Annotated in this window: 204 protein-coding genes and 3 tRNA genes (2 of these 207 only partly in view); 100 read left to right on the top strand and 107 right to left on the bottom strand. The window is 68.0% G+C overall.

Features of this window, described 5'->3' with window-relative positions; translation table 11 throughout:
* Positions 1-2,422, top strand: the 3' portion of a protein-coding gene (locus ACZ6SF_RS09810; protein ID WP_466061650.1) for a transglycosylase domain-containing protein. Its footprint begins 206 nt before the window's first position; the window shows 2,422 of its 2,628 coding nt (coding positions 207-2,628); its start codon lies off the left edge, out of view; the stop codon is at positions 2,420-2,422.
* 188 nt (positions 2,423-2,610) lie between these two features.
* Positions 2,611-4,392, top strand: coding sequence for a glycosyltransferase family 87 protein (locus ACZ6SF_RS09805; RefSeq protein ID WP_466062238.1), 1,782 nt, complete (start codon positions 2,611-2,613; stop codon positions 4,390-4,392).
* Here the strand turns inward: ACZ6SF_RS09805 and ACZ6SF_RS09800 are convergent.
* Both ACZ6SF_RS09800 and ACZ6SF_RS09795 read right to left on the bottom strand, forming a co-directional pair.
* Positions 4,283-5,857 (bottom strand): TerD family protein, encoded by a 1,575-nt coding sequence (locus tag ACZ6SF_RS09800; RefSeq protein WP_466061648.1) that lies wholly within the window; start codon positions 5,855-5,857, stop codon positions 4,283-4,285. The two genes, ACZ6SF_RS09805 and ACZ6SF_RS09800, sit on opposite strands and share 110 nt — an antisense overlap.
* Before the next feature lie 20 nt (positions 5,858-5,877).
* Positions 5,878-7,212 carry a TerD family protein gene (locus ACZ6SF_RS09795; RefSeq protein WP_466061647.1) on the bottom strand — a complete coding sequence of 445 codons (1,335 nt, stop codon included), beginning with the start codon at positions 7,210-7,212 and terminating at the stop codon, positions 5,878-5,880.
* 247 nt (positions 7,213-7,459) lie between these two features.
* Here ACZ6SF_RS09795 and ACZ6SF_RS09790 point away from each other — a divergent pair, with 247 nt between their 5' ends.
* The 4 genes from ACZ6SF_RS09790 to ACZ6SF_RS09775 all read left to right on the top strand — a co-directional run bounded on the left by ACZ6SF_RS09790 (position 7,460) and on the right by ACZ6SF_RS09775 (position 10,577).
* A complete protein-coding gene (locus ACZ6SF_RS09790) occupies positions 7,460-8,083 on the top strand; it encodes an AIM24 family protein (RefSeq protein WP_466061646.1) in 624 nt (207 codons plus the stop codon).
* A gap of 4 nt (positions 8,084-8,087) precedes the next feature.
* Positions 8,088-8,783, top strand: coding sequence for an AIM24 family protein (locus ACZ6SF_RS09785; RefSeq protein WP_466061645.1), 696 nt, complete (start codon positions 8,088-8,090; stop codon positions 8,781-8,783).
* A 17-nt stretch (positions 8,784-8,800) separates the two neighbouring features.
* Positions 8,801-9,541: an AIM24 family protein gene (locus ACZ6SF_RS09780; protein ID WP_466062237.1), complete on the top strand. Its 741-nt coding sequence runs from the start codon at positions 8,801-8,803 to the stop codon at positions 9,539-9,541.
* A gap of 70 nt (positions 9,542-9,611) precedes the next feature.
* Positions 9,612-10,577, top strand: coding sequence for a DUF389 domain-containing protein (locus ACZ6SF_RS09775; protein WP_466061644.1), 966 nt, complete (start codon positions 9,612-9,614; stop codon positions 10,575-10,577).
* Between the two features lie 14 nt (positions 10,578-10,591).
* Here ACZ6SF_RS09775 and ACZ6SF_RS09770 read toward each other — a convergent pair whose 3' ends face one another.
* Genes ACZ6SF_RS09770 through ACZ6SF_RS09755 form a run of 4 tightly spaced genes read right to left on the bottom strand, consistent with a single transcriptional unit; the run spans position 10,592 to position 16,313 of the window.
* Entirely contained in the window at positions 10,592-11,395 is an 804-nt protein-coding gene (locus ACZ6SF_RS09770) for an HAD family hydrolase (protein WP_466062236.1), read from the bottom strand.
* A gap of 44 nt (positions 11,396-11,439) precedes the next feature.
* Entirely contained in the window at positions 11,440-13,878 is a 2,439-nt protein-coding gene (locus ACZ6SF_RS09765; protein WP_466061643.1) for a phosphoribosyltransferase, read from the bottom strand.
* A complete protein-coding gene (locus ACZ6SF_RS09760) occupies positions 13,875-15,086 on the bottom strand; it encodes an HpcH/HpaI aldolase/citrate lyase family protein (RefSeq protein ID WP_466061642.1) in 1,212 nt (403 codons plus the stop codon). The genes ACZ6SF_RS09765 and ACZ6SF_RS09760 overlap by 4 nt, the downstream gene beginning before the upstream one ends.
* Before the next feature lie 12 nt (positions 15,087-15,098).
* The gene (locus ACZ6SF_RS09755; RefSeq protein ID WP_466061641.1) at positions 15,099-16,313 is read right to left on the bottom strand and encodes a hypothetical protein; all 1,215 of its coding nucleotides are present in this window, start codon (positions 16,311-16,313) and stop codon (positions 15,099-15,101) included.
* Positions 16,314-16,520: 207 nt separating this feature from the next.
* On the opposite strand from ACZ6SF_RS09755, the gene ACZ6SF_RS09750 reads away from it, so the two are divergent.
* The 3 genes from ACZ6SF_RS09750 to ACZ6SF_RS09740 all read left to right on the top strand — a co-directional run bounded on the left by ACZ6SF_RS09750 (position 16,521) and on the right by ACZ6SF_RS09740 (position 19,975).
* Complete coding sequence (locus ACZ6SF_RS09750) at positions 16,521-17,096, top strand: TerD family protein (RefSeq protein WP_466061640.1); 576 nt, start codon at positions 16,521-16,523, stop codon at positions 17,094-17,096.
* Positions 17,097-17,301: 205 nt separating this feature from the next.
* Positions 17,302-18,411, top strand: coding sequence for a DUF475 domain-containing protein (locus tag ACZ6SF_RS09745; protein ID WP_466061639.1), 1,110 nt, complete (start codon positions 17,302-17,304; stop codon positions 18,409-18,411).
* A 73-nt stretch (positions 18,412-18,484) separates the two neighbouring features.
* Positions 18,485-19,975 carry a sulfatase-like hydrolase/transferase gene (locus ACZ6SF_RS09740; protein ID WP_466061638.1) on the top strand — a complete coding sequence of 497 codons (1,491 nt, stop codon included), beginning with the start codon at positions 18,485-18,487 and terminating at the stop codon, positions 19,973-19,975.
* Here ACZ6SF_RS09740 and ACZ6SF_RS09735 read toward each other — a convergent pair.
* On the bottom strand, positions 19,965-20,660 hold the full coding sequence (locus ACZ6SF_RS09735) for a hypothetical protein (RefSeq protein WP_466061637.1): 696 nt from the start codon (positions 20,658-20,660) through the stop codon (positions 19,965-19,967). The two genes, ACZ6SF_RS09740 and ACZ6SF_RS09735, sit on opposite strands and share 11 nt — an antisense overlap.
* 218 nt (positions 20,661-20,878) lie before the next feature.
* Here ACZ6SF_RS09735 and ACZ6SF_RS09730 point away from each other — a divergent pair, with 218 nt between their 5' ends.
* From ACZ6SF_RS09730 to ACZ6SF_RS09690, 9 genes are read left to right on the top strand one after another with little or no spacing between them, the layout of a single operon-like run.
* On the top strand, positions 20,879-21,865 hold the full coding sequence (locus ACZ6SF_RS09730; RefSeq protein ID WP_466061636.1) for an MlaE family ABC transporter permease: 987 nt from the start codon (positions 20,879-20,881) through the stop codon (positions 21,863-21,865).
* Positions 21,865-22,728 carry an ABC transporter permease gene (locus ACZ6SF_RS09725; RefSeq protein WP_466061635.1) on the top strand — a complete coding sequence of 288 codons (864 nt, stop codon included), beginning with the start codon at positions 21,865-21,867 and terminating at the stop codon, positions 22,726-22,728. Before ACZ6SF_RS09730 ends, ACZ6SF_RS09725 begins: the two co-directional genes overlap by 1 nt.
* Before the next feature lie 4 nt (positions 22,729-22,732).
* Positions 22,733-23,785 carry an MlaD family protein gene (locus tag ACZ6SF_RS09720; protein WP_466061634.1) on the top strand — a complete coding sequence of 351 codons (1,053 nt, stop codon included), beginning with the start codon at positions 22,733-22,735 and terminating at the stop codon, positions 23,783-23,785.
* Positions 23,785-24,780 carry an MlaD family protein gene (locus ACZ6SF_RS09715; protein WP_466061633.1) on the top strand — a complete coding sequence of 332 codons (996 nt, stop codon included), beginning with the start codon at positions 23,785-23,787 and terminating at the stop codon, positions 24,778-24,780. The genes ACZ6SF_RS09720 and ACZ6SF_RS09715 overlap by 1 nt, the downstream gene beginning before the upstream one ends.
* A complete protein-coding gene (locus ACZ6SF_RS09710) occupies positions 24,768-25,772 on the top strand; it encodes an MlaD family protein (protein ID WP_466061632.1) in 1,005 nt (334 codons plus the stop codon). Before ACZ6SF_RS09715 ends, ACZ6SF_RS09710 begins: the two co-directional genes overlap by 13 nt.
* Entirely contained in the window at positions 25,766-26,875 is a 1,110-nt protein-coding gene (locus ACZ6SF_RS09705; RefSeq protein WP_466061631.1) for an MlaD family protein, read from the top strand. The genes ACZ6SF_RS09710 and ACZ6SF_RS09705 overlap by 7 nt, the downstream gene beginning before the upstream one ends.
* The gene (locus ACZ6SF_RS09700) at positions 26,872-27,927 is read left to right on the top strand and encodes an MlaD family protein (protein ID WP_466061630.1); all 1,056 of its coding nucleotides are present in this window, start codon (positions 26,872-26,874) and stop codon (positions 27,925-27,927) included. Before ACZ6SF_RS09705 ends, ACZ6SF_RS09700 begins: the two co-directional genes overlap by 4 nt.
* Positions 27,924-28,880: an MlaD family protein gene (locus ACZ6SF_RS09695; protein WP_466061629.1), complete on the top strand. Its 957-nt coding sequence runs from the start codon at positions 27,924-27,926 to the stop codon at positions 28,878-28,880. Before ACZ6SF_RS09700 ends, ACZ6SF_RS09695 begins: the two co-directional genes overlap by 4 nt.
* Before the next feature lie 33 nt (positions 28,881-28,913).
* A complete protein-coding gene (locus ACZ6SF_RS09690) occupies positions 28,914-29,507 on the top strand; it encodes a hypothetical protein (protein ID WP_466061628.1) in 594 nt (197 codons plus the stop codon).
* Positions 29,508-29,526: 19 nt separating this feature from the next.
* Here ACZ6SF_RS09690 and ACZ6SF_RS09685 read toward each other — a convergent pair whose 3' ends face one another.
* The 3 genes from ACZ6SF_RS09685 to ACZ6SF_RS09675 are packed head-to-tail and all read right to left on the bottom strand — an operon-like array spanning position 29,527 to position 30,691.
* The gene (locus ACZ6SF_RS09685; protein WP_466061627.1) at positions 29,527-29,877 is read right to left on the bottom strand and encodes a VOC family protein; all 351 of its coding nucleotides are present in this window, start codon (positions 29,875-29,877) and stop codon (positions 29,527-29,529) included.
* 48 nt (positions 29,878-29,925) lie between these two features.
* The gene (locus ACZ6SF_RS09680; RefSeq protein WP_466061626.1) at positions 29,926-30,270 is read right to left on the bottom strand and encodes an ArsR/SmtB family transcription factor; all 345 of its coding nucleotides are present in this window, start codon (positions 30,268-30,270) and stop codon (positions 29,926-29,928) included.
* Positions 30,257-30,691: an SRPBCC domain-containing protein gene (locus ACZ6SF_RS09675; RefSeq protein WP_466061625.1), complete on the bottom strand. Its 435-nt coding sequence runs from the start codon at positions 30,689-30,691 to the stop codon at positions 30,257-30,259. The genes ACZ6SF_RS09680 and ACZ6SF_RS09675 overlap by 14 nt, the downstream gene beginning before the upstream one ends.
* Positions 30,692-31,137: 446 nt before the next feature.
* Between ACZ6SF_RS09675 and ACZ6SF_RS09670 the strand changes: the two genes are divergently transcribed.
* Complete coding sequence (locus ACZ6SF_RS09670) at positions 31,138-31,782, top strand: class I SAM-dependent DNA methyltransferase (RefSeq protein WP_466061624.1); 645 nt, start codon at positions 31,138-31,140, stop codon at positions 31,780-31,782.
* Between the two features lie 209 nt (positions 31,783-31,991).
* Here ACZ6SF_RS09670 and ACZ6SF_RS09665 read toward each other — a convergent pair whose 3' ends face one another.
* The 5 genes from ACZ6SF_RS09665 to rpsF form a co-directional block, all read right to left on the bottom strand.
* Entirely contained in the window at positions 31,992-35,081 is a 3,090-nt protein-coding gene (locus ACZ6SF_RS09665) for a replicative DNA helicase (RefSeq protein ID WP_466061623.1), read from the bottom strand.
* 652 nt (positions 35,082-35,733) lie between these two features.
* Positions 35,734-36,189: a 50S ribosomal protein L9 gene (rplI, locus tag ACZ6SF_RS09660; RefSeq protein ID WP_450003124.1), complete on the bottom strand. Its 456-nt coding sequence runs from the start codon at positions 36,187-36,189 to the stop codon at positions 35,734-35,736.
* 19 nt (positions 36,190-36,208) lie between these two features.
* Entirely contained in the window at positions 36,209-36,460 is a 252-nt protein-coding gene (rpsR, locus tag ACZ6SF_RS09655; protein ID WP_039827427.1) for a 30S ribosomal protein S18, read from the bottom strand.
* A gap of 55 nt (positions 36,461-36,515) precedes the next feature.
* Positions 36,516-37,055 (bottom strand): single-stranded DNA-binding protein, encoded by a 540-nt coding sequence (locus ACZ6SF_RS09650; protein WP_450003121.1) that lies wholly within the window; start codon positions 37,053-37,055, stop codon positions 36,516-36,518.
* Between the two features lie 95 nt (positions 37,056-37,150).
* A complete protein-coding gene (gene rpsF / locus ACZ6SF_RS09645; protein WP_450003120.1) occupies positions 37,151-37,438 on the bottom strand; it encodes a 30S ribosomal protein S6 in 288 nt (95 codons plus the stop codon).
* Positions 37,439-37,602: 164 nt separating this feature from the next.
* On the opposite strand from rpsF, the gene ACZ6SF_RS09640 reads away from it, so the two are divergent.
* The gene (locus ACZ6SF_RS09640; protein ID WP_466061622.1) at positions 37,603-39,009 is read left to right on the top strand and encodes a hypothetical protein; all 1,407 of its coding nucleotides are present in this window, start codon (positions 37,603-37,605) and stop codon (positions 39,007-39,009) included.
* Between the two features lie 168 nt (positions 39,010-39,177).
* A complete protein-coding gene (locus tag ACZ6SF_RS09635; protein WP_466061621.1) occupies positions 39,178-40,302 on the top strand; it encodes an NAD(P)H-dependent flavin oxidoreductase in 1,125 nt (374 codons plus the stop codon).
* 204 nt (positions 40,303-40,506) lie between these two features.
* Here the strand turns inward: ACZ6SF_RS09635 and ACZ6SF_RS09630 are convergent, their stop codons facing one another.
* Positions 40,507-42,051 (bottom strand): MFS transporter, encoded by a 1,545-nt coding sequence (locus tag ACZ6SF_RS09630; protein WP_466061620.1) that lies wholly within the window; start codon positions 42,049-42,051, stop codon positions 40,507-40,509.
* Between the two features lie 125 nt (positions 42,052-42,176).
* Here ACZ6SF_RS09630 and ACZ6SF_RS09625 point away from each other — a divergent pair, with 125 nt between their 5' ends.
* Positions 42,177-43,238, top strand: a complete 1,062-nt coding sequence (locus ACZ6SF_RS09625; protein WP_466061619.1) for an AsnC family transcriptional regulator — start codon at positions 42,177-42,179, stop codon at positions 43,236-43,238.
* Positions 43,239-43,248: 10 nt separating this feature from the next.
* Here the strand turns inward: ACZ6SF_RS09625 and ACZ6SF_RS09620 are convergent, their stop codons facing one another.
* Positions 43,249-44,034: a GntR family transcriptional regulator gene (locus ACZ6SF_RS09620; protein WP_466061618.1), complete on the bottom strand. Its 786-nt coding sequence runs from the start codon at positions 44,032-44,034 to the stop codon at positions 43,249-43,251.
* Positions 44,035-44,134: 100 nt separating this feature from the next.
* Between ACZ6SF_RS09620 and ACZ6SF_RS09615 the strand changes: the two genes are divergently transcribed.
* The gene (locus tag ACZ6SF_RS09615) at positions 44,135-45,496 is read left to right on the top strand and encodes an ABC1 kinase family protein (RefSeq protein ID WP_466061617.1); all 1,362 of its coding nucleotides are present in this window, start codon (positions 44,135-44,137) and stop codon (positions 45,494-45,496) included.
* Positions 45,497-45,595: 99 nt separating this feature from the next.
* Here ACZ6SF_RS09615 and ACZ6SF_RS09610 read toward each other — a convergent pair whose 3' ends face one another.
* Positions 45,596-46,195, bottom strand: a complete 600-nt coding sequence (locus ACZ6SF_RS09610; RefSeq protein WP_466061616.1) for a DUF459 domain-containing protein — start codon at positions 46,193-46,195, stop codon at positions 45,596-45,598.
* Between the two features lie 118 nt (positions 46,196-46,313).
* Here ACZ6SF_RS09610 and ACZ6SF_RS09605 point away from each other — a divergent pair, with 118 nt between their 5' ends.
* Positions 46,314-48,701, top strand: a complete 2,388-nt coding sequence (locus ACZ6SF_RS09605) for a lysylphosphatidylglycerol synthase transmembrane domain-containing protein (RefSeq protein WP_466061615.1) — start codon at positions 46,314-46,316, stop codon at positions 48,699-48,701.
* 36 nt (positions 48,702-48,737) lie between these two features.
* Here ACZ6SF_RS09605 and ACZ6SF_RS09600 read toward each other — a convergent pair whose 3' ends face one another.
* Positions 48,738-49,331 carry a cysteine hydrolase family protein gene (locus ACZ6SF_RS09600; RefSeq protein WP_466061614.1) on the bottom strand — a complete coding sequence of 198 codons (594 nt, stop codon included), beginning with the start codon at positions 49,329-49,331 and terminating at the stop codon, positions 48,738-48,740.
* Between the two features lie 144 nt (positions 49,332-49,475).
* Positions 49,476-51,044 carry a fatty-acid--CoA ligase FadD5 gene (gene fadD5, locus ACZ6SF_RS09595; protein ID WP_466061613.1) on the bottom strand — a complete coding sequence of 523 codons (1,569 nt, stop codon included), beginning with the start codon at positions 51,042-51,044 and terminating at the stop codon, positions 49,476-49,478.
* A 332-nt stretch (positions 51,045-51,376) separates the two neighbouring features.
* Between fadD5 and ACZ6SF_RS09590 the strand changes: the two genes are divergently transcribed.
* Positions 51,377-52,351 carry an NAD(P)H-dependent flavin oxidoreductase gene (locus ACZ6SF_RS09590; protein WP_466061611.1) on the top strand — a complete coding sequence of 325 codons (975 nt, stop codon included), beginning with the start codon at positions 51,377-51,379 and terminating at the stop codon, positions 52,349-52,351.
* Positions 52,352-52,489: 138 nt separating this feature from the next.
* Here the strand turns inward: ACZ6SF_RS09590 and ACZ6SF_RS09585 are convergent, their stop codons facing one another.
* The gene (locus ACZ6SF_RS09585; protein ID WP_466061610.1) at positions 52,490-53,446 is read right to left on the bottom strand and encodes an MBL fold metallo-hydrolase; all 957 of its coding nucleotides are present in this window, start codon (positions 53,444-53,446) and stop codon (positions 52,490-52,492) included.
* 354 nt (positions 53,447-53,800) lie between these two features.
* On the opposite strand from ACZ6SF_RS09585, the gene ACZ6SF_RS09580 reads away from it, so the two are divergent.
* Positions 53,801-55,600 (top strand): acyltransferase domain-containing protein, encoded by a 1,800-nt coding sequence (locus ACZ6SF_RS09580; protein WP_466061609.1) that lies wholly within the window; start codon positions 53,801-53,803, stop codon positions 55,598-55,600.
* 122 nt (positions 55,601-55,722) lie between these two features.
* Here the strand turns inward: ACZ6SF_RS09580 and ACZ6SF_RS09575 are convergent, their stop codons facing one another.
* Positions 55,723-56,127: an RNA-binding S4 domain-containing protein gene (locus ACZ6SF_RS09575; RefSeq protein ID WP_466061608.1), complete on the bottom strand. Its 405-nt coding sequence runs from the start codon at positions 56,125-56,127 to the stop codon at positions 55,723-55,725.
* A gap of 3 nt (positions 56,128-56,130) precedes the next feature.
* Positions 56,131-56,724, bottom strand: a complete 594-nt coding sequence (locus ACZ6SF_RS09570) for a C40 family peptidase (RefSeq protein WP_466062235.1) — start codon at positions 56,722-56,724, stop codon at positions 56,131-56,133.
* A gap of 460 nt (positions 56,725-57,184) precedes the next feature.
* Here ACZ6SF_RS09570 and ACZ6SF_RS09565 point away from each other — a divergent pair, with 460 nt between their 5' ends.
* The 5 genes from ACZ6SF_RS09565 to ACZ6SF_RS09545 all read left to right on the top strand — a co-directional run bounded on the left by ACZ6SF_RS09565 (position 57,185) and on the right by ACZ6SF_RS09545 (position 62,947).
* Complete coding sequence (locus ACZ6SF_RS09565; RefSeq protein WP_466061607.1) at positions 57,185-58,372, top strand: AAA family ATPase; 1,188 nt, start codon at positions 57,185-57,187, stop codon at positions 58,370-58,372.
* 431 nt (positions 58,373-58,803) lie between these two features.
* Positions 58,804-59,091 (top strand): hypothetical protein, encoded by a 288-nt coding sequence (locus ACZ6SF_RS09560; RefSeq protein WP_449997803.1) that lies wholly within the window; start codon positions 58,804-58,806, stop codon positions 59,089-59,091.
* Between the two features lie 285 nt (positions 59,092-59,376).
* Positions 59,377-60,210 carry a hypothetical protein gene (locus ACZ6SF_RS09555; RefSeq protein ID WP_466061606.1) on the top strand — a complete coding sequence of 278 codons (834 nt, stop codon included), beginning with the start codon at positions 59,377-59,379 and terminating at the stop codon, positions 60,208-60,210.
* Between the two features lie 15 nt (positions 60,211-60,225).
* Positions 60,226-62,196 (top strand): fumarate reductase/succinate dehydrogenase flavoprotein subunit, encoded by a 1,971-nt coding sequence (locus ACZ6SF_RS09550; protein ID WP_466061605.1) that lies wholly within the window; start codon positions 60,226-60,228, stop codon positions 62,194-62,196.
* Between the two features lie 4 nt (positions 62,197-62,200).
* The gene (locus tag ACZ6SF_RS09545) at positions 62,201-62,947 is read left to right on the top strand and encodes a succinate dehydrogenase/fumarate reductase iron-sulfur subunit (protein WP_466061604.1); all 747 of its coding nucleotides are present in this window, start codon (positions 62,201-62,203) and stop codon (positions 62,945-62,947) included.
* An 84-nt stretch (positions 62,948-63,031) separates the two neighbouring features.
* Here the strand turns inward: ACZ6SF_RS09545 and ACZ6SF_RS09540 are convergent, their stop codons facing one another.
* Positions 63,032-63,229, bottom strand: a complete 198-nt coding sequence (locus tag ACZ6SF_RS09540) for a hypothetical protein (RefSeq protein ID WP_466061603.1) — start codon at positions 63,227-63,229, stop codon at positions 63,032-63,034.
* Positions 63,230-63,309: 80 nt separating this feature from the next.
* Positions 63,310-63,534, bottom strand: coding sequence for a DUF397 domain-containing protein (locus tag ACZ6SF_RS09535; protein WP_466061602.1), 225 nt, complete (start codon positions 63,532-63,534; stop codon positions 63,310-63,312).
* A 307-nt stretch (positions 63,535-63,841) separates the two neighbouring features.
* On the opposite strand from ACZ6SF_RS09535, the gene ACZ6SF_RS09530 reads away from it, so the two are divergent.
* The gene (locus ACZ6SF_RS09530; RefSeq protein WP_466061601.1) at positions 63,842-64,042 is read left to right on the top strand and encodes a hypothetical protein; all 201 of its coding nucleotides are present in this window, start codon (positions 63,842-63,844) and stop codon (positions 64,040-64,042) included.
* A 100-nt stretch (positions 64,043-64,142) separates the two neighbouring features.
* Here the strand turns inward: ACZ6SF_RS09530 and ACZ6SF_RS09525 are convergent, their stop codons facing one another.
* Complete coding sequence (locus ACZ6SF_RS09525) at positions 64,143-65,090, bottom strand: DNA-3-methyladenine glycosylase family protein (protein WP_466061600.1); 948 nt, start codon at positions 65,088-65,090, stop codon at positions 64,143-64,145.
* A gap of 58 nt (positions 65,091-65,148) precedes the next feature.
* Here ACZ6SF_RS09525 and ACZ6SF_RS09520 point away from each other — a divergent pair, with 58 nt between their 5' ends.
* Positions 65,149-65,322 (top strand): hypothetical protein, encoded by a 174-nt coding sequence (locus ACZ6SF_RS09520; RefSeq protein ID WP_466061599.1) that lies wholly within the window; start codon positions 65,149-65,151, stop codon positions 65,320-65,322.
* 56 nt (positions 65,323-65,378) lie between these two features.
* On the opposite strand, the gene ACZ6SF_RS09515 is transcribed toward ACZ6SF_RS09520, so the two are convergent.
* The gene (locus ACZ6SF_RS09515; protein WP_466061598.1) at positions 65,379-68,186 is read right to left on the bottom strand and encodes an FAD-binding and (Fe-S)-binding domain-containing protein; all 2,808 of its coding nucleotides are present in this window, start codon (positions 68,184-68,186) and stop codon (positions 65,379-65,381) included.
* A gap of 196 nt (positions 68,187-68,382) precedes the next feature.
* On the opposite strand from ACZ6SF_RS09515, the gene ACZ6SF_RS09510 reads away from it, so the two are divergent.
* Positions 68,383-69,492: a DNA polymerase IV gene (locus ACZ6SF_RS09510; RefSeq protein ID WP_466061597.1), complete on the top strand. Its 1,110-nt coding sequence runs from the start codon at positions 68,383-68,385 to the stop codon at positions 69,490-69,492.
* Positions 69,493-69,564: 72 nt separating this feature from the next.
* Complete coding sequence (locus tag ACZ6SF_RS09505) at positions 69,565-71,445, top strand: ABC transporter ATP-binding protein (RefSeq protein ID WP_466061596.1); 1,881 nt, start codon at positions 69,565-69,567, stop codon at positions 71,443-71,445.
* Positions 71,446-71,458: 13 nt separating this feature from the next.
* Here the strand turns inward: ACZ6SF_RS09505 and ACZ6SF_RS09500 are convergent, their stop codons facing one another.
* The 5 genes from ACZ6SF_RS09500 to lon form a co-directional block, all read right to left on the bottom strand.
* Entirely contained in the window at positions 71,459-73,045 is a 1,587-nt protein-coding gene (locus ACZ6SF_RS09500) for a molybdopterin-dependent oxidoreductase (protein ID WP_466061595.1), read from the bottom strand.
* A 199-nt stretch (positions 73,046-73,244) separates the two neighbouring features.
* Positions 73,245-74,057 (bottom strand): anti-sigma factor, encoded by an 813-nt coding sequence (locus tag ACZ6SF_RS09495; RefSeq protein WP_466061594.1) that lies wholly within the window; start codon positions 74,055-74,057, stop codon positions 73,245-73,247.
* Positions 74,050-74,730, bottom strand: a complete 681-nt coding sequence (gene sigK / locus ACZ6SF_RS09490; RefSeq protein ID WP_466061593.1) for an ECF RNA polymerase sigma factor SigK — start codon at positions 74,728-74,730, stop codon at positions 74,050-74,052. The genes ACZ6SF_RS09495 and sigK overlap by 8 nt, the downstream gene beginning before the upstream one ends.
* A 151-nt stretch (positions 74,731-74,881) precedes the next feature.
* The gene (locus ACZ6SF_RS09485; protein WP_466061592.1) at positions 74,882-75,532 is read right to left on the bottom strand and encodes a fasciclin domain-containing protein; all 651 of its coding nucleotides are present in this window, start codon (positions 75,530-75,532) and stop codon (positions 74,882-74,884) included.
* 182 nt (positions 75,533-75,714) lie between these two features.
* Positions 75,715-78,063: an endopeptidase La gene (gene lon / locus ACZ6SF_RS09480; protein WP_466061591.1), complete on the bottom strand. Its 2,349-nt coding sequence runs from the start codon at positions 78,061-78,063 to the stop codon at positions 75,715-75,717.
* Between the two features lie 209 nt (positions 78,064-78,272).
* Between lon and ACZ6SF_RS09475 the strand changes: the two genes are divergently transcribed.
* Positions 78,273-78,866 carry a TetR/AcrR family transcriptional regulator gene (locus tag ACZ6SF_RS09475; RefSeq protein WP_466061590.1) on the top strand — a complete coding sequence of 198 codons (594 nt, stop codon included), beginning with the start codon at positions 78,273-78,275 and terminating at the stop codon, positions 78,864-78,866.
* On the top strand, positions 78,863-80,134 hold the full coding sequence (locus ACZ6SF_RS09470; protein ID WP_466061589.1) for a cytochrome P450: 1,272 nt from the start codon (positions 78,863-78,865) through the stop codon (positions 80,132-80,134). Before ACZ6SF_RS09475 ends, ACZ6SF_RS09470 begins: the two co-directional genes overlap by 4 nt.
* Here the strand turns inward: ACZ6SF_RS09470 and ACZ6SF_RS09465 are convergent.
* On the bottom strand, positions 80,082-81,788 hold the full coding sequence (locus tag ACZ6SF_RS09465; RefSeq protein WP_466061588.1) for a thiamine pyrophosphate-binding protein: 1,707 nt from the start codon (positions 81,786-81,788) through the stop codon (positions 80,082-80,084). The two genes, ACZ6SF_RS09470 and ACZ6SF_RS09465, sit on opposite strands and share 53 nt — an antisense overlap.
* Positions 81,785-82,582, bottom strand: coding sequence for a cyclase family protein (locus ACZ6SF_RS09460; RefSeq protein ID WP_466061587.1), 798 nt, complete (start codon positions 82,580-82,582; stop codon positions 81,785-81,787). The genes ACZ6SF_RS09465 and ACZ6SF_RS09460 overlap by 4 nt, the downstream gene beginning before the upstream one ends.
* Positions 82,583-82,701: 119 nt before the next feature.
* Here ACZ6SF_RS09460 and ACZ6SF_RS09455 point away from each other — a divergent pair, with 119 nt between their 5' ends.
* From ACZ6SF_RS09455 to ACZ6SF_RS09435, 5 genes are all read left to right on the top strand, one after another.
* Positions 82,702-84,057, top strand: a complete 1,356-nt coding sequence (locus tag ACZ6SF_RS09455) for a hypothetical protein (RefSeq protein WP_466061586.1) — start codon at positions 82,702-82,704, stop codon at positions 84,055-84,057.
* Positions 84,058-84,182: 125 nt separating this feature from the next.
* The gene (locus tag ACZ6SF_RS09450) at positions 84,183-84,986 is read left to right on the top strand and encodes a TIGR03084 family metal-binding protein (protein WP_466061585.1); all 804 of its coding nucleotides are present in this window, start codon (positions 84,183-84,185) and stop codon (positions 84,984-84,986) included.
* Between the two features lie 393 nt (positions 84,987-85,379).
* Complete coding sequence (locus tag ACZ6SF_RS09445; RefSeq protein WP_466061584.1) at positions 85,380-85,850, top strand: SRPBCC family protein; 471 nt, start codon at positions 85,380-85,382, stop codon at positions 85,848-85,850.
* A 9-nt stretch (positions 85,851-85,859) separates the two neighbouring features.
* Positions 85,860-86,417, top strand: a complete 558-nt coding sequence (locus tag ACZ6SF_RS09440) for a ribonuclease H family protein (protein WP_466061583.1) — start codon at positions 85,860-85,862, stop codon at positions 86,415-86,417.
* A gap of 435 nt (positions 86,418-86,852) precedes the next feature.
* Positions 86,853-87,464, top strand: coding sequence for a DUF4352 domain-containing protein (locus ACZ6SF_RS09435; RefSeq protein ID WP_466061582.1), 612 nt, complete (start codon positions 86,853-86,855; stop codon positions 87,462-87,464).
* 136 nt (positions 87,465-87,600) lie between these two features.
* On the opposite strand, the gene ACZ6SF_RS09430 is transcribed toward ACZ6SF_RS09435, so the two are convergent.
* On the bottom strand, positions 87,601-87,879 hold the full coding sequence (locus ACZ6SF_RS09430) for a hypothetical protein (protein WP_466061581.1): 279 nt from the start codon (positions 87,877-87,879) through the stop codon (positions 87,601-87,603).
* Positions 87,880-88,089: 210 nt separating this feature from the next.
* Between ACZ6SF_RS09430 and ACZ6SF_RS09425 the strand changes: the two genes are divergently transcribed.
* A complete protein-coding gene (locus ACZ6SF_RS09425) occupies positions 88,090-88,848 on the top strand; it encodes a helix-turn-helix domain-containing protein (protein WP_466061580.1) in 759 nt (252 codons plus the stop codon).
* A 319-nt stretch (positions 88,849-89,167) separates the two neighbouring features.
* Complete coding sequence (locus tag ACZ6SF_RS09420) at positions 89,168-90,595, top strand: ATP-binding protein (RefSeq protein ID WP_466061579.1); 1,428 nt, start codon at positions 89,168-89,170, stop codon at positions 90,593-90,595.
* Positions 90,596-90,662: 67 nt separating this feature from the next.
* Here ACZ6SF_RS09420 and ACZ6SF_RS09415 read toward each other — a convergent pair whose 3' ends face one another.
* From ACZ6SF_RS09415 to ACZ6SF_RS09370, 10 genes are all read right to left on the bottom strand, one after another.
* A complete protein-coding gene (locus ACZ6SF_RS09415; RefSeq protein ID WP_466061578.1) occupies positions 90,663-91,292 on the bottom strand; it encodes a hypothetical protein in 630 nt (209 codons plus the stop codon).
* A 39-nt stretch (positions 91,293-91,331) separates the two neighbouring features.
* Entirely contained in the window at positions 91,332-92,300 is a 969-nt protein-coding gene (locus ACZ6SF_RS09410) for a bacteriophage T4 gp5 trimerisation domain-containing protein (protein WP_466061577.1), read from the bottom strand.
* A 185-nt stretch (positions 92,301-92,485) separates the two neighbouring features.
* Positions 92,486-93,646 (bottom strand): MlaD family protein, encoded by a 1,161-nt coding sequence (locus ACZ6SF_RS09405; RefSeq protein ID WP_466061576.1) that lies wholly within the window; start codon positions 93,644-93,646, stop codon positions 92,486-92,488.
* Positions 93,646-94,740, bottom strand: coding sequence for an MCE family protein (locus tag ACZ6SF_RS09400; protein WP_466061575.1), 1,095 nt, complete (start codon positions 94,738-94,740; stop codon positions 93,646-93,648). Before ACZ6SF_RS09400 ends, ACZ6SF_RS09405 begins: the two co-directional genes overlap by 1 nt.
* Positions 94,737-95,837, bottom strand: a complete 1,101-nt coding sequence (locus ACZ6SF_RS09395; RefSeq protein ID WP_466061574.1) for an MCE family protein — start codon at positions 95,835-95,837, stop codon at positions 94,737-94,739. Before ACZ6SF_RS09395 ends, ACZ6SF_RS09400 begins: the two co-directional genes overlap by 4 nt.
* Positions 95,834-96,832 (bottom strand): MCE family protein, encoded by a 999-nt coding sequence (locus ACZ6SF_RS09390; RefSeq protein WP_466061573.1) that lies wholly within the window; start codon positions 96,830-96,832, stop codon positions 95,834-95,836. The genes ACZ6SF_RS09395 and ACZ6SF_RS09390 overlap by 4 nt, the downstream gene beginning before the upstream one ends.
* Positions 96,829-97,860, bottom strand: coding sequence for an MCE family protein (locus tag ACZ6SF_RS09385; protein WP_466061572.1), 1,032 nt, complete (start codon positions 97,858-97,860; stop codon positions 96,829-96,831). The genes ACZ6SF_RS09390 and ACZ6SF_RS09385 overlap by 4 nt, the downstream gene beginning before the upstream one ends.
* Complete coding sequence (locus tag ACZ6SF_RS09380) at positions 97,857-99,401, bottom strand: MlaD family protein (RefSeq protein ID WP_466061571.1); 1,545 nt, start codon at positions 99,399-99,401, stop codon at positions 97,857-97,859. Before ACZ6SF_RS09380 ends, ACZ6SF_RS09385 begins: the two co-directional genes overlap by 4 nt.
* Positions 99,402-99,404: 3 nt before the next feature.
* Positions 99,405-100,268 (bottom strand): MlaE family ABC transporter permease, encoded by an 864-nt coding sequence (locus ACZ6SF_RS09375; protein WP_466061570.1) that lies wholly within the window; start codon positions 100,266-100,268, stop codon positions 99,405-99,407.
* Positions 100,269-100,272: 4 nt separating this feature from the next.
* Positions 100,273-101,091 (bottom strand): MlaE family ABC transporter permease, encoded by an 819-nt coding sequence (locus ACZ6SF_RS09370; RefSeq protein ID WP_466061569.1) that lies wholly within the window; start codon positions 101,089-101,091, stop codon positions 100,273-100,275.
* A 610-nt stretch (positions 101,092-101,701) separates the two neighbouring features.
* Between ACZ6SF_RS09370 and ACZ6SF_RS09365 the strand changes: the two genes are divergently transcribed.
* Positions 101,702-102,394 carry a chymotrypsin family serine protease gene (locus ACZ6SF_RS09365; protein ID WP_466061568.1) on the top strand — a complete coding sequence of 231 codons (693 nt, stop codon included), beginning with the start codon at positions 101,702-101,704 and terminating at the stop codon, positions 102,392-102,394.
* 87 nt (positions 102,395-102,481) lie between these two features.
* On the opposite strand, the gene lppU is transcribed toward ACZ6SF_RS09365, so the two are convergent.
* Positions 102,482-103,099: an LppU family putative lipoprotein gene (gene lppU / locus ACZ6SF_RS09360; protein WP_466061567.1), complete on the bottom strand. Its 618-nt coding sequence runs from the start codon at positions 103,097-103,099 to the stop codon at positions 102,482-102,484.
* Positions 103,100-103,763: 664 nt separating this feature from the next.
* Here lppU and ACZ6SF_RS09355 point away from each other — a divergent pair.
* The gene (locus tag ACZ6SF_RS09355) at positions 103,764-104,654 is read left to right on the top strand and encodes a L,D-transpeptidase (RefSeq protein WP_466061566.1); all 891 of its coding nucleotides are present in this window, start codon (positions 103,764-103,766) and stop codon (positions 104,652-104,654) included.
* A gap of 231 nt (positions 104,655-104,885) precedes the next feature.
* Here the strand turns inward: ACZ6SF_RS09355 and ACZ6SF_RS09350 are convergent, their stop codons facing one another.
* The 3 genes from ACZ6SF_RS09350 to ACZ6SF_RS09340 form a co-directional block, all read right to left on the bottom strand.
* Positions 104,886-106,907: a M13 family metallopeptidase gene (locus tag ACZ6SF_RS09350; protein WP_466061565.1), complete on the bottom strand. Its 2,022-nt coding sequence runs from the start codon at positions 106,905-106,907 to the stop codon at positions 104,886-104,888.
* Between the two features lie 59 nt (positions 106,908-106,966).
* On the bottom strand, positions 106,967-107,452 hold the full coding sequence (locus tag ACZ6SF_RS09345; RefSeq protein ID WP_466061564.1) for a DUF4190 domain-containing protein: 486 nt from the start codon (positions 107,450-107,452) through the stop codon (positions 106,967-106,969).
* Positions 107,453-107,548: 96 nt separating this feature from the next.
* A complete protein-coding gene (locus ACZ6SF_RS09340; RefSeq protein WP_466061563.1) occupies positions 107,549-108,328 on the bottom strand; it encodes a pirin family protein in 780 nt (259 codons plus the stop codon).
* Between the two features lie 199 nt (positions 108,329-108,527).
* Here ACZ6SF_RS09340 and ACZ6SF_RS09335 point away from each other — a divergent pair, with 199 nt between their 5' ends.
* The 5 genes from ACZ6SF_RS09335 to ACZ6SF_RS09315 all read left to right on the top strand — a co-directional run bounded on the left by ACZ6SF_RS09335 (position 108,528) and on the right by ACZ6SF_RS09315 (position 112,912).
* On the top strand, positions 108,528-109,031 hold the full coding sequence (locus ACZ6SF_RS09335) for an NUDIX hydrolase (protein ID WP_466061562.1): 504 nt from the start codon (positions 108,528-108,530) through the stop codon (positions 109,029-109,031).
* Positions 109,032-109,086: 55 nt separating this feature from the next.
* Positions 109,087-110,427 (top strand): MFS transporter, encoded by a 1,341-nt coding sequence (locus tag ACZ6SF_RS09330; RefSeq protein ID WP_466062234.1) that lies wholly within the window; start codon positions 109,087-109,089, stop codon positions 110,425-110,427.
* A 163-nt stretch (positions 110,428-110,590) separates the two neighbouring features.
* Positions 110,591-111,346, top strand: coding sequence for a LamB/YcsF family protein (locus ACZ6SF_RS09325; protein ID WP_466061561.1), 756 nt, complete (start codon positions 110,591-110,593; stop codon positions 111,344-111,346).
* A 43-nt stretch (positions 111,347-111,389) separates the two neighbouring features.
* On the top strand, positions 111,390-112,052 hold the full coding sequence (locus ACZ6SF_RS09320; protein ID WP_466061560.1) for a 5-oxoprolinase subunit B family protein: 663 nt from the start codon (positions 111,390-111,392) through the stop codon (positions 112,050-112,052).
* A complete protein-coding gene (locus tag ACZ6SF_RS09315) occupies positions 112,049-112,912 on the top strand; it encodes a 5-oxoprolinase subunit C family protein (RefSeq protein ID WP_466061559.1) in 864 nt (287 codons plus the stop codon). The genes ACZ6SF_RS09320 and ACZ6SF_RS09315 overlap by 4 nt, the downstream gene beginning before the upstream one ends.
* Positions 112,913-112,932: 20 nt before the next feature.
* On the opposite strand, the gene ACZ6SF_RS09310 is transcribed toward ACZ6SF_RS09315, so the two are convergent.
* Positions 112,933-114,552, bottom strand: a complete 1,620-nt coding sequence (locus ACZ6SF_RS09310) for a DUF4185 domain-containing protein (RefSeq protein WP_466062233.1) — start codon at positions 114,550-114,552, stop codon at positions 112,933-112,935.
* A gap of 180 nt (positions 114,553-114,732) precedes the next feature.
* Here ACZ6SF_RS09310 and ACZ6SF_RS09305 point away from each other — a divergent pair, with 180 nt between their 5' ends.
* The gene (locus tag ACZ6SF_RS09305) at positions 114,733-115,524 is read left to right on the top strand and encodes a hypothetical protein (protein WP_466061558.1); all 792 of its coding nucleotides are present in this window, start codon (positions 114,733-114,735) and stop codon (positions 115,522-115,524) included.
* A gap of 15 nt (positions 115,525-115,539) precedes the next feature.
* Here ACZ6SF_RS09305 and ACZ6SF_RS09300 read toward each other — a convergent pair whose 3' ends face one another.
* Positions 115,540-117,000: a CCA tRNA nucleotidyltransferase gene (locus ACZ6SF_RS09300; RefSeq protein WP_466061557.1), complete on the bottom strand. Its 1,461-nt coding sequence runs from the start codon at positions 116,998-117,000 to the stop codon at positions 115,540-115,542.
* Here ACZ6SF_RS09300 and ACZ6SF_RS09295 point away from each other — a divergent pair.
* The 8 genes from ACZ6SF_RS09295 (at position 116,931) to ACZ6SF_RS09260 (ending at position 130,084) form a co-directional block, all read left to right on the top strand.
* Complete coding sequence (locus ACZ6SF_RS09295; protein WP_466062232.1) at positions 116,931-117,629, top strand: NUDIX hydrolase; 699 nt, start codon at positions 116,931-116,933, stop codon at positions 117,627-117,629. The genes ACZ6SF_RS09300 and ACZ6SF_RS09295 overlap by 70 nt on opposite strands.
* A 20-nt stretch (positions 117,630-117,649) precedes the next feature.
* Entirely contained in the window at positions 117,650-120,229 is a 2,580-nt protein-coding gene (locus ACZ6SF_RS09290; RefSeq protein WP_466061556.1) for a DUF6049 family protein, read from the top strand.
* A 1,376-nt stretch (positions 120,230-121,605) separates the two neighbouring features.
* Entirely contained in the window at positions 121,606-125,412 is a 3,807-nt protein-coding gene (locus ACZ6SF_RS09285) for a lipid II flippase MurJ (RefSeq protein ID WP_466062231.1), read from the top strand.
* Between the two features lie 301 nt (positions 125,413-125,713).
* Complete coding sequence (sigM, locus tag ACZ6SF_RS09280) at positions 125,714-126,244, top strand: RNA polymerase sigma factor SigM (RefSeq protein ID WP_466062230.1); 531 nt, start codon at positions 125,714-125,716, stop codon at positions 126,242-126,244.
* 130 nt (positions 126,245-126,374) lie between these two features.
* Positions 126,375-127,235 (top strand): hypothetical protein, encoded by an 861-nt coding sequence (locus tag ACZ6SF_RS09275; RefSeq protein ID WP_466061555.1) that lies wholly within the window; start codon positions 126,375-126,377, stop codon positions 127,233-127,235.
* Positions 127,236-127,323: 88 nt separating this feature from the next.
* Positions 127,324-128,313: a thioredoxin-disulfide reductase gene (gene trxB / locus ACZ6SF_RS09270; RefSeq protein WP_466061554.1), complete on the top strand. Its 990-nt coding sequence runs from the start codon at positions 127,324-127,326 to the stop codon at positions 128,311-128,313.
* A gap of 69 nt (positions 128,314-128,382) precedes the next feature.
* Positions 128,383-128,715, top strand: a complete 333-nt coding sequence (gene trxA, locus ACZ6SF_RS09265; protein WP_466061553.1) for a thioredoxin — start codon at positions 128,383-128,385, stop codon at positions 128,713-128,715.
* 175 nt (positions 128,716-128,890) lie between these two features.
* Positions 128,891-130,084: an N-acetylmuramoyl-L-alanine amidase gene (locus ACZ6SF_RS09260; RefSeq protein WP_466061552.1), complete on the top strand. Its 1,194-nt coding sequence runs from the start codon at positions 128,891-128,893 to the stop codon at positions 130,082-130,084.
* Between the two features lie 29 nt (positions 130,085-130,113).
* Here the strand turns inward: ACZ6SF_RS09260 and ACZ6SF_RS09255 are convergent, their stop codons facing one another.
* The 9 genes from ACZ6SF_RS09255 to rpmH form a co-directional block, all read right to left on the bottom strand.
* On the bottom strand, positions 130,114-130,839 hold the full coding sequence (locus tag ACZ6SF_RS09255) for a GNAT family N-acetyltransferase (protein WP_466062229.1): 726 nt from the start codon (positions 130,837-130,839) through the stop codon (positions 130,114-130,116).
* A gap of 215 nt (positions 130,840-131,054) precedes the next feature.
* A complete protein-coding gene (locus tag ACZ6SF_RS09250) occupies positions 131,055-132,071 on the bottom strand; it encodes a ParB/RepB/Spo0J family partition protein (protein ID WP_466061551.1) in 1,017 nt (338 codons plus the stop codon).
* 61 nt (positions 132,072-132,132) lie between these two features.
* Positions 132,133-133,089 (bottom strand): ParA family protein, encoded by a 957-nt coding sequence (locus tag ACZ6SF_RS09245; protein WP_466062228.1) that lies wholly within the window; start codon positions 133,087-133,089, stop codon positions 132,133-132,135.
* A gap of 888 nt (positions 133,090-133,977) precedes the next feature.
* A complete protein-coding gene (gene rsmG / locus ACZ6SF_RS09240) occupies positions 133,978-134,709 on the bottom strand; it encodes a 16S rRNA (guanine(527)-N(7))-methyltransferase RsmG (protein WP_466061550.1) in 732 nt (243 codons plus the stop codon).
* Positions 134,710-134,887: 178 nt separating this feature from the next.
* A complete protein-coding gene (locus ACZ6SF_RS09235; RefSeq protein ID WP_466061549.1) occupies positions 134,888-135,433 on the bottom strand; it encodes a Jag family protein in 546 nt (181 codons plus the stop codon).
* Positions 135,434-135,515: 82 nt separating this feature from the next.
* The gene (gene yidC / locus ACZ6SF_RS09230) at positions 135,516-136,607 is read right to left on the bottom strand and encodes a membrane protein insertase YidC (protein ID WP_466061548.1); all 1,092 of its coding nucleotides are present in this window, start codon (positions 136,605-136,607) and stop codon (positions 135,516-135,518) included.
* 4 nt (positions 136,608-136,611) lie between these two features.
* Positions 136,612-136,956 carry a membrane protein insertion efficiency factor YidD gene (gene yidD / locus ACZ6SF_RS09225; RefSeq protein ID WP_466061547.1) on the bottom strand — a complete coding sequence of 115 codons (345 nt, stop codon included), beginning with the start codon at positions 136,954-136,956 and terminating at the stop codon, positions 136,612-136,614.
* Positions 136,953-137,357, bottom strand: a complete 405-nt coding sequence (gene rnpA, locus ACZ6SF_RS09220; RefSeq protein WP_466061546.1) for a ribonuclease P protein component — start codon at positions 137,355-137,357, stop codon at positions 136,953-136,955. Before rnpA ends, yidD begins: the two co-directional genes overlap by 4 nt.
* 105 nt (positions 137,358-137,462) lie before the next feature.
* Entirely contained in the window at positions 137,463-137,606 is a 144-nt protein-coding gene (rpmH, locus tag ACZ6SF_RS09215) for a 50S ribosomal protein L34 (protein WP_163822445.1), read from the bottom strand.
* A gap of 606 nt (positions 137,607-138,212) precedes the next feature.
* On the opposite strand from rpmH, the gene dnaA reads away from it, so the two are divergent.
* The 8 genes from dnaA to ACZ6SF_RS09175 all read left to right on the top strand — a co-directional run bounded on the left by dnaA (position 138,213) and on the right by ACZ6SF_RS09175 (position 151,486).
* Entirely contained in the window at positions 138,213-140,417 is a 2,205-nt protein-coding gene (dnaA, locus tag ACZ6SF_RS09210; protein ID WP_466061545.1) for a chromosomal replication initiator protein DnaA, read from the top strand.
* Between the two features lie 1,246 nt (positions 140,418-141,663).
* Positions 141,664-142,839 (top strand): DNA polymerase III subunit beta, encoded by a 1,176-nt coding sequence (gene dnaN / locus ACZ6SF_RS09205; protein ID WP_466061544.1) that lies wholly within the window; start codon positions 141,664-141,666, stop codon positions 142,837-142,839.
* A gap of 185 nt (positions 142,840-143,024) precedes the next feature.
* Positions 143,025-144,242, top strand: a complete 1,218-nt coding sequence (recF, locus tag ACZ6SF_RS09200) for a DNA replication/repair protein RecF (protein ID WP_466061543.1) — start codon at positions 143,025-143,027, stop codon at positions 144,240-144,242.
* A 355-nt stretch (positions 144,243-144,597) separates the two neighbouring features.
* Positions 144,598-145,170 carry a DUF721 family protein gene (locus tag ACZ6SF_RS09195; protein WP_466061542.1) on the top strand — a complete coding sequence of 191 codons (573 nt, stop codon included), beginning with the start codon at positions 144,598-144,600 and terminating at the stop codon, positions 145,168-145,170.
* Between the two features lie 305 nt (positions 145,171-145,475).
* Positions 145,476-147,521, top strand: coding sequence for a DNA topoisomerase (ATP-hydrolyzing) subunit B (gene gyrB, locus ACZ6SF_RS09190; RefSeq protein WP_466061541.1), 2,046 nt, complete (start codon positions 145,476-145,478; stop codon positions 147,519-147,521).
* Between the two features lie 93 nt (positions 147,522-147,614).
* The gene (gene gyrA, locus ACZ6SF_RS09185) at positions 147,615-150,116 is read left to right on the top strand and encodes a DNA gyrase subunit A (RefSeq protein ID WP_449997838.1); all 2,502 of its coding nucleotides are present in this window, start codon (positions 147,615-147,617) and stop codon (positions 150,114-150,116) included.
* 39 nt (positions 150,117-150,155) lie between these two features.
* Positions 150,156-151,244 (top strand): DUF3566 domain-containing protein, encoded by a 1,089-nt coding sequence (locus ACZ6SF_RS09180; protein WP_466061540.1) that lies wholly within the window; start codon positions 150,156-150,158, stop codon positions 151,242-151,244.
* 168 nt (positions 151,245-151,412) lie between these two features.
* Positions 151,413-151,486, top strand: a tRNA-Ile gene (locus ACZ6SF_RS09175).
* Between the two features lie 70 nt (positions 151,487-151,556).
* Here the strand turns inward: ACZ6SF_RS09175 and ACZ6SF_RS09170 are convergent.
* Positions 151,557-152,093 (bottom strand): DUF1772 domain-containing protein, encoded by a 537-nt coding sequence (locus ACZ6SF_RS09170; RefSeq protein ID WP_466061539.1) that lies wholly within the window; start codon positions 152,091-152,093, stop codon positions 151,557-151,559.
* A 78-nt stretch (positions 152,094-152,171) separates the two neighbouring features.
* Between ACZ6SF_RS09170 and ACZ6SF_RS09165 the strand changes: the two genes are divergently transcribed.
* Both ACZ6SF_RS09165 and ACZ6SF_RS09160 read left to right on the top strand, forming a co-directional pair.
* Positions 152,172-152,693, top strand: coding sequence for a MarR family winged helix-turn-helix transcriptional regulator (locus tag ACZ6SF_RS09165; RefSeq protein WP_466061538.1), 522 nt, complete (start codon positions 152,172-152,174; stop codon positions 152,691-152,693).
* Positions 152,694-152,697: 4 nt separating this feature from the next.
* Complete coding sequence (locus tag ACZ6SF_RS09160) at positions 152,698-152,805, top strand: DLW-39 family protein (protein WP_327148968.1); 108 nt, start codon at positions 152,698-152,700, stop codon at positions 152,803-152,805.
* Positions 152,806-152,859: 54 nt separating this feature from the next.
* Here ACZ6SF_RS09160 and ACZ6SF_RS09155 read toward each other — a convergent pair whose 3' ends face one another.
* Positions 152,860-153,510 carry a TetR/AcrR family transcriptional regulator gene (locus ACZ6SF_RS09155; RefSeq protein WP_466061537.1) on the bottom strand — a complete coding sequence of 217 codons (651 nt, stop codon included), beginning with the start codon at positions 153,508-153,510 and terminating at the stop codon, positions 152,860-152,862.
* Positions 153,511-153,754: 244 nt separating this feature from the next.
* Here ACZ6SF_RS09155 and ACZ6SF_RS09150 point away from each other — a divergent pair, with 244 nt between their 5' ends.
* Both ACZ6SF_RS09150 and ACZ6SF_RS09145 read left to right on the top strand, forming a co-directional pair.
* On the top strand, positions 153,755-155,035 hold the full coding sequence (locus ACZ6SF_RS09150) for an oxygenase MpaB family protein (protein WP_466061536.1): 1,281 nt from the start codon (positions 153,755-153,757) through the stop codon (positions 155,033-155,035).
* A 136-nt stretch (positions 155,036-155,171) separates the two neighbouring features.
* Positions 155,172-155,244, top strand: a tRNA-Ala gene (locus ACZ6SF_RS09145).
* A 37-nt stretch (positions 155,245-155,281) separates the two neighbouring features.
* Here the strand turns inward: ACZ6SF_RS09145 and ACZ6SF_RS09140 are convergent.
* Entirely contained in the window at positions 155,282-156,463 is a 1,182-nt protein-coding gene (locus ACZ6SF_RS09140) for a tyrosine-type recombinase/integrase (protein ID WP_466061535.1), read from the bottom strand.
* Positions 156,464-156,467: 4 nt separating this feature from the next.
* Positions 156,468-157,262, bottom strand: a complete 795-nt coding sequence (locus ACZ6SF_RS09135) for a helix-turn-helix domain-containing protein (RefSeq protein ID WP_466061534.1) — start codon at positions 157,260-157,262, stop codon at positions 156,468-156,470.
* Positions 157,263-157,358: 96 nt separating this feature from the next.
* Here ACZ6SF_RS09135 and ACZ6SF_RS09130 point away from each other — a divergent pair, with 96 nt between their 5' ends.
* From ACZ6SF_RS09130 to ACZ6SF_RS09110, 5 genes are all read left to right on the top strand, one after another.
* Positions 157,359-157,571 (top strand): DNA-binding protein, encoded by a 213-nt coding sequence (locus ACZ6SF_RS09130; protein WP_466061533.1) that lies wholly within the window; start codon positions 157,359-157,361, stop codon positions 157,569-157,571.
* A gap of 32 nt (positions 157,572-157,603) precedes the next feature.
* A complete protein-coding gene (locus ACZ6SF_RS09125) occupies positions 157,604-158,335 on the top strand; it encodes a bifunctional DNA primase/polymerase (protein WP_466061532.1) in 732 nt (243 codons plus the stop codon).
* Between the two features lie 494 nt (positions 158,336-158,829).
* Positions 158,830-160,014, top strand: a complete 1,185-nt coding sequence (locus tag ACZ6SF_RS09120) for a hypothetical protein (RefSeq protein WP_466061531.1) — start codon at positions 158,830-158,832, stop codon at positions 160,012-160,014.
* A 288-nt stretch (positions 160,015-160,302) separates the two neighbouring features.
* Positions 160,303-160,665, top strand: a complete 363-nt coding sequence (locus ACZ6SF_RS09115; protein WP_466061530.1) for a PDDEXK family nuclease — start codon at positions 160,303-160,305, stop codon at positions 160,663-160,665.
* A 6-nt stretch (positions 160,666-160,671) separates the two neighbouring features.
* Positions 160,672-161,076 (top strand): hypothetical protein, encoded by a 405-nt coding sequence (locus ACZ6SF_RS09110; protein WP_466061529.1) that lies wholly within the window; start codon positions 160,672-160,674, stop codon positions 161,074-161,076.
* 95 nt (positions 161,077-161,171) lie between these two features.
* Here the strand turns inward: ACZ6SF_RS09110 and ACZ6SF_RS09105 are convergent, their stop codons facing one another.
* Positions 161,172-161,501 (bottom strand): hypothetical protein, encoded by a 330-nt coding sequence (locus ACZ6SF_RS09105; RefSeq protein WP_466061528.1) that lies wholly within the window; start codon positions 161,499-161,501, stop codon positions 161,172-161,174.
* Positions 161,502-161,676: 175 nt separating this feature from the next.
* Between ACZ6SF_RS09105 and ACZ6SF_RS09100 the strand changes: the two genes are divergently transcribed.
* Complete coding sequence (locus ACZ6SF_RS09100) at positions 161,677-162,888, top strand: helix-turn-helix domain-containing protein (RefSeq protein WP_466061527.1); 1,212 nt, start codon at positions 161,677-161,679, stop codon at positions 162,886-162,888.
* 352 nt (positions 162,889-163,240) lie between these two features.
* On the opposite strand, the gene ACZ6SF_RS09095 is transcribed toward ACZ6SF_RS09100, so the two are convergent.
* On the bottom strand, positions 163,241-163,588 hold the full coding sequence (locus tag ACZ6SF_RS09095) for a winged helix-turn-helix transcriptional regulator (protein WP_466061526.1): 348 nt from the start codon (positions 163,586-163,588) through the stop codon (positions 163,241-163,243).
* Positions 163,589-163,724: 136 nt separating this feature from the next.
* Between ACZ6SF_RS09095 and ACZ6SF_RS09090 the strand changes: the two genes are divergently transcribed.
* Positions 163,725-164,603 (top strand): NAD(P)-dependent oxidoreductase, encoded by an 879-nt coding sequence (locus ACZ6SF_RS09090; protein ID WP_466062227.1) that lies wholly within the window; start codon positions 163,725-163,727, stop codon positions 164,601-164,603.
* A gap of 47 nt (positions 164,604-164,650) precedes the next feature.
* On the opposite strand, the gene ACZ6SF_RS09085 is transcribed toward ACZ6SF_RS09090, so the two are convergent.
* Together ACZ6SF_RS09085 and ACZ6SF_RS09080 are read right to left on the bottom strand one after the other, a co-directional pair.
* Entirely contained in the window at positions 164,651-165,166 is a 516-nt protein-coding gene (locus tag ACZ6SF_RS09085) for a helix-turn-helix domain-containing protein (protein ID WP_466061525.1), read from the bottom strand.
* Between the two features lie 155 nt (positions 165,167-165,321).
* Positions 165,322-165,966, bottom strand: a complete 645-nt coding sequence (locus ACZ6SF_RS09080; protein WP_466061524.1) for a class I SAM-dependent methyltransferase — start codon at positions 165,964-165,966, stop codon at positions 165,322-165,324.
* Positions 165,967-166,076: 110 nt separating this feature from the next.
* On the opposite strand from ACZ6SF_RS09080, the gene ACZ6SF_RS09075 reads away from it, so the two are divergent.
* Complete coding sequence (locus tag ACZ6SF_RS09075) at positions 166,077-166,346, top strand: cold-shock protein (protein ID WP_466061523.1); 270 nt, start codon at positions 166,077-166,079, stop codon at positions 166,344-166,346.
* Positions 166,347-166,374: 28 nt separating this feature from the next.
* Here ACZ6SF_RS09075 and ACZ6SF_RS09070 read toward each other — a convergent pair whose 3' ends face one another.
* Together ACZ6SF_RS09070 and ACZ6SF_RS09065 are read right to left on the bottom strand one after the other, a co-directional pair.
* Positions 166,375-166,884 carry a thioesterase family protein gene (locus ACZ6SF_RS09070; RefSeq protein WP_466061522.1) on the bottom strand — a complete coding sequence of 170 codons (510 nt, stop codon included), beginning with the start codon at positions 166,882-166,884 and terminating at the stop codon, positions 166,375-166,377.
* A gap of 105 nt (positions 166,885-166,989) precedes the next feature.
* Positions 166,990-167,901: an oxygenase MpaB family protein gene (locus ACZ6SF_RS09065; RefSeq protein ID WP_466061521.1), complete on the bottom strand. Its 912-nt coding sequence runs from the start codon at positions 167,899-167,901 to the stop codon at positions 166,990-166,992.
* A gap of 608 nt (positions 167,902-168,509) precedes the next feature.
* Between ACZ6SF_RS09065 and ACZ6SF_RS09060 the strand changes: the two genes are divergently transcribed.
* Positions 168,510-169,553: an ATP-binding cassette domain-containing protein gene (locus ACZ6SF_RS09060; RefSeq protein ID WP_466061520.1), complete on the top strand. Its 1,044-nt coding sequence runs from the start codon at positions 168,510-168,512 to the stop codon at positions 169,551-169,553.
* Positions 169,554-169,606: 53 nt separating this feature from the next.
* Positions 169,607-170,407 carry an ABC transporter permease gene (locus ACZ6SF_RS09055; RefSeq protein ID WP_466062226.1) on the top strand — a complete coding sequence of 267 codons (801 nt, stop codon included), beginning with the start codon at positions 169,607-169,609 and terminating at the stop codon, positions 170,405-170,407.
* Between the two features lie 8 nt (positions 170,408-170,415).
* Here the strand turns inward: ACZ6SF_RS09055 and ACZ6SF_RS09050 are convergent, their stop codons facing one another.
* Complete coding sequence (locus tag ACZ6SF_RS09050; protein ID WP_466061519.1) at positions 170,416-170,628, bottom strand: hypothetical protein; 213 nt, start codon at positions 170,626-170,628, stop codon at positions 170,416-170,418.
* Positions 170,629-170,821: 193 nt separating this feature from the next.
* Here ACZ6SF_RS09050 and ACZ6SF_RS09045 point away from each other — a divergent pair, with 193 nt between their 5' ends.
* The gene (locus ACZ6SF_RS09045) at positions 170,822-171,700 is read left to right on the top strand and encodes a rhomboid family intramembrane serine protease (RefSeq protein ID WP_466061518.1); all 879 of its coding nucleotides are present in this window, start codon (positions 170,822-170,824) and stop codon (positions 171,698-171,700) included.
* A gap of 46 nt (positions 171,701-171,746) precedes the next feature.
* On the opposite strand, the gene ACZ6SF_RS09040 is transcribed toward ACZ6SF_RS09045, so the two are convergent.
* Positions 171,747-172,208, bottom strand: coding sequence for a PH domain-containing protein (locus ACZ6SF_RS09040; protein WP_466061517.1), 462 nt, complete (start codon positions 172,206-172,208; stop codon positions 171,747-171,749).
* Positions 172,209-172,302: 94 nt separating this feature from the next.
* Positions 172,303-172,569, bottom strand: a complete 267-nt coding sequence (gene crgA / locus ACZ6SF_RS09035) for a cell division protein CrgA (RefSeq protein WP_466061516.1) — start codon at positions 172,567-172,569, stop codon at positions 172,303-172,305.
* A 200-nt stretch (positions 172,570-172,769) separates the two neighbouring features.
* Here crgA and ACZ6SF_RS09030 point away from each other — a divergent pair, with 200 nt between their 5' ends.
* Positions 172,770-173,414 (top strand): aminodeoxychorismate/anthranilate synthase component II, encoded by a 645-nt coding sequence (locus ACZ6SF_RS09030; RefSeq protein WP_466061515.1) that lies wholly within the window; start codon positions 172,770-172,772, stop codon positions 173,412-173,414.
* A gap of 52 nt (positions 173,415-173,466) precedes the next feature.
* On the opposite strand, the gene pknB is transcribed toward ACZ6SF_RS09030, so the two are convergent.
* The 7 genes from pknB to ACZ6SF_RS08995 all read right to left on the bottom strand — a co-directional run bounded on the left by pknB (position 173,467) and on the right by ACZ6SF_RS08995 (position 183,370).
* A complete protein-coding gene (pknB, locus tag ACZ6SF_RS09025) occupies positions 173,467-175,371 on the bottom strand; it encodes a Stk1 family PASTA domain-containing Ser/Thr kinase (protein WP_466061514.1) in 1,905 nt (634 codons plus the stop codon).
* Entirely contained in the window at positions 175,368-176,870 is a 1,503-nt protein-coding gene (locus ACZ6SF_RS09020; RefSeq protein WP_466061513.1) for a serine/threonine-protein kinase, read from the bottom strand. Before ACZ6SF_RS09020 ends, pknB begins: the two co-directional genes overlap by 4 nt.
* Before the next feature lie 37 nt (positions 176,871-176,907).
* Positions 176,908-178,374 carry a peptidoglycan D,D-transpeptidase FtsI family protein gene (locus tag ACZ6SF_RS09015; RefSeq protein WP_466061512.1) on the bottom strand — a complete coding sequence of 489 codons (1,467 nt, stop codon included), beginning with the start codon at positions 178,372-178,374 and terminating at the stop codon, positions 176,908-176,910.
* Positions 178,371-179,846 (bottom strand): FtsW/RodA/SpoVE family cell cycle protein, encoded by a 1,476-nt coding sequence (locus ACZ6SF_RS09010; protein ID WP_466061511.1) that lies wholly within the window; start codon positions 179,844-179,846, stop codon positions 178,371-178,373. The genes ACZ6SF_RS09015 and ACZ6SF_RS09010 overlap by 4 nt, the downstream gene beginning before the upstream one ends.
* Positions 179,846-181,327 carry a PP2C family protein-serine/threonine phosphatase gene (locus ACZ6SF_RS09005; protein ID WP_466061510.1) on the bottom strand — a complete coding sequence of 494 codons (1,482 nt, stop codon included), beginning with the start codon at positions 181,325-181,327 and terminating at the stop codon, positions 179,846-179,848. Before ACZ6SF_RS09005 ends, ACZ6SF_RS09010 begins: the two co-directional genes overlap by 1 nt.
* Positions 181,324-181,791: an FHA domain-containing protein FhaB/FipA gene (locus ACZ6SF_RS09000; RefSeq protein WP_466061509.1), complete on the bottom strand. Its 468-nt coding sequence runs from the start codon at positions 181,789-181,791 to the stop codon at positions 181,324-181,326. The genes ACZ6SF_RS09005 and ACZ6SF_RS09000 overlap by 4 nt, the downstream gene beginning before the upstream one ends.
* Before the next feature lie 202 nt (positions 181,792-181,993).
* Positions 181,994-183,370 (bottom strand): DUF3662 and FHA domain-containing protein, encoded by a 1,377-nt coding sequence (locus ACZ6SF_RS08995; RefSeq protein WP_466061508.1) that lies wholly within the window; start codon positions 183,368-183,370, stop codon positions 181,994-181,996.
* 248 nt (positions 183,371-183,618) lie between these two features.
* Here ACZ6SF_RS08995 and ACZ6SF_RS08990 point away from each other — a divergent pair.
* Positions 183,619-183,701: transfer RNA gene (locus ACZ6SF_RS08990), tRNA-Leu, on the top strand.
* An 846-nt stretch (positions 183,702-184,547) separates the two neighbouring features.
* Here the strand turns inward: ACZ6SF_RS08990 and ACZ6SF_RS08985 are convergent.
* Positions 184,548-185,543 (bottom strand): stage II sporulation protein M, encoded by a 996-nt coding sequence (locus ACZ6SF_RS08985; protein WP_466061507.1) that lies wholly within the window; start codon positions 185,541-185,543, stop codon positions 184,548-184,550.
* Positions 185,544-185,685: 142 nt separating this feature from the next.
* Between ACZ6SF_RS08985 and ACZ6SF_RS08980 the strand changes: the two genes are divergently transcribed.
* Positions 185,686-186,495 (top strand): RDD family protein, encoded by an 810-nt coding sequence (locus ACZ6SF_RS08980; RefSeq protein WP_466061506.1) that lies wholly within the window; start codon positions 185,686-185,688, stop codon positions 186,493-186,495.
* Positions 186,496-186,497: 2 nt separating this feature from the next.
* On the opposite strand, the gene ACZ6SF_RS08975 is transcribed toward ACZ6SF_RS08980, so the two are convergent.
* The 5 genes from ACZ6SF_RS08975 to ACZ6SF_RS08955 form a co-directional block, all read right to left on the bottom strand.
* Positions 186,498-187,793 carry a DUF58 domain-containing protein gene (locus ACZ6SF_RS08975; protein ID WP_466061505.1) on the bottom strand — a complete coding sequence of 432 codons (1,296 nt, stop codon included), beginning with the start codon at positions 187,791-187,793 and terminating at the stop codon, positions 186,498-186,500.
* Between the two features lie 3 nt (positions 187,794-187,796).
* Positions 187,797-188,801 (bottom strand): AAA family ATPase, encoded by a 1,005-nt coding sequence (locus tag ACZ6SF_RS08970; protein WP_466061504.1) that lies wholly within the window; start codon positions 188,799-188,801, stop codon positions 187,797-187,799.
* Positions 188,798-189,838, bottom strand: a complete 1,041-nt coding sequence (locus ACZ6SF_RS08965; RefSeq protein ID WP_466061503.1) for a DUF4129 domain-containing protein — start codon at positions 189,836-189,838, stop codon at positions 188,798-188,800. Before ACZ6SF_RS08965 ends, ACZ6SF_RS08970 begins: the two co-directional genes overlap by 4 nt.
* A complete protein-coding gene (locus ACZ6SF_RS08960; protein WP_466061502.1) occupies positions 189,835-190,746 on the bottom strand; it encodes a hypothetical protein in 912 nt (303 codons plus the stop codon). Before ACZ6SF_RS08960 ends, ACZ6SF_RS08965 begins: the two co-directional genes overlap by 4 nt.
* Positions 190,747-190,811: 65 nt before the next feature.
* On the bottom strand, positions 190,812-192,455 hold the full coding sequence (locus ACZ6SF_RS08955; RefSeq protein ID WP_466061501.1) for a DUF4407 domain-containing protein: 1,644 nt from the start codon (positions 192,453-192,455) through the stop codon (positions 190,812-190,814).
* Positions 192,456-193,462: 1,007 nt separating this feature from the next.
* Here ACZ6SF_RS08955 and gltB point away from each other — a divergent pair.
* The 3 genes from gltB (at position 193,463) to ACZ6SF_RS08940 (ending at position 200,904) form a co-directional block, all read left to right on the top strand.
* Positions 193,463-198,115 (top strand): glutamate synthase large subunit, encoded by a 4,653-nt coding sequence (gene gltB, locus ACZ6SF_RS08950; RefSeq protein ID WP_466061499.1) that lies wholly within the window; start codon positions 193,463-193,465, stop codon positions 198,113-198,115.
* Positions 198,108-199,577 (top strand): glutamate synthase subunit beta, encoded by a 1,470-nt coding sequence (locus tag ACZ6SF_RS08945; RefSeq protein ID WP_466061498.1) that lies wholly within the window; start codon positions 198,108-198,110, stop codon positions 199,575-199,577. The genes gltB and ACZ6SF_RS08945 overlap by 8 nt, the downstream gene beginning before the upstream one ends.
* Before the next feature lie 427 nt (positions 199,578-200,004).
* Positions 200,005-200,904 carry a cutinase family protein gene (locus ACZ6SF_RS08940; RefSeq protein ID WP_466061496.1) on the top strand — a complete coding sequence of 300 codons (900 nt, stop codon included), beginning with the start codon at positions 200,005-200,007 and terminating at the stop codon, positions 200,902-200,904.
* Here the strand turns inward: ACZ6SF_RS08940 and ACZ6SF_RS08935 are convergent, their stop codons facing one another.
* The 3 genes from ACZ6SF_RS08935 to lysX all read right to left on the bottom strand — a co-directional run bounded on the left by ACZ6SF_RS08935 (position 200,905) and on the right by lysX (position 205,537).
* Positions 200,905-201,516 carry a histidine phosphatase family protein gene (locus ACZ6SF_RS08935; RefSeq protein ID WP_466061495.1) on the bottom strand — a complete coding sequence of 204 codons (612 nt, stop codon included), beginning with the start codon at positions 201,514-201,516 and terminating at the stop codon, positions 200,905-200,907.
* A gap of 130 nt (positions 201,517-201,646) precedes the next feature.
* Positions 201,647-202,087: a hypothetical protein gene (locus ACZ6SF_RS08930; RefSeq protein WP_466061494.1), complete on the bottom strand. Its 441-nt coding sequence runs from the start codon at positions 202,085-202,087 to the stop codon at positions 201,647-201,649.
* 120 nt (positions 202,088-202,207) lie between these two features.
* On the bottom strand, positions 202,208-205,537 hold the full coding sequence (gene lysX, locus ACZ6SF_RS08925; RefSeq protein WP_466061493.1) for a bifunctional lysylphosphatidylglycerol synthetase/lysine--tRNA ligase LysX: 3,330 nt from the start codon (positions 205,535-205,537) through the stop codon (positions 202,208-202,210).
* Between the two features lie 248 nt (positions 205,538-205,785).
* Here lysX and ACZ6SF_RS08920 point away from each other — a divergent pair, with 248 nt between their 5' ends.
* A complete protein-coding gene (locus tag ACZ6SF_RS08920) occupies positions 205,786-206,007 on the top strand; it encodes an RNA-binding S4 domain-containing protein (RefSeq protein WP_466061492.1) in 222 nt (73 codons plus the stop codon).
* Positions 206,008-206,020: 13 nt separating this feature from the next.
* Here the strand turns inward: ACZ6SF_RS08920 and rraA are convergent, their stop codons facing one another.
* The 8 genes from rraA to ACZ6SF_RS08880 all read right to left on the bottom strand — a co-directional run bounded on the left by rraA (position 206,021) and on the right by ACZ6SF_RS08880 (position 210,875).
* Entirely contained in the window at positions 206,021-206,524 is a 504-nt protein-coding gene (gene rraA, locus ACZ6SF_RS08915) for a ribonuclease E activity regulator RraA (protein WP_466061491.1), read from the bottom strand.
* A gap of 68 nt (positions 206,525-206,592) precedes the next feature.
* On the bottom strand, positions 206,593-206,955 hold the full coding sequence (locus ACZ6SF_RS08910; protein WP_466061490.1) for a DUF5313 family protein: 363 nt from the start codon (positions 206,953-206,955) through the stop codon (positions 206,593-206,595).
* 63 nt (positions 206,956-207,018) lie between these two features.
* Positions 207,019-207,402, bottom strand: a complete 384-nt coding sequence (locus ACZ6SF_RS08905; RefSeq protein WP_466061489.1) for a DUF5313 family protein — start codon at positions 207,400-207,402, stop codon at positions 207,019-207,021.
* A gap of 9 nt (positions 207,403-207,411) precedes the next feature.
* Entirely contained in the window at positions 207,412-208,338 is a 927-nt protein-coding gene (locus ACZ6SF_RS08900; RefSeq protein ID WP_466061488.1) for a CopD family protein, read from the bottom strand.
* Positions 208,335-208,874, bottom strand: a complete 540-nt coding sequence (locus ACZ6SF_RS08895; RefSeq protein ID WP_466061487.1) for a copper resistance CopC family protein — start codon at positions 208,872-208,874, stop codon at positions 208,335-208,337. The genes ACZ6SF_RS08900 and ACZ6SF_RS08895 overlap by 4 nt, the downstream gene beginning before the upstream one ends.
* On the bottom strand, positions 208,871-209,530 hold the full coding sequence (locus ACZ6SF_RS08890; protein WP_466061486.1) for a YcnI family copper-binding membrane protein: 660 nt from the start codon (positions 209,528-209,530) through the stop codon (positions 208,871-208,873). The genes ACZ6SF_RS08895 and ACZ6SF_RS08890 overlap by 4 nt, the downstream gene beginning before the upstream one ends.
* Positions 209,491-210,108: a hypothetical protein gene (locus ACZ6SF_RS08885; RefSeq protein WP_466061485.1), complete on the bottom strand. Its 618-nt coding sequence runs from the start codon at positions 210,106-210,108 to the stop codon at positions 209,491-209,493. The genes ACZ6SF_RS08890 and ACZ6SF_RS08885 overlap by 40 nt, the downstream gene beginning before the upstream one ends.
* Positions 210,109-210,230: 122 nt before the next feature.
* A complete protein-coding gene (locus ACZ6SF_RS08880; RefSeq protein ID WP_466061484.1) occupies positions 210,231-210,875 on the bottom strand; it encodes a DUF6474 family protein in 645 nt (214 codons plus the stop codon).
* Positions 210,876-211,128: 253 nt separating this feature from the next.
* Between ACZ6SF_RS08880 and ACZ6SF_RS08875 the strand changes: the two genes are divergently transcribed.
* The 3 genes from ACZ6SF_RS08875 (at position 211,129) to ACZ6SF_RS08865 (ending at position 215,506) form a co-directional block, all read left to right on the top strand.
* Positions 211,129-212,814, top strand: a complete 1,686-nt coding sequence (locus ACZ6SF_RS08875) for a TM0106 family RecB-like putative nuclease (protein WP_466062225.1) — start codon at positions 211,129-211,131, stop codon at positions 212,812-212,814.
* A 15-nt stretch (positions 212,815-212,829) separates the two neighbouring features.
* Positions 212,830-214,788 (top strand): molecular chaperone HtpG, encoded by a 1,959-nt coding sequence (gene htpG, locus ACZ6SF_RS08870; protein WP_466061483.1) that lies wholly within the window; start codon positions 212,830-212,832, stop codon positions 214,786-214,788.
* Positions 214,789-214,996: 208 nt separating this feature from the next.
* Positions 214,997-215,506: a hypothetical protein gene (locus tag ACZ6SF_RS08865; protein ID WP_466061482.1), complete on the top strand. Its 510-nt coding sequence runs from the start codon at positions 214,997-214,999 to the stop codon at positions 215,504-215,506.
* Positions 215,507-215,590: 84 nt separating this feature from the next.
* Here the strand turns inward: ACZ6SF_RS08865 and ACZ6SF_RS08860 are convergent, their stop codons facing one another.
* The 5 genes from ACZ6SF_RS08860 to ACZ6SF_RS08840 form a co-directional block, all read right to left on the bottom strand.
* Entirely contained in the window at positions 215,591-216,358 is a 768-nt protein-coding gene (locus ACZ6SF_RS08860) for an SDR family NAD(P)-dependent oxidoreductase (RefSeq protein WP_466061481.1), read from the bottom strand.
* A 110-nt stretch (positions 216,359-216,468) separates the two neighbouring features.
* A complete protein-coding gene (locus ACZ6SF_RS08855) occupies positions 216,469-217,206 on the bottom strand; it encodes a TMEM165/GDT1 family protein (RefSeq protein ID WP_466061480.1) in 738 nt (245 codons plus the stop codon).
* 393 nt (positions 217,207-217,599) lie between these two features.
* Entirely contained in the window at positions 217,600-218,130 is a 531-nt protein-coding gene (locus ACZ6SF_RS08850) for a peptidase (RefSeq protein WP_466061479.1), read from the bottom strand.
* A gap of 182 nt (positions 218,131-218,312) precedes the next feature.
* Positions 218,313-218,936, bottom strand: coding sequence for a superoxide dismutase (locus tag ACZ6SF_RS08845; protein ID WP_357425666.1), 624 nt, complete (start codon positions 218,934-218,936; stop codon positions 218,313-218,315).
* A 317-nt stretch (positions 218,937-219,253) separates the two neighbouring features.
* A complete protein-coding gene (locus ACZ6SF_RS08840; protein WP_466061478.1) occupies positions 219,254-219,892 on the bottom strand; it encodes a hypothetical protein in 639 nt (212 codons plus the stop codon).
* Positions 219,893-220,373: 481 nt separating this feature from the next.
* Here ACZ6SF_RS08840 and ACZ6SF_RS08835 point away from each other — a divergent pair, with 481 nt between their 5' ends.
* From ACZ6SF_RS08835 to ACZ6SF_RS08820, 4 genes are all read left to right on the top strand, one after another.
* Positions 220,374-220,733 (top strand): rhodanese-like domain-containing protein, encoded by a 360-nt coding sequence (locus ACZ6SF_RS08835; RefSeq protein ID WP_466061476.1) that lies wholly within the window; start codon positions 220,374-220,376, stop codon positions 220,731-220,733.
* A gap of 66 nt (positions 220,734-220,799) precedes the next feature.
* Entirely contained in the window at positions 220,800-221,798 is a 999-nt protein-coding gene (locus ACZ6SF_RS08830; protein WP_466061475.1) for a DUF4328 domain-containing protein, read from the top strand.
* Positions 221,795-222,580 carry a glycerophosphodiester phosphodiesterase gene (locus ACZ6SF_RS08825; protein ID WP_466061474.1) on the top strand — a complete coding sequence of 262 codons (786 nt, stop codon included), beginning with the start codon at positions 221,795-221,797 and terminating at the stop codon, positions 222,578-222,580. The genes ACZ6SF_RS08830 and ACZ6SF_RS08825 overlap by 4 nt, the downstream gene beginning before the upstream one ends.
* Positions 222,581-222,652: 72 nt before the next feature.
* A complete protein-coding gene (locus ACZ6SF_RS08820; protein ID WP_466061473.1) occupies positions 222,653-223,573 on the top strand; it encodes a DUF5926 family protein in 921 nt (306 codons plus the stop codon).
* Between the two features lie 286 nt (positions 223,574-223,859).
* Here the strand turns inward: ACZ6SF_RS08820 and ACZ6SF_RS08815 are convergent, their stop codons facing one another.
* The 5 genes from ACZ6SF_RS08815 to ACZ6SF_RS08795 all read right to left on the bottom strand — a co-directional run bounded on the left by ACZ6SF_RS08815 (position 223,860) and on the right by ACZ6SF_RS08795 (position 228,406).
* A complete protein-coding gene (locus ACZ6SF_RS08815; RefSeq protein ID WP_466061472.1) occupies positions 223,860-224,411 on the bottom strand; it encodes a ferritin in 552 nt (183 codons plus the stop codon).
* A gap of 92 nt (positions 224,412-224,503) precedes the next feature.
* The gene (locus ACZ6SF_RS08810; protein ID WP_466061471.1) at positions 224,504-225,058 is read right to left on the bottom strand and encodes a ferritin; all 555 of its coding nucleotides are present in this window, start codon (positions 225,056-225,058) and stop codon (positions 224,504-224,506) included.
* Between the two features lie 243 nt (positions 225,059-225,301).
* Positions 225,302-226,546, bottom strand: coding sequence for an LCP family protein (locus ACZ6SF_RS08805; RefSeq protein WP_466061470.1), 1,245 nt, complete (start codon positions 226,544-226,546; stop codon positions 225,302-225,304).
* A gap of 254 nt (positions 226,547-226,800) precedes the next feature.
* Entirely contained in the window at positions 226,801-227,577 is a 777-nt protein-coding gene (locus tag ACZ6SF_RS08800; protein WP_466061469.1) for a CPBP family intramembrane glutamic endopeptidase, read from the bottom strand.
* A gap of 70 nt (positions 227,578-227,647) precedes the next feature.
* Positions 227,648-228,406, bottom strand: a complete 759-nt coding sequence (locus ACZ6SF_RS08795) for a DUF2470 domain-containing protein (protein ID WP_466061467.1) — start codon at positions 228,404-228,406, stop codon at positions 227,648-227,650.
* Positions 228,407-228,599: 193 nt separating this feature from the next.
* Here ACZ6SF_RS08795 and ACZ6SF_RS08790 point away from each other — a divergent pair, with 193 nt between their 5' ends.
* From ACZ6SF_RS08790 to ACZ6SF_RS08780, 3 genes are all read left to right on the top strand, one after another.
* On the top strand, positions 228,600-229,031 hold the full coding sequence (locus ACZ6SF_RS08790) for a hypothetical protein (RefSeq protein WP_466061466.1): 432 nt from the start codon (positions 228,600-228,602) through the stop codon (positions 229,029-229,031).
* Between the two features lie 100 nt (positions 229,032-229,131).
* A complete protein-coding gene (gene pheA / locus ACZ6SF_RS08785) occupies positions 229,132-230,049 on the top strand; it encodes a prephenate dehydratase (protein WP_466061465.1) in 918 nt (305 codons plus the stop codon).
* Positions 230,046-230,686: the 5' portion of a histidine phosphatase family protein gene (locus ACZ6SF_RS08780; protein ID WP_466061464.1), read on the top strand. 22 nt of this gene lie beyond the right edge of the window; 641 of the gene's 663 nt are visible here — the first part of the coding sequence; its start codon is at positions 230,046-230,048; its stop codon lies off the right edge, out of view. The genes pheA and ACZ6SF_RS08780 overlap by 4 nt, the downstream gene beginning before the upstream one ends.

Here is a 230,686-nt window from a genome sequence, read left to right as displayed (position 1 = left end):
GACGCGGCGTGAGCGCACCGCGCCGCCCGGGCAGCGGCCCGGGCCGAACACCGGCGAACGCCGGGCCGCGACCGGCCCCGACGGTCGGCCGGCCAGGTCGGGAGCGGGCAGCGGCCCGCCTCCGCGACGGCCGGGCGGCGGCCGGCCGGGTGGACCGGGCGGCCCCGAGGGCCGGGGTCCGGCGGCGAAACGCAAGAACCGGTGGAAGATCGCGCGACGGATCGCCTATGTGCTGATCGCGCTGGCGATCGTCGTACCCAGCACGGTGTTCCTGGTCGCGTACTCCACCGTGTCGGTACCCGAGCCCGGTGATCTCAAAACCAACCAGGTCGCAACGATTCTCGCGGCCGACGGGGAAACCGAGATCACCCGCGTCGTACCGCCGCAGGGCAACCGCACCGATGTGACGATCGATCAGATCCCGCCGCATGTGCGCAATGCCGTGATCGCCGCGGAGGACCGTGACTTCTACAGCAATCCGGGCTTCTCGGTCTCCGGTTTCGCCCGCGCCGCGCGCGACAATGTGCTCGGCCGCGAAAGCGCCGGCGGTGGTTCGACGATCACCCAGCAGTACGTGAAGAACGCGCTGGTCGGTGACGAACGCAGTCTCACCCGTAAGCTGCACGAGCTGGTCATCTCGGCGAAGATGGCCCGCCAGTGGAGCAAGGACGAAATCCTCACCGCCTACCTGAACACCATCTACTTCGGCCGCGGCGCCTACGGTATCGACGCCGCCGCCAAGGCCTACTTCGGTAAGCCGGTGCAGGAGTTGAGCCCCGAGGAGGGCGCGGTGCTGGCCGCGACCATCCAGCTGCCGTCGCTGCTGGATCCGGAGTCCAACCCCGAAGGCGCGCAGTCGCGCTGGAACTACGTGCTCGACGGTATGGTCGCCGGCGGCAATCTCGACCGCGCCCAGCGTGCGGGGATGACCTATCCCCAGGTGCAGCCGTCCAGCGCGGCCGGGCAGAAGACCGATTCCGCGGGCCCCGAGGGTCATATCAAGGCCCAGGTGCTGCGCGAACTCGGCGAAGCCGGTATCAGCGAACAGCAGATGAACACCGCCGGCCTGCAGATCACCACCACGATCGACGCCCAGGCGCAGAAGTCCGCGCTCGACTCCGTCCACACCAATATGGAAGGCGAACCGGACAAACTGCGCACCGCGGTCGTCTCCATCGACCCGAAATCGGGTGCGGTCCGGGCCTATTACGGCGGTGAGGACGGCTACGGCTACGACTTCGCCAATGCCGCGCTGCAGACCGGCTCCTCGTTCAAGGTGATCGGCCTCGCGCAGAACCTGGAGAACGGCGTCCCGCTCTCGCAGATGTACGACAGCTCGCCGATCACGGTGAACGGGATCGAGATCACCAACGTGGAAGGCGAGCAGTGCGGTGTCTGCACCATCGCCGAGGCCTTGAAGCGGTCGTTGAACACCAGCTTCTACCGGATGCAGATCGATATGCCGAACGGCCCGCAGAAGATCGCCGATATGGGCCACAAGCTGGGCATCCCGGAAGAACTCCCGGGCCTCGGCGCCACGCTGACCGAACCGGGCGGCGCGGGTCCGAACAACGGTATCGTCCTGGGCCAGTACCAGGCCCGGCCGCTGGATATGGCGTCGGCCTACGCGACGCTCGCCGCCTCCGGCACCTACTACAAACCGCATTTCGTGACCAAGGTCGTCACCGCCGACGGTCAGGTGCTGCTGGATCGCGGCGACCCGGCCGGTGAGCGCCGCGTCTCCGAGGCCGTCGCCGACAACGTGACCGCCGCCATGGAGCCGATCGCGGGCTACTCGCGTAACCACGGGCTGGCCGGCGGCCGGGCCTCGGCCGCGAAGACCGGCACCGCCCAGCTCGGCGATACCGGCGAGAACAAGGACGCGTGGATGGTCGGGTACACCCCGTCGCTGGCCACCGCGGTCTGGGTCGGCAGTACCGACAACTCGCCGCTGCGCAACTTCGGTGGGGCGATGATCTACGGTTCCAGCCTGCCGTCGGATATCTGGAAGGGAACGATGGACGGCGCGCTCGAGGGCACGCCGAACGAGAAGTTCCCCAAACCGGCTCCGATCAAGGGGCAGGCGGGCGTGCCCAAGTGGACCGCGCCCTATACCGCGCCCTCGACGACGATGCCGACGTTCGAGCCGCCCGTGGTGATCCAGCCCAGCCAGGTCGAGATCCTGCCCGGTATCACCATCCCGGTGCCCGGGGTGCAGCCCAATCCGCGGAGCCAGACGCAACCGCAGGGCGGACAGCCCCAGGGCAGCCAGCCGCAGGGCAACGGCGCGGGTCCGCTACCGGGGCAGCCCACCGCGGGCGCCCAGCCGACGATCACTCAGGCGCCGAGCGCCGGGACCGAAGAGGGTACGAGCGGCGGCGGCACCGATTCCGGGGACGGCGGCGGGCCGGACGGCGGCTAGACCCCGCCGCCGGGCCGCGCCGCCCTGAGCGGCGCAATCCGGCGCCCTCCGAACCCGGACCCCGGTAACAGGTAACCTCGGGTGCCGTGAGCGAGCAGCGACCGGCGGGTGGGCCGGACGAGGGGGTCCGAAACGTCCGAACCGGCCGGGCCGCCACCACCGGATACGATTCGCCCGCGCCGCTCGCCCTGGACCTGCGTTCGGCCGACGCCCGGGACAAGCCCAGCCGCAACGATTCGATGACCGCGCAGCTGTGCACGGTTGTCGGCGGCCCGGTCGGCGATCACGCACTGATCGGGCGGGCCCGCTTCTGGACCCCCATGCGGGTACTGCTGGCGTTCACGGTGGTCTTCCTGGCCCTGGGCTGGTTCGCCAAGGCCGGCTGTATCCAGCAGACCGAGGTCGCCGGCGGCGGGCTCACTCTCGACTGGAACGACGGCCGCCAATACACCGCCATGTGCTATTCGGACACCGTCCCGCTCTACGGCGCCGAACGGCTCAACGAGGGCGCCTTCCCGTACAAGAAGTACTGGGTGGAGGAGACGCCGGGCGGCGATACCGAGATCCGGCATATGGAATACCCGGTGCTGTCCGGGCTGTATCAGTACGTCTCCATGCTGGTGGCCAAGAGCTGGGATGCGAGCCCGCTGCCGGGGGCGCTGCAGGTGGTCCTGTACTTCAATGTGGTGGCGCTGGGCCTGTCGGTCGCCTGGCTGGTGACCATCTGGGCGACCGCGCTGCTGTCCGGACGGCGGGTGTGGGATGCGGCCCTGGTGGCCTGCTCACCCCTGGTGATCGTGCACGCGTTCACCAATTTCGACTTCCTGGCCACCGCGTTCGCCGCGCTCGGGCTGCTCGCCTGGGCCCGCCGCAGACCGCTGCTGGCCGGAGTGCTGCTGGGGCTGGGCGGTGCGGCGAAACTGTATCCGCTGCTGCTGCTCGGGCCGATTCTGGTGCTGTGCCTGCGCGCCGACCCGATGCAGCGCACGCCCCGGGCGCAGCTGTCGGTGCGGCTGCGCGATATCGACAGCGTCGACGCGCTGACGACCTGGCTCGGCGAGATCCCCGTGCGCATCCGGTTGCTCGCCACCCGCCCGCTCGGCGCGGCCGGGCTCACCGCCGCGGGCGCGCTCGGCACCTGGGGTCTGGTGAACCTGCCGATCGCCGCGCTCTATCCGGAGGGCTGGCGGGAATTCTTCCGGCTCAACACCACGCGCCATGCCGATCCGGATTCGCTGTACAACGTGGTGATGTCGTTCACCGACTGGACCGGGTTCGACGGACCGCTGCGGCACGGTGAGGCGCCCACCGTACTCAACCTGGTTTCGCTGCTGCTGTTCGCGGCGGCCTGCCTGGGTATCGCCTATATCGGGCTCACCGCGCCACGCCGGCCACGGCTGGCTCAGCTGTGTTTCCTGGTGATCGCGGCGTTCCTGCTGACGAACAAGGTGTGGAGCCCGCAGTATTCGCTGTGGCTGGTACCGATCGCGGTGCTGGCCCTGCCGCATCGGCGGGTGCTGCTGGCCTGGATGACGATCGACGCGCTGGTCTGGGTGCCGCGGATGTTCTACTACCTCGGCATCGACCGCAAAGGCCTGCCGGAGCAGTGGTTCACCGGGACCGTGCTGCTACGCGACCTGGCCGTAGTCGCGCTGTGCGGTCTGATCATCCGGCAGATCTACCGGCCCGACGAAGATCTGGTGCGCCGCGACTACCTCGACGATCCGGTCGGCGGGGTGGTGGACCGCGCCCCGGATCCGCTGCTGCCGTGGCTTCCGGAAATCCTGCGGCCCCGGATATCCCTGGACACGCACTGGACCCGCGCCACCGCGACCGCGCGGGCCGGTCGCGGCGGCGCCGCTATACCGATCGAAGAATCCGGGCCTGCTGTTCCGGTTCCTGCGGGAGCAGATCCAGATCCAGCTGCCACGCGTTTCCGGTCCACGGATCGAACAGCGGAGTTCCGCTGACGGTGGGCAGATGCCGGCACGACCGCGACAGCGCCGCGACCGCCCCGTCACTGGATTCGGACTCGTTGGCGCCGACGATCACCGTGGACAACCCGATCAGGTCGCCGCGGGCCAGCAATGCCACCAGCCGCTGCGCGTCCGCGGCCTGATAGCCGTGTGGGAAATCCGCGGCCACCAGGATCCGGTGCTCGGCGGGCGGGACGCCCTGCCCGGAGTTGTAGGCCATTTCGGCGAGTTCGGCCGCGTCCACGAGTTTCTGCAGTCGCGGCGAGATATCGGAATGATCGGTGATCGGCGGTTCGGTCAGTACCGGCGCCAGCCGGCCGATCAGGCCCGCGAAAGCACCCGTGAGGTCGACGATATCGACGACCGCGCGCCGGCCCGGGGCCGCGCGCAGCAGCCGGGCCAGCAGGGCCCCGATCACCGGCGCCACCGCCGCCGACGATTCGGTATCGACCCACAGCGGCCGGTTCAGCGGGACCGGTACGCAGTACGGCACCCGCAATCCGCCGCGGTCGAGCGCGTACAGCTCGCCGAGCCGGATCCCGTCCGACGGCGTGGCGGGCCGGTCCCACGCCGGTGAGCGCCAAGACGCCAGCGAGGCGGGCAGTACCGATTCCGCCTCGGCGAGTTCCCGCTGCAACTGCAGGCTGTCACGGTGATGACCGGCCTCGGCGGTGGCCGTGAGCTCGTCGTGGCGGCGCTGGGCAGCGGCCCGGGCCGCATCGGCGGCCGGGGTGTTGCGGGTGGCCGGATCCGATACCGCCGCCGAGAGTTCCTGGTCGAGACGTTCGGTCGCGTAACCGCGCGCCGATTCCAGCGCGGCCGCCGAACGCGCGGCGTCCTCGAAGATCATCCACAGCCGTTCGAGCCCGTGCCCCACCTCGATCGGCGGCAGTTCGGCGGCCGGCGGCGGGGCCGAGGGACCCGGCGCCGCGGCGACGGTCGCATCCACGACGGTGGTCGCCCCGGCCGCCACCGGCGCTCCCGCCGGACTCTGCGCATAGGCCTCGGCACCGTGCACCCGCAACAGTTCGGCGAGTCCACCGGCGTAGCCCTGGCCCACCGCGCGCACTTTCCAGCCGCCACCGCGCCGGTACAGTTCGAGACAGATCAGCGCCGATTCCCCGGCCTGCGGCGCGATCACGAACTGCGCCGCCGGGATATCGTTCTCCGACAGGTTCGCGGTGAGCACACCCGTCCCACCGGGCGCCGACGCCACCAGCAGCACGGCCTGCGCGTCCGCGCGGACCTCCGCGAGCGTGACGACCGCGGCGGCCGCCGATTCGATCCGGACACCCGGACCCTCCGGCCGTTCGGCCAGCAGGACATCGGTTTCCGACTCCACCCGCAGGTCCGCGGCCACGACCAGCGCCGAAACACCCAGCGGCACGGCCGCGGCCACCTCGAACCGGACCACCCCTCCCGCGAGAGGGATGTTCTGCCCGGACTGCAGCTGTTTCATATTCCCGCCCCCGATACCGTTCATTCCGCCAGGAACCGGCCCAGCTGCGGAATCGCCTCGCCCGGATGTTTGGCATTGAAGCCCTCACCGATGGCCTGCATCTTCCAATCCGGGCCCGCCCGGAAGAGTTTCGCCATCGCCATCGCGGTGGTCGGGGTGCCGCCGGTGAGTGAATAACGCGCCATCTCGCCGTTGGTCGCACCGTCGATCAACCGGCAGAACGCGTTCTGCACCTGGCCGAACGTATGCCCCTTGTACGAGGTCACGATGAAGACCAGGTTGTTGACGTGGGCCGGAATCCGGGTGAGGTCCACCAGGATCACCTCGTCGTCACCGGCGCCCTCACCGGTGAGGTTGTCGCCCTGATGGCGGATCGAACCGTCCTTCGAGGTCAGCTGTCCGTAGTAGGCGACATCGATGGGGTTCATATCGGCGAACATCACGACCGAGGCATCCAGGTCGATATCGACGGTACGGCTGCCGAACATGCCGCGCTGCTGCACCGGATCCCAGCCCAGCCCCATTTTCACGAAGGTCAGCGCGGCGCCGTCCTCCTTGCGGAGACTGACCCGCTGTCCCTTCTGCAGGCTCACCGGACCGGTCTTGCTCAGGCTGATCTCGTTCGGCGGCTGCTGCGGCGGCGGAGGCGGCTGCTGCCCCGGCTGCTGATATCCCGGACCCGGCGGCGGCGCGTATCCCCCGCCCTGCGGCGGATACGGCGCGGTCGGCTGCTGTTGCGGCGGTGGCTGCTGCGGGTAGGACGGCGGCGGAGGCGGCGGCACCGGAGCGGTCTGCTGCACCGGCGGAGGCGGCGGCGGGGCGGCGGCAGCCGTCTGCGCCTCCGCGGGAGAATCGTCGACGGTCACACCGTGATCGGTGACCAGCGCCGCGAACCCGCCCGCGTATCCCTGCCCGACCGCACGCACCTTCCAGGCGCCCTGCCGACGGTAGAGCTCGAGCGCGATCACGATCGACTCGGACGCGAGCCCTTCGATCCGGTACTCGTACAGCGCCGCCCCCGACTGATCCGACACCTGCGCCACCGGCGGGGTCGACTGCCCGAAGTTCGTATCGGGGTTGTCGAGCGTGATCACCGCGCGCACCTGGGCGATATCGGCGGGCACCGCTCCCAGATCGACGGCCAGCGACGCCGGCTGCCCCGCGGGCCCCGGCCGCAGGTTCACACCCGGACCGGTCGGCTGGTTGTAGAACACGAAATCGGCGTCGGACCGGACTTTGCCCTGCTCGGTCACCAATAGTGCGGACAGATCGGCCGGAGCGGCCAATTGAATCGAAATCACCACATCGTTGGTGGCCAGTGGACCGTTCTGTCCCTTGGCGAGTGTTGCGGACAAGTCAGACCCTTCGCTTGTCGGTGCGTATGAATGCCACTCTACGGCGTGCCGTTGCCTCGTCACGGGCTGTGACCGTTGAGCCCTTACATGATCACGGAACCTACCCAGGTTGTGCCCACTTCCACGCAAGTGCCCGATCCGGGGCCGCACGGCGACCATTCGATAGACTCCGCCTACCTGCGCCGTTAAGGTATTGCCCAAGGATGGGCGCTAGGAGCCCAGGGCGGCGAGGACAGGCGAATTCCCTATGGCACAACTCTTCGAAAAGTCGAAGAAGGTAGTCGAGGTTCATCTCGCGAACACCAGTATCCGGGCCATCTCCGGTTCCATGGTTGCCTACGAGGGCGCCGTGCAGTTCAAGTCCGCGGGGTTCGGTGGCGGCGAGGGCGTGCTCGCCGGGATGAAACGCCGGGCCACCGGCGAGAAGCTGTCGCTGATGGAGTGCGGCGGCAACGGCCGGGTCTTCCTGGCCGTCAACGGCCAGTACGTCTCCGTGGTGAACCTGAACAACGAGACCTTGCAGGTGGAGTCGCAACAGTTGCTGGCGTTCGCCGGCAATCTGCGGACCGATGTGCGGTTCGCCGGGGTGCGCGGCGCGTCCAGCGGTCAGGGCCTGTTCACCACCACGGTCAGCGGTCAGGGCCAGGTCGCGCTGCTGTCGGCGGGTGGTCCGCTGATCCATCTGGAGGTGACACCACAGTTCCCGCTGGTGGTGGATCCCGATGCGTTCGTCGCCGCGCGCGGCAACCTCAATCAGTCGTTCGTCACCGATGTCTCCTGGCGGTCGGTGATGGGTCAGGACGGCGGTGAGGCGTTCTCCTTGCGCTGGGACGGGCAGGGCGTGGTCTCGATCCAACCGGCGGAACGGTAGGAACATGTTCGAGAAAGTCAATTCCAAGGTCGTCAAGGTCGATATCGGCGCGGCCGGCGGTGTGGTCGCCCGGACCGGGGCCATGCTGTTCTATACCGGCGATGTGTCGTTCGCGCCGCACGAGATTCCCGGCGGCGCCGGGATGGGCGGGGGCGGCGGTCTGGTGCGGATGGCCGGGCGCATGATGGCCGGCGAACATCAGCGCACCATGCTCGCGCAGGGTCCGGGGGTGGTGCACTACGGATTCGCGGGCCTGGAAGTTCATGTGGTGCAGGTGCAACCGGGCGCGGTGATGCAGGTGGAGGCTTCGCGGCTGCTGGCCTATACGGCCGGCCTGCAGACCTCGGTGGTCTCGGTGATGAGTTCCGGAGGCGGCGGGGGCGGCGGTCTGATGGGTGCGCTGCGCGGCGCGGCCTCGGGCGCCCTCACCGGGCAGGGCATGTTCACCACCCAGCTCTCCGGCCACGGCAGCGCGGTGGTGCTGGCCCACGGCGGCTTCCTGGAGTTGCAGGTGGGCGGGCAGTATCCGGTGGTCGTGGATCCGCAGGCGTTCATCGGCTCCTACGGAAACGTGCAGACAGAGTTGAAGACCGCGGTGAGCTGGCGGGACGCGGTGGGCCGCGGCGCCGGTGAAGCCATGCAGCTGCAGTGCGCCGGACAGGGTCTGGTGTATGTGCAGGCGTCGGAGGAGAAACTGTGAGCGAGATCCTCGGCCCGATGACCCTCGGGGAAAGCGATAACGTCCCCGGCAACAGCTACGCGTTCTGCATCGACCTCACCAAACCGTGGTTCATGCGCAAGGGCGCGATGATCGCCTACTACGGCCAGATGCGTTTCCAGGCGCTGACCCACGGATTGCAGGGCCAGCTGCTGCATATGGTGGCGCAGCAGTTCTCGGCGCCGCTGTTCACCGGCGACTACGTGGTGGCCGAGGGACAGGGCAAACTGCTCATCGGCGACCGCGGCTACGACATCAATTCCTATGATCTCGACGACGGCAATCTGACCATCCGCGCGGCGAATCTGCTCGCGTTCGAGCCGGGGCTGTCGCTGAACCAGTCGATCGTGCCGGGTTTCCTCACGCTGATCGGTACCGGGAAATTCCTGGCCTCCTCGAACGGTCCGGTGATCTTCGCCGAACCGCCGCTGCGGGTGGATCCGGAATCCCTGGTGGGGTGGGCCGACTGTCCTTCGCCGAGCCATCACTACGACCAGCGCTGGGTATCGAATTTCCTGGCGGCGGGCGCGGCGGCGTTCGGGGTGAATTCCGGTGAGGAGCGCCAGTTCGATTTCACCGGGGCCGGCACCGTGCTGATCCAGTCGAGTGAGAAGGTGCTCAGCGACCACGCCCTGATCCGGACCATCGAGGGCCAGTTGCAGACCGGGATCACGGTGCCCGGACTGCAACGGCTGCAGGGGGTTATCGCCCAGCAGTTGACAGGTCAGCAGGGGTACTGAGGGTTCCGCCGCCCCATATGACCGATTGGTCCGGCTGTCCTGCGGGCGGTGTCCGGGGCAGACTTGGCCCATGCTGCATCTGCGCGTGCTCGCGCCGGCCGAACTGACCGACGACGTGGTGGCGATTCTGGAATCCGACGACGCCGTCAGCGGTTTGGCCGTGGTGCGCGACAGCGCCCTGCGGCCGAAGGGCGATCTGATCCTGGCCGACCTGGCGCGCGAGGCCGCCAACGATATCGTGGACCGCCTGCGGGAAACCGGTCTGCATCGCCGCGGCATCATCGAACTGGAACCGGTGGAGACCTGGATCTCGCTGTCCGGTCTGCGCGCCGAGGTCCGCACCCCGGGCTACAGCGCCGATTCGGTGGTGTGGGCGGATGTGACCCAGCGCTCGTACGAGGAGACCGAACTCAACTGGGTCTACCTGAGTTTCATGACCCTCGCGACGATGCTGGCCGCGATCGCGATCATCGTCGACTCGCAGATCCTGGTGATCGGCGCCATGGTGCTGGGCCCGGAGTTCGGTGCGATCGCCGCCCTCGGTGTCGCGCTGGTGCGGCGGCGGTATTCGCTGCTCGGGCGGGCGGCCGCCACCCTGGGCCTGGGCTTCACCGCCGCCATCGTCACCACGTTCCTGCTGGTACTCGTGGGCCGGATGCTGGGCTGGGTCACGAGTGAGGCGGTGGAGGGCGTCCATCCCGAAACGGCCTTCATCTACACCCCGGACAGATGGTCGTTCATCGTCGCGCTGATCGCGGCCGCGGCCGGGGTGCTCTCCCTGACCTCCGCGAAATCGGGGGCGCTGGTGGGGGTGTTCATCTCGGTTACCACGGTGCCCGCGGCCGGCAATATCGCGGTGGGTCTGGCGTTCGGGGCGGGATCGGTGATCTGGGGCAGCGTTCTGCAGCTGGTGGTGAATCTCGCCGGGATGGCCGTGGCCGGATGGGCGACACTGGCGCTGCAGAAGGCGGTGTGGTCGCGGGTCTCGCTGCGGCGCGCCAAAACCGCGGCCCGGGCGCCGCGGCGGCTGATCTGACCGGCGACGTTCGCTCAGCCGGCGGGCTCGGCGACACTGCCACGCACGCCGAGCGCGGCGGCGAACCAGTCCAGGATCTGCGCACCCGCCTCGATTCCGGCACGCTCGGTGACCGTCAGCCCCGGATGATCCCAGCCGAGTTCTTCGAGTTCCCCGTGCCGGGGCCGGATGGCACGATCGGCCGCGACCAGCATTTCCGCGTCCAGCGCACCGTCACCGGCCGCCAGCGTGAGGGCGCCGGGTTCCAGCTCGCCGGCGGCGAGGAGGCGGGCGCGCACCTCGGCGACCGCCCGGCTCTTACAGACCGCCAGCGGCATGGTGTAGATCTTGCGACCCTGCCGCGACGCCGACCAGCCGCGTGCACGGCACCACAGATCCCATTCGGCGAGGAAATCACCGGGCACCCCGGCCGGTTCCACCACCAGATAGCAGAAGAGCCCGTCGGCCTCCCGGTATTTGAGCACCCACGAATCGTCGACCCGGGACCGCAGCGCCGCACCGATCTCCGTCAGGCTCGCCCCGCCGGCCCGGACCGCGGCGTCGATCGCCGACCGCCAGTCCGGATCCGGCGTGCCGTCCACCAGGATATTGCCGCCGTTGCTGGTCACCGCGTACGGCCAGGGCGCGCCGGGCAGCCGGATCCGGCCGAACTGTTCGATGGTGCGGGTGGTGGTGGGCAGCACCGCGGCCACGGCCGCCAGCTCGCCCAGCCGGGCCGCGGCCGCCGTGGTCATATACGACAGCGGGGCGCCGTCGAAATGTTCCACACACACCGTTTCCGGATCGCCGGGCCCGATGGCGTTGCGCGAATAGATCATGGTGCGATCGAGGTCGGTGGCCACCAGCGCCGGTTTGGGGAAACTCACTGCCGCACATCCTTGATCAGGCCCATACACGAATAGGCGAGGTCTCCGACGACCTCCACCGGCACCCCGCGCGCCTGCGCCAGCAACCGGATATGCGCGTGTTCACCGGCGTCGGCGTCGCGGACCAGGACCCGCCACGGCACCCGCCGCAGCAGTACGCGGGTCGTCTCCCCGACCCCCGGTTTCACGAAATTCACGCTCCCGATGCCGTACTCCGCCCGGACCCGCTCCACCGAGGCCCAACCCGCCCAGGTGGGTTCGCGGTCCCCCGCGCGCAGCGCCGCGACCCGGCCGGATACCTCCGGCCGGACGCTGTCGAAGGCCGCGGTCACCGTATCGATCAACCGTCCGGACACATCCGCGCCGGCCAGTTCGGCATAGAACTTCGCACCGTGGAACTCCCCCGGGCCGATCAGATCCCGGTTGAGCACCGTGCGCGAAACCAGGCCGGAAACCGTGGAATTGAGGCAGGCCGAGGCGATCAGGAAATCGTCGCGGGTGCCGTAGGTGCGCACGCACCGGCCGGGGTCGGCCAGAACGGCGAGATCGTCGTCGAAGCGAGCGCCGCCGGCGGCGTGATAGGCGTCCAGCGCGGCGGTGAGTTCCCGGGCGATCGCGCCTTTTCCGGTCCAGCCGTCCACGAAGACCACCGAGGCGGGGTCGTGGTGGCGGGCCAGGTAGTCCAGGGCCACCGCGTCGATTCCGCGATCCCGCACGATCGACACCGCGTAGTGCGGGAGGTCCAGGGCGGGGCGGTCGCCGTGGCCGGCGGCGAGCCAGCGGCGGATGAGCACCCCGATCGGGGTGCCCGCCCGGGCCAGCGAGGCCAGCGCGATCTCGGTACCGCGTTCGGCCACCACGAGTTCGGCGACCGTGCCCACCGCGAGCGCCAGGCGCCGCGCACTCTCGTCCAGCACCCGGTCGAACAGTTCGCGGTAGGCGGCGTCGGGCTGATATTCGATGGGCAGCGACTCCGCGTAGTGGGCGGCCCCGGCCTGGATCCGCCGCTCCCGCTCGGTGATATCGGCTTCCAGGTCCAGCTCGGAGAGATCCTTCAGCAACCACGCGACGTCCTCGCGCGCGTAGGAACCGAATTCGGGGCCGTAGAGCGGTTCGGCACCGGAAACCGTGGTGCGCGCTGCGGCCAGCCGCCGCGGATCGGCCCCGGGCAGGACCGCCACCAGCACATCCGACCCGGCGGCGGTGAGTACGTCCAGTAGTCCGCCGGGAGCGCCGAGTTCCCCGGAATCCCCCGGTTCGTCGACCACGAAGACCAGCACCGGGTCCGGCGCGGGTTCGGGCCACCGGGCGTTGTAGAGGTAGCGCGGCTGCTCCTGGCCCGATTCGGGCGCCCGGAAGCGGAACCCGCGGCGCAGCGGGTAGCCCGGTTCGTCCAGCACATACGCCGGTGACCGCGTGGTGGTCTGGTACCGCACCGGCAGCCCGGCCTCGGCCAGCCCGACCGCCAGGCGCAGCGGCAGGTACATCAGCTCCTCGTGCCCGAGCACGATCACCGGACGACCGCCGTACTCGGTGGCCAGCCGGTCGCGCAGCAGTTTCCCGGCCGCGGCGGCGGCCTGCTCGAATGCCGCGTTGTCGGTACGCAGGAACCCGTGCCGGCCGCCGTCGGGTACGTCGCGCGGCCACGGCAGTTCCAGCCGCGCCACCGCGCCGCGCGCGTCCGCGGCCGGGTTGAGTTCGCATTCGGGGAGTTCGGCCACGGTGGCGGCCAGGCCGTCGGGCAGTACCGCGCTGCCCGACGCCAGACATACCGTGTCGATGCGCGCGCCGAGTCCGGCGGCCACGGCGGCGAACCGGTCGCGATCGGCGTCGGTGCGCATATCCACCAGCGTGGCCAGCACATAGTGGGTGCGCGGCGCGAATTCGTGCAGGGCGGTGATCGCGTCCAGCGCGGTATTGCCCGTGGAGATCTCGTCGTCCACCAGCACCAGCGGCAGTCCGGCCGTGAACACATCGGCGGGCACCGGCTGCAGCAGATGGGAGGTGGCATGCGAATGCCCCTCCTCGAAACCGGTCAGCGTGCGCGCACCCGGCACCACGCGGCGGGTGGAGTGCAGATAGCAGGACGCTTCGATCCGGGCGGCCACACAGTGCCCGAGACCGGTGGCCGTTTCGGCGAACCCGAGCACCACCGCGTTCTGTTCGCCGAGCACCACGCGGACCAGATCGCCCAGCCGGTGGCCCGAATCGCGGACCACCAGGGGATCTGTCGGCAGATGTTTGCCCAGCACCGTGGACACCAGCAGATGTGCCCGCCGCGGATTCTTACGCAGCCCGGGCCGCAGGAGTCCGGCGATATCGGGGCGGTGCGGCAGGGCGTCGGCGGACTCGCCGTGGCGATACGACCGCCCGTGCCGTAACTCGATACCGAGAACGCCGGTGGCCCGGCCGGTCTCGTCCACCGGTGCGCTCATCCCGTCACCAGTGCCGATAGCAGATCCACGAAGGACACTCCTTTCTTCGCCACCCCGAAGACCCGCGCCCGGGCCAGGGTGTGGCGGGCCCAGCTGCGATGCGGCCGCATTTCGTTCATCTTGTTCCGGTAGCCGGACGCGGCCACACCACCGACCTCGACCTGCAGAATGTCGAGGGCGTCGCAGTATTCCTCGTGCGTCACCACCGACAGCGCGTGCACCGCCGCCACATGCGAGGGGTGGATCACGGTCTTGCCCTGGATACCGTTGGCCCGGTCCAGCGTGATCTCCCGCAGCAGGCCGTCGAGATCCCGGCTCACCAGATAGCTGCGGAACGGTACCGCGTCGGATTCCTCGAACGGCGCGGTCCGCAGCAGCGGCCGGAACAGGCGTTCGTGATCGGCGAAGTACTCCCAGACCGGCCCCGTGATCACGAATCCGGTGCCGTCGGCGCGGCCCAGATAGTTGACGATATCGGCGATCACATCGGCCACGACCCGCACGTCGTAGATGGTGAGATCGCGATCCCGGCGGATACCGAAGGTGGCGCACATATCGGTGGCGCCCACGCGGACCGCCAGGATCCGTTCCCGGTGCTCGGCCAGCAGCGTGGCGATCTGGGTCAGTTCGGTATCGCGGGTCTGGCGGTGTACCAGCGCCGCCGATTCCAGTACCGGCATTCCGTAGAGCGGGCGTTCGGTCCGGGCGGCCGCCGCGGTGAGCGCGGACAGGTACTTGGGCGCCGAGGTGCTGTCGAATTTGGGAAAGACGAATCCGGTGAGCACCTCGGCGCCCGCACCCAGCTGATCGAGCAGTTCGGGCACGGTGTCGGCGTCGCGGACCCGGACGAACAGCAGCGGACTCGGATCCCGCCGGGCCGCCAGCTCGTTCAGTGTGCGCACCGTCTGCTGTTTGGCCGACTCCACCTCGTGGTCGGCGACGGCGTCCTCGAGGTCGATGACCATCGAGCACACCCCCCGATCGGCGCGGCGCACGATCGTGGCCGTCAGATCGGTTCTGGTCGCCGGTACATAGAGGGTGGCGCCCAGCGCCACGGCCAGCGTGTCACGGTCGGTGTCCTGATCGAACGGCTCTGGCTGCCGGTGGAACAATGCTCTGGCATCCGGCCCCTGCAACTGCCGGAAATGCCGGCGCGGTATCGCCTTGTACAGGGAGATCTCCTGCCGGACGGCCATGCCTGCTGTCATCGAGCCCCCGTCTCATCCTCGTCGTTGTCCCGGTTGTTGTTTCCGCATTCGCTCCACCACACCCGCAATGAATTCGGTGATGGTGTCCAGCTCGTTTACATACGCCCGATAATCGGGATGGCGCCCGGTGAGGGATCCGGTGACCCTGTCGAGGCGCTCCACCTGAGCGTCCAGTACCGAGCCCCATTCGGAGACCAGTCCCCGCGAGACGGCCAGCATCTGCGCGTCCCGGAGACGGAATCGTACGGCCTCGGCTCGTTCACGCGGATTGTCGCGGACCGCTCGCAACTCGGACAGCCGTTTCGTGACGGCGTCGACGAGTCGCTCGGCGTCGGCGAGATGGCCGCGCGCAGTCGTGGTCAGGTCAAGGGCCGACTCCGGGTTGTGCTCGGCCGCGGCGGCCGACGCCTCGGCGAGGGCGGCGTCCGCGGCGGCGATATGACGCTCACTGGTGCGCTCATTGTCGGCCAGATCCGCCGAACTCGCAGCATTGAACTCACGTAACAGGGCTGAATGCGCGGGCCCGATCCCCTGGGCGCGGGTACGCACCGCGGCGATCCGGGTGGTGACCGACGCGACGGCGTTGCGCGCCGCCCCTTCCCGAGATGGGGCCTGGGCCAACGCTTCCGACAGCAGGGTGGCCGCCGCGTCCAGCTGGTTGGCCGCCGCCCGGACCCGCCCCCGCTCGGCCGCGGGCACGGCCTCCAGTGTGACGAGCGCCTCATCCACCGCGGTCGCGGCCGAGCGCACCGACGGGTACCCGGCGTATTCCGATTCGGCCGCCAGCCCGCGCACCCACGCGGCCGCCGCGGTGACCCGCGCCACGAGTTCGGGGACCGCGCGGCGCAGCCCGGCCGCCTCCTCGAGCTGCCGCTCGGCGCCGTGATAGAACCGGTCCACCGCACGCGCGGCCGTACCGAGCTGCCGGACCACCGCGTCCGCCCGCTGCTCCCGGCCCGGCGCACGGGTACCGGCCTGCTCGTCCCGGTCCATATCGGCCGTGAGCGTGAGGTACGCCTCGCCGGCGGTGTAACAGGTGTCGCGCACCGGCGCCCACCGCCGGCCCAGTTCCCGCTCCGGGAAGATCTCCTCCGACGCCACGACCGCCGTATCGGCGGCCGACTGCCGCCGGTCCATATCCAGGAACGCCGCGGTCAGCGCCGACCGCGCCTGTTCGAACCACGGATCTTCGCCCGACCGGAACCATCCTCGCCTGCGGCCTGCCACAGACCCGATGGTATGAGATCGCGTCCCGGCCGCGCCCGTCACGGCGGCGAACTCGTATCGCACGCGCAGACATAGCGATCGCGCGCGCAAACTTAGAGGTTGATCGACTTTCTGCGCAAGTTCGCCGAAAACCACTACTGTCGTATTCCGTACCCGGCGATTTCGGACATGCTGGGAATCGCAGACAACTACGAAAGGGAATCCCGCATGGGTGTCAGTTTGTCCAAGGGCGGCAACGTCTCGCTGAGCAAAGCGGCTCCGGGGCTCACCTCGGTCGCCGTCGGTCTCGGCTGGGATGTGCGCACCACCACGGGCACCGACTTCGACCTGGACGCCAGCGCGATCGCCACCGGAGCCGATAAGAAAGTCGTCTCCGACCAGCACTTCGTGTTCTTCAACAACCTGAAGTCCCCCGAGGGCTCGATCGAGCACGTCGGCGACAACACCACCGGTGAGGGCGAGGGCGACGACGAGGTCATCAACGTCGACCTGGCCAACACCCCGCCGACCATCGAGAGCGTCTTCTTCCCGGTGTCGATCTACGAGGCCGAGAGCCGTTCGCAGTCGTTCGGGCAGGTTCGCAACGCGTACATCCGCGTGGTGAACCGGGCCAACGGCGAGGAGCTGGCCCGCTACGACCTGTCCGAGGACGCCTCCACCGAAACCGCCATGGTGTTCGGCGAGCTGTACCGCAACGGCGCGGAGTGGAAATTCCGCGCTATCGGCCAGGGGTACGCCTCCGGTCTGGCCGGTATCGCCCGTGACTACGGAGTCAACGTCTGACGATCCGCACCTCCGGGTAGCGTGAGGGGGTCCGGTATAGGGCCCCCTCACTTCACGACTCCCCAGCGGGCGCGAGGGGACAAATTGGACAAATGGGCGGTAGACGGTAACGCTGGTGACCGGTCGCCGATACCGCCGACCAGGTTTCTCGTTCGAGGCCGGGATACCGACCGCAGTCCGGCCACCGCTCACGAAAGGTCCCAGCGTGGTCCTGCGCATATTCGGTTTATCTCTGGTCGTGACAGTGCTGTCGCTGGTGGTCGCGTTCCTCTACGGCGGCCCGACAGCCCTCGCGCTGTGCGTCATCCTCGGCATCCTCGAGGTCTCGCTCTCGTTCGACAACGCTGTCATCAACGCCACCATCTTGGAGAAGATGAGTGAGTTCTGGCAGAAGATCTTCCTCACCATCGGCATCCTGATCGCCGTTTTCGGCATGCGGCTGGTGTTCCCGCTGGCCATCGTGTGGATCACCGCGGGACTGAACCCGGTGGAGGCATTCGATCTGGCGCTGAACCCACCCGCCAACGATGCCGCGACCTTCCCCGACGGCAGCCCCAGCTACGAGACGCTGCTCACCGACGCGCATCCGCAGATCGCGGCGTTCGGCGGCATGTTCCTGGCGATGCTGTTCCTCAACTTCATCCTGTCCGATCGCGAACTGACCTGGCTGGGCTGGATCGAACGCCCGCTCGCCAAGGCCGGCAAGCTGGATATGGCCTCCGTCGTCATCGCGGGTCTCGGCCTGATCCTGGCCGCCGAGTTCCTCGCCCACGAGGAGGACCGCTCGACGGTGCTGCTGGCGGGCCTGCTCGGCATGGTCATCTACATCGCGGTGGACGGACTCGGTTCGATGTTCCACGCCGAGGAGCACGCCGAGGCGGCCACCGGTCCGTCGGGGCTGGCGAAGGCCACCGGTAAGGCCGGGTTCTTCCTGTTCCTCTACCTGGAGGTCCTGGACGCCTCGTTCTCCTTCGACGGTGTGATCGGCGCGTTCGCCATCACCGCCGACCCGATCATCATCGCGCTGGGCCTGGGCCTGATCGGCGCCATGTTCGTCCGGTCGATCACCGTCTACCTGGTGCGCAAGGGCACGCTGAACGAATACGTGTACCTCGAGCACGGCGCCCACTGGGCGATCGGCGCACTGGCCTTCATCCTGCTGATCACGGTCGGCGATATCCACGTCCACGAGCTCATCACCGGTCTCATCGGTATCGCGTTCATCGGCGCCGCGGTCATCTCCAGCGTCCGCCGCAACCGCAAGGAAGGCGATCCGAAACCCACCGCGACCTCCGAACCGACGCCGGTAGGCTGATCGCACCTGTGCACAACCGCGGGAGCGGACCCCTCGGGGTCCGCTCCCGCCGCGTTTCCGGAGGTTCTGACCTATGCCGAATACGCCGGTCCGCCCGGTTTTCAACAGGCGCACGGCCCTCGGCATGCTGGCCGCCGTCCCCGCGGCGGTATCGGTCGCGCCCGCCGTGGCCGTCCCGGGCCGGCGCCCGAACATCCTGGTGATCATGACCGACCAGGAACGCGCCGATATCGCACTGCCGGAAGGTTTCCGGCTACCTGCCCGCGACCGGCTCGCCGCCTCCGGGGTCCGCTTCGCGATGCACCACACCCCGACCGCGCCCTGTTCACCGGCGCGGTCGGCGTTCTTCACCGGCTCGCACGCCCCGGTATCCGGTATCACCGACAACGTCCGCGGCAGCGGTGAACTTCTCGACACCGTTGTCGGCGCGACCGCGTCGCCCGATCTGTCCACAACCATCCCCACCCTCGGCAGCGTGGTCCGCGCCGCCGGATATCGCACCGCCTATATCGGCAAATGGCATCTCTCGGATACCGCCGGGTCCGACCCGGCCGCTCTCACCGCCTACGGATTCGACGAATCCCGCGATGTACTCACCGGCGGCGGGCCCGACGAGGGATTGCGCGAGGATCCCGGTGTCGTCGAACAGGCGGGCGACTGGCTACGGCGGCACGGCGCCGATGCCGATCCGTGGCTGTGCGTGGTCAGCATGATCAACCCGCACGACATGATGTTCTGCCCGCGCTTCTACCGGCTCGAGGACGTCCCCGATCACGGCGCCGCCGTCCCGCGTAATTTCCAGTCCGACCTCTCCACCAAACCCGGTGTGCAAACCGCCTGGCGCGCGCTCAACCAGGTCGTCGGCGGGGTGATGCCCAACGAGGTCGAGTCACCGGAGGGCGAGCGGCAGTGGCGCCGGTGGGGCAACTGGTATCTGGAGCTCATGCGCAGCACCGATATCCATATCGGCCGGGTGCTCGATGCCCTGGCGGGAAGCGGCGGCGCCGGTAACACCGTGGTGGTGCAGGTCGCCGACCACGGCGAACTCGGCGGCGCCCACGGACTGCGCCAGAAGGGGGCGATGATCTACCGGGAGAACCTGCGGGTCCCGCTGGTGATCTCCGACCCCCGTGCCACCGCGGCCCACGGCAGCGTCACCGAAGCGCTGACCTCCCATATCGATCTGGTCCCCACCGTCGCCGCCCTGACCGGCGCCGCCGCGCCCGCCCTCCCCGGCCACGATCTGAGCCCACTGCTGGCCGACCCGTCCTCCGGTACCCGCGAATCCCTGCTCGTCACCTCGGATGCGCGAACCAGCGGCGGTATGGTCCCGGGCGTCAACTACTGCCTGCGTGGTGCGATCACGCCGCGGTACAGCTTCGCCCGCTACTCCACCCCGGAAAGGCTCGACGGGCCGCGAACGGATTTCGAATACGAGCTGTATGACCGGCACGAGGATCCCTGGGAGATGCGCAATCTCGCCCACGACCCCGCCGCCGCGGCGACCGTCGGCGAACTGAACGATGTGGTCGATTCGCTGATCCGCGCCGAACTCACCGGCTGACCCCCGGCCCGAAATACGCCTGCCCCACCGCGAACATCCCCCGCTGCGGCAGCCAGAACTCGCCCATGCTCGCCTGCTCGGCCAACGGCCCGGGTGGACCGATATCTGTCCCGTCCCACCGCGCCACACTGTTGTCGACCGTCCACAGCATCTTCGGGTTGAGGAGGAACCGCTGCCCGTTCGGCGCCGCACCGCTCAGCCGCACCCGCCCGACACCCAGTCCCGGTCCCGCGACCCGCGACATCACCGACAGCACCGCCGGGCTGCGCCAGAGCGCCGCGGGCAGTACGCCGCCGAGCCCCGTCATGGCCGCTGTCGCCGCCGACCGTCCGAGTTCGATACTCCAGTCGAGAACGTCCGGTATCCCGACCGTCAGTGAATACGGGCCGCGCCAGGTCACCGCGATATCCGCGGACCGCGCGTCCGTCAGCGCCGACCCGTAGTACCGGGCGCAGCTCAGTTCCGGGGAAACACTGCTGTAGATCACCCACTCCCGGGCCGGGTTCCGGTGCCAGACCGACTCGTACCCCGGCCCCACCGAACTGGCGGCGAAATGCCGGAACGCCAGGTAGTGGCCGCTGGCGAACGGCAGCCCCATGACCCCGTACCCGGCGAACCGGTCCTGATCCGATCCGGCGGGCAGCGCGGGATCGTGTTCGGCGATCGATCGTGGACTCTCGGGCATGGCCGACCCTCCTCGACGAGCGAACCCCCGCTCTTCCACCCTACGTCCGCGTTACCGGCCGGCATCGGCCCGAATGTTCGGATCCGGCTTTCCGGGCATATCCGCCGAGACGACCGCCGAACACCGCGCGCCGGATATTCCTTATCCCGAAATTCCAGCGCCGGACATCTGGGTGTAGTACCGTCCGGACAGATGTCCAACCTGCTGTTCGGATTGCTGTGCACGAGGTTGGGCCGGCACTGAACCAGGTGAAGGCGAGTATGCAGGGTGCGGACAGCCCTCCGGCAGCAGGCGGAGGCGCAGCGGAGATCAGCCGCGCACAGGTCGGACCGAATCTCGCGGAGGCAGAGGTCGCAGCCGAGGCGGCAACCGGCGACGGCGCCGAGAAAATCGGACCGGGCGCCACGCTGCGCCGAAATTTCTCCGGCACGGTCCTCGCCGGCCTGGCCACCTTCGGCCGCGCCCTCCGCATCGGTGTCTACGCGGTCCGGATCGGCACGCGGGACGCGGTGGGGCTGCGTTTCCAGGTGCGGGAGAGTTTGGCGCAGGCGTGGTTCCTGATCACGGTCACCGCCGTACCGGCGGTCCTGATGGCCATCCCGTTCGGGGTCATTCTCTCGGCTCAGGTCGGCAATATCGTCTCCCAGCTCGGTGCCGACACCATGATCGGCGCGGCCGGTGGAATGGGCGTGATCAAGCAGGGCGCGCCGATGGCCGCGGCCATGCTGCTGGGCGGCGCGGGCGCGGCGGCCATCGCCGCGGACCTGGGGGCCCGGACCATCCGCGAAGAAGTCGATGCCATGCGCGTCATGGGCGTGGATCCGATCCAGCGGCTGGTCGTACCCCGGATCGCCGCCATGATGGTGGTGGCGCCGCTGCTCAATATCCTGATCATCGTCGTGGGTATCGCGGCCGGGTTCCTGGTCGCGGTGGTGGCGCTCGATGTGACGCCGGGCAGCTACTGGGAGTCCTTCGGATCCTTCACGACCACTGTCGATATCTGGGTGTCGCTGGTGAAGGCGATGATCTTCGGGTTCCTGGTGGTGATCGTCGCCTGCCAGCGCGGACTGGAGGCCAAGGGCGGGCCGCGCGGCGTCGCCGACGGTGTCAACGCCGCCGTGGTGATGTCGGTGGCGGCGGTGGCGGTGCTCAATACGGTGATCACCCAGATCGTCACCATGTTCATCCCGGTCAGGATGGCGTGATGGCCGCCGCGCCCTATGTCCCGCCGGGGCTGAAACGGCTGAGCCGGGTCGCGCGCCGGGTGCGGCCCCTGGGCCCGATCGACGCGATCGGCTTCGCGATCGGCTTCGGCTGGCAGGTGCTGTCCTCGATCCCCTACACCCTGCTGCACTACCGCCGCCAGACCGTCGCGGTGATCACCGATATGACCTGGGGCCGCGGCTCGGTGATCATCGGCGGCGGTGTGGTGCCCCTGATGCTGCTACTCGGCGCGTCCATGGGCGCGTCCATCGGGATCGAGGCCTACAGCGCGCTCGATCTGCTGTCGCTGGGCCAGCTCAGCGGCCTCATCTCGGCATTCGGCATCACCCGGGAACTGGCGCCGATCGCGGCCGGGGTCGGGTTCGCCGCGCAGGCCGGATGCCGGATGACCGCCGAGATCGGGTCGATGCGGATCTCCGAGGAGATCGACGCGCTGGAATCCCTCGGCATCCGATCGGTGCCCTTCGTGGTGACCACCCGGGTGATCGCCGGAATCGTCGCGGTGGCACCGGCCTTCGTGGTCGCGCTGATCCTGAGCTATCTGTCCTGCGAGATCATCGTCACCCAGATCCACGGCACCCCGTCGGGTACCTACGACCACTACTTCGACCAATTCGTCCTGAGCTGGGACGTTGTCGCCGCCACGATCAAAGTGATGATCTTCGCGGTGGCCGTCGTGCTGATCCACAGCTTCCAGGGATATTTCGCCACCGGCGGGCCCGAGGGGGTCGGCGTCGGTTCCGGCCGCGCCATCCGGGCCAGCCTGGTCTCGATCATCGCCCTGGACATGTTCGCCACCATCGCGCTGTGGGGCTTCCAGTCTCCGATCTCGTTCACCGGGTGATGTGATGCCTGCCTATGCCCTTCCCGGCACCGAAGTCGGACCCCGCCGGGCCCGTGTCCTCGGGCTGTGCGCGGTCGCGCTCACCGCGGTGCTCCTGCTGGCCTGGCGGATGGCCCCGGAAGAACGCGCGGCCGATGAGATCCGCATCGGGCTGGTGACCAGCAGCGTCGGCGCCGGGGTGGAATCCGGTACCGAGGTCAGGCTCGACGGTGTGAAGGTCGGATCGGTGCACTCGATCAGCACCACCGGCCCGGGACGCAAAACCATCGAGCTGACGCTGAACCGGTCGCAGCTGTTCGGCCTCAGCGACGCCCTCGCTGTCGACTACGCCCCCGACAACCTCTTCGGCATCACCGCGCTGCAACTGCGTTCACAATCGGGCGGCAACTCCCTGATCGACGGAGCGACGGTGGACCTGACCGGCCCGGAAGCCGTCCGGGTCCGCGACGCCACCCTCGCGGCGCTGCTGAAATCCACCGGCCTGCTGACCGATTCGGTGCTCACCCCCGACCTGGCGGAACTGCTCAGCACCCTGTCCCGCGATGTCGGCGCCTTCACGCCGCTGCTGCAGGCGATCGGCGCGACGACCCGGGCCTACGTCGAGACCCGGCAACTCGCCCCGTCCTTCCTGCTCGACCAGTACGGTTCGGCGCTGGCGGGGTTGCCGCCCATGATCACCGGTGGGCTGGACGTACTGGAGGCCGCCTACACCAACCAGTACTTCCGCGACCCGGACAACCTGGCCCGGTTCAAAGAGATGTTCGGCGGTATCCAGAACCAGCTGCTGCCCGTGGTCACCCAGACCTTCACCACCGCGCGCCCGCATTTCGCCGGGCTGCTCCCGGTCGCCACCACGATCCTGGATCAGATCCCCCGCGCCGTGGGCGATCCGGCCCGCTCCGGAACACAACTGACCGAACTGCTGGACCGGCTCGCGCGCGCGTTCCGCGACACCCCGTCCGGGCCGGTCCTCGACGCCGAGGTGCAATTCGATCTCGTCCCCGGCCTGGCCGGACCGCTGTCGTCGATACTTCCCGCACCGAAGGAGGGCCGGTGATGACGACCCGTGCGTTGTTCGCGCGTGTGGCCGTGGCGACGGTGGTGATGGCACTCGCCTTGGCCGGGGTGTTCCAGCTGGTCCAGCGACCGGTCGACGGTGACACCGAGACCTACACCGCGCTGTTCACCGATGCCAACGGGTTACGCGTCGGCGACGATGTGCGGATCTACGGCGTGCAGGTCGGCAAGGTGGCCGAACTCGGATTGGACGGCGTGCTGGCGCGGGCCCGTTTCACCGTGCAGACCGGGCATCCGGTGTTCACCAACAGCACGGTCGCCATCCGGTATCAGAACCTCACCGGGTTCCGGTATCTGGATATCGCGCAACCCGAACGTCCCGAGGCGCAGCGCGACCCGTCCTCGGTCTTCGAGACCTCACAGACCACACCCGCATTCGATGTCACCGCGCTGTTCAACGGGCTGCAACCCGTACTCGCCCAGCTCTCACCGGGTGAGCTCAACCAGTTCACCGAGAGCATGCTGGCCGTCCTCGAGGGCAACGGCGCCGGTATCGGGCCCGCACTCGACGCCATCGACCGGCTGAGCCGCTACGCCACCGACCGTCAAGCGGTGCTGTCGACGCTGGTCGGCAATCTGTCGCGGATGGCGACCACGCTCGGCGGCAAATCGGGAAACGCCGTGCAGATGCTGACCAACCTCACCAACCTGTTCACCGCCATCGGCGACAAACTGCCCGGGCTGGTCGAGTTCTCGCTGGCCATCCCGCCGGTGATCCAGCCCATCCGCAATATCCTGGAGATCCTCGGTATCTCCGGTGAACCCGGCCGCGACCTCGACGCCGCCCTGCGCGCGGCCTTCCCCGACCCCGCCACGGCAACCGAAGTCTTCGACCGGCTGCCCGGGCTGATCCAATCCATCGCGGCCGCGGTACCGGCCACCGGGGCCGAGGCCTGCTCACGCGGCGCGGCCGAAGCACCGGCACCGCTCCAGGTACTCATCGCCGGCCAGGGGGTGGTGCTGTGCAATTCCTGAAACGACGGCCGCGACGCGAACCCGCCACCCGCGCACCCGATGATCGAACCGGTGACCTGCGCTGGGGTATCACCGGACTCTGCCTGACGGTACTGCTGGCGGCCGGTATCGGGGTCGTCTACGTGCGGGGCACCGACTCCGCCCACACCTACAGCGCCGATATCGCCCAGGCCGGGTCGATCCGGCAGGGCGACGACGTACGCCTCGCCGGAATCCCGGTCGGCGAGGTGGCATCGCTGGATCTGCTGGCGGACCGGGTGCGCATGACGTTCACCGTGGACGACGACGTTTTCGTCGGGGACGGCACCTCGCTCAGCGTCCGGATGCTCACGGTGGTCGGCGGTTACTATCTCGCACTCGAACCCGCCGGTACGGACCCACTCGGCACCCAGGTGATCCCGCGCGAACGCGTCGAACTGCCCTACAACCTGACCGAAGTGTTCGAGGCCGCCATCGCGCCGGTCCGGGAAATCGACGGCGGGCTGCTGCGCCAGAATCTGGCGACGCTGGCGAGCTCGGCCGGCGACAGCCCCGAGGCCTTCCGGTCCGCGATCCGGGCGACCGGCGATCTGGTGGGGATCATGGACCGCCAGAACTCCGATATCTCGCGTGCCCTCGCCGTCGCCGACGAATACCTGGGCGCCCTGAACGGGAGTTCCGATGTGCTGGTGCAGTTGCTGAACAACCTGGGGACGCTCGAATCGATCGTGCGCAACTACAAGACCCAGATCGCCCAGGCACTCAACGATGTCACCGCGGTGCTGCACGGTCTGTCCCCGCTGGGACGGAAATGGGACGAGACCTGGGCCGAACAGTCCCGACCACTCGCCGACCTGATCCCGAAACTCGGAGAACTCGGCGGCCGTATGGGCACCCTGCTCGACTCCCTGCACGCACTGGGCCAGCGGCTGCTCCCGCTGGTCCCGCCCGAGGGCGGGATCACGGTGGACCGGTCCGGTGTATGCGTACCCGTACGAGGAGCCGGATGCTGATGCTCACCCGCGTACTCGGTTCTCGTGGTCTCATGTCGGCCGCGGTTCTGCTCACCCTCGTACTGCTGGCCGTGGTGGGATTCACCCTGGTCCAACCGTCCCCCGAGACCCGCGCCTACTGTGCCGATATGCCCGACAGCATCGGGCTCTACGAAGGCAGCGCCGTCACGGTGCTGGGCGTGCGGGTCGGCGAGGTGACCGGCATCGAACCCCACGCCGGTGCGGCGCGGGTGCGATTCGCGGTCCGCGCGGACCGCAAACTCCCACCCGATGTGGGCGCGGTGACCGTGAACGACACCGTCCTCGCCGACCGCAAACTCGCACTGGTCGGCGACGAACCGGCCGGCCCCGGCCGCGACTCCGCCGAATGCATCACCAGGACCCTCACCCCGCAGAGCCTCTCGCGGACCTTCGACGCGCTCGCGGGACTTGCCGACCAGCTCAACAGCGCGGACGATCCCGCACAGCGGGGCGCGGTCGGCGCCGGCCTCGGCGCGCTGAACGACGCCACGGCCGGAACCGGCGAGCAACTCAACACTCTCATCAACGACTTGGCCCGCGCGCTCGATTCGCCCCACGCCGCCGTCGATCACATCGGCAAACTGATCGACGCCCTGACCGCACTCGTCCACCGCGCCCGTAACGGCTGGTCCACTGTGGAAGCGGTGGTCACCGAACTACCGCAGACCTTCAACGACATCGTGACCATCGCCTTCCCGCCGATCATCCAGCTCGTCGACGACCTCGCCTCCGTCCTTCCGCAGCTCAACGACGTGATACGAACATTCGGCACCCCCGCGGTGCGCGCCCTGGATTCGATTCCGGACCTGCCCGGACTGCTCGCCGCCGGTGTCGGCTCACTCGCCGGGCTCATCGAGATGACCCCGGCGCTCGCCGCCGGCTTCGCCCGGTCGGCCGACCCGGCCACCGGGCAGACCGTGATCGGTTACGCGCCACCGGCGGTCGCGCTGCCCGCACCCGATACCGCCCGGATCTGCGCCGGGCTGCAGGCGATCACCGGGCAACCGTGCCCGGTGTCGGCGTCGGGCGCGGTCCGGATGCCGCTACCCTCCCTGCTGCTGGCGGCGGTGAGCGCACGATGAGGTCGCTGTCCGCCCGGGTCCTGTTGGCCGGCCTCCTGTCGCTGCTGTTGGCCGGCTGTTCCTTCCGGCCCGCGGAGATCCCCGTTCCCGGCGCCGGAGTCGAGGGCCCGACCTACCCGCTGCGCATCGAATTCGCCAATGTGCTGAACCTGCCCCAGGGCGCCAAGGTGATCGCCGACGGCGTCCGGGTGGGCCGGCTCGACGGAGTCACCGTGGTCGACGCGGGAGTCGCCGGTGGACGCCCTGGATTCGTGATCGCCGATATCTCCGTGCAGAACTCGGTGCGCCTGCCGATCGGCACGAAAGCCGAACTGCGCCAGGAGACACCGCTGGGTGATGTGCACATCGCGCTCACCGAACCGCAGAATCCGGGCCCGGACCGGCTCGGGCCCGGCGCGACGATGCCGCTGGCCGACACCACCCAGCCGCCCCTGATCGAAGATATCCTCGCGTCGCTGTCGGTATTCGTGGGCAGCGGTGCGGTCAACGATATCCAGGACCTGGTGCGCACCATGAACGGCGTCCTCCCGGAGGACCCGCGCGATACCGCCCGACTCGCCGATACCGTCGGCGCCGACCTCACCGACCTCGCCGCGCACACCGGTTCCGTCGACCATGTGCTCGACGGGCTCGAATCCGTTGTCCAGCAGGGTGTGATCGACAACGGCCCGGTGCTCGAGGAACTACTCACGCCCTACGGCGTGCAACAGACCACCGACGCGATGAACGCCCAGATCGGGGTCATCTTCGTACTCACCTCACTCGGCCCCGTCGGCCCCGCCACCCAGTGGCTGGGCCCGCTGCTGGCCTCGCTGGAGTCGACCGTGCGCGCAGTGGTGCCGGTCCTGTTCGGGGCGGCGCCGCTGGACACCACCTCCCCCTCCAACCTGAAGAAACTGGTGGATCTGTTGCACACCCGGGTCATTCCGTTCGCCGAACACGGCCCGAAAGTGAATCTCTCCCAAGTGACGGTCGCCCCGTCGCCACTGTCACCGGACGAGCAGACCGCCCGCATCATCGACACCTTGCGCATGATCGGCGCGGTCCGATGAACATCCGCTCGATCACTTCGCTGTCCGCCATCGCCGCGGTGCTGGTTTTCGGCGTCGCCTATATGGGGATCGGTGTCCTCGATCTGGACCCGCGCCGCGACCACATCACCGTCGGCCTGCACCTGGACAGCTCCGGTGGTCTCGGTCCCGGAGCACCGGTGCTCCTGCACGGAATCCAGGTCGGGCGCACCGAATCCGTACGCAAGGAAGCCGCCGGTGTGTTCGTGCGGCTCGCGATCGACGACCGCTACCGGATCCCGGCCGCCGGCGATATCCACATCGAACAACTGTCCGCACTCGGCGAACCCTATGTCGGATTCGCCCCGGACGGCGATACCGGGCCCTACCTCGAAGACGGACAGGACATCCCGGCGACCCGCGTCCGGATGCCGGCCTCGATCACCGCGCTGTCCGCCCGGCTGGTCGAACTGCTCGACCAGATCCATCCGGAGGTGATGGCCGGGCTGGTCGGCACCTTCGACCGCGCGCTCGACGGCACCGATGTCGCCATGCAGAGCCTGCAGCGCTCCACCTCCCTGCTGGCCGCCACCCTGCTCAGCAGATCGGCGTCGCTTCGGCAGTTGTTCGACGATCTGCAAGCGCTCGGCGGTGATATCGACTGGATGGGTCCCTCGCTGGCCCAGGCGGGGCCGCTGTTCGGCGAGTTCGGCGTCACCTTGAGCGCCATCGTGGAGAACGGCTCCAAGCTCGTCGAGGCCCGCCCGCCCGCGGACTACTTCACCGGCGACGGCGTGCTGCCCTTCCTCGTGGAGGTGGAGGCGCTGCTGCGCAAGATCGGTCCCGGCCTGGCCCCGCTGGGCCCGATGCTGCAACCCGTCGTCACCGAGGCCGTGCAGCGCGCTCCCACCCTCGATATCGGCGCCCTGCTCGACCAGGCACTCGACAGCGTCGGCACCGACGGCACCCTGCGCTTCCGCATCGGCGCGAAATAGCACCCGGCTCCCGTTTCCGGAAAGGACGGACACATGAGCACCGCAACGGAACAGAAGAACCCCGAGGCCGGTACCGATCAGCCCACCCCGGCGGCAGACCGGCCGCGCACGGTATCGATACGCCTCTCCACCGCGCTGACGGCCCTCACGCTGACAGCCCTGCTGGTGGCGACCGTGACCCTTGCGATCCTCTACACCTCGGCCCGCACCACCATCTCCGACTCCGAAACCCGCGCGGCCGACCAGCAGCACGCCGAGAAGATCGCCTCCGACTACGCGCTCGGCGCATCCGATATCGACTATCGCGACGTCAAAGGCTGGCTCACCCGTCTGAAGGCCGGTACCGCGCCACCGCTCGCGGCCAAGTTCGACGCCACCGCGCCGCAACTGGAACAGATCCTGCTCCCCCTGCAATGGACCTCGACGGCCACCCCGCTCTCGGCGGACGTAACCTCCGAATCCGGGGGAATCTTCAAGGTCAACGCCTACCTGACCGTCAACTCCACCAGCGTGCAGAACCCCGACGGCGCGGCCACCACCGTCACCTACTCGCTGACCATCGACCGTAACTCCGGCTGGCAGATCACCGAGGTGGGCGGGCTACAGAACGCGATCCCGGCGAAGTGACCGCACCCGGCCGGCGATCTCAGCCGTCGCCTGGCAGCCGGACGATATGCGGGACACCCACCGGGTTGCTGACCCAGTGGGCGTCGAGGCCGGACGGGAAGGGTTCCAGCTCGTCCTGCACGGGGATACCGTGGGCCGCCAGATGCTCGGTCGCGCGATCGACGTCGTCGGTGAACAGTTCCAGCCAGAGATCGGCACGCGCGTAATTGTCGACCCGGTCGAGCCACAGTGTGACCGGTCCGAACCGCACAGCGGCGCTCTGGATCACGCCCTCGGCGAGGCCCTCGCCGCTGTCATCGGTGACTTCCATGCCCAGGACGTCACGGTAGAAGGCGACGGTCCGGTCGAACTGGGCCTTGGGAAGTTTCATGGCGATATTGTGTCCGCCGCGGAAGGTGGGGGTCACAGGTCCGTTCTCCTATGTCTGCTCGAGGTGGTCCCGCAGCGCGCTCAGGCGGGCGTCCCAGTTGTGCGCGAGGGCGGCGAGAAACGACTGGGCCACGGCCATGGGCCGGGTCTGCAGGTGGTACCGGATCCGGCGCCGTTCTCCGGGTTCGGCTCGGACCAGTCCGGCCTCGGCCAGCAGGCCCAGATGTTTGGTGATCGCCTGCCGCGAGATGGGCAGCCGGTCGGCCAGATCGGTCGCGGTCGCCGGGCCGTGCGCGGCGAGTTCGGCGAGCAGCGCGCGGCGCGTCGGATCCGCGAGGGCGGTGAACACCGCCTGGGCGACGACCTCGGTATCGGGAGCGTCAGGCCGCGACATCGAGGTACTCGACCAGTTCGGCCAGCTCTGTGGCCCACCCCTCGACATTGCCTTCGTACGCGCCGGCCAGGTGGTCGGGCAACTGCGCGAAACCTGTTTCGACAACCGTGAGCCGGGTGCCGGCCGGAATCCGCTCCAGCGAGAATTCCACGCGCGTCCGGCGCGGATCATCCGCCGGCAGCCCCTCGATCGCCCAGGTGAAGACGAATCTTCGCGGCGGCTCGACGATCTGGACCAGCAGAGTGTGCGGCCCGTCGTCTCCCCACCACACCCGCACGACGCCGCCTGGGCGCAGGTCTTCGATATCGGCCCGGGAACCGAACCAGCTCCCGAGGCCCTCCGGTGTGGTCAAGGCGTTCCATACCGTTTCGGGTGGGTGGTGCAGTTCGAGATCACGTTCGATGCGATCGGGAAGGGGCATGGCGACCTCCGGATATAGCAACCATCTAGTTGCTATAATTTAGCGCAACCAACCGGTTGCAACAAGCCGGGACCTGCAGGTCTCAGAAATCGTGATGCTGGCGCACGACGCCTGAAGGGGTTGAATCGTGCGCGGAGTCCGACGCGGACCTGCTCCAGCACCTCTGGCGGTAGGACGCTGCTCTGTGCGGTCAGGCTCTCTTTGGGCAGGGGCGCCAGGTCGTAGAGCGCGATCACCTCGTCGGCGTCGAGGGCACGTTCGAGGATGGTGGCCGCGACCTCCACGCACCGGGCCTGTTCCGTGGCGGCGGTGCGGTCGCGGGCGGACTGGACGAGTTGGTCGGCGGCCGCCGAGCGCGGTGGGCGGCGCGCTCACCGCGCCTCGAATGATCGTTCTCTCTGCGTCGGCCGTCCACGAGGTCGTCAACATGGAATATCGTGCCGGTCATGACCACGAGTGACTGGTTGGCCGACACCCGAACCTCTTATGACACGGTCGCGGTCAGCTATGCCGACCAAGTGCGCGGCGCCCTCGCCGGACACCAGTACCTTCGCGCGGCTCTGGCGTTGTTCGCCGACAGCGTGCGGGTCGCCGGCGGCGGGCCGGTCGCGGACGTCGGCTGCGGCCCCGGCGAAGTCACCGCCCACCTGCATGAGCTCGGCGTCGACGCCTTCGGTGTCGACCTCTCCCCCGGGATGATCGAGGTAGCCCGGCGCGACCACCCCGGCCTGCGGTTCGAGGTGGGCTCGATGACGGACCTGAACCTCCCCGTCGCTTCGGTAGCCGGCCTGCTCGCCTGGCAGTCGTTGATCCACATCCCCGACGACGAGGTGCCGACCGTGTTCGGGCACTTCCACCGAGCATTGCGTCCCGGCGGATCGCTGCAACTCCTGTTTCACGTCGGCGACGAGTCACGGGTGAAGACCGACGGCTATGGCGGTCACCCGATGAATGTCCATGTCCACCGCCGTCAGCCTGACCAGGTGGCATCCTGGCTGCGCGATGCCGGATTCGTCGTCGAGGCTCAAATGCTGCTCGACCCGGACGCGGAAGCTCAGCAAGCGATTCTTTTCGCACGCAGTAAGTCCTGACTTCTGCATATGTTGGGCTCGCCAGTCGGATCCGGAGGACAACGATCTCGGCGGTCCGCAGTTGATCGCGGTCGCTGCGGCCCAGGTGTTCGATGGCGAGGACCTGCACGCAGGCCGGACCGCGGTGCTACACACCAGCTTCGTCGACGCCGACACCCGCGGCTACCGAGCCTTCGACTACCTCATCGCCGCAGACGACGGGACCCGAATCAGCCGCGAGCCATATCGACGAAACGGGAGAGGTGCAGCTGGTGGGCGACGGTGATCGTCGCCGTCGGACCGTTACGGTGCTTGCCGAGGATCAGGTCCGCCTCACCGCCGCGCGGATCGTCACGTTCGAAGGCATCGGGGCGGTGCAGCAGGATCACCATATCCGCGTCCTGTTCCAGACTGTTGTGCAGAGCCACGCCGTTGGCTACGAAGCTGTGCGTACCTGGAACAGTGCCGTCGTAGACATCTTGTTCCCCGAGACTGCTCACTTCGACGATCCGGTCCCAGAAGACATCATTGGTCGCAAGCATCTCGATCTCGGCGTCCGCGAGCACTTCCGCCACCCGGGCCAGCCGGGCCCGACTCGGGGAGTGCTTCCACATCGTGGAGCCACAGAACCTGGAGTTCATCGCTGTTGCGAACTGACGATGCGTGATCTCCTTCGCGGCGAGGAGAGTACGAACCTTGGTCCAGACCTCCTTGGGTACCGTATCCACGTTCACATTCCGCGTCAGCGGCCCCAGCTGTTCGAGAGCAGCGCGGCCCGCGACGCCCCTGGATCCGTGTGCCCCGATATCCCGCAGGAATGTCGTCTGGTTCTCCGCACCATCGACTGTGAGGTGCCAGCAGTCGCGGTATCCCGCTTTTCGGATCGTTTTGATCCGGCCGTGTACACCCAGGCGCAACAACAGCTGTTCGAGATCGTCGATCAGCCGACGGCTCGTGGATGCGTAGTAGATACGCGCCTGATTACCGGTGGCATCCCACCGAACCGAACCATCGGTTGCCCACAGATGGCGGATGAAAAGCGCGACCTGGTCTGTGGGCAGTGCGAAAACCTTGTGGGGTATGAATTTTTCATGGCTGCGCAGCCCGAATAGGCCGAGGTCGTCCAACCACGCGGCAATTGGATTCCGCTTACCGCGAGCGAGGCGATATGGCGCGGGCAAGCGGAGAGTTGTCACCCGCGCCGCTTCGTACTCGTCCCGAACAGCGGTGATACCGAAATGCTGTGCGGCCTCGGTGACGGCTGTGAGGTTTTCCTCGTCGGTGCTCGCGTACCGGATGGGCTGCCGACGGATACAGGACCCGTCACCGATCATATGAGCCAGCATCACGATTTCGTCATCGAGCATGCGCTCGGTATGCGCCGGTTCCGGCACACTGCGGGGTACCGCGACTCGGTCATCAGTGGATAACCGTTCCAACGGTACCCAGCCGTCAACGGTCAAGAAGGGATGATTGCCGGTCGCCTCGACCACCCGCCCGGAGGCCAGCCGAACCCGGAAGACCTCCTTACGGCCGCTCGAGAACACCTTCACCATCGGTCGCGCGACCATCCGCATACGTTCGTCGAGGGACCAGACCAGCGGCTGCTCACCACTGTCCAGCAATTCACCCAGAGTCACTTCGGCGCCGTTGTCCGCTCGCAGAATCCGGGCCGTTGCCGGAAGACAACCCGATTCACGGAGGTCGGAGACCTGTGGACGCTTATCGGTTCGCTGCTCCGGACCACGGTTGAGCTGACTGATCGCCACGACGGGGACTTCTAGCTCTTTCGCGAGCAACTTCAAATGCCGGGAGAACTCCGACACTTCCTGCTGCCGTGATTCGACTTTCTTGCCGGAGGTCATCAGCTGCAGGTAGTCCACGACAACCAATTTGAGATCGTGCCGCTGCTTCAAACGCCGCGCCTTGGCCCGGATCTCCATCATCGTGAGGTTCGGGGAATCGTCCACGAACAGCGGCGCCTCACTGATCTCACTCATCCGGCGCGCGAGCTTGGTCCAATCGTCGTCGCTCATCCGCCCTGATCGCATATCCCCGAGCTTGATCTTCGCCTCCGCCGACAGCAGGCGCATGACGATCTCGGTCCGGCTCATTTCCAGCGAGAAGATCACGCTCGCCAGGCCGTTGCGAATCGAGCAGCTTCGCATGAAATCCATGCCGAGCGTCGAATTGTGGGTGGGGACCATCGACCGACCGGCCAGGTAGAGGTGGTCGGTACTACCGACCTCCACGCAACGGACCGGGACCGGATCGATCTTGCGGACATCCACGATCCGGCGCACACCCGCCCCCCGCGTCGCGGGGACCGAGTGACTCGATCCACCGTCGGCAGATCTCAGCGTATGAGCGATGTGCCCGGTCGTGTAGACGATATGCTTTGGTCCCTCGCCTACCGTTGCCCACTGGTGTTGCTCGTCGGCGACGATGACGGCGCCGTCGCTGAACTCGACCTCGTAGCACAGACGGTCCCGCATGACCTCGGTTGCCGCCACAACGGTAGTAGGACCGCCGTGTAAGTCGAGGAGCTCGTCGCCGACCCGGACCTCTCCCATGGTCGTCCAACCCGTCGGAGTGGGCAGGGGCGTATCCACTGCCAACGCCTTCCCGACACCGGGCCGGGCCGCGACGATGATCATCTGACCCGGGTGCAGGCCGTTGGTGATCTCGTCCAGTTCGGAGAAACCGGTGGGGACGCCGAGGGAGATGCCGCCGCGGGAGGCGATGGAGTCGATCTCGTCCATCGTCGGCTGCAGTAGTTCTTCGAGTGGGAGGAAGTCCTCGGAGGTGCGGCGTTCGGTGACCTCGTAGACCTCGGCCTGGGCCCGGTCGACCACCTCTGCGACATCCTGGCCGTCGGCGCCGGCGTAGCCGTACTGGACGATGCGGGTGCCCGCTTCGACGAGGCGTCGCAGGATGGCCTTCTCGGCAACGATTTCGGCGTAGTACCCGGCGTTCGCGGCCGTGGGGACCGTCTGGGTGAGGGTGACCAGATACGGGGCGCCGCCGATGCGTTTCAGTTCGCCGCTGCGGTCCAGGCCGGCGGCCACGGTGACGGGGTCGGCCGGTTCGCCGCGACCATACAGGTCCAGGATGGCGTCGTAGACGGCCTGATGGGCGGGGCGGTAGAAATCGCCCGAACGCAGCACCTCCACCACATCGGCGATGGCGTCCTTGCTGAGCAGCATGCCGCCGAGAACCGATTGTTCGGCGGCCATATCGTGCGGTGGCTGGCGCCCGAAATCCTCACCGGGCGGCTCGGGTGGGAAATCCGTGTGCCCACGGTCATCGACGACTGCCATCCGACTCGACCGTCCTCTCCTTCACGACCGGACGCACCCCTGGAGACATGGTCTACCTCGAGGGTCCGACAGGTTCACCGATACGCCGGGTGCGTCGCTGACCTGTGGTCAGACAACCCAGCTATCACCCCGAGTAAGCCGTTCCGCCATACCGCGACCAGGTGTCGCCGATGGTGCTGCGATGAACCTAAGCGAGGTTCTATCCACATGCCAAACATGGCTGGGGATAGAGCTGTGGATAACCTGTGGATAGTTCACCTCTGGTTGTGCACAACTTGTGGAGAGCCTGGGGAAAACAGAGGTCAGGCGCTCAAAAATCGCAGCTAGACCGGGATCTTTGCGATCAACACAGTGTGGATAAACAATGTATCGGCGTGTCGACAGTGTTGAACATCCGGGCGTGTTGAGTTAACGGACAGGCGAACAGATATGAGCTGGGTCACATTACGCCCGGTCGGTTTTGTGATTGATCCACAGGATCCACATCTTGTGGATAACGCGGATGCGACCGAATCGAGTGCCGGCGGCGTTTCTGCGGGCACCCGCCCCCACGAGAGATCCAGCTAATAGCCGGTTATTGGAAAAGTGGCGCAACACACCATGCCGGGGACCACTGATGTGGCCCCCGGTGTCGGGTGTGTCGCGACCGGCGTCAGCCGGCGGCCACGACCTCCAGGGCGAGCTTCGCGGCGACATCCGGATGCAGGTGCACGGTGACCTGGTGCTTACCGGTGGCCTTGATATGCGCCTTCGGCAGCTCGATGCTGCGCTTGTCGAGAACCGGGCCCCCGGCCGATTTGATCGCCGTGGCGATATCGGACTGGGTGACCGAGCCGAAGAGCTTGCCGGTGCCGGCGGTCTTCACCGACAGGGAAACTCCCTCGAGGCCCTCGATAGCCTGCTTGAGTTCGTTGGCGTGGCCCAGATCGCGCACCCGGCGGGCCTCCTGGGCCCGGCGGATACCTTCGACCTGCTTCTGCGCACCGCGGGTGGCCACGATGGCCAGCCCACGGGGCAGCAGGAAGTTGCGGCCGTAGCCGTCCTTGACCTCAACGGTGTCGCCGGGAGCGCCGAGGTTGTCCACATCGGCAGTCAGGATGAGCTTCATATGCTTGACCAGACCTTTCTCAGCGAGCCGTCGAAACGTAGGGCAGCAGCGCCATCTCACGCGAGTTCTTCACCGCGATGGCGATATCACGCTGATGCTGCACGCAGTTGCCGGTGACCCGGCGAGCGCGGATCTTGCCACGCTCACTGACGTACTTGCGCAGCAGCGGCACATCCTTGTAGTCGATATCGACGATTCCGGACTTGGCTTCCTTGCAGAATGCGCAAGCCTTCTTCTTGAGCACCTTTTCGCGCGCCGGTGCCTTGGCCATTTTCGTTCACTCCGTATTCTTGGTGACCCGTCGTAGCGGGCCTGTGCGGGCCGTATCAGAACGGCGGTTCATCATCCATCCGGCCGCCGCCCCCGAAGGAGCCGGCCGCGGGCGCGCTACCCCACGGGTCTTCCGCTGCGCCCTGTTCGGACCGTCCGCCGCCGCTGTTTCCGGCGTTGAAGTTTCCACCACCGCTGTTGGAACCGAATCCGCCACCGCCGCCACCCCGGCTGGTCTTGTTGACCTTGGCCGTGGCGTACCGCAGCGAGGGGCCGACCTCGTCGACCTCGAGCTCGACGACGGTGCGCTTCTCGCCCTCACGGGTTTCGAAGGAGCGCTGCTTGAGCCGCCCGCTCACGATCACCCGGGCACCCCTGGTCAGGCTCTCGGCGACATTCTCCGCCGCGTCGCGCCAGATATTGCAGCGCAGGAACAGCGCTTCGCCGTCTTTCCATTCATTGGTATTACGGTCGAAGATCCGCGGCGTGGAGGCCACGGTGAAGTTCGCTACCGCCGCGCCCGCGGGCGTGAATCGGAGCTCGGGGTCGGCCGTCAGATTACCGATGACCGTGATGACCGTATCGCCTGCTGCCATGGGGGTTCCTCCTGCTCGGTGTGCAGTCCGATTGCACTCGCTTGTTGCGCTAGAGCCTAGAGACAGACTCCGACGAAACCGCGGTACCGCCGGAACTACTTCTCGTTGCGCAGAACCTTGGTGCGCAGCACCTGCTCGTTGAGACCCAGCTGGCGGTCGAGTTCGCTCACCGTGGCGGGCTCGGCGGTCAGATCGACGACCGCGTAGATGCCTTCGGCCTGCTTGCTGATCTCGTAGGCGAGGCGCTTGCGGCCCCAGATATCGACCTTGTCGATTTTCCCGCCCTCGGTCTTCACAACGTTGAGCATGGTGTCCAGGGACGGCCCGACGGTGCGCTCGTCCATGCTCGGATCGAGGATGACCATCACTTCGTAATGACGCACGAACCAATCACCTCCTGTGGTCTGGTGTCGGCCACGGACGGTCCGTGGCAGGAGGTCGTCGCGTCAGCAACCGGGCAAGAGTACCCGAGCGGGTGGTTCCCGGCGAAATCGATCTCCACCACGGCGTTCACCCGGCGCGGACGGCGGCCACTAGGGTGGGCCGTATGACGATCGGAGCCGCCTCGCGCGCGTTCACGATCGGTCGCGTTTCCCGGCGGACGGCGGCGATCGGCACCGTACTGCTGTGCGGGATAACCCTGGCGGTGGCCTTTCTCAACAAGGCGCGCTGTGCGGGCGCGCCGTTTCGCGCCGATGGCCGCAGTGTCGCGTTCGACTACTTCAAGGACGCCCGGGTCTGCTACTCCGATATCCAGTTCCTGTGGCTGGGCCGCGATATCGATCAGCATATTTTTCCCTACGTCCACGGCGGCATCACCGCCGACGGCTCGCTCACGGGTGGCGCCGTCGAGTACCCGGTGCTGAGTGGTCTGCTGATGTGGCTGGGAGCCCTGGGCGCGGACAACGATGCCGTATTCCTCCTGCATTCGGCTTTGCTGCTGGCTCCGTTCGCGCTGCTGACGGCCTGGTTGCTGGCCCTGCTGTCGGGCCGCGCGGCGCTCCTGTGGGCGGTGGGCCCGCCGCTGGTGCTCTACGCCTTCCACAACTGGGAACTGCCGGTGGTGTGCACGACCGTGGCGGCCTTCGCGTTGGTCACGCTGACGCGGTTTCCGCTGCGCACCCGCGGGATGATCGCCGCGGTGCTGCTCGCCCTCGGATTCTGTTTCAAGATCTATCCGGCGATATTCGTGCTTCCGCTCATGCTCTACGTACTGACCGGCGGCGACGAGCGCAACAGTCCCGGCCGCCACCGGGCTCCGGATACCAGGGGCGCGCTCTACACCGGCGCCGCCGCACTGGCCACCGTGGTGGCGGTGAACCTGCCGTTCGCGCTGGCCGGGTTCGACGGGTGGCGGGCCTCCATCGAGTTCCAGCAACAGCGCGAAGCCGATATCACCACGAACTCGATCTGGTTCTGGGGTCTGCGGCCGCTGTTCGGCACCGACGCGGTGGGTACCGACGCGTTCGCCGATACCGTCTCGATCGCCTCACCGGTATTGATCGTCGCGTCGTTCGCCGTCGCGCTGGTGGTGGGATGGCGGCGCTATACGGAATCCGGCATCTTTCCCTGGATCGGGGTCAGCGGCGCCATGCTGTGCGGTTTCCTCGTTTTCCACAAGGTGCACTCGCCGCAGTACACGCTGTGGCTGGTGCCGTTCCTGGCCGTGCTCGCCGTGCCGTGGCCGGTGGTGTGGAGCTATCTGGTCGCCGATATCGCGATCGGGGTGGGCGTTTTCCGTTACTTCTACTCGATGGGTACCGGGCATTCGGTCGAACTCATGGAGGCCGTGGTGCGCTTCGGGGTGTGGGGGCGGGCGACGCTGTTGATACTGCTGTTCTCGGTGTTCCTGAAGGTGCCGCTGCGGCTGCCGCCGGCACGCGATCCCACCCCGGGGACGGGCGAACCGGCCGGCGCGGACGCGGCGGCCACGCCGGTGAATCGGTTCCAATAAAACTAGAACGTGTTACATTCAAGGTATGGCACCTGTCGGGTTCGCATGGGCCGCCTGCCCCTACCAGCGGTAAGCGGCATATTCGAGCACGAGGGGTGACAGCGGCCGGATCAGCCGCCGCGCGGCAATTATGTAACTTGTTCCAGGCATAGGGAGACCAGCACCGCCATGCGTACCGATATCTGCGACCGGCTGGGGATCGAGTTCCCCATCTTCGCCTTCACCCACTGCCGCGATGTGGCGGCCGCGGTCAGCAACGCCGGCGGACTCGGCGTCCTCGGCGCGGTCGGCTTCACCGCCGAACAGCTCGAGGTCGAACTCGCCTGGCTCGACGAACACGTGGGCGACAACCCCTACGGTGTCGACCTTGTCATCCCCTCCAAGTACGAGGGCAAGGGCATCGACGGGCTCTCCCCCGAACAGCTCGAGGCCGAGCTCGCCAAGCACGTCCCCGAAGGCCACCGCGAGTTCGCCGAGAAAATCCTCGCCGACCACGGGGTACCGAAGCTGCCCGAAGAGGAAGTCCACCCGCAGCTGCTGGGCTGGACGGCCACCACGGCCGGCCCGCAGGTCGACGTCATCCTGAAGCACCCGAAGGCGAAACTGGTCGCCAACGCGCTGGGCACCCCGCCGCCGGAGTTCGTCTCGAAGATCCAGGAATCCGGCCGGCTCATCGGCGCGCTCTGCGGCTCGGTCAAACACGCCCTGAACCACAAGAACGCCGGCCTGGACTTCGTGGTCTGCCAGGGCACCGAAGGCGGCGGCCACTGCGGCGAGGTCTCCTCCCTGGTGCTGTGGCCGCAGGTCATCGACGCGGTCGGCGACCTCCCGGTGCTGGCCGCGGGTGGTATCGGCGACGGCCGCCAGGTCGCCGCCGCGATGGCGATGGGCGCCGCGGGCGCGTGGACCGGCTCCATCTGGCTCACCGTGGAAGAGGCCAATGTGCCGCCCGCGCAGATGAGCACCTACATCGACGCCACCAGCCACGACACCATCCGCTCCCGCGCCTGGACCGGTAAACCGGCCCGCATGCTGCGCAACGACTGGACCGACGCCTGGGAATCGGCGGATACGCCCGACCCGCTGCCCATGCCGCTGCAGATGATGGTGGCGCTGGACGGTGTGAAGCGCGGCCACCGGTACCCGGAAGCGGCCAAGGACGTCAACTTCAACCCGGTGGGCCAGGTGGTCGGGATGATGAACAAGATGGAGCGGTCCGGCGATGTCGTCAACCGGCTCATCGAGGAGTACGTCGCCGCCTGCGAGCGTCTGAACAAGCTGAACGGGCAGTAATTTTAGAGCGGCTCCGCCGCTCGAGGTTCGGCCCTCCTGGGCGTCGGCTGTCAGCGCTCGAGACTTGTGGCTTCGCCACGTGCGCTTCGAGCACTGACAGCCGACGCGGGCCGAACCGGGATCTCACTGGGGGGTCGGGGTGGGAGTGGGGTGGTTTTGTGGGGAGGGTGACTGGGGGTCGGCCATCTATCGGTGCCGGGTGGGTCAGGGGGTCGGCTGGGGATCGCGGGTGGCTGTTTCTGGGGTTGTGGGGACGAAATCCCGGCTGCGGATGAGGATGACGGCGCAGAGCGCTCCGGCGAGGGCGACGAGACCGCCGACGACGAGCAGTGAGTCGAGAGCGTCGGCGAATGCGGTGTGAATCGCCTGGCCGGTGCGGATGCGGTCGGCCGGCGACAGCTGTGACAGCAACTCCGGTGCGCGGCCGTCGGGTACGGCTTCGGCGAGTTCACGCGGTCGGACGGCGAGATCCGGTCGATCGATGAGGGCCTCGGCGAGAGCGGAGTGCAGCCGGGCCGTGAACAGGCTGCCGTACACGGCGATGCCCACCGCGATACCGACCTGCCGGCAGGTGTTGTTGGCGCCGGAGGCCATTCCGGAGCGTTGGACGGGAACTACGCCGACGGCGGTCGACGCCAGCGGAGGGTTGACCAGACCGCTGCCGATTCCGGCGATCACCATCCCGGGAATCAGGTGCGTCCAGGACGAATCCGAGCTCGATCCGCTCATCAGGAACAGTCCCCCGCCCACCAGCAGCAGGCCGGGCCCGATGAGTGCGCGCACCGGCACCCGGTCGGACAACCGCCCGGAAATGGTGGCGACGATCATGGTGCACCCGGACACCAGCAGCAGCCGGACGCCGGTCTGCAATGCCGAAAAACCCTGATCCTGCTGGAGATACAGCACCAAATAGAGCAGCATGGCGAACAGTGAGCCGTTCATCGCGAACGCGGCGACGGAACCGCCGAGGAAGGTCGGCGTCCGCAACAGCGACAGTTCGAACATCGGCTCGGCCACCATCGCCTCGACCACCACGAAGGCGATGAGCATGACCACGGCCAGCGCGAACGATCCGAGGACGACCGGATCGTGCCAGCCGCGGTCACCCGCCTCGATGAAGCCGTAGACGAGCGCGAGCAGTCCGATTGTGAAGGTGGCGACGCCACTCCGGTCGATCCGCCGGCTGTGGGGGGCTCGCGATTCCGAGACCGCGCGGACGGTGATCAACAGCGCCAGCAGCCCGATCGGGAGATTGACCAGGAAGATGCCGCGCCAGCCGAGCGACGTGGTGATCACGCCTCCGAGAATCGGGCCGACGGCGGTAGCGATACCCGTGACGGCGCCCCAGGCACCGAACGCCGTTCCGCGGTCCCGGCCGTGGTAGGTCGCCGCGAGCAGGGCCAGCGAGGTGGCGAACAGAATCGCGCCACCGGCTCCCTGAACGGCCCGCGACCAGACCAGCACAGCCGGTCCGGTGGCCAGGCCGCACAGCAATGATCCGAGTGTGAACACCACCAGGCCGACGGCGAAGGCCCGTTTTCGGCCGAACCGGTCGGCCAGCGATCCGGCGGTCAACAGCAGTGACGCCAACGCGAGCGCATAGGCGTCGGTGACCCACTGCAGTCCCGAGAAGCTCGCACCGAGCGAGAGCTGGATATCGGGTAACGCGACGACGACGATGGTGACGTCCAGCAGCAGCATGAAGGTGGCCGCGCAGACCACGGCGAGTGTCCACCATTTCCTGTCCACAGTGGTGATGCCTTTCTTTCCGGATTGCACCCGACAGCCCTGCGGCCGCCGTGTTCCGCCGGCCAGTGTGCGAGGCAACGCTGGACGAAGTCCTCTGTAGCGCGGTTCGCCATAGAATTCCGGTTGTGCCCGACACTGGTATGGACAGATCCACTCCCCTGGATCGGCTGGATGAACAGATCGCTCATGCCATCCAACTGTCGCCGCGAGTGCCCTTCAGCGTGATGGCCGAGATCTTGGATGTCACCGAGCAGACGGTGGCCAGGCGCTACCGCCGCCTGCGGCGAGAGGGGCTGCTCCGGGTGACGCTGAGCCTGGACCCCCGGGCCTTAGGAGTACGGGTCTGGTCGATCAGGGTGCAGTGCCGTCCCGAGGGCTCCGACGCGATCGCCGAAGCGCTGGGGCGCCGCGACGACGTCGCCTGGGTGTCGGTCTGTTCCGGGGGGTGGGAGGTCGCGTTCAATCTCCGGGCGGTCCGGGAGGCCGACACCGAAGAGCTGCTCACGAAACTGTTGCCGAAGGCAGCCCCGGTACTCGGAGTGTCACCGGCGGCGATATTGCATACCTTCGTGGGCGGGGCGTCGACGGACTGGTCGGACTGGGCGCATGCGTTGAACCAGGGACAGATACAAGCGCTGCGGGGTCACGCTGTCGGCGAACACCCCACATCGGCCGAACCGGTGGATCTCACCGCCGGAGACCGGATGCTGTTGGACGCGCTGTCCCGCGACGGCCGGACACCGTACGCGACCCTGGCGCGGGCGTTCGGCAGCACACCGGGCCGGATCACTCGTCGCGTCGAGGCGCTGGTGCACGCGGGCGTCGCCTACTTCGATGTGGATATCTCACCGGCGGCAACCGGTCTGCATTCGATGACCACGGTGTGGCTCACCGTCACTCCCCGCCATCTGGAAGAGGTCGGCGCGGCCCTGGCCGCGCACCCGAACGTGCCGTTCGCGGCGGCGGTGACCGGGCGCGCCAATATCACCGCCAGTCTGGTGACGAACGGGCTCGACGAGGTGTACGGCTTCGTCACCACCGCGCTGGCCGCGATGCCGGGGATCACCGGATACGAGCTGGTGCCGCTGACCCGCCGCATCAAATACGCGGGCGCGCAGGTGATCGGCGATCGCCTCGCGCCGCCGACTGCCTCCAGCGGGCGGCGCCGGCCTTCGGCGACTTCGTGACGCTCGGCAGCTAGGCGGTGGCGGCGTGGATTTCTTCGGCGGGGGCCGTGGCGCCGAGGATTTCCTCGAAGCGGGCTATGACCTTGTTGTGGTAGAGGCCGAAGAGGTCCTCGAAGAGGGCCAGTTGCGCGGTGGTGGGGCCGGAGGAGGATTCCCAGACCGCGATCAGGGCGCGCCAGACCAGGACGTGGAGGTCGGCGGCGCCGGCGAAATACGCCTCTACGGCTTCCGGGACCTCGAGGACCATTTCGCCGATGGAGTTCAGGATGGCGCGCTGCATACTCGATTCGAGTAGCACGAGCAGGCGGCGGACCACGCCGATCTCGATGGCGAGGATGCGGCGGTGATCGGGGACGTCGAGGCGGGCCAGGGTTTCCAGGGTGTCGATCTCGGCCTTGAGTTCGGTGAGGTCGACACCGCCCGGGGATCCGTGGGCCGTACCGGTGTAGGCGAGCAGCGCGTCCATGACGATTCCGCGCTCCACCTCGACGATATCGCGGAACATCTCGATCGCGACGTCGGGCATCGGGATGGAGAACCGGAACAGGTGCCGGTAGACGTCCAGACCGCCGGCGGCGCGGACCTCGCGGATGGTGAAACCCTTACCGCGGCGCGCTTCGACGAATCCGTAGGATTCCAGCCGGCCGAGGGTGAGCTGCGCGGTGGCGCGATTCATCTCGAACTCTTCGGCGACCTGGCGAACCGAGGGCATCAGTTCACCCGGCTGGTATTCCCCCGCGGCGACCCGCCGTGCCAGTTCGTCGGCGACGTCGGCGACCACCGTACGGGACCCCATGGATACACCTTTCTCGGCATCTGATACGTCCCAGACAGTCTATGCGCAAATATGCCAGACTGCACAGGAGAACAGGCAAAACGCTTTCTGGGGATGAGGGATGAGCAGTCGACGGGATCCGGGTGCGCCGCCGGTGCGCCGCGCGCTGCGCAGCGCCAAACTCGTGGCGCTGCCGGTCGCCTATGCCGGCCGGCAGGCCGCGGGCGCGGGACGGCGGGCGCTCGGCCGCTCCGCGCAGGAGGTGAACCGCGATATCCAGACCCGCACCGCCGAGCATATGTTCGCGGTACTGGGCGAATTGAAGGGCTGCGCGGCCAAACTCGGGCAGTTGCTGGCCGTCTATCAGCTGGCGCTGCCCAGGGAACTCGCCGCCCCGTATCAGGTGGCGCTGTCGCGCCTGCAGGATTCGGCGCCGGTGATGCTGCCCGCGTCCGTGCACGGGGTGATGGCGGCGAGTCTGGGGCAGGGCTGGCGCGACCTCTTCCGTGAGTTCGACGATCGGCGCGCGGCGGCGGCGTCGATCGGCCAGGTGCATCGCGGCGTCTGGCACGACGGGCGTCCGGTCGCGGTGAAGGTGATGTATCCCGGAGCCCGGGAGGCGGTGGAGTCGGATCTGCTGCAGTTGCGCCGCATTTCGACCCTGGCGTCGGTGTTCCTGCCGGGCGCGGATGTGAAGACGATCACCGACGCGCTGTGTGAGAGCGTGCGCGCGGAATTGGACTACGCCGCCGAGGCCGACAATCAGCGGGCCTTCGCCGCCACCTACGCCGACAGCGCCGAGTTCCGGGTTCCGGAGGTGCTGGTTCAGCGCGGGGATGTGCTGGTGTCGGAATGGCTGGACGGGATTCCGGCGACGCGGATCATCCGGTCGGGCACCCGGGAACAGCGGGACCGGCTCGGCACCTTGATGATGCGGTTCGTGCTGACCGGCTGGGACCGGCACCGGCTGCTCTACTGCGATCCGCATCCGGGCAACCTGTGGCTGCTCCCCGACGGCCGGCTGGGGGTCGCCGATTTCGGCGCCTGCGCACCGTGGCCGCATCCGGATTTCACGGATCTGACCGTGGATCTGTGCGACGCGATCTTCAACGGCGGCCCGGCCGCGCTGGAAACGGCCGTGCGCACCCATGGATTCGCCCAGCCCGGGCGGCCGTTCGACGCGGGCGCGCTCGAGGTGGCGCTGTCGGCGTGCGGGGAGCCGGTGCGTCACGACCGTTTCCGGATCACGACACCGTGGCTGCGTAAACAGGTTCTGCGCATCACGAGTCCGCGATTGACGAATGTGATGCGCGAGCTGACACTGCCCGCGGATTGCACCCCCTTCGCACGCGCGGGCCTGACCCTGGTGGGCACCTTGAGCCAGCTCGAATGCGAATGTGATTTCGGTGCGGAACTGGAGCGCGCGGTCCCGGAACTCGCCGAGGTGTTCACGGCGATGCGGCAGGGCGTGGTGGCCCGCTGACGGCGGCGGCCGGGGCACTCCCGGCCGCACCGTCTGGGACATTTTACGGCGAGATGCCTTGATTAAAGGAAATAATGTCCTTTTTATCCATCGAGGCCGTCAGTACCCCCACCACTCCCGCCACGCTGGTAGCAACTCGCGCGCGAAGGCCGTATAGCCCGCGGCGCCGGGATGGGCGCCGTCACCCGCCCGGACCTCGTCGGCCCATACGGTCTCCCCGGCCAGCAGCCGGAGGCTCCGGGCGTACGGCACACCGAATTCGGCGCAGACCTCGGCGAAGCGCGTATCCAGCTCGGCGATCCGCCGGTTGTGCGCCGCGTCGTCCACCGGCGGTGGGCCCACCATCAGAACCTGCCATGCCCGCACCCGCGCGGTGTCCAGCAGGGCGGCCAGATTCGCGGCCGCGTCCGCCGCGGCCACCCGGGGCGCGCCGCCGAGCAGCACCGTGTCGTTCACACCGAACGAGAACACCACCCGGCATTCGGCCCCGGCCGGTAACCGCGCCTCGCATTCGGATACCCAGCGTCCGGCGATATCGCTGGAGGTGTTCCCGCGAATCCCCAGGTTGTACGCGGTCAACGCCAGACCGGCGGTCCCGGCGTGCGCGGTCAGCCGGCCGCTCCACCCGAGGGCTTCGGGATCTCCCACCCCGGCCACGAAGGAATCCCCCACGAAACAGATACGCCGATCATCACTCACCCACGCATTCTGGCAGCGTGTTGGTGTGTATCGTCCGGCTCGGCCTCCTGCATACTCACGACCTGGTGCCCGCGGGCGGTCGCACAGCTTCACCTCGATCCGAAAGTACCGATACGACATGCGAGTCGATGGGCGGGAGATCCCGGTCACGGGCAGCCTGCTACAGCCGCTCACCCGGCGGACCAGCGATATTCTCCGTGTCGTCTTCGCGTCCATCGGCGTCGCCGTCGTCATCGCCGGATCTCTCATCACCCGCCCGGAATGGCTGGCGCTGGAGCGGTCGGTCTCCAATATCGTCGGCTTCCTCAACCCCGACCAATCCAATCTGGTCTACCTGCTCTACGGGATCGTCATCCTGATCCTGCCGTTCGCGATCCTGGTGGAATTGGTCTGGGGCGGACATTGGAAACTGCTCGCCGGGTACGCCACCGCCGGCCTGGTGGCGGGGATTCTGCTGTCCATCACACCGAGCGGTCTCTCGGCTCCGCAGTGGCACCTGCAGGTGCCGGAGAACCTGGCCGATAAGACCTTCCTGCAGCAGTTCCTCGACGATCCACGCTGGATCGCGATGCTGGCCGCCGTGCTCACGGTATCGAGTCCGTGGCTGCCGGTGCGGGCGCGGAGATGGCTGTGGGTGCTGATACTCGCGTTCGCGCCGATGCATCTGGTGGTGAGCACCGTCGTACCGGCCCGCGCGATGTTCGGGCTGGTGGTCGGCTGGCTGGTGGGGGCGGTGATCGTACTGCTGGTCGGGACCCCCGCGCTGGAGGTACCGCTGGACGCCGCGGTCCGCCAGCTGGCCCGGCGCGGCTACACGGTCAACCGTCTCACCGTCGTCCGGCCCGCCGGGCCCGGAGCGCTGATGCTCTCGGCCACCGTGGCCGAGCGGGAGCGGGCGCTGGTGGTCGAGCTGTACGGCAAGAACCAGCGCACCCAGAGCGCGGTCCGCCAGCTGTGGCGCTGGCTGACCTTCCGGTCCAGCGAGACGGCCCCGCTGCACGGTTCGATGCATCGCGCGGTCGAACATCGCGCGCTGATGGCCATCGCGCTGGGCGATCTGGGGGTGGCCGCGCATCGGCCGGTGACGGTGGCGGGCCTGCCGCGCGGCTGGATGCTCTACGCGCACACCCTGCCCACCGGGCGTTCGATCGAACAGGACCCCACCGATACCGCCGCGCTCGACGCGGTCTGGCAGGCGCTGACGGTGCTGCGGGAACGCGGAATCGCGCACGGTGAACTGCGGCCCGCGGAGATCCGGGTCTGCGCCGACGGCAAGGCCGCGTTCGGCGGCTTCACCTCCGCCGAACTATGCGCCTCCGACGCCCAGCTGCAGTCCGATATCGCCCAGCTGCTGGTCTCGATGACCGCGGTGTTCGGCCGGGAGGCGGCGGTGCGCTCGGCGATCGAGGCGCTCGGCGAGGAGACGGTACTCACCGCGTCGCGCCGGTTGACCCGGTTCGCCATGCCGCGGGGAATCCGCGCGTCCATTCCGGACTGGAAATCGGTGGTGGGCGCCGCACGCGACGAGGTGCGCACCCAGACCGGCCAGGACCGCATCGAGGCCGAGCAGATCACCCGGTTCAGCCGTAAGAGCCTCATCCAGCTGGTGCTGCTCATCGCCCTGGTCTATGTGGCCTACCCGTTCATCAGCGCGGTGCCGACGTTCTTCACCCAGCTGCGAGAGGCCAACTGGTGGTGGGCGCTGGCCGGGCTGGCGCTGTCCACGCTGACCTACGTGGGTACCGCCGCCGCTCTGTGGGCCTGCGCGTCGGGGCTGGTGAAGTACTGGCCGCTGGTGCTGATGCAGATCGCGAACACCTTCGCCGCCACCACCACCCCGGCGCGGGTGGGCGGGCTGGCGCTGAGTGTGCGATTCCTGCAGAAGGGCGGGGTGGGGGCCGTGCGCGCCACCGCCGCCGTGGCGCTGCAGCAGGGCGTCCAGGTGTGTACGCATCTGGGGCTGCTGGTCTTGTTCAGCGTGGCCGCCGGAACCTCGACCGACCTCTCGCATTTCGTGCCCTCGCCCACGGTGCTGTATCTGATCGCGGGCGTCGGGGTCGGGATCATCGGCACCTTCATGTTCGTGCCGAAGCTGCGGCGCTGGCTGAACAATTCGGTGATCCCGCAGGTGCAGGAGGTCATCGGGGAACTCGCCGTCCTGGCGCGCGACCCGAAGCGCTGCGCGGTGATCGTGCTCGGCTGCGCCGCGCTCACCCTGGGCCAGGCGCTGGCGCTGTGGGCGAGCGTGCAGGCCTTCGGCGGCGGGACGACGTTCGTCACCGTCACGATCGTGACCATGATCGGCGGCACCCTCGCCTCGGCCGCGCCGACCCCCGGTGGCGTCGGCGCGGTGGAGGCCGCGTTGATCGGTGGTCTGGCCGCGTTCGGCCTGCCGGCCGAGGTGGCGGTGCCCTCGGTGCTGCTCTACCGGGTGCTCACCTGCTGGATCCCGGTGTTCTGCGGTTGGCAGGTCATGCGCTGGATGACCGAGAAGAACATGATCTGAAACATGGCGCCGCCTTCGGCGGCGCGGGTTCGGCGATCAGGCCAGGATGTCGAAGGCGTCGTTGGTGGTGCGGAGGCCCGCGCTGACCTGGGCGATGTTGGCGAGGGAGGCGGTGTGGATCTGGGGGTCGGCGGCGGCTACGCAGTCGGCGACGGTGTAGACGGTGAAGCCGAGATCGGTGCCGTGGCGGGCGGTCTGCTCGACGGTGAGGTTGGTGGCGACACCGGTCAGGAACAGGGTGTCGATATCGTTCTCGGCCAGCCAGCGGGGCAGATCGTTACCGGCCAGGCCCGACAGTTTCTGGTTGTCGACGATCCGGTCGGCCTGATCGGCGATCTCGTCGATCAGCCGGCTGCCCGGTGCGTCGGGCCGGAAATCCTGCTGGGCCGCACCCACCGATTGCATGAATCCGGTGTTGCGGACCAGCCGGCCCTCGCCCTCGGGCACGGTGAAACGAGTGCAGATGATCGGCAGTCCCAGTTCGGCCGCGAGTTTGTGGAATTCCGCGGCGCGCGGAACCGCTCCGCTGGCGGCCACCGGCTCGGCCAGCATGGGCCCGAAGAAGCCTTCCGGCCGAATGACGTTGACCTGCCAGTGCAGGGCGAGAACAGCAGCATGGTGATCCGACATGGCGTAGATAATCGACCATCGATGGCCGAGTCGCACGACTCTGCGCAATAAGTCCTGGCCAGCGGGCGCGGCGAGGTGGCCGCCCGGGTCCGGATCCGAACCGGCGGAGGGCATTCTCCGCCGGTTCGGGCCTGGTGAGAGCGGTTACGCGTTGTCCTTGCGCAGATCGTTCTTCACGACCTTGCCGCTGGCGTTGCGGGGCAGTTCCGCGACGACGACGAGTTCCTTGGGATGCTTGTAGCGCGCCAGGTTCTCGTTCAGGAACGGTTCCAGATCCGCGAGGGTGAGCGCGGCGTCGGGATCCTCCAGCGCCACCACCGCGACCGGGACCTCGCCCCATTTCTCGTGCGCCCGGCCGATCACCGCGGCCTCACGAATCCCGGGATGCGCGAACAGCACGTTCTCCACCTCCGCGCAGTAGATGTTCTCGCCGCCGGAGATGATCATGTCCTTCTTGCGGTCCACCACATAGATGAACCCCTCCTCGTCCTGGCGGACCAGGTCGCCGGAGTGGAACCAGCCGCCGGCGAAGGCGTCCGCGGTCGCCTCCGGCTTGTTCCAGTACCCGGCCATCATGCTGGGACCGCGATAGACGATCTCGCCGACCTCGCCCGGAGCCACATCGTTCATCTCGTCGTCGACGATGCGGGCCTGGATGGTCGGGATGACCTTGCCGACCGAGCCGAGTTTGCGGATGGCGTCCTTGCCCTCGAGCACGCAGGTGATCGGCGACATCTCGGTCTGCCCGAACACCGCGACATTGAAGGCATCGGGGAAGGCCACCGCCATCGCCTTCAGCACGGTATCCGAGGCGGGGGCCGCACCCCAGCTCAGCGCCTTTAGCGCCAGCTTCCGCTGGGTGATGCTGGGATCGTCGCAGATCAGCTGCCACTGGGCGGGTACGCAGAAGGCGGTGGTGGCCTGTTCGGCCTCGACCGCGTCCAGGAACTCGGTGGCGTTGAACGCACCCAGCGGATGCAGCACGGTCTTGGTGCCGAGCATGAACGCCGGCGCGAGACTGCCGAGCCCGGCGATATGGAAGAGCGGGGAGGTACAGAAACCGATCGAATCGGGTTCGATCGCCATCGCCCGGATACAGGTCAGGGCCTGGGCGTTCATATTCCCGTAGGACAGGACTGCGCCCTTGGGGCTGCCGGTCGTGCCGGAGGTGTACATGATGAGGCTCGGGGTGTCCTCGGGGATATCGAGCGGGGTGTGCGCTTCCCCGCCTTCGGTGAGCGCGTCCTCGAACCCGATAACGCCCTCACCGCTGCTGCCGTTGATCACGAAGACGTGTTCGAGCGCGGGCGCCTGGCCCTGTACCGCGCTGGCCAGCGGCTGCAGCACGCTATCGGTGACCACGGCCTTCGCGCCGCTGTCACCGACGATATAGGCGACCTCGGGCGGGGTGAGCCGGAAGTTCACCGGGACCGCGATCGCGCCGAGGGCGTTGATACCGAAGACGGCTTCGAGATACTGCGGGTAGTTCAGGGCGAGGATGAGCACCCGGTCACCGAAGCCCACCCCGCGGCGGGCCAGCGCGTCGGCGAACTTCTGGGACCGGTCGTGCAGCTGCCGCCACGTGGTGTCGGCGCCGAGGAAGCGGATCGCCACCTCATCGGGCCGCATCACCGCGTGCGAGGCGATCTGGTTGTTCCAGTGGTTACGACGCGATCTGATCGGCTCGTCGAGGGCCTGCGCACCGGTGGTCATCCCACGTACTCCTCTCGGTACCGCGTGCGTCTCCGGAGTGTCCGGCGCCACACGCAGTAAGAACGTGTCGGCAGAATAACAATTCACATCGACACCGGCAAGGAGTTCGGGACCGAATAGCGGTTAATTCCGAGGAACCGTACCGGGAAACGACTTCACACTCGTTGAAGCGTGTATTTGCGACAATACCCGTGGTCCGGCGGCTTCCCCAGCTACGCCAGAGAGCGTCACTTATGCGAATCACGACTCACTTCCAGGGTTGATCGGGTGCCGATCCCCGTGGCACCATGCAGCAGGCGCGGACTATCCGCGGAAAGTAGAGGAGAGCACCGATGCTGCGGACCAGGTTCACCGAGACTTTCGGTATCGAACATCCGATCGTGCAGGGCGGAATGATGTGGGTCGGCCGGGCCGAACTCGTCGCGGCCGTGGCCAACGCCGGTGGGCTCGGTTTCATCACCGCACTCACCCAGCCGACCCCCGACGATCTGCGGCGCGAGATCGAGCGCACCCGCGAACTCACCGATAAGCCGTTCGGGGTGAACCTGACGATCCTGCCGTCCATCAACCCGCCGCCGTACGAGGAGTACGTGCGGGCGATCGTGGACAGCGGTATCAAGATCGTCGAGACCGCCGGTAGCAACCCCGAACCGTTCCTGCCCGCCTACCGTGAAGCCGGCGTCAAGGTCGTGCACAAGTGCACCAGCGTCCGGCACGCGCTCAAGGCCCAGAAGATCGGCGTCGACGCGGTCAGCATCGATGGGTTCGAATGCGCCGGGCATCCCGGCGAGGACGATGTGCCCGGCCTGGTCCTGATCCCGGCCGCCGCCCGCGCACTGACCATCCCGATCATCGCCTCCGGCGGTATCGCGGACGCGCGCGGCCTGGTCGCGGCCCTGGCGCTGGGCGCCGACGGCGTGAATATGGGCACCCGCTTCCTGTGCACCCAGGAATCCTCCATCGACCAGCAGGTCAAGGAGCAGATCGTCGCCAATTCCGAGCGCGACACCCAGCTCATCTTCCGCACCATGCGCAATACCGCGCGCGTCGCCGACAACGAGATCAGCCGCAAGGTGGTCGAGATCGAGAAATCGGGCGGCAAGTTCGAAGACGTCCGCGAACTGGTCTCCGGCGCCCGCGGCCGCCGGGTGTTCGAGGAAGGCGATCTGGACGCGGGGATCTGGTCGGTCGGCCTGTGTCAGGGCCTGATCGAAGACATCCCCAGCTGCGCCGAACTCATCGAGCGCATGGTCTCCGAGGCCGAGGAACTGATCAACGCCAGGCTCGCGCAGTACGTGGTGGCCTGATTCGCGCTGTTCCGCCACGGCGGAACATCCGCGCCGGAGGTTCGGCGATCGATCCGGTGCGGGGATGCGGGAAGTCCGACGGGGAATCGGCTTCCCGCATCGCGAACCCGGCGGTCGCGCCGCCGGGGCGGGGGTCGTTCACCGATGGGCCGCCAGGGCGGCGACGGCGTCGTAGTCGTGTGCCGCGACCACCTCGATATCGGCGGGCAGCGCGTGCAGCCGGTGGATGGTCTCGAACGCGGTATCGCGGTCGGCGTCGAACAGTTGCCCCGGCATGGGCGCCTTTTCTCTGATCGAGCTGATCTGCAGCCGATTCCACACGGCGTCACCGGCCAGTAGCACCCGGCGGCCCTCGGATATCGCGAGCAGGACCCCGATACTGCCCGGGGTATGACCGGCCATATCGACCAGCACCACCGATCCGTCGCCGAAGAGATCCAGGCTGCGTTCGAAGGTGAGTACCGGCGGACCGTCGAGTTCCAGCGGATCCAGCGAACGCCCGTGCAGCGGCGCGCGTACCACACCCGCCGGCGGATACGGCCCGTCCAGCGCCCAGGCCAGTTCCGCCGCCGGCAGCCGCACCGGCACCGAATCCGGCAGATCCAGCAGGCCCGAAACATGGTCCCAGTGCAGATGTGTGGGCAGGACGAAATCGATATCGGCGGGGTCGATATCGCGGGCAGCCAGTGCGTCCCCGAGGCCGAGCACCGGTTTGTCCGGGGCCACCAGCAGCGGAATCGGGAACGGCAGGCTCGGCAGTACGCGCTGATGCACATGGGCGCACAGGGCCGGGTCGACGAGGAACCGGGCGCGCGGATGTTCGACCAGATAGGCCCCCATGGCCATCGGCAGATGCCCGAACTCGCGGACCCCCTCGGCCACAATGGTGGTGGGCGCCCGCATCCGGCCCTGAAGCAGCACCGTCACTCCGACCGTCGCCCGGGGCGCGGGCGGCGGCACCGAATCCAGGCGTGCCAGCAGTCCGGTATCGGCCCGCCGCGGGCGCAGCAGCCGCCCCGGAGTCGCGGCCAGCGCGGCGCAGCAGCGCAGCACGGTGGGCAGGGTCGGGGTACGTGCGTCGGCGGAATCGGCCACACGGCAACGCTACTCGCCGGCACGGCCGCCGGGCCCGGAACGCCTCGCACCGCGACCACTCGCACCGGCCGCGCATATCACGTAACGCACTCGGCGCCAACAGGATCGGCGAATCCGATACCGGTCGGTTCTCCGGCATAATCGAGTCGTGAGGCCAGACACGCAGTCGCTGCGTCGGATCGCCGGCACTCCGGGATCCGACGCGTGTTCCCGCACCGTCGGCACCGTGTCCGGCCTCCGCCTACCGGGCCTCCGCCTACCGGGCCTCCGCCAACCGGCGGGTCCGGACACCGGCGCCGCACGCCTGCGCGCGCACGGCGTCCGCACGGCCACATCCACCGTCACGTCGCCGGTATGACCGTCGCGCGCGGCGGGGTCGTGTTCCTGTTCCCCGGCGAAGGCGGGGAACACGACCGGATGGGGCGGAGCCTGGCCGGGCGGTATCCGGTATTCGCCGCGGCGCTGACGGCCGCCGGGGACGCCGTCGCGGCGGCCGGCGGGCCCCGCGTCTGGACCCCTCGGTACGGATACCGGAATCCGGGCGGACCGCCCGCGGAATTCACCCAGTCGGCACTGTTCACCTACCAGGTGGCCACCGCGCAACTGCTGCTCTCGTGGGGTGTCCGGCCGGACGCGGTGCTGGGGCACGGAATCGGCGAGCTCGCCGCGGCGGTGACCGCCGGAGCGCTCGCGCCGGCCGAGGCCGCGAAAGTGGTGGTCGCGCGCGGGCGCGCGGTCGCCCGCCTCGCGGGATCGGGCGCGGTCGCCGAATTGCGGACCTCGGTATCGGAGGTGATCCGGCTGCTGGAGCCGATGCGGGGCCGGGTCGGCGTGGCCGCGGTCCACGGCCCGCGCTCGGTCCTCATCTCCGGCGCCGAACGCTACGTGGAGGTCGCGATCCGGCGGGCCGGACGTCGCGGGATCCCCGCGACCCGGACCGTTCTGGACTATCCGGCCCACCACCCGCTCGTCTCCGAGACGCTGCCCGCTTTCCGCACCGATATCGGACGGTTGCACCCCGCGACACCGCATACCCGGATGTACTCGGGTACGCGGCCGGGTACGGTCACCGACTTCGCGACGCACTACTGGGTGGACAACCTCACCGGCAGAGTCGAACTCGAGGCCGCCCTGGGCGCGGCCGCCGCCGACGGCGTCGAAATCGTCCTGGAATTGGCACCCGCGCCGGTGCTGTCCGAGGCGATCCGGGCGATTCCGCGATTCACCCACACCACCTACCCCACCGCCGGTCGCGACGACGAGGGCACGGCCTTCCTCACCTGCCTGGCCCGGTTCCACGCGGCCCGCGCTCTCGGCACCGGAGGTCCGGATCATCCGGGGAACCCGCTGTGGGCGGGCGGCGCGAATATCGATCCGGCGCCGCCGGATCCGGCCGGAAATGGTTGTTCACCTGCCGATTCCGATAACCCACCCGTCTCGGCGCGGAGCCTGACGGCCCCTCCGGACGGGACCCGCCCGGAAATCGGCGGCCGGGGTGGGAACTCCCGGGAACCGGGGCAGTCTTTGCGGGCGGAGGTCACGGGTGCCGGAACGCTGGCTTCGATACGGCTCGCCGATGACCTCCCACCCACCGATATCATCGCATGGACCCGCATGGTCGATGCCAATCGGGCTATCCGCTTCCTGTCCGGCCGCCTTGCCGTGGACCCTCCGATGGAGATCGACAGGGCCGGAACGTATGTGGTCAGCGGTGGGCTGGGTGCACTCGGTTCGATGGTGGTGCGGCGGCTGCTCTCCGCCGGCGCCCGCGATGTCGTGGTGCCGACCCGATCGCCGCGTCCGGTGCCGCCGCTGCTCGAGGGTTTCGAGGACCGGGTGGTGGTGGTCAGGTGCGATACCGCCGACCGGCACGACCTCGACAACGCCTTGCGCGATATCCGCGAATCCGGCTGTTCGATCCGGGGTGTGATCCACGCGGCGCAGGTGTTCGAGGAACCGGTGGTCGGCGCGGTGGTGGCCGCCGACCGGCCGGACGCGGGACGTCTGGCACGCCGCTTCGCCCGGGTGTCGGTATCGGCGGCCAACCTCATCGAACTCACCGCCGCGGACCCGGTGGGCTTCATCGCGGTTTTCGTGACACCGCTGGAGATCGCCGGTCCGGTTCGCCCGATCGTGGTTTCCTCGGAGCAGTAGGCGGCCCGGCCCCCCGACGGCGGATTACCGCGGATGCGTCGATACCGGAAAGAAGAATCCGGCGTGACCCGAGCACGGTGGGTCACGCCGGATAGGTTCTGTTCCGGGTGTGGCCGGTAGGACTAGTCGTCGGTTCGGCCGAGCAGTCGATCGGTTTCCCGGCGTTCACGTTTCGTAGGCCGGCCGGTGCCGCGGTCGCGTTTCGGAAGGGACGCGAGGATTTCCTTGGGCGGCGGTGGTGGGCTGCGGTCGATCAGGCATTGGGCGGCGATCGGAGCACCGACCCGTTTGGTGATCACTCGCTCGACAATGACGATGCGCTCGACACCGCCGGCGCGAACACGCACCTCGTCACCCGGTCGTACCGGCTGCGCGGGTTTCGCGGTCGCACCGTTCACTCGTACATGCCCACCACGGCAGGCCGCCGCGGCGGCCGATCGGGTTTTGAACAGCCGCACAGCCCAGACCCAGGAGTCGACCCGGGCCTGGTTCGGACCGTTGGACGGTTCGGTAGCGGCTCGGCTCACCCTTTAGACGATACGGCGGGCGGTGACCACATCGTCGGGGGTCAGGGTGGTGTAGGTGACGGGCTCACCGGACTGCACGGCGTTCAGCAGCTTGCCGTCACCGGCGTACATGCCGACATGGCCGCCACCGTTGGTGATGACGATGTCACCGGGCTTCAGGTTCTGGAAGGCAACCGGGGCGCCCACGTGGGACTGTTCGAAGCTGGTACGCGGCAGTTTGATACCGGCCTGCTTGTAGGCCCACTGCACCAGGCCGGAGCAGTCGAAGTTGGCGGGACCCGCGGCACCCCAGGAGTACATGGCGCCGACCTTGGTCTTGGCGGCATCCAGGGCCACATCACCGAGGGTCTGCTGCACCGGCGCGGGGGGCGCGAAGTTGGGCAGCGCGGCTCCGGGCGGCGCGAAGTTGGGCAGCGCCGGCAGCTGCGGCATCCCCTGGGGAGCCTGCGCCATGGCCTGGTTCAGCTGATCGGCCTGGGCGGCGAACTGGTCCGGCACCTCGACATCGAATTTGCCGACGCCCGGAACGTCGATCGTATGTGTGGCGGCCGAGGCGATGGCGGGCATGGTGCCCGTCGTGGCGGCCAGGGTGCCCATGACGAGCGCGCCCTTGACAGAATTAGGCAGCTTGGATTCCCGCTGCAAGCTGTGCTTACCCACCGAGCTACGTCTCCGATCTTCGTGCTCTCCCGTCGCATCGGTCGCGCGTCCTACGTTATTCGCGGCGGCCTGCTGCGGCGGTGACCCAGTGGCGCCGCCTCACTTCCGAAACGACTCGACTCCGCTAAGTCACAAGAAGGTTACGATGCCTGCCGGGTGTTGTCCAGCCGAACACGCCGGTATTTCTCACGAGCTGGGCGTACATGTGTAAAGCGCTGTGCGAGCTGCGTTTTTCACACTTGTGACAGGTCACGACGAGGTCTCGGCCGCCGGGTTTGCCGGATACCTCCGCCGGGAGCCGCACACCGGACCGGTCTCCATAGTCTCCGCTAGCCCTGTCTAGGACACGGCATAGATTCCCCCATATTCACCGATCGACCCGCTACGGTGTTTCGGTATGGATCCCGTGCGCAACCCGTACGCACCCGGCGCGGGCCAGCGGCCGCCCGAACTCGCCGGACGCGGAAAGCAGCTCGATGCCTTCGATGTCGTGCTCGAACGCATCGCCCGGGGCCGGCCCGAGCGCAGCGTGATGCTCACCGGATTGCGCGGCGTGGGCAAGACGGTGCTGCTCAACCAGTTGCGCTCGGCGGCCGGCGCGCGGGGCTGGGGTACCGGCAAGATCGAGGCCCGCCCCGACCAGGAACTGCGGCGACCGCTGTCCTCGGCGCTGCATATGGCGACCCGGGCCATCGCGAAGAACCACCGCAACACCGAGCGGGTCGACGATTTCCTGGGCATTCTCAAGGCATTCGCGCTGCGTGCCACCGCCGATAAAGGAATGCGGGAACGCTGGCAGCCCGGTATCGATGTACCCGCGGTGACCGGACGCGCCGATTCCGGGGATATCGAGATCGACCTGGTGGAACTACTGACCGAGGCCGCGGCGCTGGCCGGCGATATCGGCGTGGGCATCGCCGTATTCATCGACGAGATGCAGGATCTGGGACCCGCCGATATCTCGGCGATCTGCGGGGCCTGCCACGAACTGAGCCAGGACGCCGCCCCGCTGATCGTGGTCGGCGCCGGGTTGCCGCATCTGCCCGCCGTACTGTCGGCCTCCAAGAGCTATTCCGAGCGGTTGTTCGGTTACCACCGGATCGACCGCCTCGATCGCGACTCCGCCGACCGGGCCCTGATCGCCCCGGCCGAACGCGAAGAGGTCAAATTCTCCGACGAAGCCCTCGCCGCGCTGTACCGCAAGGCCGACGGCTATCCGTATTTCGTGCAGGCCTACGGCAAGGCGGTCTGGGACCAGGCGCCCGGGAGCCCGATCACCGCCGAGGATGTGGAGGTCGCGGCGCCGACTGCCGAGGAGGAGCTGGCGGTCGGATTCTTCGGATCCCGGTACGAGCGCGCGACCCCCGCCGAACGCGAGTACATGCGCGCGATGGCGGATCTCGCCGGCGACGACGGCCCGGTCGCCACCGCGGCGGTGGCGACCGAACTGGGACGTAAGCCCGCATCACTGTCGCCGGCGCGCGACGGGCTTATCAAGAAGGGGCTGATCTATTCGGCCGAGCGCGGCACCATCGGCTTCACGGTTCCGCATTTCGGCCGCTACCTGCGCAGTGTCAGCACCTGACCACGCGAATACCGATCTCTACCCAATTCTCGGATCAGCTCTAGATTCGTGTAGATACCGCTCGCGATGAGGCGTCCGCCGGCGGCGGTCCGGCCGCTATCTCCATCTAGCGCTTTCTACCGATCGCGCTCGATATCCATATGGAGGGCGAGCGACCGCGCCCGATTCGCAAATCTATCCACATCTACCCACAGCCCTAGTCGGCCGTATAGATCGCGAGAGCTGTCGCCCGTCGGCGCGCGCCGCGGTCGCAGTTGTGCACATCCGCTCCCAACCGCAACCCGATCTTGATCATCCGACGAGCCGGAATCGAATTTTTCCCGTACTGTGTTGTAGATCACCTTGTGTGGTCGGTCACAAGCAATGCCGGACGGCCGACGCAGTCCGAGCGGCGTTCGCACCGCGACCGGTGAGCAACTCAGGAGGTATCCATGACACGCAGCGATTTCGCGGAACTCCGGTACGCCGTAAACCAGCTCCGGCAGTCGATCGGGGTGCTGCGCGCCCACTACGGGGACGCGGGGACGGTACGCCGGCTGGAGAACGACCTCGAAAGGCTGTGCATCGACGCCGACGAATTCGAACAGAGCCCCCCTCCGCAGCTGGTCGGCCGCGGTCAGGAGCCCATCTACGTACCGGACAGCAAATCCGACGAGTCGGCCTGGATGGGCGCTCAGGACGAGGGCCTCGGCTTCCACTCGCGGCCGCGGACCATGTAGCACCCCCGGGTTCACCGCCGGATAACTGAACCCACAGCCCCGGGCTCCGGCCCGGTGCGGCGAGGGCGGCCGGTCGCCGGACAGGCGACCGGCCGCTCGTGTTTGCGGTCGGTTCACCCGACAAGATCGTCAGTAAATGTGGCGCAAATCACTGGCCCGTTGGGGCGACAAGATTGCGCGGACCCTGCTCGGTCCATAGCAGACCCGGCGTATGGTGCTCAGCATCACATTCGATCGGGGATCGTCAATGGTCTCCCGAACCGCCGATCAGCGAGGCATCGACCAGTGAGTGCCGCAACGACCACAACCGCTCCCGATACGGGATCAGGTGTTTTCAGCAAGGCCCGGGCCCGCATCAACGCCCGCACCCTACGCACGGACAGATGGTGGCTACCTCCCCTCATCACCGTTGTCGGGCTGGCCGCCTTCGTCATCTACGCGACCATCAGATCGTTTGTGCGGACCGCGTATTGGGTGCCGGACTACCACTACCTGACGCCCTTCTACTCACCGTGCCTCAGCACGTCGTGCGTCGAGGGGGCCAGCCATTTCGGCACGCCGTTCGGCGATCTGCCGATGTTCATCCCGCTGGGTTTCGTGGTGCTGCCGTTCCTGCTCGGATTCCGGCTCACCTGCTACTACTACCGCAAGGCGTACTACCGCTCGGTGTGGTTCTCCCCGCCCGCCTGCGCGGTGGCCGAACCGCACACCAAATACACCGGTGAGACCCGGCTGCCGCTGATCATCCAGAACGCGCACCGCTACTTCTTCTATATCGCGGTGATCATCTCGGTGATCAACACCTACGACGCCATCGGCGCCTACCACGGCAAAACCGGTGGCTTCGGTATGGGTCTGGGCAGCCTGATCCTGACCGCGAACGTGGTCCTGCTGTGGGCCTACACCCTGTCCTGCCATTCCTGCCGCCATATCGCGGGCGGGCGGCTCAAGCATTTCTCCGCCCACCCCGTGCGCTATTGGTTCTGGACCCAGGTCTCCAAGCTCAACACCAGGCATATGGCCCTGGCCTGGACCACACTCGGAACTCTCGTGCTCACCGACTTCTACGTGATGTTGGTCGCGAGCGGCACCCTTTCCGACCTTCGCATCATCGACTGAGGAGTTTGCACGGCTATGCCCGAAGTGGAGCGGCACACCTACGACGTCGTGGTGATCGGTGCCGGTGGCGCCGGATTGCGCGCGGTGATCGAAGCCCGGGAACACGGCCTGTCCGTCGCCGTCGTCTGTAAATCGTTGTTCGGCAAGGCCCATACCGTGATGGCCGAGGGCGGCTGCGCGGCGGCGATGGGCAATGCCAACGAGAAGGACACCTGGGAAACCCATTTCCGCGACACCATGCGCGGCGGGAAGTTCCTGAACAACTGGCGGATGGCCGAACTGCACGCGCGCGAGGCCCCGGACCGGGTCTGGGAGCTGGAAACCTATGGCGCCCTGTTCGATCGCACCGCCGACGGCCGGATCAGCCAGCGCAACTTCGGCGGTCACACCTATCCCCGGCTGGCCCATGTCGGCGACCGGACCGGTCTCGAACTGATCCGCACCATGCAGCAGAAGATCGTTTCGCTGCAGCAGGAAGACTATGCCGAGACCGGCGACTACGAGGCCCGGATCAAGGTTTTCGCGGAATGCACGATCACCGATCTGCTCAAGGACGGCGACCGGATCAGCGGAGCCTTCGGCTACTGGCGTGAATCCGGCCGGTTCATCCTGTTCGAGACCCCGGCGGTGATCCTGGCGACCGGCGGTATCGGCAAGTCCTACAAGGTCACCTCGAATTCCTGGGAGTACACCGGCGACGGCCACGCACTCGCGCTGCGCGCCGGAGCCCGGCTGATCAATATGGAGTTCCTGCAGTTCCATCCGACCGGAATGGTCTGGCCACCCAGCGTGAAGGGCATCCTGGTCACCGAGGGCGTCCGCGGTGACGGCGGGGTGCTGAAGAACACCGACGGCAAACGCTTCATGTTCGACTACATCCCCGGGGTCTTCAAAGGGCAGTACGCCGAGTCCGAGGACGAGGCCGATCAGTGGCTGCGCGATAACGATTCGGCCCGCCGAACCCCCGATCTGCTGCCCCGCGACGAGGTCGCCCGAGCCATCAACGAAGAGGTCAAGGCCGGTCGCGGCACCGAGCACGGCGGGGTCTACCTCGATATCGCCTCCCGGCTCACGCCGGAGGAGATCATCCGCCGGCTGCCCTCCATGCACCACCAGTTCAAGGAACTGGCCGATGTGGACATCACGAAGGAGCCGATGGAGGTGGGACCCACCTGCCATTACGTGATGGGCGGTATCGAGGTCGACCCCGATACCGGCGCGGCCGCCGTTCCCGGCCTGTTCGCGGCGGGCGAATGTTCGGGCGGTATGCACGGATCCAACCGGCTCGGCGGGAATTCGCTGTCCGACCTGCTGGTCTTCGGACGCCGCGCGGGTCTGGGGGCGGCGGAATACGTCACCGGCCTCGACCGGCGCCCGGCGATCGCCGATACCGATATCGCGGCGGCCGCGCAGGTGGCCCTGGGGCCGTTCGACCCGCCGGAGGGCGGATCGGGCGAGAATCCCTACACACTGCACACCGACCTGCAGCAGACCATGAACGATCTGGTGGGCATCATCCGCAAGGAGAACGAGGTGCAGGAGGCGATCGGGCGACTCGAATCGCTGCGTGCGCGCTTCGCGCACGTCACCATCGAGGGGCACCGGCAGTTCAACCCCGGCTGGCATCTGGCTCTGGATATGCGCAACATGCTGGTCGTCAGCCAATGCGTCGCCCAGGCCGCGCTGCAGCGCACCGAGAGCCGGGGCGGGCACACCCGCGACGATCACCCCGGGATGGACCCGCAGTGGCGGAACAAACTGCTTGTCTGCGCCGTGGCCGGCGCGGCCGACGAATCCGGTGTACCGGATGTCTCGGTCACCGTGCGGGACCAACTGCCCATGCGTCCCGAACTGCTCGCCCTCTTCGACTTCGGTGAGCTGGAGAAGTACTACACGCCCGCCGAACTCGCCGGGCATCCGGCGGCCGGGGGCGCCGCGGCGGGTGCGAGCCGCAACGGCAGCGATTCGGATACCAAGGAGGCGTGAGCGGATGAGTTACGACGCCAAGTTCCGCGTATGGCGCGGCGATACCGACGACGGGGAACTGCGGGATTACACCGTACCGGTGCACGAGGGCGAGGTGGTGCTCGACATCATCCACCGGTTGCAGGCGACGCAGGCGCCCGATCTGGCGGTCCGCTGGAACTGCAAGGCCGGTAAATGCGGTTCCTGCTCGGCCGAGGTGAACGGCCGGCCCAGGCTGCTCTGCATGACCCGGATGTCCACCTTCACCCCCGACGATATCGTCACGGTGACCCCGCTGCGGACCTTCCCGGTGATTCGCGATCTGGTGACCGATGTGTCGTACAACTACCAGAAGGCGCGGGAGATACCGTCGTTCACACCGCCGCCCGGTCTCGCGCCGGGTGAGTACCGCATGCAGCAGGTGGATGTGGAGCGGTCGCAGGAGTTCCGCAAATGCATCGAATGCTTTCTCTGCCAGAACACCTGCCATGTGGTCCGTGACCACGACGAGAACAAGGAAGCGTTCGCGGGACCCCGCTATCTGATGCGGATCGCCGAACTCGAAATGCATCCCCTGGATGTCGCGGACCGCCGCGACGCCGCCCAGGAGGAGCACGGGCTGGGCTACTGCAACATCACCAAATGCTGCACCGAGGTATGCCCGGAACACATCCAGATCACCGACAATGCGCTGATCCCGATGAAGGAACGGGTGGCCGACCGCAAATACGACCCGATCGTCTGGCTCGGGAACAAGCTGTTCCGGCGCTGACCGGAATCGAGGGGTCCGCTGCGCGGCTGAACCGGACGGGTTCGGCGGCGCAGCGGTGGGTCGCGCGCGGCGGCGGGCGTGCCGTCAGAGCATCGTCACGACACCTGTCGCCACCAGCCCGACCAGAATTCCGACGAACAGCGCCGAAAGTACAGAGCCGGTGAGTACGAATACCCCGGCCGCCGACGCCGCGAAGAGCAGTCCGACGATCAACCACGCCACACCGTCGCCGGGCCGCAATTTACGGAGCCGAGGCCGCGAGTTCTTGATTCCTCGGTCCACGTATCGTTGTCTACCCGTTATAGAGCCTGGGCAAACGCCCGGCGATCAGCGTCGATCGGATAACTCCGAAGCCGGGAGGGCTACGGGCGGTCGAATTCCCCGTCCCGCACACCCGCGGTGAACGCCGCCCATTCACCCGGGGTGAACACCAGTACGGGCCCGTCCGGGTCCTTACCGTCGCGCATCCCCACGTGGCCGCCGGCGAGCATCGCGATCTCCACGCTGTGCGAACCCGGGCCGTCCGGCCCGCTACTCAGCCACTGGGCGCCGGACAGGTCCACATTCGTCCCGTTATCGGTGCTCATCCAGGTTCTCCTCCGCCCGTCCACGCGGGCCGCCGCCTGTTCTTTCGAGGGTCTCGGGCGCCGGGGGTCCGAAGCGATCGGCGCCACCCCCGCCACAAGCAATCGAGCGCGATGCTACGCGCAACGCCGAGCACGCGGCAGATAACCCCGCCGACCCGCCGATCCGGAATTTCGGCGACGAAAAACGGCGAATCTCACCCGATCCATACCGTTCTCGGCCTATGGTGAGCTGTTGGTCGTATGTGCACACCCGGAAACCCACCGCGGACAACAGGAGTCGGCCGCGGGTTCACAAGGAGGTCGTGTGATGCGGTTGAATCTGAGCGCCCCGATCCCCACCCTGCTCGATTGCGGTGACGATCCCGGCGTGATGAGCCCCGATCAGGCCCATTCGGCCATGCAGCTACACCTGGACTGCACGGTCGATATGTGCCGGGTCCGCCGGCGCGCGCGGGCGACCCTGGTGGAATCGGGGCGCTGCGTTCTGGACAACCGCGCGCTCCAATAGCGAGAATCCGCCCGCGCGAGTTCGAACCGGTCACGTTCGGCAGATCGCGGTTCAGGGCACCGGTAATCGCCGTCGGCTCAGTGCGGTGACCGCCGCGGGCTCAGTGCCAGCGGTGATCGGTGATCGGCGCGCGCGGGCCGAAACGGGGTTTCCGCGCCTGCCCGCTGATCTCGAGCAGGCGAATCGTCCGGTATCGATGCGGGCGTACGGGTTCCAGGTACTCGACCATCTCCGCATCGTCGATATCCCGGCCGAGCAGGGTCCACCCCACCACCGACGCCAGGTGGAAATCGCCCACCGACAGCGCGTCGGCGTCACCGAAGGCGCGTTGCGCCGTTTCCGCGGCCGTCCATTCCCCGATACCGGGGATGGTCCGCAACCGGCGGGCCGCTTCGGCCGGGGGCAGTTCGGCGGTGCGTTCCAGCGCGTCGGCCCGCTCGGCGGCGCGGACTATCGTCTGCCGGCGCTGCGGCCCCACATTGGCACGGTGGAAACTCCAGGAAGGTATCCGGCGCCAGGTGTCGGGGTCCGGCGGCAGACGCAACCCGTCGGGGGCCGGGCCGGGCGCGGCGGCGCCGAAACGGTGAACCAGGGCGCGCCAGGCGGCATAGGCCGACACCGTGGTGACCTTCTGTTCGAGAATGGCCGGCACCAGCGATTCGAGCACCAGCCCGGTGCGCAGCATCCGCAGACCCGGAAACCGGAGATGCGCGGCGGCGACCGTGGGATGGATGGGGACGAAATCGTCCACCCGCTCGTCCACACACAGCATGCGATCGAGTTGATCGAGGAATTCCGCGGCCCCGGCGCCCCAGGCGGTCGCCGTGACGGCGGCGCCATCGGTCTGGACCATGCGATAGGTGACCGGCCCGGTGCGCATCCGCGACGCTCGCCAGTGCGCGCCGTCGGGGGTGATCCGATGGCACGGGTCACCGGCGCCGCGGCGCAGCGGCGCGAGGGTGTGCGCGAGGTCTATCGGGGCATACGGGGTGAGGGTCCGGGTCGTCCCGGCCGGGCCCGCCGGGGAACCCGCTGAGCGAATGGGCACCACGCTATTGTGCGCCTCCGGCGTAACGGGCCCGATTTGCGGGACGATAATGTCCGCGTTGAGCAAATACCCGGCAGCCGTCGGGGCAGGAGAAATCAATGATCACCAGAATCCGGAGGATTTCATGATCATCGAAGCACTCAATTGGCTGCTCGATCTCTGGGGTTCGGTATTCGCCGGAAGCTCCGGCTACGAGATTCCCCCGGGGAGCCTGCCGTTCGGCAGTAGCTGACCGCGCGATCCGCCCCGGTCCGTCGCGCCGTGGCACGCCGGGATCGGCACAGGTGATCACCACTGACCCAGCAGAATCTGCGCGAGATGGCGGCCCTTGCGCCCGGCCAGCTGACCGGCCTGGGTACGGCAGGAGAAACCGTCGGCCAGCAGCGTGGCCTCGGCGGGCGCGTCGCGCAACGCCGGGAGCAAACCGTTTCCGGCCACGGCCCGCGAGATCTCGTAGTGCCCCTGCTGCATTCCGAAATTCCCCGCCAGGCCACAGCATCCGGCTATTTCGGTCATATCCACACCCATTCGGGCGAATATCCGGCGATCCGCTTCGAAACCCAGCACCGAGTATTGGTGGCAATGCGGCTGCACCACGACCGACCGGCCCGTGGCGCCGGGCGGATGCCAATCCGGCAGCTCCGTCAGGAACTCGGCGAGAGTGCGAACGGCGGCGGCCACGGGCCGGGCACGCGGGTCGTCGGGAAGCAGCTCCGGTAGATCCGCGCGCAGGGTCGCGGTGCACGAGGGTTCCAGGCCGATGACCTGCCCGCCGGCGCGCACATGGGCGTCGAGTGCGTCCAGTGTCGCCCGCAGCCGCGCCCGGGCGCCGTCGAGCTGGCCGGTACTGATCCAGGTCAGCCCGCAGCAGACCTGTCTGCCGGGCAACCGCACGCGGTACCCGAGCGAGTTCAGCAGCCGGACCGCCGCGCTCGCGATCTCCGGGTCGAAGGCGTTGGTGAACGTATCCACCCAGAGCAGGACCGTCCCGGCACCCGCACCGGTGATCCGCTGGTTCTCCGCTTCCCGGCGCCATATCCGGCGGAACGAGCGGTCCGCCAGAACCGGCATCGCGCGCCGCGGATCCACTCCCGCGGCGCGCATCCCCAGCCGACGCAGCGGTCCGGCCGCGGCCAGGGCGTTCACCAGCCGGGGCGCCCGCGTCGCACCCGCCAGCCAGCGGGGCAGCAGGCCGAGCGCGTAGTGGTCGCGCGGCCGGAGCCGACCCCGGTACCGCCGGTAGAGGGTTTCGGATTTGTAGGTCGCCATATCGACCCCGGCCGGGCAATCGGTACCGCAGGCCCGGCAGGACAGGCATAGATCGAGGGATTCGGCCACCTCGGGCGCGGCCCACGCGAGTTCACCCCGGACGACTTCCTGCAGCACCCGGGCCCGGCCGCGCGTGGTGTCCTTCTCATCGGCCGTCGCGAGATACGACGGGCACATGAAACCACCGGTGGCGCGGGTATCGGCACGGCATTTGCCCACCCCCACACAGCGGTGCACCGCGGTCGAGAGGTCCCCCGAATCCGTGGTCAGGGCGAAGCCACCGGCCGGCGCCACCGGGCCGAGTCCGCGCAGCCGCAGATCCGCGTCGAGCGGGCGCGGGCGCACCAGCACTCCCGGATTGAGCAGGTCGCCGGGGTCGAACAGCGCCTTGTACCCGGCGAAAACCGCCAGGACCTCCGGCGTGTACATGATCTCCAGCAGTTCCGACCGGGCCCGGCCGTCGCCGTGCTCGCCGCTCAGCGAACCACCGTGCCCCACCACGAGGTGGGCGGCGTCGGTGAGGAAGGCGCGGAAGCGGTCCGGCGCGGCCGCGATGGGCAGATCGAGCCGTACGTGCATACAGCCGTCACCGATATGCCCGTAGAGGAAGCCCTCGAGTTTGTATTCGCTGGTCAGCTCCTCGAAATCGCGCAGGTAGGCACCCAGCCGGGCGGGCGGCACGGCGGCGTCCTCCCATCCCGGCCAGGCCGGCTGCCCGTCGCGGGTGCGCCCGGCCAGTCCGGCCCCGTCCGCGCGGATCCGCCACAACGCCGCCGCGGCGACCGGATCGGTGAGGGTGCGCGTATCGAGAGCGCCGGCCGCGCGGCACAGTCGCGCCGCGTCCGCGCTCGCCGCGGCCTGATCGGGACCGGCCAGTTCCACGAACAGCCAGCCGTCCCCGCGCGGGAGGTCGGGGACCGCCCTGCCGTGCGCGCGCACCATCTCGATCAAGCCCGCGTCGATACCCTCCACCGCGCTCGGCGCGACCGACATCACCGCGGCGATATCGTCGGCCGCGGTCGCCAGATCGGGATAGCCGAGCACCACCAGTACGGTGGCGGCGGGGATATCGACCAGGTCCACCTCGGCCTCGAGGAGTACACCGCAGGTGCCCTCCGCCCCCACGAACGAGGCCGCCACCGAACTCCCCCGCTCCGGTAGCAGATATTCGAGACCGTAGCCGGAGGCCTGGCGCTCGAACCGGCCCAGATCGGTGCGCAGGACCGCCAGTGCGCCCGCGGTGAGTTCCGCCAGCCCCGGTACGGCGGCGAGATCTCCGGCGAGGCGGCGCGGGGTCCCGGTGCCGTCGAGAATCCGCAGCTCCCGGACCTGGTCCGAGGTTCGCCCCCAGGCCACGGCATGCGGTCCGCACGCGTTGTTCCCGATCATTCCGCCGAGGGTGCACCGGTTCTGGGTGGACGGGTCGGGCCCGAACCGCAGACCGTGGGCCCCGGCCCGCCGCTGCAGGTCCGACAGCACCACGCCGGGTTGCACCCGCGCGGTCCGGCGCTCCGGATCCAGATCGGCGATCCGGTGCATATGCCTGCTGAAATCGACCACGATGCCCGGCCCGACGGCATTACCCGCCACCGAGGTACCGGCGCCGCGCGGAGTCAGCGGCACCCCCTCCGCCCGCGCGACCTCCAGTACGGCCGCCACCTCGGCTTCTTCCCGCGGAAACACCACGACCTCGGGCAGCACCCGGTAGTTCGACGCGTCCGCGGAGTACTCCACCCGGCGCCGACGGGAGCTGTCCACCGCCTCCGCACCGATCCGGGCGCGCAAGGCGTCCACGAGGCCTTCCCGTCGCCGATCCTGGTCGGTCACACCGACCAGCCTAAGCGCCCCCGCGCCTCCCCTCTCGCCATCCACAACAACATCCCCGCCTCCGCCCCACACCCCACCGATTCCCGACCCGGGCCCACCTCCGCGACCACACGCCACCGCCCCCTGCGCAATCCACCCCGGGTGCCGAGTCCAGCGAGGCCCACAAACGGTTCGGCCCGCGAATTACACTCCACAGGTGGCCCGATGGCTGTTGCATGTCGACCTCGATCAGTTCCAGGCGGCGGTTGAATTCCGCCGCCATCCCGAACTGCGCGGCCTGCCCGTGATCGTGGGCGGGAACGGGGACCCCGAGGAACCCCGCAAAGTGGTGACCTGCGCCTCCTACCCGGCCCGTGCCTACGGGATCCGGGCGGGCATGCCGTTGCGTTCGGCGGCTCGCAAATGTCCGGACGCGGTGTTCCTGCCCCTGGACGTGCCCAGTTACGACGAGGCCTCCGAGGAGGTCATGGCGGTACTGCGGACGTTCACCGATCAGGTGGAGGTGTGGGGCTGGGACGAGGCGTTCGTCGCGGTCGATACCGACGACCCCGGGGACCCGGACGAGCCCGAGCGGACCGCCCGAGCGATTCGCTCTGCCATCGCCGAACTCGGCCTGACCTGCGCTATCGGTATCGGTGACAATAAGCTCACCGCCAAATTGGCCACCGGGTTCGCCAAATCCGTCGGGAAATCCGCCGATACCCCGGCCGATCATCCGGGCGCGCGGGAGGGCATGTTCCGGCTGACGGCCGCGAACTGGTCGGAGGTGATGGCGCACCGGCCCACCGACGCGCTCTGGGGAATCGGCAACCGGATCGCGGCGCGACTGGCCGACCTGGATATCCATACGATCGGCGATCTCATGGCCGCCGACCGGTCGCGGCTGGCCGCCGAATTCGGCCCGACCAACGGACCGTATCTGTGGGTGATGAGCCGCGGCGCGGGCGATACCGAGGTGGTGAAACGGCCGCCGCCACCGGTCGGGCGCAGCAAATCGGAGACCTTTCCCCGCGACCTCACCGACCTCGACGAGATACACGCCCAGGTGGCACGGCTGACGGCGGAGGTCACCGAGGAGATCGCGGCGGCGGGCCGGATCGCGGTCCGGGTGTCGGTCACCGTGCGCACCAGCACCTTCTACACCCGCAGCAAACAGTCGAAACTGGCCGAACCCACCACCGACGTGGCCGTCGTCGTCGAGACAGCACACCGCGTCCTCGACCGTTTCCCGCTCGACCGGCCCATCCGTCTGCTCGGGGTGCGTCTCGAACTCGCGCCGGCGGAGTCGCCCGATACCGGCGCTTGACCTAAATAAAGGTTCAGCTTTTAGTGTCGGTGCTCTGGAGTTGAATCGGCTCCGGAGCGAAAGGACATGTCGATGAGCATGGAATCGGTGGCCTGGGACCAGATGTACCGGCGGATGAACGCTCCCGGCGAGGAACGGGCGTTCAGCCTCACCACGGCCCGGCGCATCCTCGGCTTCGCGCGGCCGCACCGGCGGCGAATGGGCGCGTTCCTGGTATTCAGCGTGGTGGCGGCGGTGCTGGCGGTCGCCACGCCGCTGCTCGCGGGCCGGGTGGTCGACGATATCGTCGGCGGCTCGGCGCCGCGCACGGTGATCCTGCTGGCGGTGGCGATCGCCTGCCTCGCGGTACTCGACGCCGGCCTGGGCCTGGTGATCCGGTGGCTGTCGGCCCGTATCGGCGAGGGGCTGATCCTGGATCTGCGCACCGCGGTGTTCGATCACGTCCAGCGGATGCCGATCGCGTTCTTCACCCGCACCCGCACCGGCGCGCTGGTCAGCCGCCTGAACAACGATGTGATCGGCGCCCAGCGCGCGTTCAGCGACACGCTGTCCGGTGTGGTCGCCAACCTGGTCACGGTGGCGCTCACGCTGGTGGTGATGCTGCAGCTGTCCTGGCAGATCACCGTGCTGGCGCTGCTGCTGCTCCCGGCCTTCGTGATCCCGGCCCGCCGGATGGGCGACCGGCTCGCCGATATCCAGCGTGAGGCCGCGGGTCTGAACGCGTCGATGAGCACCCAGATGACCGAACGCTTCTCCGCGCCCGGAGCCACCCTGGTCAAACTCTTCGGCCGGCCCCGGCAGGAATCCACCGAGTTCGCGCTGCGCGCGCAGCGGGTCCGCGATATCGGAGTGCGCACCGCCATGGTGCAGACCGTGTTCGTCACCGCGCTGACCCTGGTCTCCGCGCTGGCGGTGGCCCTGGTCTACGGGCTCGGCGGCTGGTACGCGCTGCGCGGGCAATTGGACGCCGGCGCGGTGGTGGCGCTCTCGCTGCTGCTGACCAGGCTGTACTCACCGCTGACGGCGCTGGCCAGTGCCCGGATGGAGATCATGTCCGCCCTGGTGAGTTTCGAGCGCGTCTTCGAAGTCCTCGACCTCGACCCGCTGATCACGGACGCGCCCGGCGCGCGGCCGGTGCCCGCGGGGCCGGTCGCGGTGGAATTCGACGCGGTCCGCTTCGGATACCCGTCCGCGGAGAAGGTTTCGCTGGCCTCGCTGGAGGAAGTGGCGACCCTGGACTCCCGCGGCGGCGAGGAGGTATTGCACGGCGTCACGCTGCGCGCCGAACCCGGACAGCTGATCGCGCTGGTCGGTTCGTCGGGGGCCGGGAAATCGACCATCGCGCAACTGGTCTCGCGGCTCTACGATGTCGATTCCGGCGCGGTGCGGCTCAACGGCGCCGATGTGCGTGAGCTGACCACCCGCTCCATCCAGGACACGGTCGGGCTGGTCACCCAGGACGGGCACCTGTTCCACGACACCATCCGGGCCAACCTGCTGCTGGCCGATCCGGCCGCCACCGAGGACCGGATCTGGGACGCGCTGACCCGGGCCCGGCTGCGGGATCTGGTGGCCGCGCTGCCCGATGGACTCGATACGGTGGTCGGTGAACGCGGATACCGGCTCTCCGGCGGTGAACGCCAGCGGCTCACCATCGCCCGGCTGCTGCTGAAACAGCCGCGCGTGGTGGTCCTCGACGAGGCCACCGCCTCACTCGATTCGACCTCCGAGGCCGCGGTACAGGCGGCGCTCACCGAAGCGCTGCAGGGGCGGACCGCGCTGGTGATCGCGCATCGGCTCTCCACCATCCGCGCGGCCGACCAGATCCTGGTGGTGGAAGCGGGCCGGATCGTGGAACGCGGATCGCATACCGAACTGCTGGCCGCCGACGGACGCTACGCCGAGCTGTACCGGACCCAGTTCGCCGACGATCCGGCGCCCGCCGTGGCCTGAGCCGCGCCCCACCTCACCCGACGGTGACCGACCGGGAATGCCACCCGGTGGCGCCGTCGGGTGCCGGGCTCGCGCGCTGATCGGTCTGCACGTTCCCCTTCGCGTCGGTGGCCCGGACCCGCAGGGTGTGCGCACCGGGCGGGGCGTCCCAGCGCCACGTCCACTGGCGCCAGGTGTCCAGCGAGTACTCCGGCGCCAGCTCGGCGGGCTGCCAGGGGCCGTTGTCGACCTGCACCTCGACCGCCGCGATACCGCGCTGCTGCGCCCAGGCCACCCCGGCCACCACGGTCGGTCCCGGTGCGAGGTCGCCGAACGCGGCCGGAACATCGATCCGGGACGCGGTTTTGATCGGGCCGCGCGCCGACCAGCCGCGCTGGGTCCAATACGCCTCGGCCATATCGAATCTGGTGAGTTCCAGATCGACCACCCATTTGGTGGCGCTGACGTAGCCGTACAGACCGGGCACCACCATCCGGGCCGGGTAGCCGTGTTCGACCGGCAGCGGCTGTCCGTTCATCCCCACCGCCAGCAGGGCGTCGCGGCCGTCGGTGAGGGCGGCCACCGGGGTCCCGGCGGTGAAACCGTCGGCGCTGGTGGACAGCACCATATCCGCGTCCGGCCGGACCCCGGCCTCCGCGAGCAACTCCGCCAGCGGATAGCCGACCCAGCGCGCATTGCCGATCAGGTCGCCGCCGACCTCGTTGGATACACAGGTGAGCGTGACGATCTTCTCCACGGCCGGCCGGCGGCGCAGATCGTCCATACTCAGCACGATTTCGCGGTCCACCATGCCGTGGATCCGTAACCGCCAGTCCTCGCTGGTCACCGCCGGAATACGCAAGGCGGTATCGATCCGGTAGAAGTCGGCGTTGGGGGTGACGAACGAGGTGAGCCCGCGCACCGGCGGATCGGTTCCCGGCGGGACGGGCGCCGCGGGAACCCGCGGCCGGGGCAGGACGAACTGTTCCAGATCGGCCGCGACCGCGCGCATCCGCTCCCCGATCCAGCGCCCCGCCACCGCGCTTCCCGCCGCGACCGCGGCCGCCCCGGCGGCGAGGGCCAGGAACTTTCGACGCGACGGATCGGTGGCCGGCCCCGTGCTCGGTTCGGTGCGCGGGTCGTTCCCCGGCGCCCGCGCGATCAGGAAGCGCAGAGTGGCGACACCGGCCGCGACCCCGAGCAGAATCGGAAGCGCGAACACCAGGGTCGCGTTGGGACGCAACAGGACCAGCACACAGACGATCAGGCCGAGCGCCACCAGCAGCAGACTGCCGTACGGGCCGCGTCGTTCCAGCAACCCGGCGACCACGGCCAGCACTGCCATCACCACCGCCATGGACAGGAAGAGCACCGCCTTGTCGCGGGTGCCGAACTGTTCGATGGCGAACTCGCGCAACGCGGCCGGGGTGTGGTCGACCACGGTCGCGCCGGTCGACACGAACGGGGAGGCGTCCGGATCGATAAGGCCGGCGAACAGTTCCGCGATCCCGAGCACCATCGCGGCGGCCAGCAGACCGCACAGTCCCGCCGCGACCGCGCCGATCCCGCGACCGTCCGGGCTTCGCGAATCGCTTTCCGTGGTTCCGGTTGTGTTCTGCATGACCGCCTCATTCCTGCTCGGGCCACCGCCCGCTGCCGGGGGTTCGTACAGACTCCCCGCTGCGGATGGTGTCATTCCGGGCACGACCGGGGAAGACGGCCGGAACAGGCGTCGCCGAACCGTCAGATATCGCAGTCGGAGCAGGGCCGGCCGTGACCGGACCGGTGCCGGGAAGGCGCGGGCCGGTATCGGCGGACGCTCAGCCCAGGGTCACCGCGCCGAGCGGAGACGTGGTCGGCGCCGGCGATCCACCGTCGGGTTCGAGGGTCACCGCGAGCTGGTCGGACGTGGCGAATTCGGTGATGTAGGGGGCATCCTCGGCGGGCAGTTCGGGCAGCACACCGGCCGACCGCGGGACCCCGCTCGCGTCGATCAGCCACAGCTGGTAGTCGCTGCCGTCCGGGGGCGCGGGCACCGCGTCGAAGGAGACCGTGACGGCGCCCAGTTCGGCGGAACTGTGCACGGTGAGCGTGCCGGCGCCGATGGCGGCGGTGGTCGTGCGGGCGTCGGCCCGCTCCCGGACCTGCTGCGCGGAGATCGTCCCGTCCGGACCCTCGCCGGTCTCCTCGAACACGCCGATACCGATGGCGACGCCGGCCGCGACCACCACCGCCGCGGCGGCGGCCGCGAGCCGTCGCATGGTCCGGCGGCGCCGGGCCCGGGCCAATTCGTCGGCGTCCTGGTCCGCGACGGACCCGGCGGCCGCCCCTGCCCAAGCGCCGGTGTTCACGTCCGAACGAGCTCCGGGCAGCGAATCGAGCGCCGCGAGGATCGCGGCTTCCACATGGGCCGGAGGCGGCTGCGCGTCGAGTACCGACAGCGCCCCCATGGCCTCCCGGACCTCGCGGACGGTGGTGTCGAAACTCCGGACGGTGTCCGGACCGGCCGCGCGCACCCGCTGTTCGATTTCGGCGCCCTCGGCATCGGATACGGCGTCGAGGGCGTACGGGACGGCCAGGTCCATCAGGTCGCTGTGGCCACCCGGCGAATCGGGTGGTGAGGTGTCAGGCATCGGAGGCAACCCCTGATAGGCAGTTCTGGAGCCGTTTCAGACCGTCACGGATACGGCTCTTGATGGTGGGCAGTGGTGATTCGAGCTGGTCGGCGACTTCCCGGTAGGTGCGCCCGCTGTAGTAGGCGAGTGCGACCGCCTCCCGCTGGGTGGAGGTCAGGACGTCCAGACAGTCCCGGACGGCCGCCTCGTCCAGCCGCTGGTGCACGGTTTCGGAGACGATGTCGTGGTCGCGTCCCAGATGGGTGTGCCCGTAGACGATTTCGCGTCCGGTGGCCGATTCCTCGGCCCGTACCCGGTCGACCGCGCGGCGGTGGGTGATCATCATCAGCCACCCGATCGCGCTCGACCGGGCCGGGTCGTACCGCGCCGCCGCCGACCACACCTGCAGATACACCTCCTGGGTGGCCTCCTCGGCCGCGGCCGGGCTGCGCAGGATCCGCCGCGCGAGCCCGAATACCCGGGGACTGGTCTCCCGGTAGAAGTCGGTGAACGCCGCGCGGTCACCGCTCCCGGCCGCCTGCAGGAGTTCGGCGTGGCGACGGGCGGTGGCCCGATCGTCGTGGCCGGCCGGGCGGGCGGCGCATGCCTCGGGACCGTCGCCGTCGCCGAGCTCCGGTCCGGCGTCCCGGAGGCGGATCGGACCGGAGCCGGAATCCGGCCAGTTCGTCATGATCGTGCCCTCCACTGCATGGCAAGGTGTTCGCCGCCCCCGGGTCCGGGGATGGGGTCGAACTCCCGGTTGTTGTGCAGGTCACTGTGGCGATCCTGGCGCATCATGGGCTCAGTCTGGTCCACCGGGCAGGCAGGCGGGCACGAATCGCTCACGCGGGCGGCATGAGCACCCCGTCGATCATGTAGACCGTGGCGTTCGCGGTCTGCACGCCGCCGCAGATCACCGACGCGCCGCCGACCTCGATATCGTCGCCCGCGCGGGTAACCGTCACGGGGGCGCCCTGCACCGTGGTGTGGTCGCCGGCGATATCGCCGGGTTCGATCCGGCCGGGCACCACGTGGTAGGTGAGGATATCGGTCAGGGCCGCGGAATCGGTCTTCAGACCTTCGACGGCCGCCGGATCGAGTTTCCCGAACGCCGAATCGACCGGCGCGAAGACCGTGAACTCGCCACCGTTGAGCGTATCCACCAGGTTCACCTGCGGATTGAGCTTTCCGGACACCGCCTGGACCAGGGTCTTCAACATCGGATTGTTCGAGGCGGCCACCGCCACCGGATCCTGGGCCATCCCGCCGACCGAGCCCGCGCCGGAGGGCACCTGCGCCGCGTACTCGGCGCAGCCGGCGCCCACCAGACCGGCGGCCGGATCGTCGGCCGCACCGGCGGCGGAGGTCTGCGGAGCGCTGCTCGCGGGAGCGGGCGCGTCGGCGGAACTCTCCTCGCTCGAACATCCGGTGGCGCCCAGGAGCGCGGTCGACGAGATCGCCGCCAGTAGCACCACACGCTGTATGTGCTTCATGGAATTCCATCACTTTCCGGCCAGGACGACCCGTGCGGCCGCGCTGCGAACATTGTTGGACGGAATTCGGCCGGCCTGCCGGTGCGGATGGGTGCGCGACGGTAACGACCGGAGAACACGCACGCGAAAGCGGGCCGCGGCAACCGTTTCCGGTTCGGCCGCGGCCCGCTGTTCTCGGCGGATCAGGCGCTGACCGCCAGGGTCCGCCCGTCCAGATCCGCTTCCCGGACCGGTTCGATGGCGTAGGCCAGGATCTCGGCGACATCGCCCACCGGCCGGATATCGAGATCGGCCAGCACATCGGCGGGCACATCGTCCAGATCGGGCTCGTTACGCGCCGGGATGAACACTGTCTTCAGCCCGGCCCGCTGGGCGGCCAGCAGTTTCTGCTTCACCCCGCCGATCGGCAGGACCCGGCCGTTCAGCGTGACCTCACCGGTCATCCCGACATCCGAGCGCACCGGGCGCCCCAGCGCCAGCGACACCAGCGCGGTGACCATGGTGACACCGGCCGAGGGCCCGTCCTTGGGCACCGCGCCCGCCGGGACGTGGACGTGCAGATTGCGGTCCAGCACAGCGGATTCGATACCGATCTCGCCCAGATGCGACCGCACATAGGTGAGCGCGATCCGCGCGGATTCCTTCATGACGTCACCCAGCTGACCGGTGAGGGTCAGGGCGCGTTCGCCCTCGGCGGTGTTGGCCTCGATGTAGAGCACGTCACCGCCGAGACCCGTCACCGCGAGTCCGGTCGCCACGCCGGGCACCGCGGTACGTTCGGCCGAATCCGGGGTGAACCGCGGACGGCCGAGGTAGTCCTTCAGATCCGCGATATCGATGACCAGCGCGGTATCGCTGCCGGGGACCTCCGACAGCCGGGTCGCGGCCTTGCGCAGCGCCTTCGCGATCAAGCGTTCCATCTGCCGCACTCCCGCTTCGCGGGTGTAGTCGGCCGCGATCTCGCGCAGCGCCGCGTCGGTGACCCGCACCTCGTCGGCGGTGAGCGCGTTGCGTTCCAGCTGCCGCGGCAGCAGGAAGTCGCGGGCGATCGCGACCTTGTCGTCGGAGGTGTAGCCGTCCACCGTGATCACTTCCATCCGGTCCAGCAGCGGGCCGGGGATGGTGTCCATGACATTGGCCGTCGCCAGGAACAGCACGTCGGACAGGTCGAGGTCCATATCCAGGTAGTGGTCGCGGAAGGTGTGGTTCTGAGCGGGGTCGAGCACCTCGAGCAGTGCCGACGCGGGATCGCCGCGGAAATCGGCGCCCAGTTTGTCGACCTCGTCGAGCAGGACCACCGGGTTCATCGAACCGGCCTCCTTGACGGCCCGCACGATCCGGCCGGGCATGGCGCCCACATAGGTGCGGCGGTGCCCGCGGATCTCCGCCTCGTCGCGCACGCCGCCCAGGGCGACCCGGACGAACTCACGGCCCAGCGCCCGCGCCACGGATTCCCCGAGCGAGGTCTTGCCGACCCCGGGCGGTCCGGCCAGCACCAGCACGGCGCCGGACCCGCGCCCGCCCACGACATCCAGTCCGCGCTGCGCGCGCCGCGCCCGGACCGCCAGGTATTCGACGATGCGGTCCTTCACCTCGTCCAGCCCGTGGTGGTCGGCGTCGAGCACGGCCCGCGCCGCCGCCACATCCGTGGAGTCGGTGGTTTTGACCTGCCAGGGCAGTTCGAGCACGGTATCGAGCCAGGTCCGGATCCAGCCCGTTTCCGGGCTCTGATCACTGGACCGCTCCAACCGGCCCACTTCGCGCAGCGCCGCCTCCCGTACGGAATCGGGCAGATCGGCCTGTTCGACCCGGGTGCGGTAGTCGTCTGCGCCGTCGGGTTCGTCCTCGCCGAGTTCCTTGCGGATGGCGTTGAGCTGCTGGCGCAGCAGGAATTCGCGCTGGCTCTTCTCCATGTTCTCGCGGACCTCGTCACCGATCTTCTCGGTGACCTCGGCCTCGGCGATATGCGCGGTGGTCCATTCGATCAGCCGGTTCAGCCGGGCCGTCACATCCGGGGTCTCCAGCAGTTCACGTTTCTGATCCGTGGAGAGGTAGGCGGCGTATCCGGCCGTATCGGCGATGGCCGAGGGATCGGTGAGCTGGTTGAACGCGTCGACCATCTGCCACGCCTCGCGCCGCTGCAGCACCGAGACGACCAGCTTCTTGTACTCCGCGGCGAGTTCGCGGGTGCGACCGTCGGCGGCGGGAGTGTCGACCGGTTCGGCCTCCACCCACAGCGCGGCGCCGGGGCCGGTGACACCGTGGCCGATCTTCGCACGCCGTTCCGCCTTCAGCACCGCGGCGGGGGTGCCGCCGCGCATCCGGCCGATCTGTTCGATGGTGGCGATCACGCCGTAGGAGGCGTAACCCTCGGTGAGGCGGGGGGCGAGCAGGACGGCTTCGGTCTTCGCGGCCTGTGCGGCGTCGATCGCCGCCTGTGCGGATTCGTCCAGTTCGATCGGTACGACCATGCCGGGCAGCACGATGGGATCGGTCAGGAACAGCACCGGAAGATTCTGGGGTGTAGTCACGAACGCAACCTCCAATACTTGAGCTACTGGGACTCAACTTCGAGAGGTTTGCCTTTGTTCCGCCCCAGCCCCCATGTTCGCCGACGGCGAATTTCCGTCGATTCCCGGCCGCCGCGCGGGTTTCTCCGGACCGCGCCGCTGTACATTGCGCCGGCTCTCGATCCAAACGTACGATTGGTTTATCCAAGCGGTCGATTGGAGAAGCCGACGTGGACAGTACCCGGGAGCGAATCGTCGCCGAAGCGCTGCGGCTCTTCGCCGAACAGGGATACGCGTCCACCAGCGTCGCGGCGATCGAGAAAGCCGCCGGGCTGTCCCCGCGCTCCGGGTCGCTCTATACCCATTTCGCATCCAAAGAGCAGGTACTGGCTGCCGCCGTGGAGGCGGCCATCCAACTCGCCGAGACCGGGTTCGCGCTGGCGCCGATGTTTCCGCTCGGCGATCTGCGGGCCGAACTCGTGCTCGTGGCACGCGGTTCCCTGCTGTTGATGTCGAACTGGCACAACCTGATTCGCGTGATGATGAAGGAGTCCGAGCAGTTTCCCGAGGTGATGGCACAGGCCCGGGAGCGGCTGTTCACACCCTCGTACAAGTACCTGTCCGGCTGGCTGGCCGACCGGGCCGCGCAGGAGAGCCTGCCCGAACGCGATTTCGATGCCATGACCATGATCTGGCTCGGCGCCATCGAGAACTACTGGGTGATGACGAATATCTACCGTCACCGCCCCCTCGGAACCACCGACGACCGATTCGTCGACGAATGGGTCGACACTCTCCTTGCCGCAATGGGGGCGAAACGATGAGCCATACCTTCGATTTCAACGATCCCGCCGTTATCGAGGATCCCTACCCCGCCTACGCGCTGCTACGAGAGCGGGCGCCGGTCTACCACTCCACCGACCCCGATCTCTGGATAGTCAGCCGCTACGACGATGTCCGCACCGTCCTGCGCGATGCGCACCGCTTCTCCTCCGCCGTTTCGGCCATCGGGTCCGATCCCTTCAACCCGACGATGACCGGCCCGGCATGGCTGCACAACCTCCTCTCCGGCATACCCGCGGTCCGCGTGCTGCTGACCAGCGATCCGCCCGACCACACGATGCTGCGCCGGAAGGTGAGCCGCACTTTCACACCGCGCCGGATCACGGCCTGGGAACCGCGGATTCGCGAGGTCACCACACAGTTGGTCGACGAAATGACCGCTACCCGCGACCCAGATCTGGTCCGCGATCTCGCCGCCCCGCTTCCGGCCATCATCATCGCCGAAATGCTCGGAGTACCCGCCGGCCGCCGCGACGATTTCAAACGCTGGTCGGACGGACTCATCGACGGCCTGCTGACCGGGGGCAGCCGGACCGCGATGATCCGCAGCGCGATCGCCATCTCCTGGTTCTTCTATCGCACGATACGGCGGCGACGGCGCGCGCCCGGCGACGATGTGATCAGCTCCCTGGTGAGCGGCACGGGCGAGGAGGCGCTCACGACCGCGGAGACCGTGAACTTCTGCATCCTGCTGCTGGTCGCGGGCCATGAGACCACCACGAACCTGATCGCCAACACCGCGCTGGCGCTGTTCGACCGGCCCGATCTCCAGCGGCAATTACACGCCGACCCGGCCTCGGCCGCGCAGGCAGTCGCCGAGACGCTGCGCTTCGACGGGCCCGCGCAGGCACTACTGCGGGTCGCCACCACCGATGTCGAATTGGGCGGCACCACCATTCCCGCCGGCGGCTATGTACTGCCGTTGGTCGGATCGGCCAATCGCGACCCACGGCAATTCCCCGAGCCGGACGAGTTCCGGCTCGACCGCCCGAACATCGGAGATCAGCTCGCATTCGGTGCGGGCATCCACTACTGCATCGGCAGCGCCCTGGCCCGGCTGGAGGCCACCGCCGCCATCGAGGAACTCGTGCGCCGCGTGCCGGCGATGGCCCCCGCGGGAACTCCCCGGCGCGTCGCGAGCCCGGTCCTGCGTGGGCTGCGCAGCCAGCCGGTCGACCTCGGAGCGCCCGCGACGGTCAGTGGCCCGCGAATGCCTCCGCCAGCCACCATGCGCCCCCGTCGCTGGTGATCTTCGCGTCGATCACCAGCGGGCGGCCGCGGCCGGTCGCGCGGTAGTCGTCGAGCCAGCCGCGAACACCGGCGAGGTCGCCGACGGTGCGCACCGTCGTGCCGGCGGCCCCGAACCCCTCGGCGATGGCGGCGATATCGGTTTCCGGGAAGGTCACCGTGGCATGGTCGGCGTCGCCGAAGTGGTGCACCTCGGCGCCGTAGGCGGAGTCGTTGTACACGATCACCACCAGCGGCAACTCGGCCCGTACCGCGGTGTCGAGTTCGGCGACGGCCATCAGGAAACCGCCGTCGCCCGTGCCCAGTACCGGCAGCCGTCCCGGCTGGGCGAAGGCCGCGCCGATAGCGGTGTGCAGGCCCAGTCCGATGGATTGGAACGCCTGGGTGAAACAGAAACCGAATTCGTCGGGCACGGCGAGATGGGTGGCCGGGTAGCCCATGAAGTTCCCGGAATCGATCGCGACCACCCGCTCGGCGGGCAGGAGGTCGTCGAGCGCGATCGACAGCACCCGGGGATCGATCCGCTCGCCGGTGGAGGTGTCCTCGACCGGCACATCACGCCAGCGGCCCGCCGCGGCGAGCAGCGCGGCCACCTCCCGGGTGCGATAACCGTCGCCGGTTCCCGCGCCACGGACTCGCGCCAGTACGTCCTCGGCGGTGAGGCCGCAGTCGCCGATCACCCCGAAATCGACCGGGCGGTGCGCGCCGACGGCGTCGATATCGTCGTCCACCTGCACGACCGTGGTCTCGGGACCGATCAGGCGGCCGTGACGCATGGTCCACATGTTCAGCGCGCACCCCCAGCCCACGATGAGGTCGGCGCCCGCGATGAGATCGGCCACGGCCGGTGTCGAGAACCCGCCGGAGATACCCAGGCCGAATTCGTCCCCGGCGAAAAGCCCGTTGGCCACGGCGGAGGTGGCCACCAGCGCGCCGCATTCCGCGGCGAGTTCGGCGAGCACCGGCCCGGCGCCGCGCGCGCCCCGGCCTGCCACGAATACCGGCCGCCGCGCGGTACGCAGGGTTTCGGCGAGCCGGGTCACGGAGCCGGTGTCGGGCCGTACCCGGGCGGGAGCCACGGTCGCCGCGACCGGCCCGGTGACGGTCGCCGGGGCCGCCGCGACATCGATGGCGATATTCAGCACCACCGTGCGCCGGAGGGTGACGGCGGTGCGGTAGGCGCGGGTCACATCGGCGACCACGGTCTGCGCCGAGTACACCCGGTCGGACACCGCGCCCACACTGCGGACCAGCGCGTCTTGGTCCACCCGGAAATTGGAGCGCAGCGCGGCGGCCGGACTGTCGGCGGCGAGCACGATCATCGGCGTCCGGCTCTTGGCGGCCTCGCCGATTCCGGTGACGGCGTTGGTGAGCCCGCAGCCCTGATGTACCGAGGCCAGGCCGACCCGCCCCGACATCCGCGAATACGCGTCGGCCATGGTGGCGGCGCCGCCCTCGTGCCGGGTCGCGGTGAAGGGGACTCCGCCGGCCCGCAGCGCGTTGGTCATCACGAAATTGCCGCTGCCCACGACCCCGAAGCAGTGCCCCGCACCGAGATCGGCCAGCAGCCGGCCCACCACATCGGCGACGGTCGGCCCGTAGACCGGCTGTCGCGCGCCGGCCGGCGGATTGTCCGGCACCCGGCCTGCTGTCATCCGGCCGCTCCGGTCACGGCCAGCACGCGCGACGGGCTTCCGGTGCCGCCCACGATCGGCAGCGGGCTCACCACCAGCATCGCGCCGGTCGCGGGCAGGCGTCCGAGGTTGCGCAGCGAGGTGAGTCCGTATTTGTCGTTGCCGAGGAAGTAGTGGTGCACCGGGAAGGCCGGGTCGAATCCACCGGCCAGCCCGGCGTCCACCCCGACCGTTTCCACACCGAGCCCGGTGATATCGCGTTCGGTGGCCAGCCAGCGGGCGCAGTCGACGGCCACACCCGGGGTGTGCGAACCGGTGTCGTCGGCGTTGAGGAATTCGGCCTCCGATCCACCCCGCACTTCCCACCCGGTGCGCAGCAGCAGCCAGGTCCCGGCGGTGAGCCGGCCGTGGCGGCTCTCCCATTCCTCGACATCGGCGACGGTGAGCAGGTAGTCGGGGTCGGCCGCGACCTGCGCGGTGAGGTCCAGCACGGCGGCCGCGCCGAGGAGGCGCCGCACCGGGATCTGCGAGACGTCGTCGCCGTCGCGGCCGGTGATCCAGTGCACCGGTGCGTCGAGGTGGGTGCCGATATGTTCGCCGGTGTGGATGTTGTTGTGCCGCCAGAAGGGGCCGGGCTCGTTGTAGGCGCTGACCTCTTCGAGCCCGAAGTCGATGAGATTGGCGAACGGCGCGGGCAGGCGCAACGCGGGGGTGGCGCTACTGAGCGGGGTGGTGAGATCGATGACCTCGAGCCGTCCGGCGAGAAGAGCGTCGAGGAAATCGGTGAGCACCGGGGCGGGCGGCGGGTTGGTCATATCGGCACCCTATTCCTGAGCGGCGGTCACGGCACGGGTGGCGCTGATTGACACCCGGGACGGCCCGGTGACAATGTGATGATCTCCGATTCACGATCCGGCCCGAGGGGGAGCGCGCGATGATCACACTCTCGTCCGGAGTGTTGATCAACTGGGAAGAACTCACCGGTCAGACCAAATTCGTGGTGGATCTCGTCAGTTTCCCCATTTTCAGCGCCGCGGCCGGCTGGCTCACCAACTGGACCGGCGTGCTGATGCTTTTCTGGCCGCTGCTGTTCCGGGGCGTCCGGATTCCCGGTCTCGATGTGCTCTACCCGTATCTGCCCCGGCGGGTGCAGGTGCTGCCGACTTTTTCCGAGGACGGTTCGAAGCTCGGTTTCCAGGGTTTCATACCGGCGCGCGCCGAGAAGATGGCCAGTATCTGTGTCGACAAGGCATTGATGCGAATCGGCAGTCCGCGAGATTTCATCCACGAACTGGATCTCGAGGGAATAGCCGATTACGTCGCCGCGCTCGCGCAGAAACAGGTGAAGACCATTGTCGACGAGGTGATGAACCGGGAGAACCCGGATTTGTGGCAGACCCTGCCGCGCGCCATGCGCCAGCTCATCTATCAGCGGGTCGAACGCGAGATGCCGGAACTGGCCCGCCGGGCCTTCGCCTCGCTCGGCGACAATGTGGATCAGCTCATCGATGTCAAAGGTTTCGTGATCCGGTATCTGCAGGAAAATCCGCAGATCTTGAAGGATCTCACCACCACCATCGCCGCCCCGGAATTGAAGTTCATGGTGCGGATCGGCCTGCTGGGCGCGCCGTTCGGTCTGCTGCTGGCGCTCTATCTGCATATCCACCACGACATTCCGGTGTGGGGATGGGTTCCGGCCTGGGTGATCGTGCTGCTGGTCTCGGCGGCCATCGGCGTGATCGTGAACATCATCGCCATCCGCGTGGTGTTCACCCCCGGCGATCCCCAGCCCCGCTACAAGTACCTGTGGAAACAGGCGCTGCTGGCCAAACGGCAACCGCAGGCGGCGACCGATCTGGCGCATATCCTCGCCTACCAGGTGCTGACCCTGCCGAATCTGTCCGACGAGCTGCTGAACGGCCCCAACGGCGACAAGACCCGGATTCTGCTCGAACAGCTCATCTCCGATGAGATCCACCGGCAGCTGGGCCGGACCACCTCGGTGGTGCGCGCGGCGTTCGGCCGGCGGCAGTTCGACAATCTGAAGGTGGGCGCGGCGGGTGCGGCGGTGGGCCTGGCGCCCTCGCTGGTGGAGGATGCCGATTTCATCCGCGAGCAGGCGGAGAAGATCGACGAGTTCGCGGCCCGCAAACTCCAGCAGCTGACCCCCGGCGAGTTCATGGAGATGTTCTACGCCTCGGTGGAGCAGGACGCCTGGCTGCTGTATCTGCACGGCGCCGCGCTCGGGCTGCTGGTGGGCGCGACCCACCTGCTGCTCTTCGGCTGGTAGACCCGGCGTAAACCGTTCCGCGCGGAGCCCCGCCCGAAATACAAGCAAGCGTGCTTGTATTTTTCTCGGCCCGCTGCGATGCTGACAGAGCACCGGGAACCGGTGCGCGACGGAGGAGAGCGACGATGGCCGACCTGGACGCGCTACTACGCGATCTCGACGCGGAAGGCGCCGAACTGGAAGGTCTCGTGGCCGGCCTGGCGCCCGCCGACTGGACCCGGCAGACCCCCGCCGCCGGCTGGACCATCGCCCATCAAATCGGCCACCTGGCCTGGACCGATGAGGTCGCCGCCCGCGCCGCCACCGACGCGCGCACCGGCGGCACCGCCTTCACGGAACTACTGACCGCCGCCGCGGCCCGGGTGGACACCTTCGTCGACGAGGCCGCCGAAGAAGCGGCCGGGACCCCGGTGCCCGAACTGCTGGACCGCTGGCGCCGCGGCCGTAGCGCGCTCGCCGAAGCGCTGCGCGCCGTCCCTGGCGACGCCAAGGTGCCCTGGTTCGGACCGCCCATGCGGCCCGGGTCCATGGCCACCGCGCGACTCATGGAGACGTGGGCGCACGGTCAGGATGTCGCCGATGCGCTCGGCGTACGCCGCGAACCCACCGACCGGTTACGCGCTGTGGCCCATATCGGAGTGCGGACCCGCGATTTCGCCTATTCCGTACGCGGCCGGGCGGCGCCCGCCGAGGAGTTCCGGGTCGAACTGGCGGCGCCCTCCGGTGCCGTGTGGTCGTGGGGCCCCGACGACGCGGCACAGCGGGTCACCGGACCGGCCCTGGATTTCTGTCTGCTCGTCACGCAACGGCGACATCCGGACGATCTGGCGCTGCACGCCGTCGGCACCGATGCCGCCGAATGGCTCACGCTCGCGCAGGCCTTCGCCGGGCCGCCGGGGAACGGCCGGGAACCGGGTTCTTTCGCCTGATCGGCGACAGGTTCTTTCGCCTGATCGGCGACGGCTGATCGGTCAGGCCGGCGAGCGTCACACCGGATCCGCGACAGCCGGACGTCGTTGGCCGGGTGCCTGCGCACGGCAGTCGAGTACGGCGCTCGCCGGCGGGTGAAAAGTACCCCCGGTCCGATGCCCGAAACCTCCGATGAATCCTGTCCACCCCGGCAGATTCTCCCGGACTGTGACGCTTATCTCGGTTCCGAATGGGTAATCACAGGCGGTCGGCCTGCCACCTGGCCTGATACCGTCGCCGAACCGATCGGCAATGCGTCACAGGTGGTGTCCATCGGCTATCGAATCTCCAACTGTCCGAAATAAAACGGAAAGTTATAGTACTTTTGTCGGGCAGCCGTGGAGGGAGGGCCCGTGGGCTTCATCAAATACGCAAGCGACGTGACGGCACCGATCACCGTTGCCTTCGCCTATGCGGACAATCCCCTGTCCGTCCCGGACTGGCTGGCGGGAGCCAGACGCATCACCCCGCACGGCGAGATCGAGAACGGCGTCGGCGCCCGCTACGACATCGGCTACCGGTTCGGCCTGTGGCAGCCGACCCTGGTGTGCGAGATCAGCGAGCATCGCCAGGACGCAGTCCTCGGCTATACCTTGAGCGGCCCGCTGTCGGCCCGGCTCACCCTGCGTTTCGACCCGCTCGGCCGCGGCAGATCGGTGCTCAGCTGCGAACTCGACTATGCCGATTCACGCGGCGTGACGGCTTTTCTGGTCGGCCGGCCGCGTGCGGCCCTGCTCCGTTCGGCCCTGCGCCGCACCGAGGCGCGACTACGCGCCGCCATCGAAGAGTTCCACGGTACGGACCTTGTCGGCCGCCATGCGTAGGGTACTGCCATGATCATCGTGAGTACCGACGGATCGTGCCTGCGCAACCCCGGTGGAGCCATCGGCTGGGCGTGGGTCGACCACGCCGGTGGCGCCGAGAGCGGCGGCGCGGCAACGGGTACCAACCAGATCGCCGAACTACGGGCCGTCCTGGAGGCCATCCGCGCCCACCCCGGCCCCGACCCCCTGCTGATCGAGAGCGATTCGCTGTACGCGATCAAATGCGCCTCCGAATGGTTGCCCAACTGGCGCAACAACGGCTGGCGCACCGCCAGCGGCGGCGCGGTGAAGAACCTGGAACTCATCCGGGATATCGACCACGCCATCGCCGCACGACCCGGCCCGGTACGTTTCCGCTGGGTGCGCGGTCACGTCGGCAACTACTTCAACGAGCAGGCCGACGCCCTGGCCGGTTCCGCGGCCCGCAAGGCCGCGGCCACCTCCGGCACCGAACCCGCCGGAACCCGTAAGGCCCCACAAACCTCCGCGGCAGCAGGGAAGGCTGCGGAACCGATGGCCCCACCGGCCGTCGACTACGCGACAACAGCGCCGCTGCACCTGTTCTGACCGGCCCCACGGCCGGAGTGCGCGCGCTGTTGTCGCGGTAGTACCTTCACAGACCGCCCGAATAGCCTCCGGCGGTGGTGGCTCGACCCACCGCCGGAGGCGCCCGGGGTCCGGCAGCCACTCATCAGCTGCTCGCCGCTACTGATTCGAATCCCGAGCGGATGACTGTCATTCAGGCAGTGGGCCACAGCGCTCCCGCTCTGCCGAATGGTCGGCGTACACACCGTGACGACGCGAATCCGCCCGATATCCGTGGCTGATACGGCAAGGGAGCCTCGCACACCACACGGTCACAACCACTGGGGGGATTGCGTGTGGGCAAGGGGCGTCTCTTCCCAATACTTCCATTGCGAAACCATGTAACACGTCACATGTTCGGAGGTATTCACATGAGCCGGGCTCAGTACTGCGCTCCACCGAACAGAGGGGACGATCATGACCAACCAGCCGCCTTACCCGCAGCAGCCCTACGGCAGCTACCCGCCACCTCAACCGCCGAAGAAGAAGACCGTGTGGCCGTGGCTGCTCATCCCCGCCATCCTTCTGTTGTGCGGGTTCGGTGGCTGCGTTGCTCTCGTCGCCAACTCGGATGATGTGTCCTCCTCGGTCGCCGAAGGCGTCCGGGAAGGATCCAGCACTGGCGATGACACTGCTGCCGCGGGTTCGGCTGTGAGAGATGGGAAGTTCGAGTTCCAGGTGACAAAGGTCGATCAGGGACAGGAAGCGGTGTCCTGGAGCACCTTGGTTCAGCGAGAAGCACAGGGACAGTTCGTGATGGTGCATGTCACGGTCACCAATATCGCAGACACGGCCCAGTACTATTTCGGGCAGAACCAAACGCTGATCGACGAACAAGGCCGCGAGTTCACCAACGATTCGATGGCCGAAGCGTATGTGAACGAGCCCGGTGCGACGACCGGTGAAATCAATCCGGGCAACAAGATCGACGTCATATTGGTGTTCGATATCGCCGACAATGCGGTGCCGACGGCGATCGAGTTCCATGATTCGGCGTTCTCGGGTGGCGCGCAGGTGGCCTTGAAGTAGCGTTTGTTTGCTGCGCGGCAGGCACGAAGTCGGTGTCTGCCGCGCTACCGCGACCCCTCGCGCTACTCCCGGAACAGCACCACGGTGAGCCAAGTCAGCCCGATTACGAGCGCGACCAGCGCGAGGTCGGCACCGCTCACAGCTCGACGACCGGCCATCGGTGCCCGCGTGGGTATACCTGGTTCGGCGTGACGAGATCGGCGAGATCGGTGATCGTGTGACGTATCGAATCGGCATGCTCGAATGAGGGGACCACGACCGCATTCGCGTTGTGTTCCATGACGACACCGGCCACGATGAGCGCGGACGCCAGGGGTCCCGTGTCGAGATAGACCGTCCATACCATCCGGTAGCCGTGACGCTCGGCCACCCGGTGGACATCCACGCCGTCCCCCTGGATGTCTCTGCGTATCAACGCGACAGCCTTCGGCCTTCCGCCGACCATGGCGCACCCCTGCTCCCCGACCCTGCCTTTGGAAACGCCCGCCGCCGGGGAGCCGGGTCGACCCGACGGCGGGGCTTCGTACAGGGTTGCGGTCGACCTGGACCGATACGACGACCGACCAGGCGTCAATCCATACTTATTTCAGGCGACATTCAGGCGTCCAAACGCTACCGTCAGGACATGGGCACGACACCTAACACGGCTTTGCGCGCGGCTCGCAATGCCCGGCTGATGAGCCAGGACGACCTGGCACGAGCCTTGCGTGAGGCCGGATGCCTCAGCGCCACGAAGAGACTCGTGCAGCGCTGGGAAGCCGGCCGCACCCTCAACCCGCGCCCGTCCCACGCGAGGGCATTGGAGAAGGTCATGGGATTACCGATCGAAACGCTCGGGTTCGGCGCAGTGATGGCAGGTCGTAGCCTGTCGGGCCCGGACGGCAGCCGGAACGTCGAGTCCGCCATCGGAGATATCGACTCCGGCCAGGTCGCCTCGGCAACCGGAGCGGGCCGGGCGCGGCTGCCCGGGTCGTACGCCGGTGTCTGGCTCTCCCGCTACGAGTACTACTCGAGCGGGCGAGATGCCACCTTCACTGCGGCGCACTATGTCGTGGTGTTGCAGCACGATAACCGGCTCACGGTGCGTAGCCTGCCCGGCTCATCTCCGTCGTCACTCGAAATGGACCTCAGCGTCGACGGCAACATCTGCACCGGTACATGGAGCGAGCACACCGCGCCGGGTGGCTACTACCGCGGCGCCCGGTATCACGGCTCGATCCAGCTGCTGATCGAGTTGACCGGTACCCGGATGGCCGGAAAGTGGGTGGGGTTCGGCAAGAACTTCGAGGTGAACACGGGGCCATGGGAGCTGGTATTGCAGAATTCATCTACCTCGAAAGCGACTGTCGACTCCTACAACCGGACCCCGGACACCACCTCCTGACCACCGCGTCCGGGTTGGCCTGCGGCGATAATGCGGGACCGCGAAGGCTTCGATCCGATGGTCATCTGTGATGATCGAGCGACCGCCGGACAAGCCTCCAGGCGAGGGACCTGCGGATTACCGAGGGATAAGGTGTCGATATCGATCACGTCGCGGAGTAGGGGAGGCTGTGAAGTATTTCAATACCACCGGGCCGTGCACTCCGGATCGGCATTACATGCTGCCCGCGGTAGCGCGGTTACCAGAGGCGCACCGGCATATAGCGCGTGGGCAGTACTTCGTCTTGCACGCGCCACGGCAAACCGGCAAGACCACGACCTTGGCCGATCTCGCACGCCTGCTCACACATGAAGGGGAGTATGTCGCACTCCGGTTTTCCTGTGAGGTGGCGGAACCCTTCGGAGAGGACATCGGCGCCGTCGAGCAGTTGATCCTGGGCCGGATCACCGAGGCGGCCGAGTTGGCCGGGCTGGCGCCGGAGATGAAGCCACCGTCTCCGTGGCCGGATGCAATACCGGGATCGCGAATTCTGACTGGACTGGGAGCATGGGTCCGGCGGTGCCCAAAGCCGGTTGTCCTGTTCTTCGATGAGATCGATGCGGTGCGGGGGGCCAGTTTGGTCAGTGTGCTGCGACAGTTGCGGGACGGCTACACAGCCGATCGAAGTAGTTTCCTGCATTCGGTGGTGTTGTGCGGATTACGGGACGTGCGGGACTACAAGGCAGCCTCGGGCGGGGACCCCGGCCGGTTGGGAACTTCGAGCCCGTTCAATATCAAGGTCGAGTCGGTGCGGCTGGGCGATTTCACCGCCGCGGAGGTCGCGACACTCTACGGGCAGCACACCGCGGAGACAGGACAGCATTTCGATCCGCGGGCCCTCGATCTTGCGTTCTATTACACGCAGGGGCAGCCGTGGCTGGTGAACGCGCTGGCCGCCGAGGTGATCGATCGGATGGGGGTGGAGTCCGTGATCACCGAGGACCATATCGATATCGCGAAGGAACGGTTGATCGTCGCGCGCGCCACGCACCTGGATTCGCTGGTCGCAAAGCTGCTCGAACCCCGGGTCCGGCGGGTGGTCGAATCGCTCATCGCGGGGCGGAATCAGGATGGTGATATCGAGTTCGCCGACGCCCTGTCCTACGTCCGTGACCTTGGTTTGATCGCCGAGGACCGGCCCGTACGGATTGCGAATCCGATCTACAACGAGGTGATCCTGCGAGTTCTGGCCTCGGGTATCGAAGAGAACGTCACTGCCGAACCCAGCCGCTTCAAACTTGCCGACGGCCGTCTGGATTTTCCGGCGTTGTTACAGGAGTTCATGGCATTCTGGATCGCCAACGGCGAAGTTCTCACCACTCAACGGAACTACCACGAGGTGGCTCCGCAGCTGGTACTGATGGCGTTTCTACACCGGATCGTCAACGGTGGCGGGTTCATCGATCGCGAGTACGGTGTCGGGCGGGGCCGGATCGACTTGCTCATTCGGCAGCCCTACACCGAACCGGACGGGGGGCGTGCGCAGCAGCGGCAGGCCTTCGAGTTGAAGGTGTGGCGCGAAAAATCCGGTGACCCGTTGGAAGACGGTCTGGTTCAGCTCGACGGTTATCTGGACCGGGTCGGATTACCGACCGGTGTCCTGGTGATTTTCGATCGACGTGAAAGCGCCGCGTCGATCGCCGAACGCACTCGGCTCAGCGATGTCACCTCACCCGCCGGTCGCGTGGTGACGCTGCTTCGCGCATAAGTCCCTGAAAAGACGTATTCCGGCGGTGGTTCGACCACCGCCGGAATACGTCCGGATCGTTCCGGGATCAGTTGCCGGGCGCGGGGGCGGGCTGACCGCCCCCGGGGGCGGCGGGCGCCGGGCCGGCGGGCGCGGGGGCGCCGCCTTCGGCACCCACACCCTGCAGCATCGCCAGTTCCCACTGGTTGACGATCCAGCGGTCGCCGTCCTTCTCCAGGCCCGCGACCACCGCGATGTCCTGGCGCTTCGGTTCGGGGGTCACGGCATTGGTCTTCATCAGGCCGATATTCACCAGCACCTTGGCGGACTTCTCGTCACCGGACTGGAAACCGCAGGTCGACTCGTCGACCCAGGATTTCACCTTCGACTCGGTGAGCAGCTGGCGCAGCACATCCCAGTTCTGCTCCAGCGACTGCACGACGTTCGAGGTGGCGCCGTCCTTCATGGCGGTCATGAAACCGTCCAGATCGCCCTGGTAGTCGTAGGTATTCGTGGCCTGTGCGAAATCGCAGGCGGCCTTGGTGGATTCGTTCTGCGCGTTCAGTTCGCCCTGGTTCTGCTGATATGCGCGGAAATACACCACGCTCGCGACGACCAGTGCCACCAGCACCACACCCGCCGCGAAAGCGGCCACCATCGGCAGCAGTCCGGATTTGCCGTCGGAATCCCGGGCCGCCGCGGTCTCGTTCTTCGCCATAGCTTCGAGTCCTCGCTTCTCGTCTGTCTCGCGGCCCGGTTACTGCTGCATCATCGGGGTGTCGAACTTCGCCACCAGCCAGGTGCCGTCGATCTTCTCCATATCGACATTGGCGGCGACCTTGACCCGGCCGGGCTGCTGCTGTGGCTGGGCGCCGGCGGTGGTGAACTGCTGGTCGATCACCAGCACCACGCGGGCGTTGTCGTCGGAACCGGATTCGTAGCCGCACTGTACTTCGGCGGCGGTGGAATTCACCTGGGTCTGGGCGAACCGGGTCTTCAGTTCGGGCCCGATCTCGGAGACCAGTTTCTTCCAGTCACCGGTGGCGCCCTGATCGAGCCGGGAGATGTAGTCGTCGGCCTTGTCGCCGCTGTAGGTGGCGAAACTGTTCCCGAAATCGCAGGCGGCCTTGGTGGCCGCGGCGCGGCGATCCAATTCCTCCTGGCGGTCGTTGGCGAGGAAGAAGAACACCCCGACCGCGACCACGGCGGCGACCAGCAGTACCGCGAAACCGGCCAGCGCGGGCAACGGGAACCGCCGGCCGCCGGTCTCGGACTTCGCGGCTTCGTCGTCCGCGGCGGGCTTGTCCTCGTCACCGGACTCCGATGCCGTGGCGGCGTCGGCATCCTTGTCGGCGGTTCCGGACTTTCCGAGCGCGACGGTGGCATCGTCCCCGCCGGCCGATTCCGGCGCGGCTGTGCCGACCTTCACCGTCGCATCGGGGTCGACCTTCTCGGTCGCGTCCGCCCCGACCTTCCCGGTCGTCTTCGAGTCGATCTTCTCGGTGCTGTCGGAGTCGACCTTCTCCGTGCTGTCCGAGTCGACCTTCTCCGTGACATCCGAACCGGCCTTCACGGTGGCGTCGGGGTCCGCGGTGGGCTTCTCGATCTTCTCGGTGGCGTCGGCCTTATCCGTGGAACCGGATTCCGCGGCGTCGTCGCCGGCCGGCGCCTTCTTCGCTGTCTCGCTACCGGAGGCGGTGTGCTCAGCCGCGGCGTCCGCTGGCACACCAGTGCCTTCCGGCTCCAAGGGGTCGGAGACGGGTTTTTCTGTGGACATCTGTACTGTTCACACCTTCCCGGCGCGGCTGGAGACGCGCCGTAATCTACCGGTCGGAAAACGACCGCCGGGTGTGGCGGGCATCTCTGCGAGAGTATGCACCGTCGCACCCGGCGCCGGACGACCGGTCTCTACTACCGCACGGGCGGCAGCGTACGTTCGTTCGGATCCACCCCCGGCGGGAGTGACGCGCCGTTGTCCGGGATATTCGGCCGCGGCGCGTTGACCGAACCGCGGATCTGCTGCCCGGGGGGCGGGTTATCGCAGTAGTTCCACATCGGCAGGGTGCCGTCCTGGACGACCTGGGTTTTCACCGGCGTCGACTGGTACTGGCAGAAGGGCCGGAACCAGATATCCAGAATGGTGTGGAACTCGTTGTCGTGGGCCGGCACCCCGAGCGCCGCGCCGCCCTGTTCGAGCGCGGGGAACAGTGCGGCCAGCGCGGGTGTGCGCAACTGGGCCGCCCGGGTGACCGCGACGAAATTGTTGGTGAGCGCGGTGACCGGATCGCTGATGGTGTCCAGGGTCGCGGTCACGCTGGCGAACTGACCCGGCGCCTGATCCAGGACATTGATCAGTTCGGCATTCGCCTTGTTGAACTGGTCGAACAGTACCTGCGAATTCGCGGTGAGCGTACCCAGGTCCGGTTGGGCCTGGGAGGTGGTGGCCGCGATGGTGCGCAGGTTGGCGATCAGATTGGTGGTCTGCGGCAGCAGCGACTCCAGCCCGGCGGATACCAGGCTGACGCCTTCGATCAGCGAACGCAGCTGGTCGGGACCGCCGCTCAGCGCGGTATCGAGCTCGTTCAGGATCACCGCGAAATGTTCCGGGTTCACCTGGGCGATGAGATCACTGGAGTTCTCCAGCACCGAGGAGATCGGCACCGGGGTGCTCACCCGCTCCGGGTCGAAGGTGATCTCCGAACCGTCGGTGAGGAACGGGCCCTGATCACCGGCGGGCCGGAAATCGACATACTGCTCACCCGCGCCGGACAGCGCCTGCACGGCGACCTTGGTGTCCACCGGAATGTCGTAGCGCGAATCGATCTCGGCCTCGGCCTGGATCCCGGCCCCGTCACCGACCAGTTCGAGCGAACTCACCTCGCCCACCCGGTATCCGCGCAGCGTCACATCGTTACCGGGCTGCAGACCGCCGGAACGGTCCAGGTTCACCACGACGGTGTAGGTACTGCGCAGCGGATTCACCCGCATGACATTGACCAGCAGATAGGTTCCGCCGATCAACAGTGCCAGGACCAGGCCGACATTCGACAGCAGGATCTTGTGTTTGAACATCACTGGCCTCCCACCCGGTGCTGCACGACCTGGAGGATCTGGATGAGGCTGCCCGCGAAGTCCTGGAGATCACGCACATCGTAGAAATGGCTGGTCCCGGGCGCGGTGAGCATGGCTATATCGAGGTTGGTGACATTGACCTGCGCGGCGAGGCTGCTGCCGCGGAAGGTGGCGTCCACCGGATCACGCAGTTCGTGCAGGACGTCCATCAGCGCGCCGAAGTTGTCGCCGGTAGCCGCCAGAGCCGCCATCAGGTTGTTCAGGTTGTCGAGGGTCCCGGCCAGGTCACCGCCGGTCGTCTTGGCGTAATCGCCGAGCGCGTTGCTGGTGGTGGCGATCTTGCCCAGCAGATCGCCCAGCGCCCGGTTGTTCTCGGCAACGGCGCCGATCATATCCGGGAGCGTATCGGCGACCTGGCCGAGTTCGGCGCGGCGGCTGTCGAGCGTGCCGGCGAGGGTGCTGAACTCGCCCAGCACACTGTCGATCCGGGCCGAATTGGCATTGATACTGGACACCACGCCGGTGATCTCGTTGACCAGATGCACCACCTGATCGCTGCGTCCGCCGACGATCGAATCCAGTTCCGTGCCCAGCCGGGTCAGATGGGCGATACCGCCGCCGTTGAACATCAGCGATACCGACAGCAGCAGTTCCTCCACCGTGGCGCCGGCGGAGGTCTGCTCGATGGGTAGCGTATCGCCGCTTTCCAGGAGTTCGGTGCCCTGTTCGACCTGCGGTTTGGACACCGCGATGAAGACATCGCCGAGCGGGGTCGCCTGCCGCAGTTCCGCGGTGGTGCCGACCGGGAGATCGATATCCTTGCGGATCTCCATATCGACGATGGCCTGGAAGTTCTTGGTCTCGATATTGGTGACCACACCGACATCGGACCCGCCGACCTTCACCTTGGCCTGATCGGGCAGGTTCAGCGCGTTCTCGAACACCGCCTGCAGCGTGAAGGTCTCACCGCCGGTACCGGGTTTCGGCAGCGGGATGTCCTCGACGGTCAGCCCGCAACCGGATGCCAGCAGCACGGTTCCGGCCGCCGCCAGCGCGGCGACGGTGCGACGGGCCCGTCGGATCGTTCGCATCATTTCGTCAGTCCCAGCAGTGCGGCGGTGAGTCCGAAGTCGGGTCCGAAATCCTCGGGCCGGCCGGTACGGCAGCCGTCGGACTTCATCTGGATCCGTTCGCAGAACAGGCTGACGATTTCGCCGCCCGCGAGGTTGGTACCGATCAGCGCGTGCAGCCGGACGTAGCCCTGCTCGTAGTTCATCGACCGGTGGATGTTCTGCAGCAGCATGGGCGCCACGTCGACGACCTCGGTGACGCCGCGCGAGTTCTGGCGCAGTTGGTCGATCACCGTGTTCATACGGGTCAGGGTGTCCACCAGCTGATCCTGATGCTGCGCGAAGACCGAACTGGTGTTGTTCAGGAAGTCGTACAGCTGCTGCAGGGTGCCCTGCAGACCGGGCGCCTGCTCGGCCAGCATGGTGGTCATCTGGGTGGCGTAGTTACTGAAGTCGCGCACCGACTGGTCGTTCTCCGCCAGCATCGTGGTGAGCTCGTTGAGCTTGATGATGATGTTGGAGATGGCGTCCTTGTTGTCCACGCCGACCTTCAGCGCGCTGGAGAGCGCGTTGAGGGTATCCCGCATCTTCTCGCCCTGGCCGTTGAGCATCGGGTAGAGCACCCGGCCCGACAGCGGGCCGATACCCTCCTGACCCTCCTGCGGTTTGAGCGCGTCCGCGAATTTGTCGATGGTCTTGAGCATCGTATCGAGCTCGACCGGGACGTCGGTGCGCTCCAGCGGCAGGTGATCGCCGCTTTCGAGTTTGTCGCCCTCGACGTAGCGCGGGGTGAACTCGATATGGCGGTTGGTGACGATGGACGGTGAAACCACCACGGCCATCGCACTCTTCGGGATCTCCACATCGCCGTCGATGGTCATATGGACCTCGACCAGATCGCCGTGCGGCACGATCTTGTCGACCTTGCCGACCTCGAGTCCGAGGACGGTGATCGGGTTGCCCTCGTACATGCCGGCGATGTTCTCGAAATCGGCGGTGATCTTCATATCGCCGCTGATCACATTGCTCACCGTCGAGCAACTGCCGATCGCCACCGCCGAGGCGCCGATCACCAGCGCCTTCGCCGCTTTCTTCACGAGACCGATCTTGTTCGGATTCATCCCTGGCACCCCTCGGCGACTTGGGCGAAGCACAACCAGTTGTCGGGGAACAGCCACGGGATACCGACCTCGGCGTAGTTGCCGTTACCCCAGGCGTTGGCCAGGTAACGCACCGACGGCGGCATGATCGACAGCAGCCGGTCCAGGTTGTCCTTGTTCTTCTGCAGACCCGCGGCCATGGTGTTGAGCTGGTCGAGGGTGCCGCTGAACTGGTTGTTGTTCTGCGCGCCGATCGCCTGCAGCTGGGCGGTCAGCGTGGCGGTGTTGTCGAGCAGCGTGCGCAGCAGCTGCTGGCGCTCGACCACCCGCGAGGCGATGGCCTCACCCTGGGTGATGATCAGCAGCGCGCTGTTGCGGTTGTCGGCCAGGATGGTGGTCACCCGGTCGAGGTCCTTGAGCAGCTGCTCCACATCGCCCTTGCGGCTGTCGATCACCTTGGCCAGCGCGCCGATGCTGTCCAGCGACTGGACCACCAGTTCCGGAGAACCCTGCAGCTGCTCGTTGAACAGGTTCAGCGATTCCGCGAGCTTGCCGGGATCCAGGTCCTGGAACTCCGGGGTGCCCTTGTCGACCACATCGGCGAGGTCGTAGGGGACCGCGGTGTTGATCTTCGGAATCCGGTCGTCGGGCAGCCCGGAACCGTCACCCGGATCCAGATCGACGTAGCGGGCACCGAGCAGGGTGGCCATCTTGATGGCCGCCCGGGCATCCGGGCCCAGCTTCACATCATTGCTGACCTGCAAGGTCACCAGGACGTGGTCGCCCTCGAGCTCGGCAGCGGCGACTCGGCCGACCGGCACGCCGGCCACGTCGACCTTATCGCCGATCGAGATACCCGCGGACTGGACGAACTCGGCCTTGATCGACTGTTCGCCGACCCCGAGAGTGCGGAATCCGCTGGAGGCCAGCACCAGGATGGCCACCACGATGACCCCGATGATGCCGAGGCCGAAGTAGCGATTGTTGTTGAACCAGGTTTTGAATTTCGTCATCATGGCCGGCACACCGCCGATTGGGAATTGCCGCCGATCTGCGAGAACAGTCCGCGGGGGAACAGGACACCGTAGAGCGAGACATCCAGCCGGCAGATATACGCGTTCGCGTACGCGCCTTCGGAGGTGAATCGTCCCGCGTCGGCGAGGATTGCGGGCAGGTCGATCGCGGCCTGATCCAGTTTGGCGCCGTTCGCCAGGAACAGGGTCAAAGCGTCACGTGTCGAATTCTGGACGGCCTCCAGCTTCGGCTGGATATTGCCGACCATGCCGACGAGCGCGGTGGTGGCGTCGGCGATCTGCTCGGTCGAGCCGAGCAATTGCTGGCCCTGCTCGTACAGGCCGCCGATCAGCGCCCTGGTCTGGGTAATCAGGGTCTCCAATTCGTCCCCTCGTTTGGCCAGGCCGGCCATCACACCGCTGAGGTTGGTGATCACGTCGCTGAGGATGGCGTCGCGCCGCTGGAAATCGGTGGCCATGGTCGCCGCCTGGGTGATGAACGAGCTCAGCGACACCCGGTCACCCTGCAGCGCGAGGATGAAGGTCTCCGAGAGCCGGTTCACCTGTTCCGGTTCGAGCACCTCGAACAGCGGCTGGAACCCGTTGAGCAGCGCCGAGATATCGAAGGACGGCTCGGTGCGGTCGACGGGAATGGTCGCGTCCTCCGGCAGCTGCGAGGCATCCCCACCGGACCCCGGCGCGAGCGCCACATAGCGCTGACCGATCAGGTTCTGGTACCGGACCAGCGCTTTGGTGTTGCCGAACAGGGTCTGATCGTCCTGGACGATGAAACTGACCATGGCGTTGTGGTCGTCGGTGATCTCGATCTTCTCGACCTTGCCGACGCGCACACCCGCCATCCGGACGTCGTCGCCTTCGCGCAGGCCCAGCACATCGGTGAAGACCGCCGAGTAGGTCTTGGTACCGCCGTCGACCGTGCGGGCCAGCGTATTCCACACCAGCACGGTGACCAGCACCGAGACTATTGCGAACAGGCCGAACCCGATCAGCGGTTTGCGTACCCCTTTCACGCGGTGGCCTCCTCGGTCACTCGCAGGGTTCCGCCTTCCATGATCGAACTCAACATCAGGTACTCCACTGAGGACGGCTTGCGGCCGAGCAGTGTCTCCACCGCGGCGTCGCCCTCGTAGGTGATCGGCCGGGCCGCCGGGGCGGCACCGTTTCCACTGTCCGCCGCCGGCGCCGGAGCACCGGGTTCGGCGGGCGGGTTCTGCGGCTGTTGTCCGGGCTGGGCGGCCGGCGCGGGAGCCGGGGCCCCGGGCAGGCCGGGCAGCTGCGGAAGACCCTGCGGGAACAGACCTTCCAGCGGCGTTCCGGAGAACGGGTTGTTACCGGCCGGCGGCTGGGCCGGCGCGGGGGCGCCGGTTTCCGTGGTAATACCCGGGATCTGCGGCAGACCCGGGATCGGCACCACCGGCGGCAGACCGTCGGCGCCCGACAGCCGGCCCGGCTTCATCTGCTCGGGCAGGTAACCGGGGTCGGCGACGGCGGGAGCGGTGAAGCAGCTCGGGCCGGCCAGATCGCCGTAGCGCGGGCAGTCCGCCACGGTGTTGGGATTGAACGGGGTGAACGTGACACCCGCGTTCCAGACCATCTGACGCTGCGGTCCCCAGGTGAACACCGTGCTCAGCTTGCGCGCCGAGGTGTTCAGGTTGCTGATCGCGTTGGTGATCGAGGCCGGGTTGGAGGCCAGTGCGCCGAAGGTCTGGTTCATCCCCACCGTCAGCTCTTTACCGAGGTTCGGGTTACGGGCGAACAGATCGTTGACCTGATCCACGGTGCCGCTGGCGCCGCTGATCAGATCGACCAGCTGCTGGCGGCGGTCGGCGATCGTGCTCGCCGTCTGAACCGAGCTGGCCAGGACGTCCATCAGTTCCGGCGCCGACTCGTTGAGTGCGTGCACCGAACCCGACATATCGTCGAGGAAGACGCCCAGATCGGGAATCGACTGATCCACCGAGGTGAGCCAGTTGTCGAGGCGCTCGATGGTCGACCCCGGCACCCGGCCGCTGCCGTCCAGCGCGTAGGACAGCGTGCCCAGCACCCGGCCGAACTGGATCGGGTCGATGGCGTCGAGGATGTTCTGCACCGTGGTCAGCGTGTCCTGCAGCGCGATGGTGCCCTGGCTGCGGTCCTCCTGGATCTCCGAACCCTCGTCGAGGTGATCCTGGCTGGGGCCGTTGTACACCAGCTCCACCGAGGTCACGGCGAACAGGTTGCTGGGTACCACCCGGGCGGTGACCGAGGCCGGGATGCCGTCGGCGAACTCGGGCTTCAGCTCGATGTTCACCTCCTGCAGTTCACCCTGTGCGGCCACGGATACATCCTTCACCGCACCCACGAGAACACCGCGGAATTTCACATCGGCCTGTTCGGGCAGACCGTCACCGGTGGTGGTGAGATTCGCGGTGACCCGCACCTTCTCGACGAAGAAACCCTGATACCGGGCCATCAGGAAGCCGAGTACCACCGCGAAGACGACCAGTCCGCAGACGCCCGCGATGAGCAACTGCTTCATCGTGGGCCCGCGCCCACTCGGATCGATGATCATTGCCTACCCCGAGATCCGGATGCCGGGGTTGACACCCCAGATGGCCAAGGTCATGAAGAGGTCCGCGAAGACGACCACGATGATGCACATCTTGATCGCGCGGCCGGCCGCCACACCCACACCCTCGGGGCCACCGGAGGCGAAGAAGCCGTAGTAGCACTGGATGAACGTGGTGATGGCGACGAAGACAATCGCTTTGAGCAGCGAATACAGCACATCCGTCGGGATCAGGAACTGATAGAAGTAGTGCTGGTAGGTACCGCTGGCGGTACCGCCGATCAACTGCACGGTCAGCGCGCAGGAGATGTAGGCCATCGCCAGGCCGAGGCAGTACAGCGGCAGGATGGTGATCATCGCGGCGATCATCCGGGTGCTCACCAGATAGGGCAGCGGGCGGATCGCCACCGACTCCAGCGCGTCGATCTCCTCGGAGATCCGCATCGCGCCGAGCTGGGCGGTGAACCGGCAGCCCGCCTGGGCCGCGAACGCCAACGCGGCGAGCAGCGGCCCGAGTTCGCGCGTGGTGGCGAAGGCCGAGATGGCGCCGGTGATCGGGCTCAGTCCCAGCAGGTCGAGCGAGGTGTGGCCCTGGATGCCGACGGTCATACCGCCGAAGGCGCTCAGGATGAGGACGACGCCGATGGTCCCGCCGCCGACGATGAGATTCCCGTTGCCCCACGTGACATCGGAGAGCAGCCGCCAGACCTCTTTGGGGTACTGCTTGAACGCCAGCGGCATCGAGCCGATCGAGCGCAGAAAGAAGAACACCTGGTGCCCGAGCCGCGCCAGCAGATCGACCGGTGCGCCGGCCGCTTTACGCAGTTGCTGAAGGGGTTTGAGCAGCGGGGGCACATACGTTGCGGACACCGGCTCACACCACCTGCGGGGGGAACAAAGTGTTGTACACCTGGGTGAAGATCACATTCACTCCGAACAACATCACCGCGGACATGACAACGGCGGTATTCACCGAGTTGGCGACGCCACCCGGACCACCGCGCGTGTTCAATCCGGTATCACAGGCGATGATTGCTGCGAGCAGACCGAACAACAGCGATTTCACCAGCGCGACAAGCAGATCGAGCGTTATCGCAAACGAGGCGAAGGTCGATATATAAGAGCCGGGAGTACCGCCCTGCGCGAAAATATTGAAAATGTATCCGGTCAGAAATCCGACGAAGACAACAAATCCACAGAGCAGCACGCTGACCAGCATTGCGGCACCGAGCCGGGGAGCGACCAACCGGCGCAGCGGATCGACGCCCATGACTTTCATGGCGTCGATTTCTTCGCGAATGGTCCGCGAGCCGAGATCGGCGCAGATAGCCGATCCGACGGCGCCCGCGATCATCAGCACGGTAACCAGTGGGGCGCCCTGCTGAATGATGCCGAGACCGTTCGCGGCGCCGATGAACGAAGTCGCGCCGACCTGCTGAGCGACCGCTCCGACCTGGATCGATACGATGACGCCGATCGGGATGGCCACCAGCAGCGTCGGCGCCGCGGCCACGTTGGCCATGAACGCGCACTGCCTGATGAACTCGTGGAGCGGAAAGCGGCCGCGGAAAATACTGACCACGAGCTCGGTAATCGCCTCGACACCCATGGTCATCTGGCGGCCGAGCGTCTCCACCGAACGTCTGGGGTGGTCGCGCCAGTAGTCCCGCGTCCACTCGACCGCTCCGCTCAACCGAGAACCTGTTGGTGGACTCTTGGTCGACTGCACTGACTAACCCCTCTCGACGTCGGTTACCTACCCCGACGGCTGGTTTGCTTGAGGCACCTTACTACGTAGTAGTGCGGAACACACCATAGACGCGTGAGTGCGGTCATAGACGTTCATCACCGCGCGCCGTGACCATCGAGTTATCCGAGACGCCTTGGTGTGTATCCCAACATGTCTCCGGCGATTTTGGAAGAACATACAGCTGAGCGGGGGATAAGCCGGTCGGCGCACAGAGTTGCGACAAGAATCACGGTTCACTTAAATAACGGAGAGTATTCCTGGAAAATACCCATTCGACGCGGCACGGAGATTCGACTGTTACTCGACCCGCGACCCGAAATCCGGGATGATTAATAGCGGCAAGCTATTCTTCCGAAGGTATCTCGGCCGGACTTCGCGCGGAATCCACCGCGTCCGAGAAGCGTCCGGCCGAAGGCACGACCGATGAGCCGAACCGCCAGTGACACAAGCGAACTCGTGGGTAATCGGTGACTCGGGGCGCGCGTCGCGGCCGTTGCTGCCACGATGAGGTGCCACACGTTGATATCGTGCGGGCTTCGAGGTCTGGAGGGATATGTTCAGGAAACTCGCCCAGGCGGCCGGTGCCGTCTTCGCCGTCGCGCTGAGTTCGGCGTTGCTCGGAACCGGGGCGGTGGCTGCCGATCCGGGCCGGCCCGTACTCGGTGGAGGTTCGGGGCTCATCATCTCCTCCGAACCGGGCCATATGTCCGATATGGCGATCCAGTGCACGCTGACCACGATCGGCCACGACGGCGCGGGCAGACTGGTCGGGCTCACGGCGGGTCACTGCGGAACCCCTGGACACGAGGTCTATTCCGAACAGGACCCGGGGGCCGGCCCGCTCGGCCGGTTCGTGCATTCCAACCAGGAACTCGACTACGCGATCCTGGAATTCGATCCGGGCCGGGTCACCCCGGTGAACCGGGTCGGCAACCTCAGCATCACCGGCGTCGGCGGTCCGGCGCAGTTCCCGATGATCGTGTGCAAGGAAGGCCGCACCACCGGCAACACCTGTGGTATCGCCTACGGCGACGTTTTCGCCAGCAGCATGGAGACCTGGTCGCAGATGTGCGTGATGGAGGGTGACTCCGGCGCCCCCGTCGTCGTCGGCTCCACCCTGGTCGGCATGGTGAACGCCTACCTCGCGATCGCCTGCTTCGGCCCGGAGGTGGGCACGAATATGTCGACCATCATGGGCGATATCAACAACCGCAACAGCGTCGGATCGGGCTTCCGGCCCATCTGACAGCGGTAGTCATGACGAAAAAAGAGCGGGCCACGTGCCCGCTCTTTTTCGTGTCGCCCCCTTGACGGGCGCTTCGCGACCGGTGCGTCAGAGTTCGTCCACGCACACCACGAAGCGCCGCTCGGTATAGACATAGCCGCTGCTACCGGCGCCGCAGGCGCTCACATCGTCGGCGTTCTCCTCGATGGCGACCACCTTGACCCCGTCCACCGCCGAGGTCGCCGAGCAGTCGATCCGCTCCGGTCCCGTGGTTCCGGTGCCCACATCCATACAGCCGCCGATCACCCAGTCGATATCGAGACACAGGGCGCCCATCTCGAGCCCGTTGCGGCTTTCGGCGTAGTAGTTGTCGGCATCGCCGACGCACTGCGAACTCTGCTCGGCCTTGCCGATCACCTTGTAGTTCGACTCGTTGCTCCCGCAGGAGGCCGCTTCGATCTCGGCGTCGGTGGTGGTCCCGCCCAGCGTGACGCAGTCACCCACCTCGGCGTCGAAGCTGACCGAGCCGCCCTCCTCGGTGGGGGTGGTGGTCGGCGCGGTCGTTCTCGGCGTCGAGGTGGCCGTACCCGGACCGGGTCCGGTCACATCCACCGCGTCCACGGTTCCGGTCTCGCTCGCCGGTTGCGCACGACCCTCGATCGTGGAACTACAACCCGCGACCGTCAGCGCGGCCGCGGCCGCCAACCCGGCGATCGCCACCGTCACTCGAGACGAAGTCCATCCAGACACGCACAGTCCTCCCGCTGCGTCGCCGAACCCTGCCCCCGCATCGAATCCGGACCGCACCACAGCCTTGCTCGGCACAACACGCCATGAATACACCATGGCGGCCCCACCGTCGACTCGGTGAGTCCGCGCACGTGTGGCGGTACGCGAGGCGGTTCCACGCCGCCCCGGACGAGGCGAGAGTTCGGTGAGATATGTCATCAAGAGGTTTGACCGTGACCGTTCCGTTTTCCTGTCCGGCGGCGGTCGGCGGCGCGAAAACGCCCGGGTGGGGGCACATTCCCCGGCATGGCCGGTAGCTCCGGCCGCAAAGGGTGACCACGACCACCGGTCATGCATAACAGCTATGTAACGAAATCGGGCATTGGTCACGAAGACGTCAAGGCAGTAGGAAGGAAACCGGAGCGGAGGCGCACCAGTGTTTCGGGCACGATCAGCGCGACGCACCATCGCCCGTCGGGACCGCTCCACAACTCCACTACCGGCGGTGCTCGCACGACCTTTTCGACAAGTTCTGGGAGTCCACGGCGCGTGGAGGTGCTCCACCGAGCTCCGCGAACACTCGCCGGGGTGCTCCGAAGGACGTACGGCGGCCCACCGGCCCCGGACGCTCCAGAGTCGAAATGGACGGACGAACACTCTTATGCATGTCACCGAGAACACCGGGTCGCTGTCGACCAGAAGCCGGGCTGCGCGCCGGCTCCGGCAGGGTGTCCTGTTGACGGCCGCAGTCGCCACTGCCACGGCGGTGGCCACCGCGCCCACCTACGCGCTGCCGAACCTGCCTTCGGGCTCGGCGGCCGGCGTCACCGAGCCCGGTCCGCCGGCGGCGAATTTCGCGCCTCCGGCGATCAACCCCTCCGAAGGGGAAGAGGTCGGCATCGCTCAGCCGATCATCATCAACTTCAAGGAACCGGTGCAGGACCGGGCCGCCGCCGAGCGGGCCATCAAGATCACCCCGTCGACCGAGGTCCCCGGGCACTTCTACTGGCGCAGCGACCAGCAGGTGCGCTGGCGGCCGAACGAGTTCTGGCCGGGTCAGACCGACGTCGTGGTGGAGGCCGGCGGCAGCCGCAGCGCCTTCCACGTGGGCGACGCGGTGATCGCCACCGCCGACGACAACACCAAGACCATCACCGTCACCCGCAACGGCGAGGTGATCCGCACCATGCCCACCTCGATGGGCAAAACCGACCACGAGACTCCCAACGGCACCTATATCGTCGGCGAGCAGCGCCGCGAGATGGTGATGGACTCCTCCACCTACGGCGTCCCGATCGACGATCCCGAGGGCTACAAGCTCGACGTCGAATACGCCACCCGCATCTCCAACAGCGGTATCTTCGTCCACGCCGCCCCGTGGTCGGTGGCCTCGCAGGGTGTGGAGAACACCAGCCACGGCTGCCTGAACGTGAGCACCGACGACGGCAAATGGTTCTACGAGAACGTCAAGAAGGGTGACGCGGTGGTCGTGCAGAACACCACCGGCGGCACCATGAGCAGCAGCGACGGTCTAGGCGACTGGAATGCCTGAATGTAATTCTTGAACAGCCTTCGGCCCCGCGCCGACAAGAAGTGGCCCGCCCGGATTCCCGGACGGGCCACTTCCTGTTCACATGTCATCCAACTGGTCGCCCCCTTGGGTGGGGCCCGCCCGGTTCTGGAGCGACCAGAGGGAGGGAGCGCAGCGACCGACCGCCGGGAGTGAAGAACCGGGATGTCAGGGCCCCGCCCTCGAGCGGCGGAGCCGCTCCGAAATTACAGCTCACCAGATTCGGACTCGCTCCTCGGGGGCCAGGTAGAGGGCGTCGGCGGGGGTGAGTTCGAAGGCCTCGTGGAAGGCGTCGATATTGCGGACCACCGCGTTGCAGCGGAACTCCGGGGGTGAATGCGGGTCCACGGCCAGGCGGCGGACGGCCTCCTCGGGACGCACTTTGCTGCGCCAGACCTGTGCCCATCCGAAGAACACCCGCTGCAGGCCGCTGAGCTCGTCGAGGACCGGGGGCTGCTGCCCGTCCAGCGAGATCTTGTAGGCCTGGACCGCGATCGACAGGCCGCCGAGATCGCCGATGTTCTCGCCGATGGTGAACTCACCGTTCACGGTGTGCTCGTCGGGGAGGTCGGCGGGGGAGAGGCGGTCGTACTGGTCGATCAGCGCGCGGGTGCGTTTACCGAACTCGGTGCGGTCGGCGTCGCTCCACCAATCGACCATATTGCCGTCACCGTCGTATTTGGCGCCCTGGTCGTCGAAGCCGTGGCCGATCTCGTGGCCGATCACCGCGCCGATCCCGCCGTAGTTGGCGGCGTCGTCGGCATTCATATCGAAGAACGGCGGCTGCAGGATCGCGGCCGGGAACACGATCTCGTTCATGCCCGGGTTGTAGTAGGCGTTCACCGTCTGGGGGGTCATGAACCACTCGTCGCGGTCCACCGGGCCACCCAGTTTGTTCAGATCGCGGTCGTGTTCGGCGGCGTAGCCGCGGCGGTAGTTGCCGACCGGGTCGGCCGGATCCACCGAGACCGCGGAGTAATCGCGCCAGCTGTCCGGATAGCCGATCTTGGGGCTGAACTTCTCGAGTTTCGCCAGCGCGGCCCGGCGGGTCTCCGGGCTCATCCACTCCAGTTCGGCGATATTGCGGCGGTAGGCCTCGCGCAGGTTCTCCACCAGCCGCACCATCGCCGCCTTGGCCTCGGGCGGGAAGTGCTCGGCGACATACAGTTTGCCGACCGCCTCGCCCAGCAGGTCCTGGACCAGCGAAACCCCGCGCTTCCAGCGTTCCCGGTTCTCCTCGGCGCCGGTCAGGGTGCGTCCGTAGAAATCGAAGCTCTCCTCGACCAGGGCCTCGGTGAGGTAGGCGGCCCGCGCCCGCAGCACCCGCCACCGCGCCCACAGCAGCCATTCCTCCAGCGGTTCGGACTCCCACACCTGCGCGAAGGTGCGCAGGTAATCGGGCTGCCGGACAACCAGTTCCGCGAGCAGCTCCGTTCCGGACGCCGACACACCTCCGGCCAGATTTCCGGCCCACGCCGCCCAGTCGAATTCCGGATGGCGCTCGGTGAGTTCGGCGAAAGTGGTGAGGTTGTAGCTCAGTTCCGCGTCGCGGCGGCGCACCACATCCCAGTGCCCGGCGGCGAGTTTGCGTTCGAGTTCGAACACCCGGGATCCCACGGAAGCCCCGGATCCGTCCGAATCCGCGCCGAGCAGGCCGGCGACCCGCGAATCGGCCGCGGCCAGCGCGAACATCCGGTCGATATGGGCGATATAGCTCTCGCGGACCTGCGCGTACTCCTCGGAGCGGTAATAGGATTCGTCGGGTAGCCCGATACCGGACTGGGTCGCGTAGACCAGGTACCGCTGGGAGTTCTTGTCGTCGGTATCGACATAGACCGCGACCGCGCCGGAGACCCCGGTGCGCTGCAGCCGGCCCAGCAGGGCGGCGAACTCACCGCGGTCGGTGATCCGGGCCAGAGCGGCCAGTTCCTCGGCGACGGGGGACAGGCCCGCGCGCTCGATCGCCTCGGTGTCCATGAACGAGGCGTAGAGGTCGGCGATCTTGCGGGCATCGCTGCCGGGCTCGCCGGTGGCGGTGCGGATGATCTCCTGCACGTCCAGTTCGGCCCGGTCGTAGAGCGTGCGGAAGGCGCCGTCCACCGCCCGGTCGGCGGGGATCTCGTACCCGGCCAGCCACGCGCCGTTGACATGCGTGAACAGGTCGTCCTGCACTCGGACGGCCGGGTCGAGGTGGGTCAGATCGATACCGGAGGGGCTGGTCACGTCGGAAGTCACACAACCCAGTATGCCGGTGCCGCGAACGGAGGGCCGGGACTCCGGCCCGGCCGGTCCGCTCAGTTCGTCGGCTCCGGCGGCGCGATGGTGACCCCGTACTGGTCCTCGAGCCGCTGGTTGAACTCGTCTTCACACTGCGAGATCGCGGACTGGTCGCCGCCGGCCTTGCTCACACAGTCGACGAAGTCCTGGCCGCCGGAATCCTGCCAGATTCCCCAGCCGACCACGGCGACCACGATCACGCCGATGATGCCCAGGATTCCGAGGATCAGCCCGATCACCGCCATGATCCCGCCGCCGCCGGTGCCCCGGCTCGACTTCACCATCGCGATCACGCCGAGAATCACGGCGATCAGCCCGAACAGGATGCCGCCGACGATGGTCCAGAAGGTCAGGACGGCGAGGATGCCGAGGACCAGGGCGGCGATCGCCATACCCTTGCGCTTCGGCGACTCCTGCCAGTAAGGCTGCCCGCCGGGGCCCGGGCCCTGTCCCGGATAGGGTTCCGGCGGTGGCGGATAACCACCGGGCGGTTGGTACGACATACGTTCCTCCTCAGCGCGTCCACACATCACAGAGTCCGCACACCATTGTCGAGGTTCGACGCCACCCGGGTCGACCTATCCGGACTATTCGGACGACTATTCCACGCCGAGCCGCGCGTGCATCTCCCAGATCAGTACTTCGGCCGGTTCCCGCGCGGTGAGGCGCTGCCCGCCGGAAAAGGTCAGGCGCACCGCGTCGCCCGTATCCAGCAGGCCCACACCCTCCATCTCGACGGCACCGCGCGCCACGAAGACGTGCAGGTACGGCGCCTCCGGCAACTGTGTCGAGGGTTCGCCGTCCGGTGCCAGCTTCGCCACGTGCAGCGCCGAATGACTGCTGTTGATGGCGATCGCGGCGCGGTCACGGTACCGGGGCAGCCCCGAGGCCACCGTCACCGTTCCGCCGGCCGCCAGCTGATCGTCGATCTCGAGCTGCTGATAACCGGGGTCGATCCCGGGCTCGTCGGGAACCACCCACATCTGCACGAAATGCACGGGTTCCTCGTGCTCGGCCCGGCCGGGATCGACCCGCCACGAATCGTTCTTCTCGGAATGGCGGATACCGGTACCGGCGCTCATCCGCTGCGCGAGACCCGGATAGATCACTCCGCTGTGGCCCAGGGAATCCTGATGTACCAGTGATCCCTCGAGGACCCAGGTCACGATCTCCATATCGCGATGCGGATGGGTTTCGAAGCCCTGACCGGGCAGCACGATATCGTCGTTGTTCACCAGCAGCAGCCCGTGATGGGTGTTCTCGGGGTCGTAGTGCGAACCGAAGGAGAACGAATGCTTGGAATCGAGCCAGGATATCCGCGTTTTCAGACGATCACCCGCGCGATGGACTTCGATATGCGGCGTCGGCTGCGAGGGCATCGCACGCCTCCCTTCCGGCTCGGGCACAATTACCTTTCTCGCGCGAAGTACCGCGGCGATACCCCGACCTCGTCGATTGTCCGCCCCCGGCATTTTACGCGAGCGACCTCGAAGTGAACGGACGGTGAGCACCCGCGGCCGAAACGGCGGCACGGCAGAAGTTCGCGGAAAATGGAGAGACGAACCGGGGAGGTGAACGATGCGGCCCGAGGCACTCGCGCGAATCGAACAGCGGCTGCGCGCCGGCGCCGGGCGTGACGGCATCACCGACCTGGTGGTGGGCGTCGCGGTCTTCCGGAACGGAAAACTCCTGGTGGTGCGCCGGGTACCCGGCGACTATCTGGGTGGAATGTATGAACTCCCGGGCGGCGGGGTGGAACCGGGGGAATCCCTGCTCGAGGGCGCGGTCCGCGAACTCTTCGAGGAGACGGGGCTGGTGGCCAGGCGGATCACCGATTTCCTGGGCTGGTTCGACTACGCGACCCGCACCAAGGCCCGGGTGCGGAAATTCAGTTTCCTGGCCGAGGCCGAGCCCGGCGAGATAACCCTCGACCCGGAAGAGCACGACGATTACACCTGGATAGACGCCGATTCGCTGGGCGCGCTGCCGATGGCCCCGGATATGCGCGAGGCGGTCGATCTGCTCATCGCCGAAGGGGAGCCCGGTACGGCCGGAATACCTCCCGGGCCCCGGGGCCGGTAGCGTCGCGGCGGTGTCCAGCTCCGCGCCCGAACCCTCCGCCACGGAGCCGCACCGGGTGCGATGGGGGGCGCTGCGTGCCGGAGGGTGGACAGCACTGCGGGCCGCGGTCCGGGAGAGCCCCGGCGCCGTTCGCCTGACGCTGCTGCGATTCACCGGGCAATTCGGCGACGGGATGTTCCAGGCGGCGCTGTCCGGGGCCATCCTGTTCAACCCCGAACGCGAGACCGATCCGCTGGCCGTCGCCGCCGGGTTCGCGGTGCTGCTGCTGCCGTATTCGGTGATCGGACCCTACGCCGGGGCCCTGCTGGACCGGTGGGACCGGCGGCTGGTGCTGCTGATCGCCAATATCGTGCGGATGCTGCTGATCGGCGCGGTCGCCCTGGGACTGCTGGCAGGCCTTCGGGCAGGTCCGCTGCTGCTGCTGGCGCTGGCGGTCGTGGGGATCAGCAGGTTCACCGCGGCGGGCGTCTCGGCCGCCCTGCCCCGGGTTCTCGTGCAGCGGCGCCTGGTTCCCGCGAACTCGCTACTGGCGACCGTCGGTTCGGCCTGCGCGGCCGGCGGCGCCGCGGCGGGTGTCGCGGTGATCGGCGTGATCGGCGCCGGGGACACCGGATCCGCGGCGGCGGTGGCGGTGAGCGCGCTGGGTTCGGTGGCCGGAGTGTGGCTGGCGGCCGGATTCCGGTCCCGCGCGCTCGGCCCCGAAGCCGACACCGGCGCCGCGGTGGGCGCGGTGCGCGCGGTGCTCACCGGTTTGATCGTGGGGGCGCGGGCGGTCCGGCATTCCGCGGACGTATCCGCCGCGATGATCGGTATCGGCGCCCACCGGGTGGTCTTCGGCGCCGACACCCTGATCATGGTGCTGGTACTGCGCGAATCACCGTCCGGCGGCACCGCCGTCGACAGCGGTCTGATCGGTTTCGGGGTCGCGATCACCGCGACCGCCGCCGGTATGCTGCTGGCCGCCCTGCTCGCGCCGGTGCTCATTCCCCGGCTCGGCCGGCCCCGCACCATCCTGCTCGGCCTGAGCTGCGCGATCGTCGTACAACTCACGCTGGTGCTGCCGACCGCCCTCGCCGATGCCACCGGACCGCAGCGCGCCCACCAACTGCTGCTGGCGGGAGCCTTCCTGCTCGGGCTGGCCGGGCAGACGATCAAACTCACCGGTGACGCCGCCATGCAGATCGATATCGCCGACGACCGCCGCGGCCAGGTGTTCGCCCTGCAGGACACGGTGTTCAATATCGCCTTCGTCCTCGCGATCGCGGCCACGGCGCTGATCGTCCCGGCCGACGGGCGTTCGGTGACGGTGGTGCTGGCCGGGGCGGGCTGTTACGGGCTGGGGATCGTGGCCCTGCTGCTCAACAATCGCCGGATGCGCGACCGCCGGGCCGTATGACCGGCATATCGGGTCCGGGCGCGGAGCGTCGGAATCCGGTTCCGGCCCGAACCCCGCGGCCCCCTGTCGCGAACCCCTCACCGCAATCCCGGATCAGGGCAGGTGTGCCCGCGGTGTGACCGGATCGGGGAACAATGAGGGCAGGCGCGAAGGAGGAGTGGCAATGGGGCTCGACCTCAACAGTGACCTCGGTGAAGGGTTCGGGGCGTGGACGATGGGGGAGGACGCGGCCATGCTGGATATCGTCACCAGCGCGAACATCGCCTGCGGATTCCACGCCGGCGATCCCACCATCATGCGGCGGACCTGCGGCCTCGCGGTGCAGAAGGGAGTGCGGATCGGAGCGCATATCGGATACCGGGACCTCGCCGGATTCGGGCGCCGGGCGCTGGCCGTCGCGCCCGCTGAACTCCGCGACGAAACCCTGTATCAGCTGGGCGCTCTGGACGGTTTCGCCCGCGCCGCCGGCGACCGGGTGCGCTATGTGAAACCGCACGGGGCGCTGTATCACGCGGCCGCCGCCGACGCCGAACTCGCCGACGCCGTGGTCGCCGCGATACGCGAATACGATTCCTCGCTCGCGCTGCTCGGGCCGGCCGGTACCCAGCTGGAGGATTCGGCGACTCTGGCCGGTATCAGGTTCGTCGGCGAGGGCTTCGCCGACCGGGCCTACACCGCCGCGGGCGGCTTGGCGCCGCGCGGCACGCCGGGCGCGGTCCTCGACGCCGATCACGCCGTCGCCCAGGCGATAACGCTGGCGGAGACCGGATCCGCCCGGATCGCGGGCGCCGATTCCACGGTGACGGTATCGCCGGACAGTATCTGCGTGCACGGCGATTCACCGGCCGCCGTCGAGATGGCCCGGCGTATCCGGGTCGCACTCGACGACGCGGGAATCGCGGTAGCCTCCTTCACCTGAGCGGCCGAACGGGGTGAGGCGATTGTCGCGAGGAACGGAAGTCGTGCGGCGGCGGGTGCCGGTGCGCCCCGCCGGCGACCACGCGTTCCTGCTGACCCCGGAGGATCCGGCGCGGGTCGGATACCTGGTCGCGCGACTGTCCGAGCGGCTGCCCGAGGGGGTGGTCGACGCTTTACCGGCGGCCGAAACCGTTCTGGTGACACTGGATTCGGAAGCCGCGGCCCGCCGGGTGCGCCCGGTTCTGGAACGCCTCGTGGCCGGGACGGATACCGCCGGGGCCGCCGATGTTTCCCGTGGAACATCGGCGGAATCCTCCGACCCGGTGCGGATACCCGTCCATTACGACGGGCCCGATCTCGACCACGTGTCCCGGGAACTGGCGCTCACGCCCGCCGAGGTGATCGCGGCCCATACCGGTACCACCTGGCGCTGCGCCTTCGTGGGGTTCGCACCCGGATTCGGCTATCTGACCTCGCCGGATACGCGCCTTAGCGTCGCGCGACGGCCCAGCGCGCGGACCAGGATCCCGGCCGGGGCCGTCGCGCTGGCGGGCGGATACTCGGCGGTGTATCCGCGGGCGACGCCCGGCGGCTGGCAGCTCATCGGCCGCACCGATCTGACCATGTGGGATACCGAACGTGATCCGCCCGCGCTGATCCGGGCCGGCGCATACGTCCGGTTCGTCGACGCGGAGACCCTCCGATGATCGTGATCGAGCAGGTCGGCCCGCTGGCCACGGTGCAGGATCTGGGCCGGCCGGGGTGGTTCGACTCCGGAGTCGGACCGGCCGGGGCCGCCGACCGTGGGGCCCTGCGGCTGGCGAATCGGCTGGTCGGCAATCCGGAAGGGTTCGCCGGTATCGAAGTTCTGCTCGGCGGCCTGGTGCTGCGTGCGCGGGACAGGGCGGTGGTCACGGTGACCGGGGCGCCCGCACCGGCCACGGTCGACAACACCCCGGTGGGTCACGCGAGCCTGCTGGTACTGGAACCCGGGCAGCGCCTGCGGCTGGGGTTCACCACCACCGGTCTGCGCAGTTATCTCGGGCTACGCGGCGGAGTCGACGTCGCACCGGTTCTGGGTTCCCGCAGCTACGACACCCTGTCCGGAATCGGGCCGGCGCCGTTGCGGGCCGGTGGATTAATCCACACCGGTCCACAGCCGCGCGCGTGGCCGGCCGTGGACCAGGCGCCCCGGGCCGAACCGCCCGCGACACTCGATATCCGCGCCCTGCCCGGCCCCCGCGACGACTGGTTCACCGACCCGGGCGCCCTGTTCACGGGCACCTGGGCGGTCGGCAGCGATACCGACCGGGTCGGCGCCCGCCTCGAACGCGCGGACGGACCGCCGCTGCGCCGGGTCTCCGCCACCGAACTCGCCACCGAGGGCATGGCACTCGGATCGATCCAGGTGCCGCCCGGCGGCCAACCGGTCGTATTCCTGGCCGATCATCCGATCACCGGGGGATATCCGGTGATCGCGGTGGTCGCGGACGCCGATATCGACCGGATGGCCCAGGCCCGGCCCGGTCAGCGGCTGAGATTCCGCCGCGTCGCGCCCACCCGCTGACAACCTTCACCCCGCGGAGTTCACGCGGGCGGATTCACCCGCGCGTGCATGAGGAAGACGTTGTATGGCGTCCACGACGACACGGTGAAATACAGGTCCCGGGCGGTCGACCACGGGTGGATGAACCCGCCGTAGGCCATCGGATAATCGGCCGTCGACACCAGCCGCACCGGCTCGGTCCACACACCCTGTGGTTCGCCGGCGGTCCGCAGCACGATCTCACCGCGCACCACATCCAGATAGACCATCTGCCAGTTACCGGTCTCCGGGTCGACACGGACGGACACCTCGCTGGCCGTGCCCGGGACCAGCGGGGTCGCCTGATACTCCGCCGCCGGCATCCAGTTGCCGTTCACCCAGTACTGATAGGCCGACCGGTTCAGCACCTGATCGGCCGGCACCCGGGCCAGGCCGAGCATCCCGATCCGGCCGTTGGGGGTGCCGAACATGTACACGTGGTCGCCGTGCGGCACCATGGCCGCGACCTGGAACCGGCCCAGCCCGAACAGGTTCTCCCAGCGCGCATGCTGATCCTTGATCCAGGTGGCGCCGTTGTCGTCGGAGTAGGCGAGCCCGCCGTAGTTGGTCCACCACATCCCGGGGATCCGGCTCCAGCGGTTCACCGACATATAGGACAGATACTGCCGGTCACCGAGGGCGAACCCGGAGGTCGGGATGGTGGTGGTCTCCCAGTTCTTGATCTTGCGGCTGCCCAGCAACTCGGCCGCGTGGCAGCGGCTGTCCTGCACCATGCCGTCCAGGGTCAGCCCGTCGGACAGTTCCCGGTCGGTGCTGTAGCCGAGCACATTGCTGCGCCAGTCCTGGTCGGGAGCGCCCACACCGCCGGGACGCCAGCCGGCGCCGAAGGTATCGCCGAAGACCACGGCGACCTGGCCGGGTTTCGTCTCCCACATCAGACCCAGATCCGTACCGTCGACCTGCCAGCGCATATCGGTCCGGTTCGGGGAACCGGGCCCGGTGAGCTGTTCGACCAGACGCACCGATTCGACCGCCGGCAGCGGCGCGGGCGCCGCCGCCGGACCCGGTTCGGCCGGGGGCGCGGCCGGGGGCGGGGCGGGTTGCGGTTCGTCGCCGGGACCACCGGGAACCGGGATCGGAATGGGTTCGATCTCCGGTTTGATCTGGATCTTCGGCAGCTTTATCGGATCGGACGAACCCGGACCCGAGCCGGTCGCGCTACCGGGACCGCTTCCGGAGGCGGAACCGCTGTCCGGGGCCGGGGCCTGCGGCGACGGATCGGTCGCGCCCTCCTTCTGCGGTTCCGGCTTCGGGGTGTCCCGGATATCCGGGCACGGGTTCCGGCACGGATCGGCGGGCAGCGGTTCGGGAGTGATACGAGTGGTGTCCTGCGGCGGATCGGGGATCGGCACGGGTGTGAACTGGGGGACCGGTACCGGGATATCGATCTGCGGCGGGATCTGCACCGGCGGTGCCGGCGGGATCGACGGATCGGGTTCCCGGGCGAGCGGATCGAGCCCGACCTCCCCGCAGACGTTCACCGGCGGGGGCGCCCAGGGAAACGGGGCGGTATGCGCGGACACCGGAATCGTGAGCCAGCCCACCAGAACCAGGCCGAGAAACGGGAGTCCGCACCGGCGCGGCCGGAACTCCTGCGCCACAGCGATCACAGCAGTTCACCGTTCTGTCGAGCCGTATTGCCGGTGTGAACTTACCCGAATCGGGTGGTACCGGCCGGAACAGACGGTCGGCCCGGCCACGCCGCGGGCGCACCGCGGACGTGACCTCGCCGACTTTCGCGTAGGCGCGCGCCCGGCGGGCCAGTACGCTCGGAAGCGATCATGGCCGCGTACTTCGATCCGATCGACCTGGGCAAACGACTGTTCGAGCCGTCCTGGCTGGAACAGTGGATCGGCTATACCACCGCCTGGGTGGAGCCGGTCGCCGATCTGAGCGCCGGGACGGTCACCGCGCTACTGCCCGACACCCTGCTCACCGTGCTCAGCGAGGGCATCCTCAGCCGGTTCGGCGGCCAGGAGATCAGCGCCACCCTGCTGGGGCACCGGCTGACCGGCACCCTCGACGTCCTGAAGGTCCGGCGGCGCGGCGCGCATTTCCAGACCAAGGCCGTGCTGCGCGAACTGCGCTGGGACCACCGCCATATCCACGAGGTCACGGTGATCTCGCACGAGGTCCGGCTGGTACCGGGGGTCCCGACACGGGTGCGTGCGAACCGGGTCGATATCGAGGGCACCGTAACCGTGGAATCGGTACTCGGCTGGCTCGCCGACCGGCAACGGGAATGGGACCTCTCCGTCACCGCCGCGGGCCGTATCCACGCGGTGCACCGCCGCAAACGGATCACCGCCGAACTCGACGCCTCGGTCACCGACGACACCCTCGAACTGGTCGTGCACCGCGCCCGGTGGTCCGGGATACCGGTACCGCGCCGCTGGCGCACGATGAACCCGATCCGGATCGCGGAACTCCCGCACGGAGCGCGCGTCCGCAGCGCCGTCCGCGACGGCGACCTGGTGCGATTCACCATCGAACTGGGTCCGGTCGACGGTTCGTTCGATCTGGCGCAGATCCGTGCGGCGATCGTCGCCGGAACCACCCTGATCGTCTTCTGACCGGGTCGTCTCCGCTCAGCTCTGCGTCTGCCACCACTGCTTCAGTGCGGTTTCCGCCTCGTCCCGGGTGAGCGGACCGCGATCGAGCCGCAACTCCTTGAGATACCGCCACGCGCGCCCGACCTCCGGACCCGGCGGCAGATCCAGCAACTCCATGATCGCGTTGCCGTCCAGATCGGGACGCACCCGGGCGAGGTCCTCCTGCTCCCGCAACCGGGCGATCCGCGTCTCTAGGTCGTCGTAGGTCGCACGCAGCGCCGCCGCCCGGCGTTTGTTGCGGGTGGTGCAGTCGGCGCGCACCAATTTGTGCAGCTGCGGCAGCAACTCGTCGGCATCGGTGACATAGCGGCGCACCGCCGAATCGGTCCACTGGCCCTTGCCGTACCCGTGGAACCGCAGATGCAGGAAGACCAGGCGGGCCACATCCTCGGTGAACTGCTTCGGATACTTCAGCGCGCGCATCCGCTTACGCACCATTTTGGCGCCCACCACCTCGTGATGGTGGAAACTGACCCCGCCGCCGGGCTCATTGCGTTTGGTATCCGGTTTGCCGATATCGTGCAGCAGCGCCGCCCAGCGCAACACCAGGTCGGGGTCGCCCTCCTCCTGATCGATCGCCTGCTCCAGCACCGTCAGCGAATGCCAGTAGACGTCCTTGTGCTGATGATGCTCGTCGATCTCGAGCTTCATCGCCGGCACCTCCGGCAGCACCCGCTGCGCCAGGCCCGTTTCGCACATCATGTCGATACCGTCGATCGGATGCGCCCCGCCGATCAATTTGTCCAATTCCGTCCGGACCCGTTCCGCGGTGATCCGATCGATTTCCGGCGCCATCTCCACAATCGCGGCCCGCACCCGCGGATGCGCCCGGAAACCCAGCTGGGAAACGAAACGCGCCGCGCGCAGCATCCGCAACGGATCGTCGTCGAACGATTCCTCGGGAGCCGCCGGCGTATCCAGCACCCCTTCCAGCAGCGCCGTCATTCCACCCAGCGGATCGACGAACTCCAGCGCCCCGTCGGCGGCGATCCGCACGGCCATGGCGTTCACGGTGAAATCCCGGCGTACCAGATCGCCTTCCAGATCGTCACCGAAACTGACCTGGGGATTACGCGAAACACGGTCGTAGGTGTCGCTACGGAAAGTGGTGATCTCCAGCTGCTGCCCGTCTTTGGCCGCACTCACCGTCCCGAAAGCGAGCCCGCCGGTATCCCACAACTGATCGACCCACCCCCGTAGCAGTTCCTGCACCGCCTCCGGCCGGGCGTCGGTGGTGAAATCCAGATCGGTGCCCAGCCGGCCCAGAATCGCATCCCGCACACTCCCGCCGACCAGATAGAGCTGGAACCCGCGAGCAGCGAACATCTCGCCCAGCGGGGTCAGCACATCGGACAGCCGGCCCAGCGATATCGCCGCCGCCGCGAGCAAACGGGTACGGCGATCCTGCACAACGTCGTCGGACTCGGTCGAAACCACACGAGGAGTTTATTGCCGCGCCCGCGGCGCGCGGGCCGAGGGCCCCGCGCCGCCGGAGGCGGCGCAAACAAACACTCCTCTACTATTGCGTAGTGTCTCCGGCCGATCGCGCGAACAGTCGACGCCGCCAGCCCCGGCGCCGTGGCGCGGCCGGTGGTGCGGCGAAGCCGCGTATGCGCACGGTGCGGGAAACCTCGGCCGGGGGGTTGGTGGTCGACGGGTTGGACGGGCCCGCGGATAAGCGGTGTGCCGCCCTGATCGGCCGTACCGACCGGCGCGGGCGGCTGCTATGGTCGCTGCCCAAAGGACATATCGAAGAGGGCGAAACCTCCGAGCAGACCGCTATTCGCGAGGTCGCCGAGGAAACCGGTATCCAGGGCGTGGTGGTCGCCGAATTGGGCAGTATCGATTACTGGTTCGTCACCGAGGGGCGGCGGGTACACAAAACAGTGCACCATTTTCTGCTGCGTTCGGTCGGTGGTGAACTATCGGACGCGGATGTGGAGGTCACCCAGGTCGACTGGGTACCGCTGAGCGAATTGAACTCGAGGCTGGCCTATGCCGATGAGCGCAGGCTGGCCGAGGTGGCGAACCGCCTGATCGACCGGATGGAGACCGGCAAGCGATGACGCGTGGAGCGAGTCGGATCATGCTCGTGATCCTGACCATCCTCGGCTCGGTGGCGGCACTGCCCGCCCTGCTCGTATCCCCTGTGCAGGCGCAGCCGACCGGGTCGGCCGAGGACGCCGCGACCCCGCAGTTCCTGAAGTTGTCGCTGGATTCGGTGAACCCGGGCACGGTCACCACGGAGAGTGATCCGATGCTGACGGTGACGGGGACGGTCACCAATATCGGCGACCGCGGGGTGGACGCGGTCGCGGTACGGGTGCAGCGCTCACGCGCGATCGCCGATGCCAGCGAATTGCGCACCACCTTGAAGCTCGACCAGGTCAACTATGATTTTCCGACCCCGTTCCAGGATGTGGCGGGGCGCCTCGAGCCGGGCCAGCGGCAGCAGTTCACGCTGTCGGTACCGTTGCGCGACGGGTCGGGGACCTCGCTGAACGTCACCGAACCCGGCGTGTACCCGCTGTTGCTGAACGTCAACGGGACCCCGGACTACGGCGGCCAGGCGCGACTGGACGATGCGCGTTTCCTGCTGCCGGTGCTCGGGCTGCCCGCCGCCGCCGACGGCAGCGGGCCGCCGGTACCCGCGCCGGGGCATCCACCGGTGTCGGCGACCGTGCTGTGGCCGCTGGCCGACCGGCCCCGCATGGTGGCGGGACAGACCGGTGAACTGGACCGGACCGTCGAACTGACCGATGACGAATTGGCGGCGTCGCTGAGCCGGGGCGGACGGCTCGACGAACTGGTCGGCGCGCTGGAGTCGGTCTTCGGCTCCGATCAGGCCGCCGACGGGCCCGCGTCCGCGGTCTGCCTGGCGATCGACCCCGACCTGCTGCTGACGGTGCAGGCGATGACCAGCGACTATCGAGTGCTGGCGAGCCCGTCGGACCCCGACGGCGCCACCCGCCCCGGGACCGGCACCGACGCCGCGAAACAGTGGCTGGACCGGCTGCGCACGCTGGCGTCGTCGATGTGCACGGTGGCGTTGCCGTTCGCCCAGGTGGATGTATCGGCGCTGGCGGCGGCGAATGATCCCGCCCTCACCGCGCGGGCGCTGGACGCGCCCGCCTCGATCGTCGATTCGATTCTGAACACGCGATCGGTGCGCGGAGTGAGCCTCCCCGATGCCAGCAGTCTCGATCCCGGCGGCGCCCAGCTGCTGAAGGCCCAGGGATTCGGTACCGCCGTGCTGGCCGGTAACGCGGTGGCGCCGGAGGGCGGCGTGGGCGATCCGTACGCCGCGGTCCCCGATATGGTCCGGCTGCCCGGGATCGCGGGCGCGCCGCCTACCCCGGCGCCCGACAGCGGTGGTACGCCGGATGCTGTTCCCGCCGGCGATCAGGCGCCGGCGGAGGGTCAGCCGGGTTCGGCGGCTCCGCCCGCGGAACGGGCTTCCGGTGCCCGGCCGGGCACCGATCCGGCGCTGCGGGTGGCGACCTTCGATATCTGGCCCGCCGCCGCGCTGGCGGGGGTCGGATCCAATCCGCCCACCCCGGCCTATGTGCCCGAGCAGGCCAGGTACCCGGTGACCAACGATTCCCGTACCGCCCGGCTACAGGATGCGCTGGGCGCGGTGTCGTGGCAGGCGCTGCATCCCGATCCCGGCCGGCCGCGGTCGCAGCTGATCATGCCGCCGCAGCAGTGGGGCGCGAACCGGGACGAGGCGGCCGCGGTGCTGCGTCAGCTCACGCTGCTCAGCGACAGCAAACTGGTGGATCCGCGCCCGTTCGGCGAGCTCATCGGCCAGAATCCCGATCCGGCGCCCTACCAGCTGGCGCCGCTGGCGGAAGCGGCCGTGGAGGCGGTGCCCCCGCATTTCGCGGGACCCGCGCGCGACCAATCGCACCGGATGACGCAATTGATGCAGGCGATGGTCGAGGTACCCGATACCGAGCCGACTCCGCACGCCTTCCTCGACCCGCTGCGTGACGATCTGGTGCGGGCGCTGTCGCTGTCGGATCGGCGCGGGGGCCCGACCGCCCAGGCCGAGGTGTTCGCGTGGCGCCGGATCGAGAAGGCGACCGCCGCGGTGGACGATATCTACCGGTCGGTGACCGTGCTGCCGCCAGGCGGCGTATACACGCTGGCGTCGGAGTCGAGCCCGCTGCTGCTGGTGGCCCGGAACGATCTGCCCATTTCCATGCGGATCCGGTTCCGCATCGATGCGCCGCCGGAAACGAAGATCACCGATATCGGCGAGCAACTGCTGCCGCCCCGGGGCACCCGGTCGTTCCAGATTCCCACCGAGGTCAGCGATAGTCGCAAACTGGTCGTGCCGATCTCGCTGAGCACCCCGGAGGGGGTCCCGCTGGGGCACGCGACATCGATCTCGGTGCGGTCGAACGCCTACGGGCAGATCCTCGCCATCATCACCGCATGTGCCGCCGCGTTGCTGTTCCTGCTGGCCGGCCGCCGTTTGTGGCGTCGGTTCCACGGCGAGCACGACCCGGCCGACAAAGGTATCGATCCCGGTATGCGGCGCCGGGTCATCCGGCTGGGCCGGGCCCGGCGGCACGGCTCATCCCGGCCCGAGGCCCAATTGAGCCATGAGGCACAGGAGGCGGCGCCCGGCCGGCGGCCGCGGCGGCGCGAACGGGTGTAGGAGCCCGGCGCGGGGCCCGCTCGGCGCCCCGGCCACCCTGATATCCCTGTGATCTGCGGTTCACAGCCGATCACAGTCGCCGACGGCGGTCCCCGCCCGGCCCCCGGGCAATCGGGGAGGGTGACCGGCGGCCATCACCCGTGGAAGATGGAGAGAGTGCGCGCACCGGTGGTCCGGCTATGTCCGGATGCCGGTGCGCGGTCGGATACGGCGCGCGCACGGACCGTACAGTTCGGTGCACGGGGCGGCAATGTTCGACGCGACACAGGGGACAACCGGCAAGCGGGGGTCCGGGCGATACAGGAGGCATGATGAGCGACGATGAATCCTCCGCTCATCGGCAACAGCCCGGTCGACAGCCCGACGCCCCGCGAGGCCGCCGGGCCCCTCGCGCACCCTGGGAGCGCGTTCCCCCACCTTCCGAGCAGGAGCCGGATATGAGCGGCCGGCCGGGCGAGACCGAACGCGACCGGCACCGTCCCGAAGCGTTCCGCGAAGCGCCGCCGCAACTGCGCCGCAACGGCGGCCCCGAGCATCCGCCGGCGCAACCGCCCCCGGGCCCCCGGCCCACACCCCGCCCCGGACCACATCCCGGCGAGGACCGCTACACCCCCGGCCACCCCGACGCGCGGCCACGCCCCCCGGCCCGGTCCGCGAACCCGCCGTCGGGCGCCCGGCCCGCGGTGCCGCCGGTGAATCCCCGCCCCGGCGCCCGGCCGGCGATGCCGCCCGCGAATCCGGCATCCGGGTCCCGCCCGGCCGTCGACCCGGCCGGCCCCCGCCCACCCTCGGCATCTCCCAATCCACCGTCGCCGCCTCGTCCCGGCGCGGCGCCACCCAACCCGGCGTCCGGATCACGGCCCGCCGTGCCGCCACCCAATTCTCCGTCCGGATCTCGCCCCCCGGCGCAACCGCCCGGACCGCGGCCCCCGGCGCCCCCCGCACAGCGCCCGGGTCCACCGCCGGGGCCCGCGGGTAGGCCGCAGCCCGGCGGCCCACGCCCACCCGGCCCCGGACTGCCTCCACCGGCGGATCGGACTCCGGGTGGCGCACCGTCCGCCGGACCGGCGTCGGAGCCGTTCCGGGCACAGCGGATGCGCCCGGTCCAGCCGCCCGCCGACCCCAATCGCCCACCGGTCCGCCCGGGTCCGCCCGCCGACCGGTCCGCACCTCCCGGGGCCGGCGGCCGGCCACCCCAGCCGCCACAACGCCAGGCCCCGGTCCCGCCCGGGCACCCCGGACAACCACCGGTGCCGCAACGCCAGGCCCCGGTATCGCAACCGATGCGCCAGGTGCCGCCCGGACCGCCCCCGCAACGGCCGACACCGCAGCGGATCGCCGCGGCGGCCGGCCGCAACCGGCCGGGTACGGGGTCGATGGCGGCCGTCGCGGTGGACGAGAAACCGGATGCGGCCGATAAACCCGACAACAGTCAGTCGAAACTGCTCAAGGATTCCGGGTCGATCGCGATCGCGACGCTGATCAGCCGGATCACCGGTTTCGGAAAGCAGTTGCTGCTGCTCGCGGTGCTGGGCCCGGCCATCGCCAGTTCGTTCACCTCGGCCAGCCTGATCCCGAATATGATCGCCGAGCTGGTGCTGGGCGCGGTGCTGACCGCGATCGTCGTCCCCACCCTGGTGCGGGCCGAACAGGAGGATCCGGACGGGGGCGCGGCGTTCATCCGGCGGCTCGTCACCGCGGCCTCGGTCGTCCTCGGTACGGCGGCGGTGCTGGCGACAGCGGCCGCGCCGGTCCTGGCCACCCATGTCTTCGTCTCCGCGGACGGCAAGGTCAACACCTCGCTCACCACCGCGCTGACCTTCCTGCTGGTACCGGCCGTCCTGTTCTACGGCCTGTCCGCGATGTTCACGGCGATTCTGAACACCCGAGGCGCGTTCAAACCGGGCGCCTGGGCACCGGTGCTCAACAACCTGGTGGTGCTGGTCGTCCTGGGCCTGTACGCCCTCACCCCGGGGGAGATCACCCTGGACCCGGTGCGGATGAGCGATCCGAAACTGCTGGTCCTGGGCTGCGGTGTCACGCTCGGCGTTATCGTGCAGGCGGTCAGCCTGCTTCCGGCGATCCGCCGCCAGGGAATCGATCTGCGCCCGCTGTGGGGTCTGGACGACCGGCTCAAGCAGTTCGGAACCATGGCCGGCGCCATCATCCTCTACGTGCTGATCAGCCAGATCGGCGGCATCTTCGCGAACAACGTCTCCTCGCATGCCGACGAGGCGGGTCCGGCGATCTATCAGAACGCCTGGCTGCTGCTGCAGCTGCCCTACGGCGTCATCGGCGTCACGCTGCTCACCGCGATCATGCCGCGGCTGAGCCGCAACGCCGCCAACGACGACACCCCCGCGGTGGTGGACGATCTCTCGGCGGCGACCCGGCTCACCATGATCGCGCTCATCCCGATCGTCACGTTCCTGACGGTGGCGGGCCCGCAGGTCGGTGACGCGCTGTTCGGGTACGCCCGGTTCGCCGAGGACGCCTCCCGCCTGGGCACCGCGGTCAGTTTCTCGGCGTTCACGCTGATCCCGTATTCGCTGGTGCTCATCCATCTGCGGGTGTTCTATGCTCGCGAGCAGGTGTGGACACCCACCTGGATCATCCTGGGCATCACCACGATCAAGATCCTGTTCTCCGCGCTGGCCCCGGTGATCGCCGACAGCAGCGAGCAGGTGGTCATCGTGCTCGGTGTCGCGACCGGCCTCGGGTTCACCGTCGGCGCGGTGATCGGCGGGTATCTGCTGCACCGCAGTCTGGGTGATCTGCGGATGGCCAATGTCGGACGGACGGTCAGCCGGGTGCTGCTGGCCTCGCTGGCCGGCGGTGCGGTCATGCTGATCGCCGACAAGGTCATGGGGCTGGACCGGCTCACCGAATCCCTCGGCGGCCCGGGCTCGTTCATCCGGGTGGGTATCACCGCGATCGTGATGTTCGCGGTGGCGTTCGGGCTGATGCGCCTGGCCGGGATCCCCGAGGTGGTCGCGATCACCGTCGCGGTCTCCCGGCGGCTGGGCATCACCCCGCCCGCGCCCCCGATCGACCTCGATATTCCGGCCGGGGAAGAGCACACGACCCGTATTCTGCGCCGCCCCGATCCGTACCTGGCGTACTCCGGATTCGATTCGGCCATGGACGCGCAGAGCACAATGGTGTTGCCGGTGATCCGGCCGGACTCGGTTGACCGCACCGGTCCCGGGCAGTTCCCGTACCCTGTTCGGCAGACAGGCACAAGTGGCAGATCCGCCGAAGTTGCGGCATACCAGGGCGAAGGAGGTCCGAGGGTGAGCGACGACGCGGTGGGCGAGGTCCCAGCCGCCGATTCTTCTGGGAATTCGGCGAGCGGTCGCCTGTCCACCGATGTTCCCCCGGAGAGTTCGGAGCCGGGCGACCCGCGCGATCAGCGTGAGGTGGGACCGTCCGCGCCCGAATCGGACTACGGGACCGAACAGGGCGCGGGCTTCGACCCGGAGGACGAGACCGTCCGGTACGGATCGGCCGGAGAACCGGACGCTGCCGAGGACCAGATGTCCGAAGAGCACGTCCAGCGAACCGGGGCCACGGTGTCGGCCACCGATTCGGTCTACGACACCGGAATGATCCCGGTGCCGCCGATAACCCAGTCGAGCCGGGTCCAGCGCGGACCGAAACTCATCGCCGGTGCCTCGGTCGCGGGCGGGCGCTACCGCCTGCTCGCCAACCACGGCGGGTCCCGCGGCCTGAAGTTCTGGCAGGCGCTCGATATCAAGCTCGACCGGGAAGTGGCGCTGACCTTCGTCGACGCCGATCAGAAGTCCGGCGGCAACTCCGGTCAGGACGGCCCGCAGGCCATCCTGTCCCGGACCCTGCGGCTGGGCCGGATCAACTCCCCGGGCCTGGCCCGCGTACTGGACGTGGTCCGCGGCAGTTCCGGCGGCATCGTCGTGGCCGAATGGACGCCCGGCCGGTCGCTGCGGGAAATGGCGGAAACGGTGCCGTCGCCCATCGGGGCCGCGCGTGCCATCCGGGTACTCGCCTCGGCCACCGAGATGGCGCACCGCAGTGGCGGCGCGCTGTCGATCGACCATCCCGACCGCATCCGGATCAGCGCCTCCGGCGACGCCGTGCTGGCCTTCCCCGGCACCCTCGGCGACGCCGATCCGCAGAGCGATGTCCGAGGTCTGGGCGCGATGCTGTACGCCCTGATCACCGCGCGCTGGCCGCTGCGGACCGGCGGTATGAGCGGGACCGCGGCGACCGTCGGCGGGCTGCGGCCGGCCGACTACGGCCCCGACGGCACCCCGATCGAACCCCGTCAGATCCGGCCCGAGGTGCCCTTCGAGATCTCCGCCGTCGCGGTCCGCTCCCTGGAACCGAACAAGGGCGTCCGGACCGCCGCGACCATCCAGCATGTGCTGGAACAGGCCTCGGTGGTCGATCAGAAGACCGATTTCATCCCCGTGCTGCGCCTGGGCCAGCGGACCCCGGCCCCGGCCGACGAATCCCTGGCCGATCCGGAACTGCTGGCCGCCGAACGCGACCGGTCGCAGCGGATGATGTGGATCATGGTGGCCCTGGGCATTCTGACCGCCCTGGTCGTCGGCATCGTCATCTGGTGGCTGGTGAGCGTTTTCGCACCGGGTGATTCCAGTGAACCGCTCAACGAGCAGCAGGTCATCGGACTCACCACCAGCCGCGCTCCGGAGGAAACCGGCAGTCCCGCCGCGCCGTCGGCCACGGCCCCCGCGGCCGACGGGGTGCCGGTACCGGCCACCGGCGTGACCGTCTTCTCCCCGGAGGGCACCCCGGACGACCCCTCCGGCGCGGCCACGACCACGGACGGCAACCCGGCCACCTTCTGGCGCACCGATCAGTACTTCCAGCAGTTCCCGGCCCTGAAGAAGGGTGTCGGCCTGCTGGCGACGCTGCCCGGCCCGACCACCCTCACCGGTGTCTCGATCACCTCGCCCACCCCCGGCACATCGGTCGAGATCCGCACCTCGCCCACCGAAACGCCCACCCTGGACCAAACCCAGCTGGTAGGTACCGCCGTGCTCGGCGACGGAGTGACTGAGGTGCCGATCCAGACCGATCAGGCGGCGCGCTACGTCCTGATCTGGGTCACCGGCCTGGGTAACAACGGCGGCCAGTTCCAGAGTTCGATCGCCGAACTCGGGTTCTCGGCCAAACCCTGACAGCCCGACCGGGGTCCGTGCCGCACGCCGGTCCGGACCGGATCGGTTGCCGCCCTGTCCACCCCCGGGATATGATCACGCCCGCGCTCTCAGGAGGGGAGCCGGCGGGATGAGGGGTTCGTCTCGCACGCTGCCACACAGTTGGTTCCAGTAGTCGGCCGATGGCTGCCGGTGTGAGCGCTGTCCGAGGGGTTGGCTTTTGGCGTCCGAATCGAACGCGGGGATTCGCGGGGAAACCGCGCGGTCCGGCGCGGGCGCAACATCCGAATCCGGCTTCGATTCGACGACCGATACCGAACTTCTGCGCGCCCACGCCGAGGGTGCGCCGCACGCCTTCGCCGAGCTCCTGCGCCGCCACAACGACCATTTGTGGCAGACCGCCGTCCGGGTTTCCTATACGCCCGAGGATGCCGCGGACTCGCTGCAGGAGGCGCTGTTGTCCGCGCATCGCAACGCGGGCTCGTTCCGCGCCGAATCCGGGGTGCGGACGTGGCTGCACCGGATCGTGGTCAACGCCTGCCTCGACCGGATCCGGCGCAACCGCGCCCAGCGCGCGGTGGTCCTGCCACCCGAGGTCTGGCCCGAGATATCGGACCGCTCGGACGAATACAGCCGCATCGATATCTCCATCGTGCTCGAACGCGCACTGTTCCGTCTGCCGCCCGACCAGCGTGCGGCCGTGGTGGCGGTGGACGTGGAAGGCTACAGCGTCGCCGACGCGGCGCAGCTGCTCGGCGTGCCGGTGGGTACCGTCAAGAGCAGATGCGCCCGGGCCCGGCAGCGTTTGAAGGCCGAACTGGATTCGCTGAACACCGAGGGGAACCGGATGTAGGTCTTCCGCGTCAGATCAAGTGACATATTTTCCCTTCCGAACGGTATGTACCCGGGGGAGTACTAACCACCCGCCGCAGGAATCGACAACCGAGCCAGATGGACCCAGGAGCATTGGAGGTGCGAAGGTCATGAGCCCCGTTCCGCAGCCTCCCTTCCCTCCGGAACTGCTGGCCGACCTGCACGCGGGCAATATCGATCCCGAATTGGGCGCCCGGCTGTGGCCCGCGGTCCGGGAGGATCCCGAGGCCCGGCGCTACCTGGATTCCCTGGACGGTGTGCGCCGCTCGCTCGCCGGTCTGTCCGGATCCGCCGAAATCGTCCGCTCGATGCCGCCGGATATCGCCGCGCGGCTCGGAGACCTCGCCGAATCCCTGGGCCGCGAGGCCGCGGAACGGATCCCGCCCGCGGCCGCCCCGGTCGCGACTCACGAGGCCGGTCGTCCGTCCGGAGACCCGGTTGTGGGCACCTCGGGAATAGGCGCCCCACGGGCACAGGAAGCCACCGAAAACCCCGGTGCCGCACACGCTCCCGGGTCCGCCACCGCGGCGCCGATCCCGCTGGACAGCCGCCGGCGGCGCAGGCGGCTCGCGGGGACACTCGCCGCCGCGGCCCTGATAGCGATCGCCGCGGCCGCCGCCCTCGTCGGACTGCGCACCGGTGACGGTGGCGCACCACCGACCGCCGCACCCGTGCCGGGCGAAAACACCGGTCCGGGTGGCGAACTCGATACGGCGGTGGCGCTACGAGCCCTCGGCCGCAACGATGTCGGCGGGCGGCTCTCCGATCCCGCCGCGCTCGTCGCCTGCGTGCGTGCCGCCGGAATCGACCGCCCGGTGCTGGGCTCCACCCAGATGCGCTTCGAACGCCGCGACGATGCCGTGCTGATACTGGTCGGCGGGCGGGGCGGCGCCCAGATCACCGCACTGGTGGTCGGCCCCGGATGTGGCCCGGGCAACCCCGAGGTGCTGGCCACCACCGATATCGGCTGACACCGGGGCAAGCGGTTACCGGGGGAACAAAGCGCGTCTACCCTGTTGTTGACCGAAACGTCCCCGTTAGCTTCTCCGGAAGGGCCCCATGAGCACGCCAGTTCGCGACCTGATCATCGTCGGCTCCGGTCCGGCCGGCTATACCGCCGCCGTGTACGCCGCCCGCGCCGAGCTCCAGCCGCTGGTGTTCGAAGGCACTCAGTTCGGTGGCGCGCTGATGACCACCACCGAGGTGGAGAACTACCCGGGTTTCCGCGACGGCATCATGGGCCCCGATCTGATGGAACAGATGCGTGAGCAGGCAAAACGCTTCGGTGCCGAGATCCGCACCGAGGACGTGGACGCCATCGATCTCAGCGGTCCGGTGAAGAAGGTCACCGTCTCCGGCGATGTATACGAGGCGCACGCGGTGATCCTCGCCATGGGATCCGCGGCGCGTTACCTGAACGTCCCGGGTGAACAGGAACTGCTCGGCCGCGGCGTGAGCGCCTGCGCCACCTGCGACGGGTTCTTCTTCAAGGGCCAGGACATCGTGGTGGTCGGCGGCGGCGACTCGGCCATGGAGGAAGCGATCTTCCTCACCAAGTTCGCCTCCAGCGTCACCATCGTGCACCGGCGCGAGGAGTTCCGGGCCTCCCGCATCATGCTCGAACGCGCCAAGGCCAACGAGAAGATCCGTTTCCACACCAATGCCGAGGTGGCACAGGTGCACGGGGAGACCAGCGTCACCTCGCTGACGTTGCGCGACACCCGCACCGGCGAGACCTCCGAACTCGCGGCCACCGGCCTGTTCGTGGCCGTCGGTCACGATCCGCGCAGCGAGCTGGTCCGCGGCCAGGTCGAGGTGAACGACGAAGGCTATGTGCTGGTGCGCGATCCGGGCACCCAGACCACCGTCGAGGGCGTCTTCGCCGCCGGTGACCTGGTCGACCACACCTATATGCAGGCCATCACGGCCGCCGGCACCGGCTGCCGTGCCGCGATCGACGCCGAGCGCTGGCTCGCCGAAAAAGGCGATATCACCAGCAACACGCTGCCCCACGCCGACCATCCGGTCGCGGTGCCCGCAGCCAACTGACCCCCGCGCGCCGCAGGCGCGCCTCTCATAACGGGCAGAACTGCCACGTGGAGATCAAGGAGAACCGCCATGTCCGAGAGCACCAACACGGTCACCGTTACCGACAAATCCTTCGTCGACGCGGTACTGCAGAGCGAGAAGCCGGTGCTGGTCGACTTCTGGGCCACCTGGTGCGGACCGTGCAAGATGGTCGCCCCGGTGCTGGAGGAGATCGCGGGCACGCACGCCGAGAAACTCACCGTCGCCAAGCTCGATATCGACGCCAATCCCGATACCGCCCGCGATTACCAGGTGATGAGCGTGCCGACTATGATCCTGTTTGCCGGCGGCAAGCCGGTGAAGCAGATCGTCGGGGCCAAGGGCAAGGCCGCACTCCTGCGGGAAATCGAAGACGTTATCTGACGTCTCGAATAGGTCATCTGGCGGCCGTCACACGGCGACGCGCCGTAGTATGCCCTGACCATGATTGTCGAATCCCGGTCCGGGTCTGACAGAATCGACCACGCTCCGTCGTGCGAGGGTGTACGCCGTCGCATGAGTGGGTACCCGGGATTGACGGAAGGAAGGGCCCTCACGCATGCACCGACTTCGTCACGGCGACACCGGTCCAGCCGTAGCAGAGGTTCGGAGCACCCTGGCAAGTCTGGGGTTCCTGCACGCGCTCAATGGCGTGGACGCCGACGGCGCGGGTGAGTATTGGAAAGACACCGAAGCCACCTTCGATTATCAGCTCGACTCCGCGGTGCGTGCGTTCCAGCAGCACCGCGGATTGCTGGTGGACGGGGTGGTCGGTCCGGCCACCTACCGGGCGCTCAAAGAGGCGTCCTATCGGCTGGGCGCCCGGACTCTGATCTACCAGCTCTCCGCCCCCCTGTACGGCGACGATGTCGCCACGCTGCAGCGCCGGCTTCAGGACCTCGGCTTCTATGTGCACCGGGTCGACGGGTTCTTCGGACCGCATACCCACGAGGGGCTGACCTCGTTCCAGCGTGAGATCGGCCTGTCCGCCGACGGTATCTGCGGGCCGGACACCCTGCGTTCGCTCGAATTGCTCGGCGCCCGCGTCACCGGCGGTAACCCGCACCGGATCGCCGAAGAAGAAGTGGTTCACCGCGCCGGCCCCCAGCTCACCGGTAAACGTATCGTGATCGACCCGGGCCTCGGCGGGTCCGATCGAGGCCGTGCCGTACCCACCGAACTCGGCGATGTGTACGAAGCGGAGATCCTCTGGGATCTCGCCAGCCGGCTGGAAGGGCGGATGGCCGCCACCGGTATGGAGACCTTCCTGTCGCGTCCGTGGGGGAGCAACCCCACCGATGTGGAGCGCGCGGAAACCTCCAACGCCTTCGACGCGGATCTGATGATCTCGCTGCGCTGCGCCTCCAATTCCAGCCCGATGGCCAACGGTGTCGCCGGGTTCTATTTCGGTAATTCGCACGGTTCGGTATCGATGATCGGACAGGTGCTGGCCGGATTCATCCAGCGTGAAGTGGTGGCGCGGACCTCGCTGCAGGACTGCCGCACCCACCCGCGTACCTGGGATCTCCTACGGCTCACCAAGATGCCGACCGTCCAGGTGGATATCGGCTACGTCACCAACCAATACGATGCGTCCGTGCTGGCCAGCCCGCGGATGCGCGATGTGATCGCCGAGGCCATCCTGATCTCGGTGAAGCGGCTGTACCTGCTGGGCCAGGACGACCAGCCCACCGGTACCTACACTTTCGCCGAACTGCTGGCCGAGGAACTCGCCGCGGCCGACAGCCGCTAGCGATTTCCCCGGCCCCGCCGGTCGTTATCTCAGAAGGTCAGTACGCGGGTCGGCACGGTCATCGACGCGGCGGCGAGCAGTTGGTCGAGGGCGTGCTCGACGTCTTCTTTCCACCCGTGGTCGGAGTCGAGTTCCAGCCGCATCCGCGGGAAGCGGTGATGCGGTGCCACCACCTCGAACCCGACTTCTTCCAAGAAGTCGGCCTCGATCATGCAGTTCTCGGGGGTGCAGTCCAGCGACGAGCGGCGGGCGCCGCGATCCGGCACGCCGATCCGCTCCATCAGCCGCATGGTGCCGGTCGGTCGGTCCGAGAGCGCGGTGCTGGCCGGCGCGCCCCGTATCCCGAACGCCTCCAGTGCGCGGACACCGCGGCGGACCAGATCGGTGACCACGCCCTGAACCAGGCGGTAGGCGATATCGCCGTCGAGGTCCGGGAATTCCGTACCCAAAGTGGTCAGCAGAATCGCATCGGGACTCACCGGTGAGGTGGGGAACAGGCCGGCGCGTGGCACCACCCGCGGGGGCGCGTAGAGCGCGCAACCCACGGTTTTCTCGTCGATGGTGGCGAGTTGACCGCAGGAACCCCATTCGAGCATGACCGTCGAGATCCAGGCCTCCTTCTCGAAGACCGGATCGCTGAACTCACAGGAGTCGGCCGCCACCGCGGGGTCGATCTCCCAGAACACACAACGGCGGGCATGCGCCGGTAACCGACTGATGCCCTCCAGGGTTAGTCCCGTGACGCTGGTCGCCACCGCTCTGCTCAGCCTCCAGCTATCCGATTCGTCAATACTCACACCGCATCAAGGTTTTCTTGCAAGCAAGAATATGCGATCAAACCAACCCGCCTCATTTCGCGTCACTGTGGTCTTCGGTCGTGCCCTACACCGCGTGCAACCCCGCTGAACAATCACCGTCACAGTGACGTTTTCTCGTCGAGGGCCGGGTCACACCAACGACAGGCCGAATTTCAATTGTTGAGCGTGGTTTCCAGCATCAGGCTGACGATCCGCTCCAGATCGTCCACCGATCCGAACTCGACCACAATTTTGCCCTTCCGCTTGCCGAGACTCACCGAAACCTGCGTATCGAATGAGGACGACAACCGGTCGGCGACATCCTGGAGACCGGGGGAGTGGATCGGTGGCCGACGCGGTGTCGGCGGCTTGGCCGGCTCCTCCTCCCGGTTCGCCAGCTTCACCGCTTCTTCGGTGGACCGCACCGACAGACCCTCGGCGACGATTCGCGCGGCCAGCACCTCCTGTGAGTCCGCACCACCTTCGAGCCCGAGGAGCGCACGTGCGTGCCCCGCGGACAACACCCCCGCCGCGACCCGGCGCTGCACCGGAATCGGCAACTTGAGAAGCCGGATCATATTGGTCACCACCGGACGCGACCGGCCGAGCCGAGCCGCCAACTCCTCCTGGGTCACCCCGAACTCTTCGAGCAGCTGCTGATAGGCGGCCGCCTCTTCGAGGGGATTCAACTGGACGCGATGGATGTTCTCGAGGAGCGCATCGCGAAGCATCGCGTCATCGTTGGTCTCCCGGACAATGGCCGGGATGGCGTCGAGACCCGCCTCCTGGCAGGCCCGCCAGCGCCGCTCACCCATGATGAGCTGATAGCGGTCACTACCCGGTTCCAGCTCCCGGACCACGATCGGCTGCATAAGACCGAACTCGCGGATCGAATGTACGAGCTCGGCCAGAGCCTCGTCGTCGAAGTACTGACGGGGCTGCTTAGGATTCGGCTCGATCTTGTCGGGTGCGATCTCCCGATAGACCGCGTCACCGGCGGAGGTCAGCTCCGCGATCTCCGCCGGCTCGGGCATCTCGTGCAGATAGGTCGAGGCGGGACGAGGACCGGGATCCAATCCGATCACGGCATTGGCCGCCTCGGTGCCCAGACCGCCGGCCACCGGGGCCGGTCCCGTCGGGATCAATGCCGCCAGACCGCGCCCCAGTCCACCTTTTTTCGACTGACTCACCGGCCGACCCTTTCCCTTGCCCGCTTCCACAACCACGCCCGATCACACCCGATCCGATTACTCACTCCGCGCCGTCCGCGACGGCGGCATAGCGCGCCGCCCCACGTGCGGCCATCTCGCGCCCCGCGTCCAGGTAACTCATGGCACCCCGGGAACCCGGATCGTAGTCGAGCACGGTCATCCCGTAGCCCGGCGCTTCGGAAACCTTCACACTGCGCGGGATCACCGAGCGCAGCACCACATCGCCGAAATGACTGCGTACCTCCTCGGCGACCTGATCGGCCAGTTTGGTCCGGCCGTCATACATGGTGAGGACGACCGTGGACACATGCAGTTCCGGATTCAGATGCGACTGCACGAGTCCGATATTGCGGATCAACTGGCCCACGCCTTCGAGGGCGTAGTACTCGCACTGAATCGGGATCAGCACCTCGCGTGCCGCGACCATCGCGTTGATGGTGAGCAGCCCGAGGGACGGCGGGCAGTCGATCATGACGTAATCGATGTCGTAGCCCGCGATATTCGCTTCTTGGATGGCGCCCTTGAGCCGCGCTTCGCGCGCCACCATGGAGACCAGTTCGATTTCGGCGCCCGCCAGATCGATCGTCGCCGGGATGCAGAGCAGATTGTCGCTGTGCGGACTCTGCTGGATCGCGTCCTGGACCTTGATCTCGCCGATCAGCAATTCGTAGGTCGACGGAACACCGGAGTGATGCTCGACGCCGAGGGCGGTACTGGCATTGCCCTGCGGGTCCAGGTCGATCACGAGCACCTTCATGCCCTGATGCGCGAGGGCCGCGGCCAGATTCACCGTCGTCGTGGTCTTACCCACACCACCCTTCTGGTTGGCGACGGTGATGATGCGTTGCTCATGCGGTTTCGGCACTGTCACCTTTCCTGGATGCATTAGCTGGCTCGCACGGTGCGCCTCGGCGGCGATCGGCGTCTCTGACGGGGAGATATGACCGTACGGCGTACTCCCGAACGCCTCCGGGCCGATATTGCTGTTGTCCAGCATTCCCGGTACGCGTGATGTTTCCCGTGAAACATTCGCTGAACCGCTCGACATAGACCGCTCCTAACGCGAGAACTGCAAGATCACGTGGCCTGACGGACGCCGGCGTCGTGTAGTCGAAACCAGCCGGACCGGATCGAATCATGATCCACGACCAGGACCGCGGCGTCCGTGTTGACCGGGCGGCTTCGCACCGATGCGTGTCACGCGAAGCTACCTCCTCCGACGCTGACGCTGAGCCGCCAGTCGACCGGGCGGAGCGTCACCGCTGCGATACGAAGTTCCCTCCGTGGCACCGACGCTCACGCCCGACGGTGAATAGCTTGCCAGTCACGGACGGGATAGGAAAGCTGAATCGCTGTGACGCGCCCGCGACACGCTCAACTCTGTCGATTTCGTCCCGTGACACAGCTCCCGGAGACCTTCCGGCACCCGGATCGTATCGATGTTTCCCGTGAAACATCGATACGCGGCCCGTGCCGTTCTATGAGGCAGGACTCCGCGACACCGATGATCTTCGGCCCAGTAGGGGAGCGGCGCGGACCCACGCACGCGCGGCCCACGGAACCACAACGTGCCGGATCCGCCGTCCGGGCGACAATCCAGGGGCCTACCGAAAACGAACCGACCGGAAATTCGGAACCGCCGGATCCCCACGGCGACGATCACCGATCCGCGCGCGCCGCCGATGATCGACTCTGCGGCGACCGAACCGGCAGATCGCGATATCCCGGTCCGGTACCGGGTTCGGCGGAGCGCGGAGACCAACGAGGCTCCCGGCGATGTTTCCCGTGAAACATCGCCATCGCCGCCGCGTCCTTCAGGCGGATCAGGAGTCGTTCGATGCGCGCCCGGACTCCCGTCGCCGGCTCGAGACCGGCGGGACAGGAGTCAGCCCTTCCGTCGCTCCGCCCGGACAGTTCGCTTCTTGGATTTCTTCGACGGCCGTTCCGAACGCCGGAGCCGCTCCGCGGACAGTACGACCGTGGGGGTCGCGAGGATTTCCGCGCCACACGCCAGCACGCTGAAATTCCCGGCGCCCGTCCGCTCGACCGCTTCCCGATCACGTTCCAGCTCTTCGGTGACGCTGGAGCCTTTGAGCGCGAGCATATGTCCGTGGTCGCGCAGCAGGGGGAGCGACCACTCGGCCAGCTTCGCCAGGGGAGCCACCGCACGAGACGTCACCACATCGGCGCCACCGGCTTCGTGGATCACCCCGGGCTGTTCGGCCCGGCCGCGCACCACGGTGATATCGAGGCCGGCGTCGTCGATGAATTCCTTCAGGAACACGGTCCGGCGGAGCAGGGGTTCGACCAGAACGATCTCGAGATCGGGCCGGGCGAGGGCGAGGGGGATCCCGGGTAGCCCGGCACCGCTCCCGATATCGACGACGGAGGCGCCCTCACCGATCAGTTCGCCGATCACCGCACAGTTCAGGATGTGCCGCTCCCAGAGGCGCGGCACCTCGCGGGGACCGATGAGTCCGCGCTCCACTCCGGCGGTCGCCAGCGCATTCCAATATCGACGCGCCAGGCCCACGCGGTCACCGAATACGACCTCCGCCTCCGCCGGGGGGCGCGACTCCGGTGCCGCGGCCGCCGAGTCGCCGAGATCTGGTTTCACGTGAAACACCCTTCTATGTGATCGTTCGCGCCGGAGTGAACCGGCCACCCGGTAGGGGGTCAACCGTATCCGCTACACGCGGCAACCGGGACCGCCGCGCGCCGGACAGAGAAAGGGCCCGGGTCCATCGGACCCGAGCCCTATCCAACCACCGGCCGCATCCGGCCGGACAGCCGTCTCACTCCGGGATGACCACAACCCGGCGATTCGGCTCCACGCCTTCACTCTCGCTGGCCACTCCGTCGATCGCGGCGACGGCGTCGTGCACGATCTTGCGCTCGAACGGCGTCATCGGCGCGAGCTGCTCCGGGGATCCCGTCTGCAGGACCCGCTGCGCGGCCGCCGCGCCGAGTTCGCTCAGATCCGCCCGCCGCTTGGCCCGCCAGCCGGCGACATCGAGCATCAGCCGACTGCGCACGCCCGTCGACTGCTGCACCGCGAGCCGGGTGAGCTCCTGCAGCGCGTCGAGCACCTCACCACTGTGACCGACCAGCTTCGACAGATCCTTGCCACCGTCGATACTCACCACCGCGCGGTCGCCCTCGACATCGAGATCGATATCGCCGTCGAAGTCGAGCACATCCAGAAGCTGTTCGAGATAATCGCCGGCGATCTCGCCCTCTTCGATGAGCGCCTCTTCGGCATCGCTCACCGCGTCATCGGGATCGGCTTCCACCACGGTCGCGGATACGGTGGCGTCGCCGCCTTCGGTCTCGAGAGTCATATGTTTCCTTTTATCTGCTCGTCGGAACTCCGCCGGTGGGCCGGCCGGATCCCGATCACAAGGGGTCTCGGTAGGGGAGCGGTCAGCGCCGGCGCTTCTGATTGGCGCGGCCGCGGTTGCCGGGTCGCTTCTGACCACTCGACCTCCGCTGGCCCGACTGCTTACCGGCGGCCTTGGCGGGAGCCGAACCGTTGCTGCTCGCGGCGCCGTCCGCGGTGGAGTCGGTATCCGCTTCGTCGCCGGACTTCACCGCCGGCTTCTTCTTGGTATCGACCGGTTTCGCGCCGGGCTTCGGCGCGTTCTGCGACTGCTTCTCTTTACGCTCCAGCGCCTTGGCTTCTTCTTCCTTCGCCATGCGGCCGAAGACGAGATGCTGCTGGCCGTAGGTCCAGATGTTGTTGGACACCCAGTAGAGCAGGATGGCGATCGGCAGGAACGGACCACCGATCAGCACACCGAAGGGGAACACCCACAGCGCCAGCTTGTTCATGAGCGCGGCCTGCGGGTTGGCCGCGGCCTCGGGAGTCTGCCGGGCGACGGAAGCACGCGCGTTGAAGTGGGTGGCGATCGCGGCGATGACCATCAGCGGAATGGCGACCGCGGCGATACTGATCTTGCTGGGCACCCCGCCGTAGTCGGCGAAGGCCTGCAACTCGTCCACCGGTGCGGTGATGAAGGCCGAGATCGGGGCGCCGAAGATACGGGCACTCAGGAACGACTGCACATCGTCGGCGTTGAAGACGTAGTTCGGGGTGTGGGCGTTGGTATAGGGATCCATACCGAGCTGCCCGAATCCGTGGCCGGTCCGGTTGAACGACCGCAGCACGTGGAACAGACCGAGGAAGACCGGGACCTGCGCCAGGATCGGCAGGCAGCCCATGAGCGGGTTGAAGCCGTGGTCCTTCTGCAGCTTCTGCATCTCGGTCGCCATCTTCTGGCGGTCGTTCTTGTATTTCTTCTGCAGCTCCTTGATCTGAGGCTGCAGCTCCTGCATCTGCTTGGTGGTCCGGACCTGTCTCACGAAGGGCCGGTAGAGCACCAGGCGCAGCGTGAAGACGAGGAACACCACGGACAGCGCCCAGGACAGACCGTTGTCCGCTCCGAAGGCGAAGCCGAAGACCCGGTGCCAGAACCACAGGATCCAGGACACCGGATAGTAGATGAAATCGAGCACGGCTCTATGCACTCCCGTCGGTAGTGTCACCGATCACCGCGTGCGGTGATCCCTTACAAGCTTCGGTCCGCGGATCGTCGTGGTCGACGTTGCGCCGCCGCTCCGGTACGGGATCCCATCCACCAGGGTGCCAGGGTGCGCATTTGGCCAGCCGGGCGGCCGTCAGTCCGAGGCCGATCACCAGCCCCCGGGTGCGTAACGCGGTGACCGCGTACTCGCTGCAGGTGGGGGTGAATCGGCAGACCGGCATACGGGTGGGGGAGACATAGGTCCGGTACAGCTCGATGAGAAAGATCAGAATATTCGCGGGCCAGCGAGCGGGCGCGAGACGACGGCCGCGGGGGCTCATCGCGAGGTACCGGCTTCGGCGAGTGCGCCGGCGGGACGGGCGTCGAGCTTGCGGAGGCCGCTGCGCAACTGGCGACGGAGCTCGTCGCCGCAGGCGGTAGCGGAGCCCGGGAGTGCGCGAATCACGATATCCACTTCGGCGGGGACCTCCGCGATCAGTTCGGCGCAGATATGACGCAGGCGGCGGGCCACGCGGTGCCGTACGACCGCGGGACCCACCGCCTTGCTGACGATCAACCCGAAACGCGGGCCACCGAAACGGACCCCGAACTCACCCGCCTCGGGATCCGGCCGGTCGGCCAGTAGGTGGACGACCACATCCTGTTTTCCCGCGCGCCGGCCGCGGCGCACCGTCCGCGAGAAATCGGCACGGCGACGCAGCCGGTGCGGCTCAGGAAGCACCCGGAGATCCCGGGTAGGGGAGAACCGCCGGCCGGGCTGAACTACCGGCGGCGTGGGCCACGGGGTTCGGCGAACCGGGCATCGGGCACCGAATACGACGGGCGATCAGGCGGTGAGGGCGCCGCGGCCCTTGCGGCGCCGCGCGGAAACGATGGCGCGGCCCGCACGGGTCCGCATCCGGAGACGGAAACCGTGGACCCGCGCCCGACGACGGTTGTTCGGCTGGAACGTCCGCTTGCCCTTGGCCACGGTGAACACTCCTCGAATTGGTGGACGCCCGGCGGCGCCCGAAGCTTTTCAATGATTCTGGCGATGTCCCCTACTCGGCACCGCGGTCCTGGCGAACGGTCAGCACAGAACGGTCACCGCGCCGAGGGGTGACTGTACGAGGGTACTTATCCAGTTCTACCGGGTCAAACTCGCCCCCGTCGCGGCGATCCGCGCGACGGTCGCGCCGCGGGGCCGCGATTCATGAGCGGTGGCGATCATCACCGCGGGCCGGTCCGGTCCGCGAGAACGCAGGTCGTGCGCCCGCCACCGGGGCGTCCGCACCGCGCGACCAGAACGGCGGTACACGGAGATTGTGCACATCTGTGGATAATTGTGTGGAAATACCCTGTGAATGGCATATTCGTAGGGCCGACGGCGCCACGCCGCGGCCGGGAAATCGGGGATTCCCGGCAGCGCCCCTCGGGCGCCGTACCCGTCGCAGCGCCCCCGGGCGCCGTACCCGGCGGCTGCGGCAGCTCTGGTCGGGCGTACGTCCGCGGGGTCGCTGGACCTAACCAGTAGAGTAGACGCACCGCGAGCCCCGGACGTCTGCGCCGAGCAACCGACTCCCGGGGAGGACACTGGATGGACGACGAGCAGAACGTATTGGCCACCGTGTGGCCGACGGTGGTCGCGGAGCTGACCACCGGTTCGCCCGACGGCGCCATCGCCGCGGTGACCCGGGCCCAGCAGGCCTGGCTCAAGCTCGTCAAACCGCTGATGGTGGTACAGGGATTCGCGCTGCTCTCGGTTCCGTCCTCGCTCGCCCAGGAAGCAATCGAACGCGATCTGCGCGAACCCATTCTGCGCTCACTCGGCCGGCGGCTCGGCCCCCAGGTGGAGGGCCTCGGGGTGCGCATCGCCGCCCCGGTGCCCACCGGAGCGGACAGCGGCCCGCCTCGGCACGCGCGGATGACCAGCCGCCCCGATGCCACCACCCGGCCGGATCCGTTCGGATCCGCTCGCCCCGGGACGGTGCCGTCCCCGATACCCGCCGGGCCTCCGGAGCCCGGCTGGCAGGCCGAGCCGTCCCATGACTCCGACGGCGGCGAGTATCCCGCCCGCGGCTATCAGCGAGATTCGGAGTTCCCGCGTAATCCGCCCGGCGAGGTGCGTTATCCGCGCGAGGACTTCTCCCATGAGGCCGAGCTACCGCTGACCGGGGAACTGCCCCTGAACCCCACCCGTCCACGCGCTCCCGAACCATCCGGTCCGGACCATTCCCGGCGCGCGGCCCTTCCCGAGCTGCCACAGGGTGCGCAGTTCCCGGATTCGCCGCCGGTGCGGGGCGGCGACGGCCCCGCACCGTATGCCGCGCCGCGGCCCTATCCCCGGGAGTACGCGCCGGCGGCCGAATACACCCGGGAACCGAGGTACGAGCGGGACCGCGAGTACCCGCCTGCCGAGTACCGCGAGGTCTACTCCGCGGGCCGGCCCGATATCGCGGAGCCCGCGGGCGGTCGTGAACGTCCCGCGCCGCCCGTCCGGGATTCCGGATCGGAGCCGGCCGCGGCCCTGCCGCCGCGTCGCACGAGCCGTCCGGCGCAGGACACCCTGTTCGCACCCGATATTCCGGCCGCCGAAACAACCGGACGCGATCCGCGCCGGGACAGCGACCGCGACAGTCTCCGCGAAAGCGTGCGGGATTCCGGGATCGAGCCGGTCGACGACGACCACGAGGACGAAAAGGTGGTGAACGTCCGGGACTCCTGGCCCACGTTCTTCGCCAAACCGGCCGAAACCGCCGATCCCGCCTCATCGTCGGCGAGCCTGAACGCCAAGTACACCTTCGAGACCTTCGTCATCGGCGCGTCCAACCGGTTCGCGCACGCGGCCGCGGTCGCGATCGCGGAGGCTCCGGCGCGGGCCTACAACCCGCTGTTCGTCTGGGGCGCCTCCGGGCTCGGCAAGACCCATCTGCTGCACGCCGCCGGCCACTACGCGCAGCGGCTGTTCCCGGGGATGCGCGTCAAATACGTCTCGACCGAGGAATTCACCAACGACTTCATCAACAGCCTGCGCGACGACCGGAAGGTGGCGTTCAAACGCCGCTACCGGGAGACCGACATCCTGCTGGTCGACGATATCCAGTTCATCGAGGGCAAGGAAGGTATCCAGGAGGAGTTCTTCCACACCTTCAACACCCTGCACAACGCGAACAAGCAGATCGTGGTGTCCTCCGACCGGCCGCCGAAACAGCTGGCCACCCTGGAGGAGCGGCTGCGTACCCGGTTCGAGTGGGGACTGATCACCGATGTGCAGCCGCCGGAGCTCGAGACCCGGATCGCGATCCTGCGTAAGAAGGCGCGAATGGATCGCCTGGATGTACCGCACGATGTCCTCGAACTCATCGCCAGCCGGGTGGAACGCAATATCCGCGAGCTCGAGGGGGCGCTGATCCGGGTCACCGCGTTCGCATCGCTCAACGGTCAGCCGCTGGATCAATCCGTGGCCGAGGTGGTGCTGCGCGATCTGATGCCCGAATCACAGGACGTCGAGATCACCGCCTCGACGATCATGGGCGTCACCGCGGAGTACTTCAACACCTCGATGGAGGAGCTGACCGGGCCCGGTAAGGCGCGGCCGCTCGCCCAGGCCCGCCAGATCGCGATGTACCTGTGCCGGGAACTCACCGACCTCTCGCTGCCCAAGATCGGCCAGGCGTTCGGCCGCGACCATACGACGGTCATGTACGCGGAGAAGAAGGTCCGCAAAGAGATGTCGGAGCGGCGCCGCGTGTACGACCAGGTCCAGGAACTCACCGCGCGGATCAAACAGCGCTCCCGGTAACCGATCCGGAATCCGGCGGTGTGGCCCGGCGTCTCGTGACGCCGGGCCACACCGCTCTTTCGTGCGATCCGCACACCTGCCACGGCTGCTGCCCGAACCGGTGCGATCGGAGTACCGGACCGATCAGCGCCCATTCGTCCCGCCGATAGGGCTTCCGGGACGCGGGCCGTGATCCGTGCCGATCGCCCGCCCCGCACGGCGCAATGCCGCACGGACGCAATCGAGTTGGCGAATCACGGTCTGCTCGCGTCCGGCTCGGCCGCGGCCGAGCCGCTGCTGTACCGGATCCATACACAAGTATTCCGCTAACAGCCTGTGGATGCTCTGACCTGGGGTTATACGGCGGCCGACCCTGTGGATTCCCCAGGGATTCCACAGGTTGTCCACCGGTTCTTCCACAGCTTCGGCACCCGGTGCCGAGATCTTGTCCACAGGAACGTTATCCACAGTTTCCACAGGCGGATTCATCCACAAGTACTGATCTGGAGCGATCCGGTCAGAGGCATGGGGACAACCTGTGGAATCCCTGGGGAATCCTCGAGGAATCCACAGGTTGTCCACGGATTCGTACACAGTGTGCACAACCCGGCGAAAACTGGGGAGCGAACTGGGGATGAACTGTGGAGGCAGTGTGGACAACCGATCCTGTCCACAGCCCGGGCGAATTCATCCTCGAGTTATCCCAGGGCGGTCCACAGGCCGACACGCGGTTCCAACTGGGAAAACAGGGAAAATCCACAGTTTCCACAGGGCCTATTACTACTCCTGTTCTTCCCCTAGAGAATTTCTCTTCAAAACAGGATGTGTGGACAAGCCGCCGAGCCGACCGCACGAACCGAACCGCTCCCGGAACCGGAACCGGAACCGGCAAGGAGAGCCGCACGGACGGCAGCGGCGTTGTCCACACCGGTGGTCCGGGAGAACTGTGGATCCCGAGAAGGCAGGTTTCCGTTCGTTGTCCACAGTCGTCCCCCGCATCCGATCCCGGCCCGGCCGGTCCCGAGCCGGGTAGCGCTGGTCCGTCCGGCCCCGGAGGACGTATCCTCCACACGGAGGGGCAGCCGACCCGGCCACCGGAAACCGGGTACGGTCTGATGTCGGTCGCGTGTGCCGGACTTCTCGGGCGATCGAGCCGGTTCACCGATCGCGCGGCTACCGCGTCGGCGGAGCAGGAGTAGGCGCAGCCGGATACACGGGGGCAGTACGGCCACCGATCCACACTGAACGGGAGAGGACACCTCGGGCGATGGACCTTGCAGGCATGAAGTTTCGGGTCGCGCGTGAGGATTTCGCGGAATCGGTCGCCTGGGTGGCGCGCAGTCTGCCGTCCCGCCCGCCGGTCCCGGTTCTCGGCGGAGTCCTGCTGGTCGCGGACGAGGACGGTTTGACGGTTTCCGGGTTCGACTACGAGGTCTCCGCGCAGATGCGGGTCGCCGCGGAGGTCGCCGGTCCGGGCAAGGTCCTGGTCTCCGGCAAACTGCTCGCCGATATCACCAAGGCGCTGTCGAACAAGCCGGTGGATGTCTCGGTCGACGGCAGCCGGGTGCTGATCCAGTGCGGAAGTGCCAAGTTCTCGCTGCCGACCATGCCCGTCGAGGATTATCCCCAGTTGCCCGAGGTGCCACAGTCCAGCGGGGAACTGCAGGTCGATGTGTTCGCTGAGGCGGTCGGCCAGGTCGCCGTCGCCGCCGGCCGCGACGATACGCTGCCCATGCTCACCGGTATCCGGGTCGAGATCGAGGGACCGCAGGTCGTCCTCGCGGCGACCGACCGTTTCCGGCTCGCGGTCCGCCATATCCAGTGGCAGCCGGCCCGCACCGATATCGAGACCGCGGTCCTCATCCCGGCCCGCACGCTCTCCGAATCCGCGAAGACCCTGGGCGCCTCGGATCGGCCCGTGCAGTTGTCGCTGGGCTCGGGCGCGGGGGCAGACGGACTGCTGGGGATCGTGAACGGCGGCCGCCGGACCACGACCCGGCTACTCGATGCCGAATTCCCCAAGTTCCGGCAGCTGCTGCCCAAGGAGCACACCTCCATCGCCACGCTGGAGGTCGCCTCGCTCACCGAGGCGATCAAACGCGTCGCCCTGGTGGCCGAGCGCGGCGCCCAGGTCCGTCTGGAGTTCTCCGCGGAGGGACTGTTGCTCTCGGCGGGCGGAGACGACGCGGGCCGGGCCGAGGAGTGGCTCACCGCCGATTTCCGGGGCGAACCGCTCACCATCGCCTTCAACCCCGGGTACCTCATCGACGGGCTCTCCGCGCTGCGCTCCGATCGGGTGACGTTCGGGTTCACCACCCCCAGCCGTCCGGCGGTGCTGCTGCCGGCCGCCGAGGAAACCCCGGAACCGCTCGAGACCGGCGCCTATCCGGCCCTGGAAAGCGATTACATCTACCTGCTGATGCCGGTCCGGCTCCCGGGCTGAGCCCGTGGGCCCGGCAGTGCCGCCCCGGCGTCCGAGTCGCCTCGGCGCCGGAGCGGGTGATCCCACGAGGAGCGAACCGGCGCGGGGGAGCGATATCGCCGCAAACCCGCGCGTCGACCTGCACAATCCGAAGTTATCCACAGCTGTGGATAACTTCGTGGTGATACCACGGACGGTGTGAACAGGTGCATATCCGTGCTCTGACCTTGCGTGATTTCCGTTCCTGGGAACTCGCCGAGATCGAGTTATCCACAGGCCCTACCGTTTTCCTGGGTGCCAACGGCAACGGGAAGACCAACCTGCTCGAGGCCCTGGGCTACCTCTCCACACTCGGTTCGCACCGGGTTTCCAGCGATACACCGCTGGTCCGCACCGGTGCCGAACGTGCCCGGATCGGCGCGAACGTGGTGCATCTGGGCCGCGAACTACGTATCGACGTGGAACTCAACCGCGGCGCGGCCAACCGGGCGCAGATCAACCGCTCACCGGTGCGCCGCCCTCGCGAGATCCTGGGCATTCTGCACACCGTGCTGTTCGCGCCGGAGGACCTGGCGCTGGTACGCGGCGACCCGGGGGAGCGGCGCCGCTTCCTCGACGAGCTGTGCACCGCCCGCCGGCCGAGTCTGGCCGGTGTCCGCGCCGATTACGACCGGGTGCTGCGGCAGCGCTCGGCCCTGCTGAAGACGGCGGGTCGTTCGGGCCGCGCCGAACTCGGCACCCTGGACGTGTGGGACGGCCACCTGGCCGCGCACGCGTCCGTGCTGCTGGCCGAACGGCTGCGTCTGGTGCACGAACTGCATCCGTATCTGGCTCGCGCCTACACGGCGTTGGCGCCCGAATCCCGTCCGGCCGCCATCGGGTACCGCAGTGGCTCCCTACCGGAGGAACTGCTCGATCCGGGCCGGGCTCCCGAGCCGGGCGATACCGCCGTGCTGGAGGAAACGCTGCTGCGTGAACTCGCCGCGGCCCGGCCCAGGGAACTGGAACGCGGCGTCTGCACGGTGGGTCCGCATCGCGACGATCTGGACCTGATGCTCGGGGAGACCCCCGCCAAGGGCTTCGCCAGCCATGGGGAGTCCTGGTCGTTCGCACTCGCCCTGCGGCTGGCCGCCTTCGAGCTGTTACGGGCCGCGGGCACCGAACCGGTACTGCTGCTCGACGATGTCTTCGCCGAGCTGGATCGCCGCCGCCGGACGGCGCTGGCGGCCGTGGCCGCGGCCGCGGAACAGGTACTGGTCACCGCGGCCGTGCCCGAGGACGTTCCCGCCGAACTCGCCGGCGCCACCCTGCGGGTGACGACCACCGGTGATCCCGAACACCGTATTTCGCGGTTGTCCGCGCCTCCGGCGCAGGCCGCGCCGGGTCCCGGCGACGGGGAGCGCTCCGCCGCGGCCGGCGAATAACCGGCACCGCGGACACGCGGTGGTTTCCGTCTTGCATGCGGGCCGGGCCGTTCGTAGAGTGAGCCGATACGTCGGGCCGTTATCCCGCCCGGCAGGTAGCGCACAGTTATACACACCCTGTGGATAACTTGTTCCCCCAGGTCGTCGGCCCGTATCCGGGCAGCGGCTCGGTGCGCTCGCAGGCAACCCGCACCGAACCTCGTAAAACCTGGTCTGAACTGGGAGTTTCCAATTTCTCGGCCCGGTGGCGTCCGAGTCGGGTACGCGGCGTCGAGGTGTAGTTCCCGGATGTGCACAACCTGAGGAATACCGGTCGAACCTGGGGATAACTCGAACCGGTGAGTGGAGCGCGACCATGACCGACCAGCCCGGAACCCCCGGTGGCACGCCGCCGTCGGGTGAAGCCGAGTTGCCGGAATTACGTGGAATCGACCTTGCCCGCCGTGCGCTGGAGGAGGCCCGGGCCGCCGCGCGAGCGAGTGGCAAATCCGTGGGACAGGGCCGCTCGTCGCCGCGCCGCGGCAGCCGGACCGGGCGGCGACGCGGCGGATGGTCCGGTCCGCGTCCGGACGACCGGGATCCGCAGCCGCTGTCCAAACTCGCGAACTCCATCGCCCGTAGCCGTGGCTGGTCCACCAAGGTTGCCGAGGGCACTGTTTTCGGCCACTGGGCCGGCGTGGTCGGTGAGGACATCGCGGCGCACGCCAAACCGGTGAAACTCGAGAACGGCGTGCTGAGCGTGGCCGCCGAGTCCACCGCGTGGGCGACCCAGTTGCGATTGCTCCAGGCACAGTTGCTCGCCAAGATCGCCGCGGCCGTGGGCCCGGGTGTCGTCCGGTCCCTGCGGATCGCCGGCCCCACCGCGCCGAGCTGGCGTAAAGGGCAGCGCCACGTCCGGGGCCGGGGGCCGCGGGACACCTACGGATAGGGTCCGGTTTCACGTGGAACCGGACGCGGATCCGAGGGTGGCCCTCAGTGAACTCTCAGGCCGAATCTGATGGTCCGAAATCGTCCGGGCCGCGAGGGGACCCGTGGCGGGTCGATTTCTCCCATCCTGGAAGCCGTCAGGGGTGTCGCAGATGCACTGTAAGTTGGGCTGCCAAGTAAGATGGAATAGTAATTCAGCGGCGATACCTTCGGCGCGCTGTGCGAAGCCCTCGATCGGTTCCGGGCCCCACGCGTGCTGTCCCACCGCCGTCCCGGGGACCAGCAAGTAAGGAGAGCTACCGACCAGTGGCTGCCAAAGACTCCAAAGCATCGGGTTCGAGCGCATCGGACAAGCAGGACTACGGTGCCTCCTCCATCAAGGTCCTCGAAGGTCTCGAGGCGGTGCGGATGCGCCCGGGTATGTACATCGGTTCCACCGGTGAACGCGGCCTGCACCACCTGATCTGGGAGGTCGTGGACAACTCGGTCGACGAGGCGATGGCCGGTCACGCCACCCGGGTGGAGGTCACACTCCTCGCCGACGGTGGCGTCCAGGTCGTCGACGACGGCCGCGGTATCCCCGTGGCGATGCACGCCCAGGGCATCCCGACCATCGAGGTCGTCATGACCCAGCTGCACGCCGGCGGCAAGTTCGACTCCGATTCCTACGCCGTCTCCGGCGGTCTGCACGGCGTCGGTATCTCCGTGGTGAACGCGCTGTCCAGCCGGCTCGAGGCCGAAGTGGACACCGACGGGTACCACTGGAGCCAGACCTACAAGGACGCCGTCCCGGGCCAGCTGCTCCAGGGTGACGCGACCAAGGCCACCGGCACCACCATCCGGTTCTGGGCCGATCCGGCCGTTTTCGAGACCACCACCTACAACTTCGAGACCGTATCCCGGCGGTTGCAGGAGATGGCCTTCCTGAACAAGGGCCTGACCATCGTGCTGACCGACGAGCGCGTCAGCGATACCGAGATCACCGACGAGGTGGTCAGCGATACCGCCGAGGCGCCCAAGCACGACGAGGGCGGCGAGAAGCCCGCGGCCGCGCAGAAGGTGAAGACCCGGACCTACCACTACCCGGGCGGTCTCGAGGATTTCGTCCGGCATATCAACCGGACCAAGCAGCCGATCCACAACTCGGTGGTGGCATTCAACGGCAAGGGCACGGGGCACGAGCTCGAGGTCGCCATGCAGTGGAATTCCGGCTACTCCGAGTCGGTGCACACCTTCGCCAACACCATCAACACCCATGAGGGCGGTACGCACGAAGAGGGTTTCCGCGCGGCGCTGACCACGGTGGTCAACCGGTACGCGAAGGAGAAGAAGCTCCTCAAGGAGAAGGACGGCAATCTCACCGGCGACGATATCCGCGAGGGTTTGGCCGCCATCGTCAGCGTGAAGGTGAGCGAACCGCAGTTCGAGGGCCAGACCAAGACCAAGCTGGGCAACACCGAGGTCAAGGGTTTCGTACAGCGCGCCTGCAACGAGCACCTCGCGCACTGGTTCGAGGCCAATCCCGCCGATGCCAAGACCATCGTCAACAAGGCGGTGTCCTCGGCGCAGGCCCGGGTCGCCGCCCGTAAGGCGCGTGAGCTGGTCCGGCGTAAGAGCGCGACCGATATCGGCGGCCTGCCGGGCAAGCTCGCCGACTGCCGGTCCAAGGATCCGAGCAAATCCGAGATCTACATCGTCGAGGGTGATTCGGCCGGCGGTTCGGCCAAGTCCGGTCGCGATTCGATGTACCAGGCGATCCTGCCGTTGCGCGGCAAGATCATCAACGTCGAGAAGGCACGGATCGACAAGGTCCTCAAGAACGCCGAGGTCCAGTCGATCATCACCGCCTTCGGCACCGGTATCCACGACGAGTTCGATATCGCCAAGCTGCGGTATCACAAGATCGTGCTGATGGCCGACGCCGATGTCGACGGCCAGCACATCTCCACGCTGCTGCTGACCCTGCTGTTCCGCTTCATGCGCCCGCTCGTCGAGCAGGGGCATGTATTCCTGGCGCAGCCGCCGCTGTACAAGCTGAAGTGGCATCGCGTCGATCCCGAGTTCGCCTACTCCGACCGGGAGCGTGACGGACTGCTCGAGGCGGGTCTGGCGGCCGGTAAGAAGATCAACAAGGACGACGGTATCCAGCGGTACAAAGGTCTGGGCGAGATGAACCCGAAGGAGCTGTGGGAGACCACCATGGACCCCTCGGTGCGTGTACTGCGCCAGGTCACGCTGGACGACGCGGCCGCCGCGGACGAGCTGTTCAGCGTTCTGATGGGCGAGGACGTCGCGGCGCGCCGCAGCTTCATCACCCGTAATGCCAAGGACGTCCGCTTCCTCGACGTGTAGGAGCGGTGTCGCGCCCGCGGCGCGCCGGCGCTCTGTGCCAGTGCGAGCGCGCGCGGGTGAGCCACCGTCATCCGTCAGTACCTAGGAGATTGCATGACCGACACCACCCTGCCGCCGGAGAGCGCGGGCGACCGGATCGAGCCGGTCGATATCCAGCAGGAGATGCAGAACAGCTACATCGATTACGCGATGAGCGTGATCGTGGGCCGTGCGCTGCCCGAGGTGCGCGACGGCCTCAAGCCCGTGCACCGCCGGATCCTGTACGCGATGCACGACAACGGCTACCGGCCCGACCGCAGCTATGTGAAGTCGGCCCGCCCGGTGGCCGACACCATGGGCAACTACCACCCGCACGGCGACTCGGCCATCTACGACACCCTGGTGCGGATGGCCCAGCCGTGGGCGATGCGGTATCCGCTGGTCGACGGGCAGGGCAACTTCGGCAGCCGCGGTAACGACGGCGCCGCCGCCATGCGTTACACCGAATGCCGGCTCACCCCGCTGGCCATGGAGCTGCTGCGCGAGATCGATCACGACACGGTCGATTTCATCCCCAACTACGACGGTAAGACCCAGGAACCGGTCGTCCTGCCCAGCCGGGTGCCGAACATGCTGATGAACGGCAGCAACGGCATCGCGGTCGGCATGGCGACCAATATCCCGCCGCACAACCTCAACGAGCTGGCCGAGGCCATCTACTGGGCGCTGGACAATCACGACGCCGACGAGGAATCCACCCTCGCCGCCTGCATGGAGCGGGTCAAGGGCCCGGATTTCCCGACCGCCGGCCTCATCGTCGGGACCCAGGGCATCCACGATGCCTACACCACCGGCCGCGGTTCCATCCGGATGCGCGGCGTGGTGGAGATCGAAGAGGACGCCCGCGGCCGCACCACCATCGTCATCACCGGGCTGCCCTACCAGGTCAACACGGACAACTTCATCAACGCGATCGCCGAACAGGTCAAGGACGGCCGGATCGCCGGAGTGTCCGATATCCACGACGAATCGTCGGACCGGGTGGGCCTGCGCATCGTGGTCACGGTCAAACGTGACGCGATCGCCAAGGTGGTGCTGAACAACCTCTACAAGCACACCCAGCTGCAGACCAGTTTCGGCGCCAACATGCTCTCCATCGTGGAGGGCGTACCGCGCACCCTGCGCCTGGACCAGATGATCCGGCTGTATGTGAACCATCAGCTGGAAGTCATCGTCCGGCGCACCCGCTACCTGCTCCGCAAGGCCGAGGAACGCGCCCATATCCTGCGCGGCCTGGTCAAGGCGCTGGATATGCTCGACCAGGTCATCGCGCTGATCCGCGGTTCGGCCAATACCGACACCGCGCGCACCGGCCTGATGCAGCTGCTCGATATCGACGAAACCCAGGCCACCGCGATCCTGGATATGCAGCTGCGGCGCCTGTCGGCGCTGGAGCGGCAGAAGATCATCGACGAATTGGCCAAGCTCGAGGCCGAGATCGCGGATCTGAAGGACATCCTGGAGAAGCCGGAACGCCAGCGGGCGATCGTGCGCGACGAACTGGCCGAGATCGTGGAGCGCTACGGCGACGACCGGCGCACCCAGATCATCTCCGCCGACGGTGACGTCGCCGACGAGGATCTGATCGCCCGCGAGGACGTCGTCGTCACCATCACCGAGACCGGCTACGCCAAGCGCACCAAGACCGATCTCTACCGCAGCCAGAAGCGCGGCGGTAAGGGCGTCCAGGGCGCGGGGCTCAAGCAGGACGATATCGTCCGCCACTTCTTCGTGACCTCGACCCACGACTGGTTGTTGTTCTTCACCAACAAGGGCCGGGTCTACCGGGCCAAGGCCTACGAATTGCCGGAGGCCAACCGCACCGCCCGCGGTCAGCACGTGGCCAACCTGCTGGCCTTCCAGCCGGACGAGAAGATCGCCCAGGTCATCCGGATCAAATCCTACGAAGACGCCGCCTACCTGGTGCTCGCCACGCAGAAGGGCCTGGTGAAGAAGTCGCGGCTGGTGGACTTCGACTCCAACCGCAGCGGCGGCATCGTCGCGGTGAACCTGCGCGACAACGACGAATTGGTCGGCGCCGTACTGTGTTCGGCGGAGGACGACCTGCTGCTGGTCTCGGCGCAGGGGCAGTCCATCCGCTTCTCCGCCACCGACGAGGCGCTGCGTCCGATGGGACGCGCCACGTCGGGTGTGCAGGGTATGCGGTTCAACGCCGAGGATGCCCTACTCTCGCTCAATGTGGTCCGTGACGGAACATATCTGCTGGTGGCGACCTCGGGCGGTTATGCCAAGCGGACCGCTATCGAGGAGTACACGGCCCAGGGCCGGGGTGGAAAAGGTGTATTGACGATCCAGTTCGATGCCCGGCGTGGCACCCTGGTGGGGGCGCTCATCGTCGACGACGACGACGAGCTGTACGCGATCACGTCCAGCGGAGGGGTTATCCGCACTGCCGCCCGGCAGGTTCGTAAGGCCGGTAGGCAGACCAAGGGCGTGCGATTGATGAACCTCGGCGAGGGCGATACCTTGCTTGCGATCGCACGTAACGCCGACGAGCCCGAACAGATCGACGGTGGCGGTTCCCCCGAACAGTAATCCCATATCGGCGGCAAAGAACGGATCCGAGGATTCCCATTGACCACTCCGAAACAGCCGAGCGACGAGCGGCAGCAGACGAACGGTGTGACCGAGCGGGTCACCCCGTCCCCGATTTCGCCGCGCCCGATCCAGCGGCAGGGCGAGGCCGCGGAACACGAGCAGGCCGGCGGTCAGCAGGGCGCCAACCCGCCCGGTGGGGCGCCCGCCGGCGGTCCGGCGCCCGAGAATCAGGAGCAGCAGGGAGAATTCGCGTCCGAATCGCGCAATTCACCGGCGGGCCAGCAGAATCCCGGCCCGCAGCAGGGCGGTAACCAGCAGGGCGGGAACAACCCGGCCGAACCGCAGGGTGGAAACGGAGCGGAAGGCGGACGTTTCCAGGAGGGCTGGTCGCAGCTGCCGCAACGCGAACCCCAGTCCAACCTCTCCCGTCCCGGGCATATGCCGGTGGGTGGGGGCCAAGGGCAGCGTGGGGTCGGGCTGAGCGGTGGGGTCACCAACGCGCGGACCACCAGCGATCTGGCGGCCAAGGCGGCGCGTAAGGAAGCGGCCATGGCCAAATCCGTTGGGCTGGACGGTCCCACCCGCAGTATCGCCCGGCCCGAACTGGTCAAGGATATGCCGGATCTTTCCGAGATCCGGCATCCACTGCCGCCGGACCAGGCTCCGCACGCCCCGCATGCTCCGCAATTCCAGCACGCTCCGCCCGCCGCGGCCCCGGCCGCACCGCAGGCCCCGCGTGGGCTGCCGCAGGCGGTGCTCGGCGGTGAACCGCTTCGGGCGACCGTGCAGGTGCGGCGGATCGATCCGTGGTCCACGCTGAAGATCACCCTGGTCATCAGCGTCGCCATGTTCTTCGTGTGGATGATCGCGGTGGCGCTGCTGTACATGGTGCTGGCCGGTATGGGCGTCTGGGAGCGACTGAACAGCACGTTCACCGATATGGTCTCGCCGGACAGCGGGTCGGTGGGTCTCATCGACGCCGGTACGGTCTTCGGCTATGCCGGGGTGATCGGGCTGATCAACGTTGTGCTGTTCACCGCCCTCGCCACCGTCGGCACGTTCATCTACAACCAGTGCTGCGATATGGTCGGCGGTATCCAGGTCACCCTGGCCGACCCCGACTAGATCCTGTTCTCCCGCCGACGGCCGGTACCCGGATTCCCGGGTACCGGCCGTCGCGCGTTATCGTCGGGTATGCGGCCATGGGCTTGTGACCAGCCGTTTTGGTTCATCATGGAGCATTCCGGTACAGTCTGTGCTCGGCGGTTGCTTGATATTCAACAGCTGCCCCGCGGGTCTATAGCTCAGGCGGTTAGAGCGCTTCGCTGATAACGAAGAGGTCGGAGGTTCAAGTCCTCCTAGACCCACTGGAACACCACAATCGGGCTCGGACGAAGAATCGTCCGAGCCCGATTGTGTTTTCGGGGGGAATTCCCGTCACACCCCGGCCCTGATATCGGCGCGCGATCCGGAATCGGGGCGGTCCGGAATGGCCGCGCCGCCGGAGAGGGACAGGGCCCGCAATGCGCACAACCAGCCGATACCGCCCACGATCATGCGGGGATAGTTCAGCATCGTCCAGATATCGATGAACGCCTCCACCCGCTCCGGTGACCAGTCGGCGCCCCCGGACTGGAACTTCAGCATCATGGGTACGAAGTAGCCGTAGCTGCACAGCGCATAGCAGGTCATCAGTGCTGCCGCCGCCAGCCACCAGCGCCGGAAGGTCACCGGGGTGCGCCAGGCGATATACAGATTGATCAGGGCCAGCAGCGCGACGACCGGAGATACGAAGGGCCAGAAGGCTCGTCCGGCGCGCTCGAATCCGGAGAGACTCATCGCCTCGCGTGCCTGCTCGGCGGGGACCCCGGTCCACTCCGGGATCACGCCGAGTTTCTCGTACCAGCCGGCCCCGAATTGGATCCCTACGAATATCACCAGCAACCACAGCGGTATCGCTCGTTTGGCACTCATGGTTCCGCTCTCCTGTGTTCTATAAGCTCTGAGATAGAGCTTCTCTCTTTCAGAGAGATTAGAATCGGGAGGCCGGCCATGACATCGGGGAACACCCGCAGCGATACCCTGACCTCACTCCAGTTGGCCTTTCGTGCGCAGGCAACCGGAACGGTGCTGCTGCATTCCGCTGTCGCCGCGCGGCTCGGAATCGGGATCACCGACCTGAGCTGCCTCAATCTGCTGACCATGTACGGGCCGCAGACCGCGGGGCAGCTGGCCGCCCATCTCGGTATCACCCGGGGCGGTGCGGTCACCGGGATGATCGACCGGCTCGAGACCGCCGGTTATGTGCGCCGCGAGCGTGATCCCGCCGATCGGCGGCGCGTCCTGGTGGTGGTCGCCGAGGAGAAGATCCGGCGTGAGGTGGTGCCGGTTTTCGAGGTGCTGTGGGATGCGCAGGTCGAACAATTCGCCGTGATGACCGACGACCAGCTGGCGTGGCTGTCCGAGGTGGTCACCGGCACCGTCGCGGCGATGGGCGAGGCCCGCGCGAGCCTGCGGGAGCGGAGCGCCGATACGAGGCCGGGAAGCGGGCCGTCCGGGGGCGCACTAAGCTGAAAACATGAAATACGTTCTCACCATCGGAATTGTCGCCGCGGTCCTCATCGGAATCAACAAACTGCGCCAGCGTGACGACGCCGATCTGTGGCATGAGGTCACCACTCGCTGAGACCGCCGCGTTCGACGTCCCCGGAAGGCCGGTAGGTACCGGATAGCCGGGTGATCACGGCCGGGCCAGCAGTTCGATCACCGAATACACCTGCGCGGTGGTCGGGGTCGGCAGATTGTCCCGGCCGTGGATCAGACCGAGCCCGATGTACACCATGGCCCCGGCGCGTAGCCCGGCCTGGTACTCGTCGAAACCCAGGTCGAGCATCGTCCGGTGCACGGTTTCGAAAACCTGCTGATCGAGTGTGCGGACCGCGGCCGCGACCTTCGGATTGCTCCGCGACCACTCCCGTACCGTGGTCTCCACCAGCCAGTGCCGCCGGTCGACGAGCATCGCGGCCATCTTCTCGATCCGTTCCTCCACCGGGATCTCCACGAAGGCGCCGAGATCGCGCACCGTTTCACTCTGGATCGCGCTCCACCGGTCGGCCATCGCGGTCATGAGTTGCTCGATATCGTCGAAATGCCAGTAGAAGCTGCCCTTGGTGACCCCGAGTTCCTGGCACAACCGCGGGATCTTGATCGCCGCGACTCCCTCGCGCGACAGCAGATTCAGCGCACCGTCGACCCAATCGTCGTAGGTCAGCCGCGCGGTGCGCCGCGTCCGGCGTTGCTGCGCCTGCGCCTTCTTCGATTTCGGGCGGGGAGCGGCCGTCCGTTCGTCTGATGGGTCCGGGTGGTCGGCGGCGGGGGAATCCGCCGTCATCGGTCCGACGGATCGGCGCTGAGTCTCATACTCCGATGGTAGGTGAGCCCCATTCCCGGCCTCGCTGTAAACGGCCATCGACGGCCGTGGGCGCGGTGCACGATGCGTGGTGTCGCGATCACCCATTCGAATGCCGGGCCCGGTTCCATACCATCGAGTACTGTATCTCCATACATGGAAGTACGGTCCGTGAGCAGGTCCGGAGAGACCTGCCGGGACGGCGGAACCGGCGAGGAGAGCGACGATGTCGGTAACTGTGGAGTCCCCGGGCGGTGCGGACAACGTGGGCGGCCGGTGTCCGGAAGCCTTTCGCTATTGGCAGGCGCGCGAGCGTCCGGGGGTGCGCCGGGCGCGGCGATGGCTGCGGGCGCTCACCGGCGCCGAACTCTTTCCCACCGACGAGCAGGCGCGTGCCCTGTGCCGGGATATGTTCTCCGGCGATCCGGTGGCCGAACGTTTCGTTGCCGAGGTCCTGCACGGGGATATCGGCCGTGAGCACGGCCGCCGGATGCTCGACACCGCCCTGAGCTCGGGAATCGGCGCGGTTCCGGAGGCGCCGGATGCCATGCGCGAGCTGTTCGCCGAATTCGAGACCGTACCCGGCTGGGTGCGCCCCGAACTGGTCGAGCGCGGCGCCGCGGTCTGGCGCCGATGGGGGACCATGTTGTTCAGCTTCGCCGGCGCCGAGACCTTGGAGATGTACACCGAATCCGCCGTGGCGACACCGCTTTCGCTGGCCGGCGGCTATGCCGGCGACAGCGCGCTGCGCCGTTTCCTGGAGACCTGCCGGTTCTGGATGGACGTTTCGCGGCCGGGCGCGCTGCTCACCACCGGGTCGCCGGGGCGGGCCACCGCACTGAAGGTCCGGATCATGCACGTGTCGGTCCGGGCCGGCGTGGCGCGGCACCCGGAATGGGATACCGAACGGTGGGGGCTGCCGATCAGCCAGACCTACCAACTGCTCACCCTGATCGCGGGCAGCACGGTACCGGGGCTGGGGTTGTGGGCGCTCGGCTACCAGACCACCCCCGCGGAGTTCCGGGCGCTACTGCATTTCCAGAAATACCTGGGTTATCTGCTCGGCGTGCGGCTCACCTGGCATCCGGAAACCGTGGCCGATACCTTGCGGGTGATGGCGATGACCATGGTCGCGCGCGCTCACGACTCCGGAGCCCAGGGCGCCGAACTCATCGAGTCCTACCCCGCCGCGTTCGCGCCGCGTGCCGAGCACCGGGGCCCGGCGCGGCTGCGGGCGCACTACAACTACCGGATCAATTCCGCGTACGCGGCGCTTTTCATGCTGCCCACAACACGCCGCCGATACCGGATGCCGCCGGCATTCCCGTGGGTGCTGCTCCCTATCGCGAGGATTCCGCTGGTCACCGCCGTGGAATTGGCGCGGCGGCTGCCGCCGGTGGGCCGCCTGCACGAACAACTCATGCTGTGGCACCGGGAGAACTGGTACCGGGAGCAGATGCAGGGGCGTGAGGCGGAGTTCGAGGCAGCCGGCGCTCTGCGGCGCTGAGTGGACCGGCGCCCGCGGAGCGGACTCGGCCGGCGCCCTGCGGGCAGGTCGGGGCCGACGTACCCTTGTTTGACGGTGTACGTGCCGGAACGCTACTGTTTCGCAGGCGACAGGCGGTTTTCCGCCCGGTCCGCACGGGGCCTTAGCTCAATTGGCAGAGCACTGCCTTTGCAAGGCAGGGGTTAGGGGTTCGATTCCCCTAGGCTCCACAGTAAACGCGCTGGTCAGGGGATTAGCGCGTTGCTCTCATCGGGCAACCCGAAGTGCCGTGCCCACATTTTGCCCACACTCCGCCGAGAAATGGGCATCGAGCGACGCTGCCACACCGTCGAGTTCATCCTCGAACAGGTGGCCGTAGCGGTCCAGCGTCAGCGCGGCCGATGCATGACCGAGCATCCGTTGCAAGGACTTGATCGACGCCCCGGCCCGGATCGCCAGCGATGCGGCGGTGTGCCGGAGTTCGTGCGGAGTGAGACCGGACGGAACGCCGGACTCGCGTACCGCGCTGTCCCACCAGTAGCGGCGAACGTTGCGCACCCGCATCGGCCCGCCCTTGGAATCGGGAAAGACCAGTTCCCGCGGCCCGCGGCCGTCGATCCGCACCGCGAGCATGTCCAGCAGGAACCGGGGCACCGCAACGTCGCGTGCCTTCCCATTCTTCGGTGCTCCGAACACCATGACCGACTTCGGTGCCTTCCCGCCGTCGCCGGTAGCCGCTGCCACCGCGTCCGCCGGTGCGTGCTCCGCCTTGACTTCCGTAACCGACCGGTGCACGCGAAGGCGGGACCGGAGAATATTCACGTCCGCAACCGTCAGCGCTGCCGCTTCCCCGAACCGAAGGCCGGTGTAGGCCAACAGGTAGATCAGGGTGCGGCGCGATTCCGTGTCGGCGGCGGATGCGAGTGCGGATACCTGGGCGGCAGTGAGGTACCGGCGTTCGGTGTGCACGAGGTTCGGCAACTCGACCTCCGCGGCCGGATTGAGTGCGATTCGCCGACGCCGGACCGCTTCGGTGCATATCTGGTTCATCACCGAGACGTTCTTACGGACCGTCGCGGGTGACATCTTCGCCGCGCTGGTGGTGATCCACTGCTGAATACGTTCGTGCGTGAGGTCGCCCAGATTGCGCGCACCGAACGCCGGAATCACATGATTGTCCAACGCGCTCCGGTACCGCTCGCGTGTGGACGCGGACAAATTGACCTTGCCCGCGAACCAGGATTCGGCGAACTCCGCGAACGTGACCCGGCCCGCGGCCGGAGCGACGTACGCGCCGGTGAGCTTCGTGTTCTCGACCGTGGTGCCGAACGTCTCGGCTTCCCGTTTCGTCTTGAATCCGCGCTTGTCGGTCTGCTTTCCGTCCGGCTTGCGGTACCGCACCCGGTATCTCTTGCCGCTGCCGGTTTCGTACGCCTCAATCGTCGCCACGCTGCTACCCCTGTTCCTCGTCTGGTGTGTTGGTTCCTGCTGTGCTGTTCTCGATGGCCGCGCGAAGTTCTGCCAGTAGTCGCCGTGTGACCTGGGCTTTCTTCTGTGCGTTCGCGCCCGGCCCGGCGCGCCTATCGCGCTCGGTGCTGAACGCTCTGTTCCACAGATGAATTGACCACGCGGTCAGCGCCGGGACGCTCGGAAGGCCGAGCTTCTGCGCAGCCTGCCGGTCGGCCAGTCCGGCCGAGTGGAACAGCGCCGCACCGACCCGCGCGGCTTCATGTTCTGCGAATTTCGGTGGCAGCGGCGTACCAGGTGGAAAGTCGTTGACCGCACCCGCGCGCATGACATCAACCACACGGTCGGCCATTTCTTCGGGTGTGGTCGGTGCGCCGGGGATGTCTTCTGGTCCGAGCATGGCTGAACCGTCGCCGACGATGCGGCGAAGCGCTGCGCTGTGGACGGCAAAGTCCTTCACCAGGGATACGGGGGTATCTCCAGCGAACAGGTCGGCAAGCGATACGTCGATAGGGGGCGCGTCTGGTTCCTGTGCTCGCGCGATCCACAGGGCGTTCAGATAGACGATGAGCGTTGAGAGATGCGGTGTGCTTCGGCCGGATTCGATATCGCCGACTCGCGAGACGGTCCACCGTGTCCCGAAGTGCAGTGCCGCGCGTGCCACGTCGTCGCGGGTTAGTGCAGCTTCCAGTCTCAGCCGTCGCGCGTTCCGGCCGACGAGTTCGCCGATGCTCAGCCGCTCATCGCTCAGCCCCGTTGTGTCGTCACTCTCCGTCACCATGCATCCACAATATCAAGTTACGTGTTCTTACGTGCATAGACATGTGATATCTCTGGATGGACGTGCAATCACGGCATTAGAGAATGGATGGGCGATATGAAAGACACCACGGTCGGGCTCGATACGCTGCTAGACAGCCGCGAAACCGCTAGCTACCTGCACACCACCGAGGCCAAGTTGCGACAGGACCGCTATCTAGGGCGCGGCCCGCGCTACGTCAAGAACGGCCGACGAGTCCTCTACCGCATGGCTGATCTGCGGGAATACCTCGAATCGAACCTTCACGGCGGAGAAGGAAACCGCCGGTGACTGCGCCCGCGAACCGTGCGCGGAACGCTCCGGTGCCCCCTGACCTTGAGGCCAGCGCTCTTGCCTACGCCCGTGCGGGCCTGCCGGTGCTGCCCTTGGCCGAGCGGGGCAAGGTGCCGGTATGCGCGCACGGTAAGGATGACGCCACCACCGAGGTCGGGCAGATCGCGCGGTGGTGGCCGCCGGACTCCCGGCGAAACATCGGTATCCGGCCACCCGCTGGGTTGATCGTGCTCGATATCGACCCCCGGTCCGGTGGGAGTCTGGACCAGCTCGGCGAACTGCCCGACACCCGGACCGCTGAAACTGGTGGCGGTGGTTGGCATCTGTGGTTTCGGTACAGCGGGCCGGTGCGCGGCCGGTTGGCCGGGGCGACCGGGATCGACATCAAGACGCATACCGGGTATCTGGTGGTGCCGCCGTCGGTGCATCCGTCCGGTGTCCGGTATCGCTGGTCGAACGGGGCACCGATAGCGCCGCTGCCGCCGCACCTGGTGGACCGGGTGGCGGTGCCTTCCGGGTCGGTGTATCGGCCGTGCCGGGCGGTGGCCGGTGATACGTCCGGTCTGGTGCGGGTTGTGAGAGATGCCCAGGTAGGAAACCGGAACAACGCCCTGTATTGGGCGGTGAACCGCATTTTCGATGAGCACAGGGACGACCTTTCGGCTCTGCTCGCCAAAGTAGTGGACGGTGCCCGCGCGGCCGGTCTGACCGATGCCGAGATAGAGCGCACGGTCCGGTCTGCTGAACGGCGGTGCGCGTGAGCACCGCCGCCGAACTGGTCGACACCGACAGCGAAACCGCCCAGCGGACCAGGGTTCGTAACACCCTGGTCCGTCGAGCACGGAAAGAATCCGGGGGACTCGTCTCCCGGCGTACCTTCGCGGATTGCTTCTCAGGCACGACGGGGGATCGCCGATTGGTTCCCGAACTACTCGCCGAACTGGTTACCACCGGGCACTTTATCGCTGAACAGCCCCCTGGAAGCCGGTCGGTCAGCTACCGCATTGCTTCGCTCACCGATGCCGGGGACCACGCCGCGGCGGATGGTCCTGGTCCTGAAACCTCTAGGGGCGAGGACCACGGACCACCAGTGCAAAATATGTCTCCATCTGCGGAAACACCTTCCGGCCCCGGTCCTGGCCCGGTATATGGGCAGGGCTTCTCGCCGGACCGTTCTCGGGTCTGGTCGTGGACCACTGAGGACCATTCCCAGGACCACGCGGACCCGGTTGCCGTGTTGTGGAGGTCGCGGCCGGTGCTCGCCCATATCCAGGAGTTCGCCCGTGCTCGACGTGCGGGACCGTGGGCGGTGCTCGGGGTGGTCCTTGCTCGCGTGGTTGCTGCTACTGAACCGAACATCGTGCTTCCGCCGATTGTCGGGTCGGCCGCATCGACCAACCTGTTCGTTGCCCTGGTCGGTCCGTCCGGCGGAGGTAAGGGCGCGGCCGAAGGAGCGGCCGCCGACGCTGTGGAGTTCATCGGCGACGATTCGGCACCGGTCCTCATCGAAGAGTTCCCGGTCGGTTCCGGGGAGGGCATCGCGCGGACATTCCAGCCGGGCACGTTCGGTGAGGACACCGGGCGTACACGCGCGATGTTCACCGCGCCGGAGGTCGACACCCTTGCTGCTATCGGCGCGCGGCAGGGCTCGACGCTCCTGGCCGAACTACGCAAGGTCTATATGGGCGAGCAAATCGGATTCGCGAACGCCAGCAAGCACACTCGTACGTCACTGGCTGCGCATTCGTACCGGGCGTGCCTCAGTGTCGGTGTACAGCCGCTGAAGGCCGGCGCGCTGCTGGACGATGCCGCTGGTGGTACTCCGCAGCGGTTTCTATGGCTGCCTGTCGACGATCCAGGAGCGCCGGAGTTGCGGCCGGTCGACCCGAAACCGCTATCGGTGAAGGTTCGTTCCTGGTCTGCCCGCGTCGAGATGCCGGTACCGGATGCGGCACGCAATGCGATGGACGGGCATCGGCTCGCTGTGCTGCGTGGCGACGACGTCGACCCGCTCGACGGGCATCGGATGCTGACCAGGTTGAAGATTGCCGCTGCGCTGGCGCTGCTCGATGGTCGGGAACTCATCACCGAGGACGATTGGAACCTTGCCGGGAGCATCGTGCGGGTATCGGATCGCACCCGTGCCGGAGTGCAGCGCGCCGCTGCCGAGCGTGCGCGGGCAACGGCACGCGCCCGCGCCGTTGCCAAAGCCGAGGAGGCCGGGGTGATGGCCGATCGCGCCGACGACAACGAGCGTGAACGCATTCGCCGCTCGATCCAGGGATGCCTTGAGCGGCGCGGAACAGTCAGCCGTAAGGATCTGCGAAACAATCTCAAGTCGACGCTGCGTGACCGATTCGACGCTGTATTGGTCGAACTGCTCGACGCCGGAACGATTGTGGCCGGCGACGGAACGACGTACAGGCTCGCCGATGCGTAACCGCATCGAACGGGATAGGTCGGGTAGGACGGTAGGACCACGGTCCTACCGTCGTGAACAGGACAAATACGGTCCTACCCCCAGTCCTACCGGTCCTACCTCGAAAAGCTCGGGTAGGACCACGGTAGGACCAGCGTCCGTCCCTGCAACCAGCGCAAATATCGGTAGGACCACGGTCCTACCGTCCTACCCGATACCGGCCGTCCATCACGACAGAGTGGACCGGCCCGGCGACACAACCGGCGTAAGCGCCGCACGTTGCCTCACTGAGTCCGAGGACATCTCAGAATGACCCAGTACCGCCGTGGTGTGGAGTTCGAGCGTCGCGTTCGCCGCGCCCTGGAAACGGACGGCTATCAGTGCATTCGGTCTGCTGGCAGTAGGTCACCCGCTGATCTGGTGGGTATCAAGCCGGGGCAGATCATCATGGTTCAAGCCAAGCTCGATGGCCGGTGTTCACCCGCTGAGCGAGTGGCTCTGTTGGCGCTGGCCGGTTGTATCGACGCTCTGCCGTTGATCGCGTACCGCGTCCCCGGCGATATCGCCTACCGGCAACTGACCGGGACCGGACCGCGCGACTGGCAGGCATGGACGCCCGATCTGGCCGTTGCCGATTGCCCTGCGCTCAATGTTGACAACAGGGCACGGTGACCGCCGGTGCCGAAGGTCCATTTCGACAACTCCAGTTATCACCCGAACCGGCCGCTGTTCACAACGCCAGGCAATCCGGCGCGCACCACCGTCGCCGAACGGAACCGGCACCGGACCGCGTATCTACTGGCCGCGCGGGACCAGCTCACCTATCAGCAGATCGCCGACCAGCTCGGCTACGCCCACCGCGCGAGCGCGTACAACGCCGTATGGCGGTTCCACCGCCGCCACCTGCCACCACCGACGCCGGGGTATCAGCGTCGCCAGTTCGACGCCCTCACACTCCGTGTGGATGGCTTGGCCTGGCAGGACATCGCCGACCAGCTCGGCTACCGGACCCGCTCGGGCGCGTGGCGGGCCGCGCGCTCGGCGCTGAACCGGATCGACTGGTTATCGGCCGACGACAGTTGACCCCACCTGGTCAGGGCATCATTCCGAAGGCCAGAACACGCACCACACCAGGACAAGCGCGGGCACGGCGGCAGCGACCAGCACACCCGCTGTGATCACCGGGCACTCTCGGTGCCGGTGGTCGGCCACCGGTGCCCGCGCGGGTACAGCTGCATCGGGGTGATCAGTGCGGCGAGATCGGTCACGAGGTGCCGCACCGGATCGGCGTGCGCGAACGACGGCACGACCACGGCGGCGGCGGAATGCTCGTAGATGTGTTGTGCGAGTGCGAGCGCCATCACGACATGGCTGGAATCGGTGGACACCGTGAACACCAGCCGGTATCCGTGTCGCTGCGCCAGGGCGTGGATATCGGTGTGGTTCGTGCTGTCGATGTCTTTGCGGATGAACCCGATTGCCTTCGGTGCCTGCTGTCCGTTCGTCATGGTCCCGCCTTCACCCCTGCTTGTAGTTGTTGGCTGCGCCCGCCGCCGGGGAACCGGGTTCGACCCGGCGGCGGGGCGTGCTGGGAGCTTGGCAGCGGGACCGGTGCGGACGGTCCCACCGTGGGACAATGCCGAATAGCGGGTATTCACGGCCAGTGACGGGAAGGTGGCCACGGTGAGCGACGACCACGAAGACCAGTACATCGGGCAGCGAGTACGTGCGATCCGCGCTCGGCGGGGCATCTCGCAACAGGTGCTCGCCGATCTATCGGGGATGAGCCGCGGAGCGGTCGCCAAGTACGAGAGCGGCGAACGACCGATCGACTCGCGCCGGACACTGCTTGCCCTGGCCGAGGCGCTGGGGGTCACGCTCGGCGAGTTGACCGGACACGAACAGGACACACTCGACCCGGCCACTCTGGGCTTCCACACGGCAGTGCCCGATATCGAGATCGCGCTGTGGACACAAGGCGACGTTACCGACACCCGGCCACCGCGCACCCTGGACGAACTGGCCCCGATGGTCGAACAGGCATCCCGGCTGCGCCACGCCGGAGATTACGCCGCGCTCGGGCCGATGCTGCCCGCGCTGCTCACCGATGCCTACCGTCTCGCCGACAGCGGCAGCGCCGGGGGATGGGACCTGTTGGCAACCGCGACCTACGGCGCGGCATCGGCACTGCGCCAGCGCGGACACGATGCCCTGGCCTGGACCGCGGTACAGGAATCCGAACGCGCCGCATCGCACGCCGATTCGCTGGCACCGGCCGCCGCCGCCGGATTCCTGCGCTCGCAGATACTCGCCGCTCGGCCCGGGGCTCTGTCGTCGGCACGCCGGATCGCTGCCGATACCGCCGACCGGCTCACACCCGACGCACGCACGGTCGGCGAACTGGAGACGGTGGGGATGGCGCGGCTGCAAGCCGGGTTCGCCGAGACCCTGGCCGGCGGGGATGCTGCGCCGCATCTCGCCGAGGCAGCGGAGATCGCCGGACGCCTGGCCGATGCCCGCCCCGGACCCAGCACGGCACGGAACCGGACATTCGGTCCGGCCAACGTCGCACTGTGGCAGATGAGTTCCGCCGTAGAGCGCCGCGAACCGGCCGAGGCACTGCGGATCGCCGAAACCATCGACCCGACCGGACTACCGAACGGAGTCCGGCACGCTCAGTACTTCGTAGAGACCGGCCGTGCGCACGCCATGCGACGCAATTACCGCGATTCGCTGCATGCGCTGCTGCGAGCCGAGCACGCTGCACCCCAGCACGTCCGCGGAATGGCACCGGTCCGTGAACTGGTCGGCCACATGATGCGCAAGGCCCGCCGCGACCTCACCGCTGGCGAACTGGGCAAGCTCGCGCAACGGGTCGGAGTGGTTCCGGGCTGACCCGCCCCGCCTGTTGTAGTCCGGGCCGGGAACCGTGGAGTCGGTTCCCGGCCCGTTAATTCGCGTGGTTGTTCGACTGGACCGCGGAAGCGCGTGCGCAGCCGCTGACCGGACACTTCGTGTCGCTTGTTCCGGCCAGTTCAGAGCGGTAATTGTTGCCCGGATGCCGCCCACATTTTGCCCACAACTGCTGGTGACCACCGGTGCCACCGAGTGATGAGGGCAGACGCGATATCCCAGGTAGGAGCGGCTTCCGTGATGTACGCCCAGCGTAGAGAAACCCCTGACTCGCTTTTGCAAGGCAGGGGTTAGGGGTTCGATTCCCCTAGGCTCCACTTCTCCGCCACCGCGGTCAGCAGGTGGCGGCTCCCACCAGGTGGTCGCGATGGCGATCGCCCCATTCCTCCAACGGGCGCAGCGCGCCGGCCAGATCCTGGCCGAGTGCGGTGAGTGAATACTCCACGCGCGGCGGTACCTCGGGGAACACTTCGCGCCGGACCACCCCGGCCGCCTCGAGCTGACGCAGATTCTCCGTGAGGACTTTCTCGCTGACCCCGGTGAGCTTGCGCCGGATTTCCCCGAACCGGCGCGGCTGCTCGCCGAGTATCCACATCAGGTGCATTTTCCACTTGCCACCGACCACATCGATGGCCAGGGACATACCACAGACATCGTGATCCGTATCACCGGCGGCGGTCATCGCGTCCTCCTGACCTCATCACGGACCTCGAGGTGAGCAACCCCACCCGGGCGTACGTTCTTGTCCACTCTAGCTGCGGCGACGCACTATCGGATCCGGCGCCGATCATCCGAAGGATTACCGAGAGGGCATGGACATGTCTCAGCAGAACAAGCGATCCGTCAGTGTCGTCGGCCTGGGGCCGATGGGGCAGGCGATGGTGCGCGCGTTCCTCGCGGCGGGCGTCGAGGTCACCGTCTGGAACCGGACCCCGGCGAAGGCCGACGCGATGGCGACGCTGGGTGCGAAACGCGCCGATACGGTGGCCGAGGCGCTGGCCGCCAACGAGGTGATCGTGCTCAGCCTGACCCACTACGCCGCGATGTACGAGGTCCTGGAGCCGGTGGCCGATCGGCTCGCCGGGAAGGTGATCGCGAACCTCTCCTCGGATTCACCGGAGACCGCGCGCAAGGGCGGGGCGTGGGTGCGTTCGCACGGCGCCGAATTCCTGTCGGGCGGATTCATGTCGGCCGGCGACGACATCACCCATCCCGCCTCCTACATCTTCTACAGCGGTCCCCAAGAGATCTTCGACGCCCATGCCGACCTGTTGCGGCCCCTGAGCCCGCAGGAGTATCTGGGCGCCGACGACGGTCTGGCGCAGGTTTTCTACCAGGCGTTGCTGATCACCTTCCACCCCTGGATGCTGGCCTTCGACCAGGCGCTGGCGCTGATCGAGAACTCCGGCAACGATATCGACCGATTCCTGCCGTACGCGCAACGCTCCAGCGAGGCCTATCCGTTCTTCATGGCGCAGTACGCGGCGGCCGCGAAGGCGGGCGGCTGGGGCGACGCCGCCGCGTTCGCCATGATGGACGCGGGTGCGCAGCACATCATCGACGCCAGTGAGGAAGCCGGGGTCGACGCCACGCTTTCCCGGACGGCGCAACGGTTCTGGCGAGCCGCCCGCGAGGCCGGAGTGAACGCGGGACGTCCGGTTCCGGTGTTCGAACTCATGCGCTCCGGCGCGTCCTGATCCGTGACCGGCGCCGGCACTCGGTACCGCCGGGCCCGGCCGGGATATCACGCGCCGGGATCGGTGTGGCGCGCCTTCTCCGCGATTTCGGCGCCGTACTCCTGATGGCCGACGCCCGGCAGCTGGTCGAGGGTCAGACCCTCGATATCCCAGCGCGGCCGGGCGTCGGCGATGAAGCGGATGGCGTCCCGGACGAAACGCTCGCCGGCCGGTCTGCCGATATGGGCGGACGGGGTGTACAGGCGGTGCCACCCCAGCAGATCCGCGGCGGTTCCCTCGATCCCCGTGGCGGTGACGGTGTCGTCGGCGCCGGTGGTGTCGGGCAGCAGCAGACTGGTGGGGGAAACACCCAGTGCGACGGCCAGGGCCATGAGATCGTCCACGTCGATCCGGCGCTCGCCGTGCTCGATCCGGGACAAGCCGAGCACGGGGATCGGCCTGCCGAGGGCCTCGAGTCTGCGTGCCAGATCCGCATAGCCGAGGTTCAGCCGGTTGCGATAGCGCACGACGTTCGCACGCACGGTATCCCCGGTCGGCCCGAGCGGGTTCTTCTTGATCACCACCCGATCAGGTTTGTCTATCGAAATGATCGGGTCAAATATCACTACGATCGCTTGCGTGTGGACGCCTTCGGAAGGCCTTTCGCCGCGGAACTATCAGGTTGTTGTCTATCATTACGATAGCTCTACAGCACATTTCGATAGCAATACCCGATCTATCATCTCGATCGGGTCGCCATGAGTGCGGCCTGCGGCGTCGACTCGCCCTGCCGCATGGCCCGGCGCTCGAACCGCATATCGATCGTGAAGCCCGCGGCTTCCAACGCCGCGCCGATCTCGCCGGGTACGAGCCGGTGGAAATCCAAGGCGATCCGCCGGCCGAAACCCTCGTTGTGGCGGACCACCTCGTCGCCCGCCTGGAACCCGAGCAGCAGCCGGCCGCCCGGCCGCAGCACGCGGTGGAACTCGCCGAGTACGCCCGGCCGCTCGGCCGGCGGGATATGGATCAGGGAGTACCAGGACACGAGACCGGCCACCGCGCCGTCGGCGAGATCCGGCGCGGTCATAGAACCCTCGTCGAAACGGATATCGGGGTGCGCCTGGCGGGCCAGCGCCACCATCGCCGGGGACAGGTCGACACCGCGTATCGGCAGGCCCCGGGCCGCCAGGAACGCGGTGGTGTCGCCCGGGCCGCTGCCGAACTCGACGACCGGGCCCGTATCCGCGACCTCCTCCGCGAATGCGGTGAGGAGCGCGCGGGACCAGGGATCGGCGTCGAGTACATCCGCGAAATGCGCGGCGTAGGCGGGCGCGATGCTGTCGTAACCCGAGCGGGTGCGGTCGAGGAAAGCAGGTTCTGGCACAGAGGAAGAGTAGACGTGGGCCCCGGAAGCCGCGGCGACAGTGACGAACCGGGGTCCGGAGCGTAGTTTTGTGGTGTCGAGCCTGATGGAACGAGTGGAGAAGGCCTGGTATGCGCGCTTCTGAGACTGCCGCACCCGGGATCGACGGGTCGGACTGGAGGCGCGGAAGGGTCTTCTGGTTCGACTCCGAGAAGGGTTTCGGCTACATCAAACCCGATGACGGTACCGAGCAGGTTTTCGTCGAGTACCGATGCATCGAAACCGACGGCTACCGCACCCTGCACGCCGGTCAGCCGGTGCTGTTCGTCAGTACCTCGCGGCCACGCGGCCACGAGGCGGTCACGGTCCGTCCGGATGGTATGGGCGGACAACAGGATTGATCGGGGCGGCGCTGCGGATATCCCTCGATCAGCGCCGCACGCCCATGGCCCCGCAGACGGGAGCGGGCCAATCCGCCTGGGCCGGAGCCAGTTCCCGATCGATGGCGGCGGCGATATCCGGGGCGAACGGCGCGGCGGCACGGGTACCCAGATCGACGTGGACGGCGGTGACCTCGAGGGTGCAGCCGAGTCGGCGCGTGCTGTCGTTGACGAGCATCGCGACGATATGAACGACCTTGTCGGACCGGTCCACTCCGCGGACGTACACCGAGACTTCTTCGCCGACCCGCGTTTCGGCGTGGTAGCGGATGTGATGTTCGGCGGTGAAGAATCCGACGCCCCGGCCGGCCCGGTATTCGTCGTTGATTCCGACCCGCTCGAACACCGCCCCCGCAGCCTCGACGCACAGATCGAAGTAGTGCTTGATGTTCATATGGTCGTTCTCGTCGCGGAAGGATTCCGGCACGGTGAACGGGCCCAGCTCCCGGGGTAGCGCCACCACCTGGTCGTAGTCGGGCATCACGGCGGTGCCGGTCATATCCACTCCTGTCTTATCCGGACGCGCCACAGTGTATCGATTCAGCGAAGCGGCCCCGGATCCGTGGTGGATCCGGGGCCGTCCGGTATGGGTATCGCGGGCCGTTCAGAGCGGGCGGGAGTCGATGACCTTGCGCAGTCGCGCCTTGTCCCGCTCGAGTTTGCGCGCTTCGTAGGCGATGGGGAAGTACCGCAGCCGCTCGGGCAGCAGCGGGAGCAGCCGGGCGATGAACCAGCCGAGGATCCGCAATTTGCGCTCATCGGATTCGCTCCAGGTGAGACCCAGTTTCGCGCGGGCCGCCTCGGGGGTGGTGCCGACGGTGACGAAGTACTGCATCCGGCCGAACGGATCGGTCACCGCGCGCCACAGCGGGCGCAGGGCCCGCGGCAGCTGTGTGGGCGGTGCGATGGTGCGGATGACCTTCAGGTAGTCCTTCGAGGTCTGGGTCGCCTCGAGATGGTTCTCGACCTGATCGGCGAAGAACTTCTCGAATTCCGCGTAGGTCGCGGGCAGCTCCTTGGGGGGCACCGAGAAGTTCCGCATGAGCTGGAGGGCTTCGCGGTAGTAGTCCTCCTTCTCCGCGGTCGTCAGCGGTCGCTTCGAGAAGTACTCGGCGTTCTCCGAGAACGCGAAGGTCCCGGTATGCAGCACCCAGGCCCACGGCCCGCTGGACAGCGCCGTATGCCGGACGCCCTTGTCGTCGGTCGTGTTGAGGGTGGCGTGCATCTTGCGGAGACGATCGGTTTCGCCCAGCGATTCCTCACCGCCATAGGTCCACATCATCACCGCGGAGAGGCTGCGCAGCGCCCGGCCGATGGGATCGGTGCGGAAGGTGGAGTGGGCGTCGACCACGGCGGAGATCGTGGGCTCCATGGTCTGCAGGAGGAAGGCCGAGCCGGCGGTCAGGGAGAAGGTGATCAGACCGGTCTCCTCCCAGGTGCGTGTGCCGGGACCGAACGGACGACGCTGGGCCGGAGCGTGCGTGTCGATGGATGCGACGTCGACGGACGCGGTCATGCGGATCTCCCTTGATCTACTGCATCAATCTGATGAGACGATGATACTCCAACTCTCTCACTATTGCGGGTGTTGATCAAGGCCGTACGACGGCCGGGAATGGCCGGATCGGGTGCCGGACCGCAGGTCGGAGGGTCTTTCGGCCGACGGCGTTCGTCCGGACGGCGGAGGTCGGGGTATCCCGGAGCGGAAGCGTCGCGGAATCCGCGGAAGGGATCCGGATATGAGAGCGGGCCTCGGCGAAGGGGGGGAGTTAGCCGAGGCCCGCGTAAGGTCGGCCCGGGGGGGAGGGGCCGACGCGATTGATCCTACGCGATGAATCTGCTTTGCGCGTACAAGGGGCCCAGTAGTTTCCAAGATTTTTTGGTGCAGGTCACAGCCGTATACGCGGGTTCGCGGGCGCCGCGGGAGAGCGGAATCTGTCGGACTGCGATGGCACTATGCCGCTGTGCCGAGGAACCGGATAAATCGGATGAAAACCTCGCCGGTCGCGACGATACTGGGCTCGACATACGGCCGGTCGGCACAAGCGCTGCAGGTCGGGGGCATCACTGCCGCCGGCGTTCCATGACACCTCGTTCCCGACGATTACGAATTCCAGGAGAGATATGCCCGACGCAATAGTCGCCGAGGGTCTCGTCAAACACTACGGTTCGAAGGTCCGTGCCCTCGACGGTCTCGATCTCACGGTTCCCGAAGGCACCGTGACCGCGCTGCTCGGGCCCAACGGAGCCGGGAAGACCACCACCGTGCGGGTACTGACCACCCTGCTGATTCCCGATGCCGGTCGCGCGACCGTGGCGGGTATCGACGTTCTCGCCAGGCCCCGCGCCCTACGCTCGCGTATCGGCGCCTCCGGCCAGTACGCGGCGGTGGACGAATACCTCACCGGGTTCGAGAACCTGGAGATGGTGGGCAGGCTCTACCACATGGGGACGCGGCGCAGTAAGGAGCGCGCGCGGGAACTGCTGGAGCGGTTCCGGCTCAGCGACGCCGCCGACCGCCCGGTCCGGGGATACTCCGGCGGTATGCGCCGCCGGCTCGACCTGGCCGGCGCGCTGGTGGCCAATCCGCCCGTGCTCTTCCTCGACGAACCCACCACCGGCCTGGACCCGCGGGCCCGGCTCGATCTGTGGGATGTCATGGAGGAATTGGTCGCCGGTGGCACCACCCTCCTGCTCACCACGCAGTACATGGAGGAAGCGGACCGGTTGGCCGATGCGATCGCGGTGATCGACCGGGGTCAGGTGATCGCGCGCGGTACCGCCGACGAACTCAAGAGCAAGGTCGGCGGCGACCGGATCGAGCTGACGGTCGATCACGTCGACAATCTGGCCGTGGCCCAGCGGGCGCTCGCGCCGCTCGCCGACGGTGAGATCCACCTCGAACCCGGGCTGCGACGGGTCGTGGTCCCGGTCAGCGACGGATCGCAGGCGCTGGTGGCGGCCATCGGCCGGCTCACCGACGAGGGCGTCAAAATCCACGATGTCGGGCTGCGGCGGCCTTCGCTCGATGATGTCTTCCTCTCGCTGACAGGACATGAGGCCGAGGAGACCGGCAGCGAGGACGCGCAATACCCGAGCCGGGACGACCGGCCCGCCGCGGCGCGAGAAACCGAATCGATCGAGGTAGTGAAAGGAAAGAGTCGATGACCACGGTGGCGACGGCCGACGGTGTCCGGGACGAGCCCACACTGGCCGAGCGGATGTCCATGGTGGTCAGCGACAGTCTGACCGTCACGAAACGCAATGTCATCAAGATCAAGCGAGTTCCCGATGTGCTGATCTTCAGCACGCTCTCGCCGATCATGTTCGTGCTGCTGTTCGCCTATATCTTCGGCACGGCGATCAAGGTGCCCGGACTCGAGGGCGGCTACCGCGAGTTCCTCATCGCGGGCATCTTCGTCCAGACGGTGGTGTTCGGGTCCACCTTCACCGGGTTGAGCCTCGCCGAGGATATGCAGAAGGGCATCATCGACCGGTTCCGGTCGCTGCCGATGGCGCCCTCCTCGGTGCTGATCGGGCGCACGGTCAGCGATGTAGTGATCAACGTGGTCAGCCTGGTGGTGATGTCGCTGACCGGTCTCGTGGTCGGCTGGCGGATCCGCGGGTCGGTGCTCGACGCGGTGCTCGCCTATGCGCTACTGCTGCTGTTCGCCTACGCGATCTCTTGGATCATGGCGGTGGTCGGGCTGCTGGTGCATACGCCGGAGGTGTTCAACAACGCCAGTTTCATGGTGATCTTCCCGCTCACGTTCCTGGCCAACACCTTCGTACCCCTGCAGGATCTGCCGACCCCGCTGCGCGTCTTCGCCGAATGGAACCCCGTATCGGCGCTGACGGAAGCGACCCGTGAATTGTTCGGGAACGCCTCCCCGGCCGTGGACGGGTCGACGGCGTGGTCGCTGGAGCATCCGATCGCCACGACGCTGATCTGGGTGGTGATCATCCTGGTCGTGTTCGTACCGCTGGCGCTGCGGCAGTACCGCAAGACGGTCAGCCGCTGAGAAGAAGGTCAGTCCTCGGCGGTCGCGGCGGTTCCGGGTTCCGGGGCCGCCGCGGCGCCGTTGCGGGAATGGCCGATCCGCGGCGGCGCGGGGGCCGGTTCGGGCGGTGCCGGGCGCTTACTGCGCACCAGCCACGCCGTCCCGCCCGCCGCCGCGACCGCGGCGGCGGCCAGCAGGCGGTAACGCGAACGACCGGACGGACGCAAGGGCCTCGAACTCATGGCTCAACTCTGGCACAGCCGGGCCGATAACGCAGACCTCCTGGTCAGGCCCCGTACGGCGGTGTGATCACGGGTACGGTTCGATCCGCGCGAAACGGACACATGGCACGATAGGGCAGGTGAGAACGACACGCCGCATCCGGTCGGCAGCGCGCCGCGAGATCATCCAGCCGTCCATATCGCGGGTCGTTCGATGAATCCGCAGCAGTCGCCACCCCCCGCTCCGGTATGTGTGCGCCATCCCGATCGTGCGACCGGGCTGTCGTGTACCCGATGCGGGCGCCCGGCATGCCCGGAATGCCTGCGCCCGGCCTCGGTGGGGCAGCACTGCGTCGATTGTCTGCGCGCCGACCAGCGCACGGCCCCGCGGACGCGCACCGTATCCGGCGCGGTGGCCGCGCGTACCGGTACCCCGATCGTCACCTACACACTGATCGCCCTCAATGTGCTGGTCTACGCCGTCACCGCGGCGCAGTCGCGCAGCCTGATGGCGAACGAGCGTGGGTCCGCTCTGTTCGTGGACTGGGTCATGTACCCGCCGGCGGTCGCGAGTGGCGAGTGGTTCCGGGTGATCGGCTCGGGGTTTCTGCACTACGGGCTGATCCACCTCCTGCTGAACATGTTCGCGCTCTACATCGTGGGTCGCGATATCGAGGTGGTCCTGGGCCGGGCCCGCTTTCTGGCGGTCTACCTGATCTCACTACTGGGCAGCGCGGCCGCGGTGATGCTGCTGGCCCAGGACAATCTGACCGCCGGGGCGTCGGGTGCGGTGTACGGCCTGTTCGGCGCGATCACCGTGCTCCTGATCCGGCTGCGTCAGAATCCGAACAGCATGCTGATCCTGATCGGCATCAACGTGTTCATCAGCTTCTCGTTGCCCGGTATCTCGCTGTGGGGTCATCTCGGCGGCCTGGCCGCCGGCACCCTGGCCGCTCTCGGAGTCGTCTTCCTGCCGTCCTGGGTGGGAGCTCGAACGCCCGAGCGGGCGCGAACGGTCGGCATCGTCGCGCTGGTGGCCCTGGCCGTGGCCGCGCTGGCGGTGATCGTCGTCGCCACCCTGGCGCTGCGCTGACCCGCCCTATTGTTTTACGTGAAACATGGTGGCGGGCCGGGCGTGTTCAGCGCGCGGACTCGCCGTGCAGGCGCAGTTCCTTGCGCAGGGTCTCGTAGACGTCTTCCGGGCTGGTGCCCAGATCCCATCGGCCGAAGATGAGCAGTCGTTCGGTGCCGAGGTGGTCGACGTCGATTTCCAGCATCGGCGACTTCCGGCCCAGCCGGCGGTAGCCCACCACCCGGGCGCGCAGGATCTGTTCCCGGGTATAGCTCGTCACGCCGGTCAGCCCCCGCAGTACGAGTAGCGGCCGGTCACCCGGAACGACGGACAGACGCGGCCGCTGCCGGATCCCCATCGCGGCGAGCCCCAGCAGCACCAGCGCGGCCACGCCGAGCAGGAACTTGCCGGGGACCTCGGTGGTGAAGACCGCGGCGCCGGCCAGTATCAAACCCCCCGCTCCGACCGCGACCAGCGCGGGCAGTGGAGTCGTCCAGGCCAGGCTCGGTTCCGTGCTCTCGGGCTGCACGCGGCGTCGTCCCCTATCCGTCCGATGAGTTATCCACAGGGTTATCCACAAGTGTGCATTAATTACACGCGTGTAATCCCTGGTCGTGGACGCGCTAGCGCCACCGCATCGTCATGATCAGCCCGACCACCATCAGCCCGAACCCGATGAGGAAGTTCCAGGCGTTGAGGTTGCTCATCCAGCCGATCTGGTCGGCCGCGAGGTAATAGACCAGCAGCCACACCAGCCCGGCGAGCATGAAGCCGAGCATGATGGTGACGTACCAGACAGGCGATGGACCGGCCGCCTTCACCTTCACCGGCGTGCGGCTGGCGGGGTTGATCGTGTAGTCGGTCTTCTTCCGGACCTTCGACTTGGGCATGATGTCCTCGTGTTCAGCGTGCAGGTCGTGTTCCAAGGCTATCCCACCAGGTAATCGCCGTGATGCCCAGCGGCCCGCCCGGTGTCTTCCGGGCAGGTGGAGCGCGGTGGGCGCTTCGCACGGCTCGGCCGTTCCGCCGACACGGTCCCAACCGCGGGCCGGGGCGCTCCTGGTGGGCGCCGAACACGTAATCTTTCTGCATGCGTGTTCTGGTCGTCGACAACTACGACAGCTTCGTGTTCAACCTGGTCCAGTATCTGGGTCAGCTGGGCGTCGAGGCCGTTGTCTGGCGCAACGACGATCCGCACCTCGACGATCTGGACGCCGTGGCCCGTGACTTCGACGGGATCCTCATCAGCCCGGGTCCCGGCACTCCGGAACGGGCCGGTGTGAGCATCGAACTGGTGCGCGCCTGCGCCCGGCAGACCACCCCGCTGCTCGGCGTCTGCCTCGGTCATCAGGCGATCGGCGCCGCCTTCGGCGCGACCGTCACCCGCGCGCCGGAACTCCTGCACGGCAAGACCAGTTCGGTATTCCATATCGGAGCCGGAGTGCTCGCCGGTCTGCCCGATCCCTTCACCGCCACGCGGTATCACTCGCTGACCGTGGTGGAAGAGACGATCCCGCCGGAGTTCGAGGTCATCGGGCGCACCGAGACCGGCATCGTCATGGCGCTGCGGCATCGGGAGCTGCCGATCCACGGCGTGCAGTTCCATCCGGAATCGGTGCTGACGCAGGGCGGGCACCGGATGCTGGCGAACTGGCTGGAGTTCTGCGGCCGGCGCCCCGCCGAGGGCCTGGTGGAAATGCTGGAATCCGAGGTCGCCGCGCTCGCCGTGTCGTGACGGTTCCCGATCACTGAACCGGAGATGTTGCCGGGCCGCGGCCCGGCAACACTCACGGCGGACCCAGCGGAAGCACTCCCGTATTGATGGTGACCGTTGTCGAGGACTGCACGGTCGTCCCGGCCGACGGCTGCTGGCTGAGCACCTTGCCGGCCTGATCGGAGTTCAGGGTGATCTGCGTGATCTGCCGGACCTGGTTCACGCTGCCCTGCCAGCCGCTTTCGCGCAGTTTGTCCACGACCTCGGCCGCGCTCAGGCCGATCAGGTTCGGCATGGCGATCCGGTCGCTCTGCGCCACCTGGACCGTGATCGTCGAACCCTTGTCGGCCATGGACCCGCCGGCGGGATCGGTGGACAGCACCTCGCCGCGCGGCCGCGCCGATTGCACCTGCTCCACCACGATCTTGAAGCCGGCGCCCTCGAGGTTCGGCTGCGCCACATCGATCAACTGACCGACCACATCGAGCACCCGGACCTGTTCCGGACCGGAGCCCACGACAAGGGTGATCGGGCTGCCGGCATCCATCTCGATCCCGGGCGAGGGATCCTGGCCGATCACCTTGTCCTTGTCCTGCGCGCTGGACGGCTCCCGCTTCACATCCGGATTGACCTGCAGACCGGCGTTGTTGAGTTCCTGCTCGGCCTCCTGCTGGGTGAGGCCGGTGAGCCGGGGTACCGGCACCTGCTGCGGTCCGGTGGACACCTGCACGGTGATGGTGCTGCCCTCGTCGGCCCGGGATCCGCCCAGCGGCTGGGTCGCGATGACATTGCCGGCGCCGATCTTGCCGTCCGGCTTCTCCTGGATGGCGACATCGAACCCGAGGGAATCGAGTTTCTGCTCGGCCTCACTCGCGGAGACGTTCGAGACATCCGGCACCGCGACCTGGTCGGGTCGGCTGCCCGGTCCCAGCAACATCCAGAACAGGCCGAACGCCAGAGCCACCGCGGCGACCGCACCGGCCGCGATATAGGCGGTCCGCCGGTTTCCGCCGTCGCGGGCGTAATCGTCGTGGTCTTCGTCGTCGTCGAGGCGGTGGTAGCCGCGCGATCCCGGATCGGCCGGGCCGAGCATCGTGGTGCGATCCTCGTCGGTCATCACCATGGGTGCGCCGGGCTTCTGCCCGCCCAGTACCCGGATCAGGTCCGCGCGCATCTCGGCCGCGCTCTGATAGCGGTTGGCCGGATTCTTGGCCATCGCCTCGAGGACCACGGAATCCAGTTCGCGCGGCACCCCCTCGTGGACGAGCGAAGGCAGCCGCGGATCCTCCCGGACGTGCTGATAGGCCACCGCGACCGGGGAATCACCGGTGAACGGCGGCTCACCGGTGAGGATCTCGAAGAGTACGCAGCCCACGGAGTACACATCGGAGCGGGCATCGACGGTTTCGCCGCGCGCCTGCTCCGGCGACAGGTACTGGGCGGTACCGATCACGGCCGCGGTGGCGGTCATCGGATTGGCGGCGTCGGCGAGCGCGCGGGCGATACCGAAGTCCATCACCTTCACCGCGCCCGCCCGGTTGATCATGATGTTGGCGGGTTTCATATCGCGGTGCACGATTCCGGCCTTATGGCTGAAATCCAGCGCGGCGCAGACGTCGGCGACGACCTCCATCGCGCGGCGCGGCGGCAGCGGGCCCTCGTTGCGCACGATATCGCGCAACGTATCGCCCTCGACGTACTCCATCACGATGAAGGGCAGCGGCCCGCCGTCGACCTCGGCCTCACCGGTGTCGTACACGGCGACGATGGCGGGATGGTTCAGCGCCGCGGCATTCTGGGCCTCACGCTTGAACCGCAGGTAGAACGTGGGATCGCGGGCGAGGTCGGCGCGCAGCACCTTGATCGCGACATCGCGGTTCAAACGGAGGTCGCGTGCTCTGTGTACCTCCGACATTCCGCCGAACCCGATGATCTCGCCCAGCTCGTAGCGGGACGAGAGGTTCTTCGGGGTCGTCATGGCTGTCCTTGCGGATTAAAGGGCGGCATGGTGAAGGTGGTGCGGTTGTCTACCGTCGGGACGACATCGGGGAACTCGATGGGCGGGACCACCGGGCGACTACGCGTGGTGGTCGTCTCCTCGTCGGTGGTCTCTTCGGTGGTGGTCGGCGCGGTGGTCGTCGACTGCGTCGTCGTCGGCGGCTGCGTCGTGGTGGTCGGCGGCTGCGTCGTCGTGGTCGGCGCCGGCGGTGTGGTCGTTTCGCTCGGAGTCCACACCGGCGGTTCGGTGACCTCGTAGGTCGTGGTGACCGGGGGCGGAAGCTGGCGGGTGGTCGGGGCGGTGCTCGAGGTTCCCGGAACGCTGCCGTCCGGGTTGGTGTCACCGCCGAAGAGCAGCCACAGCACGGCCCCGCCGAGTAGCAGCGCGCCGATGCCCAGCCCGATCATCCACCGCTGGTTCTTGTTGAGCCCGCCGCCGGAACCGTTCCGGTAATCCTCGGGGTCCACCTCGTGCGCACCGCGATCCATCGCGGTGGCCGGGCCCGCCATGGCGGTGGGCGGCGTGACGTAACCGGCCGCGGGGGGCGTGTTGTAGCGCATGGTCGCGCCCTCGTCGTAACCCGGCTGCGGCGCCGGGATCACGCTGGTCGGACCGGCCGCGGCGAGGTTACGGGGCGGGGGCGGGCGGCGGCCCGAACGCACCGCCGCCACCGCTTCGGCGAATTCGCCGCCGTCGGTGTAGCGCTGCGAGGGATCCTTGGCCAGGGTGATCTCGACCAGCTCGCGCACGTTCGGGGGGAGGTCGGCCGGCATCGGCGGCGGAACCTCGCGCACATGCTTCATCGCGACGGTGAGGGCGCCGTCGCCGGTGAACGGGCGGACCCCGGCCAGCGCCTCGTAACCCACCACACCCAGCGAGTACACATCGCTGGCCGCGGTCGCGTCCTCGCCGACGGCCTGCTCCGGCGCGATGTACTGCGCGGTGCCCATCACCATGCCGGTCTTGGTGACCGGTGAGGCGTCGACCGCCTTGGCGATACCGAAGTCGGTGATCTTCACCTGGCCGGTCGGGGTCACCAGGATGTTTCCGGGTTTGACGTCGCGGTGCACGACACCGGCCTGATGCGCGACCTGCAGGGCGTTGCCGGTCTGCTCCAGCAGGTCCAGTCCCTGCACCACCGACAGCCGGCCGAGCCGGTTCAGCACATTGTTGAGCGGTTCGCCCTGCACCAGCTCCATCACCAGGTAGGCGGTCTCACCGCCCTGCGGGTCGTAGGTCTCGCCGTAGTCGTAGATACCGGCGATACCGGAGTGGTTCAGCTGCGCGGTCGTCCGGGCCTCGGTGCGGAACCGGTGCCGGAAGGTCGGGTCGGCGGAGAACTCGGACTTGAGCACCTTGACCGCGACACGACGATCCAGCCGGGTGTCCAGGGCTTCCCACACCTGGCCCATCCCGCCGGTGGCGATCAGCCGCTGCAGCCGGTAGCGGTCCGCGATCATCGCGCCGTTTGTCAGCATCGGGTTCCCCGCAGATTCACTCGCACATCCATCTCGTTCAGCGACCTCGCAGACCTGCGTCCAGTACCGCCCGGGCAACCGGCGCGGCGACCGACCCACCGGTTGCCGCCAGCGCCCGGTCACCGCCGTTCTCCACGATGACCGCGATGGCGATCTTCGGGTTCTCGGCGGGGGCGAACGCTATGTACCAGGCATGCGGCGGTGTGTTGCGCGGATCGGAGCCGTGCTCGGCGGTACCGGTCTTGGACGCGATCCGGTAGCCCGAGCCGCCGCTGCCCGCGGTGTTCTCTTCCGAGGCCACCATCAGGTCGGTCAGCGTAGACGCTACCTCCGCGCTCACCGCCTGCCCGACCGAGACCGGTTCGGTGGTGGCCAGTTCACTCAGATCGGGGTTCTGCAACTGGTCGACGAGGTAGGGCTCCATACGCACGCCGCCGTTGGCGACGGTAGCCGCGATCACCGCGTTGTCCAGTGGAGTGAGTGCCACATCACGCTGGCCGATACTGCTCTGCGCGAGGGCGGCGTCGTCGGGGATATTGCCCACCGAACTCTCGGCGACCGGCATCGGGATGCCGCGATGCGGACCGATACCGAAGGCGGCCGCCTCGTCTTCCAGCGCCGCCGAGCCGACATCGACACCGAGTTCCACGAACGCCGTATTGCAGGACCGGCGGAACGCCTCGTAGAGACTCGCGGTGGCGCCGGAACCGCAGGTGCTGCCGTTGTAGTTCTCCAGCGTGGTGCTGGTGCCCGGCAGGGTGATGTTGGGCGCCGCGGTGAACTGGCTCTGCGGGTTGGCCTTGCCGTTGGACAGCGCGGCCGCGGTGACCACGACCTTGAAGGTGGAGCCCGGCGGGTAGGTCTGCGAGATCGCCCGGTTCAGCATGGGCTGGTTCTCGTCCGCGCTCAGGCTCTCCCAGGCCTGGGTGCCCTGGGCGCCGTCGTGTCCGGACAGCTGGTTGGGGTCGTAGCTGGGCGTGGACACCATGGTCAGGATCTTGCCGGTGCTGGGTTCGATGGCCACCACCGAACCCGTGTAGCCCTTGCTGGTGAGTTCGTCGTAGGCGACCTGCTGCATCGCGGGGTCGATCGTGGTGACCACATTGCCGCCGCGGGGGTCGCGCCCGGAGACGAGATCGACCAGCCGGCTCCCGAACAGCTGCGCGTCGGACCCGTTGAGTACCGGGTCCTCGGCGCGTTCCAGGCCGGTGCTGCCGTACTGCATCGAGTAGAAGCCGGTGACCGGCGCGTAGGCGGCCGGATCGGTCGGATAGACGCGCAGATACTTGTAGCGGTCGTCGGTGGCGACCGAACTCGCCAGTACCGTGCCGCCGGCGGAGATCTGCCCGCGCTGGCGGGAGTACTCGTCGAGCAGCACCCGGGAGTTCCGGGGGTCGGCGCGGTAGTCGTCGGCCTTGATCACCTGGACGTAGGTGGCGTTGAGCAGCAGGGCCACGATCATCACCATGACCGCCATGGCCACCCGGCGTAGCGGTGTGTTCACTGGTGACCCCCTCGCGGTCGCGACACCATCACGGTCTGGGCTTCCGCCAGCGGCGCGGGGGCGGGTTCGCGGCGGCGGGCCGGAGCCGGTTCGCGGGCCGCGTCGGAGATCTTGATGAGCAGGGCCAGCAGGATGTAGTTGGCCAGCAGCGAGGAGCCGCCGTAGGAGACGAAGGGGGTGGTGAGACCGGTGAGCGGGATCAGCTTGGTCACTCCGCCCACGACCACGAAGACCTGGATCGCGATGGTGAACGACAGACCGGCCGCGAGCAGTTTGCCGAAGCTGTCCCGGATCGCCAGCGCGGTCCGCATACCGCGCAGGATCAGCATCAGGAACAGGATCAGGATGGCGGTCAGGCCGATGAGCCCCAGCTCTTCGCCGATCGTGGTGACGATGAAGTCGGTTTTGGCGAACGGCACCTGCGAGGGCCGCCCGCTGCCGAGACCGGTTCCGGCGAGACCGCCGGTGGCCAGCCCGAACAGCGACTGCACGATCTGATAGCCGGTGTTGTTGTAGTCGTCGAAGGGGTGCAGCCAGGTCTCCACGCGCACCCGGACATGCCCGAACAGCTGGTAGGCGAAGACGAATCCGACCAGCAGCAGTCCGCCGCCGATGAGCAGCCAGCCGACGCGCTCGGTCGCGATGTAGAGCATCACCAGGACCGTGCCGAAGATCAGCAGCGAGGTGCCGAGGTCCTTCTCGAATACCAGCACGCCGATGCAGACGATCCAGACGGCGAGGATCGGGCCCATATCGCGGGCCCGCGGGAATTCCATCCCGAGGAAATGCCGGCCGGCCGCGGTGAACAGTTCACGTTTGGACACGAGAACCGAGGCGAAGAAGATGATCAGCAGGATCTTGGCGAATTCGCCGGGCTGCAGGCTCAGGCCGGGCAGTCGGATCCAGATCTTCGCCCCGTTGACCTCGGACAGCGAACTGGGCAGGATCGCCGGGATCGCGAGCGCCACCAGGCCGACCAGTCCGAGGGTGTAGGCGTATTTGGCCAGCGTCCGGTAGTCGCGCAGCACCAGCAGGATCACGACGAACAGGACGATGCCCAGAGCCGTCCACAGGATCTGCTGGTTGGCGTCGGGGGAGGGGATATCCCACGAGTTGTAGGCCGCCGTCTGCTGATCCGCGAGATCCAGGCGGTGGATGAGCACCAGCCCGATCCCGTTGAGCAGGGCGACGATCGGCAGCAGCAGCGGGTCGGTATAGGGCGCGAACCGGCGCACCGCGAGGTGGGCGACGGCGAACAGCCCCAGATAGGCCAATCCGTATTTCGCGATATCCCAGGTCAGCGACTGTTCCTGGCCGGCTTCGACCAGGAACAGCGCGGCCGTGGTGATGAATGCGGCGAATCCGAGCAACAAGAGTTCGGTATTACGCCGGTTCCGCGGTGACGGCGCTGCAGCGAAACCGCCCGGGGGGCTCGGAATGGCCCCGGCGGACGGTGGTGCCGGTGCGGACATCAGTCCGCCACCCGGCAGTTCTCCCCGGCGATCTGGGGCGCTGCGGTGGTCGTCGGCGCCGGCGCGGTGGTGGTCGGCGGTGCGGGCGGCGCGGGATTCTCGCCGTTGGCACCGGGTGCGGGCGCGGCCGGGGGCGCCGCCGGAGTGGGGGTCGGCGCGGCCGGGGGCGCGGGTGTCGGGGTGGTGGTCACCACGCCCGGCTGGGCCGCGGAGGCGTTCTTCTTGCAGACCGGCAGCAGTTCGCGATCCGCCAGAACCCGCATCTGCTCCTTGGCCTTGTCCAGGGTGCCGGGCGGCAGCCCGCGTTCCACCTGGTCGCGGCCGGTCTGCTCGAGATCGCTGACCTCGAGCACACGGCAGTCCTCGGGCAGCGGCTTACCGCTGTCGACGAGGCTGAGTTCATCCTTCGCGGTCACGCAGCCGACCAGGTTCACCTCGTGGATGGAGTATCCGAGGATCGAACCGGGCAGGCCCTGCATGACCACGACGCTGTTGTTGTCCGCGCCCACGTAGTAGTTGGAGCGGATCATCTTGTAACCGACGACCAGTCCGATCCCGACCGCCAGCACCAGCGCCAGGGCCAGCAGCACCCAGCGCAGTTTGTGCGATTTCTTCGGCTCGGGTTCGGGCTCGCCCGCGGCCCGGCGGGGCGCGGCGGCCGGCGGCCGCATGGCGGCGGCGCGGCCGGCGGCGGTGTTCGGCGGCGGATTGTCCTCGGCCTCACCGGACGCGGCGCCCGCGACGATCGGATGGCTCTGGCCGTAGTCCAGGTCGATGACATCGGCCACCACCACGGTGACGTTGTCCGGACCGCCGCTGCGCAGCGCGAGCTCGATGAGCCGGTCGGCGCATTCGTCGGTACTGCCCTCGCGCATGGTGTTGGCGATGGTCTCGTCGCTGACCACGTCGGAGAGTCCGTCGGAGCACAGCAGATAGCGGTCACCGGCGCGGGCCTCGCGCATCACCAGCGTCGGCTCGATCTCGTTGCCGGTGAGGGCACGCATGATCAGCGACCGCTGGGGATGGGTATGGGCCTGTTCGGGGGTGATCCGGCCTTCGTCCACCAGCGACTGGACGAAGGTGTCGTCGCGGGTGATCTGGGCCAGCTCGCCGTCGCGCAGCATATAGGCGCGCGAATCGCCGATATGGACCATGCCGAGTTTCTTGCCCGCGAACAGGATCGCGGTGAGCGTGGTGCCCATCCCATCCAGTTCGGGCTCTTCCTCGACCTGTTCGGCGATCGCGGAATTACCGGCGTGGGTGGCCCGGTTCAGCTTGCCGAGCAGGTCTTCGCCGGGTTCGTCGTCGTCGAGGTGCGCCAGCGCGGCGATCATCAGCTGTGATGCCACTTCACCGGCCGCGTGCCCGCCCATGCCGTCGGCAAGGGCCAGCAGGCGGGCGCCCGCGTAGACGGAATCTTCGTTGTTGGCGCGGACGAGGCCGCGGTCGCTGCGCGCTGCGTAGCGGAGAACAAGTGTCACGATCGGAGCTCGATCACTGTCTTGCCGACCCGGACCGGAGTGCCGAGCGGAACGCGGACTGCGGTGGTGACTTTGGCGCGATCGAGGTATGTACCGTTGGTCGAGCCGAGGTCTTCGACGTACCAGTCGTCACCGCGTAGGGACAGCCGGGCATGTCGCGTGGAGGCGTAATCGTCGGTGAGCACCAGTGTGGAATCGTCCGCACGGCCGATCAGCACCGGTTGGGTACCCAGCGTGATGCGGGTACCGGCGAGAGAACCTTGAGTCACCACAAGATATTTGGCGCCCTTCTGGCCCCGGCGCATGGACGGCAGCACCGTGGAACCGCGCGGTCCCCGGTTCTGGAGCCGCACTCCGGAGGCCGCGTAGATATCACTGCGGAGGGTGCGCAGGATTGCCCACACGAACAGCCACAGCAGCAGGAGGAACCCGGCACGGGTCAGTTGCAGAATCAGGCCCTGCACGGCGCTCCACCTCCTGTTCGACCGTGTGTCGGTGCCGTCGGAGTGGTGTGACCCACCCCGTGGCAGTGCTCGTCCCGGCGGCGCCCGGTATGGCGCCGCGAGCATGTTGGCACATCATAGGACCGTCGGACGAGACCGATCACGATTGGACCGCCCCATTATGGGAGAGGTGCCTCGTGATCCGCACGGCGAGCCTACGGCATCAGACAATACGGATGAGGATCTCGGAGTGCCCGGCGCGAATCACGTCACCGTCGGCGAGTTGCCAGTCCTGGACCGGAGATCCGTTGACCAGCGTGCCGTTGGTCGAACCCAGATCCGAGAGCATCGCGGTCTGACCGTCCCAGCGCACCTCGATATGACGGCGCGAGACCCCGGTGTCGGGCAGCCGGAAATGGGCGTCCTGGCCGCGGCCGATGATATTGCTGCCTTCCCGGAGCTGGTAGGTCCGGCCGCTGCCGTCGTCCAGGGCGAGGGTCGCGGAGAAACCGGGACCGGCGGCGGGCGCGTAGCCGGCCTGGCCGTAGCCGCCCTGGGCCGGGGCGTAGCCGGCCTGCTGGCCCTGCTGGTCGTAACCGGGCTGCTGCTGGGCATAGCCCTGCTGGTCGTAACCCTGGTCGTAACCGGGCTGCTGGTCGTAGCCCTGGTCGTATCCGGGCTGCTGCGCGTAGCCCTGCTGGTCGTATCCGGGCTGCTGCGCGTAGCCCTGCTGGTCGTAACCGGGCTGCTGGGCATAGCCCTGCTGGTCGTACCCCTGGTCGTAACCGGGCCGGCCCTGATACCCCTGGTCGTATCCGGGCTGCTGGGCATAGCCCTGCTGGTCGTAACCCTGGTCGTAACCGGGCTGCTGCGCGTAGCCCTGCTGGTCGTACCCCGGCTGGGCGTAGCCCTGCTGGTCGTACCCGGGCCGGCCCTGATACCCCTGCTGGTCGTAGGCCGCGGCGCCCTGCTGGTAGTCGTAACCGTTCTGATAGTCCGGGGCACCGTTGTACTGCGCGCCGGGACCGTAGTCCTCGGGGTACGCGCCGTTCTGCGGCCCGCGTCCCGCGGGTCCGGGAGCGTACCCGCGATTGCGTGGATCGGACTCCGCGTGCTCACGGCTCGGGTCGTAGCCAGAGTTCTGCGTCATGGGGCCAGCTCCTGGTTGCGGGTTAGCGGGTCGTTGTAGCGGTTCCGGGCGGCGAGCCGGGGCAGCTCCGCGGCCGGCGTCTGGGTCGACGCGACCGCTCGTCCTGAACATTCCGGTGTGCAGCGTAGGGGATGCCTCGAACACCACGTGCACTTCGCCGTAGGTCTGCCACCCTTGATCTCGGATGTAATCCTGCAGATGTTTGGCGAAGGCGCGGGTGGTGAGGTCGTGATCGGCGTCGAGTTGCCGGTGGTCCGACTCGTTGATCGTGATCACGTAATTGTTGGGTGCGAGCAGATGCCCGCCACCGAGGTCCTGGATCCTGTCGGCGGCCTCACGCTGCAGCGCTGCCTCGACCTCCTGTGGAACCACGTTCCCGCCGAAAGCCCGGGCGAAGACGTCACCGACGGCGCCCTGTAGGCGTCGCTCGAATCTCGAGACGAACCCCATCCGGGCCCTCCCTTCGGTGAGTCTCTCCTGTTTCTTTACGACGACACGCGAATACGGCGTGTCGCACTACGAGCACGTTCCCTGCATGATATCCACGATCGGTTATACCTGTAACTACCGGAACGGTTGGGGAGTTCCCCCGGCGTGGTAACGGTTGCCCGGACCCAGGTCAGCGCGTCGGTCCCGGGGCTTCGACCACGTGATTTCGTCTCGCGGACACCTCCGTGCTACTGTCTGATCCGTCGCTCGGGCGAGTGGCGGAATGGCAGACGCGCTGGCTTCAGGTGCCAGTGTCCTTCGGGACGTGGGGGTTCAAGTCCCCCTTCGCCCACAATAGAGAAGCCGTGGATCGAATCCGGTCCGCGGCTTCTCTCGTTTCCGGGTATGGGCCCGCGCCGGGTGCTGTCATGGGGGCGCCGGGGCCTGCCGGCCGGTTGAGCCGGGCTCTGCTGTCATGCGGCCGGACCGTTCGGTGTGGTGTTCGCGATTCCGGGCCTCAACCCCCTTCTACCGAGCATTTATGCCTGGGTGAGACCAAGGTCACACTATTGATTTCCGGTTGCGGCGGCGCTGCTGAGGTTTGCCCGAATCCGGCCGTCGAGTGACTCAGTTCACGTCCCGGAACGACCTTGGTTAACTACCCCTCGGTCCATCTCCGGGACCTATTCAGGGCGGCGGAAGGTTTGGACTCGATAAACAAACTCGGGGTTTCTTTTGCCGTCCCGGCCGTCGCGGCAACCGCGTTAACCCGTCGCGAATGCCCTGTTCGGCACCCGATCGTCCGAGTTAACGGCGGTTCGGGCGTGCCTCCGGGCGAACCTGTCGGAGGTTGTGCGTAACCGTGGTTACGGATATGGCGGTGACCAGTAAAAACCAAATGTACTTGCATATGAAAGCACCGCTGCAAGCGTGTGGTCGCCTGCTGGAAGTTAGCTGGAACGGGTACACCGAGGGGGTGTCCAGATGTTAGCTGGCTCGCGGCTTATACCTGTGACCTCACTCGCAACGGGTTGCGTAGCAATAACGATTGTGTAGAGTCGACGGTAACGCTGGCCGCAGCTAGAGCGGCGACTCGCTGCGGCCAGCGGAATTCAATCGGGGGAATTCTCACCGGTCATCCAGCCCACTTTGCTGCTACGTCACAAAATGTGACCTTTTCCCGTGTGCTCCGGGTTGTCTACCCGTTGTCCGATGCGTACACCGCAGGTGAACCGGAGGTCACGATGCCGTCTTCGTGGACCGCCCGGCGACCCGCGGTGACGATATAGGTGAGGAAGGCCGCCTCGGCGAGCAGTCCACAGGCGATCCGCGCCGGGGTCGGCAGCACGCTGGGGGTGACGAAACCCTCCAGAAGTCCCGCTACCAGCAGGGTCGGCACCAGTCCCAGGGCGATGGCGGCGGTCGCGCGGCCCTGGCGAGCGACCGCCTCGCCGCGGCTCGACGGGCCCGGGTCGATCAGCGTCCAGCCGAGTTTCAGTCCGGCGCCGCCCGCGATGAAAATGGCGGTCAGTTCCAGCATCCCGTGCGGAAGCAGGAAGCCGAAGAACGAGTCGAGGCGGCCGGCCTCGGCCATCAACCCCGCCGTCACCCCGATATTCAGCGCGTTCATGAACAGTAGATACAGCACCGGCAGGATCAGGATGCCGAGGAAGAGCGCCAGCGCGGATACCCAGGCATTGTTGGTCCAGACCAATGCGGCGAAAGCGTCGTTCGAATGTTCGGTGTAATACGTCTCGAAGGCGCCGCCGGGAGCGGTCAGCGCACTGGTGTCCTCTTGCAGCCCAAGCGTTTCCCGGGCGAACGGATCCACCGCGATCCAGGTGGCGAAACCCGCCGTCACCCCGAGGAAGGCCACGGCCACGCCGAGCCACCATCCGAAGACCCGGTACACGGCGGCGGGGAAGACATGGGTGAAGAATCGGCCGATCTCGGTCCAGGTGTTCGGAGCGCTGCCGACGATCCGGCCGCGCGCCCGGGCCAGGACGGCACTGAGACCCGCGACGAGCTCGGGTTCGGGGCTGTGGGTCTGCAGGCGGGCCAATTGCTGCGAGGTGCGCCGGTACAGCAGCACCAGTTCGTCGGCTTCGGCGCCGGTCAGTTTCCGCTGCCGCGACAAGGTGTCCAGCCTCGTCCACGCACCCCGGTTCCGGGCGCTGTACGCGTCCACATCCATCAGGCTTCCCTCCCACTGCGCCCGTCGCCCGCGGAATGCGGTGCCCGGTGCTGCCGGGCGCGGCGTCGCGGCCGGTCCCGGCGGTGTACCGGGTCTCGGACCGCGGTGCGATGCGGGCCGTCGTGGAAGAATGCTATGCGATATGGCTGAATTCACGACGGGGGAAGCGGTGGCGCTCGAGCTGCCGGTCGCCCGTATCCCGACCCGCGCCGCGGCGTTCGCGCTCGATCTGATCCTGCAGTTCGTGCTCGGGATCGTCCTGATGACCATCGTGATGCTGGTGCTGCGCGGTGACGACAGCGATCCGTGGTTCACCACCTTGTCGCTGGTGGTGCTGGTGGCCGTCGTGGTCGGTTATCCGGTCCTGTGGGAGACCCTCCTGCGTGGCGCGACTCCGGGAAAGCTCGCGTTCGGGCTGCGGGTCGTCCGTGCCGACGGCGGGCCCGTGGATTTCCGTCATGCGCTGACCCGTGGCCTCACCGGCGCGATCGTCGATTTCTGGATGCTCGGGCTGTTCGGTGTGATCGCCGTCGTGGTTTCGCTGTGCTCCGCCGACGCGCGGCGGGTGGGCGATGTACTGGCGGGAACGGTCGTCGTGCATATCCGCCGGCCGCTGACCGTGCCGGCGCTGGCGGTACCGCCGGCCTGGCTCACCGGATGGTCGGCAGAACTGGATACGGCCGCACTGCCGGAGGATCTGGCGCTCGCGATACGCCGGTATCTGACCCGGATCAACTCGCTCACACCGGCGGCCGCGCACGAGTTGGGCCAGGCCCTGGTCGCCGCGGTCTGCGCCCGGCTGCGGACGACCGCGCCCGCGGGCTATCCGCCGGTGCAGATCCTGGGCAGTGTTATCGCCGAACGCCAGCGGCGGGCGCTGCCCGCGGGTAGCACACCGGGCTCGCTGCCGCCGCTGTTCCCGGCTCGGCCGCCGGTGCCGATCCGGCGCTGAGATCAGAGCGCACCGGACTGCTTGAGTTCCAGGTATTCGTCGGCCAGCGCCTCGGGGAGATCCGCGGCTGCCGCGGCCACCACCGCGATACCGCTGCGCCGCAGCGACTCCTGCAGTACCGCGTGCTCGGCGATCCGGGATTCCGCGGCGGCCGCCCGGTAGAGCGCCCGGAGGCCGCCGCGATCGGCGGCCGCGGCGGCGATATCCGGATCCGTGACGGATACGATCAGCACCCGGTGACGCCGGGCGAGCACGGGCAGCACGGGCAGCAGGTTCTCGGTGACGGCGGCGCCGTCGAGTCCGGTGAACCAGACGATCAGGCTGCGGCGTCTGACCCGCTGGATCACCGCGCGGACCAGCCCCTCGGTATCGGTGTCCACCAGCGCCGGCGTGACCCCCGACAGCGCGTGCATCAGCTTCGGGGGCAGCGCTTTCCCGGTGCCCTGCCGGACCTCGGCCCGGACCCGGCGGTCGTAGGCGAGCAGCCCGACGGTATCGCCGCCGGCCGCGGCGAGGCTGCCCAGCAGCAGGGCCGCCTCGATCGCGCTGTCGAGCCGTGTGCCCTCGTCGATCCGGGCCGCGCCGACCCGGCCGGTGTCCAGCAGCATCAGTACGTGCCGGTTCCGTTCCGGCCGCCAGGTGCGCACCAGGACGTCGGCGGCCCGGGCGGTGGCCCGCCAATCGATCGCGCGGACGTCGTCGCCGGGCACATATTCGCGGAACGAGTCGAATTCGGTTCCCGCACCGCGCTGATCGGCGCGGTTGCGTCCTTCCAGATGCTGTAGCCGCTTCACCTTCGAGGAGAGCAGACGTTCACTGCGGAACGGCGGCAGGGCCCGGACCCGCCCCGGCACCACCCGGCGGAACTGGTGCCCCGCCAGCCCCATCGGCCCGAACAGACGCACAGTGACCGGGCCGGCGGTGCGGTCGCCCCGGCGGGTGGGCGCCACCGTGGTGCGCAACCGGACCCGGTTCCCGGGGGCCAGCGCGATCCGGTGTTCGCGGCCCGTGACGCCCGCGCCGGCGGGCCAGTCGTCCCAGACGTACCCCCGGAGCGGGCGGGAGCCGGTATTGGTCACGGAGAGTTCGATATCGGTGTGGGAGCCCAGGCGCAGTACCGACAACTCCGCGCGGTCCAGCGTGATATCCGTGGCGGGGGGAGTCAGCAGCCGGTCGGCGGCCGCCAGCGCGCACACCAGGATCGTGGCCAGCAGGACGCCGAACCAGGACGGGATCGCCGCCGCGACCGTCGCCGCCGCGGCCGCCGCGACCAGGACCAGGCGCCCGGTGACGACCACGGGCTACACCGGAACCGGGATGGACAGCAGCAGCGACGCCATGACCTGCTCGCCGGTGACCCCGTCGAGTTCGGCCTCCGGGCGCAGCTGCAGCCGATGCCGCAGGACGGCCACGGCCACCGTTTTCACATCGTCGGGCGTGACGAAACCGCGTCCATTCAACCACGCCAGCGCCCGCGCCGCGGCCATCAGGGCCGTGGCGCCCCGGGTGGAGGCACCGTGCTGGACGGCCGCGGCGGCGCGCGTGGCGCGGCACAGGTCGACGATGTAGGCGAGCACCTCCGGCCGCACGGTGATATCGGCGATCGCGGCCCGGGCCGCGGTGATATGGGCCGGACCGGCCACCGGACGCAATCCGGCCCCGGCGAGATCGCGAGGATCGAAACCGTCGGCATGCCGCTGCAGAACCCGGAATTCGTCGTCACGGTCGGGCAGATGGATATCGACCTTGAAGAGGAACCGGTCCAGTTGCGCCTCCGGCAACGGGTAGGTGCCCTCCTGTTCGATGGGGTTCTGGGTGGCGACCACCACGAACGGATCGGGCAGCGGCCGGGCCCGCCCGTCCACCGAGACCTGGCGCTCCTCCATCGACTCCAGCAGTGCGGACTGGGTTTTCGGCGGGGTGCGGTTGATCTCGTCGGCCAGCAGCAGATTGGTGAAGACGGGACCGTCGCGGAAGGTGAACTCGGCCGAATGCGGATCGTAGATCTGGGAGCCGGTGACATCGGCGGGCATCAGGTCGGGAGTGAACTGGACCCGGCTGTGCTCCAGGTCGAGCGCGGTGGCCAGGGCGCGGACCAGCAGGGTCTTGGCCACACCGGGTACACCTTCCAGCAGGACGTGGCCGCGGCACAGCAGCGCGAGGACGAGATACATCACAGCGCTGTCGTTGCCCACCACCGCCTTGCCGATCTCGGTGCGTAACGCGGCGAACGCCGCGGCGGCCTCGGCCGCGGAGGGCCCGGCCGTCGCGCCGGTACCCGCCTTATCGGTGTCAATGCTGGTCATCCGACCTCCGCTTCGATCCATTCGAGTTGCGCGGCAATTACTTCCAGAGTGGGCCCGTCCGCTACCGGGCCGTACAGCGCCGAGCCGACCGTTGCCGGGTCGGCGCCCATACGCGCCGCGACCGCGGCCACCAGGGCCTCGGGGGTGATACCGGCCGCCACCCCGAGGGTCCGGCGCACTCGCCGGATCGTCGCGGCGCGCAGCACATCCGCGATATGCCCGTAGTCACCCGAACGGCGGTAGAGCCCCGCCTGCCCGGCCAGCAGTTCGCCCGCGGCCACCTCGACCGGCCGGGGCTCGCCGACCACGGCGCCGCGCCGCCGGGCCCGCCACCACACGAGCAGGGCGGCGGCGATCAGGAACTGCAGACCGCCGAAGGCGAGCCAGGCCGGGGTCCGCGCGAAAAACGAATCGTCACCGGTCGGCCGGGGAAGGTCGGGGTCGTAGTCGCCGTCGGGCGGGTCCACCGGGGGTGGATCCAGTGGTGGCGCATCCGGCGGCCGGGGCGCGGTGGGGCCGGCGCATCCCTGCAGCACCGCGTACAGAATCAGGGCGAGCAGGGTGAGCGCGGCGATCGCGCCCCAGAACCGCGGATCCCGCAGAAACGGAGGCCACGTCCACGATCCCTGCCGCGACCGCGTGCGACGGCCGGCGGATTCGACCTCGACCGGTTCCGCCGTGGGCGGCGGCGCGGTCGCCGAGAACCGGTCGGCACGGGTCAGCCGCAGGTATTCGTCCTCGCCGGCCCGCCGGCCGCCGTAGACGACCTCGTCGAAGGCATCGGCGGCGGGCGGTATCTCGGCCGAGATCTCGGGCGGCAGTACGGTCGCGGTCTCGTGCGCGGTTTCGCGGGCGGTCCGGGAGCGGCGGACATCGAGTACCGCGCGCTGTTCGAGCCCCCGCAGCACCGCCCGGAAGCGTTCCCGCAGCGCGGTATCGAAATCACCCCGGGCGGCGGCGTGCTCGGCCGCGGCGTGGTGGACGGCGGCGGCGTCGAGACGGGGGAGTTCCGGAGTGGGCGGTGGTGGCGTGGTCACCGGAGACCTCCCGCCGTGGGAACGCGGATATCGAAACCTTCGCGGCGACAGCGCAGGTCCAGATAGCCGACCACCCGGGTCGCGGCCTCCACCACCTCCGCGAACGCCATGAGCAGCAAGGCGCCCGTGGTGACCAGGACGAGGAAGGGCCAGCGGTGTGTACCGGAGATATCGCCGACGAACAGCAGCAGACCCAACAGCGGGGCGGCGAGGACGGCGAACAGCAGGTGCTGGCAGATCCAGACACCGGCCCGGCGGGTGCGCAGCGGCCGCGACAGCATCGCCGAGCGGGTCAGCGCCGGACCCGCGGTGGCGTGTTCGGCGAACAACACCGGTTCGGCCGCCAGATGCGTGGCGCGTAACCACGCCAGCCAGAGCATGAGCAGTGGGTAGGTGAACAGGAACCACAGCAGGCCGGCCACGAAGCTCACGGGAAACAGCAGGGCGCTCGACGCGAGAACGCCGATCCCGATGGCGGTGAACACCGTCTGCGTCAGCAGCAGCGGCCCCAGCCGGGCGCCGGTGCGGCGCACGGATTCCCGGAAACCGATCGGTGTGCCGACGACGCGCGCGAGACCGGTGCTCACCGTGACGCCGCGCAGCGCGATCCGCAGCGGCCAGGCGCAGCCGAGGGTCGCGAATATCGCGGCGAGTGCGGTCGCCTCGTCCGATCCTCCGGTGAGGTGCGAGACCAGGCCGATGAGCGCGACGACCACCGGTTCGCCGGCCACCAGCAAGATCGCCGCGCAGCCGGCGAGCAGCCGGATATCGGCCTGCACCAGCGCGAACGGCAGGTCGAGTAGTTCCCGGAAACTCAGCGGGCGGATCGGAACCGTCGCATCCTGGGCTCGGCTCTCCGGATCCACTCCCGCCCCGACGGCACCGGCCGGATCAGCGGCAGGCTGCACGCGGCCGAGTCTAACGGGTACACCGGTCCGTGGCTGCCGGACGAACCGCCCGCGTACGGCTGCCGCTACCGGTCGGCGGGCGGAAGTTCGCGAACGGGCCGCGCGTCCGGCAGCGGTCCGTATCCGGGCTCCAGCCGCGTGGTCGCGGAGACGATGGCGTCGGAGTCCAGGGTGAAGTCGGCGTCGATCACCTCGTCGTCGGGCCGGGGCGATCCGAGCCGGTCGGGTTCCGGGTCGCCGGGCAGGCTCTCCACGGTGACCTTCCGCGTCCGGCGCAGGGTGAAGGTGATCTCCTCGGCCTCGGTGAGTACCTGGCGCGCGGTGCGCAGCGGCCGGCTCGCGGTATCGAGCGCGCTGTCGATCGCCGTACCGACGAAGGCCGGGACCAGGGGCCGGATCATGCGGGCGGCGGTATCACTGAACGGAAGGGTGCCGAGGAAGGGCAGTTCCAGCCCGGCCTGGCGTTTACCGGGGTCCGCGGCGCGGGGTGCGGGCAGGTCGGCGCTGTCCACCCGTTCGAGCTCGCGACCGGCGGGCAGTGCGCGCGGGCCGGGTTCGGCGTCTCCGGCGAGGCCGTCGCGTTCGGTGACCCCGATCTCCAGCCCACCCAGCGCCGCGATCACCCGGGTGCGCTGGCGCTCCCGGTCGATGGTGGTGTCGGCCTCGGCGGCCAGCCGGGCCGACGTGAGCTGCTGTTCGGCCCGGACCGCCGCGGTCTCGGCCCGGACGCGGGCCTCCTGCTGGGCGACGGCCGCGTCGGCCGCGCGGTCGGCGCGGTCGCGCACCGCCTCCGCGGCGCGCCGGCGCTCCTGCGTGGTTTCCCCGCGCCACCAGCGCAGGATCAGCGGAAGGAGGGCGAGCAGGGCGAAGAACAGCCAGGTGAGCACCCGGATCACGAATGCGCCCGCGTGGTCGGTGGTGTGGTCGTGCGCGGCCGACCACCGGGCGCCGAATCCGCGATCACCGGCACCGGCGGCGGTGTCGCTCGCATCCCGCAGAGCCGCCCGGGCATCGGTCACCCGCTGGTCCAGCGGCGCCACCCGGTTCTGCGCGGCGGCGAGGGCGCCGCGGGCGTCGTCGAGCATGTCGTTGGCGGTTCCCGCCTCGGGACCGCGCCCCGGCACGCCGGTGATCTTGGTCTGCGGGCATCCGGGAGTCGGGTTGAATTCGCAGCGCGCCACGATCAGGGCGGTATCGATATCTTTGGTGGCCTGGGCGATGGTGCCGTCCAGGGCCGTCCGCTCGGCGACGGCGCGGTCGAGATCGTCCTGGGCGGTCCGCACGGCCGGGGCGCCGGTGGCGCTCGCCGCGGCGCGCTCGTCGAGGATCCGGTCGACCGAGCCCGCGAACAGCACCGTGGTCGCGAGTTCGGCCACCAGCAGTCCCGCGGCCAGCGCCACACCGACCCGCAGGAGTACGGCGGGTGGGTTCGGCGCGCCGGCCTTGCGGTCGGGCCGGGCCGTCGGTTCGGCGCCGGCCAGCGCCCGGCCGAGCAGACCCGCGAGCACGCCCGCGACCAGCGCCGCGGGTAGGACGGCCGGGGCGGGCCAATCGCCCGAGCCCAGCGCGGCCGCGGTGATTCCGCCGGTGACCAGGGCGAACAGTGTTACAGCCACGCCCGTGACGGTGTAGCCGGTCCGTTCGTATCCATCGGCGGCCTCGGTGGGCTGTCCGCCGCCGAGCCAGATGAACATGCCGGTGACGCTCATGGGACCCATATCCTCGCAGCTCTCATCGGCACTCCTTCGGAGCAGGTTCATGCGGTCCGCGGAGGCCGCAGCGAAGGCGGATATATCGCATCATCGATTCGTTGTCTCAGCGTGACAGGCGGCACGCCGGTCATCGAGCCCTCACCCGCCTGTGTGTGCATCTTCACAGGGCGGCGCGGGCGCGTCGCGCCGGGCCCGCGCGCCCTGGCGTGGGCGGATACGCCGCCGGGGCCGAATCCTGCGCTGTCACAACGGGACCGATTCGTAAATAGATCCGGACAATGTGTTCTAAACCACTGAAATCGGTGTTTGCCGATCGTGTGCTGGAGTCGGAGAATCGCAAAACAGTCCGGACGGTCGGATCATGTTCGGTGCTTGTCACGCGGCTGTCACGAACATCTCATCGGCGCGTGCGACGGTTAGCCATGGGTGCGTGGGTTTGCCCCCCGGCATCCGCGGGAATTCAACTCCGATGCAGGTGAGCGCGGGTTCGGTGGATTCGGGCGCGTTCGGTGGAACTGCCCGGATCGGTGGATCGCCGCTGTTCGGAGGGCTACTCCGGGATCGATTCACCCCCGAACGCTGCTTTACACTAGAAAACGCGCATATGTGGAGGAACGAATGAAGAAGCCCAGCTAGACCGATTATTAGGGCAACCTTGGTTGGTTGGGCCCCGGGCCTGGCTTATCGTTTGCTCTTACGCCGCACACACCGAGTCCGGCCGACAAAACGTACGGGTAACCCACCGATACCGGCCAGCCTAGCGGGCAAAACCCCGCCTCTTAGTTCCGAACGCGTAAGCGTTTCGTTACCGGCGGGCACCAGCGCACCGGCGCGGGTGCGACAACTTCAGACGTGACTGCACGCCGAACACCATCAGCGCGGCTGGTGTCGGCGAACGTACGGACGCAGTCCTAGCAGGGAGCGTTCGACAGTACCGGCGTTCGACTACGGGCGTTCTCTCGAGGCCGCACCACGTCGAGGTCGACTTTTTCGAAGGCAGAGGCATGACGCAACTACCTGGCCACAGGTCCCCCGGACCCATCGGGCTCTACGACCCGGCGAACGAACACGACGCCTGCGGCGTCGCGTTCGTCGGTGATATGCACGGCCGCCGCAGCCGTGACATCGTCGACAAGGCCATAACGGCCCTGTTGAATCTGGAGCACCGCGGCGCCGCGGGCGCCGAGCCGAACTCCGGCGACGGCGCGGGCATCCTGATCCAGGTTCCCGACCGCTTCTTCCGGGCAGTGGTCGATTTCGAGCTGCCCGCCGAAGGTTCCTACGCCACCGGTATCGCCTTCCTGCCCCAGGCGCGACGCGAGGCCGCCCGGGCCTGTTACGGCGTCGAGAAAATCGTCAAAGAAGAAGGCCTGACGGTACTGGGCTGGCGTGAGGTACCGATCGACGAATCGTCGCTCGGCGCGCTCTCGCGCGACGCCATGCCGCTGTTCCGGCAGGTATTCATCGGCTCGCCGGCCGGCGCCGACGAACAGCTCTCCGGGATGGACCTGGAACGCCGCGCGTATGTGGTGCGCAAGCGGGTCGAACACGAACTCGGTAAATCCGGCGCCGGTGAGGGCGCGGTCGGCAAGGAGTCCGTCTACTTCTCGAGCCTGTCCGGCCAGACCTTCGTCTACAAGGGCATGTTCACCACGCCGCAGCTGCGTGCCTTCTACCTGGACCTGCAGGACGACCGGGTGGAGAGCGCCCTGGGCATCGTGCACTCCCGGTTCTCCACCAATACCTTCCCCTCCTGGCCGCTGGCCCATCCGTTCCGCCGGGTCGCGCACAACGGTGAGATCAACACCGTCGCCGGTAACGAGAACTGGATGCGCGCCCGCGAGGCGCTGCTGCGTTCGGACGTCTTCGGCAAGGATTCCGCGGGTAAGAACCGGCTGGAGAAGATCTTCCCGGTCTGCACCCCCGGCGCCAGCGATACCGCCCGTTTCGACGAGGTGCTGGAACTGCTGCATCTGGGCGGGCGCACCCTGCCGCACGCGGTGCTGATGATGATTCCCGAGGCCTGGGAACGCAACGAGAACATGGACCCGCAGCGTCGCGCGTTCTACGAGTACCACTCGATGCTGATGGAGCCGTGGGACGGCCCGGCGTCGGTGTGCTTCACCGACGGCACCGTGATCGGCGCCGTACTGGACCGCAACGGCCTGCGCCCGAGCCGGATCTGGGTCACCGACGACGGCCTGGTCGTGATGGCCTCCGAGGTCGGCGTGCTGGATATCGACCAGTCCAAGGTCGTCCGCAAGATCCGCCTGCAGCCGGGCCGTATGTTCCTGGTGGACACCGCGCAGGGCCGGATCGTCGGCGACGAGGAGATCAAATCCCAGCTGGCCGCCGAGCACCCGTACCGGGAATGGCTCGATGCCGGTATCAAGCATCTCTCCGATCTGCCCGACCGCCCGCATGTGCATATGTCGCACGACCGGGTGCTCATCCGGCAGCAGATCTTCGGGTACACCCTCGAGGAACTGAACCTGCTGATCTCGCCGATGGCGAAAACCGGCGCCGAGGCGCTGGGCTCCATGGGTACCGATACCCCGATCGCCGTCCTGTCGGCGCGGCCGCGACTGCTGTTCGACTACTTCTCCCAGCAGTTCGCGCAGGTCACCAACCCGCCGCTGGACGCGATCCGCGAAGAGGTCGTCACCAGCCTGCGCCGCCAGATCGGCCCGGAGTCCGATCTGCTGCATCCGAGCCCGGAATCGTGCAAGCAGATCGTGATCCAGCAGCCGATCATCGACAACGACGAACTGGCGAAGCTGGTCCATATCAACGACGACGGCAGCCAGCCCGGTCTGCGGTCGGTGGTCGTACGCGGTCTGTACGACGTCAACGCCGGCGGCGAGGGTCTGCGTCAGGCGCTGAACGCGATCAACACCCAGGTCTCGGCCGCCATCGACGGCGGTGCGCGGATCATCGTGCTGTCCGACCGCGAGTCGAACGAGAAGCTGGCGCCGATCCCGTCGCTGCTGCTCACCGCGTCGGTGCACCATCACCTGGTCCGGGAACGCACCCGCACCATGGTCGGCCTGGTGGTCGAGGCCGGTGACGCCCGCGAGGTGCACCATATGGCGACTCTCGTCGGTTTCGGCGCCGCCGCGATCAACCCGTACATGGCCTTCGAATCGATCGAGGACATGCTCGATCGCGACGCGCTGTCGGTCCCGGGCGCCGAGGGCGACCCGGCGGCCGCCTACCGCAAGGCCGTCGCGAACTACAACAAGGCCGCCAGCAAGGGCGTGCTCAAGGTGATGTCCAAGATGGGCATCTCCACCGTGGCCTCCTACAACGGCGCGCAGCTGTTCCAGGTGATCGGCCTGTCGCAGGAATTGGTGGACGAGTACTTCACCGGTCTGCGGTCGCATCTGGGCGGTATCGGCCTGGACGAGATCGCCGCCGATGTCGCCAAGCGGCACGCGGTGGCCTTCCTGGAGAACCGCAACGAGCGCGCGCACCGCGAGCTCGAGGTGGGCGGTGAGTACCAGTGGCGCCGCGAGGGCGAATACCACCTGTTCAACCCGGACACCGTGTTCAAACTGCAGCACGCCACCCGCAGCGGGCAGTACTCGATCTTCAAGGAGTACACCAAGCTCGTCGACGACCAGTCCGAGCGGCTGGCCTCGTTGCGCGGTCTGATCAAGTTCAAGAAGGGCGCGCGTTCCCCGATCCCGATCGAGGAAGTCGAGCCCGCGAGCGAGATCGTCAAACGGTTCTCCACCGGCGCGATGAGCTACGGCTCGATCTCGGCGGAGGCGCACGAGACCCTCGCCATCGCCATGAACCGCCTGGGCGGCCGCTCCAACTCCGGTGAGGGCGGCGAATCGCCGGCCCGGTTCGAGCCGGAGGACAACGGCGACTGGCGGCGCAGTGCGATCAAGCAGGTGGCCTCGGGTCGGTTCGGCGTCACCGCGCACTACCTGACCAACTGCACCGATATCCAGATCAAGATGGCCCAGGGCGCCAAGCCGGGCGAGGGCGGCCAGCTGCCCGCGCACAAGGTGTACCCGTGGGTCGCCGAGGTGCGGCATTCGACGCCGGGCGTGGGCCTGATCTCGCCGCCGCCGCATCACGACATCTACTCGATCGAGGATCTGGCGCAGCTGATCCACGACCTGAAGAACGCCAACCCGCAGGCGCGTATCCACGTCAAGCTGGTCGCCGAACCCGGTGTCGGCACCGTCGCGGCGGGTGTGTCCAAGGCGCACGCCGATGTGGTGCTCATCTCCGGGCACGACGGCGGCACCGGCGCCTCGCCGCTCACCTCGCTCAAGCACGCGGGCGGCCCGTGGGAGCTCGGTCTGGCCGAAACGCAGCAGACCCTGCTGCTCAACGGTCTGCGCGACCGGATCGTGGTGCAGGTCGACGGCCAGATGAAAACCGGCCGCGACGTGGTCATCGCCGCGCTGCTCGGCGCCGAGGAGTACGGTTTCGCGACCGCGCCGCTGGTGGTCTCCGGCTGCATCATGATGCGGGTCTGCCATCTCGACACCTGCCCGGTGGGTGTGGCCACCCAGAACCCGGTGCTGCGCGACCGCTTCACCGGTAAGGCCGAGTACGTGGTGAACTTCTTCATGTACATCGCCGAGGAGGTCCGGGAACTGCTGGCGCAGCTCGGTTTCCGCACCCTGGACGAGGCCATCGGCCGGGTCGATATGCTCGATACCGCCAAGGCCAAGCAGCATTGGAAGGCGAGCAAACTGGATCTCTCGCCGATCCTCGACGATGTCGAGACGGCGTTCATGTTCCAGGAGCGGCGCCGCACCAAGGAGCAGGACCACGGCCTGGAGAAGGCGCTGGACAACGAGCTGATCGCGCAGAGCCGCGATGCGCTCGAGTTCGGTAAGCCGGTCAAGATCGATACCAAGATCACGAACGTGAACCGGACGGTCGGCACCATGCTCGGCCACGAGGTGACCAAGCTCTACGGTGGCGCGGGCCTGCCCGACGACACCATCGACATCACCCTCACCGGTTCGGCGGGCAACAGCTTCGGCGCGTTCGTCCCGGCCGGTATCACCCTGCGGGTGCAGGGCGACGCCAACGACTATGTCGGCAAGGGTCTTTCGGGCGGTCACCTGGTGGTGCGCCCGGCGCCCAACGCCCCGGCCCAGTTCAAGGCCGACGAGAACATCATCGCGGGCAACGTGATCCTGTTCGGCGCGACCAGCGGTCAGGCGTTCATCAGCGGTGTCGTCGGCGAGCGGTTCGCGGTCCGCAACTCCGGGGCCGTCGCGGTGGTCGAGGGTGTGGGCGATCACGCCTGCGAGTACATGACCGGCGGCCGGGTGGTCATCCTGGGCGATACCGGACGTAACTTCGGCGCCGGTATGTCCGGTGGTCTGGCGTTCGTCTACGACCCCGACAACACCTTCGGCGGCCGGGTCAACCCGGAACAGGCCGATGCCATCGAGTCGCTGTCAGGTGACGATTTCACCTGGCTGCGCGACATCATCGCCCAGCACCGGGATCAGACCGGTTCCGCTGTGGCCGAACGTATCCTGGGCGACTGGTCGCAGCAGGTGAACCACTTTGTGAAGGTCATGCCGCGCGAGTACAAGAAGGTGCTGCTCGCCATCTCCGAGGCCGAGAAGAGCGGTAAGGACGTCGACGCTGCGATTATGGAGGCCGCTCGTGGGTGACACCCAAGGATTTCTCAAGCACACGTCCCGGGAGTTGCCCGCACGCCGTCCGGTGCCGCTGCGGCTGATGGACTGGAAAGAGGTCTACGAGGAGGGTTTTCCGCACGAGACCCTGCAGCGGCAGGCCAGCCGCTGTATGGACTGCGGTATTCCCTTCTGCCATAACGGCTGTCCGCTCGGGAACCTGATTCCCGAATGGAACGATCTCGTGCACAAGGACCGCTGGCGCGAGGGTATCGACCGGCTGCACGCCACCAACAACTTCCCGGAGTTCACCGGGCGGTTGTGCCCGGCGCCGTGCGAGGCCTCCTGCGTGCTCGGGATCAACCAGGACCCGGTGACCATCAAGCAGGTCGAGGTCGAGATCATCGAGAACGCCTTCGACGAGGGCTGGGTCGCGCCGGTGTACCCGACCCGGCTCACCGGTAAGAAGGTGGCCGTTGTCGGTTCCGGGCCCGCGGGCCTGGCCGCCGCGCAGCAGCTCACCCGCGCCGGCCATACCGTGACCGTTTTCGAGCGGGCCGACCGGATCGGCGGCCTGATGCGCTACGGAATCCCGGAATTCAAGATGGAGAAGCGCTTCATCGACCGCCGGCTGGCGCAGATGGAGGCCGAAGGCACCATCTTCAAGGCCGGGGTCAATGTCGGTGTCGACATCACCGCCGACGAACTGCGCGAGCGGTTCGACGCGGTGGTTCTGGCCGGCGGCGCCACCCAGGCCCGTGACCTGCCCATCCAGGGCCGGGAGCTCGACGGTATCCACCAGGCGATGGAATTCCTGCCCTGGGCCAACCGGGTGCAGCACGGTGATCCGGTCGCCGACGAGCAGGGCCTGCCGCCCATCCACGCGCACGGTAAGAAGGTCGTCATCATCGGCGGCGGCGATACCGGCGCCGACTGCCTGGGCACCTCGCATCGGCAGGGCGCGGCCAGCGTCCACCAGTTCGAGATCATGCCCCGCCCGCCGGAGGAGCGCGCCGGCTCCACCCCGTGGCCGACCTACCCGCTGATGTACCGGGTCTCCTCGGCGCACGAGGAAGGCGGCGAACGGGTGTTCTCCGTGAACACCGAACGCTTCGTCGGCTCCGACGGCAAGGTGACCGGGCTCGACGCGCACGAGGTCAAGATGGCCAACGGCCGGTTCGAGAAGGTCGAGGGCACCGAATTCACCCTCGAGGCGGATCTGGTGCTGCTCGCCATGGGCTTCGTCGGCCCCGACAAGCCCGGCCTGCTCACCGATCTCGGCGTCGGCTACGACCAGCGTGGCAACGTCCAGCGCGATAAGAACTGGGCCACCAATATCCCCGGCGTCTTCGTCGCCGGCGATATGGGCCGCGGCCAGTCGCTGATCGTCTGGGCGATCGCCGAGGGCCGCGCCGCGGCGGCGTCGGTGGACGCGTACCTGGAAGGCGAGACCGCCCTCCCCGCGCCCATCCCGCCCACCGCCGTCGCCCAGCGGTAATCCCACCGCAGGCACGAACACCCGAAAGGCCTCGCCCGACCCACCCGGTCCGGCGAGGCCTTTCGCAACCGACCACGCGCCCGCAGTCGGATCGGCGACCGTGTCCAACGGTTCGGCCCGCGCCTGCTGTCAGCCCTCGAAGCGCATGCGGCGCAGCCGCGAGTCTCGAGGGCTGACAGCAGGCGCTCAGGAGGGCCGAACCTCGAGCGCGTCAGCGCTCCAAAATTCCAGCCAGAACTGGCGATGCCGGGGGCGTGGCTATATTGTTATCTCCGGTGTGTCTGGGCGCCGGATCGTGATCCGATCGTGTACTTGTGACGCGTGGCTGTTGTTCACCTGTTACACACGGCGGTGACATCGGCCGGGTTCAGCATTTTGGCGACGTAATCGGAGCGTCCCATCTGGGGCCTGGGTCGACTGGAGCAGAATGCAATTCAAGAGGGTTGCCGCGGCGCTGGGTGCCTGCGCGGCGGTCGCGTCCGGGTTGGTTATCGGTGGTTCCGCGGCGAACGCCGCCCCCGGTTGCCCGAGTCTGTATGTCGTGGCGATTCCTGGAACCTGGGAAACCGGACACGACAAGCGTCCGTCGCCGGGCATGCTGGCCGAGGTGACCGACGGTCTACCCCGGTCCACCAAGGTCGACTACGTCACCTATGCCGCCACCGCCTTCCCGTGGGAGGGCGATATCTACGGCGCCTCCAAGAACGAAGCGGTGACCAACGCGCGCGGTCTCATCTCGGCCATGGCCGAACGGTGTGGCGCTACCGATATCGCCCTCGTCGGCTACAGCCAGGGCGCCGACGCGGCGGGTGATCTCGCCGCGGAGATCGGCACCGGCCTCGGCGCCATTCGCCCCGAACGGATCTCGGGCGTCGGCCTGATCTCCGATCCGCGGCGCGCGCCCGCGGATATCCAGGTCGGCCCCGCCGCTCCCGGCGCGGGCGCCGGTGGGCCCCGGGTCGGCGGTTTCGGCTGGCTCAGTGACCGCACCCGTACCGTGTGCATCCCCGACGATCTGTACTGCGCGACCGCGCAGGACGATTTCGTCACCCGATTCGCCGGTTTCCTCGCGCAGAGCTCGGATCCCAACCCCGCCAATATCTGGCGTTACCAGATGGAAGTGGGCGCGATCGTCAGCGATCTGATGTCACAGGGCGGGCTGCCCACGCTGCAGGCGCAGCTCTCCGACGGCGCCAACGAGCAGCGCGTGAAGGACCTCGAGACCTTCTACCGGTCCGAATCGCATGTCTCCTACGGCAGCTACCGGGTCGGCAACGGTCAGACCGCACTGTCCTGGATGCATAACTGGCTCTCGGATATGGCCTGATCAGCGCGAAATATTGCGCGGTAGCAGTTCCCAGACGTGTCCGTTCTCGTTCACGGTCGCCGCGCTGCGGCGGCCGGTGCGCGAGAACAGGATCCGGGTGATCGAGCAGTAGTCGATGGGGAAGGTCAGCGGCCGGTCCAGGCCGAGGATCTCCTGCAGCGTGATGTTGATGACGCCGCCGTGGGCGAATACCACCACGGTATCGGCCGCGGCGGTAGTGGACGCGATCTCGGTGACCGCGTCCCGTACCCGGTCGCGGAACGCGAACTCGTCGATCTGTAGCGGCAGGTACCCGGATTTGATCCGATCGTAGGATTCCCGGAATTCGACCTTGGCGTCCTCGATCGGAATATAGGACGGCAGGTCGCGGTCGTATTCGGCCAGCCCGTCCACCGTTTCGATATCGAGACCGAGGTCGGCCGCGGTGCGGGCCGCGGTCTCCTGGGCCCGGCGCTGCGGACTGCTGACCACGCGCACGATCTTGTGCGGTTTCAACGCGGCGGGTACGCGTTCGGCCTGCTCCACGCCGATCGGCGAGAGGCCGGGGTCGGCGGCTGTCCCCGCGTTGTCGACCCGCAGGGGCTGGGCATGGCGAACGAATATCAGCTGCACGGGTCCACTCTGCCGTATGGCGCCCGGTGGTTTGCCGGGAGGTCGGGGCAGCTCACGATGGTTTCCGTCCCGGACGAGCAACGGCCCGGCCCACCGTGTGGTGAGCCGGGCCGTCGGCCTTCGCCGGGTGCTAGTGCCCCTGCGGCGGGTACGGCGGCTGGCCGCCCTGCGGGGGGTAGGGGTTGTTCGGGTCGGAGGGGTATCCACCCTGTTGCGGGTATCCGCCCTGCTGGGGGTAGCCGCCCTGCGGGTACCCGCCCTGCTGGGGGTAGCCGCCCTGTGGATAGCCGCCCTGCTGCGGGAATCCGCCCTGCGGGGGCTGTCCGGGCGGGGGGAACTGGCCCGGCGCGTTGTTGTTGCTGCTCTTCTTCCGGGCCAGCAGGATGATCGCGACGATCACGACCACGACCAGGACGCAGCAGATGATGCCGACGATCCCGAAGCCGCCGCCCTTGCTCTTGCCCTTCTTCCGGGCGGCCTCCAGATCGGCCACCGACGCGAGGACGTCGGTATTCGCCCAGGTGGAAAGGTCCACGTGGCTCGCGTGGGTCAGCAGGTCGACGTAGCTCACAATCAATCCCCGTTCCGAGAAGTGGGGGCCCCTCCTCCTGGGGCCGAAGTCATATCACCGTACTTGCCGCGGCGCCGGGGCGAAACCTCGACACTTCCCAGAGCGGCCGGACCGAATCTCTCACCTGCGCCGGACGAGTGGGAAGAGTTGGGTTTCCCGAATCGTCCGCCCGGTCAGCAACATGATCACCCGGTCCACCCCGAGGCTCAGCCCGCCGGTCGGCGGCATGGCGTATTCCAGTGCGCACAGGAAGTCCTCGTCGAGTTCCACCGTGGCCGGTCCGCCGTCGGCGGCGAGCCGGGATCGTTCGGCGAGGCGTCGTCGCTGTTCGACCGGATCGGTGAGTTCACTGCGGCCGGAGGCCAGCTCGATACCGTGGGCGACCAGATCCCAGCGTTCGGCCAGCGTCTCGTCGTCGCGCCGGGGTCGCGCGAACGGTGCGACGCCGGCGGGGAAGTCGGTGTAGAAGGTGGGTTCGCGGGTGGTCTCGACGACCAGTTTCTCGTACAGCGCGTAGGCCAGCCGGCCCCGGTCCCAGCCGGGCTGGTACGCGATATCGGCCTTCTCGCACAGTTCCCGGAGGTCGGCCGGCTCGGTGCGCGGGGTGATATCCGCGCCGATCTCCTCTGCCAGCGCCCGGTACATCGAGCGCACCCGCCATTCACCGGAAAGGTCCACGGCCTCGAGCGAACCGTCCTCGGTCGGGCGCATCGCGATCAGCGAATCGTTGGCCGCCAGGGCGGCCGCCTGGATCAATTGGCGGCACAGGGTCATGGCCCGGCGGTGATCGCTATGGGCCTCATAGGCTTCCAGCAGGGTGAATTCCGGCAGATACCGGGAATCGGCCCGCGTATTGCGGAACCCGGGACCGAGCTCGAAGACTTTCTCCACACCCCCGACACACAGCCGCTTCAGCGCGAGTCCCGCCGAGATACGCAGGTGCAGATCGGTGTTGTCGGCGTCGAGATGGGTGCGCATACCGCGGGTGAACGCGCCGTCGCCGCTGTTGCGCAGCACCGGTGTGGTGACCTCCAGGAAACCACAGTCGTGCATGGCGTCGCGCAGTGCGCGCACGACCGCGCTGCGGCGGGCCAGCAGGCCGCGGGCGTCACGGTCGGTCATCAGGTCCAGGTAGCCGTGCCGCATCCGGAGTTCGGTATCGGTGAGTCCGTGCCATTTATCGGGCAGCGGGCGCAGGCATTTTCCGAGCATGCGCCAATCCGCCACCAGCAGCGACAATTCGCCGCGCCGGCTGTGCCCCAGCTGTCCGCTCACCGATATCAGATCGCCGAGGTCGACGAGTTCGCCGAATTCGGCGCAGCGTTGCGTGCCGAGCCGGTCGCGGTCGAGCAGCAGTTGGATATCGCTGGTCCAATCCCGGACCACCGCGAACATCACGCCGCCGCAGTCGCGCAGCCGAAGCAGCCGGCCGGAGACGCGGACCGTGGTCCCGCGCGGGGCACGCCGCGCGGCGGCGACGGTGTGGGTCGGCGGGAACGGCAGCGGGTAGGGGTCGATACGGGCGGCGGCCAGCCGGTCCAGTTTGCCGGTCCGCACCCGGATCTGTTCGGGGCGCGTATCGCGTTCGGGGACCGCGTCGTCGCTGACGGCCACCGTGGAGACGGGGTAGGTGACCGCGGTATCCGGTGCGGCCCGGTGGGTTCCGGTCAGGGCGAACGCCGTGTTCTTGCGGCCGATCCGGGGCAGCAGGCCTTCGCCCGCCGCGGCAGCCACCGCGATCGCCGGGAGGGTGCGGCCGTCGGCGCACAGCACGAACCGGGTGACCCACTGCGGGTGGTACCGCATACTCGCCCGGTGCAACTGGGCGAGCTGCCACCAGCGTGAATACGCCAGCGGTACCGTGGCCGCGCCGCGCGCCGGCGCCGCCACCCGGACCGGTACCGACCGCGGGCCGCGCGCCGGGCCGGATGCGGTCCGGTGCCCGGCCGCCTCGAATACCGAGCGGAAAACGGTGAAGTTCAGCGAGATCCGGTGGATGCCGTGCTGTTCGGCGTGTAACGCGAGTTCGGCGATCAGGAGGTCGGTGATCTCCTCGGTGCTACCGGGGGCTCGGCGGATCGATTCCAGCGTCGCACCGGTGTGACCCCACGGAACCAGCGAGAGCATGCCGAGCACCCGGCCCTCGGCGTCCACCGCCTCGACCAGCAGGCAGTCCCCGTCGCGGCGGTCGCCGATCCGGCCGAGGGGGAGCGGATAGGCGCGTTCGGTCTCACCGGAGTGCCAGCGTTCGGCGGAGACGGCCAGATGCGCGAGGTCGGCGGTGGGAATATCGCGCTGCCTGCGGATCCGGACCGTCACACCCCGTTTGCGGAGCCCGGTGACCACACCGCGGACCGGTTTCAGCTCCGGGGCCGCGAGCGAGAAGGTCCTGGTGTCGAGCACCGCCTCGGCTCCGGCCGGTATCGCCTCGAGCCCGGCTCGCCGGTAGATCGGGACCGCGGCCTCACTCGCCCCGAGCACCGCGACCGTCCAGCCGAATCGCCGGGCGTGGCGCTGCCAGGCCTCCACCGCCTGCGGCCAGCAGTCGCGTGCGCCTACCGGATCGCCGAGGGCCAGGCAGACCCCGTATTCGACGCGATACCCGATGGCCGCCCGCCCGTTGGGCGCGAAGACCACCGAGCGGTCGCGGCGGGTTGCCGGATAGTCGGTGGATCCGGCCGGGTCCGGGCCGTCGAACAGGGCCCGCAGCGCTGATTCGTCGCTTTCGGTGAGGGCGTACTCCTCGCGCCGGGTCCGGTTCAGTACGAAGGCGGTGGCGCCGAAGACGAGCAGACCGAGCAGGCCGATCGTGAACTGGACCTGGAACGAGGGTGCGCCGGTGAGGGTTTCCGTGCGCAGCGCCGGGTTCGGCGCGAGCCCGGCGAGCACCCACAGCACGCGTTGTGTACCGGAGACCACGGACCCGGGGAACGCCTGGATCAGGCACCAGCCGATGAGGGCCGCGGTGACCCAGCCGGCGACCAGCGTCGTCAGCGCGGGACGCGGCGAGCAGCGTCTGATCCGGGCGTCGAACCGCGCCCGGCTCGCGAGCAGTACGGCGAGCACCAGCAGATGTACCACCAGTGCCACCGCGGCGTGGCGATCCTGATGACGCGCGATATCGAGCAGATTCACCGGCAGCCGGCACACCAGGTAGAGCACCAGGGCCCACCAGGCCGGTCGTTTGCGCCGAGCGAGTCCGACGCTCACCGTCGCGGCCAGGGCCGCCCACAACAGGCTGGTGGCGGGTGCGCCGAGGTAGTAGTGATCGAGGTAGCGTCGTGCTCCGCCCAGCAGCGCGGAGAGGGCCGGCGAACAACTCCACAGCAGGCAGGCCGCGGCGAGAACGCCCGAAATCAGCGCGGTGACGCGCGGTATCGCGCCGAACCGCCCGGGTGTTCTGGATCGGCCCGGTGTTTCGAGGTGTGGCGGTTCCTGCGTGGCTATCACGGCTCCAGTCTGCCGCTCACCGTCACCGAATCAGCGCTGTGGCCCGGCGTGTTAGGGCCATATCGACTCGTATCGGCATGTGCGCGGGCACGGTTGGCCGATATGGGAAGCCGGGTCCCGGGCGTGGCGGGAGAACCGGCCGCGAAATGCCTGATATGTCCCTTTGTTCGAGGTTCGCGCACGAGTTCGCGCGGTGATACCCCGGGCCGGTCGGAATGCCCGGCGCCCCGGGGAGTAAGCATGTGACTATGCCGGATCCAATCGATGTGCCGATCGACGATGACGCCATACGGCTCGGGCAGTTCCTGAAACTCGCCAACCTCATCGAATCGGGGTCGGAGGCCAAAACGGTGATCGCGGCCGGGCTGGTGCGGGTCAACGACGAAGTCGAACTGCGCCGCGGGCGGCAACTCCAACCGGGCGATGTCGTAGCCCTGGCCGGACACCTCGCCCGGGTGAGCGGCGGCTAGACCGGACCCACTCCTACGACCGGCCGGGTCGGTCCAGTGCCCGGACCACGATGCCGTCGTGATCGCTGTAGAGCATCTCGCCGGGGTTGAAGGTCACACCGCCGAACTCCACCGGGACGTCCTTCTCGCCGCTCCCGGTCTGGGTGCTCTTGCGCGGGTTGGTGCCCAGGGCCTTCAGCCCGATATCGAGCGTCCGGAGGATGGCCGAATCGCGGACCGCGCCGTTGACCACGACACCGGCCCAGCCGTTGTCCACCCCGCGGCCGGCGATGATGTCGCCCACGAGCGCGGTATGGAGACTCGCGCCGCCGTCGACCACCAGCACCCGGCCTTCACCGGGTTCGCTCAAGGTCTGCTTGACGAGCAGGTTGTCCTGGAAGCAGCGGATGGTGGTGATCGGTCCGGCGAACACCGGACGGCCACCGAATTGGATGAACTGGGTATCGCAACTGCGGATATCGGGTCCGATCTCGTCGGCGAGATCCGCGGTGGCCACCTGCTGCTCTGAATCGGTCACGTTCCCGATTGTGCCGGTCGTACCGCGACAGTCGTCAGCGACCCCCCACGCCCACGACTGTTCGCGCGCTAGCTGCGATAGCGAAGGTTGTACAGGTCACGATCGTGCCGGGAGAATTTCTGCCGGTCGACCACATCCGGGTCCAGGCCGTGCTGGACCATGCGGTAGCGCCGCCAGACGTAGCTGAGCGCGATGGTGAAGATGATCAGCGGAACGATCATCATCACGATGATTCCGATCTTGAGCGTCATCGGGCCGGGGAACAGCAGAATCAGCACGAAGAACGGGATGATGGGACCGATGAAGCGGATCAGGTATCGCTCCATGGCCCCGTGGCCGCAGAGATCCTCGACGACCCACTCGTGCAGCTCCGCGGGAAGTTCGCGGCCCAGATCGTAGGCGATCCGTTGCTTGAAGGTCGGCTTTTCCATAGCTCCAGGCTATGCCTGTGTGAAATCACTCACCAGGGGTGATGCATCGCTACGCGGCGCCCGTCAGGCCCGGCCGTGCCGCGATTCGTAGGCCTGCCGTTCGGCCTCGGCGCGCCGACGTACGTCGATATCGGCCAGATCCGGGTCCATCCCATGCTTGACCAGCCGGTTCCGGCGGAACACGTAGGTGAGCGCGACCGTGAAATAGATCAGCGGCAGCAACAGCAGGCCCATCATCGACAGCCCGATCCACAGCGGCCCCGGGACCAGCAGGAACGGCAGCAATACCAGCACGATCGGAACCAGCATCCGGAACAGGTACCGCCGGGTGGCGCCGGGGCCGGTGAGATCCTCGAGTACCCAGTCCGAGTACCCGGCCGGCAAGGTGCGGCCACAGATGTACCCGATCCGCTGGAACGGATTGGGAGAGGCAGCCCCGGCACGCATGGCCACAGGTTATCCGCTGATCGCCAAGGACGCCGCCAGCCCGAACACCGACGCCATCACCGAGACCTCCAGTACCGCCCGCCGCAGCGACCCGTCGGCCGATATCCGGTGCCCGCCGGCCGCCACCACCCAGGTGCGGCGCCACCACCAGCCCAGCACCAGCAGCACGGCGAGCAGCAGGGTCTTGGCGAGCATGATCCGTCCGTAGCCGGTGGTGACGAAGGGTGTGATCCCGCCGAGGCGGATCAGCCCGTTGAGGACCCCGGTCACCGCGATCGCGGCCACCATCGGCATCGCGATCGCCGAATAGCGGGGCAGCGCCGAGGCCCAGCCGCCGCGGCCGCGCACCACCAGCGCCAGCGCCAGCAGCAGGCCCAGCCACATCGACGCGGCCAGTGCGTGCACTCCGGCGAGCATCGAACCGAACGCCTGCTGCGACATATGACCGGTGATCGGGCGCAAGGTCACGGTCACCGCCGCAAACACCAGCACCAGGTCGGGGGTGCGTTGTCGGGGTAGCCGGTAGGCGAGGGCCGCGTAACCGGCGACGGCTGCGGTACCGAGCAGAATCGCGATCCCGATCTGCCCGCCGCTGATCCGCGTCAGGTACGTCCCGAAATCGGCCGGGCTCAGATCGCCCACGCCGGTGCCGACCACCTCGCCGGCGGCGAAGACCAGCACGCCGAACTCCAGACAGCACCAGAGCCCGGCCAGCGCCGCCAGCATCCGCCACGGCACCTCGAACCGGCCGTCCAGCCGGGGCAGCGTCGCCAGCCCCAGGACGGCCGCTCCCGCCATATCGGCGCCGAACCGTACCGTCGCGTCGGCCGGGACGTCACCGATCACCCAGGCCAGCAGCACCCCGAGCAGGCCCGCCGGAACAACGAACAACAGCCGGGCCCGCCGGTCGGGCCCGCTCGGGGTACCGCTACTCACCGCGCGTTCTTGTCCTTGCCCAGGTTCGACCCGAACAGCGCGAACGCCAGACCGCCGCCGAACAGGACGAGCGCGCCCAGGATGTACACCCAGACGGGCACGCCGCCGGAGCCGCCCCCGGACCCCGCCGCGTTCGCCGCCGGACCCGGTGTGCCGGTGCCCGGGGTGCTCAGCGTGAAGGTCTGCTCACCGTCCACCACGTGCCCGTCGGCGGAGGTCACCCGGTAGGCCATGGTGTAGACCCCGGCCGGGCCGAGCTCGCCGACCTCGACGCTGATTTCGCGTCCGGCCACGACCGGGTCACCCTTGGACCACAGGTTCCCGTCCGGTCCCACCACGGTCATGGCGGGGAAATTCGGCTGCAGCGGCTCGTTGAAGGTGAGGGTCGCGCGGGCCGGTCCGGTATCGACGGTGGCGCCGTCGGCCGGATCGCTGCCCACGACCGAGGAATGCGCCGCTGCCGGTCCGGCGGCGAGGCCGAGCCCCAGGCACAGCAGACCGGTCACGAGCGCGACCAGCCGCAGCACCCGCTTCATCGCTGGCTCCGGAGCACCGCGCCGACCCCGGCGCCCAGGGCGAGCGCGCCCAGCGCCAGGCCGATGCCGCCGAGCCAGCGGGCGGTGGTGTCGGCTTCGCTCGCGGTATCGGCCGCGGCGGCCGGCCGGTCGCCGTGGTCGTGACCGGATTCCTCGCCGTCGTCGGTCAGGGTGACCGCCGGGGCCGGATGATCGACCGAATCGTGGTCACCGGTCTCGTTCCAGCGCACGACCTTGCCGTCGCTGTAGGTCTGCTCGGCCGGGAAGGTGAGGGTCTCGGTTTCCGGGAACGGACCCAGCGAGACCACGAAACGCTGGAACTCGCCGGGCCGGATCCCGGGTGAACCCGGGGCCGCGGTCCAGGTGACGGCCGTGACCTTGTCCTGGTCGTCGCGGTCGATCTTCGTGGTCCAGCCGGGCAGCGGCTCGGTACGCGCCGAGGTGAACCCGGGGACGGTGACCTTCACCGAGGTGGTGCTCGCGGTATCCGATTCGGTCGGCACGCTGAAGGTCGCGACCGCGGACCGGCCCGGTGCGGCGTCCGGGGCCGAGACGGTGACGTGCGCGGCGGCGGTGCCCGCTCCGGCCAGGACGAATCCGGTGGCGAGGGCGGCGGTCAGGCCGCGGCGCAGGACAGGGGAATACCCGTGGGGCATGGGTCGAATACTTTCTCTCCGAAGGAAATGGGTGCGTCGGTATCGGCGCGCGCGGGTGGCGCGCGCGGTCCGGACGCTCCGTTCGGAGCACGGTGACCCGGGGTCGTGAGAGTCGCCCATACGAGGCGGCGCGGTGCCCAGGGCAGGGGTCGCGGTGGCCCGAGCAGGACTCGGAGCACCGCCGAGGCGACCCGGTACAGCTGCTCGGCCGCCGTGATGGCGACCGCGCAGATCAGCGTCGCGATCAGGTGCGCGGCGAACATCACCGCCGGCGGTTCCGCGAGCTCGGCGGTGTGGTGACCGGTGAGCCCGGTCAGTGCCCAGTGGCCGATTCCCTGGCCGATCGCGAGCGGCAGCAGGACGCCGATCCCGGACGCGAGGCCGCGCCGCCGCCGTCCGCTCCCGGCGGCGGCACCGGCCGCGAAACCGGTCAGCAATGCCGTCAGCAGCAGCAACGCCATCCCGTCCGAGGCCGGGTAGCCGCCGCCCGCGACGCCGTGGGCGGCCAGAGCCAGGGCTCCGGTCGCCGCGCCCACCACAGAGCCCCGCAGCGGCGCGGCAGCGGCGGACGTGGGCATCGGGATCTTTCGTGGAGGTCCGGCTCACCGTGCCCGGTGCGCCGGAGTGGACCGGTCACCGTCCATCGTGGCCGACCCGCCCGGGCACCCCGCACCCGGGCCCGTCGGCGGCCCGCCGCGGATCAGGCGACGCCGAGGCGGGCGAGGACGTCCGCCTCGATGCGGGACAGTTCGGTGCCGATCGAGGTGTGCACCGAACGCCGCCGGGCGGCCGGCATCTGATCGGCGGTGCGGACCGCGGCCGACAGCGCGTCGAGCCGGCTGCGAGTGGCGCCGATGAACTGCTGGATGTCCTTGTCCTTGCCGGCGTTACCGTTCGCGATCTTGTCCAGGGCCGCTTCGGTGTTGGCGATACGCGCCTGCAACCGGCCACCGTGCCCGGGATAGTCGCCGAGTTTGTCCACCCCCACCCCGAGGCGGCGGGCCCGGCGGGCGTCGAGTTGCCCGCGGAGGTAGGTCGCGCCGCGGTAGGCCAGCGGGGCGAGCACCGGGACCAGCACCCGGGCCACCCCGATGTACTTCTTGACCTGACCCGGGCTGAAAGGGTCGCGTTCGGCGCGGGCGGCGGTCTTGAGGGCGGCTTTCTCCTCGGCCTGCAGGGCGGCTACCTGGGCCTTGGCGACCTTGCGCTGGGACCGGGCGTCCGAACGCTGCTTTCTGCGTTCGTTCTTCGCGCCGAGTTTGGCCTCCATGGCGGCCTTGTGCTTCAGAGCCTTGGCCTCGGCCCGTCGACTCGGCCGCCGTTTGCGCTTGGTGAACAACCCCATCGAAGGCCCTCCGTCATGCTGGTTCGCTACGGCGATACGACACGTAAACCGCACCGTTCACCCGTGTCACACGGTTCGCCGACACCCTATCGGTTTCCGCCCCCAACCCGCGACAGACTCCGTCGCGCCGGGCTGCCCGGGGTGCTCGATTGGCGGGGGTGTCGGGGGCAGGGACCATACTGCTTGCGTGCAACCGGGCAGTGTCGACCGAGAAGATGACTCCGCCGCCGCGGGCGAGCGGCGCGGGTTCCCCGTGCTCACGGGGCAGATCGCCGCCGCGGGCGGCAGACCCGCGTTTCTCGACGCGAGGGGTCTGATCGGATGTCGCCACCGCCTCGGCATGGACGCCGCGTATCCGGAGATGCTGGCCGAGGTCCGTGAGGACACGGGCGTACAACAGCGCCGGGCCGCCGCGCAGGCCCACCGGGAACGGGTCCGGGACACGCTGGTCGCCGCCGATCCCGAGAGCTGGGTGATCATCGACCCCACCCTGTCCGCCCGCGACCGGGCCGCGGCCACGCTGCGCGCCTGCGAAGCGGGAGCCGAGCGCATCTGGGGCGGATTGCTGCCGCAGGAACCCGATACCGGCCGCCGCGGCGGCGCCGAGATCTTCTGGCGCGACCCGCGCGGCGGCTATATCCCGGTGATCGTGGTCAACCACAAGGTCACCGATCCGCGCCGTCCCGCCCCCGCCGAATTCCATCCGCTGACCTCGGATCTGCTGCGCTGGCATCCCGAACCGGACCGGGCCCGCAAACTCCGGCAGCAGCCACGCGACCAGCAGCGCCTGGCCCATGTCTACCGGATGCTGGAGCGGCTCGGCCTGGCGCCGTCCACGCCGGTGGGCGGGGTCATCGGATTCCATTTCGACCGGATCCTGGTGCACGATCTGCGGCCGGTCCTGCTCGACTACGACAAACGCTATGCCGACCGGATCGCGGTGGTCCGCGGGCAGGCATCCACCGTTCCGTCCAAGGTTCCCGAATGCCGGCAGTGCATCTGGTGGAACCGGGGCCCCGGCGGCGGCTGCCAGACCTGGCTCAACGAGCACCGGGATGTGAGCGTGGTGGCGCCCGGGTCCCGGGCCGAGGTGCTGCGCGGCCACGGCGTCCGGACCATCGACGAACTCGCCGCCTGGACCGGCCCCGAACCCGAGGACTGGCAGCACGGCCCGTTCGAGGAAACCGTGGTCACCGCCCGTGCCTGGCTGGTGGACGCGCCCCTGGTGCGCCGGTTCGATCAGGTCTGGGTGCGGCGCGCCGATGTCGAGGTGGATGTCGACCTGGAGAGCTACCAGGAGGACGGCGCGTATCTGTGGGGCACCCTGCTCGACGGTGTGTACAAGCCGTTCGTCACCTGGGATCCACTGCCGACCGAGGACGAGGGACGCTCCTTCGCGGAGTTCTGGGTGTGGCTGATGGATATCCGCGACCGGGCCGTCGCCGCCGGGAAGACCTTCGCCGCCTACTGCTATTCCCGTTCGGCCGAGGACAAATGGCTCTACGAATCCGCGCGCCGGTTCGCCGGACGGCCCGGTGTCCCGACAGAGGCCGAGGTCACCGCATTCGTCGATTCGATCCAGTGGGTCGATATGTTCCAGGCCGTCACCGATCAGTTCATCTGCCCGAGCGGTAAGGGGCTCAAGAAGATCGCGCCCGTCGCCGGGTTCGCGTGGCGGGATCCGGAGGCCGGCGGGGAGGCGTCGATGAGCTGGTACCGGCGGGCCGTCGGCTACGACGACGCTCCCGATCTCACCCAGCGCACTCGCCTGCTCGAATACAACGAGGACGATGTCCGCGCGACCGCGGTGCTGCGCGAATGGATGAATCCCGCCACCGCGCGGGAGCACAGCGCCGAACGCGAGGTGCCGGCGCTGAGCGATTTCGCCGGTCCGCCGGGAGCCGCACCCGACCTGCGGACGAGCCCCGCACAGGCTTGATTACCATTGTCCACCGTGACTGAGCACGTCGAACAACTCGAGTTCCAGGCCGAAACCCATCAGCTGCTCGAGCTGATGATCCACTCGGTCTACTCCAACAAGGACACGTTTCTGCGGGAGCTGATCTCGAACGCTTCCGACGCGCTGGACAAGCTGCGGCTGGAGTCCTATCGGGACAAGGATCTGCATGTCGATACCGACGACCTGCATATCGAGCTGGAGGTCGACTCCGATCAGCGGATCCTGACCGTCCGGGACAACGGCATCGGAATGTCGCGCGCCGAGGTGGTCGATCTGATCGGAACCCTGGCCAAATCCGGGACCGCCGAACTCCGCCGCAAACTCAACGAGGCGAAATCCGATGCCGCGGCCGAAGAACTGATCGGTCAGTTCGGCATCGGCTTCTACTCGACCTTCATGGTGGCGGACAAGGTCGTGCTCACCACGCGTAAGGCGGGGGAGAACGCCGTGACGCGCTGGGAGTCCGAGGCCGGGTCGGGCACCTACACCATCGAAACCCTCGACGAGGGCCCGCAGGGTTCCTCGGTGGCGCTGCACCTGAAACCGGCCGACGCCGAGGATCATCTCTTCGACTACACCCAGGAGCACAAGCTCCGCGAGATCGTCAAGAAGTACTCGGATTTCATCGCGTGGCCGATCCGGATGCAGGTCGAGCGCACCGTCACCGAGGGGGAGGGCGAGGACAAGGAGGAGAAGACCGTCGTCGAGGAGCAGACGCTCAACTCGATGAAGGCCCTGTGGACCCGCCCGCGCGGGGAGGTCTCCGAGGAGGAGTACCACGAGTTCTACAAGCATGTCAGCCATGCCTGGGACGAGCCGCTCGAGACCATCGCGCTCAAGGCCGAGGGCACATTCGAATACCAGGCGCTGCTGTTCCTGCCCTCGCAGGCGCCGTTCGACCTGTTCACCCGCGAGCACAAGCGCGGTGTGCAGCTCTACGTGAAGCGCGTGTTCATCATGGACAACTGCGAAGAGCTGATGCCGGAGTACCTGCGGTTCGTCAAGGGTGTCGTGGACGCGCAGGATCTGTCGCTGAACGTATCGCGAGAGATCCTGCAGCAGGACCGCCAGATCCAGATGATCCGCAAGCGGCTGGTCAAGAAGGTGCTGAGCACCGTCAAGGAGCTGCAGGGCGCCGACGACCAGGCGAAGTACCGCACCTTCTGGCAGGAGTTCGGGCGGGTGCTCAAGGAGGGCCTGGTCTCCGATTACGACAACCAGGAGACCATTCTCGAGGTGTCGTCGTTCGCGTCCACGCATTCCGACACGGAGGCGACCACGCTGGCGCAGTACGTGGAGCGCATGCCCGAGGGGCAGGACGCGATCTACTACATGACCGGGGAATCCCGCGAGCAGGTGGAGAAGTCGCCGCATCTGGAGGCATTCCGCGCCAAGGACCGCGAGGTGCTGATCCTCACCGACCCCGTCGACGAGATGTGGGTGGGCTCGGTCCCGCAGTTCGACGGCAAGACGTTCCAGTCGATCGCCAAGGGCGAGGTCGACCTGGAGACCGAGGAGGAGAAGAAGGAATCCGAGGCCCTGCGCGAACAGCAGGACAAGGACTTCTCCGAGGTCCTGACCTGGCTGGGTAAAACCCTGGAGGACAGCGTCAAGGAGGTCCGCCTGACCTCGCGGCTGACCAGTTCACCGGTCTGCCTGGTGGGTGATGTCTTCGATATGACCCCCATGCTGGAACGGATGTACCGGGCCTCGGGCCAGGAGCTGCCGCAGTTCAAGCGGATCCTGGAACTCAACCCCACCCATCCGCTGGTCACCGGCCTGCGCGACGCCTACGACTCCCGTAAGCAGGACGCCGACGAGGGCAAGGTGCCCGAACTCGCCGAAACGGCCGAACTCCTCTACGGCACCGCGGTTCTCGCCGAGGGCGGCGAGCTGAAGGATCCGGCGAAGTTCGCCCAGATCCTCGCCGACCGGCTGACCCGCACGCTCTGAGGCGCCGCGAGGGTTTCTCCGGTGAAACTGCCGTCCGCGCAGCGCGGCGGTTTCTGGAATCGGGACCGGCCGACCGCATCGGTCGGCCGGTCCCGCGACCTCCGGATCTGTTGCTCGAAACGTTCTGTGCGGCAGCTGTTCCGAGCCGGTCCCGAAATTCGCCGGGTAAAAGTTTCTTTACCTGCGAAGTGTAAGCAATTCACGGACCGTGTCGATTGAGCATCCGGAAGGCATATCGAGCCTTCCGGATAGGAGATCGACAATGCCGACAGCTTCTGTTGTGCGCCGCCGCGCCGGCAGCGCGTCACTCCGGATCGCATTGCTGGGGGCGCTGATGCTGGGGTCCACGGTTGCCGCGGCACCCGCGTTCGGCGAACCCGACCCCGCACCGCCCGTCACGACGCCTGCCGCTCCGCCGCCGGCAGCACCTACCGTGCCAGTGGTCCCTCCCGACATCGGCCCCTACGACAACTCCGGTTACGACCGCGCCGGTTACGACCGCTTCGGCTACGACCGCTTCGGTTTCGACCGTTCGGGCCGCGACCGTAGCGGTTTCGACCGTTCGGGATACAACGCTTTCGGTTTCGATCGCTTCGGTTTCGACCGGGAGGGATATACCGGCCAGGGATGCCGTCTCGAAGGCGGCGACCGTCCGTCGGCCGATCGTGCCGTATGCGACGCCTGGCGCAGTGGCCTGGGAACGGGCAGCGCCGGCTGAGCCGAGGCCCTGTACCGCCGTGGATACGAAGAACGCCCGCCGGACCGGGTACGTACCGGTCCGGCGGGCGTCGTATCGACGGAACTACCGCGGCGCCATACGCAGCGCGCCGTCCATGCGGATGGTCTCGCCGTTGAGGTAGTCGTGCTCGACGATGTACTGCGAGAGCTGCGCGTACTCGTCCGGGCGGCCCAGGCGCGACGGGAACGGCACACCGGCCTCCAGGCCCTGGCGGTACTCCTCGGTGACACCGGCCAGCATCGGGGTGTCGATGATCCCGGGGGCGATGGTGTTGACCCGGATGCCGAACTGCGCGAGGTCACGCGCGGCCGGGACGGTCATACCGTGCACGCCGCCCTTGGAGGCGGAGTAGGCGATCTGGCCGATCTGGCCCTCGAACGCGGCGACCGAGGCGGTGTTGATGACCACACCGCGCTGACCGGCCTCGTCCACGGCGTCGGTCTTGGCGATGGCGTCGGCGGCCAGGCGCATCACGTTGAAGGTGCCCAGCAGGTTGACGGTGATGACGGTGCGGAACAGCTCGAGATCGTGCGGGCCGTTCTTGGACAGGATGCGCCCGGCCCAGCCGACACCGGCGCAGTTGACGACGATCCGCAGCGGAGTGCCCGATTCGACAACCTTGGCGACGGCCGCTTCGACCTCTTCGTGGCTGGTGACATCGGCGGCGAGCAGGGTGACCCCGTCGGGCACGTTATCGCCGGCGCGCTCGATCGACTGCGGTACGTCGAGCCCGAAGACGGTGGCGCCCAGATCGGCGAAACGCTTGGCGGTGGCGGCGCCCAGACCGGACGCGCCCCCGGTGACGATGGCGGCGGAACCCGAAATCTCCACGATGGTCCTCTCGTTCGTGACTGGCCAGTTGGCCTGACGTCAATTGCACCCTAACCCGTGGGTGCCCGAGGTTCGTGGACGGTCCCCTTGCGCTTCCCGGGGATCGATGCTTACCGCGGATCCTCCGACCGCGCCTCCTCGATTCCGGCCGGTCCGGCCTCGGTCGCAGACGGGTTCCGGATAAGAGAACGGCTGGTCAGCAGCCAGAGGACGCCGCCGGCGGCCGCCGGCACGAGCAGGGCGAGGCCGATCGCCACCGGGATCCCGAGGGTGGGCGCCGCGGTGGTGAGACCGGTCAGCGCGCCGATGAAGAGGAAGAGCAGCCCGGATCCGAATCCGATGGCGCGTTCGGGCAGATGTTTGCCCACCAGGATGCCGAGGGCGATGGCGAGCGCGTCCGCGGCCACCATGCCGATGGTGGATCCGAGCCAGACCGCCGCCCAGTTGTTGTCGGTGGCCAGCGCCGCGGTGGCGAACATGGTGCGGTCGCCGAGTTCGGCCAGCAGGAATGCGGACAGAACGACGAAGAACGGCGCGGCCGTGACCAGCCGGGACGCCGGTTCCTCGTCATCGGGACCGCCGGTGACGAGTTCCCGCAGCGTCCACACTCCGACCGCGAGGAAGGTCAGTGCCGCCACCACCGCGATCGCTGTGGTGGGCAGGGCGGCGCCCAGGAAGTGACCGATCGCCACGGAGATCACATGGACCGAGGCCGTGGCGACGGCGATACCGCCGAGCACGACCCACCAGCGGTAGCGCAGGGCGAACGTCAAGGCCATGAGCTGGGACTTGTCACCCAGTTCGGCGAGAAAAACGATGCCGATGGCGAGTCCGATGGTGGCGATCATCCGAGGGCTCCCGATAATCCGGTTCGCCGGCCGGATTCGGGGTCGTCTCCGGCCGACAACATCACTGCTGTCCGCCGAAGGTCTCGCCCACCGGGGTGTCCGGTTCACGCGCCCGGACCCACCGGCAGGCGGTGGGTCAGTATGTCGATCGCGTGATTGGGGGCTACTCCCCTTCGCTGTCGGCAACCATACCGCATCACTCGAGGCGAGGCAACGACTACGATTCCAAATACCCACCGCGACAATATGTTTGGCGGTGCGTCCAGAAGATTTAGGGTAGCCTGAAATCCGCTGTCAGGGGACCCGGAATTTCGTACCGGCATCCTTGTGGCAAACGGACTTCCGCGCAGGTCACGGCTCGATTCGGCGTGGACGTGCGTGAAGTCGTGCCGGTCAGGCCGCGGTCAGGAGCATGGCGAGAACGGCCGTATCGGGGTCGCTGATCGGATCCAGCCCGACCCGGCTCACCAGCGAGGTCACGGTGCCGTCGGCTTCCGCCTCGGCCCAGGCCGCGCGATGCTCGAGGCCCAGATGGGGGATCCCCGGGAGCAGGACGCAGCCGGAGGCGGCGCCGCTGCATTCGGGCAGCGAGGGGTTGGTTTCCGCCGGTGGATGCAGCATGAACAGGGCCGGAGGGATATGTTCGGCGAACCGCCCCGGCTGGACGCCGTCCTCGCCGAGGACCGGGCCTTCGGAGATCACCAGGCCGACCGTATCCGGTGCCGGGTCGTCGGGCAGTTCCTCGCGCACCCCGAAGATCGTCGAGGTGGACAGCAGGCCCGGCATCGAGGCGACCCGCACGGCCAGGACCAGCAGTTGTGACCATTCCTTGGTGGTATCCGGCCAGCGGCCCGAGATGACGAATCCGCGCAGCGTGCCGGCGGCGTGGAACGGCGTGACCCCGATCGGTGCGTTGCTGCGCATAATGCCTCCCGTACGGATACCGGGGGCGGCCCTGCCCGTCCTCGAACACTGTGAAAGACGAGGATCGCGCAGAAGTGGTCTGGCACACAAGTACCAGAGAGTGCCAGATCGGGGGGTGGACGCGGAAAAACCCGCGGACAGCGGGTCCGCGGGTTCCGGTCGCGTAGCGCCCGTGGGGGCGATCAGCCGAAGATGAGGCCCTTGGCCTGGCTGGTGGCCTTGGTGAAACGCTCCTGGACGTCGGCCCAGTTGACCACGTTCCAGAAAGCCTTCACGTAGTCGGCCTTCACGTTCTTGTACTGCAGGTAGAACGCGTGCTCCCACATATCGACCTGCAGCAGCGGGATGATGCCCAGCGGCACGTTGGCCTGCTGATCGTAGAGCTGGAAGGTGAGCAGCTTCTGGCCGAGAGTGTCGTAGCCGAGGACCGCCCAGCCCGAGCCCTGCAGACCGTTGGCCGCCGCGGTGAACTGCGCGCGGAACTTGTCGAAGGAGCCGAACTGGTCGTCGATGGCCGCGGCCAGATCGCCGACCGGCTTGTCGCCGCCGTTGGGGGAGAGGTTCTTCCACCAGATGGAGTGGTTGACATGACCGCCGAGGTGGAAAGCGAGGTTCTTCTCGTTCAAGAAGATTGCGCCGTGATCACCGGCTTCGCGCGCGGCTTCGAGCTTCTCCAGTGCGGTGTTCACGCCGGCCACGTAGGCGGCGTGATGCTTCGAGTGGTGAATTTCGTTGATCTGCCCGGAGATATGCGGCTCCAGGGCGGCGTAGTCGTAATCCAGATCTGGCAGCGTGTACTCAGCCACGATGTCCCTTCCTTGTCGGGTCGAGTGCTCCCTGTGCGGGATGCTCCCGACCATTCGTACACCCGATCGGTCCAACTCGCCCCGACACCCCACCATTCCACATCGGAGCGAACCGGACCATTTCCGATCGAACCCACAGGTGCTTACCCCGTCTTGTTCGATGCATGCTGCGGGTCGCCCGAAAGGGATCGAAAAGAATCAGAGCGCGCGCTACCGGGTGCGGGGACGGAATTCACACCGGGCCGGCACGGCCCGCGTCCGCCGGCCCGGTGGGCGGTCGGACGCGGGCCGGCCGGACACGTTTCCGGGGTCCCGGATCACAGCGGGGGTGCGATCCCGGGATGGGTGGCACGCGGGTCACCCTTGTCGTGGGCGGCCCACCAGCGTTCCGAGCCGGACACCAGTTCCGGCAGCGGTATCGCGGTGCCGTCCGAGCGGTGCGCGGTGACCGTGTCGAACCAGACCCGGATATCGAGTTCCCGTGGGTCGATGCCCTCTTCCTGGGAGAACTCGAGGACATGCCGGGCGATCCGGGTGTCGATGGTGGTGTCGAAACTGAGCAGTTCGCTCCACAGCGCCCAGCCGCTGTCGTCGAGGTCGATGAATTCCCAGCCGTGCAACCGGCTGCCGCCGAAGCTGAACACCGCGGCGCCGAGCCCGGACAGCTCCAGCGGCAGGATACGCGGTTCCAGATCGTCCCATCGTTGCATCCGCAACGAAGCGGCAATTCTTGTGATGCCGTGGAATACCAGCCGTACCCGGGTCGGCTGGGTGGACGTGGCCGATCCGTCCACCGCGATGCCCGGCATTTGCTCCGGCAGGCTGAGTATCTCTAGTTCGAGTTCCAGGCGTTTGCCCTCGGAATCCACTTCCAGTCCGAGGCATCCGGCCTCCGACAGTGCTGTGTCGAGTCCGGCCACGTCCAATCCGTCGAGTAACCCCCTGGTGGATGTCATGGCGCCAGATTACCGAGGTCAATGCCTGGATCTCGGGATTTTGCCGTTTTGGAATCTCGATGGAACCGAATGCGGGTGCCCGGCGTCCAATTGGTTATCGGGTCACGCAACGGGGCGTGGCCCGAGCCGGTGGCCGAGCGGTCGCTCCGGGATTGTTGGAGGGGAGTACCGGATCGGCCGTTCGAGTCCACCGTTGCCGCAGGTCATCCCGCATATCGCAGGGTAGCTGGCATAATGGTGCGCTGAATGATAGCTGATATCAGAGACTCTGGTTGTGAGTTATGTGTATGGGTTATGAATCCGGCCGATGATCCGCCGGTGCCCGGGTTGCGCATTGCGCTTCGGCATCCATCCAGCGAACCTCCGGCCGTGTCCGGCGTGTCGGTGCGAGTCGTCCTCGGGACCGGTGTGTAGGCCGTAGGCGTCCCCGCTCCCACCGGAGCCGGGCAGGGGTCCGGGGGGTTGTGGCAGGATCTGAGGAGTGAGCTTCGGAGTCCCGTCGGTACCGGTCGAGTCCGTACCGGCAGAATTCGACCGTCCGCCCGGGGAAGCGGCGGCAGCCGTCCTGCTCGATGTGCGTGAGGACGACGAATGGCAGCTCGGCCATGCGCCCGGTGCCGTGCACATTCCGCTGTCCGATGTTCCGGCCCGCTACGGCGAACTGGATCCCGATGCCGAATTGTATGTGGTGTGCCGTCAGGGCGGCCGATCGCTCGAGGCCGTGAAATACCTCATGGCGGTGGGGTACGAAGCGGTGAACGTGGTGGGCGGGATGGTGGCCTGGCAGCAGACCGGTCGTCCGCTGACCGGCGAGGGTGACGAGCCCGCGAAGATCTACTGACGAAGAGCGAGGTGCGCGGTGAGTACGGTGGTGCAGCCTTGTGCCCGCTGCGGTACACGCTGGGCAGTGCAGGGGTCTCCGATGCACTGGTGCCCGCGCTGCCGCGGCGTCCTGCTCTCTCCGGGGCCGATAGACGCCCCGCCGGAGCGGCGTAACTATCGCTGGATCGCGCGGCGTCCCGGGCGTCCCGCCCGGCCCGGCCACTCCACGGTCGCCGGACGCGATACCGGAACGCCCCGGTACGCCGAGATCCCCCGCTGGGGGCTCTACGACCGCCCCGTCGCCGACGCGGACCGGGAGAAACCACGCCCCCTCACCACCCTGACCCGCTGGGCCTACACCGCCCTGTACGCCACCGCGCTGCTGTTCGGGGTCGCCGCGGTGGCCGAACTGGGCCGGTACCTGCTGCTCCTGCGCAACCGCACCCATCTGATCGAACCGCCCCTGCTGTGGTTCTCCGATGCGCTGGTGAACACCTCCGCGCTGTTCGCGCTGATCATGGCGCTCGTTTCGGCCGTGGCCGCGCTCGGCTGGCTGATCGAGGTGCGCCGGGTGCTCTTCGCCGCCCAGGGGCGCACGGACCCCAGATCCCCGCGCATGCTCGCCCTCGGCTGCCTCGTTCCGGTGGTGAATCTCGTCTTTCCCGGGGTATTCCTGACCGAAGCGGTCGCCGGTCGCACCGACCCCCGTCCGTTGCGGGCCGTACGCATCTGGTGGGCGGTCTGGGTGTTCGGCGGGCTGGTCGCGGTGGCGGCCCTGTTCTGGCGCGGTGCGGATTCGCTGCAGGCCGAAGCGGACGGGGTCCTGTTCACCGCGGCGACCGACGCCCTGGCCGCCGGGGTCGCGGTGCTGACCCTGTGGGTCATGCGCACGATCGAGGGCCGTGATCTGCGCGGCGCCGATCGGCTTGCCCGGCGCTGGGTGATCGCCGTCGATCCGGTCGAACCGCTCATCGAACCGGTACATCCGGGGCCTGGCGCTACGGTGGGCACGGCGGCGGACGCCGGGACCGACGATTCCCGGGACGGCGCCCTCGAGGCACCACAGGAGGTTGCGGCCAAGTGAGCGAGGGCAGTGGCGAATCGGTCCAGGGCGGTCGCGCACCGTTCGTGGTCGCCCACCGGGGCGCCTCGGCGGCCCGCCCGGAGCACACCCTGGCGGCCTACGAGCTCGCCCTGGAAGAGGGCGCGGACGGGGTGGAATGCGATGTCCGGCTCACCCGCGACGGTCATCTGGTCTGCGTGCACGACCGCACGGTGGACCGGACGTCGAGCGGTAGCGGCCTGGTCAGCGAACTCACCCTGGCCGAACTGAAGGATCTGGACTTCGGGGACGGAAATCCGGCCGGCGTACTGACGCTCAGCGAATTGATCGGTCTGGTGCTGGACTGGCGCAGTCGTCCCACCAAATTGTTCATCGAGACCAAACATCCGGTGCGATACGGGTCGCTGGTGGAGAACAAGGTGCTCGCCGAACTGCAGCGGTTCGGAATCGCGACACCGGCCTCGGCCGCGCATTCCCGGGCGGTGGTGATGTCGTTCGCCGCCACCGCGGTCTGGCGGATCCGTCGCGCGGCGCCGCTGCTGCCGACGGTCCTGCTCGGCGAGTCATCGCGCTACCTCGGCGGCAGCGCGGCCACCACTGTCGGCGCGACCGCGGTGGGGCCTTCCGTGAAAACCCTTCGGGATCATCCCGATCTGGTGGACAAGGCCGCTGCCGCCGGCCGGGCCACCTACTGCTGGACCGTCGACGAACCCGACGATATGCAGTTGTGCGCCGATCTGGGCGTGAGCTGGGTGGCCACCAACCATCCCGGCCGGGCCAAAGCTGTGCTGGCCAACGGCTGACGTGCACGCGTGAACAGCCGAAATGTGTGGCGTGCGCTGGCCGGACGGCTCCGGCGTGTAACTTGACCAGCCGTGGGTAAGAGCAAACGCAATAGTCCGAAGCCCGGCGGCAACCGGGCCCAGCGCCTGGCCGAACGGCGGGCGGCGTTGCAGGAGGCCGAACAGGCCGTGACCCGGCCCTTCCAGGGGTTGGCCGCCGAATGCGATCTGGTGGCACTGCGCGAGTTCGTCCCCTCGGCCACCGCCGAATTGACGCTCGCGGACCATATCGCCGCCGAGCGCGCGGTCACCCTGGCCACCGTTCTGCCGGGTGCGGTTTCGGCGCTGGTGCGTGCCGGAGACCGGCCGACCGGATATATCGGAGTCCAGGTCCAGACACCGAGCGCGGATCCGGGCGCCGATCTGGCGGCCTCGATCCTGTGGACCCAATCGGCCGAACCGGGCGAATCGCTGGCCGTCGCGCACGCCGCACCCGGTGGTCCGGCGCTCTCGGACGTCATCGTGGCGGATGCGCCACTGGCGCTGACGGTGCATCAGGACTTCGACTGGTGGGTTCCCGAAGGGGTACAACCCGATCCGCAGGTCGCGGCGACCATCGAGCAGGCCAAAGACGCGATCATGCCCTCGGACCGGCTGGATCTGGGTTCGGCGGAGATCGGCGCCCCCTGGTGGGTCGACGCGGGCGACAAGGCGCATCTGCGGTGGGTGCGGCCGGAGGCCGAAGACGATCTGATGCTGGCGCTGGCCCGATTGCACGCCGCGGGCGGTCTGCATCTGGGCGAGGGCTCGCGCTTCGCGGGGTCGTTCCGGACCCACGGGCTGCTGGTTCCGGTCTTCGACCTGGACCCGGAGCGGCATGCCAGCGAATGGAACACGCCCGCAACGGAATTCGGTGCTCGCCTGGCCGATGCGCTGGCGGTGGATTCCCCCCTGACCTCCGATCAGCGGCGCTCCCGGGACGGTCTGCGGTCACGGCAGGTCACGCTTCGCTGAATAAATCGGAGGATTTTCCGAAAAACTCTTCTTTCTGAGGCCGATCTCGGCTAGGTTTCAGAGGTCGCCGTTTCTGGAACCCCCCGGCGACACCACGTCAGCCGACACAACGACCCGGCGCCGGCTGACGTACCGGAGCATCGGCCGCCCGACCTCGGCGCAGTAGGCCGGGACGGCCGATGCTCCCATCAATCATCACCCGGGCGCGACCCGGAGCCCCCCCGTCGGCTGCCCCCCGTGCGCATTCCGCACCGGCGCCGACGCGAGACGGGTCGTCAGCCGAAAATCAGATATGACCGCCGGCCACGGACGGCGCGCCCGAGGCGTAGGAAGGATCATCGCTCATCTCCCGGGCGATGAACTCCTCGAGATCGAACAGGTTCGAACCCGCCCGATCGGCGACGGTGAGCAGGGTGGTCATCTTTGCCACCTCTTCCACCTGCTCCTTCAGGAACCACTGCATGAACTGCTCGCCGAGGTAATCGCCCTCCTCGCGGGCGGTGCTGGCCAGCTGGACGATCTGGTCGGTAACCGTCTTCTCCTGATCGAGCGCCATCGCGATCGGCTCGCGGGCGTTCTCGAACTTCGACTTCGCCGCGTCGACACCCGAGATATCGACGCTGATATCGCGATCCAGGAAGTACTGGACGATCATCATCGCGTGATTGCGCTCCTCGCGCCCCTGCGAGTAGAAGCGCTTCGCCAGCTGCGGGAGATCGGCATTGTCGTACCACACGGCGATGGCGATGTACTGATGCTCGGCGTTGAACTCGTGCCGAATCTGGTCATGCAGCAGGCCGTGGAATTTGCTGCGCGGGCTTTCCGGATGATTGGACATGCCTTGACATTAACGCCGGAAACACGCACTGTCATCCAAGTGCAGCCTTAATGAGGATAGTGTTGCCTCAACCAATTAAGGATAGTATTGCCTTATTTCTTCGGCCCGGAACCCGCCATTTTCGGGACGGATCCACCTGCCGGTGCGGGGGTGGAACGGAGTTCGCGCGCGACGAACTCCTCCACGTCGAACATATCCCCGGCCGACCTGTCCACAACGGCCAACAAAGTGGACATACCTGCGACATCCTGCTGTTCGCAGTCCAGCAGCCAGCTCACGAACCGCTCGCCCAGGAAATCTCCCCACTCCCTCGCGACCCGCGCCAACTCGGTGATCTGATCGGTCGACGTCTGCTCCCTGGCCAGCAGAAAAGCGACAGCGGCGCGCGGGGACTCGAATGTCTCGCGCACCTCCCCCAAACCGCCGATAGTGATCTCCAACTCACGGTCGATCAAATACTGAACAATCCGCAGAGCATGCCCGCGGTGTTCCTCGGAACGCCGATAGCTGTGCCCGGCCAATTGGGGTAACCGCTGAATATCGAAATACACGGCGGCAGCCAGATACTGCTGTGACGCGGTCAATCCGTGCCGGACCTGAGCCCGCAGCAGGGCGATGAACGGTTGAGCCAGATCACTATCGCTCATGCTGTAATTCTAGGCGCGGCTTCGCCGCGCGGGGTTCGGCCCTTCTGAGCGCCTGCTGTCAGCACTCGAGACTCGCGGCTGCGCCGCATGCGCTTCGAGTGCTGACAGCAGGCGCGGGCCGAACCCATTCAGGGTCTTGTGAGGCTCGAAGTCTAGTGGTGGGCTGTTCAGGGGAGGACCGGTCACCAGGAGGACCATCCGGGTTGGGTTCGGCGGATCGCCGGACCAGGGTTGCGGCGCGGGTCAGTTGGCGGAGACTTGTTCGGGGACCGGGTCGCCGTTGGCGAGGGCTTCGAAGAAATCGGCGGCGTCGGGTTTGGCCCAGAGGACCACATTGCCGCTGTCGGTGTCCTCGAATCCGCCGACGGGGACGGTGGTGGCGAGGGTGTCACCGCGCAGCGCCCACGCGAGGCGGGCGAGGTCCCAGATGTGGTCGCCGGAGTCGACGGTCAAGGATTTCGCCGTATTGCTCGCCATGGGCCAGAGGGCGAAGGGGTTGGCGAGGGTGGCGGGACTGGTGGCCCTTTCCAGGAGCGCGGACAGGAACATCCGCTGGTTGTTCATCCGGTCGATATCGGCCAGGGCGGTGGCGCGGGTGCGGACGAAGCCGAGCGCCTGCGGTCCGCTCAGTTCCTGGCAGCCAGCGGGAATATCGAGGCCGGCCAGCGGATCGTTGATGGCCTGGGGGACGCACATATCGATTCCGCCCAGGGCGTCCACGACTCCCGCGAAACCGGCGAAACCGATCTCGGCGTAGTGGTCGATACGCAGGCCGGTCGCGGTTTCCACGGTCTGGGTGAGCAGGGGTGCGCCGCCGAAGGCGAAGGCGGCGTTGAGTTTGTCCTGGCCGTAGCCGGGGATGCTCACATAGGAATCGCGCGGCAGGCTCACCAGTGTGGTGCGGCCGGACGGCGGGATATGCACCAGGATGATGGTGTCGGTGCGCGGGTCGCCGGCATCGCCGCCGGTGGACAGACCCGCCGTCTGTTCCTCGGAGAGCCCGGACCTGCTGTCGGAACCGACGAGGAGCCAATTGGTGCCGGCGGTACCGCCGACCCGGTCCTCGTATCCGCCCAGCGCGTCGATCCGGGTGAGCGAACCGTCGAGTTTCACCACGGCGTAGACCAGTCCGAATATCAGCACCAGCAGGATCACCAGGAGCCAGCGGCCGATATGACGTTTACGGCGGGGCCGGGGCCGGGGCGCCCCCCGGCCGCCGTAGGGCCGGTTCCCATCCGGTGGCGGCGGGCGGCGGCGGTCGTCGCGGAAGGGTTCGGGCCGCTGGGTGGGTGCGTGCTTGGCGCCCCGGTACGGCACCGGCCGTTGGGTGGGGGCGTGGGGGCCGGGCGCGCCCTTGCCGCCGGGCGGTCCGGGCCGGCGCCCGGGCGGTGCGGGGCGGCCATCGGGCGACTGTGACCAGGCCCGGGGTGGTTCGTAGCGTTCGGTCGGACGGCCACGCTGCCCCGGCGCCGGATTCCGGCGCATCATCTGGGGCTGTTCGGAGGGCGGGACCCCGCCCCGCGGCGGTGGCGGGACCGGGCGTCGCGCGGGCGGTCGACCGGGTGTACCGCTGTGCGGCGGCACCCGGCGCATCCGAGGGTCGTCGCCGTTCATCATCATCAGACTCTACTTATGGATCGGCCCCGGTTTCGTTAGCGTCACGATTCGCAGGGGCGAGACGCAGGTGAAAGGGCCTGCTCGGGTATAGGAGGGTTACGGGTTCGTCAAGGGTGATTACCCGATCAGGGCAGCCACGACACCCGGCCGTGTAGGAGCCCGTAGCCGAGATAGGCGACCACGTCGATCAACGCGTGGGCGATCACCAGCGGCCACAGCCGCCCGGTGCGCTGCCAGTACCGGCCGAACACCACACCCATGACGATATTGCCGATCCCACCGCCGAGGCCCTGATAGAGGTGGTAGCTACCGCGCAGCAGCGCCGAGGCGGCCAGCGCCGAATTATCCGACCAGCCGAGCGCCCGGAGCCGGGTGAGCAGATACGCGACCACCACGATTTCCTCCGCCGCGGAGTTGGCGCATGCGGACAGGACCAGGGCGGGCAGCCGCCACCAGTGGTCGTCGAGGGCGTCCGGGACGATGGTCACATTGATGCCCACCGCCTGGGCGATCAGATACAGGCCCAGGCCCGGTAATCCGATCACGGCGGCCAAGGCCAGGCCGTGCAGGATATCGGGCCGGAACCTGGCCCGGGCCAGGCCGATCGCCCGCGGGGCGAGACCGCTGCGCCACAGCAGATACAACCCCAGCCCCGCCCATGCGACCAGTCGCAGCACGCCGACGAGCTGGAACAACAGGTCGAGCAGGGATTGGGTCGAGCGCGAGGAGTTCAGCGCGACCGTCTGTTCCCCGACACCGCCGGGCGCCAATGCGCTCTCCAGGAGGGAAAGCGCCGCGTTCAGGCCGCTGAGCCCGAATGTGACACCCAGGACTACCAGGATCTCGAGCCGGATCTCCCGCTGTTCCCGGGTGCGGTCACCGACCGCGCTGCGCTCACCCATACGCCGAATCTAGGCGAAACCTCCCGCTCGGCCGCGGCCGAGCGTGTCCACGGATTCCGGAAGCCGCAGTTCAGCCGCGACGCAATCCGTTCAGGAACGGGCAGCCGGCGAGGGTGCGGACGGCCCGGCCCAGACCCTCGATATCTTCGGCGGGCGTCGCGAACGGCAACCGGAAGTCGTGGTCGCCGTCGATACCCTCGATCCGCAGGGTGAGGCCGTACCGATCGATGGCCAGCGGGTGGATACGGCCGTGCCGCAGCTTCGCGGGAAGATGCCGGGCGAGCTGGGCCACCACATCGGCGTGGTCGGCGTCCAGATGCTGCAGCCAGGCCGATTCCATGGAGCAGAACGGGTCGGGGGCGGCCAGTCGCAGTTCGTCCACACAGACGGATTCGGCGCCGGACGAATCCGCGACGACGGCCGAGTTGAGCACCAGGCGCAGCAGGGTGGTGGTATGGCCGATATCCAGCAGGCCGGGATGGGGGAAGTCCTCGGCCACCGCGCTGACGAGGGTGCGCTGGGCGCGGCTCGGGACGCCGCGGACCCAGCCGCGCAGCCAGACCAGCGACCGCACCGGCTCGCGCAGCGGCAGCGGCGCGTGATCGGTGAGTTCGAGGACCGCCGGGGCGCCCGCGATCTGCGAGCCGGCGGCGTATACCGCGGCGCAATCGTTCGGGACCGCGAGCACGACATCCCCGCATTGCCGCAGATAGTGGACCGCGACCGGGGCGGGGTCGGCGCCGGGCAGCGCCAGCATGGCCTGCTCGGCATGCGAACAGGCGCTGCGGACACGTTCGGCGGTGGACGGGGCGGCGGCGGTCGGCGCCATGGGTACCTCCATTGCGGGCGTGCCCGACTTCACAAGGTCTTAATTAGGTTAACCTAAGCTAAGTTAAAGTCGGATGCGACGCAAGGGGATCGCGCGATCGGAATCCGACGCCCACCGGGGCCTCGGCCGGGCGTCTCGCCGCGCGCCGGCGGACCCGGATCAGGACGTATCGCGTCCCGCTTACGATCGAAGGGTGGTCGCAGGTGAATCCCAGCCGGTACTTCTCGGACCGATCGTCCCGAAGCGGGCGGTCGAACGCGGGCTGGCCGACGACCTCGTGGTGCCCGTCGGCCATTTCTCCGATGTGGAGATCATCGACGCCGCCGCCCACGACGATCGCATCGCCGACCTCCTGGCCGGTGCCGTGCACGGTGCGGGCGGATACGCGGCCCGCACCGACGACCCCGTGCGTGCCCTCGCACTGGTCGCCGCGACCGCGGCCGCCCTGTGTGGCGAGGACATCCGCGCGGCGCTCGTGCGGCCGGACCTCACCTTCCTCACCGGGCTGTCCAGCGCAGCGGTGGACGCCGTCCGCGAGATCCTGGTGGGTATCGAAAGCGCCGACCCCGAGACCCTCGGCCGCGCCCTGCGCGCCGCGCTGGACGGTAGCGGCCGGCCCGCCTGACCGGTCGCCGCGACGCGACCCGCGGTTGTCACCGGCTGTTGGATCGTTCGTCCCCGCAGTGGCCAGCGGCCGGTGCGTGTGCACCAGTAGTCTCGTAGACGTGCCGCGTATCGCCTATTTCGGTCCGTCCGGGACCTTCACCGAGATGGCCCTCGCCGAATTCGAGACCTCCGGGTCGTTCGACGGGCCCGTCGAGCGTATCGCCGCGCCCAGCCAACCCGCGGCACTCGAGATGGTGCGCGCCGGCGCGGTCGCCGCGGCGGTGGTCCCGATCGAGAGCTCGGTGGAGGGTTCGATCTCGGCCACCTTGGATTCGCTGGCTCTCGGCTCCCGGTTGCAGATCATCGCCGAAACCGAACTGGAAGTGACCTTTACCATCCTGGCCCGGCCCGGAACCGAGGTTTCCGCGGTACGCACCCTGGCCGCCTACCCGGTAGCGCTGGCCCAGGTCCGGAACTGGGTCGGCCGCACCTGGCCCGAGATCGGGATCCACACCTCCGATTCCAATGCCGCCGCCGCCGAGGATGTGCACGCCGGGCTGGCGGACGCGGCGGTGTCCACCGCGCTGGCGGGGGAGCGGCTGGGGCTCGCGGTGCTTGCTTCCGGCGTCGCCGACCACGACCAGGCGGTGACCCGCTTCGTGCTGGTCACGCGGCCCCGGGTGGCCCCGGCGCCGACCGGAACCGATCGCACCTCGATCGTGCTCGAAGAGCTGCCGAACACCCCCGGATCGCTGATGCGCGCGTTCGCCGAATTCGCGACCCGGGGAGTGGACCTGACCCGCATCGAATCCCGGCCCACCCGGACCGGTATGGGCACCTATCGCTTTTACCTGGATTGCGTCGGCCATATCGAGGACGCCGCGGTGGCGGAGGCGCTGAAGGCCCTGCACCGCACCGCGCGCATCCGCTTCCTGGGTTCCTGGCCGGCCACGTCGGCGAACGGCAGCCCGCCGCCGTCGGACGAGGAGGCCGCGTTCTGGCTGACCCAGCTACGGAAAGGGGTGGCCGACCTGTGACCGCGAAACTGATCCTGATCCGCCACGGCGAAACCGAAGGCAATGTCGCCAAGATCCTGGACACCAGGTTGCCGGGTCTGCCGCTCACCGAGCGGGGCGCGGCCCAGGCCAAGGCCTTCGGCGCGAACCTGCTCACGCCGCCGCGGGCACTGTTCCACTCCCGGGCGCTGCGTGCCCGCCAGACCGCGAGCTATATCGAGGCGGCCACCGGTATCACCGCACTCGAACGCGACGGCGTGCACGAGGTGCAACTCGGTGAGCTGGACGGGCAGAGCAGTCAGGAAGCGCACGACCGGTTCCAGGCGGTGTACCGGCTCTGGCACGAGGGACAACTCACCGGCCGCACTCCGGGCGGCGAATCGGGCCAGGATGTACTCGACCGTTTTCTGCCGGAGATCGCGCGGCTGCGCACCGAATATCTGGAAGACGGCGGGACCGGGAACATCCTGCTGGTCACCCACGGCGCCGCGATGCGGCTGGTGGGCAAGACCCTCACCGGTGTGGCGCCGCCGTTCACCACCAACAATCATCTGGACAACACCGAGACCATCGAGCTGGCCCCGTTGCCCGGTGGCGGCTGGGAATGCGCGCGGTGGGGCCGGTTCACCCCGCCGTTCGGCGAGAAGGCCGAATCGGG

The sequence above is a fragment of the Nocardia sp. NPDC049935 genome (genome assembly GCF_055586645.1).
Note: the sequence above shows the minus strand (reverse complement) of the source record. Positions and strands in the feature narration are given on the sequence as shown.

Coding starts and splice junctions, on each gene's coding strand:
- ACZ6SF_RS09800 (WP_466061648.1), bottom strand. CDS start 5,857: ATGAAACAGCTGCAGTCCGGGCAGAACATCCCTCTCGCGGGAGGGGTG.
- ACZ6SF_RS09790 (WP_466061646.1), top strand. CDS start 7,460: ATGGCACAACTCTTCGAAAAGTCGAAGAAGGTAGTCGAGGTTCATCTC.
- ACZ6SF_RS09785 (WP_466061645.1), top strand. CDS start 8,088: ATGTTCGAGAAAGTCAATTCCAAGGTCGTCAAGGTCGATATCGGCGCG.
- ACZ6SF_RS09780 (WP_466062237.1), top strand. CDS start 8,801: ATGACCCTCGGGGAAAGCGATAACGTCCCCGGCAACAGCTACGCGTTC.
- ACZ6SF_RS09775 (WP_466061644.1), top strand. CDS start 9,612: ATGCTGCATCTGCGCGTGCTCGCGCCGGCCGAACTGACCGACGACGTG.
- ACZ6SF_RS09770 (WP_466062236.1), bottom strand. CDS start 11,395: ATGATCTATTCGCGCAACGCCATCGGGCCCGGCGATCCGGAAACGGTG.
- ACZ6SF_RS09765 (WP_466061643.1), bottom strand. CDS start 13,878: ATGAGCGCACCGGTGGACGAGACCGGCCGGGCCACCGGCGTTCTCGGT.
- ACZ6SF_RS09760 (WP_466061642.1), bottom strand. CDS start 15,086: ATGACAGCAGGCATGGCCGTCCGGCAGGAGATCTCCCTGTACAAGGCG.
- ACZ6SF_RS09750 (WP_466061640.1), top strand. CDS start 16,521: ATGGGTGTCAGTTTGTCCAAGGGCGGCAACGTCTCGCTGAGCAAAGCG.
- ACZ6SF_RS09740 (WP_466061638.1), top strand. CDS start 18,485: ATGCCGAATACGCCGGTCCGCCCGGTTTTCAACAGGCGCACGGCCCTC.
- ACZ6SF_RS09735 (WP_466061637.1), bottom strand. CDS start 20,660: ATGCCCGAGAGTCCACGATCGATCGCCGAACACGATCCCGCGCTGCCC.
- ACZ6SF_RS09725 (WP_466061635.1), top strand. CDS start 21,865: ATGGCCGCCGCGCCCTATGTCCCGCCGGGGCTGAAACGGCTGAGCCGG.
- ACZ6SF_RS09720 (WP_466061634.1), top strand. CDS start 22,733: ATGCCTGCCTATGCCCTTCCCGGCACCGAAGTCGGACCCCGCCGGGCC.
- ACZ6SF_RS09715 (WP_466061633.1), top strand. CDS start 23,785: ATGACGACCCGTGCGTTGTTCGCGCGTGTGGCCGTGGCGACGGTGGTG.
- ACZ6SF_RS09705 (WP_466061631.1), top strand. CDS start 25,766: ATGCTGATGCTCACCCGCGTACTCGGTTCTCGTGGTCTCATGTCGGCC.
- ACZ6SF_RS09700 (WP_466061630.1), top strand. CDS start 26,872: ATGAGGTCGCTGTCCGCCCGGGTCCTGTTGGCCGGCCTCCTGTCGCTG.
- ACZ6SF_RS09695 (WP_466061629.1), top strand. CDS start 27,924: ATGAACATCCGCTCGATCACTTCGCTGTCCGCCATCGCCGCGGTGCTG.
- ACZ6SF_RS09690 (WP_466061628.1), top strand. CDS start 28,914: ATGAGCACCGCAACGGAACAGAAGAACCCCGAGGCCGGTACCGATCAG.
- ACZ6SF_RS09685 (WP_466061627.1), bottom strand. CDS start 29,877: ATGAAACTTCCCAAGGCCCAGTTCGACCGGACCGTCGCCTTCTACCGT.
- ACZ6SF_RS09680 (WP_466061626.1), bottom strand. CDS start 30,270: ATGTCGCGGCCTGACGCTCCCGATACCGAGGTCGTCGCCCAGGCGGTG.
- ACZ6SF_RS09675 (WP_466061625.1), bottom strand. CDS start 30,691: ATGCCCCTTCCCGATCGCATCGAACGTGATCTCGAACTGCACCACCCA.
- ACZ6SF_RS09670 (WP_466061624.1), top strand. CDS start 31,138: ATGACCACGAGTGACTGGTTGGCCGACACCCGAACCTCTTATGACACG.
- ACZ6SF_RS09665 (WP_466061623.1), bottom strand. CDS start 35,081: ATGGCAGTCGTCGATGACCGTGGGCACACGGATTTCCCACCCGAGCCG.
- rplI (WP_450003124.1), bottom strand. CDS start 36,189: ATGAAGCTCATCCTGACTGCCGATGTGGACAACCTCGGCGCTCCCGGC.
- rpsR (WP_039827427.1), bottom strand. CDS start 36,460: ATGGCCAAGGCACCGGCGCGCGAAAAGGTGCTCAAGAAGAAGGCTTGC.
- ACZ6SF_RS09650 (WP_450003121.1), bottom strand. CDS start 37,055: ATGGCAGCAGGCGATACGGTCATCACGGTCATCGGTAATCTGACGGCC.
- ACZ6SF_RS09640 (WP_466061622.1), top strand. CDS start 37,603: ATGACGATCGGAGCCGCCTCGCGCGCGTTCACGATCGGTCGCGTTTCC.
- ACZ6SF_RS09635 (WP_466061621.1), top strand. CDS start 39,178: ATGCGTACCGATATCTGCGACCGGCTGGGGATCGAGTTCCCCATCTTC.
- ACZ6SF_RS09620 (WP_466061618.1), bottom strand. CDS start 44,034: ATGGGGTCCCGTACGGTGGTCGCCGACGTCGCCGACGAACTGGCACGG.
- ACZ6SF_RS09615 (WP_466061617.1), top strand. CDS start 44,135: ATGAGCAGTCGACGGGATCCGGGTGCGCCGCCGGTGCGCCGCGCGCTG.
- ACZ6SF_RS09605 (WP_466061615.1), top strand. CDS start 46,314: ATGCGAGTCGATGGGCGGGAGATCCCGGTCACGGGCAGCCTGCTACAG.
- ACZ6SF_RS09600 (WP_466061614.1), bottom strand. CDS start 49,331: ATGTCGGATCACCATGCTGCTGTTCTCGCCCTGCACTGGCAGGTCAAC.
- fadD5 (WP_466061613.1), bottom strand. CDS start 51,044: ATGACCACCGGTGCGCAGGCCCTCGACGAGCCGATCAGATCGCGTCGT.
- ACZ6SF_RS09590 (WP_466061611.1), top strand. CDS start 51,377: ATGCTGCGGACCAGGTTCACCGAGACTTTCGGTATCGAACATCCGATC.
- ACZ6SF_RS09580 (WP_466061609.1), top strand. CDS start 53,801: ATGACCGTCGCGCGCGGCGGGGTCGTGTTCCTGTTCCCCGGCGAAGGC.
- ACZ6SF_RS09570 (WP_466062235.1), bottom strand. CDS start 56,724: ATGGGCACCCTGGCCGCCACGACGGGCACCATGCCCGCCATCGCCTCG.
- ACZ6SF_RS09565 (WP_466061607.1), top strand. CDS start 57,185: ATGGATCCCGTGCGCAACCCGTACGCACCCGGCGCGGGCCAGCGGCCG.
- ACZ6SF_RS09560 (WP_449997803.1), top strand. CDS start 58,804: ATGACACGCAGCGATTTCGCGGAACTCCGGTACGCCGTAAACCAGCTC.
- ACZ6SF_RS09550 (WP_466061605.1), top strand. CDS start 60,226: ATGCCCGAAGTGGAGCGGCACACCTACGACGTCGTGGTGATCGGTGCC.
- ACZ6SF_RS09545 (WP_466061604.1), top strand. CDS start 62,201: ATGAGTTACGACGCCAAGTTCCGCGTATGGCGCGGCGATACCGACGAC.
- ACZ6SF_RS09535 (WP_466061602.1), bottom strand. CDS start 63,534: ATGAGCACCGATAACGGGACGAATGTGGACCTGTCCGGCGCCCAGTGG.
- ACZ6SF_RS09530 (WP_466061601.1), top strand. CDS start 63,842: ATGCGGTTGAATCTGAGCGCCCCGATCCCCACCCTGCTCGATTGCGGT.
- ACZ6SF_RS09505 (WP_466061596.1), top strand. CDS start 69,565: ATGAGCATGGAATCGGTGGCCTGGGACCAGATGTACCGGCGGATGAAC.
- ACZ6SF_RS09500 (WP_466061595.1), bottom strand. CDS start 73,045: ATGCAGAACACAACCGGAACCACGGAAAGCGATTCGCGAAGCCCGGAC.
- ACZ6SF_RS09495 (WP_466061594.1), bottom strand. CDS start 74,057: ATGCCTGACACCTCACCACCCGATTCGCCGGGTGGCCACAGCGACCTG.
- sigK (WP_466061593.1), bottom strand. CDS start 74,730: ATGACGAACTGGCCGGATTCCGGCTCCGGTCCGATCCGCCTCCGGGAC.
- ACZ6SF_RS09485 (WP_466061592.1), bottom strand. CDS start 75,532: ATGAAGCACATACAGCGTGTGGTGCTACTGGCGGCGATCTCGTCGACC.
- ACZ6SF_RS09470 (WP_466061589.1), top strand. CDS start 78,863: ATGAGCCATACCTTCGATTTCAACGATCCCGCCGTTATCGAGGATCCC.
- ACZ6SF_RS09465 (WP_466061588.1), bottom strand. CDS start 81,788: ATGACAGCAGGCCGGGTGCCGGACAATCCGCCGGCCGGCGCGCGACAG.
- ACZ6SF_RS09460 (WP_466061587.1), bottom strand. CDS start 82,582: ATGACCAACCCGCCGCCCGCCCCGGTGCTCACCGATTTCCTCGACGCT.
- ACZ6SF_RS09455 (WP_466061586.1), top strand. CDS start 82,702: ATGATCACACTCTCGTCCGGAGTGTTGATCAACTGGGAAGAACTCACC.
- ACZ6SF_RS09450 (WP_466061585.1), top strand. CDS start 84,183: ATGGCCGACCTGGACGCGCTACTACGCGATCTCGACGCGGAAGGCGCC.
- ACZ6SF_RS09440 (WP_466061583.1), top strand. CDS start 85,860: ATGATCATCGTGAGTACCGACGGATCGTGCCTGCGCAACCCCGGTGGA.
- ACZ6SF_RS09435 (WP_466061582.1), top strand. CDS start 86,853: ATGACCAACCAGCCGCCTTACCCGCAGCAGCCCTACGGCAGCTACCCG.
- ACZ6SF_RS09425 (WP_466061580.1), top strand. CDS start 88,090: ATGGGCACGACACCTAACACGGCTTTGCGCGCGGCTCGCAATGCCCGG.
- ACZ6SF_RS09415 (WP_466061578.1), bottom strand. CDS start 91,292: ATGGCGAAGAACGAGACCGCGGCGGCCCGGGATTCCGACGGCAAATCC.
- ACZ6SF_RS09405 (WP_466061576.1), bottom strand. CDS start 93,646: ATGTTCAAACACAAGATCCTGCTGTCGAATGTCGGCCTGGTCCTGGCA.
- ACZ6SF_RS09400 (WP_466061575.1), bottom strand. CDS start 94,740: ATGATGCGAACGATCCGACGGGCCCGTCGCACCGTCGCCGCGCTGGCG.
- ACZ6SF_RS09395 (WP_466061574.1), bottom strand. CDS start 95,837: ATGAATCCGAACAAGATCGGTCTCGTGAAGAAAGCGGCGAAGGCGCTG.
- ACZ6SF_RS09390 (WP_466061573.1), bottom strand. CDS start 96,832: ATGATGACGAAATTCAAAACCTGGTTCAACAACAATCGCTACTTCGGC.
- ACZ6SF_RS09380 (WP_466061571.1), bottom strand. CDS start 99,401: ATGATCATCGATCCGAGTGGGCGCGGGCCCACGATGAAGCAGTTGCTC.
- ACZ6SF_RS09365 (WP_466061568.1), top strand. CDS start 101,702: ATGTTCAGGAAACTCGCCCAGGCGGCCGGTGCCGTCTTCGCCGTCGCG.
- ACZ6SF_RS09355 (WP_466061566.1), top strand. CDS start 103,764: ATGCATGTCACCGAGAACACCGGGTCGCTGTCGACCAGAAGCCGGGCT.
- ACZ6SF_RS09345 (WP_466061564.1), bottom strand. CDS start 107,452: ATGTCGTACCAACCGCCCGGTGGTTATCCGCCACCGCCGGAACCCTAT.
- ACZ6SF_RS09340 (WP_466061563.1), bottom strand. CDS start 108,328: ATGCCCTCGCAGCCGACGCCGCATATCGAAGTCCATCGCGCGGGTGAT.
- ACZ6SF_RS09335 (WP_466061562.1), top strand. CDS start 108,528: ATGCGGCCCGAGGCACTCGCGCGAATCGAACAGCGGCTGCGCGCCGGC.
- ACZ6SF_RS09325 (WP_466061561.1), top strand. CDS start 110,591: ATGGGGCTCGACCTCAACAGTGACCTCGGTGAAGGGTTCGGGGCGTGG.
- ACZ6SF_RS09315 (WP_466061559.1), top strand. CDS start 112,049: ATGATCGTGATCGAGCAGGTCGGCCCGCTGGCCACGGTGCAGGATCTG.
- ACZ6SF_RS09305 (WP_466061558.1), top strand. CDS start 114,733: ATGGCCGCGTACTTCGATCCGATCGACCTGGGCAAACGACTGTTCGAG.
- ACZ6SF_RS09290 (WP_466061556.1), top strand. CDS start 117,650: ATGCTCGTGATCCTGACCATCCTCGGCTCGGTGGCGGCACTGCCCGCC.
- ACZ6SF_RS09285 (WP_466062231.1), top strand. CDS start 121,606: ATGGCGGCCGTCGCGGTGGACGAGAAACCGGATGCGGCCGATAAACCC.
- ACZ6SF_RS09275 (WP_466061555.1), top strand. CDS start 126,375: ATGAGCCCCGTTCCGCAGCCTCCCTTCCCTCCGGAACTGCTGGCCGAC.
- trxB (WP_466061554.1), top strand. CDS start 127,324: ATGAGCACGCCAGTTCGCGACCTGATCATCGTCGGCTCCGGTCCGGCC.
- trxA (WP_466061553.1), top strand. CDS start 128,383: ATGTCCGAGAGCACCAACACGGTCACCGTTACCGACAAATCCTTCGTC.
- ACZ6SF_RS09260 (WP_466061552.1), top strand. CDS start 128,891: ATGCACCGACTTCGTCACGGCGACACCGGTCCAGCCGTAGCAGAGGTT.
- ACZ6SF_RS09245 (WP_466062228.1), bottom strand. CDS start 133,089: ATGCTGGACAACAGCAATATCGGCCCGGAGGCGTTCGGGAGTACGCCG.
- ACZ6SF_RS09235 (WP_466061549.1), bottom strand. CDS start 135,433: ATGACTCTCGAGACCGAAGGCGGCGACGCCACCGTATCCGCGACCGTG.
- yidD (WP_466061547.1), bottom strand. CDS start 136,956: ATGAGCCCCCGCGGCCGTCGTCTCGCGCCCGCTCGCTGGCCCGCGAAT.
- dnaA (WP_466061545.1), top strand. CDS start 138,213: ATGGACGACGAGCAGAACGTATTGGCCACCGTGTGGCCGACGGTGGTC.
- dnaN (WP_466061544.1), top strand. CDS start 141,664: ATGGACCTTGCAGGCATGAAGTTTCGGGTCGCGCGTGAGGATTTCGCG.
- ACZ6SF_RS09195 (WP_466061542.1), top strand. CDS start 144,598: ATGACCGACCAGCCCGGAACCCCCGGTGGCACGCCGCCGTCGGGTGAA.
- gyrA (WP_449997838.1), top strand. CDS start 147,615: ATGACCGACACCACCCTGCCGCCGGAGAGCGCGGGCGACCGGATCGAG.
- ACZ6SF_RS09170 (WP_466061539.1), bottom strand. CDS start 152,093: ATGAGTGCCAAACGAGCGATACCGCTGTGGTTGCTGGTGATATTCGTA.
- ACZ6SF_RS09165 (WP_466061538.1), top strand. CDS start 152,172: ATGACATCGGGGAACACCCGCAGCGATACCCTGACCTCACTCCAGTTG.
- ACZ6SF_RS09160 (WP_327148968.1), top strand. CDS start 152,698: ATGAAATACGTTCTCACCATCGGAATTGTCGCCGCGGTCCTCATCGGA.
- ACZ6SF_RS09155 (WP_466061537.1), bottom strand. CDS start 153,510: ATGACGGCGGATTCCCCCGCCGCCGACCACCCGGACCCATCAGACGAA.
- ACZ6SF_RS09150 (WP_466061536.1), top strand. CDS start 153,755: ATGTCGGTAACTGTGGAGTCCCCGGGCGGTGCGGACAACGTGGGCGGC.
- ACZ6SF_RS09135 (WP_466061534.1), bottom strand. CDS start 157,262: ATGGTGACGGAGAGTGACGACACAACGGGGCTGAGCGATGAGCGGCTG.
- ACZ6SF_RS09130 (WP_466061533.1), top strand. CDS start 157,359: ATGAAAGACACCACGGTCGGGCTCGATACGCTGCTAGACAGCCGCGAA.
- ACZ6SF_RS09115 (WP_466061530.1), top strand. CDS start 160,303: ATGACCCAGTACCGCCGTGGTGTGGAGTTCGAGCGTCGCGTTCGCCGC.
- ACZ6SF_RS09105 (WP_466061528.1), bottom strand. CDS start 161,501: ATGACGAACGGACAGCAGGCACCGAAGGCAATCGGGTTCATCCGCAAA.
- ACZ6SF_RS09095 (WP_466061526.1), bottom strand. CDS start 163,588: ATGACCGCCGCCGGTGATACGGATCACGATGTCTGTGGTATGTCCCTG.
- ACZ6SF_RS09090 (WP_466062227.1), top strand. CDS start 163,725: ATGTCTCAGCAGAACAAGCGATCCGTCAGTGTCGTCGGCCTGGGGCCG.
- ACZ6SF_RS09075 (WP_466061523.1), top strand. CDS start 166,077: ATGCGCGCTTCTGAGACTGCCGCACCCGGGATCGACGGGTCGGACTGG.
- ACZ6SF_RS09070 (WP_466061522.1), bottom strand. CDS start 166,884: ATGACCGGCACCGCCGTGATGCCCGACTACGACCAGGTGGTGGCGCTA.
- ACZ6SF_RS09065 (WP_466061521.1), bottom strand. CDS start 167,901: ATGACCGCGTCCGTCGACGTCGCATCCATCGACACGCACGCTCCGGCC.
- ACZ6SF_RS09060 (WP_466061520.1), top strand. CDS start 168,510: ATGCCCGACGCAATAGTCGCCGAGGGTCTCGTCAAACACTACGGTTCG.
- ACZ6SF_RS09055 (WP_466062226.1), top strand. CDS start 169,607: ATGTCCATGGTGGTCAGCGACAGTCTGACCGTCACGAAACGCAATGTC.
- ACZ6SF_RS09050 (WP_466061519.1), bottom strand. CDS start 170,628: ATGAGTTCGAGGCCCTTGCGTCCGTCCGGTCGTTCGCGTTACCGCCTG.
- ACZ6SF_RS09045 (WP_466061518.1), top strand. CDS start 170,822: ATGAATCCGCAGCAGTCGCCACCCCCCGCTCCGGTATGTGTGCGCCAT.
- crgA (WP_466061516.1), bottom strand. CDS start 172,569: ATGCCCAAGTCGAAGGTCCGGAAGAAGACCGACTACACGATCAACCCC.
- ACZ6SF_RS09030 (WP_466061515.1), top strand. CDS start 172,770: ATGCGTGTTCTGGTCGTCGACAACTACGACAGCTTCGTGTTCAACCTG.
- pknB (WP_466061514.1), bottom strand. CDS start 175,371: ATGACGACCCCGAAGAACCTCTCGTCCCGCTACGAGCTGGGCGAGATC.
- ACZ6SF_RS09020 (WP_466061513.1), bottom strand. CDS start 176,870: ATGCTGACAAACGGCGCGATGATCGCGGACCGCTACCGGCTGCAGCGG.
- ACZ6SF_RS09010 (WP_466061511.1), bottom strand. CDS start 179,846: ATGTCCGCACCGGCACCACCGTCCGCCGGGGCCATTCCGAGCCCCCCG.
- ACZ6SF_RS08995 (WP_466061508.1), bottom strand. CDS start 183,370: ATGGGGTTCGTCTCGAGATTCGAGCGACGCCTACAGGGCGCCGTCGGT.
- ACZ6SF_RS08985 (WP_466061507.1), bottom strand. CDS start 185,543: ATGGATGTGGACGCGTACAGCGCCCGGAACCGGGGTGCGTGGACGAGG.
- ACZ6SF_RS08980 (WP_466061506.1), top strand. CDS start 185,686: ATGGCTGAATTCACGACGGGGGAAGCGGTGGCGCTCGAGCTGCCGGTC.
- ACZ6SF_RS08970 (WP_466061504.1), bottom strand. CDS start 188,801: ATGACCAGCATTGACACCGATAAGGCGGGTACCGGCGCGACGGCCGGG.
- ACZ6SF_RS08955 (WP_466061501.1), bottom strand. CDS start 192,455: ATGAGCGTCACCGGCATGTTCATCTGGCTCGGCGGCGGACAGCCCACC.
- gltB (WP_466061499.1), top strand. CDS start 193,463: ATGACGCAACTACCTGGCCACAGGTCCCCCGGACCCATCGGGCTCTAC.
- ACZ6SF_RS08940 (WP_466061496.1), top strand. CDS start 200,005: ATGCAATTCAAGAGGGTTGCCGCGGCGCTGGGTGCCTGCGCGGCGGTC.
- ACZ6SF_RS08920 (WP_466061492.1), top strand. CDS start 205,786: ATGCCGGATCCAATCGATGTGCCGATCGACGATGACGCCATACGGCTC.
- ACZ6SF_RS08910 (WP_466061490.1), bottom strand. CDS start 206,955: ATGGAAAAGCCGACCTTCAAGCAACGGATCGCCTACGATCTGGGCCGC.
- ACZ6SF_RS08905 (WP_466061489.1), bottom strand. CDS start 207,402: ATGCGTGCCGGGGCTGCCTCTCCCAATCCGTTCCAGCGGATCGGGTAC.
- ACZ6SF_RS08895 (WP_466061487.1), bottom strand. CDS start 208,874: ATGAAGCGGGTGCTGCGGCTGGTCGCGCTCGTGACCGGTCTGCTGTGC.
- ACZ6SF_RS08890 (WP_466061486.1), bottom strand. CDS start 209,530: ATGCCCCACGGGTATTCCCCTGTCCTGCGCCGCGGCCTGACCGCCGCC.
- ACZ6SF_RS08885 (WP_466061485.1), bottom strand. CDS start 210,108: ATGCCCACGTCCGCCGCTGCCGCGCCGCTGCGGGGCTCTGTGGTGGGC.
- ACZ6SF_RS08880 (WP_466061484.1), bottom strand. CDS start 210,875: ATGGGGTTGTTCACCAAGCGCAAACGGCGGCCGAGTCGACGGGCCGAG.
- ACZ6SF_RS08855 (WP_466061480.1), bottom strand. CDS start 217,206: ATGATCGCCACCATCGGACTCGCCATCGGCATCGTTTTTCTCGCCGAA.
- ACZ6SF_RS08850 (WP_466061479.1), bottom strand. CDS start 218,130: ATGCGCAGCAACGCACCGATCGGGGTCACGCCGTTCCACGCCGCCGGC.
- ACZ6SF_RS08840 (WP_466061478.1), bottom strand. CDS start 219,892: ATGACATCCACCAGGGGGTTACTCGACGGATTGGACGTGGCCGGACTC.
- ACZ6SF_RS08815 (WP_466061472.1), bottom strand. CDS start 224,411: ATGTCCAATCATCCGGAAAGCCCGCGCAGCAAATTCCACGGCCTGCTG.
- ACZ6SF_RS08810 (WP_466061471.1), bottom strand. CDS start 225,058: ATGAGCGATAGTGATCTGGCTCAACCGTTCATCGCCCTGCTGCGGGCT.
- ACZ6SF_RS08805 (WP_466061470.1), bottom strand. CDS start 226,546: ATGATGCGCCGGAATCCGGCGCCGGGGCAGCGTGGCCGTCCGACCGAA.
- ACZ6SF_RS08800 (WP_466061469.1), bottom strand. CDS start 227,577: ATGGGTGAGCGCAGCGCGGTCGGTGACCGCACCCGGGAACAGCGGGAG.
- ACZ6SF_RS08795 (WP_466061467.1), bottom strand. CDS start 228,406: ATGGCGCCGACCGCCGCCGCCCCGTCCACCGCCGAACGTGTCCGCAGC.